This window comes from Amycolatopsis tucumanensis, from assembly GCF_021654135.1.
In the GTDB taxonomy this organism is placed as follows: domain Bacteria; phylum Actinomycetota; class Actinomycetes; order Mycobacteriales; family Pseudonocardiaceae; genus Amycolatopsis_E; species Amycolatopsis_E tucumanensis.
The window spans coordinates 1-171,071 of the sequence record NZ_JAKGSD010000012.1 but is presented as its reverse complement, the minus strand read 5'-3'; the positions used below and the strand labels follow the sequence as shown (position 1 = coordinate 171,071).

At 72.4% G+C, this 171,071-nt stretch carries 168 protein-coding genes and 2 pseudogenes; 107 read left to right on the top strand and 63 right to left on the bottom strand.

Features of this window, described 5'->3' with window-relative positions:
- Positions 1-154 (bottom strand): annotated as a pseudogene (locus L2C96_RS15445) (AraC family transcriptional regulator); the annotation flags it as partial.
- 107 nt (positions 155-261) lie between these two features.
- Between L2C96_RS15445 and L2C96_RS15440 the strand changes: the two are divergent.
- From L2C96_RS15440 to L2C96_RS15410, 7 genes are all read left to right on the top strand, one after another.
- The gene (locus L2C96_RS15440) at positions 262-1,206 is read left to right on the top strand and encodes a LysR family transcriptional regulator (RefSeq protein WP_237336639.1); all 945 of its coding nucleotides are present in this window, start codon (positions 262-264) and stop codon (positions 1,204-1,206) included.
- 81 nt (positions 1,207-1,287) lie between these two features.
- On the top strand, positions 1,288-2,577 hold the full coding sequence (locus L2C96_RS15435; protein ID WP_272882602.1) for an FAD-dependent oxidoreductase: 1,290 nt from the start codon (positions 1,288-1,290) through the stop codon (positions 2,575-2,577).
- A gap of 14 nt (positions 2,578-2,591) precedes the next feature.
- Positions 2,592-4,238, top strand: coding sequence for a dihydroxy-acid dehydratase (gene ilvD, locus L2C96_RS15430; protein ID WP_237336638.1), 1,647 nt, complete (start codon positions 2,592-2,594; stop codon positions 4,236-4,238).
- A gap of 23 nt (positions 4,239-4,261) precedes the next feature.
- A complete protein-coding gene (locus L2C96_RS15425) occupies positions 4,262-5,599 on the top strand; it encodes an MFS transporter (RefSeq protein ID WP_237336637.1) in 1,338 nt (445 codons plus the stop codon).
- Positions 5,596-6,873, top strand: a complete 1,278-nt coding sequence (locus L2C96_RS15420; protein WP_237336636.1) for an aconitase X — start codon at positions 5,596-5,598, stop codon at positions 6,871-6,873. The genes L2C96_RS15425 and L2C96_RS15420 overlap by 4 nt, the downstream gene beginning before the upstream one ends.
- Positions 6,870-7,277, top strand: coding sequence for an aconitase X swivel domain-containing protein (locus tag L2C96_RS15415; protein ID WP_237336635.1), 408 nt, complete (start codon positions 6,870-6,872; stop codon positions 7,275-7,277). Before L2C96_RS15420 ends, L2C96_RS15415 begins: the two co-directional genes overlap by 4 nt.
- Positions 7,278-7,355: 78 nt before the next feature.
- Positions 7,356-7,937, top strand: coding sequence for a dihydrofolate reductase family protein (locus tag L2C96_RS15410; protein WP_237336634.1), 582 nt, complete (start codon positions 7,356-7,358; stop codon positions 7,935-7,937).
- Here the strand turns inward: L2C96_RS15410 and L2C96_RS15405 are convergent, their stop codons facing one another.
- Positions 7,938-8,939 carry an RNA polymerase subunit sigma-70 gene (locus tag L2C96_RS15405; protein ID WP_237336633.1) on the bottom strand — a complete coding sequence of 334 codons (1,002 nt, stop codon included), beginning with the start codon at positions 8,937-8,939 and terminating at the stop codon, positions 7,938-7,940.
- A 117-nt stretch (positions 8,940-9,056) separates the two neighbouring features.
- On the opposite strand from L2C96_RS15405, the gene L2C96_RS15400 reads away from it, so the two are divergent.
- The 4 genes from L2C96_RS15400 to L2C96_RS15385 are packed head-to-tail and all read left to right on the top strand — an operon-like array spanning position 9,057 to position 12,164.
- Positions 9,057-10,205 (top strand): acyl-CoA dehydrogenase family protein, encoded by a 1,149-nt coding sequence (locus L2C96_RS15400; RefSeq protein WP_237336632.1) that lies wholly within the window; start codon positions 9,057-9,059, stop codon positions 10,203-10,205.
- Positions 10,202-11,032, top strand: coding sequence for an enoyl-CoA hydratase family protein (locus L2C96_RS15395; protein ID WP_237336631.1), 831 nt, complete (start codon positions 10,202-10,204; stop codon positions 11,030-11,032). Before L2C96_RS15400 ends, L2C96_RS15395 begins: the two co-directional genes overlap by 4 nt.
- Positions 11,029-11,775 carry an SDR family NAD(P)-dependent oxidoreductase gene (locus L2C96_RS15390; protein WP_237336630.1) on the top strand — a complete coding sequence of 249 codons (747 nt, stop codon included), beginning with the start codon at positions 11,029-11,031 and terminating at the stop codon, positions 11,773-11,775. The genes L2C96_RS15395 and L2C96_RS15390 overlap by 4 nt, the downstream gene beginning before the upstream one ends.
- Positions 11,772-12,164, top strand: coding sequence for a RidA family protein (locus tag L2C96_RS15385; RefSeq protein WP_237336629.1), 393 nt, complete (start codon positions 11,772-11,774; stop codon positions 12,162-12,164). Before L2C96_RS15390 ends, L2C96_RS15385 begins: the two co-directional genes overlap by 4 nt.
- Positions 12,165-12,169: 5 nt before the next feature.
- Here the strand turns inward: L2C96_RS15385 and L2C96_RS15380 are convergent, their stop codons facing one another.
- Positions 12,170-13,003 (bottom strand): PaaX family transcriptional regulator, encoded by an 834-nt coding sequence (locus L2C96_RS15380; protein ID WP_237336628.1) that lies wholly within the window; start codon positions 13,001-13,003, stop codon positions 12,170-12,172.
- 74 nt (positions 13,004-13,077) lie between these two features.
- Between L2C96_RS15380 and L2C96_RS15375 the strand changes: the two genes are divergently transcribed.
- Entirely contained in the window at positions 13,078-14,709 is a 1,632-nt protein-coding gene (locus L2C96_RS15375) for an AMP-binding protein (RefSeq protein WP_027929462.1), read from the top strand.
- A gap of 10 nt (positions 14,710-14,719) precedes the next feature.
- Positions 14,720-17,089 carry a bifunctional salicylyl-CoA 5-hydroxylase/oxidoreductase gene (locus L2C96_RS15370; RefSeq protein WP_237336627.1) on the top strand — a complete coding sequence of 790 codons (2,370 nt, stop codon included), beginning with the start codon at positions 14,720-14,722 and terminating at the stop codon, positions 17,087-17,089.
- An 11-nt stretch (positions 17,090-17,100) separates the two neighbouring features.
- Here L2C96_RS15370 and L2C96_RS15365 read toward each other — a convergent pair whose 3' ends face one another.
- Positions 17,101-18,276 carry a PucR family transcriptional regulator gene (locus L2C96_RS15365; RefSeq protein WP_237336626.1) on the bottom strand — a complete coding sequence of 392 codons (1,176 nt, stop codon included), beginning with the start codon at positions 18,274-18,276 and terminating at the stop codon, positions 17,101-17,103.
- A 223-nt stretch (positions 18,277-18,499) separates the two neighbouring features.
- Here L2C96_RS15365 and L2C96_RS15360 point away from each other — a divergent pair, with 223 nt between their 5' ends.
- From L2C96_RS15360 to L2C96_RS15335, 6 genes are read left to right on the top strand one after another with little or no spacing between them, the layout of a single operon-like run.
- Entirely contained in the window at positions 18,500-19,846 is a 1,347-nt protein-coding gene (locus tag L2C96_RS15360; protein WP_237336625.1) for an MFS transporter, read from the top strand.
- Positions 19,843-21,012 (top strand): CaiB/BaiF CoA transferase family protein, encoded by a 1,170-nt coding sequence (locus tag L2C96_RS15355; protein WP_237336624.1) that lies wholly within the window; start codon positions 19,843-19,845, stop codon positions 21,010-21,012. The genes L2C96_RS15360 and L2C96_RS15355 overlap by 4 nt, the downstream gene beginning before the upstream one ends.
- 3 nt (positions 21,013-21,015) lie before the next feature.
- A complete protein-coding gene (locus L2C96_RS15350) occupies positions 21,016-22,158 on the top strand; it encodes an acyl-CoA dehydrogenase family protein (RefSeq protein WP_237336623.1) in 1,143 nt (380 codons plus the stop codon).
- Complete coding sequence (locus tag L2C96_RS15345) at positions 22,155-23,372, top strand: CaiB/BaiF CoA transferase family protein (RefSeq protein WP_237336622.1); 1,218 nt, start codon at positions 22,155-22,157, stop codon at positions 23,370-23,372. Before L2C96_RS15350 ends, L2C96_RS15345 begins: the two co-directional genes overlap by 4 nt.
- Positions 23,369-24,511: a glycoside hydrolase family 88 protein gene (locus L2C96_RS15340; protein WP_237336621.1), complete on the top strand. Its 1,143-nt coding sequence runs from the start codon at positions 23,369-23,371 to the stop codon at positions 24,509-24,511. The genes L2C96_RS15345 and L2C96_RS15340 overlap by 4 nt, the downstream gene beginning before the upstream one ends.
- A 3-nt stretch (positions 24,512-24,514) precedes the next feature.
- On the top strand, positions 24,515-24,676 hold the full coding sequence (locus tag L2C96_RS15335; protein WP_237336620.1) for a hypothetical protein: 162 nt from the start codon (positions 24,515-24,517) through the stop codon (positions 24,674-24,676).
- Here L2C96_RS15335 and L2C96_RS15330 read toward each other — a convergent pair.
- Entirely contained in the window at positions 24,646-25,539 is an 894-nt protein-coding gene (locus L2C96_RS15330) for an AraC family transcriptional regulator (protein WP_237336619.1), read from the bottom strand. The genes L2C96_RS15335 and L2C96_RS15330 overlap by 31 nt on opposite strands.
- A 96-nt stretch (positions 25,540-25,635) precedes the next feature.
- Here L2C96_RS15330 and L2C96_RS15325 point away from each other — a divergent pair, with 96 nt between their 5' ends.
- Both L2C96_RS15325 and L2C96_RS15320 read left to right on the top strand, forming a co-directional pair.
- On the top strand, positions 25,636-26,580 hold the full coding sequence (locus L2C96_RS15325) for an MBL fold metallo-hydrolase (protein ID WP_237336618.1): 945 nt from the start codon (positions 25,636-25,638) through the stop codon (positions 26,578-26,580).
- Positions 26,581-26,612: 32 nt separating this feature from the next.
- Positions 26,613-26,903 (top strand): hypothetical protein, encoded by a 291-nt coding sequence (locus tag L2C96_RS15320; protein WP_237336617.1) that lies wholly within the window; start codon positions 26,613-26,615, stop codon positions 26,901-26,903.
- Here the strand turns inward: L2C96_RS15320 and L2C96_RS15315 are convergent.
- The 7 genes from L2C96_RS15315 to L2C96_RS15285 form a co-directional block, all read right to left on the bottom strand.
- Positions 26,876-27,604 carry an MIP/aquaporin family protein gene (locus L2C96_RS15315; protein ID WP_237336616.1) on the bottom strand — a complete coding sequence of 243 codons (729 nt, stop codon included), beginning with the start codon at positions 27,602-27,604 and terminating at the stop codon, positions 26,876-26,878. The genes L2C96_RS15320 and L2C96_RS15315 overlap by 28 nt on opposite strands.
- 101 nt (positions 27,605-27,705) lie before the next feature.
- Positions 27,706-28,476 (bottom strand): SDR family NAD(P)-dependent oxidoreductase, encoded by a 771-nt coding sequence (locus tag L2C96_RS15310; protein WP_237336615.1) that lies wholly within the window; start codon positions 28,474-28,476, stop codon positions 27,706-27,708.
- The gene (rpiA, locus tag L2C96_RS15305; RefSeq protein ID WP_237336614.1) at positions 28,473-29,234 is read right to left on the bottom strand and encodes a ribose-5-phosphate isomerase RpiA; all 762 of its coding nucleotides are present in this window, start codon (positions 29,232-29,234) and stop codon (positions 28,473-28,475) included. The genes L2C96_RS15310 and rpiA overlap by 4 nt, the downstream gene beginning before the upstream one ends.
- Positions 29,218-29,874 carry an HAD family hydrolase gene (locus tag L2C96_RS15300; RefSeq protein ID WP_237336613.1) on the bottom strand — a complete coding sequence of 219 codons (657 nt, stop codon included), beginning with the start codon at positions 29,872-29,874 and terminating at the stop codon, positions 29,218-29,220. Before L2C96_RS15300 ends, rpiA begins: the two co-directional genes overlap by 17 nt.
- The gene (xylB, locus tag L2C96_RS15295) at positions 29,871-31,376 is read right to left on the bottom strand and encodes a xylulokinase (protein ID WP_237336612.1); all 1,506 of its coding nucleotides are present in this window, start codon (positions 31,374-31,376) and stop codon (positions 29,871-29,873) included. The genes L2C96_RS15300 and xylB overlap by 4 nt, the downstream gene beginning before the upstream one ends.
- Before the next feature lie 40 nt (positions 31,377-31,416).
- Complete coding sequence (locus L2C96_RS15290; RefSeq protein ID WP_237336611.1) at positions 31,417-32,862, bottom strand: aldehyde dehydrogenase family protein; 1,446 nt, start codon at positions 32,860-32,862, stop codon at positions 31,417-31,419.
- 113 nt (positions 32,863-32,975) lie between these two features.
- Complete coding sequence (locus L2C96_RS15285; RefSeq protein ID WP_237336610.1) at positions 32,976-33,695, bottom strand: FadR/GntR family transcriptional regulator; 720 nt, start codon at positions 33,693-33,695, stop codon at positions 32,976-32,978.
- Between the two features lie 144 nt (positions 33,696-33,839).
- On the opposite strand from L2C96_RS15285, the gene L2C96_RS15280 reads away from it, so the two are divergent.
- The 4 genes from L2C96_RS15280 to L2C96_RS15265 all read left to right on the top strand — a co-directional run bounded on the left by L2C96_RS15280 (position 33,840) and on the right by L2C96_RS15265 (position 39,179).
- A complete protein-coding gene (locus tag L2C96_RS15280) occupies positions 33,840-35,033 on the top strand; it encodes a fumarylacetoacetate hydrolase family protein (protein ID WP_237336609.1) in 1,194 nt (397 codons plus the stop codon).
- Positions 35,030-35,986 (top strand): C-terminal binding protein, encoded by a 957-nt coding sequence (locus L2C96_RS15275; RefSeq protein WP_237336608.1) that lies wholly within the window; start codon positions 35,030-35,032, stop codon positions 35,984-35,986. The genes L2C96_RS15280 and L2C96_RS15275 overlap by 4 nt, the downstream gene beginning before the upstream one ends.
- Positions 35,983-37,512 carry an aldehyde dehydrogenase (NADP(+)) gene (locus L2C96_RS15270; protein ID WP_237336607.1) on the top strand — a complete coding sequence of 510 codons (1,530 nt, stop codon included), beginning with the start codon at positions 35,983-35,985 and terminating at the stop codon, positions 37,510-37,512. The genes L2C96_RS15275 and L2C96_RS15270 overlap by 4 nt, the downstream gene beginning before the upstream one ends.
- 128 nt (positions 37,513-37,640) lie before the next feature.
- Entirely contained in the window at positions 37,641-39,179 is a 1,539-nt protein-coding gene (locus L2C96_RS15265) for a long-chain-fatty-acid--CoA ligase (protein ID WP_237336606.1), read from the top strand.
- Positions 39,180-39,225: 46 nt separating this feature from the next.
- Here the strand turns inward: L2C96_RS15265 and L2C96_RS15260 are convergent, their stop codons facing one another.
- Positions 39,226-40,101: an alpha/beta fold hydrolase gene (locus L2C96_RS15260; RefSeq protein WP_020417157.1), complete on the bottom strand. Its 876-nt coding sequence runs from the start codon at positions 40,099-40,101 to the stop codon at positions 39,226-39,228.
- 23 nt (positions 40,102-40,124) lie between these two features.
- Positions 40,125-41,144: an NADP-dependent oxidoreductase gene (locus tag L2C96_RS15255; protein WP_237336605.1), complete on the bottom strand. Its 1,020-nt coding sequence runs from the start codon at positions 41,142-41,144 to the stop codon at positions 40,125-40,127.
- Positions 41,145-41,285: 141 nt separating this feature from the next.
- Between L2C96_RS15255 and L2C96_RS15250 the strand changes: the two genes are divergently transcribed.
- Positions 41,286-42,053: an alpha/beta fold hydrolase gene (locus L2C96_RS15250; RefSeq protein WP_237336604.1), complete on the top strand. Its 768-nt coding sequence runs from the start codon at positions 41,286-41,288 to the stop codon at positions 42,051-42,053.
- Positions 42,054-42,056: 3 nt separating this feature from the next.
- Here L2C96_RS15250 and L2C96_RS15245 read toward each other — a convergent pair whose 3' ends face one another.
- Positions 42,057-42,653 (bottom strand): QsdR family transcriptional regulator, encoded by a 597-nt coding sequence (locus tag L2C96_RS15245; RefSeq protein WP_237336603.1) that lies wholly within the window; start codon positions 42,651-42,653, stop codon positions 42,057-42,059.
- Positions 42,654-42,886: 233 nt separating this feature from the next.
- Between L2C96_RS15245 and L2C96_RS15240 the strand changes: the two genes are divergently transcribed.
- The 13 genes from L2C96_RS15240 to L2C96_RS15180 all read left to right on the top strand — a co-directional run bounded on the left by L2C96_RS15240 (position 42,887) and on the right by L2C96_RS15180 (position 55,673).
- Positions 42,887-43,171, top strand: coding sequence for a hypothetical protein (locus tag L2C96_RS15240; RefSeq protein ID WP_237336602.1), 285 nt, complete (start codon positions 42,887-42,889; stop codon positions 43,169-43,171).
- 2 nt (positions 43,172-43,173) lie between these two features.
- Complete coding sequence (locus L2C96_RS15235) at positions 43,174-43,932, top strand: SDR family oxidoreductase (RefSeq protein ID WP_237336641.1); 759 nt, start codon at positions 43,174-43,176, stop codon at positions 43,930-43,932.
- The gene (locus tag L2C96_RS15230) at positions 43,929-44,702 is read left to right on the top strand and encodes an SDR family NAD(P)-dependent oxidoreductase (protein ID WP_237336601.1); all 774 of its coding nucleotides are present in this window, start codon (positions 43,929-43,931) and stop codon (positions 44,700-44,702) included. Before L2C96_RS15235 ends, L2C96_RS15230 begins: the two co-directional genes overlap by 4 nt.
- Positions 44,699-45,721, top strand: a complete 1,023-nt coding sequence (locus L2C96_RS15225; protein WP_237336600.1) for a phosphotransferase family protein — start codon at positions 44,699-44,701, stop codon at positions 45,719-45,721. Before L2C96_RS15230 ends, L2C96_RS15225 begins: the two co-directional genes overlap by 4 nt.
- A complete protein-coding gene (locus tag L2C96_RS15220) occupies positions 45,721-46,968 on the top strand; it encodes an acyl-CoA dehydrogenase family protein (RefSeq protein WP_237336599.1) in 1,248 nt (415 codons plus the stop codon). Before L2C96_RS15225 ends, L2C96_RS15220 begins: the two co-directional genes overlap by 1 nt.
- A gap of 101 nt (positions 46,969-47,069) precedes the next feature.
- Positions 47,070-47,867, top strand: a complete 798-nt coding sequence (locus L2C96_RS15215; RefSeq protein WP_237336598.1) for an alpha/beta fold hydrolase — start codon at positions 47,070-47,072, stop codon at positions 47,865-47,867.
- A gap of 29 nt (positions 47,868-47,896) precedes the next feature.
- Positions 47,897-49,084: an LLM class flavin-dependent oxidoreductase gene (locus tag L2C96_RS15210; RefSeq protein WP_237336597.1), complete on the top strand. Its 1,188-nt coding sequence runs from the start codon at positions 47,897-47,899 to the stop codon at positions 49,082-49,084.
- 100 nt (positions 49,085-49,184) lie between these two features.
- Complete coding sequence (locus L2C96_RS15205) at positions 49,185-50,441, top strand: MFS transporter (protein ID WP_237336596.1); 1,257 nt, start codon at positions 49,185-49,187, stop codon at positions 50,439-50,441.
- 3 nt (positions 50,442-50,444) lie between these two features.
- Complete coding sequence (locus tag L2C96_RS15200) at positions 50,445-51,257, top strand: SDR family NAD(P)-dependent oxidoreductase (RefSeq protein ID WP_020417145.1); 813 nt, start codon at positions 50,445-50,447, stop codon at positions 51,255-51,257.
- A gap of 10 nt (positions 51,258-51,267) precedes the next feature.
- Positions 51,268-52,230 carry an NAD-dependent epimerase/dehydratase family protein gene (locus L2C96_RS15195; protein WP_237336595.1) on the top strand — a complete coding sequence of 321 codons (963 nt, stop codon included), beginning with the start codon at positions 51,268-51,270 and terminating at the stop codon, positions 52,228-52,230.
- Between the two features lie 19 nt (positions 52,231-52,249).
- On the top strand, positions 52,250-53,227 hold the full coding sequence (locus L2C96_RS15190; RefSeq protein WP_237336594.1) for an NADPH:quinone reductase: 978 nt from the start codon (positions 52,250-52,252) through the stop codon (positions 53,225-53,227).
- A gap of 15 nt (positions 53,228-53,242) precedes the next feature.
- Positions 53,243-54,856, top strand: a complete 1,614-nt coding sequence (locus L2C96_RS15185) for a long-chain-fatty-acid--CoA ligase (RefSeq protein WP_237336593.1) — start codon at positions 53,243-53,245, stop codon at positions 54,854-54,856.
- Between the two features lie 22 nt (positions 54,857-54,878).
- A complete protein-coding gene (locus tag L2C96_RS15180; RefSeq protein ID WP_237336592.1) occupies positions 54,879-55,673 on the top strand; it encodes an MBL fold metallo-hydrolase in 795 nt (264 codons plus the stop codon).
- A 65-nt stretch (positions 55,674-55,738) separates the two neighbouring features.
- Here the strand turns inward: L2C96_RS15180 and L2C96_RS15175 are convergent, their stop codons facing one another.
- From L2C96_RS15175 to L2C96_RS15150, 6 genes are read right to left on the bottom strand one after another with little or no spacing between them, the layout of a single operon-like run.
- Complete coding sequence (locus L2C96_RS15175; protein WP_237336591.1) at positions 55,739-56,542, bottom strand: SDR family oxidoreductase; 804 nt, start codon at positions 56,540-56,542, stop codon at positions 55,739-55,741.
- 11 nt (positions 56,543-56,553) lie between these two features.
- Complete coding sequence (locus tag L2C96_RS15170) at positions 56,554-57,195, bottom strand: enoyl-CoA hydratase/isomerase family protein (protein ID WP_237336590.1); 642 nt, start codon at positions 57,193-57,195, stop codon at positions 56,554-56,556.
- Between the two features lie 14 nt (positions 57,196-57,209).
- Positions 57,210-58,439, bottom strand: a complete 1,230-nt coding sequence (locus L2C96_RS15165; protein WP_237336589.1) for a CaiB/BaiF CoA transferase family protein — start codon at positions 58,437-58,439, stop codon at positions 57,210-57,212.
- The gene (locus L2C96_RS15160; RefSeq protein ID WP_237336588.1) at positions 58,432-59,406 is read right to left on the bottom strand and encodes an alpha/beta hydrolase; all 975 of its coding nucleotides are present in this window, start codon (positions 59,404-59,406) and stop codon (positions 58,432-58,434) included. Before L2C96_RS15160 ends, L2C96_RS15165 begins: the two co-directional genes overlap by 8 nt.
- Positions 59,403-60,119 (bottom strand): Crp/Fnr family transcriptional regulator, encoded by a 717-nt coding sequence (locus tag L2C96_RS15155; protein ID WP_237336587.1) that lies wholly within the window; start codon positions 60,117-60,119, stop codon positions 59,403-59,405. Before L2C96_RS15155 ends, L2C96_RS15160 begins: the two co-directional genes overlap by 4 nt.
- Positions 60,116-61,039 carry an alpha/beta fold hydrolase gene (locus L2C96_RS15150; protein WP_237336586.1) on the bottom strand — a complete coding sequence of 308 codons (924 nt, stop codon included), beginning with the start codon at positions 61,037-61,039 and terminating at the stop codon, positions 60,116-60,118. The genes L2C96_RS15155 and L2C96_RS15150 overlap by 4 nt, the downstream gene beginning before the upstream one ends.
- A 197-nt stretch (positions 61,040-61,236) precedes the next feature.
- Here L2C96_RS15150 and L2C96_RS15145 point away from each other — a divergent pair, with 197 nt between their 5' ends.
- Positions 61,237-61,752 (top strand): flavin reductase family protein, encoded by a 516-nt coding sequence (locus L2C96_RS15145; RefSeq protein WP_237336585.1) that lies wholly within the window; start codon positions 61,237-61,239, stop codon positions 61,750-61,752.
- Positions 61,749-62,369 (top strand): 3,4-dihydroxy-2-butanone-4-phosphate synthase, encoded by a 621-nt coding sequence (locus tag L2C96_RS15140; protein ID WP_237336584.1) that lies wholly within the window; start codon positions 61,749-61,751, stop codon positions 62,367-62,369. Before L2C96_RS15145 ends, L2C96_RS15140 begins: the two co-directional genes overlap by 4 nt.
- A 54-nt stretch (positions 62,370-62,423) precedes the next feature.
- Here the strand turns inward: L2C96_RS15140 and L2C96_RS15135 are convergent, their stop codons facing one another.
- The gene (locus L2C96_RS15135) at positions 62,424-64,103 is read right to left on the bottom strand and encodes a hydrogenase maturation protein (protein ID WP_237336583.1); all 1,680 of its coding nucleotides are present in this window, start codon (positions 64,101-64,103) and stop codon (positions 62,424-62,426) included.
- Between the two features lie 203 nt (positions 64,104-64,306).
- Between L2C96_RS15135 and L2C96_RS15130 the strand changes: the two genes are divergently transcribed.
- On the top strand, positions 64,307-64,708 hold the full coding sequence (locus tag L2C96_RS15130) for a nuclear transport factor 2 family protein (protein ID WP_237336582.1): 402 nt from the start codon (positions 64,307-64,309) through the stop codon (positions 64,706-64,708).
- A 49-nt stretch (positions 64,709-64,757) separates the two neighbouring features.
- Here the strand turns inward: L2C96_RS15130 and L2C96_RS15125 are convergent, their stop codons facing one another.
- Entirely contained in the window at positions 64,758-65,618 is an 861-nt protein-coding gene (locus L2C96_RS15125; protein WP_237336581.1) for an NAD(P)-dependent oxidoreductase, read from the bottom strand.
- 282 nt (positions 65,619-65,900) lie between these two features.
- Between L2C96_RS15125 and L2C96_RS15120 the strand changes: the two genes are divergently transcribed.
- The 4 genes from L2C96_RS15120 to L2C96_RS15105 all read left to right on the top strand — a co-directional run bounded on the left by L2C96_RS15120 (position 65,901) and on the right by L2C96_RS15105 (position 68,867).
- On the top strand, positions 65,901-66,065 hold the full coding sequence (locus L2C96_RS15120; RefSeq protein WP_372491220.1) for a hypothetical protein: 165 nt from the start codon (positions 65,901-65,903) through the stop codon (positions 66,063-66,065).
- Positions 66,066-66,099: 34 nt separating this feature from the next.
- Positions 66,100-67,224 (top strand): sensor histidine kinase, encoded by a 1,125-nt coding sequence (locus L2C96_RS15115; protein ID WP_237336580.1) that lies wholly within the window; start codon positions 66,100-66,102, stop codon positions 67,222-67,224.
- A complete protein-coding gene (locus L2C96_RS15110) occupies positions 67,221-67,871 on the top strand; it encodes a response regulator (RefSeq protein ID WP_020417127.1) in 651 nt (216 codons plus the stop codon). Before L2C96_RS15115 ends, L2C96_RS15110 begins: the two co-directional genes overlap by 4 nt.
- A gap of 111 nt (positions 67,872-67,982) precedes the next feature.
- Positions 67,983-68,867, top strand: a complete 885-nt coding sequence (locus tag L2C96_RS15105; RefSeq protein WP_020417126.1) for an alpha/beta fold hydrolase — start codon at positions 67,983-67,985, stop codon at positions 68,865-68,867.
- Here L2C96_RS15105 and L2C96_RS15100 read toward each other — a convergent pair.
- From L2C96_RS15100 to L2C96_RS15085, 4 genes are all read right to left on the bottom strand, one after another.
- On the bottom strand, positions 68,864-69,634 hold the full coding sequence (locus L2C96_RS15100) for an alpha/beta fold hydrolase (protein WP_020417125.1): 771 nt from the start codon (positions 69,632-69,634) through the stop codon (positions 68,864-68,866). The genes L2C96_RS15105 and L2C96_RS15100 overlap by 4 nt on opposite strands.
- A 40-nt stretch (positions 69,635-69,674) precedes the next feature.
- On the bottom strand, positions 69,675-70,394 hold the full coding sequence (locus L2C96_RS15095; RefSeq protein WP_157358474.1) for a hypothetical protein: 720 nt from the start codon (positions 70,392-70,394) through the stop codon (positions 69,675-69,677).
- Positions 70,378-71,439, bottom strand: a complete 1,062-nt coding sequence (locus L2C96_RS15090; RefSeq protein WP_020417123.1) for an aldo/keto reductase — start codon at positions 71,437-71,439, stop codon at positions 70,378-70,380. The genes L2C96_RS15095 and L2C96_RS15090 overlap by 17 nt, the downstream gene beginning before the upstream one ends.
- A 67-nt stretch (positions 71,440-71,506) precedes the next feature.
- The gene (locus L2C96_RS15085; protein WP_020417122.1) at positions 71,507-71,968 is read right to left on the bottom strand and encodes a VOC family protein; all 462 of its coding nucleotides are present in this window, start codon (positions 71,966-71,968) and stop codon (positions 71,507-71,509) included.
- 115 nt (positions 71,969-72,083) lie between these two features.
- Here L2C96_RS15085 and L2C96_RS15080 point away from each other — a divergent pair, with 115 nt between their 5' ends.
- Both L2C96_RS15080 and L2C96_RS15075 read left to right on the top strand, forming a co-directional pair.
- Positions 72,084-73,076 carry a helix-turn-helix transcriptional regulator gene (locus L2C96_RS15080; protein ID WP_237336579.1) on the top strand — a complete coding sequence of 331 codons (993 nt, stop codon included), beginning with the start codon at positions 72,084-72,086 and terminating at the stop codon, positions 73,074-73,076.
- Between the two features lie 67 nt (positions 73,077-73,143).
- Positions 73,144-73,320: a hypothetical protein gene (locus tag L2C96_RS15075; RefSeq protein WP_237336578.1), complete on the top strand. Its 177-nt coding sequence runs from the start codon at positions 73,144-73,146 to the stop codon at positions 73,318-73,320.
- A gap of 221 nt (positions 73,321-73,541) precedes the next feature.
- On the opposite strand, the gene L2C96_RS15070 is transcribed toward L2C96_RS15075, so the two are convergent.
- A complete protein-coding gene (locus L2C96_RS15070) occupies positions 73,542-74,759 on the bottom strand; it encodes an MFS transporter (protein WP_237336577.1) in 1,218 nt (405 codons plus the stop codon).
- A 98-nt stretch (positions 74,760-74,857) separates the two neighbouring features.
- On the opposite strand from L2C96_RS15070, the gene L2C96_RS15065 reads away from it, so the two are divergent.
- Positions 74,858-76,060, top strand: coding sequence for a DUF4331 family protein (locus L2C96_RS15065; protein WP_237336576.1), 1,203 nt, complete (start codon positions 74,858-74,860; stop codon positions 76,058-76,060).
- Positions 76,061-76,150: 90 nt separating this feature from the next.
- Here the strand turns inward: L2C96_RS15065 and L2C96_RS15060 are convergent, their stop codons facing one another.
- Positions 76,151-78,922, bottom strand: coding sequence for a helix-turn-helix transcriptional regulator (locus L2C96_RS15060; protein ID WP_237336575.1), 2,772 nt, complete (start codon positions 78,920-78,922; stop codon positions 76,151-76,153).
- An 88-nt stretch (positions 78,923-79,010) separates the two neighbouring features.
- Between L2C96_RS15060 and L2C96_RS15055 the strand changes: the two genes are divergently transcribed.
- Genes L2C96_RS15055 through L2C96_RS15045 form a run of 3 tightly spaced genes read left to right on the top strand, consistent with a single transcriptional unit; the run spans position 79,011 to position 81,133 of the window.
- Entirely contained in the window at positions 79,011-79,391 is a 381-nt protein-coding gene (locus L2C96_RS15055) for a winged helix-turn-helix transcriptional regulator (protein WP_237336574.1), read from the top strand.
- On the top strand, positions 79,388-80,608 hold the full coding sequence (locus L2C96_RS15050) for a beta-ketoacyl-[acyl-carrier-protein] synthase family protein (RefSeq protein ID WP_237336573.1): 1,221 nt from the start codon (positions 79,388-79,390) through the stop codon (positions 80,606-80,608). The genes L2C96_RS15055 and L2C96_RS15050 overlap by 4 nt, the downstream gene beginning before the upstream one ends.
- A 36-nt stretch (positions 80,609-80,644) precedes the next feature.
- Complete coding sequence (locus tag L2C96_RS15045) at positions 80,645-81,133, top strand: PaaI family thioesterase (RefSeq protein WP_020417115.1); 489 nt, start codon at positions 80,645-80,647, stop codon at positions 81,131-81,133.
- A gap of 22 nt (positions 81,134-81,155) precedes the next feature.
- Here L2C96_RS15045 and L2C96_RS15040 read toward each other — a convergent pair whose 3' ends face one another.
- Positions 81,156-81,566, bottom strand: coding sequence for a hypothetical protein (locus L2C96_RS15040; protein ID WP_157358473.1), 411 nt, complete (start codon positions 81,564-81,566; stop codon positions 81,156-81,158).
- 235 nt (positions 81,567-81,801) lie between these two features.
- On the opposite strand from L2C96_RS15040, the gene L2C96_RS15035 reads away from it, so the two are divergent.
- The 12 genes from L2C96_RS15035 (at position 81,802) to L2C96_RS45065 (ending at position 96,523) form a co-directional block, all read left to right on the top strand.
- Positions 81,802-84,195, top strand: coding sequence for an FdhF/YdeP family oxidoreductase (locus tag L2C96_RS15035; RefSeq protein WP_237336572.1), 2,394 nt, complete (start codon positions 81,802-81,804; stop codon positions 84,193-84,195).
- A 9-nt stretch (positions 84,196-84,204) separates the two neighbouring features.
- The gene (locus L2C96_RS15030; protein ID WP_237336571.1) at positions 84,205-85,290 is read left to right on the top strand and encodes a PAS domain-containing sensor histidine kinase; all 1,086 of its coding nucleotides are present in this window, start codon (positions 84,205-84,207) and stop codon (positions 85,288-85,290) included.
- A 278-nt stretch (positions 85,291-85,568) separates the two neighbouring features.
- A complete protein-coding gene (locus L2C96_RS15025; protein WP_237336570.1) occupies positions 85,569-86,630 on the top strand; it encodes a lytic transglycosylase domain-containing protein in 1,062 nt (353 codons plus the stop codon).
- Positions 86,631-86,789: 159 nt separating this feature from the next.
- The gene (gene wecB, locus L2C96_RS15020; protein WP_237336569.1) at positions 86,790-87,920 is read left to right on the top strand and encodes a non-hydrolyzing UDP-N-acetylglucosamine 2-epimerase; all 1,131 of its coding nucleotides are present in this window, start codon (positions 86,790-86,792) and stop codon (positions 87,918-87,920) included.
- A 202-nt stretch (positions 87,921-88,122) separates the two neighbouring features.
- Positions 88,123-88,965, top strand: a complete 843-nt coding sequence (locus L2C96_RS15015) for a DUF11 domain-containing protein (RefSeq protein ID WP_237336568.1) — start codon at positions 88,123-88,125, stop codon at positions 88,963-88,965.
- Between the two features lie 124 nt (positions 88,966-89,089).
- Positions 89,090-89,302 carry a hypothetical protein gene (locus tag L2C96_RS15010; protein ID WP_020417108.1) on the top strand — a complete coding sequence of 71 codons (213 nt, stop codon included), beginning with the start codon at positions 89,090-89,092 and terminating at the stop codon, positions 89,300-89,302.
- A gap of 148 nt (positions 89,303-89,450) precedes the next feature.
- A complete protein-coding gene (locus L2C96_RS15005) occupies positions 89,451-90,035 on the top strand; it encodes an exosortase/archaeosortase family protein (protein ID WP_237336567.1) in 585 nt (194 codons plus the stop codon).
- Positions 90,032-91,402 carry an XrtP-associated glycosyltransferase gene (locus L2C96_RS15000; protein WP_237336566.1) on the top strand — a complete coding sequence of 457 codons (1,371 nt, stop codon included), beginning with the start codon at positions 90,032-90,034 and terminating at the stop codon, positions 91,400-91,402. The genes L2C96_RS15005 and L2C96_RS15000 overlap by 4 nt, the downstream gene beginning before the upstream one ends.
- A gap of 53 nt (positions 91,403-91,455) precedes the next feature.
- Positions 91,456-92,295 (top strand): septum formation family protein, encoded by an 840-nt coding sequence (locus L2C96_RS14995; RefSeq protein WP_237336565.1) that lies wholly within the window; start codon positions 91,456-91,458, stop codon positions 92,293-92,295.
- A complete protein-coding gene (gene wsfD, locus L2C96_RS14990) occupies positions 92,292-93,962 on the top strand; it encodes a glycan biosynthesis hexose transferase WsfD (protein ID WP_237336564.1) in 1,671 nt (556 codons plus the stop codon). The genes L2C96_RS14995 and wsfD overlap by 4 nt, the downstream gene beginning before the upstream one ends.
- Positions 93,963-93,987: 25 nt before the next feature.
- On the top strand, positions 93,988-94,677 hold the full coding sequence (locus tag L2C96_RS14985) for a class E sortase (RefSeq protein WP_237336563.1): 690 nt from the start codon (positions 93,988-93,990) through the stop codon (positions 94,675-94,677).
- Positions 94,678-94,873: 196 nt separating this feature from the next.
- A complete protein-coding gene (locus L2C96_RS45065) occupies positions 94,874-96,523 on the top strand; it encodes a DUF7933 domain-containing protein (protein WP_237336562.1) in 1,650 nt (549 codons plus the stop codon).
- A 47-nt stretch (positions 96,524-96,570) separates the two neighbouring features.
- Here L2C96_RS45065 and L2C96_RS14975 read toward each other — a convergent pair whose 3' ends face one another.
- Positions 96,571-97,557 (bottom strand): NADP-dependent oxidoreductase, encoded by a 987-nt coding sequence (locus L2C96_RS14975; RefSeq protein WP_237336561.1) that lies wholly within the window; start codon positions 97,555-97,557, stop codon positions 96,571-96,573.
- Between the two features lie 84 nt (positions 97,558-97,641).
- Here L2C96_RS14975 and L2C96_RS14970 point away from each other — a divergent pair, with 84 nt between their 5' ends.
- The gene (locus L2C96_RS14970; protein WP_237336560.1) at positions 97,642-98,223 is read left to right on the top strand and encodes a TetR/AcrR family transcriptional regulator; all 582 of its coding nucleotides are present in this window, start codon (positions 97,642-97,644) and stop codon (positions 98,221-98,223) included.
- Between the two features lie 15 nt (positions 98,224-98,238).
- Here the strand turns inward: L2C96_RS14970 and L2C96_RS14965 are convergent, their stop codons facing one another.
- The 3 genes from L2C96_RS14965 to L2C96_RS14955 all read right to left on the bottom strand — a co-directional run bounded on the left by L2C96_RS14965 (position 98,239) and on the right by L2C96_RS14955 (position 101,101).
- Positions 98,239-99,114, bottom strand: coding sequence for a DUF5829 family protein (locus tag L2C96_RS14965; protein WP_237336559.1), 876 nt, complete (start codon positions 99,112-99,114; stop codon positions 98,239-98,241).
- A gap of 81 nt (positions 99,115-99,195) precedes the next feature.
- Positions 99,196-100,338 (bottom strand): FAD-dependent oxidoreductase, encoded by a 1,143-nt coding sequence (locus L2C96_RS14960; protein ID WP_237336558.1) that lies wholly within the window; start codon positions 100,336-100,338, stop codon positions 99,196-99,198.
- A gap of 118 nt (positions 100,339-100,456) precedes the next feature.
- Positions 100,457-101,101 carry a class I SAM-dependent methyltransferase gene (locus tag L2C96_RS14955; protein ID WP_237336557.1) on the bottom strand — a complete coding sequence of 215 codons (645 nt, stop codon included), beginning with the start codon at positions 101,099-101,101 and terminating at the stop codon, positions 100,457-100,459.
- Between the two features lie 431 nt (positions 101,102-101,532).
- Here L2C96_RS14955 and L2C96_RS14950 point away from each other — a divergent pair, with 431 nt between their 5' ends.
- From L2C96_RS14950 to L2C96_RS14925, 6 genes are all read left to right on the top strand, one after another.
- Entirely contained in the window at positions 101,533-101,760 is a 228-nt protein-coding gene (locus L2C96_RS14950) for a hypothetical protein (RefSeq protein WP_237336556.1), read from the top strand.
- A 298-nt stretch (positions 101,761-102,058) separates the two neighbouring features.
- Positions 102,059-103,168 (top strand): FecCD family ABC transporter permease, encoded by a 1,110-nt coding sequence (locus L2C96_RS14945; protein ID WP_237336555.1) that lies wholly within the window; start codon positions 102,059-102,061, stop codon positions 103,166-103,168.
- On the top strand, positions 103,165-103,977 hold the full coding sequence (locus L2C96_RS14940; protein ID WP_237336554.1) for an ABC transporter ATP-binding protein: 813 nt from the start codon (positions 103,165-103,167) through the stop codon (positions 103,975-103,977). The genes L2C96_RS14945 and L2C96_RS14940 overlap by 4 nt, the downstream gene beginning before the upstream one ends.
- Complete coding sequence (locus L2C96_RS14935) at positions 103,970-104,965, top strand: ABC transporter substrate-binding protein (protein ID WP_237336553.1); 996 nt, start codon at positions 103,970-103,972, stop codon at positions 104,963-104,965. Before L2C96_RS14940 ends, L2C96_RS14935 begins: the two co-directional genes overlap by 8 nt.
- Positions 104,962-106,620 carry an ABC transporter ATP-binding protein/permease gene (locus L2C96_RS14930; RefSeq protein ID WP_237336552.1) on the top strand — a complete coding sequence of 553 codons (1,659 nt, stop codon included), beginning with the start codon at positions 104,962-104,964 and terminating at the stop codon, positions 106,618-106,620. Before L2C96_RS14935 ends, L2C96_RS14930 begins: the two co-directional genes overlap by 4 nt.
- Positions 106,617-108,248 carry an ABC transporter ATP-binding protein gene (locus L2C96_RS14925; protein ID WP_237336551.1) on the top strand — a complete coding sequence of 544 codons (1,632 nt, stop codon included), beginning with the start codon at positions 106,617-106,619 and terminating at the stop codon, positions 108,246-108,248. The genes L2C96_RS14930 and L2C96_RS14925 overlap by 4 nt, the downstream gene beginning before the upstream one ends.
- A 1-nt stretch (position 108,249) precedes the next feature.
- On the opposite strand, the gene L2C96_RS14920 is transcribed toward L2C96_RS14925, so the two are convergent.
- Entirely contained in the window at positions 108,250-109,155 is a 906-nt protein-coding gene (locus tag L2C96_RS14920) for a LysR family transcriptional regulator (protein ID WP_237336550.1), read from the bottom strand.
- A gap of 106 nt (positions 109,156-109,261) precedes the next feature.
- Between L2C96_RS14920 and L2C96_RS14915 the strand changes: the two genes are divergently transcribed.
- The 3 genes from L2C96_RS14915 to L2C96_RS14905 are packed head-to-tail and all read left to right on the top strand — an operon-like array spanning position 109,262 to position 114,047.
- Positions 109,262-110,350 (top strand): tartrate dehydrogenase, encoded by a 1,089-nt coding sequence (locus L2C96_RS14915; RefSeq protein ID WP_308191152.1) that lies wholly within the window; start codon positions 109,262-109,264, stop codon positions 110,348-110,350.
- Entirely contained in the window at positions 110,347-111,984 is a 1,638-nt protein-coding gene (locus L2C96_RS14910) for a hydantoinase B/oxoprolinase family protein (protein ID WP_237336549.1), read from the top strand. The genes L2C96_RS14915 and L2C96_RS14910 overlap by 4 nt, the downstream gene beginning before the upstream one ends.
- Positions 111,981-114,047, top strand: coding sequence for a hydantoinase/oxoprolinase family protein (locus tag L2C96_RS14905; RefSeq protein ID WP_237336548.1), 2,067 nt, complete (start codon positions 111,981-111,983; stop codon positions 114,045-114,047). Before L2C96_RS14910 ends, L2C96_RS14905 begins: the two co-directional genes overlap by 4 nt.
- 10 nt (positions 114,048-114,057) lie before the next feature.
- Here the strand turns inward: L2C96_RS14905 and L2C96_RS14900 are convergent, their stop codons facing one another.
- Positions 114,058-114,795, bottom strand: coding sequence for a GntR family transcriptional regulator (locus tag L2C96_RS14900; RefSeq protein WP_020421693.1), 738 nt, complete (start codon positions 114,793-114,795; stop codon positions 114,058-114,060).
- A gap of 112 nt (positions 114,796-114,907) precedes the next feature.
- Here L2C96_RS14900 and L2C96_RS14895 point away from each other — a divergent pair, with 112 nt between their 5' ends.
- The 5 genes from L2C96_RS14895 to L2C96_RS14875 all read left to right on the top strand — a co-directional run bounded on the left by L2C96_RS14895 (position 114,908) and on the right by L2C96_RS14875 (position 119,862).
- Positions 114,908-116,179: an MFS transporter gene (locus L2C96_RS14895; RefSeq protein WP_020421692.1), complete on the top strand. Its 1,272-nt coding sequence runs from the start codon at positions 114,908-114,910 to the stop codon at positions 116,177-116,179.
- Between the two features lie 23 nt (positions 116,180-116,202).
- Positions 116,203-117,174 carry a phosphoglycerate dehydrogenase gene (locus tag L2C96_RS14890; RefSeq protein ID WP_237336547.1) on the top strand — a complete coding sequence of 324 codons (972 nt, stop codon included), beginning with the start codon at positions 116,203-116,205 and terminating at the stop codon, positions 117,172-117,174.
- Positions 117,175-117,179: 5 nt separating this feature from the next.
- Entirely contained in the window at positions 117,180-118,562 is a 1,383-nt protein-coding gene (locus L2C96_RS14885; protein ID WP_237336546.1) for an acyclic terpene utilization AtuA family protein, read from the top strand.
- Positions 118,555-118,881, top strand: coding sequence for a DUF4387 domain-containing protein (locus L2C96_RS14880; RefSeq protein ID WP_020421689.1), 327 nt, complete (start codon positions 118,555-118,557; stop codon positions 118,879-118,881). The genes L2C96_RS14885 and L2C96_RS14880 overlap by 8 nt, the downstream gene beginning before the upstream one ends.
- Before the next feature lie 174 nt (positions 118,882-119,055).
- Positions 119,056-119,862 (top strand): alpha/beta hydrolase family protein, encoded by an 807-nt coding sequence (locus L2C96_RS14875; protein WP_237336545.1) that lies wholly within the window; start codon positions 119,056-119,058, stop codon positions 119,860-119,862.
- Positions 119,863-119,871: 9 nt separating this feature from the next.
- Here L2C96_RS14875 and L2C96_RS14870 read toward each other — a convergent pair whose 3' ends face one another.
- The 3 genes from L2C96_RS14870 to pdhA are packed head-to-tail and all read right to left on the bottom strand — an operon-like array spanning position 119,872 to position 123,220.
- Complete coding sequence (locus tag L2C96_RS14870; RefSeq protein ID WP_237336544.1) at positions 119,872-121,134, bottom strand: dihydrolipoamide acetyltransferase family protein; 1,263 nt, start codon at positions 121,132-121,134, stop codon at positions 119,872-119,874.
- Positions 121,131-122,132, bottom strand: coding sequence for an alpha-ketoacid dehydrogenase subunit beta (locus tag L2C96_RS14865; protein ID WP_020421685.1), 1,002 nt, complete (start codon positions 122,130-122,132; stop codon positions 121,131-121,133). Before L2C96_RS14865 ends, L2C96_RS14870 begins: the two co-directional genes overlap by 4 nt.
- Positions 122,132-123,220: a pyruvate dehydrogenase (acetyl-transferring) E1 component subunit alpha gene (gene pdhA / locus L2C96_RS14860; protein ID WP_237336543.1), complete on the bottom strand. Its 1,089-nt coding sequence runs from the start codon at positions 123,218-123,220 to the stop codon at positions 122,132-122,134. The genes L2C96_RS14865 and pdhA overlap by 1 nt, the downstream gene beginning before the upstream one ends.
- Before the next feature lie 132 nt (positions 123,221-123,352).
- Between pdhA and L2C96_RS14855 the strand changes: the two genes are divergently transcribed.
- The 3 genes from L2C96_RS14855 to L2C96_RS44465 all read left to right on the top strand — a co-directional run bounded on the left by L2C96_RS14855 (position 123,353) and on the right by L2C96_RS44465 (position 124,813).
- A complete protein-coding gene (locus L2C96_RS14855) occupies positions 123,353-123,787 on the top strand; it encodes an Lrp/AsnC family transcriptional regulator (RefSeq protein WP_020421683.1) in 435 nt (144 codons plus the stop codon).
- A 151-nt stretch (positions 123,788-123,938) separates the two neighbouring features.
- A complete protein-coding gene (locus L2C96_RS14850) occupies positions 123,939-124,481 on the top strand; it encodes a class I SAM-dependent methyltransferase (RefSeq protein WP_308191151.1) in 543 nt (180 codons plus the stop codon).
- A gap of 203 nt (positions 124,482-124,684) precedes the next feature.
- Positions 124,685-124,813 carry a VOC family protein gene (locus L2C96_RS44465; protein WP_272882594.1) on the top strand — a complete coding sequence of 43 codons (129 nt, stop codon included), beginning with the start codon at positions 124,685-124,687 and terminating at the stop codon, positions 124,811-124,813.
- A 51-nt stretch (positions 124,814-124,864) separates the two neighbouring features.
- Here the strand turns inward: L2C96_RS44465 and L2C96_RS14845 are convergent, their stop codons facing one another.
- Together L2C96_RS14845 and L2C96_RS14840 are read right to left on the bottom strand one after the other, a co-directional pair.
- On the bottom strand, positions 124,865-125,704 hold the full coding sequence (locus tag L2C96_RS14845) for an SDR family oxidoreductase (protein WP_237336542.1): 840 nt from the start codon (positions 125,702-125,704) through the stop codon (positions 124,865-124,867).
- Positions 125,705-125,706: 2 nt separating this feature from the next.
- Positions 125,707-127,065 carry a cytochrome P450 gene (locus L2C96_RS14840; protein WP_237336541.1) on the bottom strand — a complete coding sequence of 453 codons (1,359 nt, stop codon included), beginning with the start codon at positions 127,063-127,065 and terminating at the stop codon, positions 125,707-125,709.
- Positions 127,066-127,148: 83 nt separating this feature from the next.
- Between L2C96_RS14840 and L2C96_RS14835 the strand changes: the two genes are divergently transcribed.
- The 3 genes from L2C96_RS14835 to L2C96_RS14825 are packed head-to-tail and all read left to right on the top strand — an operon-like array spanning position 127,149 to position 129,798.
- Positions 127,149-127,766, top strand: a complete 618-nt coding sequence (locus tag L2C96_RS14835) for a TetR/AcrR family transcriptional regulator (protein WP_237336540.1) — start codon at positions 127,149-127,151, stop codon at positions 127,764-127,766.
- A gap of 46 nt (positions 127,767-127,812) precedes the next feature.
- Positions 127,813-128,979, top strand: coding sequence for a serine hydrolase domain-containing protein (locus L2C96_RS14830; RefSeq protein ID WP_237336539.1), 1,167 nt, complete (start codon positions 127,813-127,815; stop codon positions 128,977-128,979).
- Positions 128,980-129,012: 33 nt separating this feature from the next.
- On the top strand, positions 129,013-129,798 hold the full coding sequence (locus L2C96_RS14825; RefSeq protein WP_237336538.1) for a MerR family transcriptional regulator: 786 nt from the start codon (positions 129,013-129,015) through the stop codon (positions 129,796-129,798).
- 30 nt (positions 129,799-129,828) lie between these two features.
- Here L2C96_RS14825 and L2C96_RS14820 read toward each other — a convergent pair whose 3' ends face one another.
- Positions 129,829-130,020 carry a hypothetical protein gene (locus L2C96_RS14820; RefSeq protein ID WP_020421675.1) on the bottom strand — a complete coding sequence of 64 codons (192 nt, stop codon included), beginning with the start codon at positions 130,018-130,020 and terminating at the stop codon, positions 129,829-129,831.
- Positions 130,021-130,129: 109 nt separating this feature from the next.
- Here L2C96_RS14820 and L2C96_RS14815 point away from each other — a divergent pair, with 109 nt between their 5' ends.
- Complete coding sequence (locus L2C96_RS14815) at positions 130,130-130,939, top strand: response regulator transcription factor (protein WP_020421674.1); 810 nt, start codon at positions 130,130-130,132, stop codon at positions 130,937-130,939.
- Between the two features lie 56 nt (positions 130,940-130,995).
- Here the strand turns inward: L2C96_RS14815 and L2C96_RS14810 are convergent, their stop codons facing one another.
- From L2C96_RS14810 to L2C96_RS14785, 6 genes are all read right to left on the bottom strand, one after another.
- A complete protein-coding gene (locus L2C96_RS14810) occupies positions 130,996-131,643 on the bottom strand; it encodes a response regulator (protein ID WP_020421673.1) in 648 nt (215 codons plus the stop codon).
- Between the two features lie 105 nt (positions 131,644-131,748).
- The gene (locus L2C96_RS14805; protein WP_237336537.1) at positions 131,749-131,997 is read right to left on the bottom strand and encodes a hypothetical protein; all 249 of its coding nucleotides are present in this window, start codon (positions 131,995-131,997) and stop codon (positions 131,749-131,751) included.
- Between the two features lie 96 nt (positions 131,998-132,093).
- A complete protein-coding gene (locus L2C96_RS14800) occupies positions 132,094-132,813 on the bottom strand; it encodes a dienelactone hydrolase family protein (protein WP_237336536.1) in 720 nt (239 codons plus the stop codon).
- Positions 132,810-133,217, bottom strand: a complete 408-nt coding sequence (locus tag L2C96_RS14795) for a DUF1003 domain-containing protein (RefSeq protein WP_020421670.1) — start codon at positions 133,215-133,217, stop codon at positions 132,810-132,812. Before L2C96_RS14795 ends, L2C96_RS14800 begins: the two co-directional genes overlap by 4 nt.
- Positions 133,214-134,023, bottom strand: coding sequence for an SDR family NAD(P)-dependent oxidoreductase (locus L2C96_RS14790; RefSeq protein WP_237336535.1), 810 nt, complete (start codon positions 134,021-134,023; stop codon positions 133,214-133,216). The genes L2C96_RS14795 and L2C96_RS14790 overlap by 4 nt, the downstream gene beginning before the upstream one ends.
- Positions 134,024-134,048: 25 nt before the next feature.
- Positions 134,049-134,825, bottom strand: coding sequence for a ribosome hibernation promotion factor (locus tag L2C96_RS14785; RefSeq protein WP_237336534.1), 777 nt, complete (start codon positions 134,823-134,825; stop codon positions 134,049-134,051).
- A 136-nt stretch (positions 134,826-134,961) separates the two neighbouring features.
- On the opposite strand from L2C96_RS14785, the gene L2C96_RS14780 reads away from it, so the two are divergent.
- The 5 genes from L2C96_RS14780 to L2C96_RS14760 all read left to right on the top strand — a co-directional run bounded on the left by L2C96_RS14780 (position 134,962) and on the right by L2C96_RS14760 (position 138,950).
- Positions 134,962-135,432 carry a GyrI-like domain-containing protein gene (locus tag L2C96_RS14780; protein WP_237336533.1) on the top strand — a complete coding sequence of 157 codons (471 nt, stop codon included), beginning with the start codon at positions 134,962-134,964 and terminating at the stop codon, positions 135,430-135,432.
- Positions 135,433-135,507: 75 nt separating this feature from the next.
- Positions 135,508-136,905 carry a fatty acid desaturase gene (locus tag L2C96_RS14775; RefSeq protein WP_237336532.1) on the top strand — a complete coding sequence of 466 codons (1,398 nt, stop codon included), beginning with the start codon at positions 135,508-135,510 and terminating at the stop codon, positions 136,903-136,905.
- Entirely contained in the window at positions 136,905-137,096 is a 192-nt protein-coding gene (locus tag L2C96_RS14770; protein WP_020421665.1) for a ferredoxin, read from the top strand. The genes L2C96_RS14775 and L2C96_RS14770 overlap by 1 nt, the downstream gene beginning before the upstream one ends.
- A gap of 2 nt (positions 137,097-137,098) precedes the next feature.
- Positions 137,099-138,313 (top strand): NAD(P)/FAD-dependent oxidoreductase, encoded by a 1,215-nt coding sequence (locus L2C96_RS14765; RefSeq protein ID WP_020421664.1) that lies wholly within the window; start codon positions 137,099-137,101, stop codon positions 138,311-138,313.
- 1 nt (position 138,314) lies between these two features.
- Positions 138,315-138,950 carry a TetR/AcrR family transcriptional regulator gene (locus tag L2C96_RS14760; RefSeq protein WP_020421663.1) on the top strand — a complete coding sequence of 212 codons (636 nt, stop codon included), beginning with the start codon at positions 138,315-138,317 and terminating at the stop codon, positions 138,948-138,950.
- Between the two features lie 8 nt (positions 138,951-138,958).
- On the opposite strand, the gene cydD is transcribed toward L2C96_RS14760, so the two are convergent.
- Genes cydD through L2C96_RS14745 form a run of 3 tightly spaced genes read right to left on the bottom strand, consistent with a single transcriptional unit; the run spans position 138,959 to position 144,753 of the window.
- On the bottom strand, positions 138,959-142,327 hold the full coding sequence (cydD, locus tag L2C96_RS14755) for a thiol reductant ABC exporter subunit CydD (RefSeq protein ID WP_237336531.1): 3,369 nt from the start codon (positions 142,325-142,327) through the stop codon (positions 138,959-138,961).
- Positions 142,324-143,337: a cytochrome d ubiquinol oxidase subunit II gene (gene cydB, locus L2C96_RS14750; protein ID WP_237336530.1), complete on the bottom strand. Its 1,014-nt coding sequence runs from the start codon at positions 143,335-143,337 to the stop codon at positions 142,324-142,326. Before cydB ends, cydD begins: the two co-directional genes overlap by 4 nt.
- 9 nt (positions 143,338-143,346) lie before the next feature.
- Complete coding sequence (locus tag L2C96_RS14745) at positions 143,347-144,753, bottom strand: cytochrome ubiquinol oxidase subunit I (RefSeq protein WP_237336529.1); 1,407 nt, start codon at positions 144,751-144,753, stop codon at positions 143,347-143,349.
- 251 nt (positions 144,754-145,004) lie between these two features.
- Here L2C96_RS14745 and L2C96_RS14740 point away from each other — a divergent pair, with 251 nt between their 5' ends.
- Entirely contained in the window at positions 145,005-145,574 is a 570-nt protein-coding gene (locus L2C96_RS14740) for a CBS domain-containing protein (protein WP_237336528.1), read from the top strand.
- A 73-nt stretch (positions 145,575-145,647) separates the two neighbouring features.
- On the opposite strand, the gene L2C96_RS14735 is transcribed toward L2C96_RS14740, so the two are convergent.
- Both L2C96_RS14735 and L2C96_RS14730 read right to left on the bottom strand, forming a co-directional pair.
- The gene (locus tag L2C96_RS14735; RefSeq protein ID WP_237336527.1) at positions 145,648-145,851 is read right to left on the bottom strand and encodes a hypothetical protein; all 204 of its coding nucleotides are present in this window, start codon (positions 145,849-145,851) and stop codon (positions 145,648-145,650) included.
- 212 nt (positions 145,852-146,063) lie between these two features.
- Positions 146,064-146,327 (bottom strand): 2TM domain-containing protein, encoded by a 264-nt coding sequence (locus L2C96_RS14730; protein ID WP_237336526.1) that lies wholly within the window; start codon positions 146,325-146,327, stop codon positions 146,064-146,066.
- 159 nt (positions 146,328-146,486) lie between these two features.
- Between L2C96_RS14730 and L2C96_RS14725 the strand changes: the two genes are divergently transcribed.
- Positions 146,487-148,211: a GAF domain-containing sensor histidine kinase gene (locus L2C96_RS14725; protein ID WP_237336525.1), complete on the top strand. Its 1,725-nt coding sequence runs from the start codon at positions 146,487-146,489 to the stop codon at positions 148,209-148,211.
- Here the strand turns inward: L2C96_RS14725 and L2C96_RS14720 are convergent.
- The 4 genes from L2C96_RS14720 to L2C96_RS14705 are packed head-to-tail and all read right to left on the bottom strand — an operon-like array spanning position 148,208 to position 152,790.
- Positions 148,208-149,131 (bottom strand): carbamate kinase, encoded by a 924-nt coding sequence (locus L2C96_RS14720; RefSeq protein WP_237336524.1) that lies wholly within the window; start codon positions 149,129-149,131, stop codon positions 148,208-148,210. The two genes, L2C96_RS14725 and L2C96_RS14720, sit on opposite strands and share 4 nt — an antisense overlap.
- On the bottom strand, positions 149,128-150,123 hold the full coding sequence (gene argF / locus L2C96_RS14715) for an ornithine carbamoyltransferase (protein ID WP_237336523.1): 996 nt from the start codon (positions 150,121-150,123) through the stop codon (positions 149,128-149,130). Before argF ends, L2C96_RS14720 begins: the two co-directional genes overlap by 4 nt.
- Before the next feature lie 15 nt (positions 150,124-150,138).
- Positions 150,139-151,359, bottom strand: a complete 1,221-nt coding sequence (locus L2C96_RS14710) for an arginine deiminase (RefSeq protein WP_237336522.1) — start codon at positions 151,357-151,359, stop codon at positions 150,139-150,141.
- Positions 151,360-151,377: 18 nt separating this feature from the next.
- Positions 151,378-152,790, bottom strand: a complete 1,413-nt coding sequence (locus tag L2C96_RS14705) for an amino acid permease (protein ID WP_237336521.1) — start codon at positions 152,788-152,790, stop codon at positions 151,378-151,380.
- 251 nt (positions 152,791-153,041) lie between these two features.
- On the opposite strand from L2C96_RS14705, the gene L2C96_RS14700 reads away from it, so the two are divergent.
- The gene (locus L2C96_RS14700; protein WP_237336520.1) at positions 153,042-153,626 is read left to right on the top strand and encodes an Rv1733c family protein; all 585 of its coding nucleotides are present in this window, start codon (positions 153,042-153,044) and stop codon (positions 153,624-153,626) included.
- Between the two features lie 65 nt (positions 153,627-153,691).
- On the opposite strand, the gene L2C96_RS14695 is transcribed toward L2C96_RS14700, so the two are convergent.
- Positions 153,692-154,690, bottom strand: a complete 999-nt coding sequence (locus L2C96_RS14695; protein WP_237336519.1) for a zinc-binding alcohol dehydrogenase family protein — start codon at positions 154,688-154,690, stop codon at positions 153,692-153,694.
- A gap of 106 nt (positions 154,691-154,796) precedes the next feature.
- Between L2C96_RS14695 and L2C96_RS14690 the strand changes: the two genes are divergently transcribed.
- The 7 genes from L2C96_RS14690 to L2C96_RS14660 all read left to right on the top strand — a co-directional run bounded on the left by L2C96_RS14690 (position 154,797) and on the right by L2C96_RS14660 (position 160,588).
- Positions 154,797-155,666 (top strand): universal stress protein, encoded by an 870-nt coding sequence (locus L2C96_RS14690; protein ID WP_237336518.1) that lies wholly within the window; start codon positions 154,797-154,799, stop codon positions 155,664-155,666.
- A 20-nt stretch (positions 155,667-155,686) separates the two neighbouring features.
- Positions 155,687-156,625, top strand: a complete 939-nt coding sequence (locus tag L2C96_RS14685) for an Acg family FMN-binding oxidoreductase (RefSeq protein WP_020421648.1) — start codon at positions 155,687-155,689, stop codon at positions 156,623-156,625.
- A gap of 124 nt (positions 156,626-156,749) precedes the next feature.
- Complete coding sequence (locus L2C96_RS14680; protein WP_237336517.1) at positions 156,750-157,766, top strand: hypothetical protein; 1,017 nt, start codon at positions 156,750-156,752, stop codon at positions 157,764-157,766.
- Positions 157,767-157,866: 100 nt separating this feature from the next.
- Positions 157,867-158,103: a hypothetical protein gene (locus L2C96_RS14675; protein WP_237336643.1), complete on the top strand. Its 237-nt coding sequence runs from the start codon at positions 157,867-157,869 to the stop codon at positions 158,101-158,103.
- Between the two features lie 23 nt (positions 158,104-158,126).
- Positions 158,127-159,017: a universal stress protein gene (locus L2C96_RS14670; protein WP_237336516.1), complete on the top strand. Its 891-nt coding sequence runs from the start codon at positions 158,127-158,129 to the stop codon at positions 159,015-159,017.
- Positions 159,018-159,022: 5 nt separating this feature from the next.
- Positions 159,023-159,688, top strand: coding sequence for a CBS domain-containing protein (locus L2C96_RS14665; RefSeq protein ID WP_237336515.1), 666 nt, complete (start codon positions 159,023-159,025; stop codon positions 159,686-159,688).
- 12 nt (positions 159,689-159,700) lie between these two features.
- Entirely contained in the window at positions 159,701-160,588 is an 888-nt protein-coding gene (locus L2C96_RS14660) for a universal stress protein (protein WP_237336514.1), read from the top strand.
- Between the two features lie 7 nt (positions 160,589-160,595).
- Here the strand turns inward: L2C96_RS14660 and L2C96_RS14655 are convergent, their stop codons facing one another.
- Genes L2C96_RS14655 through L2C96_RS14645 form a run of 3 tightly spaced genes read right to left on the bottom strand, consistent with a single transcriptional unit; the run spans position 160,596 to position 163,053 of the window.
- The gene (locus tag L2C96_RS14655; protein ID WP_237336513.1) at positions 160,596-161,108 is read right to left on the bottom strand and encodes a DUF2231 domain-containing protein; all 513 of its coding nucleotides are present in this window, start codon (positions 161,106-161,108) and stop codon (positions 160,596-160,598) included.
- Positions 161,109-161,146: 38 nt separating this feature from the next.
- Positions 161,147-162,382, bottom strand: coding sequence for a sensor histidine kinase (locus L2C96_RS14650; RefSeq protein ID WP_237336512.1), 1,236 nt, complete (start codon positions 162,380-162,382; stop codon positions 161,147-161,149).
- Positions 162,379-163,053: a response regulator transcription factor gene (locus L2C96_RS14645; protein ID WP_237336511.1), complete on the bottom strand. Its 675-nt coding sequence runs from the start codon at positions 163,051-163,053 to the stop codon at positions 162,379-162,381. Before L2C96_RS14645 ends, L2C96_RS14650 begins: the two co-directional genes overlap by 4 nt.
- 164 nt (positions 163,054-163,217) lie before the next feature.
- On the opposite strand from L2C96_RS14645, the gene L2C96_RS14640 reads away from it, so the two are divergent.
- The 6 genes from L2C96_RS14640 to L2C96_RS14615 all read left to right on the top strand — a co-directional run bounded on the left by L2C96_RS14640 (position 163,218) and on the right by L2C96_RS14615 (position 169,999).
- Positions 163,218-165,845: a bifunctional acetate--CoA ligase family protein/GNAT family N-acetyltransferase gene (locus L2C96_RS14640; protein WP_237336510.1), complete on the top strand. Its 2,628-nt coding sequence runs from the start codon at positions 163,218-163,220 to the stop codon at positions 165,843-165,845.
- 1 nt (position 165,846) lies between these two features.
- A complete protein-coding gene (locus tag L2C96_RS14635; protein ID WP_237336509.1) occupies positions 165,847-167,568 on the top strand; it encodes a SulP family inorganic anion transporter in 1,722 nt (573 codons plus the stop codon).
- Between the two features lie 116 nt (positions 167,569-167,684).
- A complete protein-coding gene (locus L2C96_RS14630; RefSeq protein WP_020421640.1) occupies positions 167,685-168,140 on the top strand; it encodes a universal stress protein in 456 nt (151 codons plus the stop codon).
- A gap of 25 nt (positions 168,141-168,165) precedes the next feature.
- Entirely contained in the window at positions 168,166-168,744 is a 579-nt protein-coding gene (locus L2C96_RS14625; RefSeq protein WP_237336508.1) for an Rv1733c family protein, read from the top strand.
- 7 nt (positions 168,745-168,751) lie between these two features.
- Complete coding sequence (locus L2C96_RS14620) at positions 168,752-169,636, top strand: universal stress protein (protein WP_237336507.1); 885 nt, start codon at positions 168,752-168,754, stop codon at positions 169,634-169,636.
- Between the two features lie 12 nt (positions 169,637-169,648).
- A complete protein-coding gene (locus L2C96_RS14615; protein ID WP_237336506.1) occupies positions 169,649-169,999 on the top strand; it encodes a three-helix bundle dimerization domain-containing protein in 351 nt (116 codons plus the stop codon).
- 61 nt (positions 170,000-170,060) lie between these two features.
- Here L2C96_RS14615 and L2C96_RS14610 read toward each other — a convergent pair.
- Positions 170,061-170,375, bottom strand: a pseudogene (locus L2C96_RS14610) (IS30 family transposase); the annotation flags it as partial.
- A gap of 377 nt (positions 170,376-170,752) precedes the next feature.
- A partial coding sequence (locus L2C96_RS14605) for a helix-turn-helix domain-containing protein (RefSeq protein WP_237336505.1) occupies positions 170,753-171,071 on the bottom strand: 319 nt, incomplete at its 5' end.

Here is a 171,071-nt window from a genome sequence, read left to right as displayed (position 1 = left end):
CGATGTCGGTGCCGGCGCGGATGCGGAACGGCGCCCCGAGGTTGACGATGAGCAGCGCCGACGGCGCCGGCGGCAGTGTCAGCCGGGCGTACGGCGGCTCGCCCGCCAGGTAGTAGAGGTCGTCGATCAGCCCGTCCAGCGGTGGCCGCGGCACTCGGGACACGTACTCCACGTCCACAGCATCGCGAACGCGCGCCGCGTTGGTACAGCCGCGCTCCGCCGGAGCTTGCCGGGGCAAACAGTCCGGTTTATAGTCCCGCGGTGGCAAGGGCCTCCGCCGTCCATCTGGTCAACCTGGACCTCAACCTGCTCGTGGTGCTGCGCGAGCTCCTGCGCGAACGCAACGTCACCCGCGCGGCGGCGCGCCTCGGCGTGACGCAGCCCGCGGTGAGCGCGTCGCTGGCGCGGTTGCGCCGCCACTTCGACGACGACCTGCTGGTGCGCAGCGGCAACGGCTACGTGCTGTCCCCGCTGGCCGCGCAGCTGACCGACCAGGTCGAGGCGATCTGCGGCGCCACCGAACGGCTCTTCGGCACCGGCCACGACTTCGACCCGGGCGTCTCCGGCCGCGAGTTCACGGTGTTCATGGCCGACTACACGATCGAGGTGCTGGGCTCCCGGCTGTCCGCGCTCCTGGCCGAGCAGGCGCCCGGTGTGCAGCTGCACGTCCGGCTGGTCCGCGAGGCGTTCGCCAGGGACATCGGGGGCACGATCCGCCTGATCGACGGCCTGGTCGCGCCCCCGGCCAGCCGGTTCGACCTGCCCGATGTGCGGTCGGTGGAGCTGTTCACCGAGCGGTGGGTGTGCGTCGTCGACGCCGCGAACCCGCACGTCACGGGCGACGAGCTGAGCCTGGCGCAGCTGGCGGAGATGACCTGGGTGGCGCCGTTCCAGCCCGACCGCGGGTTCGCCCCGGCCGCGCCGATGAGCCGCCAGCTGGTGTTGTTCGGCATCCAGCCGCGCATTCGCGTGCGGGTGGAGAGCTACCAGGCGGTCCCGCACTTCGTGGCCGGCACCGACCGGGTGGCGCTGCTGCAGGAACGGCTCGCCCGGCGCGTCGCGCCCCGGCTCGGTCTGCGGGTCCTGCCGTGCCCCGGCGATCCGGATCCGATCGTGGAGCGGTTCTGGTGGCACACCGACTACGACGGCGACCCCGCGCACCGCTGGTTCCGCGAGGTCCTGGTGTCGCTGGCCGCCGGCATCTGAACCACCATCAGCGCTGTTTATGCCCGCGCAGCACGATCTTCTATTTCCGGCCGCCCGGCGCACCCGCTTAGCGTGTGATCCATGCCGCACCCCCTCACCGAGCTCAAGGTCCACACGGTCCGCAAACCCCCCGGGCCCGCCACGCACCACGTCACCGCCGACGTCTGCGTGGTCGGCGCCGGGATCGCCGGCCTGTCCGCCGCCGTCGAATCCGCCCGCCTGGGGCGCTCGGTGGTCCTCGTCGACGCGCTGCCGGTGCTCGGCGGCCAGATGGTCAACTCGCTGATCGGCCTGTTCTGCGGGGTGTTCGGCAACGCGCCCGGCTACCGCCAGCTGACCCACGGGATCTTCGACGACATCTTCCGCGACCTGGAGGCCACGGGCGACCTGTTCTACAACCGCCGGCACACGGTGACCGTCGGCTACGACGAGGTCGCGCTGGGCCGGTGGGTGGAGAACACGGTGCGCGAGCACGGCATCCAGGTGATCACCGGCGCCTCGATCACAGGGGTGGTCCGTGACGGGGAACGGTTCGAGTCGGTCACCTTCGCGACTCGGTACGGCTCCGTCGAGGTCGGCGCGGTCGGCTTCGTTGACGCCAGCGGTGACGCCTCCCTGGTGTGGGAGGCGGGGCTGCCGTGCCGGCTGCCGGAGCGCGAGATCTACGGCTCCCAGCAGCTGGTCGTCGAGCACGTGGACGAGGACGGCACGCCGGACCCGGACGTGCTGGCCGAGCGGGTCGGCGCCAAGGCCGCGGAGTACGGCCTGCGCCGCCACGACGGGCTCGCGTTCTACTTCCCCGGCCGGGGCACCGCCGTGCTCAACATGACCCACATCGAGGCGCCGCTGGACCCGATCGCCGCCGCGCGTGCCCAGCTCGACGGCAAGGCGCAGGCCGACCGGGTCGTGGCGTTCCTGCGCACCGAGTTCCCGGAAGCGTTCGGCCGGGCCCGGGTGCGGGCCTACGGGTTCCCCGGGCGGCGTCAGACCCGCTGGGCGCAGGGCGCCCACCAGCTGACGCTGGACGAGGTGCGGTCCGGGAAACGCTTTCCCGACGCGGTCGCGCGCACCGCGTGGCCGGTCGAGCTGCACGACAGCCCGGAGGGCTACGTGTGGGAGACGTTCGGGCCGGACCACGTGCACTACGTGCCGCTGCGCGCGATGACGCCGCCGGAGGCGCACAACGTCCTGGTCGCCGGCCGCTGCGTCGACGGCGACGCGGCCGCCCTGTCGAGCATCCGGGTGATGGGCCCGTGCGGGGCGATGGGCATGGCGGCCGCGCACGCGCTGGACCTCGCGGGCAAGGACAGCGTGCACGACATCGACCACGGCGATCTCGCCGCCCGGTTGTCCGCCAACCTCGACGGCTGAGGAGGACAGAACCCTTGGTACGCAGCGACTTCCCGCCCGGCACCGTGCGCTGGGCGACCCGGCGCGCCCAGTGGCGCGCGCTCGGCCTCACCGACGACGACCTCCGCAAGCCCAAGATCGCGGTGGTCAACTCCTCGTCGGACCTGGCCATCTGTTTCAGCCACCTGGACGAGATCGCCGCGCGGATCAAGAAGGGCATCGCCGCGGCGGGCGGTCTCGCCTTCGAGGTGCGCACGACCGCGCCGAGCGACTTCATCCACTCCGCCGGCCACGGCGGCGGCTACATCCTGTCCGCCCGCGATCTCATCGTCAACGACATCGAGGTCGCCGTCGAGGGCGCCCAGCTGGACGGCATGATCTGCCTGGCCAGCTGCGACAAGACCGCACCGGCGCAGCTGATGGCCGCCGGGCGGCTGGACATCCCCACGCTGCTCGTCGCGTGCGGCTACCAGCCCAGCGGGTGCTTCCGCGGCGGGCACTGCGACATCGAGGAGGTGTTCCTGCACGCCTGCGGCTCGTCCACAGTGGACGAGCTGACCGAGATGAGCGACGTCGCCGTCGGCGGGCCCGGGGTGTGCCCGGGCATGGGCACCGCGAACTCGATGCACATCGTCGCCGAGGCCCTCGGCATGGCGCTGCCCGGGACCACCCCGGTCGCGGCGAATTCGCCCGCGATGTGGGCCGCCGCCGACGACGCCGCCGCCCGGATCGTCGAGATGGTCGGTGAGGACCTGCGCCCGCGCGCCGTCCTCACCGAGGAGGCCTTCCACAACGCGGTCCGGGTGGCCTTGGCGGTCGGCGCGTCGATCAACACCGTCAAGCACCTCCAGGCCGTGGCGGCGGAGTCCGAAGTGGACGTCGACGTGCTCGGCCTGTACGCCGAGCTCGGCCCTGCCACACCGGTCCTGTCCGCCGTCCGGCCGAACGGCCCGCACACGATCGAGCAGTTCGAAGCCGCGGGCGGCGCGGCAGCGGTGATGCGCGCGCTCGGCGACCTGATCGACCCGTCGCCGGTGACCGCGACCGGCGCCACCGTGGGCGAGAACCTGGCCCCGGTCACCGTGGCCGACCCGGAGGTCATCCGTCCTCGCGACCGGCCGTTCACCGAGCAGCCGCTGATCGTGGTCCTGCGTGGCTCCCTCGCCCCTTCCGGCGGCATCGTCAAGCTCGCCGTCGGCGACGAGCGGCCGGCCGCCTTCACCGGCCCCGCCCGCTGCTTCGAGTCGCAGGAGGACGCCGTGGCCGCGCTCGCGGACGGGCGGATCGCGCCCGGCGACGTCGTGATCGTCCGCGGGCTGGGCCCGCGTGGCCGCCCCGGCATGGGCATGGCCTCGCAGATCGTGTTCGCGTTCGACCGCGCCGGGCTCACCGGCCGGGTCGCGGTCGTCACCGACGGCCAGCTCTCCGGCCTGGTCAACCGCGGCATCGTGGTCGGCGAGGTGCGCCCCGAGGCCGCCGACGGCGGGCCGCTCGCGCTCGCCCGCGACGGCGACACCGTCCACATCGACCTGCCCCGCCGGGTCTGCGACCTGCGGGTCGCCCCGGCCGAACTCGCCACCCGAAACCCCCAGCCGGCCCGGGACCACGAGGAGACCGGCTGGCTGTCCGTCTACCGCCGGACCGTGCGTCCCCTCGACGACGGCGCCGTGCTCCGTCCCTGACCTCTCCCCGACAGGAGGCCGCAATGGCGCTGCCCGAAGTTCCCCCGTCCACCGCCATCGGCGAAGCCGACCAGCGACGGTCCGCCCGCGGCGGGGCGTTCTCGATGTTCGTCGACAGCTTCGACGTGTACCTGCCCGCGCTGGTCCTGCCCGCCGCGATGGCCTACTTCATGCCGCCCGACCTGCCCGCGTCGGTGCGCGCCACGTTCACCACCCTGCTGTTCACGGTCGGGCTGGTCGGCCGCCCGATCGGCAGCGTGATCTTCGGCAACCTCTCCGACCGCATCGGCCGCAAGCCGGTCACCATGATCAGCGGCTGGGGTTTCACCATCGTCACCCTGCTGATCGGCCTGCTGCCCGGGTACGGGTCGTGGGGCTACGGCGCGATCGCTGTGTTCGCGGCGCTCCGGCTGATCGGCGGGATCTTCCTCGCCGGCGGGTACGCCGCACCGATCCCGCTCGCGCTGGAACAGGCGCCACCCGGCCGTCGCGGTCGCGTGGGCGGTCTCATCGGCATCGGCGCCCCGGCGTCGTTCCTGGTGATCAACACGCTTCTGCTCGGCATGCTCGACGTGCTCCCGCACAGCGGTTTCCTCTCCTGGGGCTGGCGGATCCCGTTCTTCCTCGGCTTCGCGCTCGGGGTGGCGTACCTGATGCACTACCGCCACGTCGTCGAGGACGACTCCGCGCGCACCGCCCGCCAGGGCGCCCGTCAGCCGGTGGTCGAGCTGTTCACCGCGCACCGGGCGCTGATCTTCAGCGTGTTCCTGTTCACCTGCGGCTACTGGTTCGCCACCCAGATGTCGGTGTCGTTCCTGCCGACGCTGCTCGTGCAGGTGCTCGACCAGAGCCCCCGGCTGTCGTCGGCCGTGGAGATCATCGGGTCGGTCTGCTCGATCGTGCTGATCATGGTGCTGGCCGCGGCCGGGCAGCGGTTCGGGCGGCGGGCGCTGCTGATGCGGTGGGCGCTGGTGCTGGCGTTCGTGGTCGGCGGCGCGTTCGCGCTGCTGGTCGTCGCCGCCCGGGCGGGCGCTCCGGTGTGGCTGATCGCGCTCATCGCGGTGGTGGCGAAGGTGCTGCCGTCGGCGCCGCTGGGCGTCATCCTGGTCTACCTCAACGAGCGGTTCCCCGCCTCGGTGCGGGCCAGCGGGTACGGGATCGGCTACATGTTCGGCCTGATCCTGCCCGGCCTCTACACCGTGTGGCTGCTCGCGTTGTCCGCGATCATGCCGTACGAGTTCACCCCGATCGTGCTGATCGTGTTCGGCGGCCTGCTGATGTTCGCGGCAGTGCGGCGCGGGCCGGAGACGAACCCGGTGGGGCAGCACGCGCCCGTCGTCGCGAGCGAGGTGGTCCGGTGATCCTCACCGACGAGGAGAAGGCCATGCGCGACGGCGCCGAGGGCCCGGCCGTCGCGGCCGCCATGGACCTGCTCATCCGGTACGGCGACGCGCTGGGCGCGCAGCGGCTGTGCGACACCCGCAACGTGGCAGGTACCAGCACCCAGCCCTCGCCGCTGAAGGCGAAGCTGGTGGCCGAGGGCGGCTGGCACAAGGCGTTCGCCGTGCTCAACCTCGACTGCGACGACGCCATCGAGATCCCGGACATGCGGGTGCCGACCTGCCAGCTGCAGCAGGGTTTCGGGCCGGACTCGGCCGGCGTGGTGCCGTATCCGAAGGAGTTCGTGGAGCTGCAGAGCGACGCCGAGGCCTTCTACGGCCGCCGGGGTGTGAACATCCTGGCCACCTGCACGCCCTACCAGGTGGGCAACCTGCCGGTGCGCGGCGAGCACTGCGCGTGGATGGAGTCCTCCGCGGTGGTGTACTGCAACTCGGTGCTGGGCGCCCGGACCAACTGCGAGGGCGGCACGTCCACCGGCGCGGCGTCGCTGACCGGGAAGATCCCGTGCTGGGGAAACCACCTCGCGGAGAACCGGTTCGGCACCCACCACATCCGCGTCGAATCCGGGGTGCGCGACTTCCTCGACTGGGGCATGCTCGGGTACTTCGCCGGGGAGCTGGTGCAGGACCAGCGGCCGGTGGTCACGGGCGAGTTCACGCGTCCGGATCTGGTGGACCTCAAGCACTTCGGCGCGGCGGCGGCGTCCTCCGGTGGCGTGGAGCTCTACCACCTGCCCGGGATCACCCCGGAGGCGCCGACGGTGGAAGCGGCCTTCGACGGCCCGGTCCCGGACGCCGTCGTCTACGGTCCCCGCGAGCGGCGGGCGATCTACGAGAAGCTCAACGACCAGGGCCGGTCCACCGACGTCGACTTCGTGCTGCTGGGCTGTCCGCACGCCTCGATCGACCAGATCCGCGCCGCGGCGCGGGCGCTGGACGGCAAGCGCCTGCACTCGGGCACCCAGCTGTGGATGATGGCGCCGCGGGCGCTCAAGGCGGTGGCCGACCGCAGCGGCTACACCGCCGTGATCGAGAAGGCGGGTGGCAAGCTGCTGGCCGACTCGTGCCCGGCGATGTCACGGGTGGCGCCGCCGGGCACGAAGGTGTTCGCCACGGACTCGGCCAAGCAGGCCCACTACCTGCCCGCGATCCTGGGCATCGAGGCGTGGTTCGGGTCGCTGGAGGACTGCGTGGACGCGGCGGTCACCGGGCGCTGGCGGGGAGGGCTGCGGTGATCACGTTGCGTGGCCGCACGGTCGTGCCTGGCGTGGTCGAGGGCGAGGCGCTGGTGTCGCACGAGACGATCTCCGGCTGGGGCGGCATCGACCCGGCCACCGGCACGATCATCGAGCGTAGGCACGAGCTGTGCGGGGTGTGCTTCACCGGGAAGATCCTGGTCTTCCCCGGCGCGAAGGGGTCGTCCGGCTGGTCGGGTTTCTTCCAGTCCACCCGGCTGCTGGGCACCGCCCCGGCAGGCATGATCTTCACGGTGACCACGACGAAGGCCGCGCTGGGCGCCGTCGTCACCCGGGTCCCCACGCTGAGCGACCTCGACCAGGACCCGGTCGCGGTGATCCGCACCGGCGACCACCTCCGCCTCGACGCGGACCGCGGGATCGTGGAGATCACCCGGGGGTGAGGGCCGGCCGCCTGCGCACCGATGAGGTTTCCGCGCCGCGTCCGTCTGTACCGGTGAGACTCACGGGAGGCTGGCGCGATGCCGAAACTGACCTTTGCCATGAACGTGACCGTGGACGGCTACATCGCCGCGCCGGGCGACGACCTGGGCTGGAGTGGGGGTGAGGGACCGGACTCGTCGCCGGGCGACGAGCTGTTCCAGTGGTGGTCCGACCGGGTGGCGGCGACGGGCCTGTCGCTGTACGGGCGCAAGCTGTGGGAGGAGATGAGTTCCCACTGGCCGACCGCCGACGTGCAGCCCGGGGCCACACCGGCGGTGATCGAGTTCGCCCGCCGCTGGCGGGACATGCCGAAGGTGGTGTTCTCCTCGACGATCGACCAGGTCGGCTGGAACACCCGCCTGGTCACCGGGGACGCGGTCACCGAGATCACCCGGCTCAAGGCCGCGGACGCCGGCCCGATGGACGTCGGCGGCGCGACCCTGGCCGGGGCGGCCATGCGGGCCGGGCTGATCGACGAGTACGTGCTGGTCACTCATCCGGTGCTGGTCGGCGGCGGCACGCCGTTCTTCGCCGCGCTGGACAGCTGGGTGAACCTGCGCCTGGTGGAGACCCGGACGTTTCCCGGCGGTGTGGTGCTGACCCGGTACGAGACGAGGTGATCACAGGGCCGGGGGCAGGTCCAGCCAGGGTGTGCCGGTGGCGTCGAATCCGGTGAGCTCGGCGATCTCGCCGTCGACGATGTGCAGGAGCGCGATGGCGAAGAGCCGGTGTTCTGGGTGCCCGGGGGTGCGCAGGTAGAGCGCGGCGGCGGGCATGCGGTTGACGGTCGTGGCGATGCCGCGCCAGTCGTCGTGGCCGGGCTGGAAGAGTCCGCCGGAGATCCAGCCGTCCACCGCGTCCTTGGCTGTCGTGGTCACGGTGCCCGGGTCGGGGAGCATCGCGAAGCGCAGGTCGTCGCGCAGCAGGGACGTCAGCGCGTCGAGGTCGTTGCGCTGGTGGGCGTCGATGTAGGACTGGACCACGCCGCGTTCGTCGCTGGAGAGCTCGTGGGTGGCGGGGCTGCGCCAGTCGAGGCGGCGGCCGGGCAGCTGCGTGCGCATGGTCACGCGGGCGCGTTGCAGTGCGCTGGTCACCGAGGCGACGGTCAGGTCGAGGGCCTCGGCGGTCTTCGGCGCCGGCCAGCCGAGGACGTCGCGCAGGATGAACACCGCCCGCTGCCGCGGCGGCAGGTGCTGGACGGCGACGATGAACGCCAGCTCGATCGTCTCCCGCGCCACCGCCGCGTCCTGCGGGTCCTCGGGCAGCATCCAGTCGGGGTAGGGCTGCAGGTAGGGCAGCTCGGAGTCGGGCAGCCCGGACGGCACGGGTGTGCGGTTGTCGCGCTTGTCCAGGAAGTCGAGGCAGGCGTTCGTCGCGATCCGGTACAGCCAGGTCCGCGGCGTGGCGTGGCCCTGGAACGACTCCCGCTTGTGCCACGCGCGCAGGAACGTCTCCTGGGTCAGGTCCTGGGCGTCCTCGTAGTTGGCGAGCATCCGGTAGCAGTGCACCAGCAGCTCACGCCGGTGGCGCTCGGTGATGAGCGCGAACCGCGCCGGATCGCCGGAACGAGCCGCGGCGATGAATGTGGCCTCGTCGGCGCCGGGCGGTCGAGCGTCGGTCATGGTCGTCAATCCTTCCACGAGGGGGTCACCAGAACTGACGACGTGGCGGAGGATTTCTGATCGGCCGGGAGTGTTGCGCATCCTTGACGAGCGTCACCAGTGCGCTAGTCTCGGAGCATGTCCGGGGTTGCCGCGTTCCGGCTCAGCGACGAGCAGCGGGAGTACCAGCGCTGGGTGCGCGACGCCGCCACCGGGAAGCTCGCCCCGCGTGGAACCGGGCGGGTGGACCGGGAGCTCGTCCGCACCCTGGGGGAGCTGGGGTTGCTCCGGGGACTGTTCGGCGGGGGCGCCGAGCCCTCGGACGCGGCCGCGGTGCAGTTGTGCCTGCTGCGGGAGACGATCGCCCAGATCAGCACCGAGGCGGAGACCGCGCTGGCCCTGCAGGGGCTGGGCAGCTACCCGATCCTGCAGTCCGGCTCGGCCGAGCTGCGGGCCCGCTGGATCCCCGCGGTGATCTCCGGGGAGGCCGTCGCCGCGTTCGCGCTGACCGAAGCCGGCGCGGGGTCGGACGCCGCGGCCCTGCAGCTGCGCGCCGAGCGCGACGGCGATGGCTGGGTGCTCACCGGCGAAAAGCTGTGGATTTCCAACGCTCCCGACGCCGACATCTACACGGTGTTCGCCCGCACCACCCCCGACGCCGGCGCGCGCGGGGTCACCGCCTTCGCCGTCCCCGGTGACAGCGCGGGATTGTCCGGCGAGCCGCTGGACATGCTGTCGCCGCACCCGATCGGCCGTCTGGTGTTCGACGGCGTCCGGGTTCCCGCGGACGCCGTGCTCGGCGAGGTCGACCGCGGGTTCGCCGTCGCCATGCGCACGCTGGACCTGTTCCGGCCCAGCGTCGGCGCGTTCGCGGTGGGAATGGCGCAGGCGGCGCTCGACGCGACCGTCACCCACGTCCGCGAGCGCCAGGTGTACGGCGCGCCGTTGGCGAGCCAGCAGGCCGTGGCGCACCGCATCGCCGACCTGGCCACCGAACTCGAAGCGGCCCGCCTGCTCGTCTACGCCGCGGCCGCCGCCTACGACGACGGCGGCGAGCCGGAGCAGCAGTCCCGGCGGTCGGCCATGGCGAAGCTGTACGCCACCGAGGCGGCGCAGCGGATCGTCGACGGCTGCGTGCAGCTGCACGGCGCGGCCGCCCTGCGGCACGGGCACCCGCTCGAACACCTCTACCGCGACGTCCGGGCGCTGCGCATCTACGAAGGCGCCTCCGAGGTCCAGCGTTCCATCATCGCGCGCAACCTGATCGGCAGGGAGTACACCCGATGACCTACCGCTTCCACGCCTCGCCGCGGCTCACCGAGGACTGGCGGCACTTCCGGTTCGGCAAGGCCGACGGGGTGGCGACGGTGACGCTGGACCGGCCGGAGAAGCTCAACCCGCTGACCTTCGAAAGCTACGCCGACCTGCGCGACCTGCTCGCCGAGCTGCCGCACCACCAGGACGTGCGGGTGCTGGTGATCCGCGGCGAGGGCCGGGGTTTCTGCGGCGGCGGCGACGTCGAGGAGATCATCGGCGAGCTGATCAAGATGGAACCACGCGACCTGATGCGGTTCACCAAGATGACCGGCGCGGTGATCCGGGCCATGCGGGAGTGCCCGATCCCGATCATCACCGCCGTCCACGGCATCGCGGCCGGCGCCGGCGCCGTCGTCGCACTCGCCTCCGACTTCCGCGTCGTGAGCACCTCCGGGCGGTTCGCGTTCCTGTTCACCAAGGTCGGCCTGTCCGGTGGGGACATGGGCGCGGCCTACCTGCTGCCGCGCGTGGTCGGCCTGGGCCGGGCCACCGAACTGCTGATGCTCGGCGACACGATCGACGCCGAGACCGCCGACCGCTACGGCCTGGTGTCGCGGCTGGTCGCCGACGCCGACCTGGACGCCACGGTCACCGAACTGGCCCGCAGGCTCGCCGACGGCCCGGCGCTGGCGCTCGCGCAGACCAAGTCGCTGCTGACCGCCGAGCTGGACATGTCGATCTCGGCGTCGATGGAACTGGACGCGATGACCCAGGCCCTGCTGATGACCACCCGCGACCACGCCGAGTTCCACGCCGCCTTCACCGAACGCCGCCCGCCGCGCTGGGAGGGGCGGTGAGGGTCGCGCTCGTGACGGGCGGCGGCCGGGGCATCGGTCGCGCGATCGCGCGGCGGCTCAGCGCCGAAGGCTGCCGGGTCGCGCTGGTGGCGCGCAACCGCGAGCAGCTCGACGAAACCGCCGCCGGGTGTGCCGGGCCGGTGCACGTGATCCCCGCGGACGTCACCGACCCGGACGCCGCCGACCGCGTCCACCACGAGATCGAACAGCAATGGGGTCCGGTGGAGATCCTCGTCGCCAACGCCGGCGCGGGCCATTCCGCCCGCCTGGAGCGCACCACCGACGCCGACTGGCAGCGGATGCTGGACCTCAACCTGACCGCGCCGTTCCGGTTCGTGCGCCGGTCGGTGCCGTCGATGCGCGCGGCGGGGTGGGGGCGGATCGTCGTCATGGCGTCCACAGCCGCGCGGATCGGCGAGCCCTACATCGCCGCCTACACCGCCAGCAAGCACGGCGTGCTGGGCCTGGTGCGCGCCGCGGCGGCGGAGCTGGCCCGCACCGGCGTGACGGTGAACGCCGTCTGCCCCGGCTACGTGGACACGCCGATGACGGAGCAGACGATCGCCACCATCGTGGCCACGACCGGGCGCAGCGCCGAGGAAGCGCGCGAGACCTTGGCGCGCAAGCAGCCGATCGGCCGGCTGATCCAGCCGGAGGAGGTGGCCGAGGCGGTGTGGTTCTGCGTGCGGTCCGGCGCGGTGACCGGGCAGGCGATCCAGGTGGACGGAGGTGCGGTGCAGTGAGCGTGCAGCGGGTGAATCCGCCGGAGCTGGCGCCGCCGCGGGGGTTCTCCCACGCGGTGGTCGCGACCGGCACCACGGTGTTCCTGGCCGGGCAGACCGCACTCGACGCCGATGGCCGGATCGTCGGTGGCACCGTGGTCGAGCAGTTCGAACGGGCGCTGTCGAACCTGCTCGGCGCGCTCCGCGCCGCCGGTGGCGCGCCGGACCGGCTGGTCAGCCTCACCGTCTACGCCACCGATCTGGCCGCCTACCGGGCGCACGCCCGCGAGATCGGCGAGGTGTGGCGGCGCCTGGCCGGCACCGACTACCCGGCCATGGCGGCGATCGGGGTGTCCCGGTTGTGGGATGCCGAGGCGCTGGTGGAGGTGCAGGGTTTCGCCGTCGTGTGAGCCGGTCAGGCCGCCGCGCGCAGCGATTCGACGTAGTCGTGCGCGGGACCGGCCAGCCTGCGCCGCAGCTCGAAGAAGGTGTCCGCCGCCCGGATGCCGATCCAGTCCGGCGGCAGCACGTCGAGCGGCAGCCCGGGTTCCAGGTAGGGCAGGCGGCGCCAGTCGGTGAGCGCGCTGACGTAGTCGGCGAACGCGCGGGCGCCGTCGATGCGGCGGCGCCGCCGGTAACCGGCCAGGACCGGCCCGTGCTGGGCGAGGAACGCGTCGTAGAGCTCGTGCAGGCGGTCCAGGTCCCACCAGTCGCGCACGCGGTCCGCGGTCGCGGCGAAGCCCGCGTGATCGGCCCGGAACAGCTCGACGTAGCCCTGCAGCCCTTGCCGGGCCAGGGTTTCGCGGGTCTCGTCGAGCAGGTGCGCCGGGGCGATCCACACCCCGGCCGACACGGTCCCGAACCCGAGCCAGGACAGCCGGGAGCGCAGCTGGTGGCGTTTGTCGCGTTCGGACTCCGGCACGCTGAACACCACCATCAGCCAGCCTTCGTCGGCGCTGGCGCGGCGGCGTTCGAAGATGCGGCGGTCGCCTTCGTCGAGGATTTCCCGTGCGGTGTCGGACAGTTCGTATCCGGCGACCCCGCCGACCTTCGCCGCGGTCAGCAGTCCCCGGCGCTTGAGGCGGAAGATCGACGAGCGCACCGAGGGCTCGTCCACCCCGCACTGCGCCAGCAACTGGATGAGCGAGGCGACGCTCATCCAGCCGCCCGCCTCCCGGGCGTAGAGGCCGTAGACGGTGACGATCAGCGCGCGTGGTTTCGGCGCGCGGTCCTCGGGATCGGTGGGCACGCGGCGCAGCTTATCGGGTGCCCCGCTTTCTGACGATTGCTTGACTGTCGTCACGAAGAGAGAATACTTGGCGTATGACCACCGTGGGTCCGGGGCTCAGCCCCTCCGCTCATGTCGACACCTTCTGCCGGGACCACCTCCCGCCGGCGCGGTTGTGGCCCGAACTCCTCCTCGACCTGCCCTACCCGCAACGGCTGAACTGCGGGGCCGAACTGCTCGACGCGGTGATCGCCGAGCACGGGCCGGACCGCAGGTGCCTGCTCACCACGGACGGCCGGGCCTGGACCTACGGCGAGCTGCGGCACCAGGTGAACCGCACCGCGTGGGTGCTCACCGAGCAACTCGGCGTCGTGCCCGGACAGCGCGTGCTGCTGCGCGGCCCGAACACCCCCGCGCTGGCCGCGTGCTGGCTCGCCGTGATGAAGGCCGGCGCGGTGGCCGTGCCCACCATGCCCCTGCTCCGCTCGGCCGAGCTCACCACCATCGCCGAGATCAGCCAGGTCGGCCTCGCCCTGTGCGACGCGCGCTTCACCGGCGAACTGCTCGCGGCGGACCTGGGCGGCGCGCCCGTGGTCACCTACGGCTCGGCGGCCCCGGACGATCTGGACGCGCGCACCCGCGGCGCGCCGGCCGAGTTCACCGCCGTCGACACCGCGGCCGACGACGTCGCCCTGCTGGCCTTCACCTCGGGCACCACCGGACGGCCGAAGGCCACCATGCACTTCCACCGCGACATCCTCGCGATCGCCGACACGTTCTCCCGGCACGTCCTCAAGCCGCGCCCGGACGACCTGTTCACCGGGACGCCACCGCTGGCCTTCACCTTCGGCCTCGGCGGGCTGCTCGTCTTCCCGCTGCGCGCCGGCGCGGCCACACTCCTGATCGAAAAGGCGACACCGGACCAGCTCGCGGACGCGATCGAGGCCCACGAGGTCACCGTCTGCTTCACCGCCCCGACGGCCTACCGCTCCATGCTGCGCTCCGGCCGGGTCCAGGCGCTGGGCCGGTTGCGCCGCGCGGTGTCGGCGGGGGAGCACCTGCCGGAGTCGACCTGGCGGGCCGTGCACGAGGCGACCGGACTGGCGCTCATCGACGGCATCGGCTCCACCGAAATGCTGCACATCTTCGTCTCCGCCGCCGACGACGACATCCGGCCGGGCGCCACCGGCCGCGCCGTCCCCGGCTACCGGGCCGCCATCCTCGACGACCACGGCGAGCCGCTGCCACCCGGCACACCCGGCCGTCTCGCGGTCAAGGGCCCTACCGGCTGCCGCTACCTCGCCGACGACCGGCAGGCCGCCTACGTGCAGAACGGCTGGAACATCACCGGCGACACGTTCGTCGCCGATTCCGAGGGCTATTTCCACTACCTGGCGCGCAACGACGACATGATCGTCTCCGCCGGCTACAACATCGCCGGCCCGGAGGTCGAGGAAGCGCTGCTCGCGCACGACGCCGTGCAGGAATGCGGGGTGGTCGGCGCGCCGGACGAGGAACGCGGGCAGATCGTCAAGGCGTTCGTGGTCCTGCAACCGGGCGTCGCGGGCGACGCGGATCTGGTGGGCGAGCTCCAGGCGTTCGTCAAGCAGCGCATCGCCCCGTTCAAGTACCCGCGGGCCGTGGAGTTCGTGGACAGCCTGCCGCGCAGCGCGACCGGGAAGCTCCAGCGGTTCAAGCTGCGGCAGCGCGCAGCGCAGGCCCGGTGAGGAGACCACGATGCGGATCGCGGTCGTCGGCGGTGGCCCGGGCGGGTTGTACTTCGCCGCGCTCGCCCAGCAGCTGAGCCCCGGCGACGAGATCGACGTCTGGGAACGCAACGCCGCCGACGACACGTTCGGCTTCGGCGTGGTGTTCTCCGACGAGACGCTCGGCGGCATCGAGCACGCCGACGAGTCGATCTACCGGCAGATGGAGCGCGAGTTCGCCCGCTGGGACGACATCGACGTCCACTACCGCGGCGAGGTGCTCACCAGCGGCGGGCACGGGTTCGCCGCGATGAGCCGGAAACGGCTGCTGCAGATTCTCCAGCACCGGTGCGCCGACCTCGGTGTGCGGCTGCACTTCCGCACGCTCGCCCCGGACGTCGACCGGCTCGCCGCGGACTACGACCTCGTGGTCGCCGCCGACGGGGTGAATTCCGCGGTGCGTGCCCGTCACGCCGCGGTGTTCGGCCCGTCGCTGGAGTCCCGCCGCTGCGCCTACATGTGGCTCGGCACGGACAAGGTGTTCGACGCGTTCAAGTTCTACATCGTCGACACCCCGTACGGGGTCATGCAGATCCACGGCTACCCGTTCGACGCCACCGGCAGCACGTTCATCGTGGAGATGGCGGACGAGGTGTGGCAGCGCGCCGGGTTCAAGGCCTTCGCCGACCGCGAGTTCGCGCCCGGCGATTCCGACGAGAAGTCGATCGCGCTGGTGCGGGAACTGTTCGCCGACGTGCTCGGCGACGCCCAGCTGCTGGCGAACAACTCCCGCTGGATCAACTTCACCACCGTGCGCAACCAGCGGTGGCGCCACGGCAACATCATCCTGCTCGGCGACGCCGCGCACACCGCGCACTTCTCGATCGGCTCCGGCACCAAGCTCGCCATGGAGGACGCCCTCGCGCTCGCCGCGGCGCTGCACGAACAACCGGACGTCGAGCGGGCGCTGGCCGCCTACGAAGCCGAACGGCGGCCGGTGGTCGAGTCGACCCAGCGCGCGGCGCAGGCCAGCCTGGAGTGGTTCGAGAACCTGGGGCAGTACGTGCACCAGGAGCCGGTGCAGTTCGCCTTCAACATCATGACCCGCAGCCGCCGGGTCACCTACGACAACCTGCGCGTGCGCGACCCGGAGTTCGTCGAGCGGGTCGACGAGTGGTTCGCCCGGCACGAGCAGCGGCGCGGCAACGGTGACGGCGACGTGCGGCCGCCGATGTTCCAGCCGCTGCGGGTGCGCGGGCTGGAGCTGAAGAACCGGGTCGTGGTCTCCCCGATGGACATGTACCGGGCGACCGACGGCCTGCCCGGGGATTTCCACCTCGTCCACCTCGGCGGCAAGGCGCTCGGCGGCGCGGGCCTGGTGATGACGGAGATGGTGTGCGTGTCCGCCACCGGCCGCATCACCCCCGGCTGCACCGGGATCTACACCGCCGAGCAGACCCGGGCGTGGCGGCGGATCACCGATTTCGTGCACACCGAGACGACGGCGAAGATCGGCATCCAGATCGGGCACTCCGGCCGCAAGGGCTCCACGCGGCTGATGTGGGAGGGGATCGACCAGCCGCTGCCGGAGGGCAACTGGCCGGTCGTCGCGCCTTCGCCGCTGCCGTACCGGCCCGGGGTGAACCAGGTGCCGCGGGAACTGACCGTGCGGGATCTGGGGGAGATCCGGCAGCAGTTCACCGACGCGGCCGCGCGCGCCGTCGAAGCCGGGTTCGACCTGCTGGAACTGCACTGCGCGCACGGGTATCTGCTGTCGTCGTTCATCTCGCCGCTGACCAACCGGCGCACGGATCGCTATGGCGGTTCCCTGCGGGCGCGGTTGCGGTTCCCGCTGGAGGTGTTCGCGTCGATGCGGGAGGTGTGGCCGTCCGACCGCCCGATGAGCGTGCGGATTTCGGCCACGGACTGGTGCGACGACGGGATCACGGCCGACGACGCGGTGGAGATCGCGGCCGCCTTCGCCGAGGCCGGTGTGGATCTCGTGGACGTCTCAACCGGCCAGGTCCACCCCGACGAGAAACCCGCGTTCGGCCGGTCCTACCAGACCCCGTTCGCCGACCGGATCCGCAACCGCACCGGCGTCGCCACGATGGCCGTGGGCGCGATCTCCTCGCACGACGACGTGAACTCGATCCTGCTCGCCGGCCGCGCGGACCTGTGCCTGCTCGGCCGCGCCCACCTCTACGACCCGAACTGGACCCTGCACGCGGCCGCGGAACAGGAGTTCACCGGCCCGGGCGCGGATTGGCCGCTCCCGTGGCGGGCCGGCTCCCGGCGCCCGCAAACCGGCCGCACGGAAGGGCCGAAGCCACGACTGGAACTCATCCGCCACGGCGAACCGGGCACGGCGCACCGCAGGTGGCGGCCTGGACGGGGGTGAGGCGCCGGAGGTCAGCCGCCGCTGTCGCGTAGTCGCCGGGCGCGCGATTTCCATTCGTGCCGCCGGAGCGCCCACCACACCTCGCTGATGTCCTGGGCCGATTCCAGCTTCCGGCCGGACAGGTGTTTCGCCTGGTTGATCCGGTACCGCACCGTGTTCGGGTGGATCACCAGCGCCTTGGCCGCCGCCGCGGTGTTCATGCCGGCGGCGAGGAACGCGTCGAGGGAGGATACGAGTTCCTGCCCGAACTCGCCCTGTGCGAGCAGGGGTCCGAGGATCCGGTCGACCAGGTGGTCGCCGACCCCGTGCTCGGACGCGACCGCCACCCGCAGCGAGAGGTTCTCCAGCGTTTGCGGTCCGGTGCGGCCGAACTCGAGACCGACCTCGATCATCTGGCCCGCGACCCGATGGGATTCGGGGATCTGGGTCAGTTCGACGGCAGGCCCGACGCCGACCGTCGGGCCCTCCCCGGGCAGGCCTTCCCCGGTGAGAATGCCGACCGCCTCGCCCTCCACGACCGCGCCGAACGGCGCCAGCCGGTGCGTGGTGCCCCAGCGCAGGATTGCCTGCAGCAGCTGCGCGGCCGATTCCCCGGTGCCGGGCCGGGCCCGGAACGCGCGGTAGCGGGCGGTGGCGACGAGTCCGAACGAAGCCGCGTGGAGTGCCATGTCGGGCGTGGCGAGTCCATCCCGGAGCAGACGGCGCACGAACTCGACGCGACGGGTCTCCGCGGTGCGCGCCATGTCGAGGTCCTCGTCGCGGTGCGCCACCGCGTACTCGCGGCTGACGAGGTCGTTCACCTCCCACAGGATGCGGACGCCCTCCAGCTGTATCGCGGGTTCGACGCCCAGGCCGGTCGCCGCGCGGATCACGAACTCCCGCAGCGCCTGGAAGGACAGCCGGATGGCGAGCAGGACGTGTTCGATCGGGATTCCGGCGCGGGCCCGTTCCGCGGCCACCGAGACGTCCTGAACCTGCTCGGGGACCTGCCCGTCGGTCAACGAGCGGGACGCGGTCTCGATGTGCTGCCGCAACGACCGGTGCAGCGAGGCGCGGGGCACGGCCGCATAGGTCGGCACCTTCTCGACGATTTCGGTGATGATCTCCCCGGCCAGCCGGTCGGCGTTGTCGCGCAGCAGCCGCGCGAGATCGTCGAAGGCGTCGGCTATGCCCGCGGACTCCCTCATCGGACCTTCCTTCCCGAGCAGCCTGTTGTGCGACGGCACAATCAACGGGCTCGTGCGTCAGTGGGTCAGACATGGTTCGTGCCCGAGTGTCGCACCTAAAGTAGCAGCCAGGCCGCATGTGCGGCGGTTTTCGAGGCGACCGGGACGCCATTGCTGATCCCGCTTCGGCAACACCCCATTGTCGTGGTGCACAACCACGACCTCATCAAAGGAGATGAGCGCCGTGAGCGACCAACCGACGCAGGTGCCGAGCACGACGCTGGCCCGTGTGGCTATGGCGAGCTGTGCCGGCACGACCATCGAGTTCTACGACTTCTTCATCTACGGGACCGCGGCGGCGCTGGTCTTCCCGACGGTGTTCTTCCCCGCGCTCGGTTCGGCGGCCGGGACCGTCGCGTCACTGGCGACCCTCGGCGTCGCTTTCGTCGCGCGGCCGCTCGGCGCGGTGGTGTGCGGGCACTTCGGGGACCGGCTCGGGCGCAAGAACACCCTCGTCGCCACGCTGCTGCTGATGGGCGTGGCGACCATGGTCATCGGGCTGCTGCCGCCGACCGGGGTCATCGGCGCCGCCGGGCCGATCCTGTTGACGGTGCTGCGTTTCCTGCAGGGTTTCGCCGTCGGCGGCGAGTGGGCCGGCGCCACGTTGCTCGCCGCGGAGAACGCCCCACCTGGGAAACGCGGGCTGTACGCGGTCTTTCCACAGCTCGGCCCGGCGTTCGGCTTCGCGCTGGCCAGCGCTACGTTCCTGGTCGTCGATCTGGCCGTCGGCTCGGGCAGCCCCGCGTTCCTCTCCTACGGCTGGCGGATCCCGTTCCTGGCCAGCGCCGTGCTCGTTCTCATCGGACTGTACGTCCGGCTGGCGGTCACCGAAACCCCGGCGTTCCGCGAACACCTGGCGGAACTCGAAGCCTCGGGGACGCCGGAAGTGCTGCCGCTGCGGGCGGTGTTCCGGGCGCAGTGGCGGGAAGTGCTGCTCGGCGGCGGTGTGCTGACGATCCTGTTCGCGTTGTTCTATGTGGCCACCGCCTACCTCACCTCGTTCGGCACCTCGCGGTCGGGGGCTGGCCTTACCCGGGTCACCGTGCTGGGGCTGGGCATCGTGGCGAGCATCGCGCTGGCGATCACGACCGTGGCGGCCGGCGTGCTGTCCGATCGGTTCGGCCGCAGGCGCACGATCATCGTCGGCTACGCGTTGACGATCCCGGCCGTCGTCGTGTTGTTCGCCTGGCTGACCGGCGGTTCCGGCGTCGCCTTCGCGGTGACGCTCGCGGCGATGATGGGGCTCTACGGCATCGCCTACGGCCCGGTGGGCGCCTACCTGCCCGAGTTGTTCCAGACGGCCTACCGCTACACCGGAGCCGGGATCGCCTACAACCTCGGCGGAATCCTCGGCGGTGCCATCGCGCCACTGGTCGCGGCCGCGCTGGCCGCCGCGCACGGCGTACTCGCCGTCGGCGTTCTGCTCGGCGTGCTGGGCGTGCTGAGCCTGCTCAGCACCGTCGCGCTCCGCGCATCCGGAGTCCGCGATCGCCGTCTCGCCGTCTCGCCGAAGCTGGAGCGAACCCTATGACCAGCTCCCAGGCCCTGGCGGGCATCCGCGTCCTCGACCTGAGCCGTCTCGCCCCGGGGCCCTACTGCAGCATGCTGCTCGCCGACCTCGGCGCGGACGTGGTGATGGTCGGCGGCGGCCGGACCGGTGCCCCCATTCCGGTGCTGCGTCGCGGCAAGCACGCGATCGAGCTGGACCTGAAGACCCCGCAGGGGCGCTCGCTGCTGGACCGCATGGTCGAACACGCCGACGTTCTCCTCGAAAGTTTCCGCCCGGGCGTCGCCGCCCGGCTCGGGGCCGACCACGAGCGGCTGAGCCGGATCAACCCGCGACTGGTCTCGTGCAGCCTGACCGGCTACGGGCAGGACGGCCCGCTCGCGCAGCGGGCCGGGCACGACATCAACTACCTCGCCATCGCCGGTGCCCTGGGCACGTTCGGTGCCACCGGCGCCCCGCCCACCCCGCCGCTGAACCTCCTGGCCGACTTCGGCGGGGGAGGCCTGCTGGCGGCGTTCGGCATCCTCGCCGCGCTGCACGAGCGGGAACGCTCCGGCGTCGGCCAGCACGTCGACGCCGCCATGGTCGACGGCGTGCTGTCGATGATGGCCATGCCGTTCGCCGACTGGGGCACACCGACCCTGCCCCGGCGCGGGGCCGGTGCGCTCACCGGCACCATGCCCGCCTACCGCACCTACGAATGCGCCGACGGCCGCTACGTCGCGGTGGGCGCGCTCGAACCGCGGTTCTTCGCGGCACTGTGGAGCGAACTCGGCCTCGGCGACGACGTGCCGGACCACCTCGACCCCGCCCGGTTCCCCGGGCTCACCCGCACGCTGGAGGCGGTCTTCCGCGGCAAGGACCGCGACACCTGGGCCGCGCACTTCGCCGGCAGCGACGCGTGCGTCACTCCCGTGCTCGAGCCCGGGGAACTGGCGGCGCACCCGCACGTGACCGCCCGTCACCCGGACTTCGCGCTGGACCGGGTGCCCGCCGTACCGCGATTTTCCCGCACTCCCGCCGCACCCGGCGGCGCGCCGGCCCCCGGGGAGACCGCCGCGGTGCTCGCGTCGTTCGGGCTCACCCCGGACGACGCCGCACGGGTCGTGGCCCCGCACGACGCCGCGGCCGGGGACCTGAGCTGGCCCCCGATCACCCGGCCCCACCCGCACACGGAGAGGAATTCCTGAGACATGAGCACCATCGAGACCGATGTCCACGCCGATTTCCGGGCGACCGTGCGCAAGCTCGCCACGAAGCGGATCGCGCCCCACGCCGCGGACGTCGACGAAAAGGAGCGGTTCCCGGAGGAGGCGTGGCAGGCGATCGTCGAGGCCGACCTGGCCGGTCTCGCGCACCCCGAGCACCTCGGCGGCTCCGGAGCCGATCTGCTGTCGCAGGTCATCGCGATCGAGGAGATCGCCGCGGCCTGCATGACCACCTCGCACGTGCTCCTGGTGAACTGGGCGGGCACCTGCACGATCCTGTCCCACGGCTCGGAGGAACTGCAGAAGCTCGTCGTGCCGCAGGTGGCGAGCGGGCAGGCCGGCGCGGGCTGGTGCCTCACCGAACCGACCGCGGGATCCGATGTCGCCGGCCTCACCACCACCGCCACCAAGGTCGACGGGGGCTGGCGCCTCACCGGTCTCAAGCGCTTCATCAGCAACGCGCCCTGGGGCACCTGGTTCGCGGTGCTGGCCCGCACCGGCGAGAGCAGCCACGGTGTGTTCATCGTGCACCGCGACGACCCGGGCCTGTCCTTCGGGCCGCACGAACGCAAGATGGGCCTGCGCGGCAGCCCGACCGCCGACCTCGTGCTCGACGACTGCGTCGTCCCCGACGTCCGGGTCGTCGGCGACCCCACCCAGGGATACCGCTACATCATGGCGGAACTCAACGGCAGCCGGGCGCTGATCGCGGCGCAGGCGCTGGGCGTCGCGCAGGGAGCGTTCGACGCCGCCCTCGCCTACACCTCGGAACGGTCTCAGTTCGGCCAATCCGTGTCGCGGTTCCAGATGGTCCGCGGCATGGTCGCCGACATGGCCGTGCGGCTCGCCTCCGCCCGTGCCCTGCTCTACGAGGCCGTGGCGCTGATCGAGGCCGGTCACCCGGACGCGCGCGCCCGTGCGGCCATGGCGAAGCTGCTGTGCAGCGACAACGCCATGTCCGTCACCACCGACGCCGTGCAGCTCTTCGGCGGCTACGGCTACATCCGCGACTACCCCGTCGAACGGATGATGCGGGACGCGAAGATCACGCAGATCTACGAGGGCACCAACCAGATCCAGCGAACGCTCATCGCCAAGGCCGCCTACGCCGGGGTGGGCGCCGCATGAGCCGCGCACTCGAGGGCGTCCGCGTCGTGGAGCTCTGCGAGATCATGCAGGGACCGCTCGCCGGCCAGACCCTCGGCGACCTCGGTGCCGACGTCGTGAAGATCGAACGGGGCGACCGCGGGGACGCGATGCGCACGCTCGACCGGGAGGCCGTGGCGAACGGCCGGGTGTCGTCGTACTTCGTGGCGCTCAACCGCAACAAGCGCAGCATCGCCCTCGACCTGAAGACGCCCGGTGGGATGGACGTCCTGCACCGGCTCCTCGCCGAGGCGGACGTGCTGGTGCACAACTACCGGCCGCACGCGATCCGCCGGCTCGGACTGTCCTATGCGGACTTGGCGCCGCGGTACCCGCGGCTGGTCTACGGCAGCGCATCCGGCTTCGGCGCCACCGGGCCCCTGGCGCACAAACCGGGGCAGGACATGCTGGCCCAGACCGTGAGCGGCCTCGCCAGGGCGGTGGGGAACCGGGAACTGGCGTCCTACCTCAACCCCACCGCCCAGGTGGACTACGCCTCGGGCATGGGGCTGGTGCAGGGCATCCTCGCCGCTCTGCTGGAGCGGGAGCGCAGCGGGCTCGGGCAGGAGGTGAGCGTGAACCTGCTCGACACGGCCGTGGCGATGCAGATGCTCGAAGCGGCGGCGCACACGATGTACGCGCACACGCTGAACTGGGTCACCCAGTGGTACGGCGGCACCTTCCCCACGACTGACGGCGTGGTCTCCGTCCTCGGCCTGTTCCGGGACAACGCCGTCCGGCTTATCTGCGATGCCCTGGACATCCCGGACCTCAGCCTGCGTGCCGACCTCGCCACGACCGAGCTGCAGGCGAGGAACAAGGACATCGCCAATCAGATCATCGCCCCGGTCGTCGCCCGGCTCAGCACGGCTGAGGCACTGGAGCGCTTCGAGGCGGCCGACCTGCTGTGCGCCCCGCAGCTCACGCTCGCCGAGGCGCTGCGGCACCCGCAGCTCGCCGTCAACGAGCTCCTGGTCGACGTCGAGGTCCCGGGGCAGGAGCGGGCTCGCGTCGTGGGCTTCCCGGTGCGCCTGTCCCGGAGCCGCGCGGACGTGCGCCGGGCGGTCCCGCGGCTGGGGGAGCACACCGCGGAAGTCCTGGGCGAACTCGGATACCCGCCGGACCGGATCGCGGAACTCGCGAGCCAGGGCGCCATCCGCCCCGGCCACGTCGAGCAGGAGGAGGTTCACCGATGACCGCCGGATCGCACACCGAGGCCGCAACGTTCGCGGCCGCCCGCGCCCGCATGCAGGCGAGGGTGGACCAGACCGTTGACGCCGGCCTGCCCGGGCTGCCGCACCACGCCGACGTCCGCACGGGGGAGTGGACGACCACCCCCGACGGGGACTGGACCGGCGGCCACTTCGTCGGCCAGCTCTGGCTGGCCGCCCGCCGGGACGGCCGCCACCGGGAAGCCGCCCGCGCGTACTCGGCCCGTCTCGACGGGCGGGAGCACTCGCCGACCATCTTCCGCGGCTTCCTGTTCCACTACGGTGCCGCGCTCGGCGGTCACCTGCTCGGCGACGGGGCCGCGTGGGAACGCGCCGAGCGGGGAGCGCGGGGGCTGGCCGGCTCGTTCAACCCCGCCGCGGGAATCATGCCCCTGGGCACGGCAGCCGAGGAGGCGCACAGCGTCGGGGACGCCGAGACCAGCATCGACGCGGTCGGTGCCGTGTCGGCGTTGCTCTCCGCGGTCGCCGACCGCACCGGTGACCACCGGATGCGCGACGCCGCGGTCGCGCACGCCCGACGGCACATCGAGATCTGCGTGCGCGACGACGGTTCGGTGTGCCAGTCCGGCACGGTCGATCCGGTGACCGGGCAGCTCGTGCGGCGGTACAGCCACAAGGGCCACTCGCCGTCGAGCACCTGGGCGCGCGCCCAGGCGTGGGCCATGCTCGCCTTCACGATGTCGGCGCACTGGTTGCCGGGGCACCCGGAATTCCTCGACACCGCGGTGACCGTCGCCGACTGGTGGGCGGCGCATGTGCCGGAGGACCTGGTCACCTTCTGGGACTTCGACGACCCGGCCGTCCCGCACACCTTCAAGGACACCTCGGCGACCGCCATCGCGGCGGCCGCGCTGCTCAAGCTCGCCGCGCTGCTGAGGGACGGCCGGAAGTACCGGGACCTGGCGCGTCGCACGGTCGACGCGCTGGTCACCGGGTACCTGCGTCCGGTACCCGGCCTGCCCGGCGAGATCGCCGTGCTGACCTCCGGCTGTTACAACAAGCTCCTGGGACTGGCCACGGCGGACGAGCTGGTCTGGGGCGACTACTACTTCACCGAAGCCCTCGCCGTGCTCGACGGGGACCTCGACCCCCTGTCGGTCTGAGCCATGGCCGAGGTTCTGGTGGTGCTGATCGAGGGGATGGACGACGGCCGGGAGATCACGGTGCGGGTGGCCGGGAACACCCGCACCGGGGTGGTGACCTCGCCGCGGGCATCGCGGGCCGGGTGCGCCGCGGGCTACCCGTTCCCCGGCGAACTGGACGAGTGAGCGCGGTAATGCCCCGGTGCCACGCCGAATTCCCGTTTGAACGCGTGCGAGAACGCGAACGGCGAGGCATACCCGACGCGCCTCGCGATGGCTGCCAGCCCCAGGTCGGTTTCCCGCAGCAGCCGCGCCGCGAGCGTCATCCGCCAGTGCGTCAGGTAGGTCATCGGGGCCTGCCCGACCAGGTCCGTGAACTTGCGGGTGAGCGTGGTGCGGGACAGGCCCGCATCCGCGGCCAGGTCCTCGATCCGCCACGGCCTGCCGGGGCTGCTGTGCATCGCTTCGAGCACCGCGGTGATGGCGGGATCGCGGAGCGCCCGGGGCCAGCCGAGGTGCCCGTGATCGTCGAACCAGGCGCGGATCATGTAGACGAGCAGGAGATCGAGCAGGCCGGCGAGCGCCGCGTCCCGCCCCGGGCGCCGGGTCGTCGTCTCGGCGGCCAGCAGGTCCAGCGCCCCGCGCAGGTGGCTGTGGTCGCCGAGGTGGGCCGGCAGGTGCACGAGGTCCGGCACCGCGGCCAGCAGCGGGTGCGTGTGCCGCCGGTCCAGCCGGTACTTGCCGCACAGGAATTCGACGCCGCCCGACGGATCGGCCACGGCGGTTTCGAACGGCACGGCGCCGGCCCCGTCGCGCGAGCCGGACAGCACGTGCCCGTCACCGGCGGGCAGGAGCACGACATCCCCGGGACCGAGCTGAACCGGCTCCCGGCCGTGCATCAGCAGCCAGCCGGAACCACGGAGCACCACGTGGAAGCCCGCGCCGTCGTACGGCGCGAACCGGTACGACCACGGGAAACCGACCCGCATCCGGTTGGCCGCGGGCCGCCCGGTGCGCATCACCCCGATGATGTCGCTGAGCAGATCCACGCCGTCGACTCTACCGCTCACTCACTGGGCCGGACTCGTATGCAAACGGGTCGATCGATCATTCACCGGCTCACCTGCCGTGCCTAGCCTGGGCTCATGGCTGATTTCACCATCGGCGCGGTCGAAGTGACCAAAGTGCGCGAATGGACCGGCGAGATCGCACCGGCTCGCTTCATCATCCCCGACAGCACCCCGGAGATCTGGCGGGACAACGACTGGCTGGCGCCCGACCACTGGAACCCGGACACCGGCGCCTACCACGGCGCCGTGCAGACCTGGGTCCTGCGCAGCGAAGGCAAGACCGTGCTCGTGGACACCGGGGTGGGCAACGGCCGCGACCGGCCGCAGATCCCGCTGTTCGACCACCTCGACACCGATTTCCTCGACCGGCTCGCCGCCGCCGGTGTCCGGCCGGACGATGTGGACGTCGTCGTCAACACCCACATCCACTACGACCACGTCGGCTGGAACACCCTCGGCGGCGCCCAGGGCTGGGAGCCGGCGTTCCCGAACGCGACCTACCTCATCCCGGCCGTCGACGCGCGCTACTTCGCGCCCGAGAACGCCGGACGGCGCCCCGCGCCCCGCGACGACTACGATCGCTTGCGGCGCAAGGGAAGTCTCCTCGTCTACGCCGACAGCATCGCGCCGGTGCTCGGCCGCGCCACGCTGTGGGAGGACAGCTACCGGGTGGACGGGAACCTCACCCTGGAACCGGCGCCCGGGCACACCCCGGGATCCTCCGTGCTGCGCGTGCGTTCCGGCGGCGACAAGGCCGTCTTCGTCGGCGACATCCTGCACAGCCCCGTGCAGATCCTGGAGCCGTCCTGCAACAGCTGCTTCTGCGAGGACCGCGAGCAGGCGGCAGCGACCCGCAGGCGCGTGCTCGAACAAGCCGCGGACGAGGTGGAGATCGTGATCCCCGCGCACTTCGCCGGCGCCGGAGCGGCCGAGGTGAAGCGCGACGGCAGCCGGTTCCGCATCGACCGGTGGGTCGGCGCGGACGAGGCGGACCGCGCACCAGCCGACGTGCACCGGTGACCACGTCCTGATGCCCGAGACGGCTGCGTCGGATGGGAAGCCGCCCGGCGGCGCGGTTCCGCGCCGCCGCACGAAGCAGTCCGGTCACACCGGTCCGTGCGGCGAGCGCCGTCGAGGACGCGCCGCACGATTCCGCCAGGGCGGGCCACGACCGCCGTAGCGCCGGTGAGCGCGACCTCGCCGGTGATCCGCAGGCCGGCTTCGGCGCCGATCCGCGCGAGGTCGTCGTGCGGGTGCCACCGCCGGCCGCGGTCGAACTCGACCTGCGCGCCCGGACGTTCCTGTCGGTCCGCCCTCAGAGCGGCAGCGGGCTGACGTGGTAGGCCAAGCCGGCCACGAGACCGCCCAGGAACGGCCCGGCCACGGGGATCCACGCGTAGGCCCAGTCGGATCCGGTCTTGCGGCCGAGCCGCAGGAGGGCGTGGACGATGCGCGGGCCGAGATCGCGCGCGGGATTGAGGGCGTAGCCGGTCGGGCCGCCGAGGGAGGCGCCGATCCCGACGACCAGGAGGGCGACGGCGAGCGGGCCGAGGCCGGACGGTGTTCCGCCGAGGAGCAGGACCACGTAGACCAGGACGAAGGTGGCGATCGTTTCGGTGACGACGTTCCAGGCGGGGGTGCGGATCGCCGACCCGGTCACGAACACGCCCAGCACGGCGCCGTCGTCGGTCTCGGCGTCGAAGTGCTTCTTGTAGCACAGGTAGACGAGGACGGCGCCGGCCATCGCGCCGGTCAGCTGCCCGGCCATGTAGACGGCGGCGTGCGGGAGGCCGGCGGCAACACCGGGGGCGAAGTCCTGCCCGGCGATCCACAGCCCGAGCGTGACGGCGGGGTTGAGGTGGGCCCCGGACCGGGCGGCGGTGTAGACGCCCGCGAACACGGCGAGGCCCCAGCCGAAACTGACCAGCAGCCAGCCCCCGCCGTGTCCCTTCGATCCGGTGAGGGCGACGTTGGCGACAACCCCGCAGCCGAGCAGCACGAGCAGCGCCGTGCCGATCAGCTCGGAAAGGAAGATGCTCCCCATCGAGTTCTCCTGAAGTGGTTCGTGCCCGTTTTCCGGGCAGGGCGCAGCCCCGCCCGGCGGACGTGCCGCCGGGCGGTGGCGCGGACTGGATCAGCGGCGGGTCACCAGACGGTGTAGCCGCCGTCGACGACGAGGTCGGTGCCGGTGCAGAAGGCGGCCGCGTCGGAGGCCAGGAAGACGACCGCGGGTGCGATCTCGGCGGGCGTGGCGACCCGGTTCATCGGGGTGCCCGCGAGCCAGGCGCGGCGCCACTCCTCGTTGTCCATCCCGCGCTGGGTCAGCTCGGTGCCGACGTAGCCGGGGGAGACGGAGTTGACGCGCACGCCGCGGCCGGACCATTCGCCTGCCAGCGACTTGGTGAGGTGGATGACGCCCGCCTTCGCCGCGTTGTAGGCGGCCTGCGGCTGCGGGAAGTTGCTGATGTGGCCGCTCATGCTGCCGGTGTTGACGATGCTCCCGCCGCCTTGGGCGAGCATCCGGGAACCCGCGGCGCGGCAACAGTGGAACACGCCGTCGAGGTTGACGGCGAGAACCTTGCGCCAGTCGTGGTCGGACAGCGACTCGCTGGGGTGGTTGTGCACGATGCCGGCGTTGTTCACGGCGATGTCGATCCGCCCGGCGGTGCTGACGACGTGGTCGAACGCGGCTTCGACGGCGGCGGAGTCGGTGACGTCGGCGGCGACGAACTCGACGCCGAGCCGCTCGGCGGTGGTCTCGCCGGCTTCGTCGTTGATGTCGCAGATGAACACCCGGGCGCCCGAGTCGCGCAGCCCGGTGACGATGGCTTCGCCGATGCCCTGGGCGCCGCCGGTCACGATCGCCGTGCGGCCGGCCAGGGAGAACACCGGCAGGGTCGGGGTGGTGCTGGTCAACGGTCACCTCGCGGGGTCGTGGACGGGCGTGCGGTCGGTGCGCTGCCGCAGTCGCGGACGTCGTAGGTGCCGTCGGCGCGGCCGACGACCATCTCGTCCGCGATTCCGGTGAACAGGCCGTTCTCCACCACACCGGGAATCCAGTTCAGCTGGGCGTCGATCGCCAGCGGGTCGGCGATGGACTTCAGGTGGGCGTCGATCAGGTAGTTGCCGCTGTCGGTGACGACCGGTGCCCCGTCGCGGGTGCGCAGCGTCAGTTCGGCGGCGGGATGGCCGAGTTTGTCCAGCAACCGGGCGATCGAGCGCTTCGTGGATTCCCACTCGTAGGGGATGACCTCGATCGGCAGCGGGAACGCGCCCAGCGCCGGGACGACCTTGCTGTCGTCCACCACCGCGACCATCCGGTCCGACGCGTCGGCCACGATGCGTTCCCACAGCAGGCAGGCGCCGCCGCCCTTGATCATGGCGCCGTCGTGGTCGATCTCGTCGGCGCCGTCGATCGTGAGGTCCAGCCGGACCGCTTCGGCGAGGGTGGTCAGCGGCACCCCGACCTCGATCGCGAGATCGCGGGTGGCGGTGGAGGTCGGCACCCCGACGACGTCGAGTCCGTCGGCCACCGCCTTGCCGAGCGCGCGCACGAACCAGTGCGAGGTCGTCCCCGAACCCAGGCCCAGCTTCATCCCGTCGTGCACGTAGGTTTCGATGGCGCCGACACCGGCCGCCCACTTCGCCCGGTCCTGGTCACTGCTCGGTTGCATGGAACTCCTTGTCCGCCAAGCCCTCGGCCAGTGCGCCGAAGGTGTCGATGGTGGTCACGCCCGGGAGCGGGTGCCCCCAGGACACGTGCCGGTAGGGCACTCCGGCGCGCTGTGCGGTGAGCGCGTCGATGCCGGTGTCGCCGACGTAGAGGGCGTCGGCGGGGGAGACGTCCAGCGCGGTGAGCGCGGCTTCCAGGTGCCCCGGGTCGGGTTTGCCCGCGGGCACCGCGTCGATGCCGACGACGACGTCGACCAGCGGGGCGAGCCCGGTGGCGGCGAGGACGTCGTGGGACAGGCCGGTGCGCTTGTTGGTGCACACCCCGATCCGGATTCCCTTGTGCCGCAACGCCTGGAGTGCTTCGTGTGCGTCGGCGTGCACGGTGGTCGCCGCGGCCGGTTCGGCCCGGTAGGCGCTGGAGTAGGCCGCCAGCACCGGACCCGCGAGCGCGGGATCACCGCCGACGGCGTCGAGCGTGCCGCGGACGAGTTCCGCGGCGCCGCCGCCCAGCAGACCGCGGACCCGGTCGGCGTCGATCCCGGGCAGACCGTGCGCGGTCAGCGCGGAGGTGAGTGCCCTGGCGATGTCCGGGGCGCTGTCGACGAGAGTGCCGTCCAGGTCGAGCACCACCGCACGCCTCACGCCGGCACCGTTTCGGCGAACAGCGGGCGCAGGCCCTCGTACAGGTGCCGGTGGCGCTGGAAGATCCGGTCGTAGGTCGCGACGGCGGCGGGGTCGGGGGTGAAGGTCTGCTCCACGGCCAGCATGCCGACGGCCTCGGTGAGATCCCGCCACCAGCCGATCCCCACCCCGGCGGCCAATGCGGCACCGTAGGCGCCGCCTTCGGCCACCCCGGTGACGGTGACGGTTTCCCGGTTCAGGACGTCGGCGAGGATCTGCAGCCACAGCGGTTCCTTGGTCGCGCCACCGGAGGCCACGACCCGGTCGCACGGCAGCCCGGCCTGCCGGTAGACCTCGAGAATTTCCCGCATGTTCAGCACGACGCCCTCCATCACGCTGCGCGCGATGTGGCCCAGGTGGTGCATCGGGGTGAGTCCCACCCAGCTCGCCGACGCCTCGGGCGCGACGTGCGGGGACCGTTCGCCGAGCAGGTACGGCAGGAACAGCAGGCCTTCCGAGCCGGGGCCGATGTCGCGGGCCAGTTTGGACAGTCGTTCCAGGGTGACCGGGTCGGCGGCGGTGGCGGGGGCCAGCGCGTCGCGCAGCCACTGGAAGGCGCCGCCCGCGCTGAGCGACACCCCCATCACGTGCCAGCGTCCCGGTTCGTTGCCGCAGGAGACCTGCACCCGTCCGCCGGGGTTGTCCGGGCACCGGGACGCGCCGCCGGCGACGATGCCCGCGGTGCCGATCGTGAACCCGACCGGTCCGGTGTCGAGCAGGCCCATCGCGGTGGTCTGGATGACCGCGTCGCCGCCGCCCCCGAACACCGGTGTGCCTTCGGGGATGTTCCACCGGGCGGCGGGGCCGGGCAGCACGGTGCCGGTGGGCTCGACGGATTCGACGACGTCGGGCAGCAGCGCGCGGTCGATGCCGAGGAGCCCCAGCAGCTCGTCGGACCAGCGGCGGTTCGCGACGTCGAACAGGCCGGTGCCCGAGGCGTCGGACACGTCGGTGGCGTACTCCCCGGTCAGCCGGAGGCGCAGGTAGTCCTTGGGGTTGAGGATGCGGCGGGTCCGGGTGAACAGTTCCGGTTCGTGCTCGCGGAACCACACGATCTTGCACCCGGTGAAGCCGGGCAGCATCCGGTTGCGGGTCATGCGCAGCAGTTCGTCCAGACCGCCGGCGCGGTCGGTGATCCACTCGCATTCCCGCGCGGCGCGCTGGTCGTTCCACAGGATGGCCCGCCGCAGCGGTTCGCCCGCGCCGTCGAGCGCGGTCAGCCCGTGCATCTGCCCGCACAGGCCGATTCCGGTCACTTCCCGGCCGCGGTCGGGCAGGCTCGCGGTGACGGCGGTGAGTGCCTCGTCGGTGGCCGCCCACCAGTCGGCGGGTTCCTGCTCGGCCCAGCCGGGATTGGTGGTGTGCACGGGGTAGTGGCGCAGCACCTTGGCGACCACTTCACCCGAGCGCGACACCGCGATGACCTTGCACGCCGAAGTGCCCAGGTCGATGCCGATCAGCATGTTGTTGTCCTTCCCGCGCGTCGTTGCGCTTTCCCGCGCGTCATCGCGCGCCGTGGCGGAGTCTCACGTGCTTGAGCTGGAGGTAGGACTCGAGGCCTTCGGGGCCGTGCTCGGACCCGAACCCGCTCTCGCGGCGGCCTCCGTAGGGTGCGTTGATGATCCCGGCGTCGACGTTGTTGATGGCGACGTTGCCGAAGTCCAGGTCGCCCGCGAGCGTGAAGGTTTCGCGGGTGTCGTTGGTGTAGGCGTACGCGGCGAGGCCGCCGGGCACGCGGTTGGCCCGGTCGATCGCGTCGGCGAGGCCGGTGAAGCGGGCGACGCCGACGGCCGGGCCGAACGTTTCCTCGGTCATGACGAGCGCGTCGTCGGGCGCCTCGGCGATCACGGTGGGGCGCAGGAACAATCCGGGACCGTCCAGCGGTCCGCCGCCTGCCACGATCCGCGCGCCGCGCTTGTCGGCGTCGGCGATGTGGTCGAGGGTGCGCCGGTAGGTTTCGTCCATGGTCAGCGAGCCGACGTCGGCGGACGGCTCGGCCAGCCCGTCGGCGACGGTGAGCGCGTCCGCCGCGGCCGCGAGCCCGTCGACGAACTCGTCGTAGACCGAGTCGTGCACGTAGATCCGGTTGATCGCGATGCAGATCTGGCCGGCGTTGCGGAACGCGCGGCGGGTGGCGCCGCGCACCGCGCCGGGCACGTCGGCCGTGCCGGTGACGATCATCGGGCAGCTTCCGCCGAGTTCCAGGGACAGCCCGGTGATTCCGGTGACCGCCCGGTACAGCGCCTGTCCGGTGGCCATCGAGCCGGTGAAGGCCACCTTCGCGATTCGGGGGTGCGCCACGAGCGCCTGCCCGGTGGAGCCGTCCCCGAAGACGATGTTGGCCACGCCCGGGGGCAGAGTCTCGGCGAGGCACTCGGACAGCACCTGGGCACAGCCGGGGGTGTACTCGGACGGCTTGAACACGATCGTGCAACCTGCGGCGACGGCGCCGCCGAGCTTCCAGCCGATCAGTTCGATCGGGTAGTTCCACGGCACGATCCCCGCGACGACGCCGAGGGGTTCCTTCTCCACGATGCTGGTGAACCCGGGCGCGTCGTTCGGGATCGTGCGGCCGTGGACGCGGGTGGCCTCTTCGGCGTAGTAGTGCAGCGCGGCGATGAACTTGCGGACTTCGCCGCGCGCCTCGTCCAGGGGCTTGCCCTGCTCGCGCGTGATCGCGGTGGCGAGGTCGTCCACCCGGTCGGCGCAGGATTCCGCGAGCCGGTGCAGGTGCGCGGCGCGGTCGGCCGGGACGGTGCGGCGCCAGCCGCGGAAGGCGTCGGCGGCGGCGCGGACGGCCGCGTCGACCTCGGCGGCGGTGGAACGCGGGGCTACCGCGACGATCCGGCCGGTGGCGGGGTTGGCCCGCTCGATTCCCGGTTCCGCGGTGTCCCGCCAGGTTCCCGCGACGAAGTTCCGGCAGACGAGCACGGGCTCATCGGGCTGCATTGCCTCAACTCCCTGGTGCGCGCGGACTGGCCGCGGCAGCGGTGCGATCTTTGTATGATAATCGGACCTTAGAGCGGGAGTTGCGTGTCGCGCAAGAGGGTGATCGCGCCGGGTCAGGCGCGGGTCGGGATCGCCTCGTTCTCGGCCAGCAGGCGGTCGCGGTGGCGCATGACGCGGCGCAGGTGGTTCTCGGTGGCGAAGCGCGCGCGGGACGGGTTGCCGGCGGCGATGGCCTCGGCGATCTGGACGTGCTCCTCCAGCGTGTTGGCCGCTTCGGAGGGATAGCCGGGGCCGGTGCGGTAGGTGTCGCGCAGGAACCCGTTGAGCGGGCCGATCACCAGTGAGAAGAACGGGTTTCCGCTCGCCTGCGCCACGATTTCGTGGAACCGGAGATCGGCGTCCAGGAATTCGTCGCGGGCCTCGGGCCGGTCGAGCGCGTCGGCCAGTCGCCGGTTCGCGTCTTCGAGGTCGGCGAGGTGCTGCTCGGTCCGCCGGGCCGCGGCCAGCTGCGCCATCTCGACCTCGAGCACCAGGCGCAGTTCGAGGAGCTGGGCGAAGGAGCCCTCGCTGCGGCGCATCAGCAGGCCGTACTGCTCGGCGATGAGCCGCCCGTCCAGTTCCGCGACGGTCATGCCGCGGCCGGGCTTCACCGTGACCAGCCCACGCTGGATCAGCAGCCGGGCCGTTTCCCGCACCACGGTGCGCGAGACGTCGAAGCGGCGGGCGAGTTCGGCTTCCGTCGGGAGGCGCTCGCCGGGCGCCAGCCGGACGATCTCGTCCTGCAGCTTGTCCGCGAGGGTTTCCGACAGGCGCTTGTGGAGTGCTTCGGCCATTCGGCGATCGTACGACAAAGCAGGCCGGTTGCCTCGTGCTGTGCCGCCTGGTGGGCGACGCGGCGGCCGGATTGACGGCATCTTTGTACGATGATAGGACATTGATGGCGCCCGGGTGGGCGCGACGAGGAGGGCTGTCGATCCATGAACCTGCACGCCTACGCCGGGGCCGTGCTCCCCGCCGACGCCGAGCGAGCCACCCTGGTGGCCCGTGTGTTCGACCCCGCGGTCGGCGGACCGTGCGTCGCGGCGATCCGGGGTGACCGCGCCGTGGACCTGACCCACGTCGTTCCGACGGTCTCCGAGCTGCTGGACCGGCCGGACGCGGTCTCGATCGTCCGCACGCGCGAGGGCGGCGGTCACTGGGAGCTGTCCGCGCTGATCGACGCCACCCTGCGGCGCGACCGGACCGCCCCGCACCTGCTGGCCCCGGTCGACCTGCAGGTCGTCAAGGCGGCGGGCGTGACGTTCGTCCGCAGCATGCTCGAGCGCGTGATCGAAGAGCGCGCGAAGGGGGACCCCGGCCGGGCCGAGGAGATCAGGTCCCGGATCGCCGAGGTGGTCCGCGGCCGGATCGCCCAGCTGCGGCCCGGATCGCCGGAGGCGGCCCGGGTCAAGGAGGTGCTGGTCGAGGAGGGCCTGTGGTCGCAGTACCTGGAGGTCGGCATCGGTGAGGATCCGGAGATCTTCACCAAGGCGCCCGTGCTGTCCGCGGTCGGCACCGGCGCGGAGATCGGCGTGCTGGCCCGCTCGACCTGGAACAACCCGGAGCCCGAGCTCGTGCTCGCGGTCAGCTCGTCCGGCACGCCGGTGGCCGCGACCCTGGGCAACGACGTGAACCTGCGCGACTTCGAGGGACGCAGCGCGCTGTTGCTCACCGAGGCCAAGGACAACAACGCATCCTGCGCGATCGGCCCGTTCCTGCGGCTGTTCGACGACGGCTTCACGCTGGACGACGCGCGGGCCACCGAGGTCGCGCTGGACATCACCGGCGGCGACGGCTTCACCCTGCACGGCGTGAACCCGGTGAGCGAGATCAGCCGGGACCTCACCGACCTGATCCGGCACGCGCACGGCGCCCACCACAGCTACCCCGACGGGTTCGTCCTGTTCACCGGCACGATGTTCGCGCCGACCGAGGACCGCGGCGAGCCGGGGCAGGGCTTCACCCACCGGCAGGGCGACGTCGTCGCGATCAGCTCGCCCGCGCTGGGCACCCTGGTCAACGTCGTCACCACCGCGGAAGCGGCCGAGGACTGGACCTTCGGCATCCGGGCGCTGATGGCCAACCTCGCCGAGCGCGGCCTGCTGCGGCGCGCGGCGGAGGTGGTCTCGTGACCCGGGTGGTCGTCACCGATCACGCCTTCGGCGGGGTGGCGGCGGAGGCGGCCGTCGCCGAGCGCTTCGGCGCGGAGTTCTCGGTGCACGCCTGCCGCGGCGAGGGCGAGACGATCCGCGCGGTGGCCGGCGCCGACGTGGCGTTCGTGAACTTCGCCCCGGTGACCGACGCGGTGCTCGCGGCGATGGCGCCCGGCGCGACGGTGATCCGCTACGGCATCGGCTACGACAACGTGGACGTCGCCGCGGCCGAGGCGCGCGGGATCTCGGTGGCCACGGTGCCGGACTACGGCAGCGACACCGTCGCCGACCACACCGTCGCCCTGCTGCTGACCCTGCTGCGCAAGATCCCGGCGTACGACCGCCGCATCCGCGAGACCGGCTGGTGCGCCGCGAGTGATCTCGGCTCGATTCCCGGCTTCGCCGACACCACGGTCGGACTGGTCGGCCTGGGCCGGATCGGGCTCGCCGTGCGCCGCAGGCTCGCCGCGTTCGGGTTCCGCGTGCTCGCCCACGACCCCTACGCCGAGCCCGCCGACGGGATCACCCTCACCGACCTGGACACGCTGCTGCGCGAGTCGCACGCCGTCTCGCTGCACGCGCCGCTGACCCCGCAGACGCGGCACCTGCTCGGCTCGGCGGCGTTCGCCCGCATGCGCGAGGGCGCGGTGCTGGTCAACACCTCGCGTGGCGGGCTGGTCGACCACGACGCGCTCGCCGAGGCGGTGCGGGCGGGCCGGGTCGCCGCGGCCGCGCTGGACGTCTTCGACCCCGAACCGCTCGCCGCGGACTCGCCACTGCGCGAGCTGCCGCAGATCCTGTTCACCCCGCACGCCGCGTTCTATTCGGACAGTTCGCTGGCCGCGCTGCAACGGCTGGCCGCGGAGGAGGCCGAACGGGCGCTGGCCGGGAAACCGTTGCGCTGTCCCGTGACCGGAGGAGGTGGCCGATGAGCCGCGCTGTCGATCCCCGCACCGGAGCCGCGATCGGCCCGGAGATCGCCGACACCACACCCGAGGAGATCCGCGAGGTGTGTTCGCGGGCGGCGCAGGCCGCGCCGTGGCTGGCTGGGCTGTCGTTCCCGGAGCGCGCCGCGCTGCTCGCGGCTCTCGGCCAGGCGCTGCGCGACCACTCCGGCGAGCTCGTGGAACTGGCCGACGCCGAAACCGCGCTCGGCGCGCCGCGCCTGACCGGCGAGCTCGCCCGCACCGCCGCGCAGTTCGACCTGTTCGCGGAGGTGCTCCGGGACGGCGCGTTCTGCGAGGCCACCATCGACAGGCCGAACCCGGAGGCGGTGCCCCCGCACACCGATCTGCGCCGCATGCTCGTCCCGCTGGGGCCGGTGGCGGTCTTCGCCGCGTCCAACTTCCCGTTCGCCTTTTCCGTGGCCGGCGGCGACACAGCGAGCTCCCTCGCCGCCGGCTGCCCGGTCGTCGTCAAGGCACACCCCGGGCATCCGGGGCTGTCGGTGCGCACCGCGGAGATCCTGGCCGGCGCCCTGTCCGCCGCCGGCGCCCCCGAGGGCGTACTGACCCTGGTGCACGGCGAGGCGGCGGGCCGGGCCCTGGTGGCGGATCCGGCGGTCACCGCCGTCGCGTTCACCGGCTCGCCCGGCGGTGGCCGGGCCCTGTTCGACGTCGCGATGTCGCGTCCTGATCCGATCCCGTTCTACGGCGAGCTGGGCAGCATCAACCCGGTCGTCGTGACGGCCGCCGCGGGCGCGGCCCGGCCGGACGAGATCGCGGACGGTCTGGCGGGCAGCGCGATGCTCGGCAGCGGGCAGTTCTGCACCAAGCCCGGTCTGGTGTTCGTGCCCGAGGCGGCGGGCCTGCCCGCCCGGGTGGCGGAGCGGGTGGCCGCGGCGACGGCCGGTCCGCTGCTCACGGCGCGGATCGAATCCGGATTCCGCGAGGGCCTGCGGCGGCTGCTGAAGGTCCCGGGAGTGCGCGCCCTGCTGGACGGGCCGGACCCGGACGGCGGCGGGCACCGGGTGGCCCCGCAGGTGGTGACGGCCGACGCGCGGACGTTCCTGGCCAACGCCGCCGTCCTGACCGAGGAGTGCTTCGGCCCGGTGACGGTGCTCGTCACCTACTCGGCCGAGGAGGAACTCGCGGCCGCGCTCGCCCGGGTCCCGGGTTCGCTGACGGGCACGGTGCACGCCGAGCCGGACGACCCCGCCGCCGCTTCCGTCGTGGCGGCGCTCGGAGCCAGGGTGGGGCGCCTCATCCACAACGGCTGGCCCACCGGGGTGGCGGTGACCTGGTCGCAGCACCACGGCGGCCCCTGGCCCGCGACGACGGCGGTCCTGCACACGTCGGTGGGCGCCACGGCGATCCGGCGGTTCCTGCGCCCCATCACCTACCAGGACGTGCCCGAGCCGCTGCTACCCGCCGCACTCCGCGACGGCAACCCGCTGGGCATCCCGCGCCGCGTCGACGGCGTGCTCACCCCGGGCCCGAATGGCGGCCGGGCCGGCTGATCCCGCCGTCCGGCGGTGTGACCGTGATCGTTGACTCCCAGGCCCGCATGCCGTTACGTTTCTGAATCAGTAACATCGGTCTCGAGTCGGCGTCGTCCCTGGCGAAACGCACAGGCAGGAGAACGGTCATGTCGAACCTGGCCACCGTGCTCGACGTCTCCGCCGGGCGCTTCGGTGAACGGGAGTTCCTCGTCGCCGGAGCGCGCCGGCTGACGTTCGCGGAGGTCTCGCGGCGATCCGCGGCGATGGCGCGGCGCCTGGTGGACTCCGGGGTCGCGCCGGGCGACAAGGTCGCGCTGTCGTGCCCGAACGTCCCGGAGTTCACCATCGCGTACTGGGCGGTGCTGCGCGCGGGCGGGGTGGTGGTGCCGCTCAACGTGCTGCTGCGCGCCCGGGAGATCGCCTACCACCTCGACGACTCGGACGCGGTCGCCTACCTGGTGCACGAAGATCCCGCTGACCCCCGTCTCGCCGAAACCGCGCGGGAGGGCTTCGCGAAGGCCGCGGAGTGCGACCGCTTCTGGACCATCGGGGTCGACGAGGCGGGGGAGACGACGTGGTGCGGCGAGCCGCTGGCCGGTCCCGCGTCGTTCGGCACTGTCGCGCGCGAGGACGGCGACACCGCCGTCATCCTCTACACCTCCGGAACCACCGGGCGCCCCAAGGGCGCCGAGCTCACCCATCGCAACCTGCTGCTCAACGCACGGGCCGCCGCCTCGGTGTACGAGCTCGACCCCGCCCGGCCGGACACCCACCTGCTGGTCGCCCCGCTGTTCCATTCGCTCGGGCAGACCTGCGTCCAGAACGCCTCGACGCTGTTCGGCTGCACCATCGTCATGGTGCCCAGGTTCGACGCCGTCGAGGCGCTGCGGCTCATGCTCGACGAGCACGTCACGATCTTCGCCGGGGTCCCGACGATGTTCTGGGCACTGCTGCAGGCCCTCGACGATCTGCCGGGCCGGGACCGCCTGTACGGGCGGCTTCGGGTCGCCGCCTCGGGCGGGTCGGCCCTGCCGGTCGAGCTGCACAAGGAGTTCGAAACCCGTTTCGGGACCTCGATCCTGGAGGGCTACGGCTTGTCCGAGACTTCCCCGATGGCCAGTCACACCCGGCTCGGCGAGCCGGTCCGGGCCGGGTCGATCGGACGCCCCGTCGACGGCGTCGAGATGAAGCTGATCGCGGAGGACTGGACGACGCTCCCCGACGACCCGGAGGTGGTCGGGGAGATCGCCATCCGCGGGCACAACGTCATGAAGGGCTACTACAAGCGGCCCGAGGCGACGGCCGATGCCGTTCGCGACGGATGGTTCCGCACGGGAGACCTGGCACGCAAGGACTCCGACGGCTTCTACCACATCGTCGGGCGCTCCAAGGACCTCATCATCCGCGGCGGCTACAACGTCTACCCGCGCGAGATCGAGGAGGTCTTCATGGAGCACCCGGCCGTGTCGCTCGTCGCGGTGATCGGGGTCCCGCACCCGTCGCACGGCCAGGAGATCAAGGCCGTCGTCGTGCCCGCCGAGGGCCACGAGGCCCTCCGGCCCGAGGACCTGGTGGACTGGGGCCGGCGGCAGCTGGCGGCCTACAAGTACCCGAGGATCGTCGAGCTGAGGGACGAGCTGCCGATGACGTCGACCGGCAAGATCCTCAAACGGGAGATTTCCTGAACGCCCCGGGGCGTCCGGAGAAGCGGATTGGCCCCGGCCGAGCTGCTCATCGAGCCGCGCCGGCACGGCGCAGGTGGGCCAGGAGCGCTTCGTTCACCGTGTCCGGGGCCTGCTGGTGCACCCAGTGCCCGGCTCCGTCCACGACGAGGGTGCGGAGATCCTCGAACGCCCGCGCGCCCGATTCGGGCCGCATGAAGGTGGTCACCGGGTCCGCGCTGCCCGTGAGGAACAGCGAGGGCTGCTGGATGACCCGTTCCGGTGCCGCCTTCGTTTCGCGCCAGTTGTCGTCGATGTTGCGGTAGTAGTTCAGCCCGCCCGCGAAGCCTGTCTCGCGGAAGCGCTCGACGAGCCGGCGGAACAGGTCCGGCGGCAGCCACTCGGGCGGGCGGACGGGCTCGTCGCCGTCGAGGAGGTCGTAGCGATCGCCGAAGATGACGGCGAGCGAGCGGCCGGCATCGCGCATCAGCAGTGCCTCCGCGCGCCCGGCTTCCTGGAACCGGAGCTGGTAGAACTGCTCGCCCCAGCGTGCGCGCAGGATCTGCGTCGGCGGGGCGGGTGCCGGCGGGGCATACGGCACGCTGAGACCGGCCAGCGAGAGAACGGCGGCCGGGTGGTCGAGGCCGAGCTGCCAGACGCACGCGGCGCCCCAGTCGTGGCCGATGAAATGTGCCGCGTCGGCACCCTCGTGCTCGAGCAGGCCGATCAGGTCCAGCCCGACCGTGCGCAGGGCGTACGCCGATCGTTCGCCGGGGCGCGAGCTGCGGCCGTAGCCGCGCATGTCCGGAGCCAGCACCCGATAGCCGGCCTCGACCAGCGCGGGGATCTGCAGCCGCCAGGTGACGGCCAGGTCGGGAAATCCGTGCGCGAGCACGACGAGCGGCCCTTCGCCGGCCGCGGTCACGGCGAGCTCGACACCGTTCACTCGCCGCAGCTCGGACGATGTCCTCATGCCGCAGCCCGGTTGAGACGCACCAGCATCTTGCCGACGTTGGCGCCGGACAGCATCCCCAGCAGCGCCCCGACGGCGTTTTCGAGGCCGTCCACGACGGTGGTGGCCGGGACGAACGACCCGTCGGCGAGCCAGCCCCGGGCGAGGGCGATCCATTCCGGCCAGCGCTCCAGGTGGTCCAGCACGATGAGGCCGCGCAAGGTCAGTCGCTTCTTCGTGATCAGCGCGAGGTTGGCTGGGCCGGGCACGGGTCCGGCGGCGTTCGCCTGGGAGGCGGAGCCGCAGACCGCCACTCGTCCGCCGGTGCGCAGCGCGTCGAGGGCGGCTTCCAGCTGGTCCCCGCCGACGCTGTCCAGGTAGACGTCGATCCCGCCGGGGGCCGCGGCGCGCAGAGCGGGCCCGATCGGTCCCGACTTGTAGTCGATGGCCCGGTCGTAGCCGAGCTGTTCCACCAGCCGCCGTGCCTTTTCCGGTCCGCCTGCGGACCCGATCACCGCGGCGGCCCCGAGGTGACGGGCGACCCGGGCGGCCACCACGCCGACGGCGCCGGCGGCCGCCGAAATGAAGACGACGTCGCCGGGGTGCACGGGCGCGAACTCGCTCAGCGCCAGGTAGGCGGTGAGGCCGGGCATGCCGAGTGCGCCGAGGTAGTCCGAGCCGCGGACGCCCGTCGTGTCCAGGCGATGGGTTTCGCCCGCCCGGACCACGGCGTAGTCCCGCCAGCCGAAGTGGTGCCACACGACGTCTCCGTCGCGCAGCGTCCCGCTCCGCGACTTGACGACCGTGCCGACGGCCGCGCCTTCCAGGGGTGCGCCGAGGGCGAACGGCGGGAGGTAGGACGGCACGTCCCGCATGCGCCCGCGCATGGAGGGGTCGACGGACATCCAGTCGTTGCGCACCAGCACCTCTCCCGGCGCCGGCTCGGGCACGACGGTTTCCACCAAGGCGAAGTCCGACGGGGACGGCATCCCGGCCGGGCGTGCCACCAGATGAACCTCGCGGCTGGTCGTGCTCATCGATCCTGTCCTCCGCTCACTTCCCCAGTGGTGTTACGCTTTCAGAAACGTAACATACGCTTGCGGACATGTCGCTCACCCGGCTAGCCTTCGTGATCTGTTACACATTCAGTTACGTAACACCGTGAGGGAGGGGCAACGATGCCCATCACCACCAACGGAATCCACTACGAAGTGCGCGGTGACGGGCCGCGGACGATCGTCCTCCTGCCGGGCTTCGGGTGTTCGATCGAGTGCTGGGCCGGGGTGGTTCCCCTGCTCGACGGGTACCGCGCCGTCCTGATGGATCTCCCGGGGCACGCGGGGTCGGCCGGTGCGCGGGCCGACGGTGACCTGCCGGGTCTCGCGGAGACCGTTGCCGAGGCCTGCCGGGAAATCGGGCTCACCGGCTTCGTCGTGGCCGGGCTGTCGCTGGGCGGCGCCATCGCTGTGCGGATCGCGCTGGACCATCCCGGCGAGGTCGAGGCGGTCGTGGGCGTGATGCCGTGGAACGCGGGCGGTACTTCCCCCGGTGACCCCGTCATCGAAGGCTTCCACAGCGCCTTCGGCGACCTGGACACGATCACCGCGGGCATCGCGAGTATCTCGCAGGATCCCGCGAAGACGGCGGATCTGGTGCGCACGATGCCCACGGTCACCGAGCGGATGTGGCGTGGCTGGCTCGGCGGCGGGGTCCACACCAGCATGGCCGACGAGCTGCCCGGGTTGCGGGTCCCGCTGCTGTACCTCGTCGGCGGCAAGGACACCGTGGTCGACCTGGACAAGCAGATTTCGGACGTGCGGCGGGTCCCCGGCGGGCGCCTGGTGCTGCTCGCCGACGGCGGTCACCTCGCCTGCTACGAGACACCCGAAGCCGTGGCGCGGGAAATGCGCCAGTTCCTCGACGCCCGCGCGGTCGCGGGCGTCTGACGATCAGGACAGCAGCCGCCGGATCGCCGCGCCGACCTTGGCGGCGTCCGGCTCGCCGCCGGTGATCATGTCGACGTAGCAGAACGACTCGGCGATGCGGACCACGAGGTAGGCGAGATCCTCGACCGGGAGCCCGCCGGGCGGATCAGGCAGCTCGTCGCGCAGCAGGTCGGCCACGTACCCGATGAAGTTGTGCTGGAGTTCGCTGCTGCGGGTGGTGAGGATCCGCAGCGCGATCTCACCTTCCTGCTGCAGGAACGTCTTCATGAACGGCGCATCCAGGACACTGGCGATGAACCCCTCGAGGGTCTGGGCCACGGCGTCGATCCCGGTCGCCCTGGACTGGAGCCGGCAGCGGTCGAGGGTGGGTTTCGCCAGGGACCAGTTCACCTCGCCCAGCAGGCGGTCCCGGCTCCCGACCCAGCGGTTCAGCGTCATCCGGCTCACGCCGAGCTCGTTGGCCAGTGCCTGCATTTCGATCCGCGTTCCGCTGCGGAACTGCCGCCGCGCCAGCCGGATCGCGGCTTCCCGCCCCTGGGAAGCCGGCGCCGCCTCGTCCGGGTGCGGCGGGGATGCGGTCTGGCGTCGCGCGGCAGGCATGAACCGCAGCCTAGCCGGTGCGTGGGACACCAGGCGGCATCCTGGTCCGGCCGCCGAAGCGGCGCCGGTGCCGTCGGCCCGTGCGCTGAGGACGCGGGCCTTCCCGCCCCAACTCCCGGATCCAGGTCACAGTCAGCGGCCCGGCACCACACCAGACTCCTGCTCACGGAACGAGACCGGAACGGCGAGGGTGAGCGGAGATGGTGGTGTACGTACCCGACGGTGGACCAGGGGTGCCACAGCTGGACAGGGCCGAAGACCTGGGCGCGTTGTCGGTCCGTGCCGCGGCGGGCTCGCCGCGGTGGGAGCTCCTGTCGCGGGCACTGGAAGCCGCCGGTGCGGGCGAGGTCGCCGGCGACCACGTCTGGCTCGACGTCTCCTGGCTGCGCTCCGCCGCTGGTGATCGTGATCAGGACTGGCACGACGGGTTCACCCGCATGCTCGCCCACGCCGCACGCCAGGGCTGGGTCAGCGCCGACGGTGGCCGGGTCCGGGCGCACGTCTCCTGGGGGCGGTGACCGTGCCCGGGAAGTTCGACGGCAGGACCGCGATCGTCACCGGTGCCAGCCGCGGCATCGGGTTCGCCATCGCCGAACGGCTGGTCGCCGAAGGAGCGCGGGTGGTGATCACCGCGCGCAAGAAGGAGGCGCTGGAGGAGGCCGTCGCTCGCCTCGGTGGCCCGGAGGTGGCGCTCGCCGTGGCGGGCAAGGCCGACGACACCGCGCACCAGGCGGAGGCGGCCGGTCAGGCCGTGGAACGGTTCGGCAGTCTCGACATGCTGGTGAACAACGCGGGCGTCAACCCGTGGTACGGGCCGATGGTCGAGCTCGACCTCGATGTGGCCCGCAAGGTCGTCGAGGTCAACTGCATCGCGGCGTTGTCCTGGGTGCAGCACGCGCACCGCGCGTGGATGGGGGAGCACGGCGGGGCGGTCGTGAACGTCGCGTCCCATTCGGCCATTGCGCCCGCGCCGGGTGTCGGCTTCTACGGTGCCAGCAAGGCCATGCTCGTCGCGATGACCAGGCTGCTGGCCGTCGAGCTGGGCCCGCGCATCCGGGTGAACGCGGTCGCGCCCGCGGTGGTGAAGACCAAGTTCGCCGCGGCCCTGTACGAAGGCCGGGAGGAGCAGCTGGCCGCGGCCTACCCGCTCAAGCGCCTGGGCGAGCCGGACGACATCGGCGGGGCCGTCGCGTTCCTGCTGTCGGCGGACGCGTCGTTGCTGACCGGCCACCTGCTCGTCGTCGACGGCGGCGTGACCCTGGCCGGGGCGACCGCATGACGGTCGCGGGTCAGGGCGTCGTCGTCACCGGCGCCGCGGGCGGGATCGGCAAGGCGCTGGCCGCGCGGCTGGCCGCCGGGGGAGCGCGCGTCGTGGTGAACGACCTGGATCCGGTCGCGACGGAGGCGGCGGCCGCGGAGATCGGTGCGCTCGCCGTGCCGGGCGACGCCGCGTCCGTGGCCGGGGCCGTGGCCCTCGTCTCGGCCGCGCGTGATCACCTCGGCCAGGTCGACGCCTGGTTCGCCAACGCGGGCATCGTCCGCGGCTACGGCCTGGACGCCAGCGAGGCAGCCTGGGCGGCGAGCTGGGAGGTCAACACGATGGCGCACGTCCGCGCCGCCCGGCTGCTGGTGCCGGAGTGGCTGGAGCGTGGTCGCGGGCGGTTCGTGGTGACCGCGTCGGCGGCGGGGCTTCTGACCGCGCTCGGGACAGCGACCTACTCGGTGAGCAAACACGCTGTGGTCGCCTTCGCCGAGTGGCTGTCCGTGACCTACCGGCACCGCGGAATCGTGGTCCAGGCGATCTGTCCGCAGGGGGTGCGGACCGGCATGCTCGCGGCCAGCGGTCCCATGCGGTCGGTGCTGGCCGACGGCGCGGTGACCCCCGAGGACGTGGCCGAGGTGACGTGGCAGGCGCTGCACGACGACCGCTTCCTGATCCTCCCGCATCCCGAGGCAGGAGACCACTACCGAAACCGGGCCGCCGACACCGACCGCTGGCTCGGCGGGATGAACAAGCTGCAGCGGCACCTGGAACGGGCGGCCCCGTGACTCACCTTCCGGGCCTGGACCTGACCAGGCTGGCCCGCTGGCTCGCGGCTGAGCGGCCGGGGCTGGCCCGACCGACGCTGTCGGCGCGCCTCCTCGCGGGCGGCCGGTCGAACCTGACGTACGAGGTCGGTGACGGCGAGCGCGCCTGGGTGCTGCGCAGGCCGCCGGTCGGACCCGTGCCCGCCACCGCTCACGACGTGGCGCGCGAATACCGAGTCATGGCAGCGCTGGCGGGCACCGCCGTGCCGGTGCCCGCGATGTACGCGCTGTGCACGGACGACTCGGTGATCGGGGCGCCCTTCTACCTCATGGAGAAGGTCGGCGGGACCCCGTTCCGGAGCGCGGCGGCGCTGGCGCGGCTCGGGCCGGACCGGGTCCGCCGGATCTCGCTCCGCGTCGTCGACACGCTGGTGGCACTGCACGACGTCGACCCGGCCGAGGTGGGGCTGGCGGACTTCGGTCGCGCCGACGGGTTCCTGGACCGGCAGGTGCGGCGCTGGAGCGCGCAGCTGGCGGCAGCCGGCAGCGGCGACCTGCGGTCGGCCGGGGAACTGCGCTCCCGGCTGGCGTCGAACGTCCCTGCCCATTCCGGGGTCGGCATCGTGCACGGTGACTACCGCCTCGACAACGTGCTCGTCGACTCCGCCGACCGCCCGGCGGCCGTGATCGACTGGGAGATGGCCACGATCGGCGATCCGCTGACGGACCTCGCACTGCTGATCGCCTACCAGAAACTGAGCCGGCTCCCGGGCGGGGACCTCGTCACCGACGCCGCCTCGGCGCCGGGACACCTCACCGAGGACGAAGTGCGAGAGCGGTACCGCTCGCGCAGTGGCCGCGACCCGGCGCACTTCGGCTTCCACCTCGGCCTCGCCTGCTACAAGCTGGCGGCGATCGTCGAGGGGATCCGCCACCGGCACCTGCACGGGCAGACCGTGGGCGCCGGGTTCGACGGGATCGGCGCGCTGACCGGGCCCCTGCTGGAGATCGGGCTGGCTGCCCTGAAGGAGGACGGCTGATGCACTTCGGCTACGACGATCGCACCGAGGACCTGCGCGGGCGGCTCCTGGAGTTCATGGAGACGCACGTCCACCCGGCGGAGCCGGTGTTCGAACGGCAACTGTCCGAGCTGGACGATCCGTGGGCGTGGGACTCCGCACCCGTGCTGTCCGAACTGCGGGCGGAGGCGCGCAACCGGGGGCTGTGGAACCTGTTCCTCCCCGGGGCGGACGGCGCCGGCCTCACCAACCAGCAGTACGCGCCGCTGGCCGAGATCACCGGCCGGAGCCCGCACCTGGCGCCCGCCGCGCTCAACTGCGCCGCACCGGACACCGGCAACATGGAACTGCTCTCGCAGTTCGGCACCGACGCGCAGAAACGCCAGTGGCTGGAACCGCTGCTGTCCGGGCGGATCCGGTCGTCGTTCGCGATGACCGAACCCGATGTCGCGTCCTCCGACGCCACCAACGTCGCCACCCGCATCGAGCGCGACGGCGACCACTACGTGATCAACGGGCGCAAGTGGTGGATCACCGGGGCGATGAACCCGAACGCCGCGATCTTCGTCGTCATGGGCAAGACCGATCCGCACGCCGAGCGGCACCGCCAGCAGTCCATGATCCTCGTCCCGCGGGACACGCCCGGCGTCCGCGTGACCCGGGCGATGCGCGTTCTGGGCTACGACGACCGCGAACACGGTGGGCACGCCGAACTGCGTTTCGACGACGTCCGGGTGCCCGCCGGAAACCTCATCGGTGGCGAAGGCGACGGCTTCGCGATCGCACAGGCCCGGCTCGGCCCTGGCCGCATCCACCACTGCATGCGGGCGATCGGGGTGGCCGAACGCGCGCTCGAGCTGATGTGCGCCCGCGCGGAGGAGCGGGTCGCGTTCGGCAAGCCGCTGTCCGGCCAGGGAGTCGTCCGCGACTGGATCGCCGAATCCCGCGTCCGGATCGAGCAGCTGCGCCTGCTCACCCTCAAGGCGGCCTGGCTGATGGACACTCGGGGCAACAAGGCCGCGCACACCGAGATCCAGGCGATCAAGATCGCGACCCCGGTGACCGTCCAGTGGGTGCTCGACAAGGCGATCCAGGTGCACGGTGGGGGTGGGTTGTCGCAGGACTTCCCGCTCGCCTACGGCTACGCGCTCGCCCGCATGCTCCGATTCGTCGACGGGCCGGACGAGGTCCACAAGGACGCCCTCGCCCGCCGCGAACTGCGCAAGGCCGCCTCGGCTCGGCGACCGGCACCCGCGGCGCAGCGGTAGGGAGCCCGGCCGAAGTCCCGGACCCAGGTCACAGTCTTCGCCGCCGCCGGGCGGCAAGCTTCAGCTACCAGGCCCCGCTGGGGGCATTGTTGGGAGGCATTGTGCAGACGCTCGATCTTGTCGGCGCCGAGGCCGGCGTCGAGTTCGGGGCCGGCGTGCACCTCGACGCTCGCCGCGCGGGCAACGGCAGCCGGGTCGCCCTGGTCCTGCCCGGCGCAGAGCGGGCCGAGGAGAACGCCGCGTTCGTGGCGGCGCTCGCGAAGGACTACTCGGTGGTCGCGCCGAGTCACCCGGGCTTCGGCCGTTCGCCCCGGCCGGACTGGTGCACGTCCGTCGACGACCTGGCCTACCTCTACCTCGACTGGCTGGACCGGTCCGGGCTGACCGACGTCACCGTCGTCGGCCTCCAGTTCGGCGGCTGGGTCGCCATGGAGATGGCGGTGCGGAGCTGCGCGCGGATCGGCCGTCTCGTGCTCGTCGGCTCGGTGGGGGTCAAGATCGGCGGACCGCTCGACCGCGAGATCGCCGACCTCTTCGCGATGCCGCGGACCGAGCTGGACAAGCGCCTCTACGCGGACACGAGCTTCGCGCTGGGCGACCTCGCGCACGCGCGGGACGAGGACGTTCTCGAGGTGGCGCGCAACGAAGAGGCTCTCGCGTTGTACGGCTGGGAGCCCTACCTGCACAACCCGCGGCTGCGCCACTGGCTGTGGCGCATCCGCGTGCCGTCCCTGGTGATCTGGGGTGGGCAGGACGGCATCGTCGCGCCCGGCTACGGCCGCGAGCTGGCCGCGCGGATCCCCGGCGCGCGTTTCGAGCGCCTCGACCGGGCCGGGCACCGCGCACAGGTGGAATGCCCGGCGGAGATCGCCGAGCTGATCTCCGTCTCCGCCGCCTGACCCCGACCAACCAGAAAGGGAGCGTTCCCGTGCAGTACTGGCATTTCAGCGAAGCGGCCTACCCGTACCTGCCGGACCCCGAGACCTACGAATCGGTGCGGGTCACCCTGCCCAACGGCGTCATCGACCCCGCTCGCGCCGCGGCGCTGTGGGACCGCTACATCCGCGAGTGGCAGGTCGCGGACGAATGCGGGCTGAACGTGATGGTCAACGAACACCACTCGACCGCGACGTGCATGAACTCCGCCGCTCCCGTGATCGCCGGAGCGCTCGCGCGGCTGACCACCAACGCGCGGATCCTGATCCTGGGCAACCCCGTCGCGAACCGCACCGACCCCGTGCGCATCGCCGAGGAAATGGCCCTGCTGGACCTGCTCAGCCACGGCCGTCTCGAGGCCGGATTCGTGCGGGGCGTGCAGTACGAGGTCGCCGCCACCAATTCCCGGCCGGTGCGGATGTCCGAGCGCATGTGGGAGGCGGTCGAGCTCATCACGCGAGCCTGGTCGGCGCACGACGGCCCGTTCAACTGGGAGGGCGAGTTCTTCCACCACCGCCAGGTCAACATCTGGCCGAGGCCCCACCAGCAGCCCGGCCCGCCCGTGTGGGTCACCGCGGTGAACCCGGCCAGCGTGCCGAGGATCGCCGACCACGGCTACCGGGTCGGCACCTTCCTGTCGGGGTTCGACGGGACCAGGGCGGTGTTCCAGGCCTACCGCGACCACTGCGCCGCGACGGGCAAGCCCGCGCCGGGCGACGAGATGTTCGGCTACGCGGCGCTGGTCTACACCGGACGGACCGACGATGAGGGCTTCGAAGGGGCTCGCGAACTGCTCTGGTACCTGCACAGCAACAAGGTGGCCAAGCAGTTCGCCTACCCGCCGGGATACCTGCCCTACCACGTCCGGGCCGTGGGCCTGCGGGGACCGTTGACGTCGATGCCCGGCTCCCCGGCGTCCTCGCCGATCCCCGACGTGACCGCGATGTCGCTCGCCGAGCTCATCGAACGCGGAATCGTGTTCGCCGGCAGCGCCGCCACCGTCGCCGGGCAGATCGAGCGCTTCTACGAGCACGTCGGCGGGTTCGGGCACCTGCTGCTCATGGGCCAGGCAGGTCACCTCGGGCACGAGGACACGGTCCGGGGGATCGCCAACTTCGCCGAGGGTGTCGCGCCCTTGGTCGACCGCGTGACGGGCGGGCTCGCCGTTCAGTCGAAGTAGGGTAACTGCTGCCTATCGGAGGACAACGATGTCCCAACCATCCCCGCTGGATTCGGAAGACAGGGTTTCCCCGGGAACGGGAACGCCGCGGCACAGCGCTGTGGCGCGCCGGTCGATCATCGCCGCCGGCTCGGGAAACGCTCTCGAGTTCTACGATTTCGCGATTTTCGCGTCGCTCACACCGGTCATCTCGAAGCTGTTCTTCCCCTCGGGTGAGCCGCTCGCCGCGATCCTGTCGACGTTGGCGTTGTTCGCGGTCGGCTTCGTCATGCGGCCGGTGGGCGCCGTCGTGTTCGGGCGGCTCGCGGACCGGCGCGGGCGCAAGGTGTCCCTGGCGATCGCGGTGCTGATCATGGGCGTGACCACCGTGCTCATCGGCGTCATGCCGACCTATCCGCAGGCGGGGATCGTCGCACCGGTGCTCCTGTGTGTCGCGCGGCTGCTCCAGGGGTTGTCCGTCGGCGGGGAGTTCGGGACGTCGGCCAGCTTCCTCGTCGAGCACGCGCCCCCGCACCGCCGTGGGCTGTACGGCTCCTTCGCCTTCTTCTCCTCGACGCTCGGCAGCGTGCTCGGCGCCGTCGTGGTCCTGATCATGACGGTGTCGCTGTCTCCGGGCGACCTCGACAGCTGGGGCTGGCGGATCCCGTTCCTGCTCGGGTTCCCGCTGCTGGTCATCGGCCTCTACCTGCGCTACCGCATCGCGGAGTCGCCGGAGTTCGAGGAGCTCAAGGCAGGCAACGCCCAGGAGCGCAGCCCGCTGCGCACGTTGTTCACCCAGCACTGGCGGGCGTTCCTGATCGTGATCGGGATCTGCGTCGGCTTCAACATCGCCTCGTCCACGGTCCAGGTGTTCGCGCTCACCTACATCCGCAGCGTCGTGGGACTGTCCGCGGTGCAGGCGCTGAGCACGGTCATCATCGCCACCACGGCCGGGATCTTCCTGGTGGTCGCGTTCGGGCGCCTCTCGGACACCTACGGCAGGAAGCCGGTCCTGGTCTTCGCGTGCGTCCTGGCGGTGGTCCTGCCCTACCCGAGTCTGCTCATCATCGGCCTGACCGGGTTCGGCCCGGCGCTGCTGGGACAGCTCGTCCTGTGGATCCCGGTCGCCGCGTTCGGTGGCGCCATCCCGGCGCTGTTCGCGGAGCTGTTCCCGACGAAGGTCAGGGCGTCCGGGTTCGGGATCGCCTACGGATTCGGTTCGGCGATCTTCGCCGGCACCGCGCCGTTCGTGGCGACCCTGCTGATCGAGCTTTCCGGGAACAAGACGTCGCCGGCCTGGTACATGGTCGGGGCAGGCGTCATCACCTTGGTCGTCGTGATCGCGTCGGTGGATCGCCGGGCGCACGGGAGGAGTTGAAGCATGGGGTCTGCCGCGGGGCGGCTGACGGGCAAGTCAGCGCTGGTGACGGGTGCGGGTTCGGGTATCGGAGCGGCGACGGCCGAGGTGTTCGCCCGCGAAGGCGCGAAGGTCCTCGTCGTGGACGTGGACAAGTCCAAGGCGTCGGCGACGGTGGACCGGATCCGGGAGGACGGTGGTGTCGCCGAGCCGTTCGCCGCGGACGTCTCGGACGAGGTTCAGGTCGCAGGCGCCGTCGAGTTCGCGGTCGAGCGCTTCGGCGGGGTGGACGTGCTCCAGAACTACGCCTCCGAGCGAAGTCTGGTGGCCGAGGACGTCTTCGTCGCCGAGGCAGACCTGTCGGTGTGGCTGGGGCAGCTGCGCGTGGACCTGCTGGGCTGCGTCCTGACCGCGAAACACGTCCTGCCGCACATGGTCCGCGCGGGCGGGGGCAGCATCACCAACGCTTCTTCCCTGGCCGCCTGGCTTTCCCTCGAAGGCCGCCCGGCCTACGCGACCGCGAAGGCCGGGGTGATCGGGTTGTCGAAGTCGCTGGCTGTCGAGTACGGCAAGCAGGGGATCCGGTGCAACGTCCTCGCGCCGGGCCACATCGTCTCGCCCGCGACCGAGAAGATGTTCTCCGCGGCGCAGACCGAGGTGCTGCTGGATCACGTCGCGACGCCGCGGCTGGGCAGGCCGGACGACGTCGCGATGGCCGCCCTGTTCCTGGCCTCGCCCGAGTCGTCGTTCATCAACGGGCAGGTGCTGGTCGTGGACGGCGGCATGTCCGCCTACGCGCCCATGGTCCCGTCGTTCCGGCGCCTGGCCGGACAGTGAAGGAGCCGGCATGCGTTTCCTGGTGACGGGCGGGCTGGGCGTCAACGGCGCCTGGGTGGTGCGGGAGCTGCTGGGCCGCGGCCACGAGGTGGCCGTGTTCGAAAGCCGGGACGACACGTCGCTGATCGAGGATGTGGCGGACCGGGTCGAGCTCGTCGTCGGCGACATCCGCGACGCGGACGGTTTCACCGACGCCGCCCTGCGCCTGCGGCCGGACTGCGTCATCCATCTCGCGGCTTTCGTCGACTGCGAACGGGATCCGCACACCGCGATCGCGGTGAACGTCGGCGGCACCGCCGCGGTGTGCGCCGCCGCGGTGGCGGCGGGTGCGCGGCGGGTCGTCTACACCAGCTCGAAGGCGGTGTACGCGCCGGCGACGGGCAAGCGCGGGTTTCCCACCTACGAGGCCGTGCGCGAAGACGACGAGCTGCGGCCGACCGGCATGTACGGCATCACCAAGGCGGCCGCGGAGAACGTGGTGGCGTGGTACGGGCGCAACTCCCAAGTGGAGTGCGTCAGCCTGCGGTTCGCCACGATCTTCGGCCCGGGCAGGCTGCAGCGGCACGCCGGCCCGATCAACACCTACAGCTCGATGGTCGAGCTGCCGGCCTCGGGCCGCGGTTTCACGATCGAGCAGGGCGGGGACGAGCGGGACGACATCATCTACGTCCTCGACGTCGCCGACGCCATCGCGTGTGTCGCGCTAGCTCCCGGGCCGCTGCGCCACCAGGCCTACAACGTGGCCGCGGGGCACCCGGTGTCGATGCACGGCTTCGCGGACGCGATCCGCCGGGTCATCCCCGGCGCGGCGCTCGACGTGGGGCCCGGGCTGAACCCGATGCAGATGGCCGACAGCTACTACATGGCGCTGGATGGAACCCGGATGGAAGAGGAGTTTGGATGGCGTCCCCGCTACGATCCGGACCGCGCGATCCGGCACTACCACGAGCTCGTTCGAACCCGGCTCGCGTGAACCGGCAGGTGGTGCGGGCATGAGAGCAGCGGTCTACCGTCGTCCCGGTCCCGCGGCGGAGGTGCTCGAAGTCGTCGAGCTCGAGGTGCCCGAGCCCGGTCCGGGCCAGGTCCGGGTCCGGATCGCCACCTCGGGTGTCAACCCCACCGACTGGAAGACCCGGGCGGGATTCGCCGGGCGCACGCCCGACTGGTTCCAGGTGCCCCACCACGATGGCGCCGGTGTGGTCGACGCGGTCGGCGACGGCGTCACCGGCCTCCAAGTGGGGCAACGAGTTTGGCTGTACCTGGCGGCGTTCCACAACCGCTACGGGACGGCGGCCGAGTTCGCGGTCGTCCCCGCGGCGCGGGCGGTGCCGTTGCCCGACGGCGCATCCGACGACCTGGGCGCGTGTCTCGGCGTTCCGGCGCTGACCGCCGCGCACTGCCTGGGCGGGAATCCCGCGGCGCTGGCGGGGCGGACGGTCCTCGTCGCCGGGGGAGCGGGCGCGGTGGGGCATTTCGCCATCGAGCTGGCCAAGCACGCGGGCGCGCGGGTGGTGGCCACGGTGAGCTCCGACGAGAAGCGCGCATTGGCGGAGAAGGCCGGGGCCGACTTCGTCGTCCGCTACACCGACGCGGACGCGGCCCGGCGCATCCGCGACTTCGCCGGGCCCGTCGACCGGGTCGTCGAGGTCGCGCTCGGGGCGAACCTGGACCTCGACGTGGCCGTGCTCGGCGCCCCCGGCACCATCGCCGTCTACGCCGCGGAGGGGGAGCTGTCCCTGCCCGTGGGCGAGTTCATGAAGGCGAACACGACGCTGGAGTTCGTGCTGCTCTACGGGGTGTCCCCGGAGCGGCTGGCGGCCGCGATCCGGTGGACTTCCGACGCACTCGCGCACGGCGCGCTGTCCGCTCTGCCGGTGCTGCCGCACGGCCTGGACGAGGTGGTGCGGGCGCACGAGGTGGCCGAGCAGGCGCCGACGGGGAAAGTCATCCTGCGCGTGGGCGAGCACTGAAAGGGGAGCACACGGATGGACACCGGGATCACCCAGCTGACGCCGCTGTCGTTCCTGCGGCGGTCGGCGAACGTGCACGCCGGCAAGGTCGCCGTCGTGCACGGCGACGAGTCCTGGACCTACCGGGAGTTCGCCGCGCGCGTGGAGCAGCGGGCGCGGATGCTGCGCGCCGCCGGAGTGCGGCCGGGCGACCGCGTCGCCTACCTCATGCCCAACGTGCCGGAGATGCTGGCCGCCCACTTCGCCGTGCCGCTGGCCGGTGCGGTGCTGGTCCCGATCAACACCCGGCTGGCGCCTGAGGAGGTCCGCTACATCCTCGATCACTCGGGCGCGACCGTGCTCGTCGTCGACGCCGAGCACGCCGCCACGATCGCGCCGATCGCCGGGTCGCTGGACACGGTGCGGACGATCGCCGTGGCGGCCGACCCGTTCGGTCCCGAGGCGACCGTCGAGGTCCCCGGCGCGGTCGCGTTCGCCGACCTCCTCGCCGCCGCGTACGAGGAGGACGAGCTGGTGTGGGCGGTCGACGACGAGCGATCGCCCATTTCGATCAACTACACCTCGGGCACGACGGGACGGCCCAAGGGCGTGGTCTACACCCACCGCGGCGCGTACCTGAACTCCTTCGGCGAGATCTTCCACTCCGGACACGACGCGGACAGCGTCTACCTGTGGACGCTGCCGATGTTCCACTGCAACGGCTGGTGCACGACGTGGGCGCTGGTCGCGGCGGGCGGGACCCAGATCTGCCTGCGTGAGGTGCGCGGGGACCGGGTGTGGGAGCTCATCGACCGCCACCGGATCACCCACCTCAACGGGGCGCCCACGGTCGTCACCACGATCATGCGGGCCGAGCCGGCCCACCAGCTCGACCACCGGCTCGTCGTCACCACCGCGGGAGCGCCGCCGAGCCCCACCACGATCCTGCAGATGGAGCGGATGGGCTTCCGGATCGTGCACGTGTACGGCCTGACCGAAACCTACGGCCCGTACGCGGTGAACGAGTACCAGCGGGCGTGGGACGACCTGGCGCCGGAGGAGCGCGCGAAGCTGCGGGCCAGGCAGGGGGTGGGGATGCTGCAGGCGGACGAGGTCCGGGTGGTGGATGGGAACTTGCGCGACGTTCCCCGGGACGGGCGGACCATGGGTGAGATCGTCATGCGCGGCAACAACGTGATGCAGGGCTACTTCAACGATCCCGAGGGCACGGAACGGGCGTTCGCCGGTGGCTGGTTCCACTCCGGGGACCTCGGGGTGATGCATCCGGACGGCTACGTGGAGCTTCGGGACCGGGCCAAGGACGTGATCATCTCCGGCGGCGAGAACATCTCGACCATCGAGGTCGAGCACGCCATCGCCGCGCACCCCGACGTCCTCGAGGTCGCCGTGATCGGTGTCCCGGACCCGCGGTGGGGTGAGCGGCCCAAGGCCTTCGTGGTGCCGCGGCCGGGGAGGAACCCTTCGGAGAGCGAGCTGATCGCGCACGTGCGGTCGCTCATCGCCCGCTACAAGGCGCCGCGCGAGGTCGAGATCGTCACCGAACTGCCCAAGACCTCCACCGGGAAGGTGCGGAAGTACGAACTGCGCGAACAGGAATGGTCGGGGGAGGCCCTGCGCGTCCGCGGCTGACCGGAGTGACTGGAAGGAACCGATGAAGGTAGGAAACGTCGACATCGTCCCGATCCTCGACGGCACCGCGAGGTTGCCGATCGGGAAGACCGTGACCCACCGGCGGGACGCGCGGTGGGACTGTGCGCACCAGCCGCTGGACGAGCACGGCCGGATCCACATGGACATCGGGGCGTTCCTCGTGCGGCTGGGGGACCGGACGATCCTGGTCGACGCCGGAGCGGGTGACGACTTCGTGCACGAGGGGTTCGTGACAGGCTGGCTGCCGGCGAACCTGCGCCGGGCCGGGGTCGCGCCCGAGGACGTCACCGACGTGGTCTTCACGCACCTGCACCCGGATCACGTCGGCTGGGCGACGGTCCGCGGCGAGGTGACGTTCCCGCGCGCGACGTTCCGGGTGCACGAGGCGGACTGGGCGTACTTCATGACCGGCTCCACGGCCGATCCCGTCCTGCAGGAAACCCTGGCCCCGATCGAGGGGCGGCTGGAGACGTTCGACGAGGAGACCGAGCTGGCGCCCGGTCTCCTCGCGCGGCCCGCGCCGGGGCACACCCCGGGCTCGACCGTGTTCGTGGTCAGCGACTCCGGCGAGCGCGCGCTCCTGCTCGGCGACGTGGTGCACACGGTCGGGGAGCTCACCGACCCGGAATGGGAAGGGATGTTCGACGTGGACCGGGCCGCGGCCAACGCCATCCGCGAACGCATCGCCGACGAGCTGGCCGCTACGGGCGACCCGTTCGCCCCCGCGCACTTCCCCGAGCTGTCCTTCGGCCGCCTGATCACGGCCGACGGACTGCGCCGGTTCTCCTGGGCGTAGTGCTGGTTGTGCCGCCCACGGTCATGGGCGGCACAACCAGCCAGCAGCTCCGCCGTGATCTCGCTTCAGTAGTGCACCGCTCCGCGGTTGCCGCCCGCCACGGACACCGCGTCTCCCGTCACGGCGGCCGCCCGGGGCGAGCACAGGAACACGACCACGTCCGCGACCTCCTCCGCGGTGACGAGACGCCGGAGGCTCGTCGTCGCGGCCAGCTGGGCGCGGACCTGCTCCTCGGTGAGCCCGCCGGCCGCCGCCCGGTCCGCGACGAGCCGTGGGGTGCGTTCGGTCTCCACGAGACCCGGGTGCACGACCGTGACCCCGACACCGTGCGGGCCGAGTTCGTCGGCGAGGTTCGCGGTGAGGGCGGCGACCGCCACGTTGCGGATCGTCCCGGAGACGGAGCCGGTGCGGCGGGCGTTGAGACCGGAGATGTTCACGATCCGTCCCTGCCCCTGCCGGATCATGTGCGGCGCGAGGGCGCGGGCGCACCGGAGGTAACCGAGGACCTTGGTGTCGAAGTCCGCCAGCACCTCGCCGTCGGTGAGATCGGCCAGCGGTGGGGGAGCGGAGGCGAAGGACGGCTGGGCGGCGGCGTTCACCAGCACGTCGACACCGCCCCAGGCGGTCACGACCTGCTCGGCCATGGTCCGGACCGAGGAGTCGTCGGTGGTGTCCGCCGGGACGGCGAGGACCTCCGCTGCCGTGGCGCCGGAGCGGAGGCCGTCCGCGGCGGCGCCGAGCCGCCGCGCGTCCCTGGCGACGAGCGCCACCCGGGCGCCCTCGGCGAGGAGCCCGCGCGCGATGGCCAGCCCGAGCCCACGGGATCCTCCCGTGACGACCGCCCGGGCACCCTTCAACTGCAGATCCATGGTGACCTTTCCTACCGGGACCGCGTGGCGGTCCTGATGGACATCGCCGTCGAGACGATGTCGTCGACGTCCGCGCCGCGCAGCCAGGCCACGATCTCCCCGACCGCGGCCGCCGCGTCCTGCGCGCACTTGTCGACCAGGCCATGAGCCGCGGCCTGCTCAGCGTTCCAGCGTTCCCCGCCGTACAGCAGCAGCCCCGCCGGGCCGGTGCCGACCGCCTGCACCAGCCGGCGCACGAAAACCGGCTCGTAGGTCAGGCCGTGACCGAGCGCCGGTATCCGGAAGTTCGCCGCCGGCGAACAGATCCGGACGTCGCAGGCGAGCGCGAGGCTGCAACCCGCGCCGAAACACGTCCCGTCGATCTCCGCGATCTTGGGCGGTGCGAGCTCCGTCAGCGCCAGGACAGCGGTCTCGGCCAGGTGCCGGTAGGCGGCGACGTGGTCCGGATCGGACGAACTCAACTCCGCGAGGTCCCCGCCCGCGGAGAAACTCCCGCCGGAGCCCCGCAGCACGACGGCCGCGATTCCCGGTGTCTCGTCGATCCTCCTGACATGCCGGACCAGTTCCTGCCACATGTCGCCGGACATCGCGTTCCGCTTCTCGGGCCTGCTGATCGTGAGCCGGGCGACCCGGTCTGCGATGTCCAGTTGCATCGAACCGCTCATCCTCAGCCGGCCTTCGCGTCCGGGGCCGGAGCCGCGGCGACCACGCCGTTTCGCACCAGGGCCCGGACCTCGTGGTCATCGATTCCCAGCTCGGTCAGCAGGTCGACCGTGTCCTGCCCGATCCCGGGCGCCTTCCGCCGCGCGCGGGGCGCGCCGTCGGCGATGAGCGGCGTGTTCACCACGCGGCGGTGCCCGAACCGCTCGACGTCGCCCGGGAACATCTCGCGGGCCGCGTACTGGGCGTCGTCCAGCATCTCGGGGACGGTGTGGACGGGCCCGCACGGCACGCCCGCTTCACGGAGCCGCTCGATCCAGTGATCCCTCGGCGCCGTCCGGAACCGGGCCTGGAGCAGCCCGGCGAGCTGCTCGCGGTGGACGAAGCGGCTGTACTCGCCGCGGAAGCGCTCGTCGCCGGAGAGGTCGAGGTCGAGCACCGCGCAGAAGTCGCGCCACGAGCGCTCGGTCACGCCGATCACGAGCACCGCGTCGTCGCCGCAGGTGAACGCCTCGTACGGCGCGGTGAGCCGGTGCGCGGTGCCCAGCGGACCCGGCGGCTCGCCCGTCCCGGCGTAATCGGCGACCTCCCACAACGACCATCCGGCGATCGTGTCCGCGAGGGACACGTCGATGTGGGAGCCGCCGAGTCCCGCCCGGACGCGGTGCAGCGCCGCCAGCACGCCGATGGCGCCCCACATCCCGGTGCCCAGGTCCCCGATGGGGTAGCCCGCCTTCGCCAGCTCCCCGCTCGTGCTTCCGGTCACGCTGAGCAGCCCGCCGTAGGCCTGGGCGACCAGGTCGATGCCTTTCGCGCTCCGCATCGGCCCGTACTGGCCGAAGCCGGAGATCGAGCAGTACACGAGGTCCGGGCAGTCGTCCTTCAGGTCTTCGTAGGACAGTCCCTGCCGCGCGAGCGCGCCGACCCGGAAGTTCTCCACCAGCACGTCCGACCGGCGAGCCAGAGCCCTGACCAGGTTCTGCCCGCGCTCGGTCTTGATGTCGACCGCGAAGCTCCGCTTGTTGCGGTGGATCAGGTCGAACGGCAGCGGGCGCTGTTCCGGCCCGACCAGACGCCGCCGGAGCGAGTCCCCGTCGACGGGTTCGACCTTGATGACCTCGGCGCCGAGGTCGGACAGGATGGTGGTGCAGTACGGCCCGGCCAGTGCGCCGGTGATGTCCAGGACCCGCACGCCGCTGAGGAAGTGCTGCTCCGTCGTCACGCTCGCCTCAGACATGTGCCCGGTTCCCCTCGTCGTCTCGCGGTGTGGCTGGTCGTCCCGGCCGCTCCAGGACCTTGCGCAGCACCGCTACCTCCTCGGACAGCTCCCGCCGGCTCACCGCCGCTTCCCGTACCGAGCCGGAGCCGTGGTAGGTGCCGGGGAACAGGTGCAGTTCGACGGGCACCCCGGCCGCCAGCAGTGATCGCGCGAAGTCGATTCCTTCGTCGCGCAGCGGATCGAACTCGGCGACGGAGACGTACGCCGGGGGCAGGTTCGTCAGGTCGGTGGCGCGGGCGGGCGCGGCGTAGGGCGACACCGCGCCGGCTGCCCGGCCGAGGTAGGCGGACCAGCTGATCTCGGCGTCCCCGCGGGTGAGCGCGGGCGTGTCGGTGAACCGCCTGCTGCTCGCCGTCCGGAGCCGGTCGTCCAGCGCCGGCGATTTGAGGAACTGGAAGCGGACCGGGGGCCCGTTCCGGTCGCGGGCCAGCAGGGCGGCCGCGGCCGCGAGCGCGCCGCCCGCGCTCACCCCGTGCAAGACGATCAGGGAGGGGTCGATCCCCAGCTCGCCGGCGTGTTCGCACAACCAGAGAAGTCCGCTGTAGACATCGTCCAACGGTGTCGGGAAGGGCCACTCCGGAGCCAGCCGGTAGTCCACGGCGACGACGACCGCGTCGGTTTCCCGCGCGATCTCGGCGTTGCGGAGGTGGCTCATGTCCAGATCGCCCAGGATGAATCCGCCGCCGTGGACGTGGTAGATCGCACCGCTGTTCGTCCGGCGGGACGGCCGGTACACGCGGAGTGCGATGACGTGCCCGTCCGCGGCGGCGCACGAGTAATCACGAACACTCACACCCTCGACCGGGCCGGACCTGGTGTACCGGCTCGACGCGATCCGGCGGGCTTCCGCGACGTCGGTTCGGTCGACCGTGGGCAGGGCGGCGATCGACGGCACCAGCTCCTCGTCCATCCGGTACTGGCTCAACTGTCCCTCGCTTCGGGCAGGCGACGGCCCCGCAGGTCCGTCGACGCGAACGACCTCAGCAGCGCCGGGTCCTCGATCCAGATCTGCCGCCGGTAACGGCGGATCGCCCCGATGTCGTCCAGCTTCTTGAGCGCGCGGGCGACGACCTCGCGCACCGACCCGATGGTGTGCGCGAGATCGGTCTGGTCCGTCTGCACCAACAGCCCGTTCACGGTGGGGGTGGCCATCTCGAGCAGGTGCCGGCTCAGCCGCTGCTGGACGGAGTTGAACAGGTTGTCCTCGAGGTAGGCCACGGTTTCGTAGGTGGACTCCGCCAGGTACACGGCGACCTGGTAGGCGAGTTCCGCCCGGGTCCGCATGAGGCGGCGGAAGGTGTTCGGGTTCAGCACCGAGACCTCGCACATCGTCACCGCTTCCAGCGACGACGGTGCACCGTCGGTCAACATCGCGGGCAGGGCGGTGAAGTGCCCGGCCGTCGCGTACCGCGTGGTGACCTCCCGCCCGTCCCAGGACGTCACCTTCGCGCGAATCCGTCCCTTGTGGACGAGCGTCACCCGGTAGTCGGAGTTCCCGCGGCAGATGACGGTGCCCGCGGAGTAGGTCACCACCCGGCTGTCCGCGAGGAGCGCGTCGCGGATCTCCGGATCCTGTCCGGACAGGAAGCTCTTCGACCACGCCTGGAGCGCCGCGGCCGGGATCTGTGCGCGGTTCATTCCACCGCCGCCGGTTCCCCGGAATCGAGCTGGTCGAGTCCGAACTGGGAGGTGAAGCGCGAGCGCGGGTCCCGTTCCGGCCAGCTGCCCGATTCGACCGACTGGAAGAAGCCGCGGGCGATGTCGTTGAACCGCTGCGGGTTCTCCAGGTTGGGGACGTGCCCGCTGTTGGGCAGGACCAGCATGCCGCACGCGGGCGCGGTCCGCTTCAGCATCAAGCCCGTGGACAAGCACGCCTCGTCCTCGTCACCGTTGACGACCAGGAGGGGGACCGGGAAACTCCGGAACTCGCCGGCCAGGTCGTGCAGGGACGGCCGGCGGCCCTGGATCTCGAGGACGGTGAGCGCCAGTCCCTCCGCGGAGTGTTCCGCGAACTGTTCGACGAACTCGTGCCACGCGGGCTCGTTGTGGTGCTTGAGCTGCACCCGGCTGGGGCCTTCGGCGAACTTGCGTCCGACGAACCCGGCTCCCCGCGACCGGAGCTGCTCCGCGACGATCCTGGTCTCCGTCAGGTAGCCCGCCCGGGTGGCCGGGTCGGAACCGGACCCGACGCTGACCGCCATGACCGAGCGCACCCGGCCGGGGTGGCGCAGCCCGAGCTGGACGGCGGTGTAGCCGCCCATCGACAGTCCGACCACGTGGGCGGCGTCGACCTCCAGCGCGTCGAGCACCGTCAGCGCGTCGTCGACGGCCCGCTGCCACGAGTAGGCCGACGGGCTTGCCGGAACGTCGGAGGGCGGGTAGCCGCGCGCCGCGTAGGTGATGCACCGGTGGTCGTCCTGGAGACCGGCCACCTGCCGCGACCAGCTCCGGTGGTCGCCGGCGTACTCGTGGAGGAAGAGCACCGGAACGCCGTTGCCGGTGTCGGTCACGTGCAGCCGGACACCGTCATCGGTTTCCACGGAACGGCCCGTGTTCATGGCTTCTCCTGTGTCGTTGCATCCACGTCGATGCCCTCCTGCCGGGTTTCGGTCCGCGACCTGGACGATCCTTTCCAGGAAGGACGATCGTGTCTGTGACTTGCGTCCGTCAACCGCGGGTCCGGTGCCCGGACGTGGGTCACAGACAGGGCCGGGTGGTGCGGAGAGCATGCTGTGATCCGGCTCGAGGAGTTGACGTGAGAACACTCTTCCTTCCCCCGTTGTCCGTGGATCAGGCTGAGCGCAGGCGCGCGCTGCGAAACGCGTTCGCCCGGTTCCCGAGCGGGGTCACCGCATTGTGCGCCCTCGGGCCGGAGGGGCCCGTGGGCATGGCCGCCAGCTCGTTCACCTCGGTGTCGCTGGAACCCGCACTGGTGTCGGTCTGCGTCGGACGCGGCTCCACCACGTGGCCGCGGCTGGCCGCCGCCGGACGGGTCGGCATCAGCGTGCTCGGTGGCGAGCACGCCGAGCTCAGCGCAGCCCTCGCCGCCCGCGGTGTTGACCGTTTCGCCGACGCGACCTGGGAGGCGTCGCCCGAGGGAGCGGTGTTCCTGGCCGGTGCCCCGCTGTGGCTGGACTGCCGGGTCCACCGGACCGTGCCCGCCGGGGATCACGACATCGTCCTGTTCGAGGTGCTGGGCGCGCGCACCGACGACAGGTTCGGCCCGTTGATCTTCCACCTGAGCGCGGTGCGCGCGCTGGAGGCCCGATGAGCACCGGCCTCGCCGCCGTGCGCGCGCTGGCGCTCGGCCGCCCGATCGTGGTGGTCACCGCCGGCGGTCCCGGACCGCGCGCCGAGCTGGTGCTCGCTGCCGAGCGGGCCACCGCGCACGCCGTGGCCTTCCTCGTTCGTCACGGCGCGGGTTTCCTCCGCGTGGCGCTGAGCGACGACGACGCCGACCGGCTCGACCTGCCCGTGATGTACCCGCCCGGCAGCCGGGGCGCCCCGGAACGCGACTGCGTCGCCGTGGACGCCGCTCACGGGACGACGACGGGTATCTCCGCGGCCGACCGGGCCCGCACGATCAGCCTGCTGGCCGCGCCTGCGAGCACGCCCCGCGACTTCACCCGCCCGGGGCACGTCATCCCCGTGCGGGCGGCGGCGGACGCGACGGGTGGCACGCTCCCCGCGGCCCTCGCGCTGGCCTCGCGAGCCGGACTGCACCCTGTCGTCGCGAGCTGCGCGCTCGTCAGCTCCAGTGATCCCGTCCTGCTCGCCGGTCCCCGGGAAGCCCGCGAGTTCGCCGCCCGCACCGGTCTGGCCGTCGTCCACGCTGCCGGCTCGCATCGCGGCGTGGACGTGTGGACTACAGCGTCGCTGCGGATGTGACCAGCGCACCGACGTTCTGGACCACCTCCGCCGGGTGGCGATCCGCCTGCCTGCTCACCCGCCGGTGAGCAGCGCCGGGCGGCGCGCCGCCGGGGCGGGGGCCGCCGGGTGGAGGAAGGCTCGTCTGGCGGCGGCGAAACCGTGCCGGTCCTCGAAGATGTCGTGGCTCATCTCCGCGAGTTCCCGCACCCGGTAGGTCTCCAGTGGCCGGCGCTGCTCGTCGGCCTCCCGGTCGGCGCGTTTGCGCTGCAGGAGCGCATCCGACCCGGCGGCCAGTTCGGCGGCCCGCTCCAGCACCGCGCCGGGGAAGCGTTGCCGGTCGGCCGGCAGGACCTCGTCGACCATGCCGAGTGCCGCCGCCTCGCCCGCGCTGACCGGCTCGCACCGGCTGGTCAGCAGCCGCGACTGCGCCTCCCCGACCCGGCGAGGCAGCACGTACGTCCAGTACTCCGAGCCGTAGAGGCCCATGGTCTCGTAGTGCGGGTTGAGCACGATCCCGTCCCTGGCGAGGACGACGTCGGCGCCGAGCGCGAGCATCACGCCACCCGCGCCGGCGCCACCGGCGAGCGCGGACACCACGACCTGCCCGGTGCAGGTGATGATCTCCCGGCACAGGTCGTTGATCGCGGTGATGTTGCGCCACGTTTCCGCCGCCGGGTTCGGGTGCGCCTCGATCGCACCGAGGTGGATGCCGTTGGCGAACACCTCGCCGCCGGCCAGCACCAGGACCCGGGTGTCCTGGGCGGCCGCGTACCGGAGGGCCGCGGTGAGGCGGCGGCACTGCGCGGTGGACATCGTGCCGTTGTAGAAGTCGAACCGCAGCAGGCCGACGTCGTCCTGCCGCCGGTAGGCGATTTCCCGCGGGCCTGACGGCTGGTCGGTCTCCAATGGCTCCAGCACCTCGGGCACACCCGCGAGAGCGCGCCCGAGGACCTGCGTGGCGGGCAGCTTCACCGACGGGCCGGGGGACAGGCGCCGGGCGTGACCGACCCACACGGCGCCATCGCCGGTGCGGACGAGCACCGCCCCGTGGCGCCGCGCCGCGATCGTCCCCGGCTCGCCGGGCGTGACCGTGCCGGGATGGGCGTCGAACACCGCGACCGGCACACCGGCCAGCATCGTGTGCACGCCGGGGCGGCCGTCCGCGGCACGGATGCGGCGCAGGATGTGCCCGGTCTCGTCGTCCCAGGAGAAGCAGCGGTCCGGTTGACGCACGGGCGGCCGGGACCGCCCGACGATGCCGGCCCGGTCGTGGTCCCGCGGCGCGAACCCCGGGTCGCCGGCCTTGGTCACCACCTCGGCGATCAGGTCCACCGCGGCGTCGGCGACCTCGCCGTTGTAGAGGGTGCTCTTGCGCGGCGGCTCGGCGGGCATCGCGAACGTCCGCGACGCCCAGACCGGGCCGGCGTCCAGGTCCCCGGTCGCCTGCAGGGCGGTGACGCCCCACCGGCGCTCACCGTCCATGATCGCCCAGTCCAGGGACGACGGGCCCCGGTCGCCGGGGGGACCGGGGTGGATGATGATCGTGCGGTGGGCGCGCCACACCGCGTCGGGCACCCGGTGGCGCAGGAACGGGCAGACGATGAGGTCCGGCCTGGCGGCCGCGGCCGCGCCGGGGATGGTGTCCGGGTCGTGCACGACGTGCACGGTGACGTGGTGACCGCGGGCCCGGAGCGTGGTCCACGCTCGCTGGCTCAGGCCGTTGAAGGCCGAGCACAGAAGGAGAATTCGCACCGGGCCTCCGCTCGTCAATCGCCCGACGGTACCTGCCGGATCCGCGACGCGGTACGGCCGACCGGGGAAGAGGCGTTCGGCTGTCCGGCGCAATCCCTGCCGCCAAGATCGCCACCCCGCGTTACTGCATTGGGTGGTGATCTCCGGGCGGCTGCTATGTTGGCACCGTTAGCGTATGGCGTACTCCTACGAAGGTGGATGCGATGGCCATCAGATCCGCGGCGGACCTCGCCGACTTCCTCGTCACCTACACCCGGGACATGGCGTTGTCGGCAGAGGACCCGGGCGCGATCCTCGACCGCTACTTCGCGCCGGACTTCGAGTACTGCAACGACGGGCTGGTCATCGACCGGCAGCGGATGATCGACCACGTGCGGCCGGTGCGCAAGAACGTCGACCGGCCTGACGGCGGCGACTGGTCCGGAGCCGAGATCCACGACGCGCTCGTCGAAGGCGATCGGATAGCGGCCCGCTGGACGTTGCGCACCAGGCTCCGCAAGGGCAAGACCTTCGTCGCGGAGGTGTACCTGTTCGGCAGGCTCGCTGCGGACGGCCGGATCCGGCGGATCGATCAGGTCACCCGGGATCTGACGGAAGCGGGCTGACTCCGCGGGGGCGACGGGCATCCGCCGCCCCCGCGGTCCCCGGTCCGCGCTAGCCCAACAGCTCGAACACGCTCGAGAAGCCCTGCCCGCCGTGACCGTCGGCGATCCGGCGCGTCATCAGCTCCTTGGTCTCCCGCATGCGGACGGCTTCCACGCCGGCCGACTCGCGGTGGCCGATCAGGTCGTCCATCAACGCGACCTGGACGTCGAGCGGGCCGAGGTCCGGCGGGTACTCGCGGTTCTCGACGGCCTTGGCGATCGAGGTCAGCAGCGGCTGGTAAGCGCTCAGCGAAGCGGCGAAGCGGTCGGCGAACCCGGCCAGGTCGGCGCCTTCGGCCTGCACGAGCTTGAGCGTGTGCAGGAAGCCGAGGAGCAGTTCGTACCCCATGGCGACGTGGGCCAGGAACTCCACGGCCGCCGCCCCGGGGTCCTCGCCGTGGTAGCTGACGGCACCCAGTTCGCGCAGTGCCTCTTCGTGCTCGCCGAACGCGGTGCCGCTGAACAGGAACCGGGCGTTCTGGGTGCCCACGTACGGCGGGTCGCCCATGATCTTGCCGTCGACGTAGCGGGCGCCGTGCTCGTGCGCCCACCGGTCGTTCGCCCTGGCCTGGCCCGGAGATCCGCTCGTGACGTTCACCAGGACCTTGCCCGCGACGGTGTCCTCAATGGACGACAACACGCCGTCCACCGCGGCGCCGTCGAGCAGGCACACCACCACGAGCGGGCTCGCCGCGACGGCTTCCGCCGCCGTCGGGGCCGCGGTGGCTCCGGCCTCGACCAGTGGCGCCGCCTTGCTCGCGGTCCGGTTCCAGATCGTCGTGCGGTACCCGCGCTCCAGGAACACCCTGGCGATCGCCGAGCCCATCTCGCCGAGGCCGAGCACTGTCACCGCATCGGTTTTCGTCGTCATGCCACGACGATGCAACCTCCAGTATGGTCGAGGTCAAGGGATCGCGAAGTGGGTGTGTTCGCGGGGAAATCGCGGTGGAAGGACCTTGGTGTGGGCGAGCGGATGCAGATCGGCGAGGTGGCCGAGCGGACCGGACCGTCGCGGCCGGCATCGCGGTGCCGACCGTGGGGACAAGGGCGCGCTGCCCTCTTCGCCGCCGGTCCCGGGCGTGCCGGACGATGATCGGCCAGACGATGATCAACGTCCGCGGCCGGTGGCGCGCGCACCCGGGTGTCGGCCGGGGTGTTCCTGATGGTCCTGTGCCTGGTGCTGGAGCCGGTGGTGTCCGACATCCCGATGGCCGCGAACCTCGCGATCGGCGTGGTGGCCGGCTCGATCACCGCGATGGTCGTCTTCGCCCGCCTGGTCGACGTCACCGCGGTCGCCGACTCCGACGGCAGCCACTGAACGACGTCCTCCCCGGGGCCACTACTCTCCTCCCGTGATCGTCGTCCGACGCCGTGCGGATCGGTGGTGGCGCTTCGACGTCACGGTCCGCGACGCGCCGCTCGCGCTGGTGCTGCTCCTGCCGTCGCTGATCCCCGCGCTGCAGAACAACGGCACGCGGCTCGGCGACGTCCCGGACCGTCCCCTGGACGCGCTGGGCGTCGCGGTGGTCGCCCTCGAATGCCTTCCGCTGATCATCCGCAGGCGCCTCCCGGCCGCCTGCCTCGCTTTGGTCTCGACGGGGTTCGCGCTCGACCAGTTGCACGGTTACCACACGGTCGCGGGCACCGCGCTGCCGATCGCGCTGATCAGCGCCGGGGCGCACCTGGACCGGTGGCGGTGGACGGCCGCGATCGTGGCGTCGGTGGCCTACGTCCCGCTGGCCATCGCCCTCTCCGGTCCCGAGCCGGCCGAAGGCGTGGCCGGGTTCGTGTCGTTCTACCTGGCCCTGGTTCTGCTCTGGGGTATCGGGAGCAGGCTGCGCCAGTCCCGGGCCGCGGAAGCGGAACGCCGTCTGCACGCCGCCGAGACCGCCCGCCTCGCCGAACGCACCCGGATCGCCCGGGAACTGCACGACGTCGTCACCCACCACGTGACGGCGATGGTCGTGCAGACCGAGGCGGCGCGGTACCTGACCGGTGATCGCCTCGACCAGGCGCTGTCCGCCGTCACCGGTTCCGGCCGGCAGGCCATCACCGATCTGCGGCAGCTGCTCGACGTGCTCGACCCCCAGCACGAGCCGCGGAGCGATCTGCGCGCGCTCGTGGAGCAGGCCCGGCAAGCCGGCCAGCCGGTGGAGTACACCGAGGAAGGCGGCCCGCCCACCGGCGCCGCCGGAGCGACGGCCTACCGCGTCGTGCAAGAGGCGTTGACGAACGCGCTCAAGTACGCCCACGGCAGCCGCACCAGTGTCCTGGTGCGGCACGGGAACCGGGAGATCACGGTCGAGGTCGCCACCGACAGCGCGGGTTCGGTGACCGCGCCGGTCGGTGGCAGCGGGCGGGGGCTGGCCGGGCTTGGCGAACGGGTCGGCGGGCTCGGCGGCGAATTCCGGACCGCCCGGCAGGACGACGGCGGGTTCGTGGTGCAGGCCCGCATTCCGGCGGGCAGCGCGTCATGACCCGCGTCCTGGTGTGTGACGACCAGGCGCTGATCCGCGCCGGGTTCACCACGATCATCGACGCCCAGCCCGATCTCGAGGTGGCCGGCGAGTGCGGCGACGGCCGCACCGCCGTCGACCTCGCCGCCCGGCTGCGGCCGGACGTCGTGGTGATGGACGTGCGGATGCCGGTCCTCGACGGCATCGAGGCGACCCGTCTGCTGGCCGGCGCCGGGGTGGCTCAGCCGGTCAAGGTGCTCGTGGTGACCACGTTCAACCTCGACGAATACGTCTACGAGGCGCTGCGCGCGGGCGCCAGCGGGTTCCTCCTGAAAGACGCACCGCCGGCGCAGCTGCTGCACGGCATCCGCACGGTCGCGACGGGAGCCGCTTTGGTGGCTCCGGAGGTGACCCGCCGGCTCATCGGCCGGTTCGCCGCGCGGATCCGCCCGCCGCAGGACACCGCCGAGGAGACCCCGCTGACCCCGCGTGAGCTGGAGGTTCTGCGTCTGATCGCCGATGGCCGGTCCAACAGCGAGATCGCCGCGGCGCTGGTGCTCAGCCAGGAGACCGTGAAGACCTACGTTTCGCGGATTCTCACCAAGCTCGACCTGCGGGACCGTGTGCAGGCCGTGGTCTACGCCTTTCGCCACGGCCTGGCGGACTGATCTGTCCCCCGCGCGAGCTACCCGCGAATGTCCACTCCGCGGGGATCTTTCGGACCCCTCCGCACCTCTAGCGTGCGTGGCGCTGATCGAAGATTCCCACTGGAGAACTGAATGTTCCGCAACATCAAGTCAACCGCTGTCGCCGCGCTGCTGTGCGCCCTCGCCGGGCCGGTGCTGGCCGGGTGCGACGAGGCCGCCGAGTCGTCGGACGCCCCGACGTCGGCGGCCGCCGGTCCGGAGCCGATCTCCGGCACGACGAAGATCACCGTCGACGGCCGTTCGGTGAACGTGTCCTGTTCCGGTACCGAGATGGAAGACCGGCCGGTCGTCGTCCTGCTGGCGGGGCTCGGCGATGGTCTGGACAAGCTGGCCGGGTTCCAGCAGACGCTGAGCGCGAAGGGCCGGGTCTGTTCCTACGACCGGCTCGGCGAGGGCGCGAGTGACCAGCCGGGCGGGCCGCAGACGTTCGACAGCGCGGGCCGGATCCTCACCGGGGTGCTGGACCGGGTCGCCGGCGACAGTCCCGTGGTGCTGGCCGGGCACTCGCTGGGCGGGCTGATCGCCGCCCGCTACGCGCCCGCCCACCGCGACCGGGTCGCGGGGCTCGTGCTGATGGACGCCACGCCGTCGACCATCATCGGCGACACCACGGCGGCGATTCCGGAGTCGGCCACCGGCCCGGCGGCCGAGCTGCGCGCGCAGAGCCTGGCGGTCTACGGCGGCGAGAACCCGGAGCTGCTGACCATGCAGGACGGGGAGGTGGGTGACGCCGGGGACATCCCGGTGGAGGTGATCCGGCACGGGCAGCCCTACCTCGGCGCCGTCCCCGAGTACGGCGCCGCGCTGGAGCAGGCGTGGGCCGCGGGGCAGGACAAGTGGCTGAAGCTGTCCAGCGACAGCAACCCGGTCACGGCGCCGGACAGCGGCCACTACATCTACGTCGACCAGCCCGAGGTCGCGGTGCAGGCTATCGAGCGCGTTGCGGCTGATGCCTAGTCTTCTGCGGTGAGGAAGTCGGTGACGAGGGTGCTGGCTTGAGGGCGGCATTCCTCGAAGTAGGCGTGGCGCGCGCCGGGGAAGACGTGCAGGCGGGCGCCGGGGATGCGCTGGGCGAGCAGGGTGGCGTTGGTGGCGGGGGTGAGCCGGTCGTCTTCGCCGTGCAGGACGAGCGTCGGGGCGGTGATCTGGGGGAGGGCGTCCCAGGCGTCGTGCTGGTCGCTGGCCCGCAGGTGGTGTTTGCGGGCGTGCGGGGGCATCGACGGGTCGCCGAGCGTGCGGTACGGGCCGGGGTGGGTCGCCCGCCATCCCGGCGTGTACATCAGGTCGGCCAGCGTCTCGCGGGCGTCCGGGCGCAGCAGGGCGCGGCGCACCTCGGCCGACCGCTCGACGGCGTGCGGTCCGCCCGGGGAGGCGCAGCCGAGCACGAGCCGGCGCACCCGGTGGGGGTGGCGGATCGCCAGCCACTGCGCCACCCGGCCGCCCATCGAGGTGCCGTACACGTCGGCCTGCTCGATGCCGAGCCCGTCCAGCACGGCGATGACGTCGTCGGCGAACAGCGGGGTCGAGTAGGGCACGTCGGGTTTGCCGCTGGCGCCGGTGCCGCGGTAGTCCATCGTGATGGTGGTGCGGGCGAAGTCGGCGCGGGCGGAGTCCCACCAGGTGTGATTGTTGGCCTGCCCGGCGAGCAGCACGAGGGGCGGCCCGCTGCCCCGGCGCTGCACCGCGAGCGGAGTGCCATCCGGCGCGATCACCCGGTCGTCCATACCTCTCCGTTCTCGCTGAATGGTGCCGCCAGTGGTGACCCTACGCACCGCCCACTAGACGTCCGTGAGGCCGGGTGCGTGTGGCGCCAGGGCGTCGATCAGCCCGCTGAGGAGGTCTTCCTTCGTCGAAGGGGTGGTCGCGGCGCCGGAACCGGACGTCAGGCAAGTGGGGAAGCCCGAAAGTCAGGCCGACGGTCACGTCCCCGGCGGCCACGTCGCCGTGAATGGTCAACTCGGGATTCACCGCTTGGAACTCCTGCAGGAAGGCCTGACAGCGAGTACGACAGGTACGACGAGAGCTCCACTTGCCTGCGCAGAGCGTGTTCCGGGCCTGCACCATCCACGGCTGCGTTTCCGGCTCGAAGTTCCAGGGGCGCTTGTCGGCGCGCTGCACGCAGACGAACGCCAGTTCGTCGCCCATGGCGGCCGGGATGTGCTCGGGCAGGTCCAGCCGGCCGTCGGCGGTCACCTCGAACACGACACCTGCACCGTCCGGCAGATCCTGCACCAGCAACCGGTCTTCACCCGGCACGACCCGGCGATTGGGCCAGCCCAGCTTCTCCGGCGCGGCGGCCGACGACGCCCAGGACACGACATCCACCACGCGCCCGTTCGTGCTCATGCTGACCGCGACCGGCTGAAAGCGGTCGACCAGCAGAAAATGCGAACGCAGGCGTGTCACGTACCAGGGGGCGAACGTCCGCCGCCGCGGCGGGGTGAAGCGGGACAGTAGAGAGCCAGGTTCAGCGTTTCCGCTCATCAGCGACAGTGTACGGCTGCCCCGGGGCCGCGGCGCCGCGGCGACGGAGTTGCGGCTGCCTGAGGTGCGGCGGCTCGTAGGCCACGTCCACCGGTCCGAGGTCGGTGCCGGGCGGGACGATCTCGTCGATCCGGTCCAGGAGGTCGTCGCCGAGCTGGGTGCCGGCTCCGGCGAGCAGGTCGTCCAGTTGTTCCTCCGTGCGCGGGCCGATGATCGCCGAGGTGACCGCGGGGTGGGCCGTGGTGAACGCCATCGCCATGTGCCGCAACGGGATTCCGGCCTGGCCGGCGATGGGGAGGAGGGCTTCGACGGCGTCGATCTTGCGTTCGTCGGTCATGTGCCTGGGCACCCAGTGCATCCGGCCTGCCGAAACCTCCGCTGTACCGTTCTTGCGGTACCGGCCGGTGAGCAGTCCCATCGACAAGGGGCTCCAGACGAGGACACCCATCTCGTAGCGCCGGCACACCGGCAGGATCTCGTTCTCCACACCGCGGTTGAGGATGGAGTAGTGCAGCTGCTCGGTGCGGAACCGGGCCAGCCCCCGCCGCTGCGCCACCCATTGGGCTTCGACGATCTCCGAGGCCGGCAGGTTGGAGTGGCCGATCGCCCGCACCTTGCCCGCCCGCAGCAGATCGGTCAGCGCGCTCATCGGCTCCTCGATGTCGGTGCCGGGCTCGGGGTGGTGGAGCTGGTAGAGGTCGAGGTGGTCGACGCCGAGCCGGCGCAACGACCCTTCGACGGCCGAGATGATCCAGCGGCGGGAGTTGCCACGCTGGTTCGCGCCGGGGCCCATCGCCCCGTTGCCCTTGGTGGCGAGGACGACGTCGTCGCGACGGCCGCGCAGGGCCTTCCCGACGATCCGCTCGGTTTCGCCGTCGCCGTAGACGTCGGCGGTGTCGATGGTGTTGATGCCGCCGTCGAGCGCGCGGTGGACGATGCGGACGCACGCTTCGGGGTCGGGGTTGCCGTACGGGCCGAACATCATCGTGCCCAGGGTGTAGGTGCTGACCTGGATGCCGGTGCGGCCGAGGGGACGGGTCTGCAAAGAGCTTCTCCTTCAGGTCGCGGGGAACGGCCGGACCGGCCGTCCCCCGCGGCGAGCGGGTGGTGAGTCAGGCGTGCGCGGTCGCGACGTCGATGATCCAGGTGACGCCGAACCGGTCGGTCAGCATGCCGAAGGCGGGCGCCCACTGGGAGGGCCCGAATTCTTCGACGATCGCGGCGCCTTCGGCGAGGCCCTTCCACACGGGCGAGACCTCGTCGACGGTCTCGCCGCGGACGGACAGGAAAAAGCGCTCCGTGGTGAGGGTGGTGCCGTTTTCGCGTCGGGTGGCCGGGGTGGCCGGAACGGCGGGCCCGTCGGTGCCGGGCACGTCGTAGGCCATCACCCGGAAGCCGTTGTCGGCGGTGAGCTGGCCGAAGACGACCTTGGTGGCATCGGGCAGCCCGGCGGGCATGCCGAAGTCGCCGTAGGTGACGACGGTGGTCTGTCCACCGAAGACCGACTGATAGAACTCCAGTGCGGCGCGGGCCTGGCCGGTGAAGTTCAGGTGGGCGACAGCGTTGAGCGACATGGCTTTTCCGGTCCTTTGTGAGTGGTTCTCGTCGTCGGGAGTTTCCGGCGACGAGAACCACTGTCTCAGCGGTAGCGGCCAGGGATCGTCCTCTTCTGGTGGCATCATCGAATTCATGCCGACCGCTTCCGCGGCGGCGACCTCGGGTCGCCTCCTTTCGCTGCTGTCCCTGCTGCAGGTCCGCCGGGACTGGCCGGGCGCTCTGCTCGCCGGCCGCCTGGGCGTCAGCGAACGGACCGTGCGCCGCGACGTCGACCGGTTGCGTGAACTCGGTTACCCCGTCAAGGCGATCAAGGGGCCCGAAGGCGGTTACCGGCTCGAAGGCGGTAGTCAGATGCCGCCGTTGCTGTTCGACGAGGAGCAGGCGGTGGCGCTCGCGGTGGCGCTGCGGATCGCCGTCGGGACCGGCGCCGGCATCGAGGAGGCCGCGGCCCGTGCGCTCGCCACCGTGCGCCAGGTGATGCCCGCGCGTCTGCGGCAGCGCGCCGACCTGCTCGAGATCACCCCGGCCGGGAGCCCCACCCAGGTCGGCACGGACGTGCTGCTCGCGCTGAGCTCGGCGATCCGGGCGACCGAGGAGGTGCGGTTCGACTACGCGTCGCCGTCCCGCGTGGCCGAGTCGCGTCCGGTGCGGCGGGTGCAGCCGCACCACCTGGTCGTGCGGAACGGACGGTGGTACCTGGTCGGCTGGGACGCCGCGCGTGCGGACTGGCGGATCTACCGGGCCGACCGGATGGAGTTGCGCGTGCCGAACGGGCCGCGGTTCACCCCGCAGAAGGTTCCCGGCGGTGACGTCGCGACGTTCCTCGCCGCCCGGTTCAAGGGCTCCGCCACCGCCGACGTGTGGCCGTGCCGGGGTGCGGTGATCCTCGACCTGCCCGTCGCCGACGTGGCACCGTTCGCCGGTGACGGCGTCGTCGAGGAGGTCGCGCCGGGACGGACCAGGCTGCTGAGCGGAGCGTGGTCCTGGACCGCGCTCGCGGCCGGGCTGGCGCGGTTCGACGCCGAGATCGAGGTGATCGGCCCACCGCAGCTGCGTGCGGCGTTCGCCGACCTGGCGGCGCGTGCCGCCCGCGCATCCGGCGACCGCGACCGGTCACCGGACTGAGATAGTACCTGCCCGGGGGTGCCACGACTTCGCCCAGCGGTGCGCGCAGCAGGAGCGATGGGGGAGCGTGGAGCGGGCACCGCACCGCCGACGACACGGACGCTCGAGCTTCGCCGAGGTCAGCGGCGAAGCCGGGATCCGCGGGCGAGGTGGACTGGCCGCGGTCGCCACTGTCCACCAGGAGCACAGTGAGCACGACCCGCCGATCGGGATAGCCGCGCTCATGTTCAGCGCGACCGGCTGAAAGCGGTCGACCAGCAGAACGTGTCTCCATCCGGAGCCGCGGGTGTTCTCAGCGGGCACCCGCAACGGCGCGACTCCTTTGGCGGGCGCCGGTGCGGGCGGCGAATGAGCCGGTTCAGGCGCTCCAGTGCTTTCCTGGTCCAGGCGCGGCACCGGGCCGGCGTCACCAGCTCCTCGCGGACGGGGTCCGCCGTGTGCACCTGATCGGGTTGCCGGCGGCGGTCACGACGTCAGTGCTGGAACGCGTTGGAGCTTGCCCTGGCGAGCCTTCCGGATGCCCGCCAGCGAGCCGACCAGGAGCGCGGCGGACAGCACGGCGAGGACGGGTGCGATCCAGTCGATGGCAGCGGCGAGTCCCAGCGCCGTCGCCAGCGCGCCCGCGCCCACCGCCACCACGGTCTGAAGGAGATACGCGATCAGGTACACCAGCGAGAACGTTCGTGCGCGGTGCGAGGGTGGTGACTCCTTCGCGGCGAGGCTGATCCCACCGCTGAACGAGAACGAGTACCCGGCGCCGGAGATCACGCACCAGAGAAGGAACTGGACGAAGGAGCCGGTCGCGGCGGTCACGACCATGGGGATCAGGCCGATGAGCGAGACCACGGCACCGATCAGGGTCGCGACCACCGACGGAACACGGCCGATCAGCAACGCCGTCGTCCCGATCACCGCGCTCGACAGCCCGAGCAGCAGCCCCGTGATGAACAGGTCGCCAGTTCCGGCGAGCTGGCGGGCCATTTGCGCACCAAGGGACATGAACACCGCGCCGACGGCATAGGCGACAACCACCCCGAGAGTGGCCGTCGTGACCGCGCCCAGGGTTCCGGGAGCCGCCCGGGGCAGTTCGGGCAGGAACCGGGAGCCCGCGGGCCGGTCGTCCGGTGTGCAGTACACGAGCAGGAAGGAAAGGAGTGCGACGACGGCGAGCACGACGTGGGCGAGCACCAGCGGCCACGGCAGCAGCTGGGCGAGTGCGCCGCCGACCACGAGTGAGAGGGTCAGCCCGCCCGAGGTGGACAGTGTCGTCACCGCTCCAGCAGCGCGTGGGCTGGTGAACACCGTGTTCTCCACGAGCGAGGCGCTGGCGGCGGAGAAGGCGAACCCCACGCCGATTCCCTGCACGGCCCGTCCGGCGAAGAGGACTCCGACGTTCGTCGCGATCGCGAAGAGCCCGGCGCCGAGGCCGATGAGCACAATGCTGATCAGCATCGCCCGGCGACGTCCGATCACATCGGACAGTCCTCCCGCGAAGAGCAGCATGAGGAGCAGGGTGAGGGGATACGTCGCGAACACCGACGTGGTGACCACCGAGGGCAGCCCCCAATCGGCGGCGTAAACCGGGTAGAGCACGCTGGGTGCGCCGCTGGCCCACAGGCAGAGGGCGAGAACGGCAGCCGCGGACCAGAACGTCCCGCGGCGGGAGAACGTCGGCCTGCTCAAATCTGTTCCCCGCCGTGCTCGGCTCCGGGGCGCGACTGTGCGTGCACCCACTTCCGATCAGATGACATCAGTGTTTCCTCCTTTGTCGGGTGGTACCGATGATGTCCCTGCCGGCATTCCGTTCGCCTGAGTCGAACGACTCCACCTTGCTTGTCTCGAGTAGACCTTCGTACGCGAATAGGGCCGAATTCACGTGGTGGTGCTGCGGTTCCCCGTCCACACTGACGATCGCGGCCTTCCGGCCGCAGCACTCGACCGAAGGTGAGCAAGCGTTGTCACACCACCTTGATTCGCCCGCCGCCCGCCAGGACGTTCGCCTCGACATCACCGATTTGTACGTTTTCCGCGGAATTGTCGGTACGGCTTTCGTTCTCAACGTGTCGCACTCGCTGAACGGGCCCGCGATCCCCGGATTCCATCCGGAAGGGATGTACGAGCTGAAGATCGACCTGGACGGCGACGCGGTCGAGGAGATCACCTATCGCTTCACATTCGGGGAGCAGGACGGCACCGGCGGGCAGCACTACACGGTGCGCCGGATCGCGGGAACCGACGCCGCGGACGCGTTCGCGGTCGGCACCCTGGCCGGCGAGGGTGGCACCGGCGAGAGGTTGCCCGGACGGAACGGCGAGCGGATCTGGGCAGGAAAGGCCGGTGACCCGTTCTGGATCGAACCGACCGTGCTGCGCGCTGTCGGCCACGCGGTGCAGTACGGCACGACGATCACGGTCGACGGCTGGGCTCCCCGGACGGCGGTCAACGCCTGTGCCGGTCACACGGTGTACTCGATCGCGCTCGAGCTGCCGGACGGTGAGCTTCCGGCGTCCCGCCGGATCGGTGTCTGGGCTCTCTCGAGCCTGCGCACGGACGCCGGTGGCTGGCGGTCGATCAACCGCGCCGGTTTGCCCATGATCCATCCCCTTTTCGCCCAGTTCGACGAGCGGCTGGGTGGCGACATGAACACCGGTCGTCCGAGGGACGACCGGGCGATGTACGGCAGTGCTCTGGTCAAGAAGATCACCGGGATCGTGGCGGCACACGGCACGTCGGAAGACCCGGACGGGTACGCGCGGCGGCTGGTGAGCCGCCTCCTGCCGAACGTCCTGCCCTACTACGTCGGTACGCCCGCTTCCTTCGGATTCGCCGAGTGGAACGGTCGCGCCCTGACCGACAACGCTCCCGACGTGATGTTCTCGATCGCGGCCAACACGCCGGTCGCCCTCGGTATCGGGAAGGAATCGGTCGTCGAGCCTCCGTCGGCCTCGTTCCCGTACGTTCCTGCTGTTCCCGCCGTCGGCTGACCCGCCTCGCGGGGGTGTCCCAACGGGACCGGCCGGCGGGATCGGGCTGTGGAACGGGTTGCGCGGCAGCCGCCGCGCAACCGGTTCCGGTCAGCCTGCCGGAGCCGTTTCCCGGTCGTCGATGCGCTCGAGCGCATCTCGCAGAGCGGCGCGCGTCGAGATCCCGAGCTTGGGGAAGGTGCGGTAAAGGTGGCCACCCACGGTGCGGGGGGAGAGGTACAGCCGCCGCGCGATCTCCTTGTTGCTGAAGCCGGCTGCGGCGAGTTCGGCGATCGCTCTTTCCTGCGCGGTCAGTGCCTTCTCCGGCGCGGTGACGGGCACTTTCGTCTCCGGGTCGCGGGCAGCCCGCAGCTCTTGTCTCGTCCGCGCCGCCCACGGTTCGGCGCCGAGGCGTTCGAAAGTCTCGAGGGCGAAGTGCAGGACTTCTCTCGCTCGCACGAACCGCAGGTTCCGGCGCAGCCGCTCCCCGTAGGCGAGCTGGACACGGGCGAGGTCGAAGGGGAATCTGCCGGCATCCTCGACAGCGAGGGCTTCCTCGAAGAGCTGTTCGCCGTCGGCGCCCTCGGCGACCAACGCCCGCGCACCGAGGGCGATGACCGCCATGCGCGGCGAGAGGGCGCCGATGTCGTTCGCGACTATCGCTGCGACGTGGGCGCGGGCCGCGTCCTCGCGTCCTGTCCGGAGGGCGGACTCGACGAGGTCGAACGCCACCCACATCGCGATCGGCCGGTGCGGCGCGAAGGTTCCGGCGGCACTCAGCGTGCTCGCATGGCGGAACGCGGACTCCCAGTCGCCCGCCCCGATGGCAGCCAGCGTCCGGGGGTGTGCGCCGTACTGCGCGGGAGTGGCGGCCTTGCGGGAGGCGGCCAGACGGCTGAGCTCGGTAGTCCACTCGTGCGTTGTGGCGGGCTCGCCCCGGACGGCGGCCAGCAACGCCTTGTCGTAGAGGAAGTACCACGCGAGGAAGTCGTAGCCGTGGGCGCGGCACCGGTCGATGCCTTCGTCGGCCAGTCGCTCGGCTTCGTCCCACCGGCCGGAGGCGAAGTCGTCGAGGCAGAGAAGCATCAGGGCGCCCAGACTCGATCGCACCGCGTTGCCCTGACGGCCGCCTTCGACCAGCCGCCACGCCACTCCCCGGCACCCGGTCAGCATGTCGAGGTAGATGGCCGAGGTCATCACCCGGACGATCTGCGTGGGCTCGTATTCGTCGATGTTGCGTTCGACGAGCTGCGCCACCTGGGACCGGATCGCCGGACCGTGGCGGACGGGGTCGGCGAATGCCAGGCTCAGCATCCGGAGCAGAGGCGGAACGCGGTCGCCGAGCCGCGCGAGTGCCCGGTGGAACGAGGTCCAGTAATCCTCCCGCCCGGCCCACCAGCTCAGGTAAAGCAGAGTCGTCAGCGCTTCACCGTGTTCCTCACTGGGAGCGTCGGAGGAAGCCGACTCGATCGCCCCGAGGAGGAGCCGGAACGCGGTGTCCACGTCGCCCTCACGGTTGACCGTGATGTAGGCGGCCGCGGCGGCCGCGTGAAGCGAGTTCGTCACCCGCGGGTTCAGACGCCGTGCCTCGTCGAGGAGGCGGGCGGCATCGTCCAGGTCACCGGTGACCTGCGCGGCGAGCGATGCCGCCTCGGCGAGCCGTCGGGCCGCGGACGAACCGAGCGGGCTCAACCGCGCGGCGCGGATGAGCAGCGTGACGGCCATCGGCGCGTCGCCTCGGGCGAGAAAGGCGTGTGCTGCCGCTTCGAGGCGCGCGGCGACGTCCTCATCCGGGGTGATCGTCGCCTCGGACAGGTGCCACGCCTGTCGTGCCGGATCGTCGTCCAGCCGGTCCGCGATCGCCGCGTGCGCGCGCCGCAGATCCGCCGGCGCGGCGGACCCGACGACCGCGGACCGGATGAGGGGATGGCTGAACGCCACCGTCATCGCTCTTCGATCCACGGCGATGAGGTCCGCCGCTTCCGCGGGTGCGAGGTCATCGACTGTCAACCCGTCGTGCAGGAGGTGCCGGAGATCCGCGCGGCCGTCCACCGCGACTCGGAGCAGCGCTTGCCGTGCCTGCTCGGGGAGCGTGGCGGTCCGGACGGCGAAGGCGCGTTCCAACTTGGTCGTCAGTGGCAGCACCGCGGGCAGGTGGCCCAGGGGATCCGCCAGGTCGGAGACCGACCGGGCGAGCTCCAGGAGGGCGAGCGGGTTGCCGTCGGCCTCCGACAGCACCCGTTGCTCCAGCCGCGGCGGAAGGGGCGGACGACGACGAGAAAGCAGCTCTCGCGCGTGGTCCGGCGACAACCGCCCGATGCGCACCACGGGGATGCCACTGCGTGCCAAGACGTGGGCCGACCGGGACGCGGCAAGCACGCCGACGGACGTGCCCCGTACTCGCCGGGCGAGGAAACCGATGGCGGTGATGGTGGCCTGGTCGAGCCACTGGAGGTCGTCGACGCACAACAGGACCGGCCTGGTCCGGGCGGCGAGGGAGACCAGTTCGAAGACCGCGTTGAACACCATCAGCTGTCGCGGAGCGGGTCCCTCTTGCCGCCCGAGCGCCACCCGCAGCGCTTCCCGCAGTGGAGGCGCACAATCGTCCGCCACATCCCGCAGCGGCAGGAGCAGTGCGTGGAGCCCCGCGTAGCCGATCTCCGCTTCGAACTCGGCGCCGGTCACCCGGAGTGTCCGCATCCCGGCTTCCTCGGCGTACGCGCAGGCGGTCTTGAGGAGCGCGGTCTTCCCGATGCCCGCCTCACCCACGATCGCCCGTGCCTCGCCATCCTGGGCGCTGCGCCGGACGAAGTCGCGGAGACCGTTCAGGAGCGCGTCGCGGCCGATGAGGCCGGACGGCGTGTCAGCACCGGAAGCGCTCATCTCCTGTACCTCCGGGTGGTTGCGGGTGCGTCGAACCCGGTTCACTCCTGAATCCGGATCCAGGATTCAGATGGACTATAGTTGCGCCATGACTTCTCGCGCTACCCCAGCCGGCGGTGAGCCTGCCGGGCCCGCCCCGGACCTCTACCGAGGTGCGGACGCCTGCATCGCCCAGATCGGAGAGAAGTGGTCGCTTCTCATCGTCCGGGAGGTGCTCAACGGCAACACGAAGTTCTCCGAGATCCGGGAGGCGCTCGGGTTGAGCCACGACGTGCTGAGCGACCGCCTGCAAACGCTGGTGCAACGCCTCATCCTCCGGCGGGAGAGCTACCGCGAACCCGGGTCGCGCGTGCGTGAGCGGTACCTGCCGACCGAAGCGGCCGAAGCCCTCGTGCCGGTCCTGCAGGCGATGGACGTGTGGGGGAGGCGTTTCGGCGCCGAGGCTCGGCGGAAGGCGGCCCGGTCGTGAGGGCAGCGGTTGTCACCGGAGTCGGCGCCATCAGCCCGGTGGGCGGGACCGCCGCGGACAGTTGGGACGCGCTTCTGGCCGGACGTTCCGGCATCGCGCTTCTCGACGACGACTGGGCCGCAGCGCTGCCGACCCGGATCGCCGCCCGCATGGCCGTCGACCCCGCGGCCAAGCTGGATCGCGTCGCCGCGCGCCGCCTCGACCGCGCGGAGCAGGCGGCCCTGGTGGCCGCGCGGGAGGCGTGGGAGGACGCGAAGCTGTCGGCGTCGTCCGTCGATCCCGAGCGTGTCGCTGTCGTCATGGGTACGGGGATCGGCGGGGTGAACACCCTGCTCGACAACCACAACGCCCTGCGGGACCACGGCCCGCGCCGGCTGAGCCCGCGCATGGTCCCGATGATGATGCCCAACGGCGCCGCCGCGGCCGTCAGCATCGATCTCGACGCGCGAGCGGGTGCCATCACGCCGGCGAGTGCGTGCGCCACCGGTGGTGAGGCCGTCGCCCACGCCCTGGACTTGATCCGGCTCGGCCGTGCGGACGTCGTGATCGCCGGGAGCACCGAGGCTTGCGTCAACGAGCTGACGATGGCCGGCTTCGCGCAAGCCCGCGCGATGTCCACCCGGAACGACGAACCGCGCCTCGCCTCGAGCCCGTTCGACCGGGCCCGGGACGGGTTCGTCCTGGGGGAGGGCGCGGCCGTGCTCGTGATCGAGAGCGAGGAACACGCCCGTGCCCGCGGTCGTGTTCCGCACGCCACCCTCGCCGGCGCCGCCATCACCTCCGACGCGCACGACATGGTCGCTCCGGAGCCGCAGGGGGACGGGCAGATCCGTGCCATGCGGACGGCCATCCGGGACGCCGGGCTGTCCCCGGAGGACGTCGGCCACGTCAACGCCCACGCCACCTCGACACCGGCGGGCGACATCGTCGAGGCACGCGCGATCCGGACCGTGTTCGGCGGACACGCGCCCGTCGTTTCCGCGGTGAAGTCGATGACGGGACACCTGCTCGGCGGCGCCGGCTCGTTCGAAGCGGTGGCCACCGTGCTGGCCATCGCCCACCAGACCGCGCCGCCGACCCCGACGCTGGCCGACGCCGAACCCGGGCTCGGCCTCGACATCACGCGCGAGCGGCCCAGGGCCGGCGCGTTCGGCGCGGCCCTGAGCAACTCCTTCGGGTTCGGTGGCCACAACACCGCCCTGGTCTTCACCACATAGCCGGGCACCGGCACCCTCGACGTGAAAGCAGAGAACGTGAACGACAACCGAACCAGCCGCGTCCTCACCTGGACCGATCCCGCCGAAGTCGTCGCGGGTATCGCCGAGCTCGACGGGATCGACGCGATGCGCGCGCTCCGCGACGGTGAGCTGCCCGCGCCGCCGATCGCGCACACCATGAACTTCACACCGGTCGAGGTCGACCACGGACGCGTGGTCTTCACCTGCACCCCCGGCGCCGAGCACTACAACCCGCTCGGAGTGGTGCACGGCGGGCTCGCGTGCACCCTGCTGGACACCGTCGCCGGCTGCGCCGCCCACACCACCTTGAAAGCCGGGCAGCGCTACACCTCCATCGAGATCACGGTCAAGTACCTGCGGCCGATCACTCTCGACACCGGCCCCCTCACGGCGACCGGGGTCGTCACCAAGGCGGGCAGCCGGGTGATCTTCGCCGACGCGGAGATCCGGGACCGGTCCGCGAAGCTGGTGGCGACCGGATCGAGTTCCCTGCTCGTCTGGTGACCCGCCGCCGCGCGTGAGCAGATCAGGCAGCGCCGGCCGGGAGGTGGTAGAGAGCGGCCTGGAACCGTTCGGCGATCCTCGCCATCTCCGTCCGAAGCTCGTCGCACGCGGCGACGAGCAGGACCGGGCAGCCGGGGCGGACCAGCTCGGCGAACGCCGCGATTCCCCGCGCTGTGCTGGGAAACGTCCGCGGCTCAGCCGCGCCGTGCAGCGCGGCGAGTGCCGCGGCGAGCGCGTCCAGCACCCGGGCAAGGACGGCGCTGCGGCCGGTGTCCGGGCAGTGCGGTTCGATGCGAAGCTGCCCGGCCCGGGTGCAGGCGACGACGGCGACCTCACGCAGGCCGGGGAGCCGGTGCGCGGCCGCCAGCACGTCGGCAGCGCGGCGGGCATCGTGAAACGCGAAGAGCAGTACGTTCTGATTCTGTTCGCACATGACTTCACCGGTTGGTCTCGGGAGGCTGCGCCTCAGGTGGGCAACCCATCTTCCGGCGTCTTCCGTGCGGTTCTCCAGCGAGCGGGCTCGACGTTCGTCAGCGGACCGGCCCCGCCGTGCGTCGGGAAAACCCCACGGCCCGATGTCGGGTGCGCGCGATGGTGCCCGGGCCCGCCGGCCTCGATGATCGAGGAAGTGCCGATCCCACCACGGCCGGGCCGGAGGAGACGAGACGATGACGCCAGAACCGGATGCCGTTCCCGCGGACGAACTGGGCCGCGGGGCGCCGGGAACACCGGCGCGCGGACGCGGACCGAACCGTGGCGGCGGGTTCTCGCAGACGGATGACCGTGCCCCCACTGCCGGCTGGGGCGCCGCTCGCAGTGTCGCCAGGAACGTGGTCCGCTCGCGCGAGTTCCTGCGCGCTCCTCGCGCGATTCTCCGGATGAACCACGAGAACGGCGGGTTCGACTGTCCGGGCTGCGCCTGGCCCGACGACCGCAACGGCCTGCACCTGGACATCTGCGAGAACGGCATCAAGCACGTCACGTGGGAGATGACCCGCAAGCGGGTCGACCGGTCGTTCTTCGCCGAGCACACCGTCACGGAACTGGCCGGATGGACGGATTTCGCACTGGAGGACCAGGGCCGGCTGACAGAGCCGCTCAGCTACGACTCCGAAACCGATCGGTACGTCCCGATCTCCTGGAGCGACGCCTTCACACTCGTCGGAACCGCACTGCGCGGGCTGGACAGCCCCCACGAGGCGTCGTTCTACACGTCGGGCCGGTTGTCGAACGAGGCCACTTTCCTGTACCAGCTCTGGGTGCGCGAGTTCGGGACGAACAACCTGCCGGATTGCTCGAACATGTGCCACGAGGCTTCCGGGCGCGCCCTGACCGCAGCGCTCGGCACCGGCAAGGGCACGTGCGACATCACCGACTGGGACGTGGCGGATCTGCTGATCGTGATGGGCGTCAACGCCGCCTCCAACGCGCCCAGGATGTTGACCTCGCTGGCCGAGGCGCATCGCCGCGGCGCGCAGATCGTCCACGTCAACCCCATGGTGGAAGCGGCGTCGCGGCGCACCATCGTGCCGCACGAGTTCCTGGCCATGGGCACGTTCCGGACCACCGAGACCGCCACGATGACGGTGCAGCCGCGGATCGGCGGAGATCTGGCCCTCCTGCGGGGTGTCGCCAAAGCCGTGCTGGAGCGTGCCGAAACCGATCCCTCGGCGATCGACGAGCAGTTCATCGAGCGCTACACCCATGGCTTCGACGCTTACCGGGAGACGGTACGGGCGCAGGAATGGTCCGAGCTGGTCCACCAGGCGGGGGTGCCGGAGCGGGAGATTCGCGACCTCGCGGAGCGCTACCTCACCGCCCACCGCACGATCGTCGCCTGGTGCCTCGGCCTCACCCAGCAAGAGCACGGCTGCGACACGGTGCGTGAGATAGTCAACCTGTTGCTGCTCCGGGGCAACCTGGGTCGCGAGGGCGCGGGGGTTTCGCCCGTGCGGGGACACAGCAATGTGCAGGGAAACCGGACGTGCGGAATCGATCACCGGCCGGACGAGGAGCTGCTGGCCCGCCTGGACGAGGTGTGCGGCATCCAGTCGCCGCGCGAGCACGGGCTGGACACGGTGGGCACCATCCAGGCCATGCTGGAGGGCAGGGTGAAGGTCTTCGTCGCGCTGGGCGGGAACTTCGCGCTGGCCGCGCCCGACACCGCCACCACGATCGCCGCTCTGCGCAACACCGACCTGACCGTCCAGGTCAGCACGAAACTCAACCGCAGTCACCTCGCGCACGGCAAACGAGCGCTGATCCTGCCGTGCCTGGGAAGGACCGAGCGGGATGTGCAGCGCTGCGGCGAGCAGGGCGTCACCGTCGAAGACTCGATGAGCATGGTCCACCTCTCGTACGGCACACGCCGGCCGCCCTCCCCGGAGCTCCGCTCGGAATGCGCGATCCTGGCCGGGATGGCGAGAGCGACCCTGCCGGATTCGGCGACACCGTGGGAGCGCTACGTCGAGGACTACGACCGGATCCGCGACACGATGGCGAAGGTCCTGCCGGGCTTCGAGGACTTCAACCGCCGGGTCCGGATGCCCTTGGGCTTCCGCATCCGGCAACCCGCGCGGGAGCGGGTGTTCCTGACGGGGAGCGGGCGGGCCGAGTTCGGTGCGGCGCCGCTGCCCGATGTCGTGTTGCCGCCGGGCCGGCTGATGTTGTCCACGATGCGTTCCCACGACCAGTGGAACACGACGATCTATTCGGACAACGACCGGTACCGCGGGGTGCGCAACCTGCGGACGCTGCTCTTCATGAACCCGGAGGACATGGCCGAGCGCGGCCTGGCCAAGTTCGACCTGGTCGACATCACGAGCTTCGCCCGGGACGGCAGCACCCGCTCGGTCTTCGGGTACCGGGCGGTGCCCTACGACCTCCCGCGTGGCAACGTGAGCGGGTACATGCCGGAGCTCAACGTGCTCTGCGCGCTCGGCGACTTCTCGGTCGCCAGCGGGCAGCCGCTGATGAAGCACCAGATCGTGGAGGTGGTCCCCGCCCGGGGCGGGGACGCGCGGGCAGGAGAGCTGCCGTTGGGAACCGCATTCGCTGAGTGAACAGGTCGAATGACCCATCGCACCCCAGCGCGAAGCGGACGCAGACTGGGGTGCGTGACGGCTTCCACCGAACAGTTGCTCGCCTCGATCCTCGAGTGCGTGCCGCAGCCGGTCTGGGTGTGTGACGAGGCCGGCCGGATCCTCTACGCCAATCCGGCGGCTGTCCGTGCGGTCGGCTACGACGATCTCGCGCAGCTCAGGGGGAAGTCAAGCCATCACACGATGCACTACAAGCGGGTGGACGGGAAACCCTATCCCGCGGACGAGTGCACGATGCTCGCGCCGCGCGCTACCGGCGCCCCGACACAGTCCGATCGCGACTGGCTGGTCCGCCGTGACGGTTCGATGTTCCCGGTCGCGTGGTGGTCGGCACCGCTGGAGATCGAACACGGCCGTGGCGTGGTGACCGCGTTCACGGACATGACCGAGTACCGGATCGCCGAACTCGCCTCACGCGAGCACGAAACCGCGCGGATCCGTGCCGAGGAGTCACGGGCCGCGCAACGGCGGATCGTGGAGGAGACCGTCGCGATCCGCCGCCGGACCGCGCGGGATCTTCACGACGGCGTGCAACAACGCCTCGTCGCGTTGCTCATTCACCTGCAGCTGCTCAAGGATGCGTTGCCCGAGGCGCTGGCCGGGCTGGCGGACGAGGCCGTGGCCGAGGCCGTGGCAGCCGTCGAGGACATCCGCGCTGCGGCGGCCGGGATTCATCCGATGATCCTCACCTCCCGGGGCTTGTGCGCGGCCCTGCACGCGCTCGCCGCGCGCAGCCCCCTGCCGGTGTCGGTGCGCTGCTCGACACCGTCGCGGCTGGCAGAGAGTGTCGAGGCCAACGTGTACTTCTTCGTGTCCGAAGCTCTCGCCAACGCGATCAAGCACGCGGCGGCGACACGCGTCGCGATCCAGCTCGGGGTCCGGGACGGGACCCTGTTCGTCGAGGTCACCGACGATGGCGTTGGCGGCGCCGCCGTGTGCGGCACCGGCACGGGGCTTGTCGGTCTCGCGGATCGGGTGACCACGCTCGACGGGAGGTTCCGGCTGGAGTCCCCGGTCGGGGGCGGCACCGTCGTCGCCGCGGAAATTCCACTATGACCGCCAGGGTGGGCGTGCCGTGGGCGGCCCCGTTCCGCGGACGTACCGGCGTGCGGGTGCGTTGACCTGGTGCTTGCTGTGCTCGGCGCCGCAGCTCCCACGGCTCGCGGTCGCCTCGAGCGGCCCGCGATCGGCCGGACTCACCCGATTGGAGGTGGTGCGCGTTATGCCGCGGCGGGTGGTCCGGTCCTCTCATCGAAAGCCGGAGCGGGAGCACCGCTGCCGGGGGATGCCGCGGGGCACCGCGGCAAGCGGACGCACGAGGGGCGAGCATCGGAATGAAACACGTGACCCGCGCCGCCGGGCTGCTGGGCGCCGGGCTGGCACTGGTGGGCGTGACGGCCCTGCCGGTGGACGGTTCCGGCACCGGGACGACCGTGCCGCAGGCGTTGGCCCTGCGCGAACCGCCCCGGATCGGCGACGTCGGGCGGCCGCACGAGGTCCTTGCCCAGCAGCCGCGCCTGGCCGCGCCGCCGTCGTTGCCGCCGCCGACCTCGCTGCCGCTTCCCGGCCCGCGGGTCAGGGCGTCGCCGGTTTCGCTCGGGGCCGGGATTCCCGCCGCCGCGCTGGCCGCCTACCACCGGGCCGCGGACAAGCTCGCCGGGTGCGGTCTCAGCTGGACGGTGCTCGCCGCGATCGGGCGTGTGGAGTCCAACCACGGCCGCCACGGCGGCTCCCAGGTGTACGAGGACGGCTCGGTGCTGCCGCGGATCCGTGGTCTGGCACTGGACGGCACGGGCGGCACCGCGTCCATTCCGGACACCGATCGCGGCGCGCTCGACGGCGACCCCGTGCTGGACCGCGCGGTCGGGCCGATGCAGTTCATCCCGTCGACGTGGCGGGCCTACGCCGCGGACGGCAACGGCGACCGCAAGGCTGATCCGGACAACATCTTCGACGCGGCGCTCGCGGCCGGGCGGTACCTGTGCGCGGGCGGCGGGAACCTCGCCGATCCGGCGCAGTTGCGGGCGGCGGTGTTCCGGTACAACCACTCCGACGCCTACGTGGACCTCGTGCTCGCCCTCGCCGACGCGTATGCGCGCGGCACGGTGGCGGCCATCGCGGTGCCGGCCGTCGTGCCCGCGCCGCCCCCGGTGAGCACCCCGCCGCCTCCTCCGCAGGTGACCGAGGCGCCCGCGCCGAGCACGACGGCGCCGGCCACGAGCACCACACCCAGCACGAGCACGACACCCAGCAGTCCGGCCACGTCCAGCTCCAGCTCCAGCTCCAGCACCACCAGCTCCACGCCGTCGCCGACCTCCTCGTCGCGACCGTCGTCGAGCTCGAGTCCCAGCAGGACGACACGGTCCAGCACGACAACGACCACCACCACTGGATGAGGGGGACCGCGGCGCCGGAGGGCAGAACCTCCGGCGCCGCGGTGTTTCCTCCTCGCGGTGGGGGAGATCACCGGAAAATTCCGCTCCTGCCGTGAAGTTCGGGCACCGGGAGAGGTCTTCCGGGTGAACGCGACAGATTCCCGGCGGAAGGAAACCGAAGTGACCACAACGGACAGAGTCAGCACGGAGATCGCGGCCCTCCCCGACGGCGGGGTGGCGGTGGTGCTCGGCACCCGGCCCGAGATCGTCAAGCTGGCGGGAATCATCCGTCACCTCGGCCCGAAAGCGCGGATCGTCCACACCGGACAGCACTACGACGAAGCCATGTCCGACGTGTTCTTCACCGAGCTCGGGTTGCCGCTGCCGGACGTCCGGTTCGCGGTCGGCGGAGCCACCAGGGCGGGGCAGATCGCCGCGGCGCTGGAGGCGCTCGACCTCCTGTTCGCCGACGCCACCCCGGCCGCGGTCGTCGTGCAGGGGGACACCAACGCCACCGTCGCCGGGGCCCTGGCCGGCAACGCCCGGTCGATCCCCGTGGTGCACGTGGAAGCCGGGTTGCGCAGCTTCGACCGGACCATGCCCGAGGAGCACAACCGGATCGTCACCGACCACGTGTCCGATCTGCTCTGCGCGGCCACCGACGACAACGTCGGCAACCTGGCCAGGGAGGGAATCTCCGGCAGCTCGGTGATCCGCACCGGCAACACCGTCGTCGAAGCCGTCCTCTCGCAGCTGCCCCATCCCGCGCGGCGCGAGCGGCTCCTGGCCGAACGGGGGCTGGTCGCCGACCGGTACGTCCTCGCCACCATCCACCGGCCGGAGAACACCGACGACCCCGCCGCGCTGGCCACCATCCTGGCCGAGCTGAACCGCATCCCGTGCCGAGTCGTGCTGCCCCTGCACCCCCGTACTCTGCGGGCGGTGGAACAGCACGGGCTGGCGCACCTCCTCGACGGGCTCGCCGTCACCGGACCGCTGGGCCCGTCGGAGTTCCTCGGGCTGGCCGCCCACGCCGCGCTCCTAGTGTCGGATTCCGGTGGCCTGCAGGAGGAATGCACTGTCCTCAAGCGACCCTTGATCGTGGTGCGCCGCTCCACCGAGCGGCCGGAGGCGATGCGCGATTTCGCGGTGCTCGTCTCGCCGGGACCACTGATCAGCAAGACCGCGGGCAAGTGGCTCGACGACCTGCCCGGCCTGCACGCCCAGCTCGCCCGTGCGGAGTCCCCGTTCGGCGACGGCCGCGCCTCCGAACGCATCGTCGCCGAGATCGCCCGCCGGTTCGCCTGCTGAGCGGCTGCCCCCTTCAAATGGAGTAGGGCGGCGACAAACGCGACAGGTCGCCTCATTGCGGACGGTCCTCCTGGTGCAGTTTCGAAACTCGACAGGAGGCACGAAGAAGTTGGGCCATGGCCCTGACCGGCGGGGTGATCTCCGCCGCGCTGCTGGGCGGGGCGATGCCCGCCGCCGCGGCGGGCGCCCCCGCGTGGGCCCGGTGTCGCAGCCGTACCAGGACGGCCAGACCTACAACACGATCGCCGCGAAGCTCCAGGCTCCCCGGCCCGGCTGCGACGACGGCACGGCGACCGTCACCGTGCGGTCGACGGTGCACCTCCTCGGCCCGACCGCGGGGGTCGGGCAGAACGGGTTCGCCAAGCTGGGCACCGACTTCGACACGGCCCCGGGCACGAACACCACAGCCGGCATGCCGTGCGGCGGCACCCAGACCCTGGAGACCACCGTCGAGGTCCCGGCGGCGGACCTCGCGGCCGGGAACGTCAAGTACTGGATGATCCTGGAGACCTACCACGGCGGGTCCAAGGCGTGGGAGATCAGCGACTTCTCCGCCACCTACACCTACGACACGTCGACGTGTGCGGACCTGGGCGTGACCAAGAGCACCGAGCCGTCGGTGGATCAGGTGCAGCAGGGTGAGCGCATCAGCTACGCGGTCGTTGTCACCAACCACGGCCCGGGGAACTCGACCGGGCACACCATGACCGACCCGGTCCCGGCCGGTCTGGTCGACGTGCAGATTCCGGAGGACTGTTCGCTCGCCGGGGGTGTGGTCACCTGCACGGGTGGACCGCTCGCCGCGGGGGAGAGCCGGACCTACCTGGTGACCGCGACCGCGGCCGACGTGCCCGCGGGCACCGACGCGGTGACGGTGACCAACACGGCCCGGGTCAGCGGGAACGAGACCGATCCGGACACGGCCAACAACACCTCGGCCGCGATCGTGACGGTGAACGTCCCGATGATCGCCGGGGGCGTCGACGCCGCGCTGGCCCTCGGCGGGTCCGCGGTGTGGCTGCTCCGCCGTCGGCGGGCGGCCTGACCTCCCGACCCCGGACCGACGGGCGGCCGCGGCACCGCGGCCGCCCGTTCCCGGAATCGCGACATGTTCACGCGGCTCGCCCGGTCTTCAGGGTGGAGTCGCGACAGCGAAAGGACGGATCGAGATGTACGCAGGTGGAATCGGTCCCCACACCGGCGGCACGGCCGGCGGGATGGGGGCGCTGGCGGCCACCGGGTCGCCGGTGCTGGGGTTGCTCGTCGGGCTGGGGGCGGTGCTGCTGTTCGCGGGGATGACCCTCGTGCGGAAGAACGTCGTGGCCCGCAACCTCGCCGCGCTCGGCGGCACCGCGCCCCGGCCGTTCGGCGGCGCCGTCTGACGCCGCGGTCCCGTGTTCATCCCGGTGCGGGCACCGGGATGAACACGGATCGCAGGCACGGCTGAGAGAGCGAGAGGACTGTGGGATCAGCGATGTGCACAGCTGAAAGTGGCCCGGCGAACCGGTGGGCGGCGACGGGGGAGGGCGCGTGACGAGCGAGAGCGCCGCCGTTCCCTGGTCCGGGATCCCCGCGAACCCGTCCGGGCACACGCACCGGTCCTGGCTGGGATGGCTGGCCGCGGCGCTGTGCTTCGGCGTCGCAGTGGCCCTGATCGCCTTCCAGGACAGCTACCGGATCTTCGAGACCCGCCTGGCCGGCGAACTGGTGACCGCCGTCTCCGGGCAGTTCACCTTCGCCGTGCCCGGGCATCCGGTGCTGTACTTCCGGACCTCGGCCTCGCCCGGCGTCATGGGAATCAACGTCTCCCTGGCGTGCAGCAGCGCGCTGCTCGTGGCCCCGTTGTTCCTGACCTCCGGCGCGCTGTTCCTGTCCAGGGCCCGCTCCCGGGTGCGGCTCGTCCTCGCGACGCTGCTCGGCTTCCTCATCATCGCGGTCGCCAACAACATCCGGCTGATGCTGATCGTGATGCTCGGCGGCCGCTTCGGCGAGACCGGGCTCGACTGGGCCCACGTGCTCATCGGGTCGCTGGTGATGCTCACCGCGGGCGGTGTCGCGATCCTGCTCTACATCAGGATCACGACCGGACGGGGCCGGGAGGCGGACGGCCGATGAGCCTGCTGGAAGTCTCGATCAGCCTGTCGTTCTTCCTCGGACTGGTCTTCCTGGCCTATGTGTGCATCCTGGTGCGCGGGTTCGTCAAGGCGAAGCCGGAGCGGCCGGGCGACCCCGGCGAGCTGGACTGGCACTTCGTCATCCCCTGCCGCGACGAACAGGCCGTCATCGGCGGCACGCTCGCGTACCTGGAGAGCACCTTCCCCGAGGCGCACCTGTGGGTGATCGACGACGCCTCCGGCGACGACACCGCGGCCATCGTCGCCGAGCGGGCGGCCCGCAACCCCCGCATCCACCTGCTGGAGCGGAAACTGCCCGACGCCCGCAAGGGGAAGGGCGCCGCGCTGAACCACGGCTACCGCGAGATCAGCCGGCACGTCGGCGATTCGGAGCTGCGGGCCCGCACGATCGTCGTGGTGGTGGACGCGGACGGCAGGCCGTCGGCCAACATGCTCGAGCTGTGCGCGGGACCGGACGCGTTCGCCGACCAGGCGGTCGGCGCGGTGCAGGTCGAGGTCCGGATGGTCAACCGGGACGTCCAGCGGCCGCTGCCGGGCAAGGGGCCGCTGGCGAACAAGTTCGCGGCGATGCTCGCACGCATGCAGGACATCGAGTTCCGCGGCCCGATCTCGGCCATGCAGATCATCCGTCGCCGGACGGGCACCGTGAACATGGGCGGCAACGGCCAGATGAACCGGCTCACCGCACTGGACAGCATCGCGGGGGAGACGGCGGAACCCTGGGGCAACGCGCTCCTGGAGGACTTCGAGCTGGGCCTGCGGCTGATGCTCGCGGGCTGGCGGACGGCCTACAGCCGAGGGTCCTGGGTGGACCAGGAGGCGTTGTGGAGCCTGCCGCCGCTGGTCGTGCAACGCACCCGGTGGGCGCAGGGATCCATGCAGTGCCTCCGGTACCTTCCCCGGGTGTGGGGATCGCCGTGCTTCTCCACCGCGGGCTTCCTGGAGATCCTCTACTTCATGCTGCGGCCGTGGGTCCAGGTCGTCGGCTCGATCGTGTACGTCATCCCGCTGGCGGTCTTCGCCTTCAACGCCGCGGCCTACCGCGACTTCATGGCCGGCTTCCTGGCCAACGGCGGCCTGCTGCTCATGTTCGCCTACGGCGTCGTGGGGATCGCGGAGTTCGCGATCTGGGGCTGGTTCTACCGGTCCCGCTGCGAACCCGGGGTGACCCGCCGCTCCGCCGTCTACTACGGACTGTCGGTCGCGCTGTACTCGGTCCTGAACTACGTCATCGCCTGGCGGGCCTTCGGCCGGTTCGTCAGTGGCCGGGGCAGCTGGAAGAAGACAAAGCGCAACAGCGAGCTGGCCGGGGCGCGGGCGCCGGCCGTCGGCGCCGTCACGAAATGAGGTCGGGAACAGTGCGACGCGCAATCGCCCGGGGCGCCTGGGCAAGCTTGTTGGTGATCGTCACGCTGGGCGGGGTCGCGCTGGCCGCCGCGGGCTTCATCCAGAGCCCGCCCGGCCTCGGCGCGGGTGAGCTGCGCACCAAGTGGGACGTCGGGGCGTGCCACCGGCTCGACCAGCCGGTGGAGACCTCGTGGGCGTTCCTCACCGACACCAAACCGGTGGTGCCGTGCGACAGCGAGCACACCACCGAGACCTACCTGGTGGTGGAGCTGCCCGCCGACCTGGCCGCGCAGCCGGAGCGGCCCAGCCCGGTGCTGCTGCAGAAGGAAGGACCCCCGCTGTGCGGCGGCGACGTGCTGAACGCCTACGTGGGCGCCGACGAGCGCGACGCCGTCCGCGACCTCACGACCGTCGCCTTCTTCCCGACCGAGGAGGAGTGGCGCGGCGGCGAGCGGCGGATGCGGTGCGACGTGATGAACGTGCCCCGTGGGCAGCTGACGCCGGTGACGGTGTCGTTCCCCATCAAGGACTCCCTGAAGACCCCGGACGGGTCCCGTTTCCGCACCTGCCGTCTCGACGGCAGCGAGGTGACGTGCGACCAGCCGCACAACCGCGAGCTGGTCAACCCGTGGCTGCTGTTCGGCCCGGACCAGGTGGAGAAGGGCCGGGACTTCATGGTCGGCGTGGCGCACCAGCTGTGCGGCCCCGAAGCGGAGGCCTACCTGGGCGCGCCGCCGGCGTCGCGACCGGACCTCACGGTCGTGGTCGAGGTGCCCGGCGATCCGTCGATCCGGCAGGACAGCCGGGTGGGCCGGTGCTGGCTGGCGCCGTCGGATCCGGCGGTGACCCTGGACCGGAGTGTCCGCGCCTACGCCGAGGGGGCGAGCGCGTGACCGCCGTGCGGCGCACCTGGTCCTGGCTCGCCGAGCCGGGACGGCGCATCCCCGTGGTCTCCACCGCGCTGGGCGTGCTGTGGACCGCGATCATGCTGGCCCGCCTGTTCGTCGGCGGCGCGGTCGGGCTGGCGGACAACTTCGACGGTCACCGCCTGATGTGCCAGCTCCAGGTCGCCGCCGTGCCCAACGGCCACGACACCTGGGCCTACCTGAACCCGGTGTACGACACCCACGTCTGGTACGGCGAAGCGTGCAGCGCGGGTGGCACCGGCGAGCCGTACCTGAGCAGCCAGTGGTACTTCCTGTGGCTGGCGAAGCTGCTCACCCCGGTGTTCGGCTTCGACCACGCGCTCGACCTGCGCGTGCTCGGGGTGGTCGTGTCGGTGTTCTTCGGCCTGGCCATCGGGCTGATCTGCGCCGCGCTCCCGCTCCCGGTGTGGGTGCGGGTGCTGGTGGTGTCCCTGATCGGCCTGTTCACCGCCGACTCCACGATCGCCCCCTACTTCGTCTCGCCGCTGAGCGAGCCGGCCGCGCTCATCGGGATGCTGCTGATCGTCGCCGCGCTGCTCCGCCTGTTGCGCCGGAACTTCGTGACCGTCGCCGACCTGCTGCTGGTGTCAGCCGCGGTGTTGTGGACGGTGATGGCGAAGACCCAGACGATCACCATGTTCGCCGGGGTGCTGCCCGCCATGCTGGTCCGGCCGGTGCGCTTCCCGTGGCTGGAGAAACTGCGCAGGACGCGCCGCGAACTCGGCCCGGAACCGCCGCGCGGGCTGGGGCGGCGGGCGCTGGTGGGTGCGCTGCGGCGGGCACCCGCGGTCGTGATCTGCGGGTTGCTCGTGTTCGGGTGTGTCCAGTTCGCGAGCTCGCAGTCGCGGTGGCTCACCGAGATCTACCACTTCCACCAGGTGTTCGGGACGATCCTGCCCCTGGGGTCGGACCCGCGGCAGGACCTGCGGGACCTCGGCGTGGACGAGAGCCTGGCCCGGTACGACGGCGAGTCGATCCTGGCGCTGTCCGGGCCGGGAGAGGTGCCGCAGGGCTACCGCGAGTTCCTCGACGACATGAGCATGACCAGGATCGTCGAGTTCTACGCCACCCATCCGGCGCGGATCTTCGCGGTGCTCGACCGCGGGCTGGACGCGGTGACGCAAGCCCGGCCCGGCTACCTCGGCAACTACCTGCCGGACAGCGAAAAACCAGCCTACAGCCAGGAAAACCGGGTGTTCGCCGGGGGAGCGCTGTTCACCCTGTTCCGGCCGGTCCGCTGGGTGGTGTTCCCCGTGCTGTGGCTGGGTTCGCTCGCGCTCGGCGCGTGGCTCGCCCTGCACCGGCGGCTCGGCGCGGCGGGCCGGAGCATCGGCTGGCTGCTCGTGGCGCTCTCGCTCAACACCGTGGCGCAGCTGGCGTCCGTCCTGCTGTCGGACGGGCTCAACGACATCGTCAAGCACTCGGTCTTCGTGGTCTACGGCACGTTCCTGTTGTTCCCCGCGCTGGTGGCGGCGTTCGGCGCGATCGACAAGATCGGCCGGCCCGACCAGTTCCTGCCCGGCCAGAAGCTGCCGAACACCGGCGTGCCGTGGCCCTGGCAGCGCAAGCGCGCGCGGCAGGTCACGAGCGCCGTGCGGGGCGGCGAACGGGAACGGGAACTGGAACCGGTGTGAGCGGGGGTTCCGGAGGGGAGGTTCGGTGAGCACAGCCGTCGCGAGGCCGAGGATCGGGTGGAAACCGCGGATCTACGGCGCCCTCGGGAGCACCTGCCTCACGCTCGGCTTCGTCGCCCTGCTGTTCGTGGTCTACCAGCTGTACGTCGTGCCGGCCCGCACCGGCGCGGAACAACGCACGCTGGAGCAGGAACTGATCCAGCAGTGGGAGCAGCCGGACCCGTCCGGTCTGCCCGCGCCGGTGGTCGGCAACCCGTGGGACGCGGCGGTGCCGGCCCAGGGGCAGCCCCTGGTGCGGTTGTCCATCCCGCGGCTGGGCGCGCGCTGGGTGGTCGTGGAGGGTGTGACACTGGCCGATCTGCGGCGCGGTCCGGGCCACTATCCCGGCACCGCTTTTCCCGGCCAGCCGGGCAACTTCGCCGTGGCCGGGCACCGCGCGCCGCGCGTGTTCTGGGATCTGGACCGGATCGCCGCGGGCGACGCGATCCAGGTTCAGGCCGGCGCGACCGAGTACACCTACACGGTCACCGGCACCGAGATCGTCCGGCCCGATGACGTCGGCGTGATCGCGCCGGTGCCCGGTGATCCGGGCGCGCAGCCGGTCGAACCGGTTCTCACGCTGACGACATGCAACCCGAAGTGGGCCAGCTACCAGCGGCTGATCGTCCACGCGAGCCTGTCCGGCGTCCGGACCGTGCCGATCGAGGCGGGCTGAGCCGGGTGTCCACACGCGACACCTCCTCCGATCGGACGAGGCGCCGCACGGAGTTCCGCAGGTGCACGGCACCACGGTGGGGCGACCGGACACCGGGCGCGTCATGTCGGCGTGAGTTCGTCCCGTCTTGTCTACGCGGGCGGTTCCGCTCGCACCGTCTCGATCGGATTGGAGCTTTTGCGATGGAGGAGGAGACGTGACGCGACCACGACAATGGTGGAAGTCGTCCATGGTGCGCCGGGCCGGCGCGGTGGCCGGGGTGGCGGCGGTCGTCGCGGCGACCGGCGCGTCGTTCGCGATGGCCACCACCCCCGGGTCGCCCGGCACGCCACAGGCGCCGACGACGATCTACGCCGAGAACTTCCAGAACCGCCCGGCCGCGACTCCGATCGTCCGGCTGAACCAGTACACCGGGGCCAGCGGCCAGCGATACACCGCCGACGCGCCGTGGCTGCGGCAGTGCAACGGCTGGATCGCCTCGTCGGCCCAGCCGGTGGCGCCCACCGCCCAGGTCAACGACTGCGGGAACCAGGGAACCTGGAACGCGGTGCAGCAGATGGCCTACGCGCTGGGCGTCTACACCGGCATCGCCCCGGGCAGCAACTACGCGGTGTCGGCCATGACCTCGGGCAACCCGGGTGCTCCGCACGTCGAGTTCAAGACCGCCTCGAACATCCCGTTCAGCGGCAGCAACCGGTTCGTCACGTTCAGCGTGGACGTCGCGGCGATCAACTGCTTCGCCAACCACCCGCTGCTGCAGTTCTCGTTGCTCGACGGGGCGGGGACGGCGATCCCGGTCGGTTCCCAGATCGACGGCTGCAGCGCGTCACGGACGATCAACGTGCCCCAGATCGGTTCGGCGCCGGCCAAATCGGCCACTGTCGGCACCTACACGTCGAACGGCGCGGTGCTGGTCAACGGCAGCTCGATCGGCGTGCAGATGGTCAACAACCAGCCCAGCGGCACCGGCAACGACCACGCCTTCGACAACATCAAGATCCTGGACGTGACGCCGCAGCTGGACAAGTCGTTCAGCCCGGTGGAGGTGAACACCGGCGGGACGTCGACGCTGACGTTCACCATCACCAACACCAGCGAGCTGGCGGCGAAGAACGGCTGGTCGTTCACCGACGCGCTGCCCGCCGGGCTGACGGTGGCAGGCGCCGGGACGACGAACTGCCCGAGCGGTGCGGTGACCGCGGCGGCCGGCGCCACGTCGGTCAGCGTGACCGGCAACCTGACCGCGGGGATGGCGTCGTGCACCGTGAGCGTGCCGGTGACCTCCGGCACGGCAGGCAGCTACACCAACGGTCCCGGCAACATGTCGCTGGTGGGGCTCAACCCGCCCGCGAACACGACGGTCACGTTCGTGGAGCCGGACCCGAGCGCCGACCTGGCGCTGAGCAAGACCGCACCGCAGGACGAGGTGCAGCCCGGCGACCGCATCACCTACACGCTCACGGTGATGAACCTCGGCCCGGCGGAGTCCTCCGGTCACACCGTGACCGACCCGATCCCGGCCGGCCTGGTCGACGTGCAGGTGCCCGCAAGCTGCTCGATCGGCTCGGACAGCGTGATCACCTGCACCGGTGGCCCGCTGGCCGCCGGTGACTCGGTGAGCTACGAGATCTCCGGCACGGTGGACGCGGTCAACGGGGACGGGGCGGCGAAGTACCTGACCAACGCCGCCCAGGTCACCGGGAACGACCCGGACAGCGACCCGGGCAACAACACCGGTTCCAAGACGGTGCGGGTCGTGCCGGTGGTGAGCCTCGCCATCGGTGGTCTCGGCGCCCTGGCCGGCGCCGGCGCGTGGTTCCTGCGCCGGCGGTCGACCCTCAACTGACAGGGGAGGAGGCGGCTCGTCGCCCGGCGGCGAGCCGCCTTCACCGGCTACGGCCGGAAATTCGCGGCCTTCGGTCCACAGTCGATGACGACCTTCCCGTGCACGTGCCGCCCCGCCTGGAGCTCGACCGCGGCGCGGATCTGCTCGACCGGGAAGGTCGCCGCGATCGGCACCCGGAGCCGGCCCGCCGCGACCAGGCCGGCGATCTCCTCGAGGGCGCCCTGGGGCGCGTTGGCGCCGTTCGCCGGCGTGATCCCGTCGATCTGGGCGGCGATGGTGGTGATGCGTGCGTCGGGCACGCCGAGTTCGCGTGCCGCCTGCGCGGTGTCCGTCCCGTGCAGGTCCATGGCCGCGGTGACCCCGGCCGGAGCCAGCGCCCGGACCCGGTCGACCAGGCCGTCGCCATAGGTCACCGGCTCGGCCCCCAGGGCTCGCAGGGCCTCGGCCGAGGACGCCGACCCCGTCCCGATCACCCGCGCACCCGCTCGGCGCGCGAGCTGGACAGCGAACACGCCGACCCCGCCTCCCGCGCCGCCGACGAGCACCGTGTCACCCGGGCCGGGGCCGACCACGGCCAGCGCCGCGGCCGCCGTCCGGCCCGCGATGGCGAGGGTGGCGGCGGTGCGGTCGTCGACGCCCTCCGGGGTGCGGTGCGCCTCGCCGCCCACCGCGATGGTCCCCGCCTCGTCCACGACGACGTGGTCGGCGACCGCGCGGGACAGGGCGCCGCCGAACACCCGGTCGCCGACGGCGAACTCGCGCACGCCGTCGCCGACCTGGTCCACGACCCCGGCGTAGTCGGTGCCGAACCCGCACGGCAGGCTCAAGCCGAATCGCGCCGCGGTCTCCGCGTCCGAGGTCATGAACCAGTCCATCGGGTTCAGGCCGGCCGCGGCGACCCGCACGCGGATCTGTCCCGGACCGGCCACCGGCACGGGCACCTCGCGGACGGTCAGGGCCTCCGGTCCGCCGAACGACTCGAACTGAACCGCCCGGCTCGTCGTCACCGGTGTGGTGACGTTCGGTTCTGCCATGCTCACCTGTCTCCTGTCGCGGCTCAGCAAGCGGACTATGCTCCGTTTCAACACCAGGCTAGCACAAGTGGAGCGTGATCCGTTTTGGCCGCCGAGGAGACCCGCAGACCGCGCGCGGACGCGGCCCGCAACCGGCAGCAGCTGCTGGAGGTCGCGACCCGCTTGTTCGCCTCGTCGGAGACCGAGCCGTCGATGCGCGCGATCGCGAGTGCGGCTGGGGTCGGCATCGCCACGCTCTACCGGCACTTCCCGACCCGGGAGTCGCTGGTCGACGCGGTCTACCGGGACCAGGTCACGCGGCTCACCTCCGGTGCCCGTGAGCTGCTCGCCGAACTCGACCCGCCCGCGGCGCTGCGACGCTGGATGGACCTGTTCGGGGAGTGGATCGCCACCAAGAACGGGATGCTCGACACGCTGCTCGCGATGATCGAATCGGGGGAGATCGGGCACGCCCACACCCGGACCGAGCTCCTCGGGGCCATCGACGAGATCCTGGACGCCGGTCGCGCGAGCGGGCAACTCCGTGGCGACGTCCCCGCCGAAGACATCGCCGCCGCGCTGATCGGCATCTTCACCGTGGCCGGTTCGCCCGGGCACAAGGCGATGGCAGACCGGCTGCTGAACCTCCTGATGGACGGGCTCCGGCCTTCTTCTCGGCGGCGTTGATCCGCGTGCGGATCCCTAGTTCCGGAACTCGAACGTCCAGTGCGCACGCGGTCCCGGCCCGACCACCAGTTCGGAGTTGCCGATCCGCTCCACGTGGCGGTGATTCACCGCCTTGCTGAGCGAGAACTCGACACTGCGCAACCCGATTTCGGCCAGTGGCACGACATCCAGCCGGATCGTGGTGCCGCCGCGCGTGGCGACCGTGCCGTGCGGGGTGGTCCGGACCGCGAAACCGCCGGCCCGCAGCAGTGGCACCGTGTCGGCGTGGTCGCCCGCGGTGATCCCGATCCGGATCGCGGTGACTTCGCGCATCAGGTGGCCGGCGTAGTCGTCCGGCAGGACGCGTTCCCGTCCCACGTCGCCCGGGTACGAGGCCGGCTCGGTGTTGCTCCGCGGGTCGGCGAAGAACTCCGGCCGGTACTCCATGCCCCACGCGCCGAAGGCGTCGTAGCTGGTGATGCCGCTGGTGAAGACCACGTCGAACCACGGGACCGGGACGCCGTCGCCGAAGTCGCGCGTCTGCAGGGACAGGACCGGTCCGTCGCCCAGTGTCCGCAGCCGCTCGGCCGCGGCCCCCAGGTCGCCGTCCCGCTCGGCCGACACCGCCAGCCCGCCTGCGCCGAGGACACCGTTCTGGCCGGCCAGGTCGCCGACCCCGAACAGCTCCAGGTACGTTTCCCGGCCCAGCACGTAACGGGCGGTCCACGTCTGCCCACCGCCGGTGGTGGTCCGGACCTGAAAGTTGGCGAATTCGCGCAGGAACTGCGAATGCTCGACCGCGTCCGCCGTTTCGCGGTCGATCACCCCGTACGCGTGGTTGAAGTACAGCAACTGCCTGTCCCCGGCGGCGGTCGCCGTGGCGCCGGCGGTTCCGGCGAATCCCACGACCATCGCACAAAGCATGCTGAGAATTCTTCGATGTCTCCCCATGCCGACGACAGTAGAACCGTTTTGCCGGAATCGTTCCGGCCGTCACCCGTTTCGCGCAGTACCGGTCCGGTCCTCGAACAGGGCGGCCAGGCTCTGCGGGACGCTGTCGCCGAAAACGCTTTCCAGGAGGGCGCTCTCGTCGGGTGGGTTGGCGGCCCGCGTGAACATCGCCTGTTCGTACTCGGCCAGTGCGGTTTCGGCGTCGTCGTGGGCGGCCAGGGCTTGGGCGAGTTCGGCGCCGTCCAGCATGGCCAGGTTCGCGCCTTCGCCGTTGGGTGCGGCGAGGTGCGCGGCGTCGCCGACGAGCGTCGCTCCCGGCACGCGCTCCCAGCGGTGCCCGGTGGGCAGGGTGTGGTGCGGGCGCAGGACCGGGGCGGTGTCGCTGTCGGTGATCAGCGCGGTCAGTTCCGGCGCCCAGCCGTCGAACTCCCGCGCGATCCGCGCGGTGGCCGCCGCGGGGTCGGCGAAGTCCACGGCGGCGAACCAGTCCAGCGGCCGGGTGAGTTCGAGGTAGCCGTGCAGGGTGTCGCCGCGCTCGCGGTGGGCGAAGATCGCCGCGTCGGGGGTGGGGCCGTGCGCGATCATCGATCCGCCGCCGACCGCCTTCGCCGTGGCGGGGTGCCGCGTGTCGGCGTCGAACAGGTACGTCTCGACGAACGCGGTGCCGGTGTACTCGGGTGTGGCGCCGGTCAGCAGCGGCCGGACCCGGGACCACGCGCCGTCGGCGCCGACCAGCAGGTCCGTGACGACGATGCGGCCGTCGGTGAAGGTCACCTCGTGCCGCCCGTCGCCGAGGGTGCGGGCGCCGCTCGCCTTGTGTCCCCAGTGGACGGTGCCGGCTGGCAGCGCGTCGAGCAGCATCCGGCGCAGCTCACCGCGCTGCACCTCGGGGCGGCCGCCGGTGCCGTCGTCGGACTTCTCGAACAGCACGGCGCCGGTCCGGTCGAGGATCCGCATCGCCTGGCGGCCCTCCAGCACGAGACCGCGGAACTCCGCCATCAGGCCGGCGGCCTGCACCGCGAGCTGACCGTTGTAGTCGTGGATGTCGAGCATCCCGCCCTGCGTGCGCGCCATCGGCGACGGCTCCGCCTCGTAGACCTCGGCCGGGATGCCGTGGACGTGCAGCACGCGGGCGAGGATGAGCCCGCCGAGGCCGGCGCCGATGATCGTGACTGGGCTGCGCATCGGGAACTTCCTCCAGTGTCGGGAACGTCGTCGTCGGCGACACTGGCGGGGTTCGCTGGCACCGGGCGCACAGCACGCTGACAGCGGGCGCACAGCACGCTGGCAGCGGCGCGTCCGCTCAGCCGGCGGACCGGCGGATGAGCAGGACGTTGTCGGTGACCGTCGCGGTCTGTCCGTCGGGCCCGGTCGCTTCGCGCTGGGGGCGGTCGGCCCGCTCGACGATCCAGGTGGCGGGCAGCCCGAGTTCGGCGTGCACTTCGGCGGGACTGGGGATGTGGGTGCCCTGGTCCTGGTTCCAGGACCAGGGGGCGATGGACCCGTGGTCGACGACGAGGAGCCGGCCACCTGGGCGCAGGGCCTGAGCGGCGGCGCGCAGGATCGCGGCCCGGGGCAGGGCGAAGGGCGTGTGGAAGTACTGCGCCGAGACGAGGTCGAAGGAGCCGTCCGGGAAGGTGTGCGCCAGGTCGTGCCGCTCGGCGGTCACGAGGTCGCCGAGGCCGGCTTGCTGGGCGAGCCGGAGGATCTGCGCGACGGCCGTTGGGGAGATGTCCACCGCCGTGACCCGCCATCCGCGGCGGGCCAGCCACATCGTGTCCCCGCCCGCGCCGCATCCGAGGTCGAGTGCGGCGCCGGCGGGCAGATCCGCCGCCACCTCGGCGAGGCGTGGATTGACCCGCGAGCCCCAGAGTGCGGTGTCCTGGCGGCGGTCCCGGTAGAGGTTCTCCCAGAAGTACTCGGGGTGCTGGCTGAGATCGTGGGTCATGGCGTTCTCCCAACTGGCTTGAAAATGAGTCTCATTGCAGAATAGGCTCCGCGGGTGACCAAGAGGGGGAGCCGCCGCGATGGACAGCGCCGAGTTCTACGACCGGACCGGTGAGTACGTGGCGGTCCTGCTGCCACAGGCGTGGCGTGAGCCGGGGCCCGCGCTGGCAGAGGCGCTGGCCGGGCTGAATCCGGCGACCGGGGTCCTGGTCGATGTCGGGGCCGGCACGGGGATCGGGACAACGATGCTGGCGGCCGCGTTTCCGGGCGCGGAGATCGTGGCGATCGAGCCGCATCCCGGTCTGCGCACGGCGCTGCTCGCGCGGATCGTGGACGACGAGGATCTCGCGCAGCGTGTCATGGTGCCGGCTGCCGACGTGCTGACCGCGCGCGTGCCGGACCGGGTCGCCGGGCTGATCGCGAGCCGGACGCTTGTCCTACCTCCGCGCTGCCTCCGCCGAACCGGCCGGGCCGGACGCCGTCACCTGGCACATGTCCTACACGGTGTCCGACGGCGATCGCCAGGTCGCCCAGCTGAAGGCGTCGGACCACTGGCACGTCTTCACGCCCGGGCAGATGGCCGACGAACTCGCCCCGGCCGGCCTGCGGGCGGAACCGGCGGAGGGGTCGCACGGCCTGCACGTCATTACGCGCCGATGACTCCGTAACCCGTGCCCCGGAGCGTGGCGGAGGTGGTCGGCGCGGTGGACCTCGCCACCTCGCCCGCGCACTCGTCGGCCTGACGTGCCGGTTCGTCGCCGCGGGCCGCGGCTACGAGGTGACCTGCCTGCACGTCAACACCGCCGTTGACGGCCGCTCGGAGCCGCGCTCCAGTGCGGCTGTCCACTTCGAACTCCCGGCCCCCCTTGTGATCAGGCTCGCACGACATCGTTGAAAACGATTGTCGATGTCGGTTATGCTCCGTCCGTCCCCGCCACTGACCGATCGGCCCCCACTCGTGCTCGTTCGCCCGCGTCCACCCGTCGCGCTGGATCGTCGCCTGCGTGCGTCCGTCCACCGCTCCCGCCTCGCGTCGCGGATCACCGTCAGCGCCCTCGTCGTGGCGATCCTGCTGCTGGTCGCCGTGTCCGGGGCGGTCGGCACGGTCGACGTCGGGGTCGCCGACGCGGCCCGGATCGTGGTAGGGCACCTGCTGCCGGGCATGCCGTGGATGTCCGACGGCAGCCTGACCCCGCTGCAGGACCAGGCGGTGTGGCAGTTCCGCCTGCCCCGCGCGCTGCTGGCCGCGCTGTCCGGCGCCGGGCTCGCGCTGGCCGGGGCGATCATGCAGGTGATCGTGCGCAACCCGCTCGCCGAGCCCTACCTGCTCGGCGTGTCCTCCGGCGCCGGGGTGGGCGCGGTTCTCGTCATCACGCTCGGGTCGGCGGCGGTCGGCGGGCTGCCGCTCGGGGCCGCGGCCTTCGCCGGCGCGCTGGTGGCGAGCCTGGCCGTGGCGCTCACCGCGCGGCACCGCGGCATCCTGTCGCCGACGCGGATGATCCTCTCCGGCGTGGCCCTGGGCTCCCTGTTCAGCGCCGTCACGAGCTACCTGACGCTGACCACCGAGGCGCAGAACGTGTTCAGCGTCCTGTTCTTCCTGCTGGGCAGCGTGTCCGCCGCGTCGATGAGCTCACTGGCCGTTCCCGCGGTGGCGTTCGTGGCCGCGTGCCTCGTCGTCGGGTTGCGCACCCGGGCGATGAACGCGCTGCTCAGCGGCGACGAATCAGCCACCGCCCTCGGGGTGGACGTGAACCGGCTGCGCGCGGTCCTGCTGGTCACCGCGGCGCTGTTGACCGGCTCGATCGTGTCGGTCAGCGGCGGGATCGGCTTCGTCGGCCTGGTGGTCCCGCACGTGGCCCGGATCGTCGTCGGCGCCGACCACCGGCGGATGCTGCCGGTCGCGGTGCTCGGCGGCGCCGCGTTCCTGATGCTCGCCGACCTGCTCTCGCGCACGGTCGCCGCGCCGGCCGAGGTGCCGATCGGCATCCTCACCGCGGTGGTGGGGGCGCCGTTCTTCCTGTGGCTGATGCGCCGGGACACGGCGGCGCGGGCGGGACTCGACCGATGAGGGTGCGCTTCGACCACGTCGGTGTCAGCCTGGCGGGCCGCGCCGTGCTGCGCGACGTCAACCTGGAGGTGCCCTCCGGCCGGTTCCTCGGGCTGGTGGGCCCCAACGGCAGCGGCAAGTCGACGCTGCTGCGCACGCTCTACCGCGCGGTCGCGCCGGAGTCCGGCCGGGTGCTGCTCGGCGAGAAGGACGTGTGGCGCACCGGCCGCCGCGAGGTCGCCAGGACGGTGGCGGTCATGACCCAGGAGACCTCCACCGAGTTCGACATGACGGTCCTGGACGTCGTCCTGCTGTCCCGGGTGCCGTTCCAGCGCGGGTTCGGCCGCGACACCGACGCCGACCTGGACCTGGCGTGGACCGCGCTGGACACGGTGGGCGCCACGGACCTCGCCGACCGGCCCATCGGCCGGCTCTCCGGCGGGCAGCGCCAGCGGGTGATGCTCGCCCGCGCCCTCGCCGCCGACACCCCGGTGCTGGTCCTCGACGAGCCGACCAACCACCTCGACATCGCCTTCCAGCTGGAGCTCATGCGCCTGGCGGCCGGCCTCGGCCGCACGGTCATCGCGGCGCTGCACGACCTCAACCTCGCCGCCACCCACTGCGACGAGATCGCCGTCCTCGACGCCGGCCGCCTCGTCGCCGCCGGGCCGCCCGCCGAGGCCCTCGCCCCGCGGGTGGTCGAGGAGGTCTTCCACGTCGGGGTCACGCGCCTGACCCACCCGGGCACCGGCGGCCCGGTCCTGGTTTTCGACCATCCACACCGGACTGGTCCCCGCCCCGGTACGAACAGAGATGAGATCCATGCCTAGAACCGCCCCCCTGATCGCGCTCGCCCTCGGCGCCACCCTGCTCGCCGGGTGCGGCTCCGCGGTCACCCCGAACGCCTCGCCGGACACCGCCCAGGCGGTGACGATCACCAACTGCGATCGGCAGATCAGCGTGCCGTCGACCCCGGCCGCGGCCGTCGGGCTGAGCCCGTCGCAGACCGAGCTGCTGCTGCGGCTGGGGCTGGCGGACAAGCTCGTCGGGCAGGCGCAGACGGACACCGCGCCGCTTCCCGCCGACGTCGCCGCCCAGGCCGCCGCCGTGCCGGTGCTCAGCGAGTCCGGGCCGCCGAGCCGGGAACAGCTGCTCAACGTCAAACCGGACTTCGTGTTCTCCCCGACGATGTACGAGTTCACCGCCGAGCAGGGTTTCGCCGGCCTGGACCAGCTCGCGCAGGCCGGCGTGACCGCCTACATCGCCACCGGCGGCTGCGCCCAGCGGCGCATGACCGGCACCGTCGAGGACATCTTCACCGACCTGGACAACCTCGGCCGGATCTTCGCCGTGCCCGACCGCGCCGGCACCCTGATCGCGCAGAGCCGCGCCAGCCTGTCCGAAGTGGACGCCGCGATCGCCGGCCGCGCGAAGCCCACCGTGGCCCAGGTGTACTTGGAGGGCACCACGGTGACCGCGATCGGCGCCGGCATCGAGTACGACATCATCCGCCGGGCCGGCGGGAACAACGTGTTCTCCCCGCAGGACCCGCGGTTCGCCAAGTTCTTCGCCGCCCAGATCACCCCGGAGGCGCTCGCCGCGGCCGACCCGCAGGCGATCGTGTTCGCCGTCAACTCGCCCGAGCACGAGCAGGCCACCCGCGACTACCTGACCCGCACGTTCCCGAACGTGACCGCGGTGCGGGAGGGCCGGCTGATCGCGATCGACGCCGCCGACACCTACCCAGGCACCCTCGGCAACGTCTCGGTGGTGCGCGAAATCGCCCAGCAGCTGCACCCGGGCGCCTTCGCGTCGTGATCCACCGCGGGCTGCTGCACCTGGCGGGGGTCGTCGCCGGACCGGTGGCGCTGCTGGCGGCGCTGGCCGTGCTGGTGTCGGCCGCCCACGTCGCCGCGGCCGTGCTGACCGCCGCCGTCCTCGCCGACCTGACCGGCGGGGACGTCGCGGCGGTGCCGGCCACCCTCGCGGTGCTGGCCGGGGTGGTCGCCGTGCGGGCGGTGCTGGTGTGGGCGCGCGAGGTCGCCGCCGCGCGGTTCGGCATCGCGATCCGCACCCGGCTGCGGGCCACCCTGCTGCGCCGCATCGCCGAGCTGGGCCCGGCGTGGGCGCAGGGGGAGCGGGCCGGTGCGGTCGCGCACACGGTCGTCGACGGGGTGGAAGCCCTGGACGCCTACTACAGCCGCTACCTGCCCCAGCTCCTGGTTACCTGCGTCGTCCCGGCCGCGGTCACCGGGTGGCTGTTCACGGTGTCGGCGCCCGCCGCCGCTGTCTTGGCCGTGGCGGTGCTGTGCGCGGTGGCGGTGCCCCGGTTCTGGGACGCCCGGCTGATGCGCACCGGACGCACCCGGTGGCGGGCCTACGAGCAGCTCGCCGCCGGTTATCTGGAAGCGACCAGGGCGATCGCGGTGCTGCGGATGTTCGGCGCGGGGCGGCGCACCGGCGACCTCCTCGCCGCGCGCGGCGCGGACCTGCACCGGTCCACCATGTCGCAGCTGCGGGTGTCACTGGTGGAGGCCGGTGTCAGCGCGCTCGCGCTGCACCTGGGCACCGCCGCCACCATCGTCGTCGCCTGCGCCGGGGTGCTCGGCGGCGCGGCGCCCGCGGGTTCGGTGCTGCTGTTCCTGCTGTGCGCCAGGGAATGCTTCCGGCCCGTGCTGGACCTGTCCGCGCACTGGCACCTCGGGTACCAGGGGCTGGGCGCGGCCGCCGGGCTGGAGGAGATCCGCACGGCGCGACCGGCCGTCGCCGACACCGGAACCCGCACCGAACCGGCCCGCCCGGGCGCCGGAGTGCGGCTGCGCGAGGTCACCTACCGCTACCCGAACGGCGCCGGTGTGCACGAGGTGAGCTTCGACTGCGCGCCGGGGAGCACCACGGGGATCGCAGGCCCGTCCGGGGCGGGCAAAAGCACGCTGGCGCGGCTCCTCGTCCGGCACGCCGATCCCCAGCACGGCCGCATCGAGCTGGACGGCACCCCGCTGACCGGTTACACCCTCGCCGCGCTGCGGGCGAGCATCGCCGTCGTCGGCCAGCACACCTACCTCTTCCACGGGACCGTGGAGGAGAACCTCCGGCTCGCCCGGCCCGGCGCCACCACGGCGGAGGTCCGCACGGCCGCTCACGTCGCCGACGCGCTGGGGTTCATCGAGGCGCTGCCCGACGGGTTCGCCACGGTGCTCACCGAGAACGGGGCGCGGCTCTCCGGCGGGCAGCGGCAGCGGCTGGCCATCGCCCGCGCCGTGCTGGCCCGGACCCCGGTGCTGCTGCTCGACGAAGCGACCTCGGCGCTGGACGTCGACACCGAGCACCGCGTCCTGACCCGCCTCGCGCGACACTGCCCGGACGTCACCCGGATCGTGATCGCCCACCGGGAAACCGCGTTGCGCGACGCCACCACTCTGGTCACGATCGAAGCCGGCCGCGTCGCCAGTGTCGCCGGGGTCGCGGCGTGAGCGGCCCGCTCCGGCGGCTGCTGCCGGTCATCGCCGAGCAGAAGGCCGCCTTCGCCTGGACACTGGCGGCCAACGCCGTCGTCCAGCTCGGCACGCTGTCGCTGGCGGTGGCCGGCACCTGGCTCGCCGGCCGGACCGCCGCCACCGGCTCGGCGCCGCTGACGGCCGTGGCGTTCGTCCTGTTCGGACTCGCGGTGCTGACCGCCGCGATGACCTGGCGCGAATCCTGGGTCTCCCACGACCTGGCCTACCGGTTGATCGCCACCCTGCGCGCCCGCGTGTTCGGCGCCTTCCGCGTCAGCCTGCCCGACCGCGCGAAACCGCGGCGGAGCGGGGACCTCGTGTCGGTCGCGTTCGCCGACCTCGACCGGCTGGAATGGCTCTACGCCCACACCGCCGCCCAGGCGCTCACCTGTGCGGTGCTGATCGCCGCCACCACGACCCTGTCGTTGCTCGTCACCCCGTGGCTGCTGCTGGTGTGGGTGCCGCTGGTCGCCGTGACCGCGGCGCTGCCGTGGCTGACCGGCCGGGTGGCCACCCGGCAAGGCGCGGAGCTGACCGGTGCGGTCGCGGCGCTGAACGCCGAGCTCGTGGACACCGTCCACGGGCTCGGCGAGCTCACCGCGGCCGGGGCGCTGGAACGGCGGCTCCGCGCGCTCGGGCGGCTCACCGGCACCCTGGCCGCCGTGCAGGCCAGGATCGGCTTCCGGGCCGGGGTGGAACGCGCGGTGCACGACGCGACGGCCGCACTCGCCGGGATCGGCGCCCTCGCCGTGTGCGCGGCCAACCTCGCCACGGTCGGCCGTCCACTCGCGCCGGTCGCGACGGTCCTCGCCGTGGCGGCTATCGGGCCGCTGGCCCAGATCTCCGACCTGCTGCGCAACCTCGGCACCCTGCGGGCCGCGGCGACGCGGATCACCGGCGTCCTGGACCGGCCGCCTGCCGTGGACGAACCCCGGTCGCCTCAGGCGTTGCCGGCGCGCGAGCACGCGACCGGATTGGTGTTCGACGCCGTCACCTTCGGGTACGGCGACGGGCCGCCCGTGCTGCGCGAGGTGTCGTTCGCCGTGCGGCCCGGGGAACGCGTCGCGCTCACCGGCCCCTCCGGCGCGGGCAAGACCACGTGCGCGCTGCTCGCCGTCCGCATGTGGGACCCCGACGGCGGTCGCATCACGCTGGACGGGGTTGCGCTGACCGACCTGGCCGACGACGACCTGCGCGACGCGATCAGCATCGTGCCCCAGGAGCCGGGACTGCTGGCCGGCACGATCGCGACGAACATCCGGCTCGGCCGCCCCTCGGCCGCCGACCACGAGGTGGCGGAAGCGGCGCGACAGGCGGGAATCCTCGACCCCCGGGCCGGCCTGCCGGACGGCCTGGACACCCCGGTCGGCGAGGCCGGGGCCGGGCTGTCCGGCGGGCAGCGGGCCCGCGTCGCGGTCGCCCGCGCGCTGCTGATGAACCCGCGCATCCTCGTCCTCGACGAGGCGACGGCCAACCTCGACCCCGACGCCGACGAGGCCATCACCACCGCACTCGCCGCCACCGGGGAGGACATCGGCATCCTCGTCATCGCCCACCGCCCGGCCACGCTGGCGCGCTGTGACCGCACGATCCGCTTGCCCTGACTCAGCGCGCCCCGGCGATCCGGTCCGGCAGCCGGGCCGCCAGGTGGTCGATCAGCTCGCTGACCCGGCGGGGCACGTGGACGTCGTCGGCGAGGAGGGCGTAGATGTCGGCCGGCGGGGTGGGGACTCCGGGCAGCACGCGGACGAGCTCGCCACTGTCCAAATACGACCGGACCTGCCACTCCGAGCGCATGATCACCCCGTGCCCCTGCAGCGCCCAGTCGGTGACGACGTCCCCGTCGTTGCTCGACAGGCGGCCACGCACCCGCACCTGCCTCGGCCTGCCCGCGGTGCCGAACCGCCACAGGTCGAAGTCCCCTTCGTTCTCGCGCAGCACGATGCAGTCGTGGTCGGCCAGGTCCTCGACCCGTTCGGGCATGCCCTTGCGGTCCAAGTAGGACGGTGCGGCGCAGGGCACCCGGCGGTTGCGGGCCAGCCGCCGCATCCGCAGTGTCGAATCCGGCGGGGTGCCGACGTGGACGGCCATGTCGAACTCGCGCCGGTGCGGGCGCAGCGGCAGCGCCGTGGTGTGCAGCCGGACGTTCAGCTGGGGGTGCCGGGCGGTGAACTCGCCGAGCAGGGGCGCCACGTGCGCGCGTCCGAGCCCGAGGGTGGCCTGGACCACGACCGAGCCGCGCAGGTCGGCCGAGCGGTGCGTGATCAGGTCGTCGAGCTCGCGGACCTGGTCGAGGATCGTCTCCAGGCGGGCGGCGTAGAGCTCGCCCTCGGAGGTCAGCACCAGCCGGCGCGTGCCGCGGTGCACCAGGCGCGCGTCGAGCCGTTGTTCCAGCGCCCGCAGGCGTTTGCTGACCGCGGGCAGCGAAGACCCGAGCTCGCGCGCGGCGGCGGTGAGCGTCTCGCTCGCGGCGACCACGTGGAAGAAGCGGAGATCGTCGATCGAGCTCATCCGCGCCCCTTTCTTTCCCTGAGCGAAAGGATAGGTTGCCCGGAGAGCTCTTGTCGTGGGGTGCGGCGCCGATCAAGGTGAAGGGCCCGAGCACAAGGAGCCTGCCGTGTCCCACCGTTACCGCATCGCCGTCATCCCGGGGGATGGCATCGGACGTGAGGTCATGCCCGAGGGCCTGCGGTGCCTGCGCGCCGCCGCCCGCGCCCACGGCTTCGGCCTCGACGTCACCGAGTTCGATTTCGCCAGCGCCGATTACTGGGTGCGCCACGGCGAAATGCTGCCGCCGGACTGGCGGGAAGTGCTCGGCGGCTTCGACGCGATCTTCTTCGGCGCCGTGGGCTGGCCCGACGTCGTGCCCGACCACGTGTCGCTGTGGGGGAGCCTCCTGCGGTTCCGGCGCGGGTTCGACCAGTACGTCAACCTCCGGCCGGTCCGGCTGCTGCGCGGGGTGCGCAGCCCGCTGCGGGACCACGGACCGGGCGACATCGACTTCGTCGTGGTCCGGGAGAACACCGAGGGCGAGTACTCCAGCATCGGCGGCCGGATCTTCGAGGGCACCGACCGCGAAACGGTGGTGCAGGAGACCGTGATGACCCGCACCGGGGTGGACCGGGTGCTGCGGTACGCGTTCGACCTGGCCGCCGCGCGCCCGCGCAAGCACCTGACCTGGGCGACCAAGAGCAACGGCATCTCCATCACCATGCCCTACTGGGACGAGCGCGCGACAGCGATGGCTGGGCGGTACCCGGACGTGACCGCGGACTCCGACCACATCGACATCCTCACCGCCAAGTTCGTCCTGCGGCCCCAGGACTACGACGTCGTGGTGGCCAGCAACCTGTTCGGCGACATCCTGTCCGACCTCGGCCCGGCGTGCGCCGGGACGATCGGCATCGCGCCCAGCGCCAACATCAACCCCGACCGCACCTGGCCCAGCCTGTTCGAGCCGGTGCACGGCTCGGCCCCGGACATCGCGGGGCGCGGGATCGCCAACCCGGTCGGGCAGATCTGGAGCGGCGCGATGATGCTCGACCACCTGGGGGAGCCGGACGCGGCAGCGCAGGTCGTCGCCGCGATCGAGACCGTGCTCGACGAGCGGCCGGAGGTGCGCACTCCCGATCTCGGCGGCTCCGGGACGACCGAGAAACTCGGCGCGGCGATAGCCGACGAGATCACAGCGGCGGTGATGTCATGACCCGGCCGGTCACCGATCCGGTCGGCCTGGAGGTCCGCTGGGACCGGCTGGCCGCCGCGACCGACGAGGCAGCCTCCACCATGCTGCGCACGGCGTTCTCCACCATCATCCGCGAGTCCAACGACTACACCGTCGTGGTGATGGACCGCCGCGGGCGCACCATGGCGGAGTCGCGCGCCGGGATCCCCGGTTTCGCGGCCCTCATGAGCTCCCTGACCGGGCTGGTCCTGGACCGGTTCCCGGCCGGGGACTGGCAGGACGGCGACTGCGTCATCACGAACGACCCGTGGATCGCGACCGGGCACCTGCCCGACATCGCCATGATCACCCCGATCTTCCACCGGGGCGCGCTCGTCGGTTTCGCCGGCACCGCCGCGCATTCCCCCGACATCGGCGGCACACCGACGATGGGCGCCACCGAGCTGATCTCGGAGGGCATCCTGATCCCGCCGCTGCGGCTGTTCCGGGCCGGCCGCGTCGAGCAGGGGGTCAAGGACCTGCTGCTCGCCAACGTGCGGCTGCCCGGCGCGTTGTGGGGCGACCTCGAAGCCCAGGCCGCCGCGCACGCGGTGTGCCGTCGGCGCGCTCAGGAGTTCCTCGCCGACTTCGATGAACCGGACTTCGAGCGGTTCGCCGCCGAGGTGCACGCGCTGGCCGACACCGCGCTGCGGACGGCCATCCGTGAGCTGCCGGACGGCGTGTACCGGGCGGGCGTGGACGCCGACGGCGTCGAGGGGCACCCGACGCACATCGAGTGCGCCGTCATCGTGAGCGGGGACCGGATCGCGATCGACTACACCGGGACCTCGGCCCAGGTGCCGTTCTCGACCAACTCGACCCTGAACTACACCCGCGCCTACTCGGTGTACCCGCTGAAGATCCTCCTCGACCCGGCCACCCGCACGAACTGGGGCTCCTACCGGGCGATCAGCGTGACCGCACCGGAGGGCACGATCGTCAACCCCACGTTCCCGGCGCCCGTCGTCGCGCGCCACCTGACCGGCCACCTGCTCTCGTGCGCGATCTATCAGGCGCTCGCGCCGGTGCTGCCGGACCGGGTCGTCGCCGACAGCGGGGGCGCGCCCGCCCTGCGCGTCCGGTTCGCCGGTGTCGACGACGACGGCCGTCCCTTCGCGCAGATGCTGTTCGCCAACGCCGGCATGGGCGCCTCGCAGGACAAGGACGGCCTGTCCACGACCGCCTTCCCGACCAACTCCGGCAGCGGCAGCGTCGAGGCGCTCGAAGCGACGTCCCCGCTGCGGTTCGTGCGCAAGGAGCTGCGCGCGGGCTCGGGTGGCCGGGGACGGCGCCGCGGCGGGCTGGGACAGGACATCGAGGTGCACAACCCGACCCGCCGCCCGGTGCAGATGGTGCTGCTCGGCGACCGCGAGCGGCACCCGGCCCTCGGGCTCGCCGGCGGGGAGCCGGGCGCGACCGCGCACGCGGTGCTGGACACCGGGGAACGCGTGCCGCTGAAGTCGGTGTCCCAGCTGGCCCCCGGCGCGTCGGTGCTCATCTCGTTCCCGGGCGGCGGCGGGTTCGGCCCGCCGGAGGACCGCGAGCCGCACCTGGCCGAAGCCGACGAACTCGGCGGCTACACCACCGCCGACGCGCGAGAGGAGACCCGTCGATGAGCCGCACGGCCCGGATCGGCGTGGACGTCGGCGGGACGTTCACCGACCTGCTCCTGCACGACCCGGCGCGCGACCTGACGTGGCCCGGCAAACTGCCCACCACCCCGTACGCGCCCAACGAGGCGATCACCGCGGGCATCGCCCGCCTGCTGGCCGAGACCGGCACCCCGGCCGGCGACGTGGCCGGGGTGGTGCACGGCACCACGCTGGTGACCAACACGCTGCTGGAACGCACCGGCGCCGTCGTCGGGCTGCTCACCACTCGCGGTTTCCGCGACACCCTGGAGATGGGCCGGGAGATCCGGTTCGACACCACCGACCTGCACGCCCGCCCGGCTCGTCCGCTGGTCCCGCGGCACCTGAGCCGCGGGGTGGCGGGCCGCATCGCGGCCGACGGCGCCGAGCTGGAGCCGCTGGACGAGGACGAGGTGCTCGCGCGGGTGCGGGAGTTCCGCGCGCAGGGGGTCGAGGCGGTGGCGGTGGCGCTGCTGCACTCCTACCGCGACGACAAGCACGAACGGCGGGTCCGGGAGCTGCTCGCGCGCGCCCACCCGGACGTGCCGGTCACCCTGTCCAGCGCGGTCGCGCCGGTGATCGGCGAGTACGAGCGGGCGAGCACCGCCTGCCTCAACGCCTACGTGCAACCGCTGATGGCGCGCTACCTCGACGCGCTGCGGGACGACCTGCTGGCGATGGGCGTCGACGCGCCGCTGCACATCATGCTCTCCGGCGGCGGGGTCACGACGCTCGACGACGCGAAGGAGTTCCCCGTCCGCCTGCTGGAATCCGGGCCGGCGGCGGGCGCGATCGCCGCCGCGGCCGTGGCCCGCCGGCTCGGTGAACCGGACGCGCTGTCGTTCGACATGGGCGGCACGACGGCCAAGATCGCGATCGTCAGCGGCGGCCGGGTGCGCCGCAAGCACGACTTCGAGGCCGGGCGGGTAGACAAGTTCAAGCCGGGTTCGGGACTGCCGGTCCGGCTGACCGTCGCCGACATGATCGAGATCGGCTCGGGCGGCGGGTCGATCGCCGCCCCGGACCCGCTGGGGCTGCTCAAGGTCGGGCCGCGCAGCGCCGGGTCCGTGCCGGGGCCCGTGGCCTACGGCCGGGGCGGCGAGCACCCGACGGTCACCGACGCCGATCTCCTGCTCGGCTACCTCGACCCGGCCACCTTCCTCGGCGGGGAGATGCGGCTGCGCACCGCCGAGGCCGGCAAGGCGGTGGACCGGGACGTGGCCGGGCCGCTCGGTCTCGACCGGACCGGCGCGGCGGCCGGCATCGTCGAGGTGGCCACGGCGAGCATGGCCGCCGCGGCGCGGATGCACCTGTCCGAGCACGGCCGCGACCCGGCCGGGTTCGCGCTCATCGCGTTCGGCGGGGCGGGCCCGGTGCACGCCTACGGCCTGGCCAAGCAGCTGAAGATCGGCCGGATCATCGTGCCGATGCGGGCCGGCGTCATGTCCGCCTACGGGTTCCTCGTCGCCGCGCCCACGGTGGACCAGGTGCGCAGCCTGCCCTCGCCCCTGGCCGAGGTCGAGTGGGGCCGGGTCGACGGCCTCTACGACGAGATGTCCGCGCACGCCACCGCGGTGCTGCGCCCGGAACACCCGGAGCTGGTCCGCTTCCGGCGGTCGGCGGACATGCGGTACGTGGGGCAGGGGTTCGACATCGAGGTCGGGCTGCCCGGGGCGGATCTCACCCGGATCGACGCCGGACGCCTGCACCGCGATTTCGAGGAGACCTACCGCGCGACGTTCGGGCGCTGCCTGGACGGCCCGGTGGAGGTCGTCAACTGGCGGCTGACGGCGCGGCTGCCCGGGCACGACGTGGTGCTGCGCTGCGACCCGGTCCCGGGTGAGTCTCGCCGCGGGGAGCGCGAGGTGTGGATTCCCGGGCACGGCCGGCTGCGGGCGGGCGTCTGGGACCGGTACCGCCTGCGGCCGGGCACCGAGATCGCCGGGCCCGCGGTGTTCGAGGAGCGCGAGTCGTCGTGTTGCTTCGGACCGGAGTGCCGCATCCGGGTGGACGCCGACCTGACGCTCCTCGTCGACGTCGGCCAGTGATCTGCGGGCGTCAGTGCTGTGCCGCGGGCATCGTCGCCGGGGCGCCGGCGAGCAGGTCACCGAGACCGCCGCGGGCGTCCTCGATCACGAGGGCCTCCGCGGCGGCCGAGTCGCGGGCCCGCAGCGCCCGCACGAGCGCGCGGTGGCTGGAGTAGCGGTCCAGCCCGAACGTGTCGTCCTGGTTGATGCGGTCGATCAGCTTGGTCCGCCGCTCCGCCCAGGAGAACACCCGGGTCTGGTCGAGCAGGCGCACGAGCACCGGGTTGCCCGCGCAGGATTCGACGACCTCGTTGAACCGCTGCATGGTGTCGAGCAGCCGGCCCAGCTGTCGGGAGATGTCCTCCCCGGCCTGGTGCCGCTGCTGGATGACGATCAGCAGGTCGTCGGCGTCGTCGAGGATGGCGTCGAGCCGGTCCAGCTGCTCCTCGGTCGCGTGGCGCGCCGCGAAGCGGGCGACCATCCCGCGCAGCGCGACCTCGACCTCGGCGAGGTCCTGCACCGCGGCGTTGGCGACCTCGGCGACCTTGACGGTGCGGGGCCCGGTCCGTTCCAGCAGGCCGTCCTGTTCGAGCCGGCGGATCGCCTCGCGCACCGGGGTCGGGCTGACCGACAGGCGCTCGGCCAGCCCGCGCTCGGTCACCTTCTGCCCCGGGCGCAGCTCGCCGGTCGTGACCGCGTCGCGGATCGCGCGGTACGCGCGGTCGGACAGCGTGTCGCTCGTCAGGCCCGTCAGCTTCTCACCCGCCATGTGATCACCCTATCTGCCATCGCACCGATCATTTGCAACTATTGACCATCTTGCTATAGCAACGTACCGTCGGGCTCGCCACAAGGCCGTGGCGACAGGGAAGGTGGTGGCGATGACGCTGGCTACGCGGCGCACGGGAACCGGTCGGCGGATCACGTTCTTCGTGGCCCTGGCGGTGTTCGCGCAGGAGTCGACGTGGAACCTCTACGAGTCGCAGGTCCCGCCGCTGCTCGGCGCGCACCTCGGCAGCGCCGCGCTGATCGGCCTGCTGATGGGCATGGACAACCTGCTCGGCATCTTCGTCCAGCCCTGGATGGGCAACCGGTCCGACAACACGCGGACCTCGTGGGGCAGGCGCATCCCGTACCTCGTCGTCGGGATGCCGGTCGCGGCCCTGCTGTTCGTCGCCATCCCGTTCACCGCGGGCTCGCTGCCGCTGCTGATCCTGGCGATGTTCAGCTACGCGCTGGTGGCGAACTCGTTCAAGCCCATCGCCGAATCCCTGCTCCCGGACTTCATCAGCCCCGCGCGCCGCAGCCGGGCCAACGCGGTCGTCAAGATCGCCGCGAGCATCACGGTGATCGTCGCGGCGCTGATCAGCATCTTCCTGGTCGACGAGCACCCGAACCTGTCGTTCGCGATCCCCGCGGTGCTGATGGTGGTCTCGGTGGCCGTGCTGGCGGCGAAGGTGCGGGACAGCCGGTCCCCGGCCTACCTCGCGGCGCTGGAAGAGGACCGCGCGGGACACGAGGAGGCGGCGGCCAAGGTGCGGGTGCGCGACATCGTGCCCGACATCGTGAAGGACCGCGACCGCAGCCGGCTGCTGATCATCGTGTCGATCTTCCTGTTCGGCGGCGCCTGGGCCGCCTCGCGCTCACTCGTCACCTCCTACGGGATGGAGGCGCTGCACCTGTCCCGCGGCGACGCGGGCGGGCTGACCCTGCCCAGCGGGGTGGCCTTCATCCTGGCCGCCTACCCGGTGGCGATGCTCGCCGAACGCTTCGGCCGGCTGCGCGTGATGATCGCCGGGATGACGGTGTTCGCGGCCGCCATGGTGCTCGGCACCGTCGTCCAGACGCCCACCGGCACGGTCGTCGCGCTGTGCGTGGCTTCCGCGGGCGCCTCCGCGTTCCTGGTCAACGCGGTGGTGGTCCTGTGGAACCTCGCGCCGTCCGACCGGGTGGTCGGGACCTACACCGGTCTCTACACCGTCGGCTGGGCCGGTGGCGGGTTCCTCGGCCCGGCGCTGGTCGGCGGCATGGTCGACCTCACCGGCTGGCCGTTGATGCTGCTCGACGTCGCGGTCGTCGCCCTCGTGTCCGTGCTGGCGGTCGCCCGCGTCTGGGCGCTGCAGCGGCGTTCCGCGACCGGCCGCGCCGTCTGACCACTCTGGAGAAAGAGGAAACCGTGCTCCGCGTCCTGATCACCACGGACTACCTCCGTCCCGGCGACGAGGTCGACCAGTTCCTGCGCCGCGCCGGGCTGGCGACCGAACACCTGCCGATGACCGGCAAGCGGGATCCCGAGCGGCTCGCGGAGGCGCTCGCCGGGGTCGACGCCGCGCTGGTGGCCAACGAGCCGATGACGGCCGACGTCCTCGCGCGGGCGCCGCGGCTGCGGGTCGTCGTGCGCACCGGCGTGGGCTACGACTCGATCGACGTGGACGCCGCGGCCCGGCTCGGCATCAGCGTGAGCAACCTGCCCGGGATCAACGCCAACGCCGTGGCCGAGTACACGATGGGACTGCTGCTCGCCGGGGCGCGGCGTCTCGTCCAGTCCGCGTCCGGCGTGGCGCGCGGTGGCTGGCCCCGCGAGGACGGGCACGAGCTGCGCGGCGCGACCCTCGGCCTCATCGGGTACGGGGCGTCGGCACGCGCCGTGGTTCCGCTGGCCCGCGCCTTCGGCATGACCGTCGTGTGCACCACCGGGGTGCCCGACCGCCTGCGGACCGACCCCGCGGTGCGGTTCGTGGAGCTGCCCGAGCTCCTCGCCGTCGCCGACTACGTCTCGGTGCACACCTCGCTCACGGAACGAACCCGCGGTCTGCTGGGGGAAAAGGCCTTCCGGCGGATGAAGCCCACGGCGCTGCTGGTCAACACCGCCCGCGGGCCGATCGTCGACGAGGACGCGCTCGCGAAGGCCGTGCGCGCCGGGGACATCGCGGGCGCCGCGCTCGACGTCGCGACCGAGGAGCCGCTGCCGCCGGACAGCCCGCTGCGCGACGTCGACGGCATCGTCGTCTACTCCCACCTGGCCGGGCAGACCGCGCAGGCGCGGGCCGCCGCGGGGCGCGAGGGGGCCGAGGAACTCGTGGCAGCGCTGCAGGGCCGGCCGCGGTTCGCGGTGAACGCCGCCCTGATCACCGAAGGAAAGAAATGAGGAGCATGGGCAACGAACCGGTGAAGTCCGTCCGCGTCCTGACACCGAGCGGCATGCTCGGCGCGGGCTGGGATCACGCCACGATCGAGCGCGGCATCGCGCTCGGCGCCGACGTGATCAGCATCGACGGCGGATCCACGGACTCCGGCCCCCACTACCTGGGGTCGGCGACACCCAAGACGACGGCCAAGGCGGTGGCCCGCGATCTGCGCAGCCTGTTCACCGCCGCCGCGGACGCGGGCATTCCCGTGATCGTGGGCTCGTGCGGCACCAGCGGCACCGACCGCGGGGTGGACTGGGTCGCCGGCATCGCCGCCGAGGTGATGGCGGAGGAAGGCCTCGACCTGCCGGTCGCGAAGATCTACAGCGAGCAGAATCCGGCCGATCTGAAGGAACACCTCAACGCGGGCCGGGTCCACCCGTTGCCGCCGCTGGGAGAGCTGCGGGCCGAAACCCTGGAAAGCTGCACCCACATCGTCGGCGCGATGGGACACGAGCCGATCGTCGCGGCGCTGCGGGCGGGCGCCCAGGTCGTGCTCGCCGGCCGCGCCACCGACACCGCCGTGGCGGCCGCCTACCCGCTCATGATGGGCATGCCGGCCGGACCCACCTGGCACGCCGCCAAGATCGTCGAGTGCGGCGGGCAGTGCACCACCAACCCGCGCGCGGGCGGGGTGCTGGCCACCATCGACGCCGACGGGTTCACCATCGAGCCGCTGGATCCCACGGTGTCGTGCACGCCGATCACGGTGGCCGCCCACATGCTGTACGAGACGGTGAACCCGTTCGAGATGCGCGAACCCGACGGCACCCTCGACGTCCGGGAGGCCCGCTACACCGCGCTCGACGACCGGATCGTCCGGGTGGAGGGGTCGAAGTTCCACGTCGCAGGCCAGTACACGATCAAGCTGGAGGGCGCCCGGGTCACCGGCTACGAGACCATGTCGTTCGCCGCGATCCGGGACCCGCTGGTCCTGGCCGACATCGACGCCTGGGCGGACCTGATGCGCACGGTGATCCGGCAGCGGGTCGGCCAGACGCTCGGGCTGGCGGACGGTGAGTACGCCTTCGACCTGCGCCTCTATGGGCACAACGCGGTGCTGGACGACCTCGAGCCGGAGAGCGGGCCGCCGCGCGAGGTGGGGGTGATGCTGCTGGTCAACGCGCCCGACCAGGCCACCGCCACGGCCGTGGCGAAGGTGGCCAACCCGTTGATGCTGCACCTGCCCGCGCCCGGGATGGACTACCTGCCCAGCTTCGCGTTCGCGTCCTCGCCCGCCGAGGTCGAGCGCGGCGCGGCGTACGAGTTCGTGCTCAACCACGTCGTCGACTGCGACGACCCGCTGAGCCTGTTCCGCATCGAACTGGGGGAGAACACCCGTGCCTGACACCACTCTCGCCGACCTGGCTCACGAGGTCCGGTCCAAGAACGCCGGGCCGTTCTGGGTGACCATGGAGGTGTTCCTGCGCGACGCCGAGGGCTACCGGATCGCCGCCGACGAGTCGTTCCTCAACGAGCGGGTGATCGCGCAGCTGTACCGCGTCGAGGAGAGCACCGTCCAGATCTTCCGCATCCCCTCGCTGAACGTCGTCAAGATCTCCTTCCCACGCCCGGTCAGCCAGGGCTCGCTGCGGGACCGCGACATGCACGCGGGCCAGCACCACGTCCCGCTGGCCCGCATGCCGGTCGGGCGCGATGATCGCTGACGACCTCGGCGCCTGCCACGCCGAGCGCAGCCGGGCGGCCCGGCGGCTGGCGCGGGCTCTCCCGCCGGGACCGTCCACTGTGCTCGGCACGATCTGGCACATCGATGCGGCCCCGACCGTCACCTCGCTCACCCGAGCCCTCGTCCTAGGCCAACCGTCCGCAAGGGAGAAACCGTGATCCGCGTCGAAGACCTGCCCGCCGCGCACCCCGGCCGCCGGCTGCTGACCGGCCGCACCCCATTCTTCGCCGCGCCCACCGAGCCGCGCTGCAGCTACTGCGCCTACGTGCCGCGGACCTGGACGCCCGAGGCGCGGATGCCGGTGCTGGTGGCCGTGCACGGCACCGGGCGCAACGTCGGCGCCTTGCGGGAAGGGCTGATCCCGTTCGCCGACCGGCACGACGTCATCGTCGTGACGCCCCTGTTCCCGGCCGGCATCGACGATCCCGACGACGTGCACAACTACAAGACCCTCGACGCCTTCGGCATCCGGTTCGACCTGGTGCTGCTGGAGATCCTGGACCAGGTCCGGGAGCGGTGGAACGCGCGGGTGGACACGGTGATGCTGTGCGGGCACTCCGGCGGTGGCCAGTTCGCCCACCGGTTCCTCTACCTGCACCCGGAGCGGGTCGAGGCCGTCGCCGTGAGCGCGCCGGGCAGCGTGACCGTGCTCGACCCCACGCGCGCCTGGCCGGACGGCACCGCCGACACCCGCGACCGATTCGGGTCCACTGTGGACCCGGCCGCGATCGCGCGGGTGCCGGCGCTGCTGACCATCGGCGCCGATGACGACGGGCGCGCCGACCTGGCCGCGATGGGTGAACCCGGCCGCAGCCGCCCCGCCGAGCTGGCCCGCCTCGCCACCAGCCTGCGAGAGCACGGCGCCGCGGTGCGGACGGCCGAGGTGCCCGGGGTGGGCCACAGCGCCGCCGGGACGCAACCGTCGATCACCGCGTTCTTCGACGACCTGCTGACCGGCTGAGGGCGCCGCTCACAGGTCGGCCATCGCCGAGGTCGGGGATTCGATCGCGTCGGCGACGTAGCGGAGGAAGCCGCCCGCGGTGCCGCCGTCGCACACCCGGTGGTCGAACACCAGGGACAGCTGCACGATCTGCCGGGCGACGACCTCACCGCCGACGACCCACGGCCGCGGGATGATGCGGCCCATCCCGAGGATGGCGACCTCCGGGTGGTTGATGATCGCCGCGCTGCCGTCGACGCCGAGCACCCCATAGTTGTTGAGCGTGAACGAGCTGGAGCTGAGCTCGGCCGCGGTGGCGGTGCCCGCGCGGGCCGCCGCGGTGAGCCTGCGGATCTCGGCGTCCAGGCCGCGCATGCCGAGCCGGTGCGCGCCGGTGATCGCCGGGACGACGAGCCCGCGATCGGTCTGCGCGGCCAGGCCGAGGTTGACGCCGTCGAGGTGGGCGATCTCGCCGCGCTCGGTGTCCACGCGCGCGTTGAGCTCGGGGAACCGCGTGAGGCCGGCGATCACGAAGCGGGCGACCATGGCGAGGATGCCCGGCGCCTGCCCGGTTTCCGCGAGCTGGGCCCGCAGGTCGAGCAGCGCCGTCGCGTCGACGTCCACCCAGGTGGTGGCCTCCGGGATCTCCGCGCGGCTGCGGCTGAGGGTTTCGGCGACCGCCTTGCGCAGGCCCTTCAGCGGCACCCGGGTGCGGATCGGCAGCCCGGTCCGGCGGTCCACATCGCCTGCCGCCTGCTCTTCCGCGGCGGCCGGGCCGCCCGCTGCCGCCTCCACGTCCCGGCGGGTGATCAGGCCGTTCGGCCCGCTGCCGGTGAGCGCTTCCAGATCGACGCCGGTGCGGCGGGCGAGCTGGCGGACGATCGGCGACACCACGGCCGGCCGGTCCCCGTCGTGCCGGGGCGACGGCCCGGCCTTGACCGGACGGCGCCTGCGTCGTGACGGTGCGGCGTCACTGGTGCCGTAGCCGATCAGGACGTTGCCGGACCCGGCTCGCTCTTCCTCCACATAGGAGGCCGTCGCGCCCACGTCTGTGTTGGGAGCGACCGAGATCAGCGGCTCACCGACGGCGAGGGTGGCGCCCTCCTCGCCGTGCAGCGCGGCGACCACGCCCGCGTACGGGGAGGGCACCTCGACCGCGGCCTTGGCCGTTTCGACCTCGGCGACCGGCGCGTCGACGGCGACCGGGTCGCCGACCTTGACCAGCCAGCGCACGAGTTCGGCTTCGGTGAGACCCTCGCCGAGGTCGGGAAGGGTGAAGACCTGCACGCTCACGCGGTGACCTCCCAGGAGTCCTGCCACTGCAGGGTGTCGACGGCGTCGAGGATCCGGTCGGTGCCGGGCAGGAAGTGGTGTTCCAGCTTCGGCGCCGGGTAGGGCACGTCGAACCCGGTCACCCGGCGCACCGGGGCCTCCAGGTGGTGGAAGCAGCGTTCGGTCACCCGGGCGGCGATTTCCGAGGCCACGGACGCGAAACCGGGCGCCTCGGCGATCACGACGGCGCGCCCGGTCCGGCGGACCTCGGCGCAGACGGTGTCGTCGTCGAACGGGACGATCGAGCGCAGGTCGACCACGCCCAGGTCGCGGCCCTCGGTGGCGGCCTGCTCGGCCGCGGCGAGCGCGACGGGCACCGACGGGCCGTAGGCGATCAGGGTGGCGTCCCGGCCGGGCTTGCGCACGACCGCCCGCCCGATCGGCGGGACGGCCTCGGCGACGTCGACCTCTTCCTTGGCGAAGTAGCGCTTCTTCGGTTCGAGGAACACCACCGGGTCGGGGCTGTCGATCGACGCGCGCAGCAAGCCGTAGGCGTCGGCGTTGGTGGCCGGGGTGACCACGGTCAGGCCGGGGGTGTGGGCGTAGTAGGCCTCGGAGGAGTCGCAGTGGTGCTCCACCCCGCCGATGCCGCCGGCGTAGGGGATGCGGATGACCATCGGCAGCCGCACGCGGCCGCGGGTGCGGTTGCCCAGCTTGGCGACGTGGCTGGCGATCTGCTCGAACGCCGGATAGGCGAACGCGTCGAACTGCATCTCCACGACCGGGCGCATCCCGTTCATCGCCATCCCGACGGCGAGGCCGACGATGCCGGATTCGGCGAGCGGCGTGTCGAAGCAGCGTGCCTCGCCGAAGTCGCGGTGCAGCCCGTCGGTCACCCGGAACACGCCGCCCAGCTGCCCGACGTCCTCGCCGAAGACGACGACCCGGTCGTCGGCGGTCATGGCGTCGCGCAGGGCGGTGTTGATCGCCTGGGCCATGGTCATCTTGGTCGCCGGCATCAGGCCTCCTCGAACTCGAGCTCGGCGCGCAGGGCGGCGCGCTGCTCGGCCAGTTGCGGGGTGGGGGTCGCGTAGACGTGGGCGAACAGCTCTTCCGGGTCCACCGGGGTCTCGGCCCCGAGCCCGGCTCGCACGTGCGCGGCCATCTCCTCGGCCGCGGCGGCGAACTCGGCCTCGCGTTCCTCGCCGAGGGCACCGGTCTCCGCCAGGTGCGTGCGCAGGCGGGTCAGCGGGTCGCGTTGCACCCACCCGGCGACCTCGTCCTCGGTGCGGTACCGGGCGGCGTCGTCGGCGTTGGTGTGGGCGTCCATGCGGTAGGTGTCGGCTTCGACGAGCGTCGGCCCGCCACCGGCGCGTGCCCGGGCGACCGCCTCGCCGAGCACCACGGTGAGGGCGGCGAAGTCGTTGCCGTCGACCAGGACGCCGGGCATGCCGTAGCCGACCGCCTTGGCCGCCAGGGACGGCGCCACCGACTGGCGGGCCAGCGGCACGGAGATCGCGTACTTGTTGTTCTGCACGAAGAACACCACCGGCGCGCGGAAGACGGCGGCGAAGTTGCAGGCCTCGTGGAAGTCGCCCTCGCTGGTCGCGCCGTCCCCGCACAGCGCCATCACCACGGTGTCCTCGCCCTTGAGCCGGGCCGCGTGCGCGACGCCGACGGCGTGCAGCAGCTGGGTCGCGAGCGGGGTGGCCTGCGGGGCCACGCGGTGGGCCACCGGGTCGTAGCCGCAGTGCCAGTCGCCGCGCAGCATGCTCAGCACCTCGACCGGGTCCACGCCGCGGGCGGCGACCGCCGCGGTGTCGCGGTAGGTCGGGAACAGCCAGTCGCCCTCGGCGAGCACCTGGGCGCAGGCGACCTGGCAGGCCTCCTGGCCGCGCGAGGACGGGTACACCGCGAGCCGTCCCTGCCGGACCAGCGCGCCGGCCTGCTCGTTGAGGCGGCGGGCCAGCAGCAGCCCGCGGTACCCGGCGACGAGCTCGGCGACGGGCGGCAACGGGTGCTCGCCGACGTGCGCGCCGCGCTCGTCGATCAGCCGGACCGGGGCGGCTGCCGCGTCCGGAACTCCTGTGCTGGCGATGGACGACATGACAGGATGGTGCCGTCATCGTGTGCAGTTTGACCATAACTACGAGAAGAGTCGAGACAATCGGCCGCCCGGGGCGCGGAATCGAATCGGTTCTCTCCGGGACGGCGGTCTCGGCGCCGGGAAGTGAGACGGATGGACACCCTGGACGACGTCGACCGACGGATCGTCGCCGAGCTGCGCGCGGACGGGCGGCTGTCGGTGCGCGCCCTCGCCGAGCGGGTGCGGATCTCGCGCGCGAACGCCTACGCCCGCCTGGAACGCCTCACGACGCGGGGCGTCATCACCGGCTTCACCGCCACCGTGGACCCGGTGAAGATCGGGTTGACCACCTCGGCGTACGTGAGCCTCACCGTGCGGCAGAACGGCTGGCGAGACCTCAAGGAGCGGCTGCGCACCATCCCGGAGGTCCGGCACATGGCCCTGACCGGCGGTGAGTTCGACGTGATGCTGCTGGTGCGCGCCGCGGACAACGACGCGCTGCGCCGCGTCGTGCTCGAGCAGCTGCAGGCCATACCCGAGGTGCTCGGCACCCGCACGTTCCTGATCTTCGAGGACTCGGCGAACTGACTCCCGCGGGCGCCTGTCGTCACGGGGCAGGGCGTCGCGATATCGGGCTACTGTGCCACCCATGACCGGCGACTAGCTTTCCGATACTCGCTCGTCGTACGACACCGACGCCTCCGGATACGCCGAGAAGGTACGCGGGCTGCTCGACGAGATGCCGTATCTGCGCGCGAGCCTGACGTTGTTCGCCGAGCTGGCACAGGGTGCCGGCGGCGGGCCGGTGGCCGATGTCGGCTGCGGGACCGGATACGTCACCGGCTATCTGCACGAGGCCGGGATGGACGTGTTCGGCATCGATCTCTCGCCAGAGATGATCGCCATCGCGCGGCGCGACCATCCAGACCTGCGCTTCGAGGTCGGCACGATGACCGGCCTCGATCTGGCGGACGACTCGGTCGCCGGCATAGTCGCGTTCTGGTCGGTGATCCACGTGCCGGACGACGCCATGCCGGGCGTGTGCGATGAGTTCCGTCGGGTGCTGCGACCACACGGAGTGTTGCTGGTCGGCTTCCATGTCGGTGACGAGACTCGGCACACGTCCGAAGGTCATACCGGTCGTCCGATCAATGTGGACAGTCACCATCGTCCGCCGAGCAGGGTCAGGGGCTGGCTTCGTGACGCGGGATTCACGATCGAGGCCGAACTGGTCCTCAGGCCGGACGAGGACGTCCCGGGAGCCGTGATCTTCGCGCGTTGAAGCGCCGAGCCGTTTCCTCGGCTGAGCCAGAACACTGCGCAAGGAAGGAAACGCGATGTCCGTTCGCTACCAGCTCGTGATCGGCTGTGCCTATCCCGACCGCCAGGCGAGCTTCTGGACTGCCGCGCTGGGCTACGAACTCGCGCCGCCCCCGGCCGGTTTCGACACCTGGGACGACCAGGTGGTCCAAGCGGAAGGAGCGGGTGGACGCCGAAGCCGACCGCCTGGTGGGCCTGGGCGCCACCATCACCTGCGTCCTACGGCAGGACGGGCTCGACCACTACGCGGTCGGGATGAAGGACCCCGAAGGAAACGAGTCGGACGTCAACTGACCGGCTGCCGGAATCGAGTGGCAGCCGGTCAGTGCCGTCCGCTTCACTCGTTCAGCGCGTGGCGCGGGCGCGTTCTTCGTAGGCGCGGCGGTGTTCGGTGTCCACTTTGGATGTGAACGCCTCGTACATGCCGCCGAGCCGGAAGACGGCGTCGTTGACGCGGCGGGGGAGGTAGCGCTGGCTCGCCGACATCAGGCCGGCCGCGCGGGTGACGCGGACTTCCGGCCGTGGCTTGGTGATCAGGGCGGCGATCGCTTCGGCGATGTCCTCGGGGGCGGCGTTGCGCATGCCGCGGGTGCCGGGTGTGCCCGCGGACAGTTCGGTGTCGGTGAAGGTCGGCAGGACCGCGGAGAAGCAGACTCCGGACCGCCGCAGTTCGCGGCGTGCCGATTCGGTGAACCCGACCACCGCGGCCTTGCTCCCGCTGTAGGTGGCCAGCCCCGGCAGGAAGGTTTCCCCGGCCAGCGAAGCGATGTTGATGACGTGCCCGCGCCGCCGGGGCGCCATGCGCCGCGCGGCGAGGCGGCTGCCCACGATCACGCCGAAGACGTTGATGTCCAGGATGCGCCGGGTGACCTCGTCGGGTTCGTCGGTCAGTTGCCCGACCGGCATGATGCCGGCGTTGTTGACCAGGACGTCGAGCGGTCCGAGTTCGCGTTCGACCCGGTCGAGGAACTCCTCGAAGGACCGGGGATCGGTGACGTCGAGCCGGCTGTGCACGGTCAGCCCGAGGTCCTCGCCCGCGGCCTTCACCCGGGGTTCGTCGATGTCGCCGATGGCGACCGTCGCGCCGAGGCGGGTCAGCCGGGTGGCGGTGGCCAGCCCGATGCCGCGGGCGCCGCCGGTGATCGCGACGACCTCGCCGCGCAGATCGATGGTCTTCCTGGCCATGGTCATCCTTCCGCGCGCCGGTGGCGCAGGTCGATCGGCTGTCCGTCCTTGGGGTAGGGCAGGCAGGTGTAGTCCAGCGGCGCCCGGTAATCCGGGTCGACCGTCCACTCGAAACGGTGCAGCAGGTGGTGCAGGACGATCTTGATTTCGACCCCGGAGAAGTGCATGCCCAGGCACTTGTGGACCCCGCCGCCGAAGGGCACCCAGGCGTAGCGGTGCACCTTGTCCTCGCGCCGCTCGGGGGAGAAGCGGCCGGGGTCGAACCGGCCTGGCTCGGGCCAGTACTCCGGCAGGTGGTGGTTGAGGTGCGGGGACATCGCCACGGTGGTGCCCGCCGGGATGAAGTGTCCCAGGACCTCGGTGTCGGTCAACGTGTGGCGCACCATAGTGGGCAGCGGGGCGACCAGGCGCAGGCACTCCTTCATGACCAGGTCCAGCGACGTGAGCCGGTCGAGGTCGGCGAACCGCACGCCCTCGCCCACCGCGAGGGACTCCTCGCGGCACCGCTGCTGCCACCGCGGGTGCTGCCCGAGGTACTGCAGCATCGTGGACAGCGTGATGGTGGAGGTGTCGTGCGCCGCCATCAGCAGGAAGATCATGTGGTTGACGACGTCGTCGTCGCTGAACCGCTCGCCGTCGCTTTCCACCCGGCACAGCACGGAGAACAGGTCGTCCCCGTCGCCGGTGCGCCGGGCGGGCAGGTAGCCGCGCAGGAACTGTTCGAGGTCGCGGCGTCCCCGCAGTCCGCGCCACCAGCGCCCGCCCGGAACCGGCACCCGGACGAGTGCGGTGGCTGCCTGCACGCTGTCGATGAACGCCCGGTTGACCTGGTTCATCCTGGCCGCGGTGGCGCCTTCGGCTCCGCCCATGAAGATCGCGGTGGCGAGGTCGAGGGTGAGGGTTTTCAGCGCCGGGTAGGCGCGGAAGCCGGTCCGCGGCGCCCACTCGCCGAGTCGCCGCGCGACGGCGGTGTCGAGCGCCGCCGCGTACCGCGTCAACCGGTCGCGGGTGAACGCCTCCTGCATCAGCCGGCGGTGCCGCAAGTGCTCGTCGAAGTCGAGCAGCATCAGGCCGCGGTCGAAGAACGGTCCGATGAGCTGCCGCCACGCGGGCCCGTTGGCGAAGGCCCGGTCGCGGTTGGCGAGGCCGGCCTCGGTGGCGTCCGGGCCGAGCAGGGCGACGTTGCGCCGCCCGAAGGAACTGAACCACGAAACCGGTCCGTAGCGCCGGTACCGGTCGGTCCACATCGCGAGCGGGTCACGGATGTAGCGGAGCGTGTGGCCGAGGACGGGAATGCCGCTGTCGCCGCGCACCGGCAGCAACGTGCCGGGCGGCGGTACCGGAGTGAGCAGGTCGTTCATCGACACCTCCACCAACTGACAGGACGCTCTGTCAGATTCGGCCAGTGTGGATTTCGACAGGCGGCTCTGTCAAGATTCGCTCCATGTCATCCGCCGCGCGCCCCTACCGCGGGATCAGTGCCGAGGACCGCAAGGCGCAGCGGCGCCGGAAGCTGATCGACGCCGCGTTGGACCTGATGGGCACGGTCGGCACCGACCAGGCCACGATGACCGCGATCTGCGTGCGGGCCGGCCTGACCGAGCGGTACTTCTACGAGAACTTCACCCGGCGGGACGATCTGCTGATCGCCGTAGTCGACCGGATGGCCGACGAGGTGCGGGAAACCGTGCTGTCGACCCTGCGCGCGACCGAGGGCGACGCGGCGGAGCGGGCGCGGGTCGCGATCGAGGCGTTCGTCCGCCTCCTCACCGACGACCCCCGCAAGGGCCGGGCGGCGATCCTCGAATCGTCGGCGCTGCCCGCCCTGCGCAGCCGCCGCCACGAGTTGCTGCGCATGTTCGCCGGGCTCGTCGTGACCCAGGCCCGCGCGCTCTTCGGCGACGAGGCGGTGCCCGCGCCGCGGGACGAGCTCAACGCGCTGATGCTCGTCGGCGGGCTCGCCGAACTGCTCGCCACCTGGCTCGGCGGGGAGATGCACACGCCGGTGGAGGACATCATCGACGTGGCCACGCGCTGGTTCGTCACCGGCATGCGCGCCTGAAGATCGTCCTTGACCCCGCCCCTGGGGCAGGCCGGAGTCTGGCCCCATGAGGAACAACATCACTTCCGCACAGGCTTCCCGGCGAGTGGCGGTCACCGCGCTGGCGGTCACACTGCTGGCCGGAGCGGCCGCACCCGGAGTGGCCGCCGCCCAGCAGGACCGCCCGGCGCTGCAGGAAGCCATCCAAGGGTTCGTCGACGCCGGTTTCGCCGGGATCCAGGCGCGCGTGCACGATCAGCGGGGCGAGTGGGTCGGCACCGCCGGGGTGCGCAAGCTGGGCGAGAGCGCGAAGCCGCCGGCGAACGGGCGGTTCCGGATCGGCAGCAACACCAAGACCTTCGTCGCGACAGTGGTGCTGCAACTGGTGGCCGAGGGCAAGGTCGGACTCGACAGTCCGGCGGCCGACCACCTGCCGCAGTTCGGTCTGGACCGGCGGATCACGGTGCGGATGCTGCTGCAGCACACCAGCGGAGTGTTCAACCACACCGGTGACTACTACGACGGGACGGTCCTGCCGGGGCTCCCCTCGACCGGCCAGGAATGGGTGGACAACCGGTTCCACACCTACCAGCCGGAGGAGCTGGTGCGGTTCGCGTTGTCCAAGCCGGCGCTGTTCGCGCCGGGGACGGACTGGAACTACTCCAACACCGGCTACACGCTGGCCGCACTGCTGATCGAGCAGGTCATCGGCCACTCGTACGCCGAGGAGATGCAGCGGCGGATCCTGCGGCCGCTCGGGCTGCGGGACACCGTGGTCCCGGGAGCCCGGACGGGCATTCCCGGGCCGCACGCCCACGCCTACTACCGCTACCAGGACGCCGGCCAGTGGAAGACGGTCGACGTCACCCGCCAGAACCCCTCCCTGATCTTCGGCGCCGGGGACATGATCTCGACCACCCGGGACCTCCAGACGTTCTTCTCCGCGCTCATGAGCGGCAAGCTCCTCCCGGCGCCGCTGCTGGCCGCCATGCGCACGCCGCACCCGAAGAGCGGCTACGGCCTCGGGCTGTACGTGGAGCAGACCACCTGCGGGGTCCCGGTCCTGCGGCACAACGGCAGCACCATCGGCTACGGGGCGTTGATGTACAGCACACCCGACGGCAGCAAGACCCTGACCGCCTCCGTCACCCTCGGGGATGCCGACGTCGATGTGGCCGTGGAGTACCCGAAGGCGTTGGACAAGCTCCTCGGGGAGGTGTTCTGCGCGGGTTGACCTTGACCCAGGGGCAGGCTGGACACTCGTCGCATGGCTCCCTCGACCAACGGCGTCACGATCGGCCAGGCGGCGGCGTTCGCCGGGGTCACGGTGAAGACCGTGCGGCACTACCACCAGCACGGGCTGCTCGACGAACCACGGCGCGACAGCTCCGGCTACCGGCGGTACGGATCGGCCGACCTGCTGCGGCTGGTCCAGGTCCGGACCCTGGCCGCCGCCGGGGTGCCACTGGCCGAGGTCGGGCCGCTGCTCGACGCCGACGCCGAGCAGTTCGCCGCCGCGCTCGCCGACGTCGAGCGGCGCCTCACCGAGCGGATCGCCGACCTGATCGCCCGGCGCGACAGGCTGCGGCAGTTCGCCGACGGCGACCGGCTCCTGCTGCCCGGCCGCGCCGTCGCGGTCCTGGACCGGCTCGCCGGTCTCGGCTTCGATCCCGACTACGTGGCCGGCCAGCGGGAAGCCATGGTGCTGGCGAGGGCACTGGCGCCGGAGTTCTTCGACGTCTTCCTGACCCAGCTCGAACACCGGCTCGACGACCCCGCGTTCGTCGACCTGACCAAACGCGGCTGGGACGCGCGGTCCTGGGACCCGGACGACCCGCGGATCGACGAGCTGGCGTGCGCGCTGGCCGACAACCTGCTGGCCGACCCCGAGCGGCTGACGTCGGTGCCGGCGGGCTTCCAGCCCTCGCCCGACGCCGCCACCCGGTACGGGCTGATCAACCACCACCGCGAAGACCAGCGGACCTGGGCCCGGCTGAACGCGCTCGTCGAGGCCAAACTGCGTGCCCGGGGCGTGCCGATCCCGCACCAATGACGGCGGTGAGTGGTCCCGGCGGTCTCCCGGTCAGCACGGCACGTGCGGGCGGCAGTGCTGGGCGGGGACGGTGAGCTCCGCGGAACCGCTGCCGGGCGTGGTGCCGGCCGGGTCGGCGGCGAAGGACACGGCGGTCGCCGTCGCCGCGACCAGCACGGCGGCCAGGAACAGCACGACGATGTGGTACCGCCGGATGACGCTGGAAATCGGTGCTGCGGTCATGATTGCACGCTCCCTTCGGGTCGTCATCGAGAATCCGCAACCCGGTCCGGTTCCGCTATTCGCTTTCCGGCGTATTTCTCGGGGCGGCGTGCGGGCGTAACGTCGGGGGATGGCCGAAACCGTCTCGGAAAACGATCTGCGTGCGTTGTTGGCCGTGGTCGAGGACGGCCGCCGGGATGAGCCGAACAACGCGCTTCCGTGGGCGACGCTCGACGCGCTCGCCCACCTTGTTCCCTGTGATGAGCTGGACTTCGCCGAACTCGACCGTGCGCACCGGCGCATCATCATTTCCCAGGCCGACGACGGCGGGGGCCGGGAACTGGAATTCGACGTCGCGGAATCACCGGGTTCCGTGATGTACTGGGAACATTCGCCGGGTTTTCTGCCCTGCGCCTACACGCTGCGCGGCGGGAACCACACCCGGGTCGTCCGCTGGTCGGATTTTTACACGCAAACCGAACTGCGCAACACGCCGTTGTACGCGGAGTACTACCGGCCCCTGGGCGGCGGGAAGCACTGCCTGATCACGACACTGCCCGCGGCGCCCGGCCACACGCGGCGTGTCCTGATGTACCGGGACTCCGGTCACGACTTCACCGACCGCGAAGTGCTGATGCTGCAACTGTTGCGGCCGCACCTGTACGAGGTCTACCTCGACGCGCAGCGGCGCCGGAACGGGGTGCCGCGGCTGAGCCGCCGGGAACTCCAGGTGCTCCAGCTCGCCGCGCAGGCCCTCAGCAACGCCGACATCGCCCGCGAGCTGTTCATCTCGGTGGCGACCGTGCGCAAGCACCTCGAGCACATCTACGACCGCACCGGCGTCCGCACCCGTGCCGCCGCGGCCGCGCTGGTCCTCCCGCAGGTGGAGCGCGCGGGAAACGCGCACGCGGCGGCGCCGGAGGGCACAATCCACCCGTGACCCGCAGGGCGTGGAGGGACAGGTCGGCCGAGTGCCTGGCCGGGGCGAAGCGGCCATCACTCCGTCGCGCGCCGGCCGTCGCGGAGCTTCGTCGCCAGCACGGCCGCTTGCGTGCGCCGTTCCATGCCGAGTTTGGACAGCAGGCGGGAGACGTAGTTCTTCACGGTCTTCTCGGCCAGGAACATGCGCTGCGCGATCTGCCGGTTGGTCAGCCCCTCGCCGATCAGGTCGAGCAGGGTGCGCTCGGTGTCGGTGAGGTCGGCCAGCGGGCCCTTCGGGGCCGCGTTCGCGCGGATCTTCGCCATCAGGGCGGCGGCCGCCCGGTTGTCCAGCAGCGACCGCCCGGCGCCGACCTCGCGGACGGCGGAGACCAGCTGCAGGCTCTGCACGTCCTTGATCACGTAGCCGCCTGCGCCGGCGAGGATGGCGTTGAGCATGGCCTCCTCGTCGGTGAACGAGGTGAGCATCAGGACGTTGAGCTCGGGCAACCGGGACCGCAGGTCACGGCACAGTTCGATGCCGTTGCCGTCGGGCAGGCGCACGTCGAGCACCGCCACGTCCGGCTTCACGGCCGGGATCCGCGTCAGCGCCTGGGCGGCGGTGCCGGCTTCGCCCACGACGGTGACGTCCGGTGCCGAGTCGAGCAGGGCTGCCACCCCGCGGCGCACCACCTCGTGATCGTCGACCAGGAACGCCGTGACCACAGATTTCACCCTCCTCGTCCGCGTCGCTCCGGTCTCAGGCTTGCCCGTCAGCCGCCCGTTCACACCAGCGACGCCGGCTCGCTGTGATCACTCTAGCGGCGCGGTTCACGTGGCGACGAGTTCATCGGCGCAGCCGGCCGCGGGCAACCGGGTGGGCCCGAGGCGGTGACCAGTGATGTCCTCGATGTCGATGGCGAGGAAGGCCTCGCCGGGCTCGGGTGGCCAGGGCACGTCGGTGAAGCCGGGCAGTTCGGCGAGCTGCGACCGCCCGAGCACGCGGGCCCGCCCGAGCACCAGGATCGTCCAGCCCGTCCGGTTCTCCGGGTCGATCGAATCGGTCTCGAACCCGACCATGACCCCGTCCAGGCGGTCGGCCCAGCTGTCGCGGGTGCACCGGACGAGAACATGAAACCTTCCCGTCGTGGGCGGGGGAGGGGCGAAAGTCCCTCGTCAGCGCAGGTGCTCGCGGAAGAAGGCGGCGATCCGCCGTCGCGCGTCGGCGGTCGCGGCCGGGTCGTACCGGGTGCCGGACACCCGTCCCAGTACCCGCAGCAGGGGAGTCAGGTCGGCCGGGGCGTGGTCGTTCATGAAGCCGTGGCCTGCGCCGGGGTAGATCTTGACGTCGTGGGGCACCCCGAGGCGGGTGAGGACCTCGTCGAGGCGGCGTCCGGCCTTGGCGCCCAGCGGGGACCGGTCCGCGCCGCCGAAGCTGCCGACGAGCGGGCAGGCTCCGGACAGCCACGACTCGGCGTCGGCGGGGCAGCCGCCGTAGTTGACGGCCGCGGCCGCGTAACCGCGGTCCGGCGCCAGCGCGAGGGCGTACCCGCCGCCCATGCAGAACCCGATCACCCCGACCGCCCCGGTGCACCGGTCGTCCGCGGCGAGCAGGCTGCGGGCGGCCTCGATGTCGTCGAACGTCCGCCCCCGCCGGGCGCCGATGTCCCGCATGATCGTCCGCAGGCAGCCCAGCCTGCTGCCCCAGTAGTAGAGGTCCGGGGCGACGGTGAGGAACCCTTCGCCCGCGAGCCAGTCGGCCTGGGCCCGCAGGTCGTGGCTCATCCCGGTGAAGTCGTGGACCACCACCACACCCGGCCACGGCGGGGCCGTCGGCGGGACGGCCAGGTGGGCGGGCATCCGCCCGTGCGGCGTGGTGATCGTCAGCTCCGTCATGACGGAGTCCGGTCACCGGCCACCAATCGCCGGTGCAGCTCGGCCGTCATGGCATGGATGGACCGGGTCAGTTCGGTGTTGGTCTTGAGTTCCAGTTCCTGCTGGACGAAATCGTGGTCGGCCTTCATCTGCTGGAATGCCGCCTGCCGGTTCTGCCCGATCATCACGAACGTGGACAGGAAGATCGCCTCGAGCGACACGACCAGGGTGAGGGTGGGCCACGGACTGCGTTCGAACACGAGCATCCAGGCCGCGAACCCGATCGCGTGCAGGTAGACGAACCACATCGAGCCCGCGAACCGGGTGATCGAGTCGGCGAGCCGCAGCTGCGCGTCGCCGGTGCGGTGGGCGCGGTGGGCGATCACCGCGGGGTGGTGCTGCGGCTCGCCGCTCGGCTGGGTCACGACAACAGCGCTCCGCCGTCCACGACGATCTGGGTGCCCGTCGTGTACGAGGACAGCTCCGAGGCGAGGAACAACGCGGCCCTGCCGATCTCGTCCGGGTCGCCGAGGCGCTTCATCGGGATCCTGGCCAGGAACCCTTCGAGCATGGCCGCCATGTCGACCCCCGCCGGAGGCGCCGACTGCGCCGCGGCCACACCCGGCGTGGCGATGCCGCCGGGCGCGATGGCGTTCACCCAGATGCCGTGCGGCGCCAGTTCCAGGGCGACGTTCTTGGTGAACCCCCACGCGCCGTGCTTGGACGCGTCGTAGTGCGCCAGTCCGGCCGTCGAGGGGTGCAGCGCGTCGATCGAGGTGATGTTGATGATCCGCCCGCCTCGGCCGCGCTCGATCATGTGCCGTGCCACGTGCTGCGTGCACAGGAACAGCCCGTGCAGGTTGACCCGGAGCACGCGCTCGAAGTCTGCGGCCGTCATGTCCATCACGAGCTGGTTCGGGTAGATCCCGGCGTTGTTGACCAGAATGTCGATGGCGCCGTACGCGCCGATCGCCGTGTCCGCGAGCCGCGCGACGTCGGACTCGTCGGCGACGTCGGCGCGCACGGCCGTCACCGGGAACCCGGCCGCTCCGAGCTGCTCGGCGGCCGCCTTCGCCTGCACCTCGTCGACGTCGGCGATCACGACGTTCGCGCCGGCGTCAGCGAGGCGGGCGGCGATGCCGTAGCCGATGCCGACGGCGCAGCCGGTCACGATCGCGGTCTTCCCGCCCAGCCGGATCAGCTCCTGGCTGGGCCGCAGTGCTGTCGTCATGCGGTGTTCCTCCCTCGTTGTGGTGTCATTCGGCGGGGCTGAGCAGGCCGTAGTGCCCGTCGTATCGGTGGTAGAGCACGCATCCGCGATCCCGGCCGGCGTCGACGAAGAACAGGAACGGCAGGCCGAGCAGCCCGAGCCGGTCGCGGGCCTGGGCCGGCGTCAGCACTGGCGCCGGGTGGGGGCTGACCGTCACCGGGAGCGACCCCGCGGGCGCGTCGGCCGGCGGCACGGTCTGCGCCAGGCGGCAGCCGGTGTCCCCGGCGCGGTAGAGCACGCTGTCGCGGCCCGTGGCGGCCTCAGTGAACAGGTGGAAGTCGTAGCCGAGCTGGTTCATCTCGGCCGCGGCGTCGTCGATGGTGGTGCGGGTGAGGCCGATGGTCTTGTGCCGGACGATTTCGCGCTCGTCCTCGGGCCGCCGGTCGCGCCCGCGGGCGAGGATCGGCTCGGCCGCGTGGCGCCACTCCTGCGGCGGCACCGTGTCGCGGTGGACGAGCCGGTGCGGCGCCAGCTTGTCCAGCCGGTGGCGCAGGACGTCGGCGAGCAGATCGATCGCCTCGTGGGCCGAGGCGGCCTCGACCTGGGCCCGCACCAGCCGACCGTTGACGTCCAGGTTGCCCTGCGCGACGACGGGCCGGGCCCGGTCGCCGTGCCGGCTCAGCCGCACCCGGGCGGACAGCACCGGCCGGTGCGCGAGGTGCGCGAGGCGGCCGATCTTGTCGCGGGCGTAGTCGGCCGCGCGGGCCGGGATGTGCCGTCCGGTGGTCACGTGGACCTCGGTGGTGGCCTGTGCAGAGTGCATGGGGGTCGGTCTCCTCCGTCGAAGCGATGAGCCGAGTCTCGGGCCGGGGCGCCGGCCGCCGCGAGGGACGACCGGCCCGGTTCGCCGGGACTTCGGTCCCTGTCGCGGCCACGCGGAGCGGCGGATCGTGCGGGGGATGGACATCGAGAACACGACGCGCCGCGAGCAACCGACCGCGTGCGCCACCGCGCACCTGACCGTGGACGAGATCGGCCCGTGGATTTCGGCCACCTACCAGGCGGTGATGCGGACGGTCGCCGAGCAGGGCAGCTCACTGGCCGGGCCGCCGTACGGCCGCTACCACCAGCTGGACGACCGGCTGCTCGCGGTGGAGGCCGGTTTCCCGGTCACCACCCCGATCACCGCCAGCGGAGACGTGCGCCCCTCGGCGCTGCCGGGCGGGCCAGTCGCCACGACCATCCACATTGGATCGTACGACAAGATGGAGCCTGCCTACCGCGCGCTGGCCGAGTGGATCGGCGAACACGGCGGCGAACCCGCCGGGGACGCGTGGGAGAACTACTTCAGCGACCCGGTGAGCCAGCCCGATCCGGAGACCTGGCGCACCGAGATCGTGCAGCCCTACCGGGACCGGACTGGACTCTGATTTACAAAGAAGCGACACTTGTACATCTCGCTCTACATCCTCTATGGTTTTGTAAACCTCGCTGAGGAGGATGCGATGAGCGACGACAAGGCAACGGTGCCCGTCGGCTCGACCGAGCAGTGGACCGATCGCAAGCGCTACCTGTGGCTGATCGGCCTGGTCGTGCCGTCGTTGGTGTTCCTGGCGATCGGGTTGCACGCGGCGACCGGCTGGGGCGTGTGGTTCTGGATCGGGCCGATCGTGATCCTGGTCGTGGTCCCCCTGATCGACCTGGTCGCCGGCCTGGACCGCAGCAACCCGCCGGACGACGTGATCGAACGGCTCGAGAACGACCGGTACTACCGGTGGATCACCTACGCGTTCCTGCCCATCCAGTACGCCGGGTTCGTGGCCGCGCTGTGGTTGATCGCCCGCGGCGGGCTGTCCGTCGTGGACGAGGTGGGCCTGGCGATCACGGTCGGGTGCGTCGGCGGGATCGGCATCAACACCGCGCACGAGCTGGGGCACAAGAAGGAGAGCCACGAGCGGTGGCTGTCGAAGATCGCGCTCGCCCAGAGTTTCTACGGCCACTTCTACATCGAGCACAACCGCGGGCACCACGTGCGGGTCGCGACTCCGGAGGACCCGGCCAGCAGCCGGGTCGGGGAGAGCTTCTACCGGTTCTGGCCGCGTACCGTGTTCGGCTCCCTGCGCTCGGCCTGGCGCCTGGAACGCAACCGGTACGCCCGGCGGAACCAGCACCCGTTCCGGATCGGCAACGACGTGCTCAACGCGTGGCTGATGTCGGCGCTGCTGTGGGCGGTGATGATCGCCTGGCTTGGCGCCGGCGTCCTGCCCTACCTGCTGATCCAGGCCGTGGTCGGGTTCTCGCTGCTGGAGATCGTCAACTACATGGAGCACTACGGCATGCGGCGGCGGCAGGTGGGCACGCCCGAGCGGCGCCGGTACGAGCGGGTCGATCCCAGCCACAGCTGGAACTCCAACAACATCGCCACCAACGTCCTGCTCTACCACCTGCAGCGGCACAGCGATCACCACGCCAACCCGACCCGCCGCTACCAGACACTGCGCGACTTCGCGGAATCGCCGGTCCTGCCCACCGGGTACGCCGGGATGATCGTGCTCGCCCTGATCCCGCCGCTGTGGCGCCGCGTGATGGACCGGCGCGTGCTCGCCCACTTCGGTGGCGACATGAGCCGCGCCAACATCCATCCGGCCAAGCGGGCGAAGGTGCTCGCCCGGTACGGGCGCGCGGAATCCCCGGAACCGGTCGCGGCCGACACCCGCGGCGACGCGACGGACGGCGGGATGTGTCCCGGCTGCGGCTACGTCTACGACGAGAGGACCGGCGACCCCAGGGAGGGCTTCCCGGCGGGCACCCCGTGGTCGGCGATCCCGGACTCCTGGTGCTGCCCCGATTGCGGGGTCCGGGAGAAGGTCGACTTCGTGGCCCCGGGGCGGGTGAGCGCGTGATGCGGATCGAGGCGGACCGGGCCAAGTGCGACGGCCTGGGGATGTGCGAGGCGATGGCGCCGGACTTCTTCGAGGTCGGCGCGGACGGGACCGTGGCGGTGCTCGACGAGCACCCCGGTGAGGAACACCGCCAGGACGTCGCAGCCGCGGTCGACGCCTGCCCGGTCCTGGCCTTGAAGCTGCGGGGCTGACCGTGACACTGGTGGTCGCCGGCGCCTCGCTGGCCGGCCTGCGCGCGGTGGAATCGGCGCGGCGCGGCGGCTACCGAGGCCGGATCGTGCTGATCGGCGCCGAGGAGCACCCGCCCTACGACCGGCCCCCGCTGTCCAAGTCCTTCCTCGCCCCGCACGCCCCGGCGCGGGTGGCGCCGTTCCGGTCCGCGGCGGAGCTGCGGGAGGACCTGGGGGTCGACCTGCTGCTGGGCGCCCCGGCGACGGGCCTGGACACCGGCGCCCGCACTGTTCGGGTGGGTGAGCGGGAGATCGGCTACGACGCGCTCGTGATCGCCACCGGCGCCACGCCGCGGCGGCTCCGCGGGGCCGCCGGGCTCACCGGGGTGCACACCCTGCGCACCGCCGAGGACGCTTTGGCCATCCGCGCCGCGCTGGACCGCGGCGCGCGCACGGTCGTCGTCGGGGCGGGCTTCATCGGATCGGAGGTCGCCTCGGCAGCCCGCGCCCGCGGGCTGCCGGTGACCATCGTGGAAGCGCTGGACGTGCCGCTCACCCGCTCAATCGGCCCGCAGGCCGGCGCCGTCTGCGCGGATCTGCACCGCGCGGCCGGCACCGGACTGCGGTTGTCCACGGCGGTCGAGGGGCTGGAGTCCGCAGCCGGAGCCGTGACCGGCGTCCGGCTCGCCACGGGCGAGGTCCTGCCGGCCGACCTGGTGGTCGCCGGGATCGGGGTCGCCCCGGCCACGGGCTGGCTGGAAGGCAGCGGCGTGCCGCTGCACGAACGCGACCGGGGCGTGGTCTGCGACGCCACACTGGCCACCGGGGTGCCCGGTGTGTACGCGGCGGGCGACGTCGCCCACGTGGCGAACCCGTTGTTCGGCGGGGAGCTCATGCGCCTGGAGCACTGGACCGGCGCCGCCGAACAGGGCGCGGCGGCCGCTCGTCACGCGCTCGATCCGGCTGCGGCGCGCCCGCTGACCCCGGTGCCCTACTTCTGGTCGGACTGGTACGGCCACCGCATCCAGTTCGTCGGCACGCCGCACGGGGACGAGGTGCTGGTCGCGGTGCCCGCCGAGGAGGGGTTCACCGCGCTCTACCGCCGCGGCGACCGGATCACCGGCGCGCTCACCGTCGACCGCCCGCGGGAGATCATGAAGTACCGGCGGTTGATCGCCGCGGCGGCGCCGTGGCCGGACGCGGTCGTCTTCGCCGCTGCCACCAGGGCCGCCGCCTAGAATGGCGATCATGGGCGACACTCTCCCGGGCCGGTCGGTTGCCGGCGGCCAGCACCGGCAGCCGATCATCGCCGCGGCGATCGAGCTGACCGCCCGGGAGGGCTGGTCGGCGGTCACCATGGCCCGGCTGGCCGAGGCCACCGGGGTCAGCCGCCAGACCGTCTACAACGAGGTCGGCTCGAAGACCGCGCTGGCCGAAGCCATGGTCGTCCACGAGCTCGACCGGTTCCTCGCCGTGGTCCGTGACGCGTTCGACCGGCATCCCGGCGACCTCGTGGAGGCGATCTACGACGCGGTGCGCAACGTCCTCGAACTCGCCAGTGACAACGTCCTGCTGCGCGCCGTCGCGACGGCCACGCACGGCGCGGACACCGAACTGCTGCCGCTGCTGACCACCCGGGCGGACACCCTGATCACCGAGGCGAAGGTGATCCTCCTCCGGCGCGTGGAGTCCTACCGGCCCGGGCTGACCGCCGACCAGATCGGCGTGGTGGTCGATGCGCTCGTCCGCGCCGTCCTCAGCCACGTCATGCAGCCCTCGGACACCCCGGCCCGCACGGCCGACGGACTGGCCTGGCTGGCGGCCCGCGTGCTCGACGACCGCGCGCGGACGCCCCTGCGCTACAGCGGGCGCTGACCCGGGGGTCAGACCCGGCTGGGCGCCACCGATCCCGCGCCCACCTCCACCACCGGCAGCCCGGGGAACTCCGCGGGCCGGTGGGTGACGATCACCGCCGGACGGGACGCCACCAGTGCCCGCAGGTCGGCGGCGAGCCCGGCGGCCGTCGCGCCGTCCAGGTGGGCCGTCGGCTCGTCGAGGAGCACCACGGGCCGGTCGGCCAGCAGGGCGCGGGCCACGCCGATCCGCTGCCGTTCCCCGCCGGAGAGCGTGGTGCCGTGCGCGCCGAGCGGTGTGTCCAGGCCTTCCGGCAGCGCCGCGAGCACGGCGCCGAGCCGGGCCCGCCGCAGGCACTCCCGCAGCTCGTCGTCGGAGGCGCCTGGCCTGGCCAGCAGCAGGTTCTCCCGCAGCGTGCTGTCGAACAGGTGCGTGTCCGGTCCGCACCACGCAAACCCGGCGCGGACGTCGTCGGAGGTGTTCGTCCGCGTGTCGGTGCCGGCGATCCGGACGGCGCCGCCGGATGGGTCCAGGTTGCGCATCACCGCGGCCAGCGCGGTGCTCTTGCCCGACCCGGACGGTCCGGTGAGGACGACCGGGCCGTAGCCGGTGCTCAGGTCGAGGCCGTGCACCGCGTCCACCGCGGCGCCCGGCCAGCGCACCGACAACCCGTCCAGCTCCAGCGGCCCGCGTCCGGCGGCCACCGGCGCGGCCGGTTCCGCGACCGGCGAGGGCAGGGTGTCGAGCTCGGCCAGCCGCCGGGCGCCCAGGCGCGCCGCCAGCAGCCGCTGCGCGGCTTCCGGCAACGCGGCCACCAGTTCGGTCACGGCCAGCGGCGTCAGTGCGAGAACCGCGAGCGCCGGGCCGTCCAGCCGTCCGGCGCGCAGCGCGGCGACGCCGGCCACCAGGCAGCCGATCATGGTCATCCCGATGGACAACGTGCTCAACCCCGCGCCGAGCCCGCGCGCGGCGGCGGAGCGGCGCAGTGCCGCGGTGAGCTGGGAAGCCCTGTGCCGCAGCGCGTCCAGACGGCGAGGCGCGGCGCCGAACGCGATCAGGTCGGGCGCGGCCTGCAGCAGCTCGACCGTCCCGGCGGTCACCGACGCGCGCGTCGTGCTCGTGTCGCGTTCGGACTTCGCCGAGGCCAGCGCCGACAGCGCGGGCGCGGCCACTCCGGCGCACAGCAGCCCGGCGGCCATGATCACGCCCGCCTCCGGCAGCAGCCGGCCGAACCCGGCCGCCGCGCCGAGTCCGACCACGGCGGCCGACACCCCAGGCACGACCACGCGCACCAGCAGGTCCTGCTGGCTGTCCACATCGGACATCAGCCGGTTCAGCAGGTCGCCGCGGCGCCGGCGGGCGGTCACCGCGGGGCCGAGCCGGACCAGGGTGGTCCACACCCGCACACGCAGGTCGGCCACCGCCCGCAACGCCACGTCGTGCGACAGCAGCCGCTCGGCGTACCGCAGGACGCCCTTGGCGAGGCCGAACGCGCGCACCGCGACGATCGCCACCATCAGGGACAGCACCGGCGGGTGCAGCGCGGCGCTGGAGATCAGCCACCCCGACGCCGCGGTCAGCGCCACGCCGCTGCCGAGCGCGGCCGCGCCGGCGGCGCAGGCCAGCGCCAGCCGCCACCGGTAGGGCCGGATCGCGGTCCTGAGCCACTGCCAGGTGCCCGCGCCGGTCGCCGGCTCCTCCCCGGTCGCGGTGGTGACCGGGGCGGGCGCGGACGCGGGACGCGCGGCGGGGCGGCTGGGCGCGGCCGGAGCGGCGGTAGCCGCGGGGGACCGCAGCTCGATCACCCGGTCGCACGCGCGCAGCACGGCTTCGCGGTGGCTGACGATCACGGCCGTGCGCCCGGCCAGCGTCGCGGGCAGCCGGTCCAGGATGGCGTTCTCGGTGTCCGCGTCGACGCCCTCGGTGGGTTCGTCGAGCAGCAGCAGCGGACGGCCGGTCAGCAGGGCGCGGGCCAGCGCGACCCGGCGCTGCTGCCCGGTGGACAGGCCCGATCCGAGCTCGCCGACCGGGGTGTCCGGCGGCAGGTCGAGCCCAGCCGCCTCCGCGGCGCGGGCCACCTCGTCGTCGCCGGCGTCCGGCCGTCCGAGCCGGATGTTGCCCGCCACGGTCCCGGCCAGCAGGCACGGCTTCTGCGGCACCCACGCCACGCGTTCCTGCCAGGCGGCGCGGTCGACCTCGGCGAGGTCGACGCCGTCGGCGAACACCCGCCCGGCGTCCGGGGTGAACCAGCCGAGCAGCAGGTCGAGCAGGGTGCTCTTGCCCGCGCCGCTCGGCCCGCTGATCCCGACCACCTCGCCCGGCTCGACGCGCAGACTCAGCTCGTCGAGCACCGGGGCGGAGCGCCCGTCGACGCGCACCCGCTCCAGCCGCAGCGGCACCCGCGCCGGGTTCGGCGCGGGACGGCGGCCACCGGTCGTGCCCGGTTCGTCCTCGAGTACCGCGAACAGGTCCCCGGCGGCCGCGATGCCCTCGGTGCTGTCGTGGAACCGGGCCCCGACCGCGCGCAGCGGCAGGTACACCTCGGGCGCCAGGATCAGCACGACCAGGGCGGTGTGCAGGTCGAGTTCACCGGCGAGCAGCCGCAGCCCGATCGACACCGCGATCAGCGCGACCGACAGCGTGGCCAGCAGCTCCAGCGCCAGCGCGGACAGGAACGCCACGCGCAGCGTCCGCATGGTCTCCAGCCGGTGCCGCCGGGTGATCTCACGCAGCCCTCGCCGCTGGGCCTTGGCCCGGCCGAACGCGGTCAGCACCGCCAGGCCCGCGACCAGGTCGAGGAAGTGGTTGCCCAGCACGGCGAGCGTGCGCCACTGGCGGTTCACCGCGCGCTGGGTGTAGAGCCCGATGAGGATCATGAAGACCGGGATGAGCGGCACCGTCACGCCGAGGATCACCGCGGCGACCCAGTCGGACAGCAGGATCCGTAGCCCGACGACGGCGGGCACGATCGCGGCGAGCAGCAGTTGCGGCAGGTACCGCGCGAAGTAGCCGTCCAGCCGGTCCACGCCGCGGGTCGCGAGGGTCGCCAGGTCGGCGGGGGACCGGCCGCCGGAGCGTCGCGGCCCGGTGCGCAGCACGTGCGTGACGAGCGCGGTGCGCAGCTGGTCGAGCACCGCGGCGGACGCGCGGTGCGCCAGCGTTTCGGACAGCCAGGCGATGCCGGAGCGGCCCAGCACCACCACGACGAGCAGGAGCACCGGCACGGTCAGCGCGGCCAGCGTGGTCCCGTCGAGGAAGGCGCCGGTGATCGCCGTGGCGAGCAGGTCCGCCTGGACCAGGACGAGCAGCGCGGTCGCCACCCCCAGCGCCGCGCACCCGAGGACGAACGGGCGCGCGGCGCGGGCGTGCCGCAGCAGGCGCGGGTCGAGCGGCCTCATACCGGCAGGCCCTGCGAGTCCGGAATGGACGCGCGGGTGACGCGCTTGCGGAACACCCAGTAGGTCCAGCCCTGGTAGAGCAGGACGATCGGGGTGAACACCACGGCGACCCACGTCATGATCTTGAGCGTGTACGGCGTGGACGCGGCGTTGGTGGTGGTCAGGCTGTTCGCCGCGTCCGTGGTGGACGGCAGCACGTCCGGGTAGAGCGAGCCGAACAGCGTGGCCGTCGTCGCCGCGATCGCCAGCGCCGTCAGGGTGAACGCCCAGCCGTCGCGTCGCAGGTCCGTCATCGCGACCGCGCCCGCCAGGCCGAGCGCGGCCACCGCGGTGGTGGCCCAGGTCCAGCCGTGGCCGTGCGCCAGCTGCGTCCACAGCAGGAACGCCCCGGCCGGCACGATCGCGACGACGCCGAGGCCGCGGACGAGGCGGCGGGCCCGCTCGGCGACGTCCCCGTCGGTCTTGAGGGCGAGGAACACCGCGCCGTGCAGCGCGAACACCGACAGCGTGGTGACGCCGCCGAGCAGCGCGTAGGGGTTGAGCAGGTCGAAGAACGAGCCGGTGAAGTGGTGCTCGGCGTCGAGCGGGACGCCACGGAGGATGTTGCCGAACGCCACGCCCCACAGCAGCGCGGGCACCGCGGAGCCGGCGAAGATCGCGACGTCCCAGCCGCGCCGCCATCCCGTGCTGTCCAGTTTGCCGCGGAACTCGAACGCGACGCCGCGCACGATCAGCGCCACCAGGATGATCAGCAGTGGCAGGTAGAACCCGGAGAACAGGTTGGCGTACCAGAGCGGGAAGGCGGCGAAGGTGGCGCCGCCCGCGACCAGCAGCCACACCTCGTTGCCGTCCCACACCGGGCCGATCGAGTTGATCATGACCCGGCGGTCGGTGTTGTCCCGGCCGAGGAAGGGCAGCAGGATCCCGACGCCGAAGTCGAAGCCCTCCAGGACGAAGTAGCCGGTCCACAGGACCGCGATGAGCAGGAACCAGATGTCGGTGAGCGGCATGGGATTCTCCTAGTAGGTGAACACCGGCGGACGGGCCTCGGTGTCCTCATCGGACTTCCCGGCGTCCTGCTCGGGCTCCGGATCGGGAACGTGCTGGGCGTAGCGGTACATCAGCGTGCCGTCGATCGCGGCGAGCGCGCCGTAGAGGATCGTGAAGACGATCATCGAGGTGAGCACGCTCCCGGCCGCCACCGTGGGGGAGACGCCGTCGGCGGTCTTGAGCACCCCGAACACCACCCACGGCTGGCGGCCCATCTCGGTGAAGATCCAGCCCAGCGCGCTGGCCGCGAACGGCAGGGCCAGGCAGGCGATGGCCGACCGGTAGAACCACGGCGAGCGCGGGGTCCGGCCCCGGCGGGACACCCACAGCCCGATCAGCGACAGCAGTCCCATGAGGAACCCGAACCCGATCATCAGCCGGAACGTCCAGTAGGTGACCGGCACGTTGGGCGTGTAGTCGCCGGCGCCGTAGGTCTGCTCGGCCTGCGCCTGCAGGTCGTTGATGCCCTCGACCTCCCCGTCGGACGAGCCGGTCGCCATGAACGACAGCACCCGCGGCACCCGGATGCTGAACACCTCCTCCGATCCGTCCAGCGAGCCGATCGTGAACAGCGAGAACGACGCCGGCGCGACCGTGTCGTAGAGCGCTTCGGCGGCGGCCATCTTCATCGGCTGCTGCTCGGTCATGAGGCGGGCCTGGATGTCGCCGGTGACGACGACGCCGGCGCTGGCGATGAGCACCGTCACCAGCGCGGCGCGCATCGACGGGCGGAACACCTCGGGGGCGCGCTTCTTCTTCAGCTGCCACGCGCTGATCGCCACCACGAACACGCCGCCGGTGACGAAGCACGCCGTGATGGTGTGGGCGAAGGCGCCCACCGCGGTGGAGTTGGTGAGCACGGCGGCGAAGTCGTTGAGCTCGGCGCGGCCGGTCTGCGGGTTCACGCGGTAGCCGACCGGGTGCTGCATCCAGGAGTTCGCCGCGAGGATGAAGTAGGAGGACAGCAGGGTTCCGGTCGCGGCGAGCCAGATCGTGGCCAGGTGCAGCCGCTTGGGCAGCCGGTTCCAGCCGAAGATCCACAGCCCGAGGAACGTCGACTCCAGGAAGAACGCGAGCAGGCCCTCGATGGCCAGCGGCGCGCCGAAGATGTCGCCGACGAAGGCGCTGTAGTCGCTCCAGTTCATGCCGAACTGGAACTCCTGCACGATGCCGGTCACGACGCCCATGGCGAAGTTGATGAGGAAGAGCTTCCCCCAGAACTTCGTCATGCGCAGGTAGTGCTCCTTGCCCGTGCGGACCCACGCGGTCTGCATCCCGGCGACCAGGAACGACAGCCCGATCGTCAGGGGCACGAAGATGAAGTGGTACACGGTGGTGATCCCGAACTGCCACCGCGCCAGGTCCAGCGCGTTCATCGCCTCTCCCCTCACCAGCTCCCGGGCGGAGCAAGATCGGGTCCAGCGTCGTCGGCGCGGAGTGCGCGCGAGCAGGGCCGTTGGTCATCTTCGCCGGGGACCGCGGTCCCATCCGGACTCGTGCGCCGCCGCCGGGCCGGCGCGGGGAGCGCCGAAGGTCCCTGGGCGCGGTGCCGTTAGGCCCTGCTTTTCCGGCCCGGGCGGGACGAGCCTGGCGGGCAACACGTCATGCGAGGAACGAGGAGCACGCCATGCACGCGTGGGAGATCATGAGCAAGCCGGTGGTCCGGGTGCTGCCCTCGACCAGCGTCCGGGAGGCGGCCGCGTCGCTGGTGGAGCACGGGTTCGCCGGGATGCCGGTGGTCGACGACGGTGAGCGGGTGATCGGCATGTTCACCGAGGCCGACGCGCTGCGCGCGACCACGGCGGGCGGGAACGGCGCGACGGTGGCGGAGTACATGTCCACTCCGGTGGAGGTCGCGTCCATGGCGACCGAGATCGAGGGCATCGCCCGCCGCATGCTCGCCGACCGGCTCCGCTGCGTGCCCATCACCGAGGATGGTGTCCTCGTCGGTGTCGTGAGCCGCCGTGACCTGCTGCGTCCGCTGGTGTCCTCGGACGACACCGTCGCCTCTGTCCTGGGCGCGGTGCTGACCGACTATTCCGGGCACCGCGGCGAATGGCGCGTCGAGGTGAGCGACGGCGAGGCCGTCATCAGCGGCGAGTTCGCCGACGAGGCGGAGCGGCGCGTGGTCGGCGCGCTGGCGCGGTCGGTGCGCGGTGTGACCGGCGTAACGCTGAAGTCGGTCCCGCGAACCTGACCGAACCCTTCGACGGCGACCACCGTGCCGGGATCTCCGCTCCCGGTGCGGTGGTCGCGCCGCGTCCGGCGCTTCACCCGGCGATCGCCGCGCGGCGCAGTGCGGCGCCGGCGAGGAGGCGTTCCCGCGCGGCGATCGCCGGTTCGCGAGACTCCAGCGCGAGGTGCTGGTGCAGCAGCGCCTTGTCCCGGTACCACGCGGCGACCTCGTCCGGGGGCGCGATGGCCGATGGCCGGTGCGCAGCCAGGTGCTGCAGCTCGATCAGGGTGTTCATCATCGTCACCGCCCTTGCCCTCAGGTGTGTTCAGCCTGTCCGGACCGCCTCGCGGGGACGAGAGCCCCGGGGCCCCGGATCACGGGACCTGGGGCCCCTGGCCACAAGGCCCTTCGGCAGGGGCGCGCACGACGAAAAAGACGACCGCCCCGGCCGGAACCGGGGCGGTCGTCTCGGAACGCCGGCTCACGCCATCCGGTCCATCTCCCGCCGGCTCACGCCATCCGGTCCATCTCCCGCCGGATGCGCCGCTCGCTGGGCGAGTTCGGCGAGAACGTGTCCCAGGTGTGCATGATCAGCCCGACGCCCCAGGCGCCGAGCGGGAAGACGGGCCAGAAGAAGTCCGCGCCCGTCAGCGCCCACACCCCGATCAGGAAACCGTTGATGAGGACGAAGACGGCCACGTGCTGGTAGTAGTCGCGTTTCTGCTTGAGCCGTGCCACGGCGTGCTCGCGCCGTCCGGCTTCCGTGTCGGTCACGGTGACCACCTCCTTGTGCCCCACCAGCGTCAGCTGTTCCGGGAGCCCGCACTACGGGCCCTGGTCACCTCACGGCGGGGACCTTCGGCCTTGCCGCGCGGTGACCGCTCACGTCACGACACGTGACGGGAGGGTGCCTGGTGGGGCACGATGGTCGGCATGGCGGTCGAGGACCAGCGTGACCTCGGGGGACAGGATCGGCCACTGCGCGAAACGTTGTCGCAGCTGCGGCTGCGGGAACTGCTGCGTGAGGTGCAGGACCGCATCGAGGAGCTGGTCCAGTCGCGCGACCAGATGGACGGGCTGCTGGAGGCGATGCTCGCCGTCGCGAGCGGGCTGGAGCTGGACGCCACCCTGCGGCGCATCGTGCACTCGGCGATCGACCTCGTTGACTGCCGCTACGGCGCGCTGGGGGTGCTGACCCAGGACCGCGAGTCGCTGGCGGAGTTCGTCTACGAGGGCATCGACGAGGCGACCCGCCGGGAGATCGGGGACCTGCCGACCGGGCACGGCCTGCTGGGCCTGCTGATCGAGCAGCCGAAGCCGATCCGGCTGGACGACCTGTCCCAGCACGTCGCCTCGTCCGGGTTCCCGGCGCACCACCCGCCGATGAAGACCTTCCTCGGCGTGCCCGTGCGGGTGCGGGACGAGGTGTTCGGCAACCTCTACCTCACCGAGAAGAACAACGGCCAGCCCTTCACCGAGGACGACGAGGTGGTCGTGCAGGCGCTCGCCGCGGCCGCGGGCATCGCGGTGGAGAACGCGCGCCTGTTCGAGCAGGCCCGGCTGCGGCAGCAGTGGCAGGAGGCCACCAGCGAGGTCCGCGCCGAACTGCTTGCCGCCGCAGATCCGGCCGACGTTCTCACGCTCATCGCGACCCGCGCGCTGACGCTGGCGCGTGCGGACTACGCGCTGATCGCGCAACCCGAGGATCCGGACATGCCCCTGGAGGACGTCACGGAGCTGGTCGTCACCGTGCACGCCGGCCTGGATCCCGGCCGGCTGACCGAGCGGAAGATCCCGGTCGAGGGGTCCACCTGCGGGGCGGCGTTCCGGGACGCGCAGCCGCGGCGGGTGGACAGCCTGGAGTTCGAGGTGTCCGCGGAGTTCGGTCCCGCGCTGGTGCTGCCGCTGCGAGCGTCTCGCACCTCGGTCTCCGGCGTGCTGGTGGTGGCCCGGCGCACGGGCGACGCGGCCTTCGACAGCGCGCACCTGCCGTTGGCGGCGGCCTTCGCCGACCAGGCCGCGCTGGCGCTGCAGCTGGCGGAGGACCAGCGTTCGATCAGCGAACTCAAGGTGGTCTCCGACCGCGACCGGATCGCTCGTGACCTGCACGACCACGTGATCCAGCGGCTGTTCGCCCACGGGCTGGCGTTGCAGAGCACGCACATGCGTTCCCGCAACCCGGAGATCCAGCGGCGGCTGGCCGACATGATCGACGACGTGCAGAGCATCGTTGCGGAAATCCGCACGGCGATCTTCGATCTGCACGGCGGCCTGCACGGCACCGGGCAGCTGCGCAAGCGGCTCGACGACGTCATCGCGGAGATCACCGGCGACACCGGGCTGCGCACCACCGTGCGCATGTCCGGTCCGGTCGGCGTGGCCGGTCCGGAGCTGGCCGAGCACGCTGAGGCGGTGCTGCGCGAGGCGCTGTCCAACGCCGTGCGCCACGCCAAGGCCACGTCGCTGATGGTCACCGTCTCCGCCAGTGACGAGCTGGTCATCGAGGTGGCCGACGACGGGATCGGCATCCCGGACACCGTGGCCCGCAGCGGCCTGCACAACCTGCGCGAACGTGCTGACCAGGCGGGCGGCAGCCTCTCCGTCACGGCGGCCGAGGACGGCGGCACGCGGTTGACCTGGGCGGCGCCCGTCTCCTAACCGCGCCTGGCCGGCGCGACCGGCGAGACCGTTGTGCCGGCGCGCCCGGCCAGGACCGCTGCCGCTTCTTCGAGGCGGCCGATCGCCGCCAGCGCGCCGCCTGACTCCACGAACCGGCAGGCGGCGTCCACCTTGGGCCCCATCGACCCGGCCGGGAAGGTGCGGGCCCGCAGGCCGGCCGGATGGGCGTGGCGGATGGGGCGTGCGGCGGCGGTGCCGTGGCCGTCCTCGACCGCGGCGACGTCGGTGAGCAGCAGCAGGGCGTCCGCCTGCAGCGCGCTGGCCAGCAGCGCCGCGGTGAGGTCCTTGTCGACCACCGCTTCCACGCCGTGCAGCTGCCCGTCTTCGTCGGCCACAACCGGCACCCCGCCGCCTCCGCCACAGACGACGGTCGTGCCGCTGTCCGCGATGAGCCGGATCAGGGGCAGTTCGACCACGTCGGCGGGCTCGGGGGACGGCACGACCCGCCGCCACGCGGAGCCGTCCCGGCGCACCTGCCAGCCGTTGCGGCCGGCGAGCCGCCGCGCGGTCTCCTCGTCGTAGACCGGTCCGATGAACTTGGCAGGCTGCCGCAGCGCCGGGTCGTCCGCCCGCACCAGGGTCCGGGTGAGCACCGCGGCGGCGGGCAGGCCGGCGCGGTTGTGCAGCGCTTGCGCCAGCCAGTAGCCGATCATGCCCTGGGTCTGCGCGCCGAGCACGTCGAACGGGTAGGGCGCGGTGAGCGCCGGGTCGCCGGCGGTCTCCAGGGCGAGCAGGCCGACCTGGGGGCCGTTGCCATGGGTGACGATCAGCCGGTGCCGCCGGGCCAGCGGCGCCAGCGCGTCGGCGGCCGCCTGGACGTGCTTCTCCTGGATGCCGGCGTCCGGGGTCTCGCCCCGGCGCAGCAGGGCGTTCCCGCCGAGGGCGACGACGATCCTCATCGCCGCACCGTCGCGACCATCAGCGCCTTGATGGTGTGCATCCGGTTCTCGGCCTGGTCGTAGACGACCGAGGCGGGGGAGCGGAACACCTCGTCGGTCACCTCGAGCGCGGCGACCCCGTGCGCGGCGGCCAGCCGGCGGCCGAGGCCGGTGTCGCGGCTGTGCAGGGACGGCAGGCAGTGCAGGAACTTCACCCGCGGGTTCCCGGTCGCACCGAGCAGCTTGGCGTCCACCTGGTAGGGCAGCAGCTGCTGGATCCGGTCGTCCCAGGTCTCCTCCGGCTCGCCCATGGACAGCCAGACGTCGGTGTAGACGAAGTCCGCGCCCCGCACCCCGGCGCGGGGGTCGTCGGTGACGGCGAGGTCCGCGCCCGACCCAGCCGCCAGCCCGGTGGCCAGCTCGCGGACCGCGGGGGACGGCCACAGCTCGCGCGGCGCGCAGATGCGGACCGACATGCCCAGCAGGGCTCCGGTGACCAGCAGCGAGTTCGCCGTGTTGTTGCGGCCATCACCCACATAGGCGAGCGTCAGGCGCTCCAGCGGCCCGGCGACGTGGTCCCGCATGGTGAGCACGTCGGCGAGCATCTGCGTGGGGTGCCAGAGGTCGGTGAGCCCGTTCCAGACGGGCACGCTGGCGTGAGCAGCCAGGACGTCGACGGTTTCCTGTGCCGACCCGCGGTACTCGATGCCGTCGTACATCCGGCCGAGCACGTGCGCGGTGTCCTCGACCGACTCCTTGTGGCCGAGGTGGGTCTCGCCGGGGCCGAGGTAGGTGACGGCGGCGCCTTCGTCGTGGGCGGCGACCTCGAAGGCGCACCGGGTTCGGGTGGAGCTCTTCTCGAAGATCAGCGCGATGTTGCGGCCGGCGAGCCGCTGTTCCCGCACGCCCGCGCGCTTCTCGTGCCGCAGCCGGGCGGCGAGGTCAACGAGGTGCGTGAACTCCTCGCGGGTCAGGTCGGTGGCCGTGAGCAGGTTGCGCCCCTGCAGGTCCATGGTGGTCTCCTCGGGTCAGGCGGGATCGCGTTCGAGGGGGCAGGTCATGCAGCGCGGGCCGCCGCGGCCGCGGCCGAGCTCGCCGCCCGGCACGGTGACGACCTCGATGCCGTGCTTGCGCAGCATGGTGTTGGTGGCGATGTTGCGGTCGTAGCCGACCACCACGCCCGGGGCGACGGCGAGGTAGTTGTTCCCGTCGTCCCACTGCTCCCGCTCGGCGGCGCGCACGTCCTCGTCGGTGCGGAGCACGGTGATCTCGGGGACGCCGAGCACACCCGCGAGCGTGGTCCACAGGCTGTCGTTGCCCCGGACGTCGAGCTCGCCCGGCCGGCCGCCGGGCCGCACGGTCCACGACCGCAGGTGCGGGTCGAAGTAGGGGTAGAGCACGAAGGTGGACTCGTCGACCATCGTCATCAGCGTGTCCAGGTGCATCATGGCGTGCGACCGGGGCAGCTCGACGGCGACCACGGTGTGCGCCTGGCCGCTGTCGAACAGGGCGCGGGCCAGCGCCTCGACACCCGTGGCCGAGGTGCGCTCGCCCATGCCGACGAGCACCGCGCCGTTGCCGACGACGTGCACGTCACCACCCTCCACCGTGGCCGGGAAGTGCGCGACGTCGTCCTGGCCGGAGTAGACCGGGAAACCGGCCTCGGCGAACAGCGGGTGGTAGCGGTAGATCGCCTGCGCGTGCAGCGTTTCCCGCCGCCGGGCCGGTTTCGCCATCGAGTTGACGGACACTCCACCGTAGATCCAGCACGAGTTGTCCCGGGGGAACAGGTGGTTGGGCAGCGGGCGGAGCACGAAGTCGTCGGGCTGCAGCGTGTTCCAGTGCAGGCTGCCCGAGCGGACGTGCGGCAGGTCGGCCTTGAGCACCCCGCCGATGAGCAGGGCCGCCAGCTCGCCGCCGCTCATGCCCTCGAAGAGCCCGCGCAGCTCCTCCACCAGTGCGGCGCCGAGCATGTCCGGCGTGCACACCCGGTCCAGCACGAACGCGCGCCCGCCGGGCAGGTCGAGGGACTCGGCGAGCAGGCGCTCGAAGTAGTGGACCTGGACCCCCTTCTCGCGCAGGGCCTCGGCGAACACGTCGTGCTCCTCCTTGGCCTTCTTCGCCCACATCACGTCGTCGAACAGCAGCTCGCCGATGTTGCGCGGGGTGAGCCGGGCCAGCTCGCCGCCGGGGCGGTGCACGACCACCTGGCGCAGCTTGCCCACTTCGGAGGCGACTCCGAACGTCATCTCGTCGTCCTTTCCGGGTCAGGCCGCGTCGTGCCGGATCGACGGGGTGGTCTCGGCGCGGCGGACCGCCTGGCGCTGCCGCCGCCCGGCGAGGACCGCGTAGCCGACGACGCCGATGAGCACCATCGCGAGGGCCTGGTAGACCGCGGCGTAGCCGGCGGCGAAGGTCACCCACAGCGAAAACAGGACGGCGACACCGGCGATGAGCAGGTCACGGGCCAGCAGCAGCGGCCGGACGCGGCGCCGTCCCACGAGGTGGGCCAGCTGGGCGCAGGCCGAGAAGAAGTACGGGATCGCGACCGTGACCACCGAGAGGTTGACCAGGAACGTGAACACCGTCAGGCCGGAACCGGCGGTGTAGCGCCACAGCATCAGCAGCGAGGGCAGCAGCGCGGCGACGACGATGCCGAACCACGCGGTGTCCTTGCGGTCGGTCCACGCGAACGCCCGGGGGAACAGCCCGTCGGTCGCGGCCGCGCGCGACACCTCCGTGGTGACCAGGGTCCACCCGTTGAGCGCGCCGATGCCGGACACGACGGCGAGCGCGGCGATGAGCTTGCCCGCCCAGCCCATCCCGGGGAAGATCGTTTCCACGGCCGGGACGAACGGGGTGCCGGTGGCCACGAGCGCGTCGTGCGGGACCAGGCCCATGACGGCGGCCGACACCACGATGTAGAGCAGCGCGCTGGCGGCCGTGCCCAGCACCGACGCCCGGCCCACGTTGCGGCCCGGTTCCCGCACCCGCTTCGCCGTCACGGCCGCGACCTCGACACCGATGAACGCGAACAACGCGACACCCGCGGCCAGTCCGATCGCGCTGTAGAGGCTGCCGCCGGAGGCGTTGAACGGGCCGAAGTTGGCCTTCGACACGAAGAACCAGCCGGCCACGGCGACGAACAGCAGCGGCACGAACTTCAGCACCACCGTGAGGTTTTCGAACCAGGCCATCTGCCGGACGCCGGCCAGGTTGACCGCGGCCGGGATCCACAGACCCAGCATCGCGATGCCCCAGCTGACCCACCACGAGGGATCGGTGATGCCGAACAGGGACTCCACGTACAGGACCCAGGACGACACGATCGCGGCGTTGCCGGCCCAGGCCGAGATCCAGTAGCACCAGCCGGTGAGGTAGCCGGCGAAGTCGCCGAACTCGTGGCGGGCATAGGCGTACAACCCGCCGTCGGCGTTGGGCACCCGCCGCGTCAGCTGTCCGAAGAGGACCGCGAGCACGGTGGCGCCCGCCGCGACCACGGCGAGCACGAGCAGGGAGCTGGTCCCGGCGCCGGCGAGCACCGCGGGCATGGTGAACACGCCGGTGCCGATGATGCTGCCGACGACGAGTCCGGTCGCCGACGTCAGCCCCAGCGAGCGGGCTTTCAGCTCGAGCCGCGCCGGACGCGCGGGTTGTGACGTGCTCGGTGGTCTGGACATGGCGGCCCTTCCGTCGGGGGTTCCGGTCGCCGTCGAGTTCAGCGGAAGTTGATCGCGTTCGGCGAGGGACCAATGGGCACCGGCCGGGGACCAAGGTCACCGGTGCCGTCCGCCGGTCGACGGGAACCGGTGGGCGAGAGCACTAGGTCCCGCCGCGCGGTGACCACGGTCGGGACGGTCGGCCCTTCGATCACCGCCGCGGCCGGGCCACCCTCGCCGGTACTGGAGGACTTGCCGACGAAGGAGCCCCGATGAGTTTCGCGACGAAGGCGCGGTGGATCGTCCGCCCCGGCCGCAATCCGCTGGCCCGCGCAACGGACCGGACCGAACGCCGCCTGCTGCTGGTGCTGCTCGGTGTCGTGCTGCTGGCCGCGCTGCCGGTGGGCCTGCTGGGCGCGCGGACCTACACCCAGGAACGCGAGCAGATGCGGATCGAGCAGGCCACGCGCCACCCGGCTACCGCGACGCTGCTGGCGGACGCCCCGCCGCGGACCGCAGGCCCGAACGGCTCGGCCGGCCGGCCGGCGCGGGTCGAGGCGACCTGGCAGGGAGCCGACGGCCGGGCCGTCACCGGTCAGGTCACGGCCGCCCGGGGCGCGCAGGGGGGCGACGCGGTGACCGTGTGGCTCGACCGCGACGGCGCAGTCGTCACCGAGCCGATCACCCCGAGCGTGGTGATCACGAACGCGATCACCGTCGGTTTCGCGAGCTGGTCCGGCGTGATCCTGTTGTGCGGCGCCGGTTTCTGGCTCGTGCGGATCCGGCTGGACCGGCGCCGCGCGGCGGACTGGGACGAGGACTGGCGCCGCTTCGACACGCGGAGCACCCGGTCGTGAACCAGGCCCGGGGCGAGCGGGGCCGCTCGCCCCGGGCCCGTCGTGCGGCCGGGAACCGGTGTCCGTCACGGCAACAGGACGGCGGCTCCGGTGACCCGGTCGGCGGCGAGGTCGTTCAGCGCCCGCTCGGCGTCGCCGAGTGGGTAGGCGCTCGTCGTGACCCGCAGGTGGTGGTCGGCGGCGAAGGCGAGGAAGTCGTGCGCGTCCTGGCGCGTGTTCGCGGTGACACTGCGCAGCTGACGTTCCTGGAACAGGTGCGCCTGGTAGTGCAGCGGGGGGATGTCGGTCAGGTGGATCCCGGCCAGCGCGAGGGTGCCGCCACGGTCCAGCGCCGTGAGCGCGGGCGGCACGAGTTCCCCGGCCGGGGCGAACAGGATCGCGGCGTCGAGGGGTTCGGACGGGGCGTCCGCGGCGCCGGTGGCCGACGCCGCGCCGAGTTCCAGCGCGAGCTGCCGGGCCCGGGCGCTGCGGGTCATGACGTGCACTGTGGCTCCCTGCGCGAGCGCGACCTGGGCGGCCAGGTGCGCGCTGGCGCCGAAGCCGTAGATGCCGAGGCGGCCGCCGGCGGGCAGGGTCGCGCGGCGCAGCGCCCGGAACCCGATGATCCCCGCGCACAGCAAAGGGGCGAGCTCCTGGTCGGAGTAGCCCGCGGGCAGCCGGTGCGCGTAGGCAGCCGGGACCGTCGTGTATCCGGCGTAACCGCCGTCGGCGTCCCAGCCCGTGTAGGTCGAGCGGGGACACAGGTTCTCGTCGCCGCGCAGGCAGTACCGGCACGCACCGCACGTGCCCCGGAGCCACGCGACGCCCACCCGGTCCCCGGGTGCGAATCCGCGCACGTCCGGACCGAGCGCCGCGACCTCGCCGACGACCTCGTGCCCGGGCACGACCCCGGGCCGGTGCACTGGCAGGTCGCCTTCGAGCACGTGTAAGTCGGTGCGGCAGACCCCGCACGCTCGCACCCGCACGAGTAGTTCGCCGGTGCCGGCGGTGGGCGCCGGTTCCTCGCGTGCTTCGAACTTCCGCGACCCGGGCGGACCGGGCTCGATCACTCGCCACGTCAGCATGGGGCCGGCTTTCCCAGGCGCGCGCGGGCGGGAAAGAGCCGAAGTGCCCCGTGGCCGGGGCCCGTCTGCCCTGCCCGCCGCGGCACCGGCCGGTGAGGATCGAAGCATGGTCGAATCGATCGAACCCGCGGTTCTCGCCGCCGTGGACGGCTCACCGGCGGCGCTCAACGCCGTGCGATGGGCAGCGCGCGAGGCGTCACTGCGGCATCTGCCGCTCCGGCTCGTGCACGTGTGCACCCTGCCTCCGGCGCCCTCGACGGCGCCCGGGGGCGGCGGGCTGGTCGAGTCCCGGCTCGAACAGGGGCACCGCTGGCTCGGCGAGGCCCACGGCCAGGCGCGGGCGGCCGAACCCGGCATCGAGATCCACACGCGGCTGCGCACCGGCGCGGCCGCGGCCGCCCTGATCGAGGAGGCGGCGACCGCCCGCCTCGCGGTGCTGGGTTCCCGCGGTCTCGGTGGCTTCCCCGGGTTGCTGCTCGGTTCGGTCTCGTCCGCGCTCGCCGCCCACGGGCCCTGTCCCGTCGTCGTGGTGCGGGACGCGCTGCCGCCGGAGCGCGGCCCGATTGTGGTGGGCGTGGACGCCTCCACGTCGAGCGACGCGGCGATCGCCTTCGCCTTCGACACCGCAGGCAGGCGGCAGGCGCCGCTGGTCGCCCTGCACACCTGGACCGACATGAGCCTCGGCGAAACCTGGTCGGTGCTGCCGATCGACGTGGAGTACGACGAGGTCGCCGAGGACGAGCGCCGCCTGCTGGCCGAGCGGCTCGCCGGGTGGCGGGAGAAGTACCCGGACGTGCCGCTGGCGCTGCGCACCGTGCGGGACCGCCCGGTGCGGGGACTGCTCGCCGCGGCCCGGGGCGCCCAACTGGTCGTGGTCGGCTCGCGCGGGCGGCACGCCTTCGACGGCATGGGGCTCGGCTCCACCAGCCAGGCCCTGCTCCACCACTGCCCGTGCCCGGTCGCCGTGGTCCGCTGAGAACTTCCGGAGGAATGACAATGCACTGGTCCCAGGTCGAGGTCGGGGCGCTCGCGCGAGCCGCGAGCTGCGCCCCCTCGGTCCACAACTCGCAGCCGTGGGTGTTGGAGGTCCCGAACGGGGTGTTGCGGCTGTACGAACGGTTCGACGTGTCGTTGCCGCGGCACGACCCCACCGGCCGCGACCGGGTGCTCTCCTGCGGCGCGGCGCTGGCCAACCTGGATCTCGCGGTGCGGGTCCTTGGCTGGCGCCCGGAGGTGGAGCTGCTGCCGTCGCCGGTGCGGCCGGACCTGGTCGCCGAGATCCGCGCCGCCGAGCGCGGGGAGGCCAAGCCCGACGAGCTGAACCGCTATTCGGCGATCTTCCAGCGCAGCAGTTACCGCTCGCCGTTCGCGCTGCACCACGTCCCGCCGCGGGTCCTGCGGCTGCTCGGCGACACGGCGGCGGGGCCAGGCACCGAGGCGCGTCTCGTCCAGTCCCGGACCGAGGCGGCGCCGCTGGCCGAGCTGCTGGCCCACGCCGGGCAGCTGCTCCGCGCCGACCGGGCCTACCAGCGGGAACTGACCGCCTGGACCGCCCAGCTGCGGGAACCGCCGTCGCCGGAGACCACGCTGCCCTGGTCGGGTCTGGTGCGCGCCGACACGCACCTACCCGACACGGTGACGCTGACCGAGCGGGTCGCGGCGGAGTCTCTGCTGATCGTGCTCACCGCGGACGACACGCGGCGCGACCAGTTGCACGCGGGCGCCGCGCTGGAGCGGGCCTGGCTCGCCGCCATCACCGAGGGGCTGGTGGGCTCCGTCCTGACCCAGCCGCTGCACCTGCCCGAGGTGCGCGCCGGGCTCATCGAGAAGCTCGACCTCCCCGGGTACCCGCAGGCGATCCTCCGGGTCGGCTACCCGGTCACGGCCACCCCGGGCCGGGTGCTGGCGCCGACCGGGGTGGGGAAACGGGGATGAGCACCGCCGCGCCCGGGCGGCGCCGGAGCGCGGCTCGCCGCGGGTTGGGTGACCGGTTGGACCTCGGGCTGTTCGCGCTCCCGGTGGGCCATGTCCGGTACGGCGGCCGGACGGGGGAACGCAGATGAGCACCACCGCGCCCGGGCGCCACCGGCGCGCGGCGCGCCGCGGCGTGGGCCAGCGGCTGGTCCTTCGGCTGCTGGATTCCGTGCTCGCCCCGCTGCTCGGCCGGTTGTGCGTGCTGCGGTACCGCTCGCGGCGCGGTGACCTGGTCGAGTTCCCGGTGTGCCACGTCCGGGACGGCGACCGGCTGCTGGTCGTCGCCGGGCGGGCCGCCGGCAAGACGTGGTGGCGGCACTTCCGCACCATCTCCCCGGTCGAGGTGTGGCTGCCGGGCGGGTGGTCGGCCGGTGCGGGCCGGGTGCTGCACGGCGCCGAGCGCGAGGCGGCGGTGGCGGTGTACCAGCTCCGCGGGCCGCGGGTGCCCGCGGACGCGCCGCTGGTCGCCATCGACCTGCCCCCAGTGAAACCCTTGCGCGGCAGGGCGCTGGCGTGGAGCTGGTTCTGGATCGTCACCCTGGCCGAGTTCGCCGGGTTCGCGGTGCCCGCCGGCGTCGGCGCGCTCACCGCCGGGTCGGCGCCCGCGGTCGCCGTGCCCGCCCTGCTGGCCGCCGGGGCGGTCGAAGGGGCCGCGCTCGGGTGCGGGCAGGCGCTCGTGCTGCGGCACGCGCTGCCGGCCCTGCGGACGCGGCGCTGGATCGCGGCGACCTCGGCCGGCGCGGTCCTCGCCTACCTGGCCGGCACGATCCCGGCCGCGGCGGAGGTCGACCGCTGGTCGCCGGTGGAGGCCGGGGCGGCCGGGGTGGTGCTCGGGCTGGTCGTACTCGCGTCACTCGGGACGGCCCAGTGGCCGCTCCTGCGCCCGCACCTGTCCCGGGCGTGGCGGTGGATCCCGGTCACCGCTGCGGCCTGGCTGGCCGGGCTGGGTGTGTTCCTCGCCGTCACCATGCCGCTGTGGCACGAGGGGCAAGCCCTGGCCGTCACAGTGCTGATCGGCGTCGGCGGCGGGCTGCTCATGGCCGCCACCACCTCCGCCGTCACCGGGTTCGCGCTGGCCCGTCTCCTGGCGTCCGACGGCTGAGGACAGGGCACAAAGTCCTCACCGGCGGCGACCTCAGCCCCGCCACGACGGGCCCTCCGCCCGTCGTGGCGGGCCGCCGTCCGCCAATAGCGTTCCCGGCATGGACAACGCGATCAGCTCGCACGAACCGACCCCCGAAGAACGCCACCGCGCCGCGCGCGCCGTGGCGGGCCAGGCGAAGGACGCCGACGAGCTCCGCGAGCTGCTCGCGATGCTCGGGCTGTCGCCGGCCGAAGGCCGCGCGCCGGTCCCGCGACCGCGCCGGCAGCCGGCGAACCGGACCCTGACCATCCCGGAACTCACCGAGCTCTTCCAGCGCGCCACCGCTTCGGCGTAACCCGGATCCGAAAGGAAACAACCATGTCCCACTCCCCGAACCCGGTCGTCGTCGGGGTCGACGGCTCCGAAGCGTCGCTCGGCGCGGTCCGGTGGGCCGCCACCGAGGCACGGCGCCGCAACGTGCCCCTGAAACTGGTGCACGCCCTGGACGAAGCCTCGCTCGGCTACCCCCAGCCGATGCCGGTGCACGTGGACCTGGCCGGCCTCGCGCGTCAGCGGGGCCACCGGATCCTGCGCGCCGCGAGCGACGCCGCCCGCAGCGCCGAGTCCGATGTGGACATCCAGCGGAGCCTGCGCAAGGAGCAGGTCGGCGCGGCGCTGCTGGACGAGTCCCGCTCGGCCGCGGTGCTCGTGCTGGGCACCCCGCCCGTGCGGTTCCTCGGCCGCTTCCTGGCCGGGTCGGTCACGATCGCGCTGGCCGCCAACGCCCGCTGCCCGGTCGCCGTGGTCCGGCCGCACGTGGCGGACGACGAGCCGCCCGCCGAGGGGCCGGTCGTGGTCGGGATCGACGCCTCGCCCACCAGCGACGAGGCGATCGCGGCCGCGTTCGACGCGGCTTCCCGTCGCGGTGCCGCGCTCGTCGCGGTCCACGCGTGGGACGACTCCTACCTGGGCGCCCTCTTCGAGGAGACGCGCTGGACGCTGGACCGCCCGGCGATCGAGGAGCGCGAGCGCGAGCTGCTGGCCCAGCGGCTGGCGGGCTGGCAGGAGAAGTACCCCGACGTCGCCGTCGAGCGGATCGTGGTACGCGGCAGCGCGGCCGACCGGCTGCTCGACCACGCCGAGGGCGCCCAGCTGATCGTCGTGGGCAGCCGCGGCCGCGGCGGGTTCGCCGGCATGGTGCTCGGGTCCACGAGCCAGTCGCTGATCACCTTCGCGCTGTGCCCGCTGCTGATCGTCCGCCAGGCGTGAGGCGGGTGCGCGGACCGGTCGTGGGCGACCTGATGACGCATCCGGTGGTGTCCGTGGTGCCCGCGATGCCGTTCAAGAACCTGGTCCGGCTGCTGGACCAGTACCAGATCGGGGCGGTGCCGGTGGTCGACGGCCACGACCGCCCGGTCGGCGTGGTCTCGGAGTCGGACCTGCTGGCCAAGGAGGACCTGCGCGGCGCGGACCGGCCGCCGTCGGCGTTCGCGCCGGGACGACGGTGGCGCTGGTGGGGCAAGTCGCGCGCGATGACCGCGGAAACCGCGATGACGCGGCGGGTCCGGGTGATCGGGCAGGACGAGCCGGTCGCCGTCGCGGCGCGCCGGCTGGCGCGCGAACACCTGAGGCGGCTCTACGTCGTCGACGGCGACGGCAAGCTCGTCGGCGTGCTCGCCCGGCGGGACGTGCTGCGGGTGTTCCTGCGGCCGGACGCCGAGATCGCCCGCGCCGTCGAGGAGGAGGTGCTGCGGCGTTGCCTGTGGGCAGCTCCGGAGCAGGCGCGCGCCGAGGTCGTGGACGGGGTCGTGACACTCACCGGCACGGTCGACCGGCGCAGCGAGGCGGAGCGGGCGGCGCGGCTGACCGAGGCGATCCCCGGCGTCGTCGCCGTCGCGAACGAACTGAATTCCACTGTGGACGACCGGATTCCGGGCTAGGAGAGGAACGACATGACGAACACCGCAGGGGTGACCGTCGTCGGGGTGGACTGGTCGGAGGCCTCCACCGCGGCGGTGCGCTGGGCCGCGGCCGACGCGGTGCGGCACCGCGACCGGCTGCACCTCGTGCACGGGTTCTCGCCGTTCACCGGCCGCTACGGAATCGCGATGCCCGCGCTGCGGGCGCTGCACGACGATCTGGTGGACAACGCGAAGGACTTCTTGGCCGCTGCGGTCCGCGTCGCCCGCGACGCGGGTGGCGAGGGACTGACGGTCACCACGGCGATGCCGGAGGAGCACCCGGCCGAGGCCCTGATCACGGCGTCCCGCGGCGCCAGAGCGCTCGTGCTGGGCGCGTCGGGGGCCGGCGGGTTCACCGGCGTGCTCGCCGGGACCACGGCGGTGCAGGTCGTTTCCCACGCGCACTGCCCGGTCGTGGTGGTGCGCGGGCGGGCCGCCCCGGCGGCGGGACCGGTCGTGGTCGGTGTCGACGGCAGCCCGTTCAGCGAGCGGGCGCTGGAGGCGGCCTTCGAGGAGGCCAGCTGGCGCGGGGCGCCGCTGGTGGCGGTGCACGCGTGGAGCGACGAGGACCTCCTGGGCGGTCTCGGATCCTTCCCGCTGGTCGTCGACTGGGAGGCGGTCCGGCAGGACGAGGAGCTGGTGCTCGCCGAGCGGCTGGCGGGTCGGCAGGAGCGCTACCCCGACGTCAAGGTGGACCGCGTCGTGGTGCGCGACCGGCCGCGGCACCAGCTGATCGACTGGAGCAGGCAGGCGCAGCTGGTCGTCGTGGGCAGCCGCGGGCGCGGCGGCTTTTCCGGGCTGCTGCTGGGATCGACCAGCCAGGCGCTGATCCACCGCGCAGAGTGCCCGGTGATGGTGGTCCGCCCCGACGGGGAGTAGCGCCCGCTCAGCCGTCCTCGTCCTGGTGCTGCGGTGCGGTGTAGTGCGTCTGCGCCCACGCCGCCCGCGCGCCCGAGTCGCCGATCCGCACGACCTGGACCGCCGACACCGCGGCGAGCGCGATCGTCGCGGCCGCGAGTCCCAGGGTCACCGGTCGGGACGGCAGGCGGCGGGCAGCTCCCGGCTCGTCCCGGCGCGCGCGGCGGTCGAACCACACCAGCGCCACCGTCGCGGCCAGGAGCCCGGCCACGAAGACCAGCAACTGGTCGCCGAGGTGCGCGTGCTGCCGGATCAGGTCGGTCGGCGCCAGCCGGTCCCGCAGGTCTTCGCCGCTGCTGGTGGCCAGCGGCACGGACGCGGTGGCGGCCGCGGCGACGCCGGCGGCGAGCCAGCCGTACCGGCGGCGGGCCGCCGGCCACAGCGCGACGGTCAGCGCGGCCAGCACCGCCAGCGGCACCAGGACGACCACGGCGTGGACGAGGAGGACGTGCAGCGGCACTCCGGACAGGAACACAGGCATGGTGGCGGGCTCCGCGTGGGTTGGAGGTCGGACGCCGCTCAGCCTGCCGGGGAATTCTTGGTCGTTTCTGGGAACCGGGCCGCGGGCAGGCGCACCTGCAGCCGCGCGCCCCCGGCCGCGGGGTTGCCCGCCGTCACCGAACCCCCGTGCCGGGCGACGATTTCGCTGACCAGGGCCAGCCCGAGACCGTAGCGCCGTCGCGCACCGGCGCCGCCGTCGCCAGCGCCGGACGAGAAGCGGTCGAAGATCGTGGGCAGCACCGACTCGTCGATGCCGGGCCCGTCGTCGGTGACCGTGAGCACCACCGCACGACCTTCGCGGGCGACGTGCACGAGCACTTCGCGCCGCGCGTGCCGGATCGCGTTGTCCAGCAGGGCGGTGACGGCACGGCGCAGGCTCACCTCCGACCCGGTGACCGGGGCGCGGCCGGTCTCGGTCCGCACGACCACCGCGCGGGCCCTGGCCTCCGCGCGGGCGGCGCCGGCCGCCTCGTCGGCCAGCCTGCCCAGGTCCAGCCGGTCCGCGGGTGGTTCCCGTGGATCGGCCGCGACGAGCAGGTCGTCGAGCACACCGGCAAGCACGCCCGCGTCGCGCACCAGTTCGTCGGCCTCGGACGCGAGCGCTGCGGGATCGCCGCCCTTCCGCAACCGCCGCCGGATCAGCTGGGCGCGGGTGCTGAGCAGCGTCACCGGCGTGCGCAGCTCGTGCCCGGCGTCGGCGACGAACCGCCGTTGCAGGGCGAGCGCGGCGGCCAGCGGCGCGACCGCGCGGCGGCCGAGCCACGCGCCGGCCAGGGCGGCGAGCACCAGCCCGGCCGATCCGGCGATGAGCAGCGCCTGCACCAGCCGCTCGCGTTCCTCGTGCTCGCCGCGCAGGTCGAGCACCACCTGGATGGCGCCGTTCCGGAACGGTTCGGTGCGCAGGCGGTACTCCCGCCCGCCGGCGTGCACGTCGGAGCTGCGCGCGAGGTGGTCCTGCGCGGTCTGACGGAGATCGGCCGCACCGGGCAACCCGGCGGGCAGGCCGGGGGTGGCCGACCGGCGCTCACCGTCGAGCACGACGAGCCACGTCCCGGCAGGTGGATCGCCCACGTCGTCGGCCTGGTCGATCGCCGAGCGCACGAGCTGGTCCTCCGCGTGGTGCTGCGAGCGCAGCACCACCAGGCCCGCCACGGCGCCGAGCACGGCCACGGTGACGGCGACGGCGGCCGCGGTCTGCAGGCCGACCCGCCACGCGGTGCGTCGCAGGACCCGCTCGTCGGGCGAGCGCGTCACCTCCGGTGCCCCAGCTGGTAGCCCACGCCGCGCACTGTGTCGACGACGTGGCGGCCGAGCTTGCGCCGCAGGTAGTGCACGTAGGTGTCGACCACCTCGGTGCCGGCGTCGGGGAAGACCAGCGCCCGCAGGTCGGCGCGGGTGAACACGCGCGCAGGCCGCGCAGCCAGCGTCGCCAGCAGCGAGCACTCCCGTTCGGACAGCCGCACCGGCCGGTCACCGCCGATCGCGGCCTGGCGGGTGTCCAGGTCCAGGCGGCCGCCGGGCAGCGCCAGCGTCCTGGCGCGGTCGGTGTGGCGGCGGCGCAGCGCCCGCAGCCGCGCCAGCAGCTCGTCGACGTCGAACGGCTTGCCCAGGTAGTCCTCGGCGCCGGCGTCGAGGCCGTCGACCCGGTCGGCGGGGTTGCTCAGCGCCGAGAGCACCAGCACCGGCGCCGTCACGCCGCGGTCGCGCAACCGCGCCAGCAGGTCCAGGCCGCACACGGCGGGCAGGCCCCGGTCGAGCACCACCAGGTCGTAGTCCCGGGTCAGGCCGAGGTGGAGGCCGCGCTGCCCGTCCGGGGCCACCTCCACGTCGTACCCCTCCTCGCCGAGCAGGCCGGACAGCAGCCGCGCGAGACCGGCGTCGTCCTCGACGAGCAGGAGCCGCGGCGCGGCGTCAGGTGTGCGCACCCGGCCATTGTGTCCCGGCCCGCCGGCGCGAGGGTCTTTCGTCCTCCCCGCCCAGGGACTCCGGTCCTCCCGATTGGTGACGCGGGCCCGCGTCGGCCCCGCCGTCGCCGGGGTTTGCTCGTGGGGCGGGGTTCGGCCCGCTGCGGCACCACGAAAGGACCGTGATGACGGCAGGACAGGACGTGGCGGCGGTGCTGGCCGACGGTGAGGTGGTCGAGATCCGCCCGCTGCGGCCCGCCGACGCCCCCGCGGCGCTCGCGCTGCACGAGGGCCTCGACGAACGCGACAGCTATTTCCGGTTCTTCGGACTGCCCGGCCGCCTGGACGAGCTGGTCGCGCGCATGTGCGCCGAACCCGGGCCGCGGCGGGCCGCGGTGGGCGCGTTCCGGCACGGCGAGCTGGTCGGCGTCGCGCACTACGAGGTCTCCGCCGAACCCACCGAGGCCGAGCTCGCCCTCGCGGTCGGTTCCGCGGCGAAGGCGCACGGCGTCGGCACCCTGCTGCTGGAACACCTCGTGGCGCTGGCCCGCGGGCAGGGAATCCGGCGGTTCACCGGCCAGGTGCTGGCGGAGAACTCCCGCATGCTTCGGGTCTTCGCCGACCTCGGCCTGCCCTACCTCGTCAGCGCGGCCGGATCGGAGTGCGACTTCAGCATCGGCCTGGACGAGGACGAGGCCTTCCGCAGCCGGCTGGCCGAGCGGGAGCGCATCGCGGACGTCGCGAGTTTGCGGCACGTGCTGCAGCCGCGGTCGGTCGCGGTGATCGGCGCGGGCCGGGACCCGGCCTCGGTCGGGCACGCCGTGCTGGTCAACCTAGCCGAGGGCGGCTACTCCGGTCGCTTGTCGGCGGTCAACCCGCACGCCCGCGACATCGCCGGCGTACCGTGCGCGAGCTCAGTCGCCGACCTGCCCGAAACCCCCGAGCTGGCGGTCGTGTGCGTGCCCGCGCCCGCGGTGCCCGGGGTCGTCGAGGAGTGCGGCCGCCGCGGCACCCGTGCGGCCGTCATCATCTCGGCCGGGCTGACCGGCACCGGCCTCGGCGCCCGCACCGTCCGCGCCGCCCGCACGCACGGGGTCCGGCTGGTCGGGCCCAACTGCGTCGGCGTGGCCAACACCGAGGACGGGATCCGCCTGAACGCCACCTTCGCGCCGGGGCGCATGCCGTCCGGCCGGGTGGGTGTCGTGACGCAGTCCGGCGGCTTCGGCATCGCGGTCGTGGAGGCGTTGCGGCGGCTGGGACTCGGCGTGTCGACGATGGTGTCCACCGGCGACAAGTACGACGTCAGCGGCAACGACCTGCTGCGCTGGTGGCGCGAGGACCCGCGCACCGACCTCGCCGTGCTGTACCTGGAGTCGTTCGGCAACCCGCGCAAGTTCGCTCGCATCGCCCGCGACCTGGCCCGGGTCAAACCCGTGCTGGCCGTGCGGACCGGGCAGACCGAGACCGCGCGGCGCGCGGCCGCCTCGCACACCGCGGCGACCGCGACGCCTGCCGTCACCCGGGACGCGCTGTACGAGCAGGCCGGCGTGATCGCGGTGGACAGCGTGACCGAACTGCTGGAGGCGGTCGCGGCGTTGTCGTGGCAGCCGCTGCCCGCGGGGCGGCGGGTCGCGGTGCTGAGCAACGCCGGCGGTGCGGGTGTCCTCGCGGCCGACGCGTGCGCCCGGCACGGTCTGGAACTGCCGGACCTGAGCCCGGGCACGGTGTCGCGGCTGCGGGAACTGCTGCCCGCCCAGGCGTCCGTGCGCAACCCGGTGGACACCACCGCGGCCGTGACGGCGGAGGTGTTCGGCGCCTGCCTGGACGCGGTGCTGGCCGACGACGGGATCGACGCCGTCGTCGTGGCCGGCGTCGCGACCGCGGTCGGCGACCCGCTCACCGGAGTGGCTACGAGGCACGCGGGGGACAAGCCCGTGCTCGTCGTGCGCCCCGGGCAGCTGCCGTTCGTGGAACCCCTGCTCACCGCGGACGGGCTCGTGCCGTCCTACGCGGACGCCCTCGGCGCGGCCGGCGCTCTGGGCAGCCTCGCCCGCTACGCCGCCTGGCGCGCCGAGCCGGACGAAGCGCCACCGCGACTGTCCGATGTGGACACCGCCGCGGCCCGCCGCATCGTGGCAGGCGCGACCGGCTGGCTCGACCCGCTGGACGCCACGCGGCTGCTGCGCTGCTTCGGGATCCCGGTCGTCGCCACCCGGTTCGCCACCGATGCCGACGAGGCGGTGGACGCCCTGCGCGAGCTGGGCGGACCGGTCGCCGTGAAGGCCTGCGCAACGGGCCTGGTGCACAAGAGCAGCGGCGGCGGGGTCGCGCTGGACGTCCGCGGGGAGAACCAGCTGCGCGAAATCGTGCACCGCTGGCGCGACCGGTTCGGCGATCAGTGGCGCGGTGTCGTGGTGCAGCCGATGGTCGCCCACGCCCGCGAGGTCCTGGCTGGGATCGCCGGGGACGACGTGTTCGGGCCGCTCGTGGTGTTCGGGCTCGGCGGGGTGGACACCGACCTGGTGGCCGACCGCGCCGCACGGCTGGCGCCGCTGACGTCGCGCGACGCCGATTTGCTGCTGTCCGGCCTGCGGTCCTCGCCGCACCTGTTCGGCCCAGGCGGCTTCGACCGGGCCGCGCTGCGGGACGTGCTGGTGCGGCTGAGCCGTCTCGCCGAGGTGCTGCCGGAGGTCGCCGAGCTCGACCTGAACCCGGTGGTCGCGCACGAGGGCGGATGCCTGGTGCTGGATGCGCGGGTCCGGCTCGCCCCGCACACCCCGGCCGAGCCGTTCCTGCGGCGCCTGCGGATCTGAGGTGCGCGGCGCGCTGCCCGGCCTCGCCGGGTACCGCCGGGCCTGGCTGCGCGGCGACGTGCTGGCCGGGGTGACCGTGGCCGCCTACCTGATCCCGCAGGTCATGGCCTACGCGCGGATCGCCGGGCTGCCGCCGGTGGCCGGGTTGTGGGCCGCGATCGGCCCGCTGGCGGTGTACGTCGTCGTGGGCGGTTCGCGCCGCCTGTCCGTGGGTCCGGAGTCGACCACGGCGCTGATGACCGCGGTGGCGCTGGCTCCGCTGGCCGCCGGGGATCCGGGCCGGTACGCGGCTCTGGCGGCCGTCCTCGCGCTGATCGTCGGCGGGATCTGTCTGCTCGGCGGTCTGGTGCGGCTGGGGATGTTCGCCGACCTGCTGTCCAAACCCGTGCTCGTCGGCTACCTGGCCGGCATCGCGGTGATCATGGTCGTGAGCCAGCTGAGCACGCTCACCGGCGTCCCGGTGTCCGGTGACGGTCTGGTCGCGGAGGTGGCGTCCTGGTTCGGCGCGCTGGACCGCGTGCACTGGCCCGCGGTGGCGGTGTCGGCGGCGGTGCTGGCGTTCCTGCTGGTGGTGGCGCGCCTGCTGCCGCGGGCGCCGGGCCCGCTGCTGGCGATGCTGCTCGCCACGGGCGTGGTCGCCCTCGCCGGCGGGCAGGACGCGGGTGTCCGGGTGGTCGGCGACGTGCCGTCCGGGCTGCCCGTGCCCGGGCTGCCGAACGTGGCCGCGGCCGATCTGCCGTCGCTGCTGCTGCCCGCGGCCGGGATCGCGCTGGTCGGGTTCTCCGACATGGTGCTCACCGCACGCGCGTTCGGCAGCAGGCACGGCGAACGCGTCGACGCCGACCGGGAACTGCGCGCGCTGGGGCTGGTGAACCTGGCGGCCGGGTTCCTGCGCTGGCTGCCGGTCAGCTGCAGCGGCAGCTGGACGGCGATCGCCGACGCGCTGGGCGCCCGCAGCCAGCTCTACTCCGTGGTGACGCTGGTGACCGTGGTGCTGGCCATGTTCGTGGCCGGGCCGGTGCTGGCCGCGTTCCCCGCCGCCGCGCTGGGCGCCGTCGTGGTGTACGCCGCGCTGCGGCTGATCGACGTGGCCGAGTTCCGCCGCATCGCGGCTTTCCGGCGCAGCGAGGCGGTACTGGCGGTCGCGACGCTGGCCGGGGTCCTCGTGCTCGGCGTGCTCTACGGCATCCTGGTCGCGATCGGGCTGTCGCTGCTGGACCTGCTGCGCAAGGTCGCGCGGCCGCACGCGGCGGTGCTCGGGTACGCGCCGGGGGTGCCCGGCATGCACGACATCGGCGACTACCCGGGCTCGCGGGTGGTGCCCGGGCTGCTCGTGTACCGCTACGACGCGCCGCTGTTCTTCGCCAACGCCGAGGATTTCCGGCGCCGGGCGCTGGACTCGCTGGACGGCGCCGCGCCGGAGTGGTTCCTGCTCAACGCCGAGGCCAATGTGGACATCGACAGCACCGCGCTGGAGACCCTGACCGGCCTGCGGCGCGAGCTCGCGAGCCGGGGGATCGTGTTCGCGATGGCCCGGGTGAAGCAGGAACTGCACGACGAGCTGAGCGCCGCCGGGTTCACCGCGGAGCTGGGGGAGGACCGGATCTTCCCGACGCTGCCCGCGGCGGTCGCCGCCTACGTCGGCTGGTACACCGCCCGCCACGGGCGGCCGCCGGACGGCGTGCGCGCGCCGGTGGTGCCACCCGATCCGCTGGCGCCCTGACGGCGCGCCGGAAACCGCCGCAGGGCCCTCACGACGGGGACCATCGGCCCTTCACCACCTCGCGCCGCCGGACCAGGCTGGGACACAAGGAAAACGACCGGCGAGAGGACGGCGTCATGGCCGCGATCGTGGTGGGAGTGGACGGCTCCGCGGGCAGTGCCGCCGCGTTGCGGTGGGCGGCGGGCGAAGCCGCGCGGACCGGCCGGGAAGTGGTGGCGGTCCACGCCTGGAGCTACCCGGGTGGCGGGGCGACGGCCGAGGCCGTGTTCACCGCGCACCGGCGCGCCCTCGGCGAGATGGTGGATCGCGCGCACCGCGAACAGCCGGAGGCGAAGATCCGGCCGGAGGTCACCGAGGGCGAGCCGGCGGAGGTGCTGCTGTCCGCCGCGGCGGACGCGGCCATGCTCGTGCTCGGCAGCCACGGCTACGGGCGGATCATGCGCGCGCTGGTCGGGTCCGTCGGCGCGCAGTGCCTGCGCCGGGCGCACTGCCCGGTGGTGATCGTGCCCGCCGCGCGCGCGGCCCGGCACCCACTGGCCGAAGTGGACTACCAGCCCGGCCCGATGGTCTGAGCGCGTGCTGGGGGGAGGAGCGTCGATGTCACCGATCATGGTGTGGCTGAGCAGGCAGTGGCGGCTCATCAGCCCGGGCCGCGGCTCGCTCGCCAGGGCGTGGGACCGCGCGGAGGCGGCCGTGCTGGCCACCGCGGTGCTCGCGGCGCTGGCCGCGGTCCCGGTGGCCGGTGTCGTCGTCTCCGAGGTCCGGGCTGCCGAGACAGCGGTTTCCCGGCAGCAGCAGGCCGAACGGCGCGAGGTGGAGGCGGTGGTGCTGGACGTGACCCCGCCCAGCCCCGACAGCGACGACGGGACCGCCACCGCGGTGTGGCGCCTGCCCGACGGCAGCGACCGCACCGGCACCGTTCCGGTCGGCCGCGGCACCGGGCCCGGTGACCGGGTCCCCGTCTGGGTCGACCCGGCCGGGGAGCCCGCGCCCGCGCCGCTGACCGCGGGCAACGCACTGACCGTGGCCCTCGCCGCGGGGTTCCTGGCGTGGCTCGGCGTCGTGGTGGCGCTGGGGTCGCTCGTCGCGCTGGTGCGCGCCGGTCTCGACCGGCTGCGCCTGGGGGCCTGGGAACGCGAATGGTCCGAGCTCGGCAGCGACAAGACCCGGTGGTGAGGAAACGATGACCGTGCGGCTACAGACCCAGGAAACCCGCGCGCCCGCCCGTAATCGCATGCGGCCGGTCGTGGTCGGCGTGGACGGGTCCGGCTCGGCGCTCGACGCGGTGCGCTGGGGCGCCCGGGACGCCGCCCGGCTGGGCGTGCCGCTGCGCCTGGTCCACGCCTACCCGCGCAGCGACCGGGACTACCCCGCGCTGAGCATGAACGCGGACCAGATCCGCGCGGAACTGCGGGCGTGGGGCGCCGACCGGCTGCGGGCCGCCGAAGCGGTGGCGCAGGAGACCGCGCCCGGGGTGCCGGTGGAGCAGCGGCTGTGCGAGGGCGATCCGCGGGGCGTGCTGCGCCGCGAGTCCGAGCACGCCGCGTCGGTGGTCCTCGGGCACGACGGCTCCGGCGGCCTCAGCAGCCTCGTGTTCGGCTCCTGCGGCCTGGCGCTCACCGTGCACGGTCACCGCCCGGTCGTGGTCGTCCGCGGCCGCGTCACCGACCAGGGTTCGATCGTGGTCGGCGTCGACGGCACCATCACCGCCGCCCGCTACGCGATGAAGATGGCCGCGCTGTACGGCACCTCGGTCACCGCGGTGCGGACCTGGCACGCGGCGCCGGGGGACCCGGCGGACCGGCACGACGCGGAACACCGCGCGCTGGTCGCCCGGATGGCGCCGCTGACCGAGGAGTTCCCCGGGGTGCCGGTGGAGTACCTGGTGCTGCGCGGGCGTCCCGGGCACACCCTGCTCGAGTTCGGGCAGCACGCCCGCCTGCTCGTGGTGGGCACCCACGGCAGCAGCGCGTTCGCGGGGCTGCTGCTCGGCTCGACGAGCCAGTCCCTGGCCTTCCGGGCGCCCTGCCCGGTCGCGGTGGTGCCCGAAGATCCGGAAGACGTGTGAGGAGACGACGTCATGAGCGACATCGAAAACAAGAAGGCGGCACGGGAAGCGCGGCAGAGCGCGGCGTCCCGCACGAGCCAGGCGCATTCGGCGGCGGATCTCGCGGAGGCGTCGATGCGCCGCTACTTCGCCAGCGAGGCCTACCGGCAGCGTCCGCCCGCCCCGGCCGGCTCCCACCTCGTCGCCGACGAGCTGGCCGCCGTGGTCGGGGAACTGCGGCAGGCCTTCCCCGGCGCGGACCCGGCGCGGGTGCGCGCGATCGTCGACGACACCTACCGGGAGCTCGCCGCGTCCGCGACGGTCACCGGCCACCTGATCCCGCTGACCCTGCACCGTGCTCGCGCGACGCTCGAAGCGGAGTGAGGACACGGAAAAGGGCCTCCGGCGCTTGCCGGATTCTTGGGGCTTCCCAACACCTGATGGTTCATGTCGTTGTCAGTAGATCACGCAGGCACTCGGCTGGGGTCTTCCAGCCGAGTGTTTTGCGTGGTCGGCCGTTGAGTTGGTGGGCGACGTGCTCGAGATCGGCGGCGCTGTGCACGGACAGGTCGGTGCCCTTGGGGAAGTACTGGCGTAGCAAGCCGTTGGTGTTCTCGTTCGAGCCCCGTTGCCAGGGCCAGTGCGAATCGCAGAAGTAGACCGGTACTCCGGTGGCCGCCGTGAACTGCTTGTGCGCGGCCATCTCGCAGCCCTGGTCCCAGGTCAGCGAGCCGCGTAGGTGCTCGGGCAGGGTCTGGATCAAGAGACGGCCCCGACATGCCGCGGTCCCAGTCCTTGGCGGTGCGTTCGTGGACCCCGACCCGTGCCGCGGCGTCCCGCCGCCGGACCCCGGCCGCCCGAAGCCGGTCGTACTCCGCCCGGCCCGGATGCCCGGCCGTGCCCGTCTTCCCCCGACCCCGCACACCCGCGTTACGAGCCCACCCGTACGCCGTCGCACGATTCACTTCGACCGCCCGGGAAGCACCCGAGATGCTGCCCCTCTCCCGGTCCAGAGCCTCGAAAAACCTCGCCCGCAACCCCTCAGAAACCACGATCCCCGCAACTCCCTGAAATCCAGGGTGTTGCGGGGATCGCTAGAACCCGAGCTTGCCGGAGGCCCTTTCCGCGCGCGGAAACTCAGCGCAGCACGGGTGACCAGGTGTCGCGACGGGGGCCGTCGGCGTGCTCGCGGTCGTGCAGCTTGGCCGCCAGCACGGCGGCCTGGGTGCGGCGTTCCAGGCCGAGCTTGGCCAGCAGCCGCGACACGTAGTTCTTGATCGTCTTTTCGGCGAGGTACATGCGCTGGGCGATCTGGGCGTTGGTGAGTCCTTCGCCGATGAGGTCGAGCAGGGTGCGTTCGCGTTCGGTGAGGCCGGCCAGCGGGCCGTCGTCGCGGGTGTTGTCGCGGAGTTTGGCCATGAGGGTGGCGGCGGCGCGGGTGTCGAGCAGGGAGCGG

Excerpts from the sequence above, each read along its gene's own strand:
- L2C96_RS15165 (WP_237336589.1), bottom strand. The coding sequence starts at position 58,439 with ATGTCTGAGGCGAGCGTGACGACGGAGCAGCACTTCCTCAGCGGCGTG.
- L2C96_RS15345 (WP_237336622.1), top strand. The coding sequence starts at position 22,155 with ATGAGCCGCGCACTCGAGGGCGTCCGCGTCGTGGAGCTCTGCGAGATC.
- L2C96_RS15185 (WP_237336593.1), top strand. The coding sequence starts at position 53,243 with ATGGACACCGGGATCACCCAGCTGACGCCGCTGTCGTTCCTGCGGCGG.
- L2C96_RS15055 (WP_237336574.1), top strand. The coding sequence starts at position 79,011 with ATGACTTCTCGCGCTACCCCAGCCGGCGGTGAGCCTGCCGGGCCCGCC.
- L2C96_RS15395 (WP_237336631.1), top strand. The coding sequence starts at position 10,202 with ATGACCTACCGCTTCCACGCCTCGCCGCGGCTCACCGAGGACTGGCGG.
- L2C96_RS14800 (WP_237336536.1), bottom strand. The coding sequence starts at position 132,813 with ATGACGGAGCTGACGATCACCACGCCGCACGGGCGGATGCCCGCCCAC.
- L2C96_RS14900 (WP_020421693.1), bottom strand. The coding sequence starts at position 114,795 with ATGGCGGGTGAGAAGCTGACGGGCCTGACGAGCGACACGCTGTCCGAC.
- L2C96_RS14910 (WP_237336549.1), top strand. The coding sequence starts at position 110,347 with ATGACCCGGCCGGTCACCGATCCGGTCGGCCTGGAGGTCCGCTGGGAC.
- L2C96_RS15315 (WP_237336616.1), bottom strand. The coding sequence starts at position 27,604 with ATGGGGAGCATCTTCCTTTCCGAGCTGATCGGCACGGCGCTGCTCGTG.
- L2C96_RS14835 (WP_237336540.1), top strand. The coding sequence starts at position 127,149 with ATGTCATCCGCCGCGCGCCCCTACCGCGGGATCAGTGCCGAGGACCGC.
- L2C96_RS14920 (WP_237336550.1), bottom strand. The coding sequence starts at position 109,155 with ATGAGCTCGATCGACGATCTCCGCTTCTTCCACGTGGTCGCCGCGAGC.
- L2C96_RS15125 (WP_237336581.1), bottom strand. The coding sequence starts at position 65,618 with ATGACGACGAAAACCGATGCGGTGACAGTGCTCGGCCTCGGCGAGATG.
- L2C96_RS14660 (WP_237336514.1), top strand. The coding sequence starts at position 159,701 with ATGACGAACACCGCAGGGGTGACCGTCGTCGGGGTGGACTGGTCGGAG.
- L2C96_RS14770 (WP_020421665.1), top strand. The coding sequence starts at position 136,905 with ATGCGGATCGAGGCGGACCGGGCCAAGTGCGACGGCCTGGGGATGTGC.
- L2C96_RS14955 (WP_237336557.1), bottom strand. The coding sequence starts at position 101,101 with ATGACCCACGATCTCAGCCAGCACCCCGAGTACTTCTGGGAGAACCTC.
- L2C96_RS14790 (WP_237336535.1), bottom strand. The coding sequence starts at position 134,023 with ATGACGACAGCACTGCGGCCCAGCCAGGAGCTGATCCGGCTGGGCGGG.
- L2C96_RS14780 (WP_237336533.1), top strand. The coding sequence starts at position 134,962 with ATGGACATCGAGAACACGACGCGCCGCGAGCAACCGACCGCGTGCGCC.
- L2C96_RS15180 (WP_237336592.1), top strand. The coding sequence starts at position 54,879 with ATGAAGGTAGGAAACGTCGACATCGTCCCGATCCTCGACGGCACCGCG.
- cydD (WP_237336531.1), bottom strand. The coding sequence starts at position 142,327 with ATGAGGCCGCTCGACCCGCGCCTGCTGCGGCACGCCCGCGCCGCGCGC.
- L2C96_RS15400 (WP_237336632.1), top strand. The coding sequence starts at position 9,057 with ATGTCCGGGGTTGCCGCGTTCCGGCTCAGCGACGAGCAGCGGGAGTAC.
- L2C96_RS14815 (WP_020421674.1), top strand. The coding sequence starts at position 130,130 with ATGGCCGAAACCGTCTCGGAAAACGATCTGCGTGCGTTGTTGGCCGTG.
- L2C96_RS14845 (WP_237336542.1), bottom strand. The coding sequence starts at position 125,704 with ATGGCCAGGAAGACCATCGATCTGCGCGGCGAGGTCGTCGCGATCACC.
- L2C96_RS15370 (WP_237336627.1), top strand. The coding sequence starts at position 14,720 with ATGCGGATCGCGGTCGTCGGCGGTGGCCCGGGCGGGTTGTACTTCGCC.
- L2C96_RS15265 (WP_237336606.1), top strand. The coding sequence starts at position 37,641 with ATGTCGAACCTGGCCACCGTGCTCGACGTCTCCGCCGGGCGCTTCGGT.
- L2C96_RS14620 (WP_237336507.1), top strand. The coding sequence starts at position 168,752 with ATGACCGTGCGGCTACAGACCCAGGAAACCCGCGCGCCCGCCCGTAAT.
- L2C96_RS15255 (WP_237336605.1), bottom strand. The coding sequence starts at position 41,144 with ATGAGCACGACCAGCCGCGAGGTTCATCTGGTGGCACGCCCGGCCGGG.
- L2C96_RS14625 (WP_237336508.1), top strand. The coding sequence starts at position 168,166 with ATGTCACCGATCATGGTGTGGCTGAGCAGGCAGTGGCGGCTCATCAGC.
- L2C96_RS15320 (WP_237336617.1), top strand. The coding sequence starts at position 26,613 with ATGGGAAGCCGCCCGGCGGCGCGGTTCCGCGCCGCCGCACGAAGCAGT.
- L2C96_RS15040 (WP_157358473.1), bottom strand. The coding sequence starts at position 81,566 with ATGTGCGAACAGAATCAGAACGTACTGCTCTTCGCGTTTCACGATGCC.
- L2C96_RS14935 (WP_237336553.1), top strand. The coding sequence starts at position 103,970 with ATGCCTAGAACCGCCCCCCTGATCGCGCTCGCCCTCGGCGCCACCCTG.
- L2C96_RS15035 (WP_237336572.1), top strand. The coding sequence starts at position 81,802 with ATGACGCCAGAACCGGATGCCGTTCCCGCGGACGAACTGGGCCGCGGG.
- L2C96_RS14735 (WP_237336527.1), bottom strand. The coding sequence starts at position 145,851 with ATGATGAACACCCTGATCGAGCTGCAGCACCTGGCTGCGCACCGGCCA.
- L2C96_RS15405 (WP_237336633.1), bottom strand. The coding sequence starts at position 8,939 with ATGACCGACGCTCGACCGCCCGGCGCCGACGAGGCCACATTCATCGCC.
- L2C96_RS15010 (WP_020417108.1), top strand. The coding sequence starts at position 89,090 with ATGTACGCAGGTGGAATCGGTCCCCACACCGGCGGCACGGCCGGCGGG.
- L2C96_RS14840 (WP_237336541.1), bottom strand. The coding sequence starts at position 127,065 with ATGAACGACCTGCTCACTCCGGTACCGCCGCCCGGCACGTTGCTGCCG.
- L2C96_RS15085 (WP_020417122.1), bottom strand. The coding sequence starts at position 71,968 with ATGTCGCTCAACGCTGTCGCCCACCTGAACTTCACCGGCCAGGCCCGC.
- L2C96_RS14855 (WP_020421683.1), top strand. The coding sequence starts at position 123,353 with ATGGACACCCTGGACGACGTCGACCGACGGATCGTCGCCGAGCTGCGC.
- L2C96_RS14885 (WP_237336546.1), top strand. The coding sequence starts at position 117,180 with ATGGGCAACGAACCGGTGAAGTCCGTCCGCGTCCTGACACCGAGCGGC.
- rpiA (WP_237336614.1), bottom strand. The coding sequence starts at position 29,234 with ATGCAACCGAGCAGTGACCAGGACCGGGCGAAGTGGGCGGCCGGTGTC.
- L2C96_RS15230 (WP_237336601.1), top strand. The coding sequence starts at position 43,929 with ATGACGGTCGCGGGTCAGGGCGTCGTCGTCACCGGCGCCGCGGGCGGG.
- L2C96_RS14700 (WP_237336520.1), top strand. The coding sequence starts at position 153,042 with ATGAGTTTCGCGACGAAGGCGCGGTGGATCGTCCGCCCCGGCCGCAAT.
- L2C96_RS14805 (WP_237336537.1), bottom strand. The coding sequence starts at position 131,997 with ATGGTCGGGTTCGAGACCGATTCGATCGACCCGGAGAACCGGACGGGC.
- L2C96_RS15155 (WP_237336587.1), bottom strand. The coding sequence starts at position 60,119 with ATGAACCGCGCACAGATCCCGGCCGCGGCGCTCCAGGCGTGGTCGAAG.
- L2C96_RS15080 (WP_237336579.1), top strand. The coding sequence starts at position 72,084 with ATGCCGACCGCTTCCGCGGCGGCGACCTCGGGTCGCCTCCTTTCGCTG.
- L2C96_RS15220 (WP_237336599.1), top strand. The coding sequence starts at position 45,721 with ATGCACTTCGGCTACGACGATCGCACCGAGGACCTGCGCGGGCGGCTC.
- L2C96_RS15170 (WP_237336590.1), bottom strand. The coding sequence starts at position 57,195 with ATGCAACTGGACATCGCAGACCGGGTCGCCCGGCTCACGATCAGCAGG.
- L2C96_RS14830 (WP_237336539.1), top strand. The coding sequence starts at position 127,813 with ATGAGGAACAACATCACTTCCGCACAGGCTTCCCGGCGAGTGGCGGTC.
- L2C96_RS14905 (WP_237336548.1), top strand. The coding sequence starts at position 111,981 with ATGAGCCGCACGGCCCGGATCGGCGTGGACGTCGGCGGGACGTTCACC.
- L2C96_RS15190 (WP_237336594.1), top strand. The coding sequence starts at position 52,250 with ATGAGAGCAGCGGTCTACCGTCGTCCCGGTCCCGCGGCGGAGGTGCTC.
- argF (WP_237336523.1), bottom strand. The coding sequence starts at position 150,123 with ATGGACCTGCAGGGGCGCAACCTGCTCACGGCCACCGACCTGACCCGC.
- cydB (WP_237336530.1), bottom strand. The coding sequence starts at position 143,337 with ATGCCGCTCACCGACATCTGGTTCCTGCTCATCGCGGTCCTGTGGACC.
- L2C96_RS14940 (WP_237336554.1), top strand. The coding sequence starts at position 103,165 with ATGAGGGTGCGCTTCGACCACGTCGGTGTCAGCCTGGCGGGCCGCGCC.
- L2C96_RS14695 (WP_237336519.1), bottom strand. The coding sequence starts at position 154,690 with ATGCTGACGTGGCGAGTGATCGAGCCCGGTCCGCCCGGGTCGCGGAAG.
- L2C96_RS15250 (WP_237336604.1), top strand. The coding sequence starts at position 41,286 with ATGCCCATCACCACCAACGGAATCCACTACGAAGTGCGCGGTGACGGG.
- L2C96_RS14725 (WP_237336525.1), top strand. The coding sequence starts at position 146,487 with ATGGCGGTCGAGGACCAGCGTGACCTCGGGGGACAGGATCGGCCACTG.
- L2C96_RS14655 (WP_237336513.1), bottom strand. The coding sequence starts at position 161,108 with ATGCCTGTGTTCCTGTCCGGAGTGCCGCTGCACGTCCTCCTCGTCCAC.
- L2C96_RS14820 (WP_020421675.1), bottom strand. The coding sequence starts at position 130,020 with ATGACCGCAGCACCGATTTCCAGCGTCATCCGGCGGTACCACATCGTC.
- L2C96_RS15280 (WP_237336609.1), top strand. The coding sequence starts at position 33,840 with ATGAACCTGCACGCCTACGCCGGGGCCGTGCTCCCCGCCGACGCCGAG.
- L2C96_RS14895 (WP_020421692.1), top strand. The coding sequence starts at position 114,908 with ATGACGCTGGCTACGCGGCGCACGGGAACCGGTCGGCGGATCACGTTC.
- L2C96_RS15290 (WP_237336611.1), bottom strand. The coding sequence starts at position 32,862 with ATGCAGCCCGATGAGCCCGTGCTCGTCTGCCGGAACTTCGTCGCGGGA.
- L2C96_RS15245 (WP_237336603.1), bottom strand. The coding sequence starts at position 42,653 with ATGCCTGCCGCGCGACGCCAGACCGCATCCCCGCCGCACCCGGACGAG.
- L2C96_RS15000 (WP_237336566.1), top strand. The coding sequence starts at position 90,032 with ATGAGCCTGCTGGAAGTCTCGATCAGCCTGTCGTTCTTCCTCGGACTG.
- L2C96_RS15435 (WP_272882602.1), top strand. The coding sequence starts at position 1,288 with ATGCCGCACCCCCTCACCGAGCTCAAGGTCCACACGGTCCGCAAACCC.
- L2C96_RS14975 (WP_237336561.1), bottom strand. The coding sequence starts at position 97,557 with ATGGCAGAACCGAACGTCACCACACCGGTGACGACGAGCCGGGCGGTT.
- L2C96_RS14965 (WP_237336559.1), bottom strand. The coding sequence starts at position 99,114 with ATGGTCGTGGGATTCGCCGGAACCGCCGGCGCCACGGCGACCGCCGCC.
- L2C96_RS15375 (WP_027929462.1), top strand. The coding sequence starts at position 13,078 with ATGACCACCGTGGGTCCGGGGCTCAGCCCCTCCGCTCATGTCGACACC.
- L2C96_RS14685 (WP_020421648.1), top strand. The coding sequence starts at position 155,687 with ATGCACTGGTCCCAGGTCGAGGTCGGGGCGCTCGCGCGAGCCGCGAGC.
- L2C96_RS15030 (WP_237336571.1), top strand. The coding sequence starts at position 84,205 with ATGACCCATCGCACCCCAGCGCGAAGCGGACGCAGACTGGGGTGCGTG.
- L2C96_RS15270 (WP_237336607.1), top strand. The coding sequence starts at position 35,983 with ATGAGCCGCGCTGTCGATCCCCGCACCGGAGCCGCGATCGGCCCGGAG.
- L2C96_RS14670 (WP_237336516.1), top strand. The coding sequence starts at position 158,127 with ATGTCCCACTCCCCGAACCCGGTCGTCGTCGGGGTCGACGGCTCCGAA.
- L2C96_RS14680 (WP_237336517.1), top strand. The coding sequence starts at position 156,750 with ATGAGCACCACCGCGCCCGGGCGCCACCGGCGCGCGGCGCGCCGCGGC.
- L2C96_RS15150 (WP_237336586.1), bottom strand. The coding sequence starts at position 61,039 with ATGAACACGGGCCGTTCCGTGGAAACCGATGACGGTGTCCGGCTGCAC.
- L2C96_RS14785 (WP_237336534.1), bottom strand. The coding sequence starts at position 134,825 with ATGCACTCTGCACAGGCCACCACCGAGGTCCACGTGACCACCGGACGG.
- L2C96_RS14775 (WP_237336532.1), top strand. The coding sequence starts at position 135,508 with ATGAGCGACGACAAGGCAACGGTGCCCGTCGGCTCGACCGAGCAGTGG.
- xylB (WP_237336612.1), bottom strand. The coding sequence starts at position 31,376 with ATGCTGATCGGCATCGACCTGGGCACTTCGGCGTGCAAGGTCATCGCG.
- L2C96_RS14630 (WP_020421640.1), top strand. The coding sequence starts at position 167,685 with ATGGCCGCGATCGTGGTGGGAGTGGACGGCTCCGCGGGCAGTGCCGCC.
- L2C96_RS14710 (WP_237336522.1), bottom strand. The coding sequence starts at position 151,359 with ATGACGTTCGGAGTCGCCTCCGAAGTGGGCAAGCTGCGCCAGGTGGTC.
- L2C96_RS14825 (WP_237336538.1), top strand. The coding sequence starts at position 129,013 with ATGGCTCCCTCGACCAACGGCGTCACGATCGGCCAGGCGGCGGCGTTC.
- L2C96_RS15100 (WP_020417125.1), bottom strand. The coding sequence starts at position 69,634 with ATGGACGACCGGGTGATCGCGCCGGATGGCACTCCGCTCGCGGTGCAG.
- L2C96_RS15365 (WP_237336626.1), bottom strand. The coding sequence starts at position 18,276 with ATGAGGGAGTCCGCGGGCATAGCCGACGCCTTCGACGATCTCGCGCGG.
- L2C96_RS15410 (WP_237336634.1), top strand. The coding sequence starts at position 7,356 with ATGCCGAAACTGACCTTTGCCATGAACGTGACCGTGGACGGCTACATC.
- L2C96_RS15285 (WP_237336610.1), bottom strand. The coding sequence starts at position 33,695 with ATGGCCGAAGCACTCCACAAGCGCCTGTCGGAAACCCTCGCGGACAAG.
- L2C96_RS15340 (WP_237336621.1), top strand. The coding sequence starts at position 23,369 with ATGACCGCCGGATCGCACACCGAGGCCGCAACGTTCGCGGCCGCCCGC.
- L2C96_RS14865 (WP_020421685.1), bottom strand. The coding sequence starts at position 122,132 with ATGCCGGCGACCAAGATGACCATGGCCCAGGCGATCAACACCGCCCTG.
- L2C96_RS15065 (WP_237336576.1), top strand. The coding sequence starts at position 74,858 with ATGATGTCCCTGCCGGCATTCCGTTCGCCTGAGTCGAACGACTCCACC.
- L2C96_RS15355 (WP_237336624.1), top strand. The coding sequence starts at position 19,843 with ATGACCAGCTCCCAGGCCCTGGCGGGCATCCGCGTCCTCGACCTGAGC.
- L2C96_RS14720 (WP_237336524.1), bottom strand. The coding sequence starts at position 149,131 with ATGAGGATCGTCGTCGCCCTCGGCGGGAACGCCCTGCTGCGCCGGGGC.
- pdhA (WP_237336543.1), bottom strand. The coding sequence starts at position 123,220 with ATGTCGTCCATCGCCAGCACAGGAGTTCCGGACGCGGCAGCCGCCCCG.
- L2C96_RS14745 (WP_237336529.1), bottom strand. The coding sequence starts at position 144,753 with ATGAACGCGCTGGACCTGGCGCGGTGGCAGTTCGGGATCACCACCGTG.
- L2C96_RS15175 (WP_237336591.1), bottom strand. The coding sequence starts at position 56,542 with ATGGATCTGCAGTTGAAGGGTGCCCGGGCGGTCGTCACGGGAGGATCC.
- L2C96_RS15105 (WP_020417126.1), top strand. The coding sequence starts at position 67,983 with ATGTTCCGCAACATCAAGTCAACCGCTGTCGCCGCGCTGCTGTGCGCC.
- L2C96_RS15325 (WP_237336618.1), top strand. The coding sequence starts at position 25,636 with ATGGCTGATTTCACCATCGGCGCGGTCGAAGTGACCAAAGTGCGCGAA.
- L2C96_RS14760 (WP_020421663.1), top strand. The coding sequence starts at position 138,315 with ATGGCGATCATGGGCGACACTCTCCCGGGCCGGTCGGTTGCCGGCGGC.
- L2C96_RS15195 (WP_237336595.1), top strand. The coding sequence starts at position 51,268 with ATGCGTTTCCTGGTGACGGGCGGGCTGGGCGTCAACGGCGCCTGGGTG.
- L2C96_RS15425 (WP_237336637.1), top strand. The coding sequence starts at position 4,262 with ATGGCGCTGCCCGAAGTTCCCCCGTCCACCGCCATCGGCGAAGCCGAC.
- L2C96_RS15110 (WP_020417127.1), top strand. The coding sequence starts at position 67,221 with ATGACCCGCGTCCTGGTGTGTGACGACCAGGCGCTGATCCGCGCCGGG.
- L2C96_RS14850 (WP_308191151.1), top strand. The coding sequence starts at position 123,939 with ATGCCGTATCTGCGCGCGAGCCTGACGTTGTTCGCCGAGCTGGCACAG.
- L2C96_RS15095 (WP_157358474.1), bottom strand. The coding sequence starts at position 70,394 with ATGAGCGGAAACGCTGAACCTGGCTCTCTACTGTCCCGCTTCACCCCG.
- L2C96_RS14740 (WP_237336528.1), top strand. The coding sequence starts at position 145,005 with ATGCACGCGTGGGAGATCATGAGCAAGCCGGTGGTCCGGGTGCTGCCC.
- L2C96_RS15025 (WP_237336570.1), top strand. The coding sequence starts at position 85,569 with ATGAAACACGTGACCCGCGCCGCCGGGCTGCTGGGCGCCGGGCTGGCA.
- L2C96_RS14690 (WP_237336518.1), top strand. The coding sequence starts at position 154,797 with ATGGTCGAATCGATCGAACCCGCGGTTCTCGCCGCCGTGGACGGCTCA.
- L2C96_RS14615 (WP_237336506.1), top strand. The coding sequence starts at position 169,649 with ATGAGCGACATCGAAAACAAGAAGGCGGCACGGGAAGCGCGGCAGAGC.
- L2C96_RS15335 (WP_237336620.1), top strand. The coding sequence starts at position 24,515 with ATGGCCGAGGTTCTGGTGGTGCTGATCGAGGGGATGGACGACGGCCGG.
- L2C96_RS14960 (WP_237336558.1), bottom strand. The coding sequence starts at position 100,338 with ATGCGCAGCCCAGTCACGATCATCGGCGCCGGCCTCGGCGGGCTCATC.
- L2C96_RS15350 (WP_237336623.1), top strand. The coding sequence starts at position 21,016 with ATGAGCACCATCGAGACCGATGTCCACGCCGATTTCCGGGCGACCGTG.
- L2C96_RS15060 (WP_237336575.1), bottom strand. The coding sequence starts at position 78,922 with ATGAGCGCTTCCGGTGCTGACACGCCGTCCGGCCTCATCGGCCGCGAC.
- L2C96_RS14640 (WP_237336510.1), top strand. The coding sequence starts at position 163,218 with ATGACGGCAGGACAGGACGTGGCGGCGGTGCTGGCCGACGGTGAGGTG.
- L2C96_RS15140 (WP_237336584.1), top strand. The coding sequence starts at position 61,749 with ATGAGCACCGGCCTCGCCGCCGTGCGCGCGCTGGCGCTCGGCCGCCCG.
- L2C96_RS15200 (WP_020417145.1), top strand. The coding sequence starts at position 50,445 with ATGGGGTCTGCCGCGGGGCGGCTGACGGGCAAGTCAGCGCTGGTGACG.
- L2C96_RS14675 (WP_237336643.1), top strand. The coding sequence starts at position 157,867 with ATGGACAACGCGATCAGCTCGCACGAACCGACCCCCGAAGAACGCCAC.
- L2C96_RS14705 (WP_237336521.1), bottom strand. The coding sequence starts at position 152,790 with ATGTCCAGACCACCGAGCACGTCACAACCCGCGCGTCCGGCGCGGCTC.
- L2C96_RS15130 (WP_237336582.1), top strand. The coding sequence starts at position 64,307 with ATGGCCATCAGATCCGCGGCGGACCTCGCCGACTTCCTCGTCACCTAC.